The organism is Pseudomonas sp. MCal1 (assembly GCF_026341415.1).
GTDB lineage: Bacteria > Pseudomonadota > Gammaproteobacteria > Pseudomonadales > Pseudomonadaceae > Aquipseudomonas.
In genome coordinates, this window is sequence record NZ_JAKUMP010000015.1 from 1 (window position 1) to 210,386 (window position 210,386).

Annotated in this window: 189 protein-coding genes, 4 tRNA genes and 3 pseudogenes; 103 read left to right on the forward strand and 93 right to left on the reverse strand. The window is 60.2% G+C overall.

The annotated features are described in order from the left end of the window. Positions 1 to 117: 117 nt before the first annotated feature. Positions 118 to 732 (reverse strand): hypothetical protein, encoded by a 615-nt coding sequence (locus MKZ87_RS22985; protein ID WP_085699189.1) that lies wholly within the window; start codon positions 730 to 732, stop codon positions 118 to 120. Positions 733 to 855: 123 nt separating this feature from the next. Further along, complete coding sequence (locus tag MKZ87_RS22990) at positions 856 to 1,308, reverse strand: GNAT family N-acetyltransferase (RefSeq protein ID WP_085703218.1); 453 nt, start codon at positions 1,306 to 1,308, stop codon at positions 856 to 858. Between the two features lie 124 nt (positions 1,309 to 1,432). Between MKZ87_RS22990 and MKZ87_RS22995 the strand changes: the two genes are divergently transcribed. Both MKZ87_RS22995 and MKZ87_RS23000 read left to right on the forward strand, forming a co-directional pair. Then, entirely contained in the window at positions 1,433 to 2,074 is a 642-nt protein-coding gene (locus MKZ87_RS22995) for a TetR/AcrR family transcriptional regulator (protein ID WP_085703310.1), read from the forward strand. A 57-nt stretch (positions 2,075 to 2,131) separates the two neighbouring features. Further along, positions 2,132 to 2,404 (forward strand): DUF3630 family protein, encoded by a 273-nt coding sequence (locus tag MKZ87_RS23000; RefSeq protein WP_085703219.1) that lies wholly within the window; start codon positions 2,132 to 2,134, stop codon positions 2,402 to 2,404. Between the two features lie 121 nt (positions 2,405 to 2,525). Here the strand turns inward: MKZ87_RS23000 and MKZ87_RS23005 are convergent, their stop codons facing one another. Together MKZ87_RS23005 and ggt are read right to left on the reverse strand one after the other, a co-directional pair. Then, on the reverse strand, positions 2,526 to 3,059 hold the full coding sequence (locus tag MKZ87_RS23005) for a cysteine hydrolase family protein (RefSeq protein ID WP_085703220.1): 534 nt from the start codon (positions 3,057 to 3,059) through the stop codon (positions 2,526 to 2,528). A gap of 65 nt (positions 3,060 to 3,124) precedes the next feature. Further along, positions 3,125 to 4,852 (reverse strand): gamma-glutamyltransferase, encoded by a 1,728-nt coding sequence (ggt, locus tag MKZ87_RS23010; RefSeq protein WP_085703221.1) that lies wholly within the window; start codon positions 4,850 to 4,852, stop codon positions 3,125 to 3,127. Positions 4,853 to 4,988: 136 nt separating this feature from the next. Between ggt and MKZ87_RS23015 the strand changes: the two genes are divergently transcribed. Further along, complete coding sequence (locus MKZ87_RS23015; protein ID WP_085699179.1) at positions 4,989 to 5,504, forward strand: methylated-DNA--[protein]-cysteine S-methyltransferase; 516 nt, start codon at positions 4,989 to 4,991, stop codon at positions 5,502 to 5,504. Here MKZ87_RS23015 and MKZ87_RS23020 read toward each other — a convergent pair. The 4 genes and pseudogenes from MKZ87_RS23020 to MKZ87_RS23035 form a co-directional block, all read right to left on the reverse strand. Then, the gene (locus MKZ87_RS23020) at positions 5,501 to 6,091 is read right to left on the reverse strand and encodes an NUDIX domain-containing protein (RefSeq protein WP_085703222.1); all 591 of its coding nucleotides are present in this window, start codon (positions 6,089 to 6,091) and stop codon (positions 5,501 to 5,503) included. The two genes, MKZ87_RS23015 and MKZ87_RS23020, sit on opposite strands and share 4 nt — an antisense overlap. Positions 6,092 to 6,234: 143 nt before the next feature. Continuing rightward, positions 6,235 to 7,260 (reverse strand): annotated as a pseudogene (locus tag MKZ87_RS23025) (chitinase); the annotation flags it as partial. Positions 7,261 to 7,300: 40 nt separating this feature from the next. Continuing rightward, positions 7,301 to 7,936: a lytic polysaccharide monooxygenase auxiliary activity family 9 protein gene (locus tag MKZ87_RS23030; RefSeq protein WP_007958235.1), complete on the reverse strand. Its 636-nt coding sequence runs from the start codon at positions 7,934 to 7,936 to the stop codon at positions 7,301 to 7,303. Positions 7,937 to 8,159: 223 nt separating this feature from the next. Beyond that, on the reverse strand, positions 8,160 to 8,597 hold the full coding sequence (locus MKZ87_RS23035; protein ID WP_085703224.1) for a hemerythrin domain-containing protein: 438 nt from the start codon (positions 8,595 to 8,597) through the stop codon (positions 8,160 to 8,162). A gap of 137 nt (positions 8,598 to 8,734) precedes the next feature. Here MKZ87_RS23035 and MKZ87_RS23040 point away from each other — a divergent pair, with 137 nt between their 5' ends. Next, entirely contained in the window at positions 8,735 to 9,160 is a 426-nt protein-coding gene (locus tag MKZ87_RS23040) for a GNAT family N-acetyltransferase (RefSeq protein ID WP_085703225.1), read from the forward strand. A 64-nt stretch (positions 9,161 to 9,224) separates the two neighbouring features. On the opposite strand, the gene MKZ87_RS23045 is transcribed toward MKZ87_RS23040, so the two are convergent. Continuing rightward, the gene (locus MKZ87_RS23045) at positions 9,225 to 9,575 is read right to left on the reverse strand and encodes a hypothetical protein (protein WP_085699169.1); all 351 of its coding nucleotides are present in this window, start codon (positions 9,573 to 9,575) and stop codon (positions 9,225 to 9,227) included. A gap of 135 nt (positions 9,576 to 9,710) precedes the next feature. Here MKZ87_RS23045 and MKZ87_RS23050 point away from each other — a divergent pair, with 135 nt between their 5' ends. The 8 genes from MKZ87_RS23050 (at position 9,711) to MKZ87_RS23085 (ending at position 14,333) form a co-directional block, all read left to right on the forward strand. Next, on the forward strand, positions 9,711 to 10,040 hold the full coding sequence (locus tag MKZ87_RS23050) for a DUF6388 family protein (RefSeq protein WP_085703226.1): 330 nt from the start codon (positions 9,711 to 9,713) through the stop codon (positions 10,038 to 10,040). 24 nt (positions 10,041 to 10,064) lie between these two features. Beyond that, entirely contained in the window at positions 10,065 to 10,766 is a 702-nt protein-coding gene (locus MKZ87_RS23055; RefSeq protein WP_085703227.1) for a YoaK family protein, read from the forward strand. Between the two features lie 100 nt (positions 10,767 to 10,866). Continuing rightward, the gene (gene tusD, locus MKZ87_RS23060) at positions 10,867 to 11,259 is read left to right on the forward strand and encodes a sulfurtransferase complex subunit TusD (RefSeq protein ID WP_085699276.1); all 393 of its coding nucleotides are present in this window, start codon (positions 10,867 to 10,869) and stop codon (positions 11,257 to 11,259) included. A gap of 1 nt (position 11,260) precedes the next feature. Then, a complete protein-coding gene (gene tusC, locus MKZ87_RS23065) occupies positions 11,261 to 11,617 on the forward strand; it encodes a sulfurtransferase complex subunit TusC (protein ID WP_085703228.1) in 357 nt (118 codons plus the stop codon). Next, positions 11,617 to 11,910, forward strand: coding sequence for a sulfurtransferase complex subunit TusB (gene tusB, locus MKZ87_RS23070; RefSeq protein ID WP_085699161.1), 294 nt, complete (start codon positions 11,617 to 11,619; stop codon positions 11,908 to 11,910). Before tusC ends, tusB begins: the two co-directional genes overlap by 1 nt. Next, on the forward strand, positions 11,907 to 12,242 hold the full coding sequence (locus MKZ87_RS23075) for a TusE/DsrC/DsvC family sulfur relay protein (RefSeq protein WP_085699159.1): 336 nt from the start codon (positions 11,907 to 11,909) through the stop codon (positions 12,240 to 12,242). The genes tusB and MKZ87_RS23075 overlap by 4 nt, the downstream gene beginning before the upstream one ends. Beyond that, complete coding sequence (locus tag MKZ87_RS23080) at positions 12,239 to 13,240, forward strand: glycosyl transferase family protein (RefSeq protein ID WP_085703229.1); 1,002 nt, start codon at positions 12,239 to 12,241, stop codon at positions 13,238 to 13,240. The genes MKZ87_RS23075 and MKZ87_RS23080 overlap by 4 nt, the downstream gene beginning before the upstream one ends. 91 nt (positions 13,241 to 13,331) lie before the next feature. Continuing rightward, positions 13,332 to 14,333: a glutathione S-transferase family protein gene (locus tag MKZ87_RS23085; protein ID WP_085699155.1), complete on the forward strand. Its 1,002-nt coding sequence runs from the start codon at positions 13,332 to 13,334 to the stop codon at positions 14,331 to 14,333. Positions 14,334 to 14,378: 45 nt separating this feature from the next. On the opposite strand, the gene cysG is transcribed toward MKZ87_RS23085, so the two are convergent. From cysG to MKZ87_RS23115, 6 genes are all read right to left on the reverse strand, one after another. Then, the gene (gene cysG, locus MKZ87_RS23090) at positions 14,379 to 15,773 is read right to left on the reverse strand and encodes a siroheme synthase CysG (RefSeq protein WP_085703230.1); all 1,395 of its coding nucleotides are present in this window, start codon (positions 15,771 to 15,773) and stop codon (positions 14,379 to 14,381) included. Then, positions 15,774 to 17,054, reverse strand: coding sequence for a serine--tRNA ligase (gene serS / locus MKZ87_RS23095; protein ID WP_085703231.1), 1,281 nt, complete (start codon positions 17,052 to 17,054; stop codon positions 15,774 to 15,776). 15 nt (positions 17,055 to 17,069) lie between these two features. Continuing rightward, positions 17,070 to 17,444 carry a fluoride efflux transporter CrcB gene (gene crcB / locus MKZ87_RS23100; RefSeq protein WP_085699148.1) on the reverse strand — a complete coding sequence of 125 codons (375 nt, stop codon included), beginning with the start codon at positions 17,442 to 17,444 and terminating at the stop codon, positions 17,070 to 17,072. Continuing rightward, positions 17,444 to 18,766, reverse strand: a complete 1,323-nt coding sequence (locus MKZ87_RS23105) for a replication-associated recombination protein A (protein ID WP_064597723.1) — start codon at positions 18,764 to 18,766, stop codon at positions 17,444 to 17,446. The genes crcB and MKZ87_RS23105 overlap by 1 nt, the downstream gene beginning before the upstream one ends. A gap of 24 nt (positions 18,767 to 18,790) precedes the next feature. Then, positions 18,791 to 19,411, reverse strand: a complete 621-nt coding sequence (lolA, locus tag MKZ87_RS23110) for an outer membrane lipoprotein chaperone LolA (RefSeq protein WP_011334944.1) — start codon at positions 19,409 to 19,411, stop codon at positions 18,791 to 18,793. Positions 19,412 to 19,489: 78 nt separating this feature from the next. After that, a complete protein-coding gene (locus MKZ87_RS23115; RefSeq protein ID WP_085687381.1) occupies positions 19,490 to 21,898 on the reverse strand; it encodes a DNA translocase FtsK in 2,409 nt (802 codons plus the stop codon). Between the two features lie 521 nt (positions 21,899 to 22,419). Here MKZ87_RS23115 and aat point away from each other — a divergent pair. The 3 genes from aat to infA all read left to right on the forward strand — a co-directional run bounded on the left by aat (position 22,420) and on the right by infA (position 24,198). Further along, a complete protein-coding gene (gene aat, locus MKZ87_RS23120; RefSeq protein WP_085699146.1) occupies positions 22,420 to 23,100 on the forward strand; it encodes a leucyl/phenylalanyl-tRNA--protein transferase in 681 nt (226 codons plus the stop codon). A 59-nt stretch (positions 23,101 to 23,159) separates the two neighbouring features. Continuing rightward, a complete protein-coding gene (locus MKZ87_RS23125; RefSeq protein WP_085699144.1) occupies positions 23,160 to 23,867 on the forward strand; it encodes an arginyltransferase in 708 nt (235 codons plus the stop codon). 112 nt (positions 23,868 to 23,979) lie between these two features. After that, positions 23,980 to 24,198: a translation initiation factor IF-1 gene (infA, locus tag MKZ87_RS23130; RefSeq protein ID WP_002553999.1), complete on the forward strand. Its 219-nt coding sequence runs from the start codon at positions 23,980 to 23,982 to the stop codon at positions 24,196 to 24,198. A gap of 164 nt (positions 24,199 to 24,362) precedes the next feature. Here infA and clpA read toward each other — a convergent pair whose 3' ends face one another. Together clpA and clpS are read right to left on the reverse strand one after the other, a co-directional pair. Next, positions 24,363 to 26,633, reverse strand: a complete 2,271-nt coding sequence (gene clpA / locus MKZ87_RS23135) for an ATP-dependent Clp protease ATP-binding subunit ClpA (protein WP_085699141.1) — start codon at positions 26,631 to 26,633, stop codon at positions 24,363 to 24,365. A gap of 30 nt (positions 26,634 to 26,663) precedes the next feature. Beyond that, entirely contained in the window at positions 26,664 to 27,047 is a 384-nt protein-coding gene (gene clpS / locus MKZ87_RS23140) for an ATP-dependent Clp protease adapter ClpS (RefSeq protein WP_011334948.1), read from the reverse strand. Between the two features lie 224 nt (positions 27,048 to 27,271). Between clpS and MKZ87_RS23145 the strand changes: the two genes are divergently transcribed. Beyond that, entirely contained in the window at positions 27,272 to 27,553 is a 282-nt protein-coding gene (locus tag MKZ87_RS23145; protein WP_085699139.1) for a cold shock domain-containing protein, read from the forward strand. A 78-nt stretch (positions 27,554 to 27,631) separates the two neighbouring features. On the opposite strand, the gene icd is transcribed toward MKZ87_RS23145, so the two are convergent. Continuing rightward, a complete protein-coding gene (gene icd / locus MKZ87_RS23150; RefSeq protein ID WP_085699137.1) occupies positions 27,632 to 28,888 on the reverse strand; it encodes an NADP-dependent isocitrate dehydrogenase in 1,257 nt (418 codons plus the stop codon). A gap of 481 nt (positions 28,889 to 29,369) precedes the next feature. Here icd and MKZ87_RS23155 point away from each other — a divergent pair, with 481 nt between their 5' ends. The 10 genes from MKZ87_RS23155 to aceA all read left to right on the forward strand — a co-directional run bounded on the left by MKZ87_RS23155 (position 29,370) and on the right by aceA (position 40,868). Beyond that, positions 29,370 to 31,595, forward strand: coding sequence for an NADP-dependent isocitrate dehydrogenase (locus MKZ87_RS23155; RefSeq protein WP_234205610.1), 2,226 nt, complete (start codon positions 29,370 to 29,372; stop codon positions 31,593 to 31,595). A 414-nt stretch (positions 31,596 to 32,009) separates the two neighbouring features. Continuing rightward, positions 32,010 to 32,675 carry a hypothetical protein gene (locus tag MKZ87_RS23160; protein ID WP_085703233.1) on the forward strand — a complete coding sequence of 222 codons (666 nt, stop codon included), beginning with the start codon at positions 32,010 to 32,012 and terminating at the stop codon, positions 32,673 to 32,675. A 78-nt stretch (positions 32,676 to 32,753) separates the two neighbouring features. Next, positions 32,754 to 33,200 (forward strand): NUDIX hydrolase, encoded by a 447-nt coding sequence (locus MKZ87_RS23165; RefSeq protein ID WP_085699131.1) that lies wholly within the window; start codon positions 32,754 to 32,756, stop codon positions 33,198 to 33,200. A gap of 59 nt (positions 33,201 to 33,259) precedes the next feature. Then, positions 33,260 to 34,384 (forward strand): tRNA 2-thiouridine(34) synthase MnmA, encoded by a 1,125-nt coding sequence (gene mnmA / locus MKZ87_RS23170; protein ID WP_085699129.1) that lies wholly within the window; start codon positions 33,260 to 33,262, stop codon positions 34,382 to 34,384. Continuing rightward, on the forward strand, positions 34,381 to 35,004 hold the full coding sequence (gene hflD, locus MKZ87_RS23175) for a high frequency lysogenization protein HflD (RefSeq protein ID WP_266202028.1): 624 nt from the start codon (positions 34,381 to 34,383) through the stop codon (positions 35,002 to 35,004). The genes mnmA and hflD overlap by 4 nt, the downstream gene beginning before the upstream one ends. A gap of 127 nt (positions 35,005 to 35,131) precedes the next feature. Beyond that, the gene (gene purB, locus MKZ87_RS23180) at positions 35,132 to 36,502 is read left to right on the forward strand and encodes an adenylosuccinate lyase (protein WP_266202029.1); all 1,371 of its coding nucleotides are present in this window, start codon (positions 35,132 to 35,134) and stop codon (positions 36,500 to 36,502) included. A gap of 86 nt (positions 36,503 to 36,588) precedes the next feature. Further along, positions 36,589 to 37,764: a cupin domain-containing protein gene (locus tag MKZ87_RS23185; RefSeq protein ID WP_085699125.1), complete on the forward strand. Its 1,176-nt coding sequence runs from the start codon at positions 36,589 to 36,591 to the stop codon at positions 37,762 to 37,764. After that, positions 37,757 to 38,182, forward strand: a complete 426-nt coding sequence (locus tag MKZ87_RS23190; RefSeq protein ID WP_007951452.1) for a GNAT family N-acetyltransferase — start codon at positions 37,757 to 37,759, stop codon at positions 38,180 to 38,182. Before MKZ87_RS23185 ends, MKZ87_RS23190 begins: the two co-directional genes overlap by 8 nt. Before the next feature lie 132 nt (positions 38,183 to 38,314). Next, positions 38,315 to 39,067 (forward strand): secretin N-terminal domain-containing protein, encoded by a 753-nt coding sequence (locus tag MKZ87_RS23195; RefSeq protein WP_007951453.1) that lies wholly within the window; start codon positions 38,315 to 38,317, stop codon positions 39,065 to 39,067. A gap of 475 nt (positions 39,068 to 39,542) precedes the next feature. Continuing rightward, a complete protein-coding gene (gene aceA, locus MKZ87_RS23200; RefSeq protein WP_266202030.1) occupies positions 39,543 to 40,868 on the forward strand; it encodes an isocitrate lyase in 1,326 nt (441 codons plus the stop codon). Positions 40,869 to 41,004: 136 nt separating this feature from the next. Here aceA and MKZ87_RS23205 read toward each other — a convergent pair whose 3' ends face one another. The 8 genes from MKZ87_RS23205 to MKZ87_RS23240 form a co-directional block, all read right to left on the reverse strand. Continuing rightward, positions 41,005 to 42,159 carry an MFS transporter gene (locus MKZ87_RS23205; protein ID WP_227232934.1) on the reverse strand — a complete coding sequence of 385 codons (1,155 nt, stop codon included), beginning with the start codon at positions 42,157 to 42,159 and terminating at the stop codon, positions 41,005 to 41,007. Positions 42,160 to 42,205: 46 nt separating this feature from the next. Further along, positions 42,206 to 43,285, reverse strand: a complete 1,080-nt coding sequence (locus MKZ87_RS23210) for a pyridoxal phosphate-dependent aminotransferase (protein WP_266202031.1) — start codon at positions 43,283 to 43,285, stop codon at positions 42,206 to 42,208. Positions 43,286 to 43,347: 62 nt separating this feature from the next. Next, positions 43,348 to 44,091 carry a class II aldolase/adducin family protein gene (locus tag MKZ87_RS23215; RefSeq protein WP_266202032.1) on the reverse strand — a complete coding sequence of 248 codons (744 nt, stop codon included), beginning with the start codon at positions 44,089 to 44,091 and terminating at the stop codon, positions 43,348 to 43,350. Next, a complete protein-coding gene (locus MKZ87_RS23220) occupies positions 44,084 to 45,061 on the reverse strand; it encodes an NAD(P)-dependent oxidoreductase (RefSeq protein WP_266202033.1) in 978 nt (325 codons plus the stop codon). The genes MKZ87_RS23215 and MKZ87_RS23220 overlap by 8 nt, the downstream gene beginning before the upstream one ends. 63 nt (positions 45,062 to 45,124) lie before the next feature. Beyond that, the gene (locus MKZ87_RS23225) at positions 45,125 to 46,114 is read right to left on the reverse strand and encodes an ornithine cyclodeaminase family protein (protein ID WP_266202034.1); all 990 of its coding nucleotides are present in this window, start codon (positions 46,112 to 46,114) and stop codon (positions 45,125 to 45,127) included. Positions 46,115 to 46,198: 84 nt separating this feature from the next. Continuing rightward, entirely contained in the window at positions 46,199 to 46,723 is a 525-nt protein-coding gene (locus MKZ87_RS23230; RefSeq protein ID WP_085699115.1) for a MaoC family dehydratase, read from the reverse strand. A 10-nt stretch (positions 46,724 to 46,733) separates the two neighbouring features. Further along, the gene (locus MKZ87_RS23235) at positions 46,734 to 47,561 is read right to left on the reverse strand and encodes an HpcH/HpaI aldolase/citrate lyase family protein (RefSeq protein WP_085699112.1); all 828 of its coding nucleotides are present in this window, start codon (positions 47,559 to 47,561) and stop codon (positions 46,734 to 46,736) included. Further along, positions 47,561 to 48,781, reverse strand: coding sequence for an aminotransferase class I/II-fold pyridoxal phosphate-dependent enzyme (locus MKZ87_RS23240; RefSeq protein WP_266202056.1), 1,221 nt, complete (start codon positions 48,779 to 48,781; stop codon positions 47,561 to 47,563). Before MKZ87_RS23240 ends, MKZ87_RS23235 begins: the two co-directional genes overlap by 1 nt. A gap of 354 nt (positions 48,782 to 49,135) precedes the next feature. Here MKZ87_RS23240 and MKZ87_RS23245 point away from each other — a divergent pair, with 354 nt between their 5' ends. From MKZ87_RS23245 to MKZ87_RS23330, 18 genes are all read left to right on the forward strand, one after another. Next, positions 49,136 to 49,897 (forward strand): SDR family NAD(P)-dependent oxidoreductase, encoded by a 762-nt coding sequence (locus tag MKZ87_RS23245; protein ID WP_266202035.1) that lies wholly within the window; start codon positions 49,136 to 49,138, stop codon positions 49,895 to 49,897. A gap of 507 nt (positions 49,898 to 50,404) precedes the next feature. Next, positions 50,405 to 50,818, forward strand: coding sequence for an NADH-quinone oxidoreductase subunit A (locus MKZ87_RS23250; protein WP_003223812.1), 414 nt, complete (start codon positions 50,405 to 50,407; stop codon positions 50,816 to 50,818). Between the two features lie 10 nt (positions 50,819 to 50,828). Further along, complete coding sequence (locus MKZ87_RS23255; RefSeq protein ID WP_007951456.1) at positions 50,829 to 51,503, forward strand: NuoB/complex I 20 kDa subunit family protein; 675 nt, start codon at positions 50,829 to 50,831, stop codon at positions 51,501 to 51,503. A 69-nt stretch (positions 51,504 to 51,572) separates the two neighbouring features. Continuing rightward, positions 51,573 to 53,357, forward strand: coding sequence for an NADH-quinone oxidoreductase subunit C/D (gene nuoC, locus MKZ87_RS23260; RefSeq protein WP_085699107.1), 1,785 nt, complete (start codon positions 51,573 to 51,575; stop codon positions 53,355 to 53,357). A gap of 2 nt (positions 53,358 to 53,359) precedes the next feature. Then, positions 53,360 to 53,857: an NADH-quinone oxidoreductase subunit NuoE gene (nuoE, locus tag MKZ87_RS23265; protein ID WP_003223804.1), complete on the forward strand. Its 498-nt coding sequence runs from the start codon at positions 53,360 to 53,362 to the stop codon at positions 53,855 to 53,857. After that, a complete protein-coding gene (gene nuoF, locus MKZ87_RS23270) occupies positions 53,854 to 55,209 on the forward strand; it encodes an NADH-quinone oxidoreductase subunit NuoF (protein WP_085699105.1) in 1,356 nt (451 codons plus the stop codon). The genes nuoE and nuoF overlap by 4 nt, the downstream gene beginning before the upstream one ends. A 135-nt stretch (positions 55,210 to 55,344) precedes the next feature. Next, positions 55,345 to 58,059 (forward strand): NADH-quinone oxidoreductase subunit NuoG, encoded by a 2,715-nt coding sequence (gene nuoG, locus MKZ87_RS23275; protein WP_266202036.1) that lies wholly within the window; start codon positions 55,345 to 55,347, stop codon positions 58,057 to 58,059. Beyond that, positions 58,056 to 59,063: an NADH-quinone oxidoreductase subunit NuoH gene (gene nuoH / locus MKZ87_RS23280; RefSeq protein ID WP_007951460.1), complete on the forward strand. Its 1,008-nt coding sequence runs from the start codon at positions 58,056 to 58,058 to the stop codon at positions 59,061 to 59,063. Before nuoG ends, nuoH begins: the two co-directional genes overlap by 4 nt. Positions 59,064 to 59,074: 11 nt before the next feature. Continuing rightward, complete coding sequence (nuoI, locus tag MKZ87_RS23285; RefSeq protein WP_085690002.1) at positions 59,075 to 59,623, forward strand: NADH-quinone oxidoreductase subunit NuoI; 549 nt, start codon at positions 59,075 to 59,077, stop codon at positions 59,621 to 59,623. A 9-nt stretch (positions 59,624 to 59,632) separates the two neighbouring features. Further along, positions 59,633 to 60,133, forward strand: a complete 501-nt coding sequence (gene nuoJ / locus MKZ87_RS23290) for an NADH-quinone oxidoreductase subunit J (protein WP_085690004.1) — start codon at positions 59,633 to 59,635, stop codon at positions 60,131 to 60,133. A 3-nt stretch (positions 60,134 to 60,136) separates the two neighbouring features. Next, positions 60,137 to 60,460, forward strand: a complete 324-nt coding sequence (nuoK, locus tag MKZ87_RS23295) for an NADH-quinone oxidoreductase subunit NuoK (protein ID WP_085699101.1) — start codon at positions 60,137 to 60,139, stop codon at positions 60,458 to 60,460. Then, positions 60,457 to 62,310, forward strand: coding sequence for an NADH-quinone oxidoreductase subunit L (nuoL, locus tag MKZ87_RS23300; protein ID WP_085699099.1), 1,854 nt, complete (start codon positions 60,457 to 60,459; stop codon positions 62,308 to 62,310). Before nuoK ends, nuoL begins: the two co-directional genes overlap by 4 nt. A 39-nt stretch (positions 62,311 to 62,349) precedes the next feature. Further along, on the forward strand, positions 62,350 to 63,882 hold the full coding sequence (gene nuoM, locus MKZ87_RS23305) for an NADH-quinone oxidoreductase subunit M (protein WP_085699097.1): 1,533 nt from the start codon (positions 62,350 to 62,352) through the stop codon (positions 63,880 to 63,882). A 7-nt stretch (positions 63,883 to 63,889) separates the two neighbouring features. Beyond that, positions 63,890 to 65,353, forward strand: a complete 1,464-nt coding sequence (gene nuoN, locus MKZ87_RS23310) for an NADH-quinone oxidoreductase subunit NuoN (protein ID WP_011334964.1) — start codon at positions 63,890 to 63,892, stop codon at positions 65,351 to 65,353. A gap of 668 nt (positions 65,354 to 66,021) precedes the next feature. Beyond that, the gene (locus MKZ87_RS23315; RefSeq protein WP_256574697.1) at positions 66,022 to 66,150 is read left to right on the forward strand and encodes a hypothetical protein; all 129 of its coding nucleotides are present in this window, start codon (positions 66,022 to 66,024) and stop codon (positions 66,148 to 66,150) included. Positions 66,151 to 66,200: 50 nt separating this feature from the next. Further along, positions 66,201 to 67,424: a YcaO-like family protein gene (locus tag MKZ87_RS23320; protein ID WP_085703243.1), complete on the forward strand. Its 1,224-nt coding sequence runs from the start codon at positions 66,201 to 66,203 to the stop codon at positions 67,422 to 67,424. Positions 67,425 to 67,453: 29 nt separating this feature from the next. Next, positions 67,454 to 68,371, forward strand: a complete 918-nt coding sequence (locus MKZ87_RS23325; RefSeq protein ID WP_227232940.1) for a class I SAM-dependent methyltransferase — start codon at positions 67,454 to 67,456, stop codon at positions 68,369 to 68,371. Further along, positions 68,368 to 69,246: an alpha/beta fold hydrolase gene (locus tag MKZ87_RS23330; protein WP_085703245.1), complete on the forward strand. Its 879-nt coding sequence runs from the start codon at positions 68,368 to 68,370 to the stop codon at positions 69,244 to 69,246. Before MKZ87_RS23325 ends, MKZ87_RS23330 begins: the two co-directional genes overlap by 4 nt. A gap of 43 nt (positions 69,247 to 69,289) precedes the next feature. Here the strand turns inward: MKZ87_RS23330 and MKZ87_RS23335 are convergent, their stop codons facing one another. Genes MKZ87_RS23335 through MKZ87_RS23360 form a run of 6 tightly spaced genes read right to left on the reverse strand, consistent with a single transcriptional unit; the run spans position 69,290 to position 75,242 of the window. After that, on the reverse strand, positions 69,290 to 71,032 hold the full coding sequence (locus MKZ87_RS23335; RefSeq protein WP_085703246.1) for an ABC transporter substrate-binding protein: 1,743 nt from the start codon (positions 71,030 to 71,032) through the stop codon (positions 69,290 to 69,292). Positions 71,033 to 71,079: 47 nt separating this feature from the next. After that, positions 71,080 to 71,352, reverse strand: coding sequence for a DUF2160 domain-containing protein (locus tag MKZ87_RS23340; RefSeq protein ID WP_039767461.1), 273 nt, complete (start codon positions 71,350 to 71,352; stop codon positions 71,080 to 71,082). A gap of 10 nt (positions 71,353 to 71,362) precedes the next feature. Then, positions 71,363 to 72,163 (reverse strand): carbohydrate ABC transporter permease, encoded by an 801-nt coding sequence (locus MKZ87_RS23345; RefSeq protein WP_007951486.1) that lies wholly within the window; start codon positions 72,161 to 72,163, stop codon positions 71,363 to 71,365. Between the two features lie 9 nt (positions 72,164 to 72,172). Next, positions 72,173 to 73,039 carry a carbohydrate ABC transporter permease gene (locus MKZ87_RS23350; RefSeq protein ID WP_007951487.1) on the reverse strand — a complete coding sequence of 289 codons (867 nt, stop codon included), beginning with the start codon at positions 73,037 to 73,039 and terminating at the stop codon, positions 72,173 to 72,175. Next, positions 73,036 to 74,148 (reverse strand): ABC transporter ATP-binding protein, encoded by a 1,113-nt coding sequence (locus MKZ87_RS23355; RefSeq protein ID WP_085703247.1) that lies wholly within the window; start codon positions 74,146 to 74,148, stop codon positions 73,036 to 73,038. Before MKZ87_RS23355 ends, MKZ87_RS23350 begins: the two co-directional genes overlap by 4 nt. Next, positions 74,148 to 75,242: an ABC transporter ATP-binding protein gene (locus MKZ87_RS23360; RefSeq protein ID WP_085703248.1), complete on the reverse strand. Its 1,095-nt coding sequence runs from the start codon at positions 75,240 to 75,242 to the stop codon at positions 74,148 to 74,150. The genes MKZ87_RS23355 and MKZ87_RS23360 overlap by 1 nt, the downstream gene beginning before the upstream one ends. A gap of 363 nt (positions 75,243 to 75,605) precedes the next feature. Between MKZ87_RS23360 and MKZ87_RS23365 the strand changes: the two genes are divergently transcribed. Then, positions 75,606 to 77,471, forward strand: coding sequence for a sigma-54-dependent Fis family transcriptional regulator (locus tag MKZ87_RS23365; RefSeq protein ID WP_085703249.1), 1,866 nt, complete (start codon positions 75,606 to 75,608; stop codon positions 77,469 to 77,471). Positions 77,472 to 77,573: 102 nt separating this feature from the next. Here the strand turns inward: MKZ87_RS23365 and cysS are convergent, their stop codons facing one another. Together cysS and MKZ87_RS23375 are read right to left on the reverse strand one after the other, a co-directional pair. After that, complete coding sequence (gene cysS, locus MKZ87_RS23370) at positions 77,574 to 78,956, reverse strand: cysteine--tRNA ligase (protein ID WP_085699081.1); 1,383 nt, start codon at positions 78,954 to 78,956, stop codon at positions 77,574 to 77,576. Between the two features lie 20 nt (positions 78,957 to 78,976). Beyond that, positions 78,977 to 80,677: a glutamine--tRNA ligase/YqeY domain fusion protein gene (locus MKZ87_RS23375; protein ID WP_266202037.1), complete on the reverse strand. Its 1,701-nt coding sequence runs from the start codon at positions 80,675 to 80,677 to the stop codon at positions 78,977 to 78,979. A gap of 250 nt (positions 80,678 to 80,927) precedes the next feature. Here MKZ87_RS23375 and MKZ87_RS23380 point away from each other — a divergent pair, with 250 nt between their 5' ends. Continuing rightward, positions 80,928 to 81,434 carry a peptidylprolyl isomerase gene (locus MKZ87_RS23380; RefSeq protein ID WP_085690022.1) on the forward strand — a complete coding sequence of 169 codons (507 nt, stop codon included), beginning with the start codon at positions 80,928 to 80,930 and terminating at the stop codon, positions 81,432 to 81,434. After that, complete coding sequence (lpxH, locus tag MKZ87_RS23385) at positions 81,431 to 82,186, forward strand: UDP-2,3-diacylglucosamine diphosphatase (protein WP_085699077.1); 756 nt, start codon at positions 81,431 to 81,433, stop codon at positions 82,184 to 82,186. The genes MKZ87_RS23380 and lpxH overlap by 4 nt, the downstream gene beginning before the upstream one ends. A gap of 152 nt (positions 82,187 to 82,338) precedes the next feature. On the opposite strand, the gene MKZ87_RS23390 is transcribed toward lpxH, so the two are convergent. From MKZ87_RS23390 to MKZ87_RS23420, 7 genes are all read right to left on the reverse strand, one after another. Beyond that, on the reverse strand, positions 82,339 to 83,868 hold the full coding sequence (locus MKZ87_RS23390) for a DHA2 family efflux MFS transporter permease subunit (protein WP_266202038.1): 1,530 nt from the start codon (positions 83,866 to 83,868) through the stop codon (positions 82,339 to 82,341). A gap of 154 nt (positions 83,869 to 84,022) precedes the next feature. Continuing rightward, positions 84,023 to 85,225: an efflux RND transporter periplasmic adaptor subunit gene (locus MKZ87_RS23395; RefSeq protein WP_085699073.1), complete on the reverse strand. Its 1,203-nt coding sequence runs from the start codon at positions 85,223 to 85,225 to the stop codon at positions 84,023 to 84,025. 15 nt (positions 85,226 to 85,240) lie between these two features. After that, positions 85,241 to 86,710 carry an efflux transporter outer membrane subunit gene (locus MKZ87_RS23400; protein WP_266202039.1) on the reverse strand — a complete coding sequence of 490 codons (1,470 nt, stop codon included), beginning with the start codon at positions 86,708 to 86,710 and terminating at the stop codon, positions 85,241 to 85,243. Then, positions 86,700 to 87,182, reverse strand: coding sequence for a MarR family winged helix-turn-helix transcriptional regulator (locus MKZ87_RS23405; RefSeq protein ID WP_085699069.1), 483 nt, complete (start codon positions 87,180 to 87,182; stop codon positions 86,700 to 86,702). Before MKZ87_RS23405 ends, MKZ87_RS23400 begins: the two co-directional genes overlap by 11 nt. A gap of 279 nt (positions 87,183 to 87,461) precedes the next feature. Continuing rightward, positions 87,462 to 91,136, reverse strand: a complete 3,675-nt coding sequence (locus MKZ87_RS23410; protein WP_085703254.1) for a translocation/assembly module TamB domain-containing protein — start codon at positions 91,134 to 91,136, stop codon at positions 87,462 to 87,464. Beyond that, positions 91,133 to 92,860: an autotransporter assembly complex protein TamA gene (locus tag MKZ87_RS23415; protein WP_085699065.1), complete on the reverse strand. Its 1,728-nt coding sequence runs from the start codon at positions 92,858 to 92,860 to the stop codon at positions 91,133 to 91,135. The genes MKZ87_RS23410 and MKZ87_RS23415 overlap by 4 nt, the downstream gene beginning before the upstream one ends. Before the next feature lie 66 nt (positions 92,861 to 92,926). Then, positions 92,927 to 93,577 (reverse strand): GNAT family N-acetyltransferase, encoded by a 651-nt coding sequence (locus MKZ87_RS23420; RefSeq protein ID WP_007951503.1) that lies wholly within the window; start codon positions 93,575 to 93,577, stop codon positions 92,927 to 92,929. Positions 93,578 to 93,751: 174 nt separating this feature from the next. Between MKZ87_RS23420 and xthA the strand changes: the two genes are divergently transcribed. Together xthA and MKZ87_RS23430 are read left to right on the forward strand one after the other, a co-directional pair. Beyond that, complete coding sequence (gene xthA / locus MKZ87_RS23425) at positions 93,752 to 94,564, forward strand: exodeoxyribonuclease III (protein WP_085703255.1); 813 nt, start codon at positions 93,752 to 93,754, stop codon at positions 94,562 to 94,564. Between the two features lie 172 nt (positions 94,565 to 94,736). Continuing rightward, entirely contained in the window at positions 94,737 to 96,065 is a 1,329-nt protein-coding gene (locus MKZ87_RS23430) for a substrate-binding domain-containing protein (protein WP_085703312.1), read from the forward strand. Between the two features lie 174 nt (positions 96,066 to 96,239). Here the strand turns inward: MKZ87_RS23430 and MKZ87_RS23435 are convergent, their stop codons facing one another. Further along, complete coding sequence (locus MKZ87_RS23435; RefSeq protein WP_011334996.1) at positions 96,240 to 97,469, reverse strand: acyl-CoA dehydrogenase; 1,230 nt, start codon at positions 97,467 to 97,469, stop codon at positions 96,240 to 96,242. Between the two features lie 189 nt (positions 97,470 to 97,658). Here MKZ87_RS23435 and MKZ87_RS23440 point away from each other — a divergent pair, with 189 nt between their 5' ends. The 3 genes from MKZ87_RS23440 (at position 97,659) to MKZ87_RS23450 (ending at position 100,107) form a co-directional block, all read left to right on the forward strand. After that, positions 97,659 to 98,603, forward strand: coding sequence for a LysR family transcriptional regulator (locus MKZ87_RS23440; protein ID WP_011334997.1), 945 nt, complete (start codon positions 97,659 to 97,661; stop codon positions 98,601 to 98,603). Positions 98,604 to 98,658: 55 nt separating this feature from the next. Continuing rightward, positions 98,659 to 99,060 carry a MerR family transcriptional regulator gene (locus tag MKZ87_RS23445; protein WP_007951507.1) on the forward strand — a complete coding sequence of 134 codons (402 nt, stop codon included), beginning with the start codon at positions 98,659 to 98,661 and terminating at the stop codon, positions 99,058 to 99,060. Positions 99,061 to 99,207: 147 nt separating this feature from the next. Continuing rightward, the gene (locus MKZ87_RS23450) at positions 99,208 to 100,107 is read left to right on the forward strand and encodes a hydroxymethylglutaryl-CoA lyase (protein ID WP_085703256.1); all 900 of its coding nucleotides are present in this window, start codon (positions 99,208 to 99,210) and stop codon (positions 100,105 to 100,107) included. 606 nt (positions 100,108 to 100,713) lie between these two features. Here the strand turns inward: MKZ87_RS23450 and MKZ87_RS23455 are convergent. Then, entirely contained in the window at positions 100,714 to 102,411 is a 1,698-nt protein-coding gene (locus MKZ87_RS23455; RefSeq protein WP_085703257.1) for an AMP-binding protein, read from the reverse strand. A 201-nt stretch (positions 102,412 to 102,612) separates the two neighbouring features. Here MKZ87_RS23455 and MKZ87_RS23460 point away from each other — a divergent pair, with 201 nt between their 5' ends. Genes MKZ87_RS23460 through MKZ87_RS23475 form a run of 4 tightly spaced genes read left to right on the forward strand, consistent with a single transcriptional unit; the run spans position 102,613 to position 108,174 of the window. After that, complete coding sequence (locus tag MKZ87_RS23460; protein WP_085699055.1) at positions 102,613 to 103,776, forward strand: isovaleryl-CoA dehydrogenase; 1,164 nt, start codon at positions 102,613 to 102,615, stop codon at positions 103,774 to 103,776. 12 nt (positions 103,777 to 103,788) lie between these two features. Continuing rightward, a complete protein-coding gene (locus tag MKZ87_RS23465; protein WP_085699053.1) occupies positions 103,789 to 105,396 on the forward strand; it encodes a carboxyl transferase domain-containing protein in 1,608 nt (535 codons plus the stop codon). Positions 105,397 to 105,409: 13 nt separating this feature from the next. Beyond that, entirely contained in the window at positions 105,410 to 106,225 is an 816-nt protein-coding gene (locus tag MKZ87_RS23470; protein ID WP_085703258.1) for a gamma-carboxygeranoyl-CoA hydratase, read from the forward strand. Next, positions 106,225 to 108,174, forward strand: coding sequence for an acetyl/propionyl/methylcrotonyl-CoA carboxylase subunit alpha (locus tag MKZ87_RS23475; RefSeq protein WP_085699049.1), 1,950 nt, complete (start codon positions 106,225 to 106,227; stop codon positions 108,172 to 108,174). Before MKZ87_RS23470 ends, MKZ87_RS23475 begins: the two co-directional genes overlap by 1 nt. 39 nt (positions 108,175 to 108,213) lie before the next feature. Here the strand turns inward: MKZ87_RS23475 and MKZ87_RS23480 are convergent, their stop codons facing one another. After that, on the reverse strand, positions 108,214 to 108,870 hold the full coding sequence (locus MKZ87_RS23480; protein ID WP_085699254.1) for a LexA family protein: 657 nt from the start codon (positions 108,868 to 108,870) through the stop codon (positions 108,214 to 108,216). A gap of 129 nt (positions 108,871 to 108,999) precedes the next feature. Here MKZ87_RS23480 and MKZ87_RS23485 point away from each other — a divergent pair, with 129 nt between their 5' ends. The 3 genes from MKZ87_RS23485 to MKZ87_RS23495 all read left to right on the forward strand — a co-directional run bounded on the left by MKZ87_RS23485 (position 109,000) and on the right by MKZ87_RS23495 (position 112,325). Beyond that, entirely contained in the window at positions 109,000 to 109,338 is a 339-nt protein-coding gene (locus tag MKZ87_RS23485; RefSeq protein WP_085699047.1) for a DUF6124 family protein, read from the forward strand. 479 nt (positions 109,339 to 109,817) lie between these two features. After that, positions 109,818 to 110,969 carry a M14 family metallopeptidase gene (locus MKZ87_RS23490; RefSeq protein ID WP_085703259.1) on the forward strand — a complete coding sequence of 384 codons (1,152 nt, stop codon included), beginning with the start codon at positions 109,818 to 109,820 and terminating at the stop codon, positions 110,967 to 110,969. 147 nt (positions 110,970 to 111,116) lie between these two features. Beyond that, entirely contained in the window at positions 111,117 to 112,325 is a 1,209-nt protein-coding gene (locus MKZ87_RS23495; RefSeq protein ID WP_085703260.1) for an MFS transporter, read from the forward strand. Positions 112,326 to 112,330: 5 nt separating this feature from the next. Here MKZ87_RS23495 and MKZ87_RS23500 read toward each other — a convergent pair whose 3' ends face one another. Further along, positions 112,331 to 112,876 carry a cytochrome b gene (locus MKZ87_RS23500; RefSeq protein ID WP_085703261.1) on the reverse strand — a complete coding sequence of 182 codons (546 nt, stop codon included), beginning with the start codon at positions 112,874 to 112,876 and terminating at the stop codon, positions 112,331 to 112,333. After that, positions 112,873 to 113,967: a catalase family peroxidase gene (locus MKZ87_RS23505; RefSeq protein ID WP_085703262.1), complete on the reverse strand. Its 1,095-nt coding sequence runs from the start codon at positions 113,965 to 113,967 to the stop codon at positions 112,873 to 112,875. Before MKZ87_RS23505 ends, MKZ87_RS23500 begins: the two co-directional genes overlap by 4 nt. Before the next feature lie 157 nt (positions 113,968 to 114,124). Here MKZ87_RS23505 and MKZ87_RS23510 point away from each other — a divergent pair, with 157 nt between their 5' ends. From MKZ87_RS23510 to MKZ87_RS23525, 4 genes are all read left to right on the forward strand, one after another. Then, positions 114,125 to 114,631: an RNA polymerase sigma factor gene (locus tag MKZ87_RS23510; RefSeq protein WP_085699036.1), complete on the forward strand. Its 507-nt coding sequence runs from the start codon at positions 114,125 to 114,127 to the stop codon at positions 114,629 to 114,631. Further along, the gene (locus MKZ87_RS23515) at positions 114,628 to 115,380 is read left to right on the forward strand and encodes an anti-sigma factor family protein (RefSeq protein WP_085703263.1); all 753 of its coding nucleotides are present in this window, start codon (positions 114,628 to 114,630) and stop codon (positions 115,378 to 115,380) included. Before MKZ87_RS23510 ends, MKZ87_RS23515 begins: the two co-directional genes overlap by 4 nt. 260 nt (positions 115,381 to 115,640) lie before the next feature. Beyond that, positions 115,641 to 116,774: a cell division protein ZapE gene (gene zapE / locus MKZ87_RS23520; RefSeq protein WP_085703264.1), complete on the forward strand. Its 1,134-nt coding sequence runs from the start codon at positions 115,641 to 115,643 to the stop codon at positions 116,772 to 116,774. Between the two features lie 61 nt (positions 116,775 to 116,835). After that, positions 116,836 to 118,149, forward strand: coding sequence for a leucine-rich repeat-containing protein kinase family protein (locus tag MKZ87_RS23525; RefSeq protein ID WP_085703265.1), 1,314 nt, complete (start codon positions 116,836 to 116,838; stop codon positions 118,147 to 118,149). Positions 118,150 to 118,187: 38 nt separating this feature from the next. On the opposite strand, the gene MKZ87_RS23530 is transcribed toward MKZ87_RS23525, so the two are convergent. Then, positions 118,188 to 118,892 carry a YebC/PmpR family DNA-binding transcriptional regulator gene (locus MKZ87_RS23530; RefSeq protein WP_027614601.1) on the reverse strand — a complete coding sequence of 235 codons (705 nt, stop codon included), beginning with the start codon at positions 118,890 to 118,892 and terminating at the stop codon, positions 118,188 to 118,190. A gap of 220 nt (positions 118,893 to 119,112) precedes the next feature. On the opposite strand from MKZ87_RS23530, the gene MKZ87_RS23535 reads away from it, so the two are divergent. After that, positions 119,113 to 120,519, forward strand: coding sequence for a type VI secretion system Vgr family protein (locus MKZ87_RS23535; protein ID WP_085703266.1), 1,407 nt, complete (start codon positions 119,113 to 119,115; stop codon positions 120,517 to 120,519). A gap of 3 nt (positions 120,520 to 120,522) precedes the next feature. On the opposite strand, the gene MKZ87_RS23540 is transcribed toward MKZ87_RS23535, so the two are convergent. Together MKZ87_RS23540 and MKZ87_RS23545 are read right to left on the reverse strand one after the other, a co-directional pair. Beyond that, positions 120,523 to 121,914, reverse strand: coding sequence for an FAD-dependent oxidoreductase (locus MKZ87_RS23540; protein ID WP_085703267.1), 1,392 nt, complete (start codon positions 121,912 to 121,914; stop codon positions 120,523 to 120,525). 72 nt (positions 121,915 to 121,986) lie between these two features. Continuing rightward, positions 121,987 to 123,312 (reverse strand): MFS transporter, encoded by a 1,326-nt coding sequence (locus MKZ87_RS23545; protein ID WP_085703268.1) that lies wholly within the window; start codon positions 123,310 to 123,312, stop codon positions 121,987 to 121,989. A 269-nt stretch (positions 123,313 to 123,581) separates the two neighbouring features. On the opposite strand from MKZ87_RS23545, the gene MKZ87_RS23550 reads away from it, so the two are divergent. Next, entirely contained in the window at positions 123,582 to 124,454 is an 873-nt protein-coding gene (locus MKZ87_RS23550) for a LysR family transcriptional regulator (protein ID WP_085703269.1), read from the forward strand. 104 nt (positions 124,455 to 124,558) lie between these two features. Here MKZ87_RS23550 and MKZ87_RS23555 read toward each other — a convergent pair whose 3' ends face one another. Beyond that, the gene (locus MKZ87_RS23555) at positions 124,559 to 125,419 is read right to left on the reverse strand and encodes a LysR substrate-binding domain-containing protein (RefSeq protein ID WP_085703270.1); all 861 of its coding nucleotides are present in this window, start codon (positions 125,417 to 125,419) and stop codon (positions 124,559 to 124,561) included. 113 nt (positions 125,420 to 125,532) lie between these two features. Here MKZ87_RS23555 and MKZ87_RS23560 point away from each other — a divergent pair, with 113 nt between their 5' ends. The 3 genes from MKZ87_RS23560 (at position 125,533) to MKZ87_RS23570 (ending at position 128,358) form a co-directional block, all read left to right on the forward strand. Beyond that, positions 125,533 to 126,642 (forward strand): 2-aminoethylphosphonate--pyruvate transaminase, encoded by a 1,110-nt coding sequence (locus MKZ87_RS23560; protein WP_085703271.1) that lies wholly within the window; start codon positions 125,533 to 125,535, stop codon positions 126,640 to 126,642. 145 nt (positions 126,643 to 126,787) lie between these two features. After that, entirely contained in the window at positions 126,788 to 127,615 is an 828-nt protein-coding gene (gene phnX, locus MKZ87_RS23565) for a phosphonoacetaldehyde hydrolase (protein ID WP_085703272.1), read from the forward strand. Between the two features lie 188 nt (positions 127,616 to 127,803). Beyond that, complete coding sequence (locus tag MKZ87_RS23570; protein ID WP_085699015.1) at positions 127,804 to 128,358, forward strand: cytochrome b; 555 nt, start codon at positions 127,804 to 127,806, stop codon at positions 128,356 to 128,358. On the opposite strand, the gene MKZ87_RS23575 is transcribed toward MKZ87_RS23570, so the two are convergent. Both MKZ87_RS23575 and MKZ87_RS23580 read right to left on the reverse strand, forming a co-directional pair. Then, positions 128,355 to 129,263, reverse strand: a complete 909-nt coding sequence (locus MKZ87_RS23575) for a 1-aminocyclopropane-1-carboxylate deaminase/D-cysteine desulfhydrase (RefSeq protein ID WP_085703273.1) — start codon at positions 129,261 to 129,263, stop codon at positions 128,355 to 128,357. The two genes, MKZ87_RS23570 and MKZ87_RS23575, sit on opposite strands and share 4 nt — an antisense overlap. Before the next feature lie 174 nt (positions 129,264 to 129,437). Next, positions 129,438 to 131,477, reverse strand: a complete 2,040-nt coding sequence (locus MKZ87_RS23580) for an FAD-dependent oxidoreductase (RefSeq protein WP_266202040.1) — start codon at positions 131,475 to 131,477, stop codon at positions 129,438 to 129,440. A gap of 205 nt (positions 131,478 to 131,682) precedes the next feature. Between MKZ87_RS23580 and MKZ87_RS23585 the strand changes: the two genes are divergently transcribed. Next, the gene (locus MKZ87_RS23585; protein WP_266202041.1) at positions 131,683 to 132,813 is read left to right on the forward strand and encodes a nitrilase-related carbon-nitrogen hydrolase; all 1,131 of its coding nucleotides are present in this window, start codon (positions 131,683 to 131,685) and stop codon (positions 132,811 to 132,813) included. Positions 132,814 to 132,816: 3 nt separating this feature from the next. Continuing rightward, positions 132,817 to 133,857 carry an AraC family transcriptional regulator gene (locus MKZ87_RS23590; protein ID WP_266202042.1) on the forward strand — a complete coding sequence of 347 codons (1,041 nt, stop codon included), beginning with the start codon at positions 132,817 to 132,819 and terminating at the stop codon, positions 133,855 to 133,857. A gap of 321 nt (positions 133,858 to 134,178) precedes the next feature. Here the strand turns inward: MKZ87_RS23590 and MKZ87_RS23595 are convergent, their stop codons facing one another. The 12 genes and pseudogenes from MKZ87_RS23595 to MKZ87_RS23650 all read right to left on the reverse strand — a co-directional run bounded on the left by MKZ87_RS23595 (position 134,179) and on the right by MKZ87_RS23650 (position 144,708). Continuing rightward, a complete protein-coding gene (locus MKZ87_RS23595; protein WP_266202043.1) occupies positions 134,179 to 135,042 on the reverse strand; it encodes a DUF2242 domain-containing protein in 864 nt (287 codons plus the stop codon). A 92-nt stretch (positions 135,043 to 135,134) separates the two neighbouring features. Continuing rightward, positions 135,135 to 135,233, reverse strand: a pseudogene (locus MKZ87_RS23600) (LysR family transcriptional regulator); the annotation flags it as partial. Between the two features lie 77 nt (positions 135,234 to 135,310). Continuing rightward, positions 135,311 to 137,182 (reverse strand): SurA N-terminal domain-containing protein, encoded by a 1,872-nt coding sequence (locus MKZ87_RS23605; protein WP_266202044.1) that lies wholly within the window; start codon positions 137,180 to 137,182, stop codon positions 135,311 to 135,313. A 230-nt stretch (positions 137,183 to 137,412) separates the two neighbouring features. Next, positions 137,413 to 137,685, reverse strand: coding sequence for an HU family DNA-binding protein (locus tag MKZ87_RS23610; protein WP_002552737.1), 273 nt, complete (start codon positions 137,683 to 137,685; stop codon positions 137,413 to 137,415). A gap of 148 nt (positions 137,686 to 137,833) precedes the next feature. Continuing rightward, positions 137,834 to 140,230, reverse strand: coding sequence for an endopeptidase La (lon, locus tag MKZ87_RS23615; RefSeq protein WP_085690114.1), 2,397 nt, complete (start codon positions 140,228 to 140,230; stop codon positions 137,834 to 137,836). 163 nt (positions 140,231 to 140,393) lie between these two features. After that, entirely contained in the window at positions 140,394 to 141,677 is a 1,284-nt protein-coding gene (clpX, locus tag MKZ87_RS23620) for an ATP-dependent Clp protease ATP-binding subunit ClpX (RefSeq protein WP_085699001.1), read from the reverse strand. Positions 141,678 to 141,790: 113 nt separating this feature from the next. Further along, entirely contained in the window at positions 141,791 to 142,426 is a 636-nt protein-coding gene (clpP, locus tag MKZ87_RS23625; RefSeq protein ID WP_007951559.1) for an ATP-dependent Clp endopeptidase proteolytic subunit ClpP, read from the reverse strand. A gap of 92 nt (positions 142,427 to 142,518) precedes the next feature. Next, positions 142,519 to 143,829, reverse strand: a complete 1,311-nt coding sequence (gene tig / locus MKZ87_RS23630) for a trigger factor (protein WP_085703277.1) — start codon at positions 143,827 to 143,829, stop codon at positions 142,519 to 142,521. A gap of 399 nt (positions 143,830 to 144,228) precedes the next feature. Beyond that, positions 144,229 to 144,304, reverse strand: a tRNA-His gene (locus MKZ87_RS23635). A 76-nt stretch (positions 144,305 to 144,380) separates the two neighbouring features. Continuing rightward, a tRNA-Leu gene (locus tag MKZ87_RS23640) sits at positions 144,381 to 144,465 on the reverse strand. 58 nt (positions 144,466 to 144,523) lie between these two features. Continuing rightward, positions 144,524 to 144,599: transfer RNA gene (locus MKZ87_RS23645), tRNA-His, on the reverse strand. 32 nt (positions 144,600 to 144,631) lie between these two features. Continuing rightward, a tRNA-Arg gene (locus MKZ87_RS23650) sits at positions 144,632 to 144,708 on the reverse strand. 274 nt (positions 144,709 to 144,982) lie between these two features. Between MKZ87_RS23650 and folD the strand changes: the two genes are divergently transcribed. Then, positions 144,983 to 145,837, forward strand: a complete 855-nt coding sequence (folD, locus tag MKZ87_RS23655) for a bifunctional methylenetetrahydrofolate dehydrogenase/methenyltetrahydrofolate cyclohydrolase FolD (RefSeq protein WP_011335038.1) — start codon at positions 144,983 to 144,985, stop codon at positions 145,835 to 145,837. A 229-nt stretch (positions 145,838 to 146,066) separates the two neighbouring features. Beyond that, positions 146,067 to 147,005 (forward strand): D-alanyl-D-alanine endopeptidase, encoded by a 939-nt coding sequence (gene pbpG, locus MKZ87_RS23660; protein WP_011335039.1) that lies wholly within the window; start codon positions 146,067 to 146,069, stop codon positions 147,003 to 147,005. Positions 147,006 to 147,057: 52 nt separating this feature from the next. Here the strand turns inward: pbpG and MKZ87_RS23665 are convergent, their stop codons facing one another. From MKZ87_RS23665 to MKZ87_RS23675, 3 genes are all read right to left on the reverse strand, one after another. Beyond that, positions 147,058 to 147,264 (reverse strand): hypothetical protein, encoded by a 207-nt coding sequence (locus tag MKZ87_RS23665; protein ID WP_085698995.1) that lies wholly within the window; start codon positions 147,262 to 147,264, stop codon positions 147,058 to 147,060. A 12-nt stretch (positions 147,265 to 147,276) separates the two neighbouring features. Continuing rightward, a complete protein-coding gene (locus tag MKZ87_RS23670) occupies positions 147,277 to 147,483 on the reverse strand; it encodes a DUF6021 family protein (RefSeq protein ID WP_085703278.1) in 207 nt (68 codons plus the stop codon). A gap of 93 nt (positions 147,484 to 147,576) precedes the next feature. Continuing rightward, entirely contained in the window at positions 147,577 to 148,248 is a 672-nt protein-coding gene (locus MKZ87_RS23675) for a peptidase C39 family protein (RefSeq protein WP_039767624.1), read from the reverse strand. Between the two features lie 230 nt (positions 148,249 to 148,478). Here MKZ87_RS23675 and MKZ87_RS23680 point away from each other — a divergent pair, with 230 nt between their 5' ends. Next, positions 148,479 to 148,646 carry a hypothetical protein gene (locus MKZ87_RS23680; RefSeq protein WP_169431021.1) on the forward strand — a complete coding sequence of 56 codons (168 nt, stop codon included), beginning with the start codon at positions 148,479 to 148,481 and terminating at the stop codon, positions 148,644 to 148,646. A gap of 74 nt (positions 148,647 to 148,720) precedes the next feature. Here MKZ87_RS23680 and MKZ87_RS23685 read toward each other — a convergent pair whose 3' ends face one another. Continuing rightward, on the reverse strand, positions 148,721 to 149,470 hold the full coding sequence (locus MKZ87_RS23685) for a TerC family protein (protein WP_085686574.1): 750 nt from the start codon (positions 149,468 to 149,470) through the stop codon (positions 148,721 to 148,723). A gap of 29 nt (positions 149,471 to 149,499) precedes the next feature. Next, the gene (locus MKZ87_RS23690) at positions 149,500 to 149,739 is read right to left on the reverse strand and encodes a hypothetical protein (protein WP_085698988.1); all 240 of its coding nucleotides are present in this window, start codon (positions 149,737 to 149,739) and stop codon (positions 149,500 to 149,502) included. A 146-nt stretch (positions 149,740 to 149,885) separates the two neighbouring features. On the opposite strand from MKZ87_RS23690, the gene nhaR reads away from it, so the two are divergent. Continuing rightward, positions 149,886 to 150,785, forward strand: coding sequence for a transcriptional activator NhaR (gene nhaR, locus MKZ87_RS23695; RefSeq protein WP_007951569.1), 900 nt, complete (start codon positions 149,886 to 149,888; stop codon positions 150,783 to 150,785). Here the strand turns inward: nhaR and MKZ87_RS23700 are convergent. Then, entirely contained in the window at positions 150,782 to 151,942 is a 1,161-nt protein-coding gene (locus MKZ87_RS23700; protein ID WP_007951570.1) for an MFS transporter, read from the reverse strand. The genes nhaR and MKZ87_RS23700 overlap by 4 nt on opposite strands. Before the next feature lie 336 nt (positions 151,943 to 152,278). Between MKZ87_RS23700 and sstT the strand changes: the two genes are divergently transcribed. Then, complete coding sequence (sstT, locus tag MKZ87_RS23705; protein ID WP_266202047.1) at positions 152,279 to 153,511, forward strand: serine/threonine transporter SstT; 1,233 nt, start codon at positions 152,279 to 152,281, stop codon at positions 153,509 to 153,511. Positions 153,512 to 153,576: 65 nt separating this feature from the next. On the opposite strand, the gene MKZ87_RS23710 is transcribed toward sstT, so the two are convergent. Further along, positions 153,577 to 154,086, reverse strand: a complete 510-nt coding sequence (locus MKZ87_RS23710; RefSeq protein WP_007951572.1) for a DUF1993 domain-containing protein — start codon at positions 154,084 to 154,086, stop codon at positions 153,577 to 153,579. 126 nt (positions 154,087 to 154,212) lie between these two features. On the opposite strand from MKZ87_RS23710, the gene MKZ87_RS23715 reads away from it, so the two are divergent. Further along, positions 154,213 to 154,863, forward strand: a complete 651-nt coding sequence (locus MKZ87_RS23715; RefSeq protein WP_085703279.1) for a YceH family protein — start codon at positions 154,213 to 154,215, stop codon at positions 154,861 to 154,863. Between the two features lie 16 nt (positions 154,864 to 154,879). On the opposite strand, the gene MKZ87_RS23720 is transcribed toward MKZ87_RS23715, so the two are convergent. Together MKZ87_RS23720 and MKZ87_RS23725 are read right to left on the reverse strand one after the other, a co-directional pair. Next, a complete protein-coding gene (locus MKZ87_RS23720; RefSeq protein WP_085703280.1) occupies positions 154,880 to 155,398 on the reverse strand; it encodes a cupin domain-containing protein in 519 nt (172 codons plus the stop codon). Positions 155,399 to 155,496: 98 nt separating this feature from the next. Next, complete coding sequence (locus MKZ87_RS23725; RefSeq protein WP_085703281.1) at positions 155,497 to 156,315, reverse strand: shikimate 5-dehydrogenase; 819 nt, start codon at positions 156,313 to 156,315, stop codon at positions 155,497 to 155,499. A gap of 254 nt (positions 156,316 to 156,569) precedes the next feature. Between MKZ87_RS23725 and MKZ87_RS23730 the strand changes: the two genes are divergently transcribed. From MKZ87_RS23730 to MKZ87_RS23740, 3 genes are all read left to right on the forward strand, one after another. Next, complete coding sequence (locus tag MKZ87_RS23730; RefSeq protein WP_007951578.1) at positions 156,570 to 156,920, forward strand: hypothetical protein; 351 nt, start codon at positions 156,570 to 156,572, stop codon at positions 156,918 to 156,920. A 243-nt stretch (positions 156,921 to 157,163) separates the two neighbouring features. Further along, on the forward strand, positions 157,164 to 157,358 hold the full coding sequence (locus MKZ87_RS23735; RefSeq protein ID WP_085698980.1) for a hypothetical protein: 195 nt from the start codon (positions 157,164 to 157,166) through the stop codon (positions 157,356 to 157,358). A gap of 102 nt (positions 157,359 to 157,460) precedes the next feature. Beyond that, entirely contained in the window at positions 157,461 to 157,643 is a 183-nt protein-coding gene (locus MKZ87_RS23740; RefSeq protein ID WP_085686588.1) for a hypothetical protein, read from the forward strand. Here the strand turns inward: MKZ87_RS23740 and MKZ87_RS23745 are convergent. After that, on the reverse strand, positions 157,640 to 158,701 hold the full coding sequence (locus tag MKZ87_RS23745) for an AI-2E family transporter (RefSeq protein WP_085698978.1): 1,062 nt from the start codon (positions 158,699 to 158,701) through the stop codon (positions 157,640 to 157,642). The genes MKZ87_RS23740 and MKZ87_RS23745 overlap by 4 nt on opposite strands. 156 nt (positions 158,702 to 158,857) lie before the next feature. Between MKZ87_RS23745 and yegQ the strand changes: the two genes are divergently transcribed. Beyond that, entirely contained in the window at positions 158,858 to 160,186 is a 1,329-nt protein-coding gene (gene yegQ / locus MKZ87_RS23750; RefSeq protein ID WP_085703282.1) for a tRNA 5-hydroxyuridine modification protein YegQ, read from the forward strand. 23 nt (positions 160,187 to 160,209) lie between these two features. Here the strand turns inward: yegQ and MKZ87_RS23755 are convergent, their stop codons facing one another. Then, positions 160,210 to 160,923 carry a FadR/GntR family transcriptional regulator gene (locus MKZ87_RS23755; protein WP_085703283.1) on the reverse strand — a complete coding sequence of 238 codons (714 nt, stop codon included), beginning with the start codon at positions 160,921 to 160,923 and terminating at the stop codon, positions 160,210 to 160,212. 366 nt (positions 160,924 to 161,289) lie between these two features. On the opposite strand from MKZ87_RS23755, the gene MKZ87_RS23760 reads away from it, so the two are divergent. Then, entirely contained in the window at positions 161,290 to 162,636 is a 1,347-nt protein-coding gene (locus MKZ87_RS23760) for an MFS transporter (RefSeq protein ID WP_234205632.1), read from the forward strand. Between the two features lie 14 nt (positions 162,637 to 162,650). After that, the gene (gene gudD, locus MKZ87_RS23765; protein WP_085698970.1) at positions 162,651 to 163,994 is read left to right on the forward strand and encodes a glucarate dehydratase; all 1,344 of its coding nucleotides are present in this window, start codon (positions 162,651 to 162,653) and stop codon (positions 163,992 to 163,994) included. 135 nt (positions 163,995 to 164,129) lie between these two features. Here gudD and MKZ87_RS23770 read toward each other — a convergent pair whose 3' ends face one another. Then, a complete protein-coding gene (locus MKZ87_RS23770; RefSeq protein ID WP_085698968.1) occupies positions 164,130 to 165,002 on the reverse strand; it encodes a LysR family transcriptional regulator in 873 nt (290 codons plus the stop codon). A 158-nt stretch (positions 165,003 to 165,160) separates the two neighbouring features. On the opposite strand from MKZ87_RS23770, the gene ampC reads away from it, so the two are divergent. Continuing rightward, positions 165,161 to 166,327, forward strand: coding sequence for a class C beta-lactamase (ampC, locus tag MKZ87_RS23775; RefSeq protein ID WP_085703285.1), 1,167 nt, complete (start codon positions 165,161 to 165,163; stop codon positions 166,325 to 166,327). Between the two features lie 62 nt (positions 166,328 to 166,389). Here ampC and MKZ87_RS23780 read toward each other — a convergent pair whose 3' ends face one another. Beyond that, positions 166,390 to 166,698 carry a hypothetical protein gene (locus MKZ87_RS23780; RefSeq protein WP_085703286.1) on the reverse strand — a complete coding sequence of 103 codons (309 nt, stop codon included), beginning with the start codon at positions 166,696 to 166,698 and terminating at the stop codon, positions 166,390 to 166,392. 489 nt (positions 166,699 to 167,187) lie between these two features. On the opposite strand from MKZ87_RS23780, the gene MKZ87_RS23785 reads away from it, so the two are divergent. Both MKZ87_RS23785 and MKZ87_RS23790 read left to right on the forward strand, forming a co-directional pair. Further along, a complete protein-coding gene (locus MKZ87_RS23785; protein ID WP_085703287.1) occupies positions 167,188 to 168,555 on the forward strand; it encodes an AAA family ATPase in 1,368 nt (455 codons plus the stop codon). Beyond that, the gene (locus MKZ87_RS23790; RefSeq protein WP_085703288.1) at positions 168,548 to 169,168 is read left to right on the forward strand and encodes a retron system putative HNH endonuclease; all 621 of its coding nucleotides are present in this window, start codon (positions 168,548 to 168,550) and stop codon (positions 169,166 to 169,168) included. Before MKZ87_RS23785 ends, MKZ87_RS23790 begins: the two co-directional genes overlap by 8 nt. 88 nt (positions 169,169 to 169,256) lie before the next feature. Here the strand turns inward: MKZ87_RS23790 and MKZ87_RS23795 are convergent, their stop codons facing one another. The 4 genes from MKZ87_RS23795 to MKZ87_RS23810 all read right to left on the reverse strand — a co-directional run bounded on the left by MKZ87_RS23795 (position 169,257) and on the right by MKZ87_RS23810 (position 172,971). Then, positions 169,257 to 169,823 carry a DUF4174 domain-containing protein gene (locus MKZ87_RS23795; protein ID WP_085698964.1) on the reverse strand — a complete coding sequence of 189 codons (567 nt, stop codon included), beginning with the start codon at positions 169,821 to 169,823 and terminating at the stop codon, positions 169,257 to 169,259. Between the two features lie 212 nt (positions 169,824 to 170,035). Further along, positions 170,036 to 170,821 (reverse strand): sulfite exporter TauE/SafE family protein, encoded by a 786-nt coding sequence (locus MKZ87_RS23800; RefSeq protein ID WP_011335062.1) that lies wholly within the window; start codon positions 170,819 to 170,821, stop codon positions 170,036 to 170,038. Between the two features lie 104 nt (positions 170,822 to 170,925). Further along, positions 170,926 to 172,140 (reverse strand): MFS transporter, encoded by a 1,215-nt coding sequence (locus MKZ87_RS23805; protein WP_085698962.1) that lies wholly within the window; start codon positions 172,138 to 172,140, stop codon positions 170,926 to 170,928. An 81-nt stretch (positions 172,141 to 172,221) separates the two neighbouring features. Beyond that, positions 172,222 to 172,971 (reverse strand): hypothetical protein, encoded by a 750-nt coding sequence (locus MKZ87_RS23810; RefSeq protein ID WP_085686885.1) that lies wholly within the window; start codon positions 172,969 to 172,971, stop codon positions 172,222 to 172,224. 246 nt (positions 172,972 to 173,217) lie between these two features. Between MKZ87_RS23810 and MKZ87_RS23815 the strand changes: the two genes are divergently transcribed. The 3 genes from MKZ87_RS23815 to MKZ87_RS23825 all read left to right on the forward strand — a co-directional run bounded on the left by MKZ87_RS23815 (position 173,218) and on the right by MKZ87_RS23825 (position 175,779). After that, the gene (locus tag MKZ87_RS23815) at positions 173,218 to 174,366 is read left to right on the forward strand and encodes an aldose epimerase family protein (protein ID WP_227232960.1); all 1,149 of its coding nucleotides are present in this window, start codon (positions 173,218 to 173,220) and stop codon (positions 174,364 to 174,366) included. Between the two features lie 91 nt (positions 174,367 to 174,457). Continuing rightward, positions 174,458 to 175,279, forward strand: a complete 822-nt coding sequence (locus tag MKZ87_RS23820; protein ID WP_266202048.1) for an aldo/keto reductase — start codon at positions 174,458 to 174,460, stop codon at positions 175,277 to 175,279. 29 nt (positions 175,280 to 175,308) lie between these two features. Then, positions 175,309 to 175,779, forward strand: a complete 471-nt coding sequence (locus tag MKZ87_RS23825; RefSeq protein WP_266202049.1) for a DUF1810 domain-containing protein — start codon at positions 175,309 to 175,311, stop codon at positions 175,777 to 175,779. Here the strand turns inward: MKZ87_RS23825 and MKZ87_RS23830 are convergent. Beyond that, positions 175,744 to 178,104: a DNA polymerase II gene (locus MKZ87_RS23830; RefSeq protein ID WP_266202050.1), complete on the reverse strand. Its 2,361-nt coding sequence runs from the start codon at positions 178,102 to 178,104 to the stop codon at positions 175,744 to 175,746. The two genes, MKZ87_RS23825 and MKZ87_RS23830, sit on opposite strands and share 36 nt — an antisense overlap. A gap of 189 nt (positions 178,105 to 178,293) precedes the next feature. On the opposite strand from MKZ87_RS23830, the gene MKZ87_RS23835 reads away from it, so the two are divergent. After that, complete coding sequence (locus tag MKZ87_RS23835) at positions 178,294 to 178,734, forward strand: CBS domain-containing protein (protein ID WP_085698951.1); 441 nt, start codon at positions 178,294 to 178,296, stop codon at positions 178,732 to 178,734. A 158-nt stretch (positions 178,735 to 178,892) separates the two neighbouring features. On the opposite strand, the gene MKZ87_RS23840 is transcribed toward MKZ87_RS23835, so the two are convergent. Further along, positions 178,893 to 179,516 carry a glutathione S-transferase gene (locus MKZ87_RS23840; protein WP_085698949.1) on the reverse strand — a complete coding sequence of 208 codons (624 nt, stop codon included), beginning with the start codon at positions 179,514 to 179,516 and terminating at the stop codon, positions 178,893 to 178,895. Positions 179,517 to 180,595: 1,079 nt separating this feature from the next. On the opposite strand from MKZ87_RS23840, the gene MKZ87_RS23845 reads away from it, so the two are divergent. The 12 genes and pseudogenes from MKZ87_RS23845 (at position 180,596) to MKZ87_RS23900 (ending at position 193,690) form a co-directional block, all read left to right on the forward strand. Further along, positions 180,596 to 181,414 carry a TonB family protein gene (locus MKZ87_RS23845; RefSeq protein ID WP_085703292.1) on the forward strand — a complete coding sequence of 273 codons (819 nt, stop codon included), beginning with the start codon at positions 180,596 to 180,598 and terminating at the stop codon, positions 181,412 to 181,414. A gap of 49 nt (positions 181,415 to 181,463) precedes the next feature. Next, complete coding sequence (locus MKZ87_RS23850) at positions 181,464 to 182,168, forward strand: MotA/TolQ/ExbB proton channel family protein (RefSeq protein ID WP_007959058.1); 705 nt, start codon at positions 181,464 to 181,466, stop codon at positions 182,166 to 182,168. Beyond that, the gene (locus MKZ87_RS23855) at positions 182,168 to 182,569 is read left to right on the forward strand and encodes an ExbD/TolR family protein (protein WP_085703293.1); all 402 of its coding nucleotides are present in this window, start codon (positions 182,168 to 182,170) and stop codon (positions 182,567 to 182,569) included. Before MKZ87_RS23850 ends, MKZ87_RS23855 begins: the two co-directional genes overlap by 1 nt. 207 nt (positions 182,570 to 182,776) lie before the next feature. Continuing rightward, on the forward strand, positions 182,777 to 185,482 hold the full coding sequence (locus MKZ87_RS23860) for a TonB-dependent receptor (RefSeq protein ID WP_085703294.1): 2,706 nt from the start codon (positions 182,777 to 182,779) through the stop codon (positions 185,480 to 185,482). An 88-nt stretch (positions 185,483 to 185,570) separates the two neighbouring features. After that, entirely contained in the window at positions 185,571 to 187,442 is a 1,872-nt protein-coding gene (locus tag MKZ87_RS23865) for an extracellular solute-binding protein (protein ID WP_085703295.1), read from the forward strand. A gap of 1 nt (position 187,443) precedes the next feature. Further along, a complete protein-coding gene (locus MKZ87_RS23870) occupies positions 187,444 to 188,508 on the forward strand; it encodes a microcin C ABC transporter permease YejB (protein ID WP_085703296.1) in 1,065 nt (354 codons plus the stop codon). Continuing rightward, on the forward strand, positions 188,508 to 189,530 hold the full coding sequence (locus MKZ87_RS23875; protein WP_085703297.1) for an ABC transporter permease: 1,023 nt from the start codon (positions 188,508 to 188,510) through the stop codon (positions 189,528 to 189,530). Before MKZ87_RS23870 ends, MKZ87_RS23875 begins: the two co-directional genes overlap by 1 nt. Before the next feature lie 14 nt (positions 189,531 to 189,544). Continuing rightward, positions 189,545 to 191,243: pseudogene (locus MKZ87_RS23880) on the forward strand (ABC transporter ATP-binding protein). Between the two features lie 103 nt (positions 191,244 to 191,346). Next, positions 191,347 to 191,868 (forward strand): DUF3455 domain-containing protein, encoded by a 522-nt coding sequence (locus MKZ87_RS23885; RefSeq protein ID WP_085703299.1) that lies wholly within the window; start codon positions 191,347 to 191,349, stop codon positions 191,866 to 191,868. A 42-nt stretch (positions 191,869 to 191,910) separates the two neighbouring features. Further along, the gene (locus MKZ87_RS23890; protein ID WP_176247742.1) at positions 191,911 to 192,444 is read left to right on the forward strand and encodes a sigma-70 family RNA polymerase sigma factor; all 534 of its coding nucleotides are present in this window, start codon (positions 191,911 to 191,913) and stop codon (positions 192,442 to 192,444) included. Next, a complete protein-coding gene (locus MKZ87_RS23895) occupies positions 192,441 to 193,136 on the forward strand; it encodes an anti-sigma factor (protein WP_085698931.1) in 696 nt (231 codons plus the stop codon). The genes MKZ87_RS23890 and MKZ87_RS23895 overlap by 4 nt, the downstream gene beginning before the upstream one ends. A gap of 113 nt (positions 193,137 to 193,249) precedes the next feature. Continuing rightward, complete coding sequence (locus tag MKZ87_RS23900; protein WP_011335081.1) at positions 193,250 to 193,690, forward strand: hypothetical protein; 441 nt, start codon at positions 193,250 to 193,252, stop codon at positions 193,688 to 193,690. Positions 193,691 to 193,768: 78 nt separating this feature from the next. Here the strand turns inward: MKZ87_RS23900 and MKZ87_RS23905 are convergent, their stop codons facing one another. Next, positions 193,769 to 194,857 carry a DUF1615 domain-containing protein gene (locus MKZ87_RS23905; protein WP_266202051.1) on the reverse strand — a complete coding sequence of 363 codons (1,089 nt, stop codon included), beginning with the start codon at positions 194,855 to 194,857 and terminating at the stop codon, positions 193,769 to 193,771. 194 nt (positions 194,858 to 195,051) lie between these two features. On the opposite strand from MKZ87_RS23905, the gene MKZ87_RS23910 reads away from it, so the two are divergent. Further along, positions 195,052 to 196,581, forward strand: coding sequence for an FAD-dependent oxidoreductase (locus tag MKZ87_RS23910; RefSeq protein WP_085703302.1), 1,530 nt, complete (start codon positions 195,052 to 195,054; stop codon positions 196,579 to 196,581). A gap of 128 nt (positions 196,582 to 196,709) precedes the next feature. On the opposite strand, the gene hemB is transcribed toward MKZ87_RS23910, so the two are convergent. The 3 genes from hemB to MKZ87_RS23925 all read right to left on the reverse strand — a co-directional run bounded on the left by hemB (position 196,710) and on the right by MKZ87_RS23925 (position 199,384). Next, the gene (gene hemB / locus MKZ87_RS23915; RefSeq protein ID WP_007958982.1) at positions 196,710 to 197,684 is read right to left on the reverse strand and encodes a porphobilinogen synthase; all 975 of its coding nucleotides are present in this window, start codon (positions 197,682 to 197,684) and stop codon (positions 196,710 to 196,712) included. A 149-nt stretch (positions 197,685 to 197,833) separates the two neighbouring features. Then, positions 197,834 to 198,676, reverse strand: a complete 843-nt coding sequence (locus tag MKZ87_RS23920; protein WP_085703303.1) for a PhzF family phenazine biosynthesis protein — start codon at positions 198,674 to 198,676, stop codon at positions 197,834 to 197,836. Between the two features lie 9 nt (positions 198,677 to 198,685). Then, the gene (locus MKZ87_RS23925) at positions 198,686 to 199,384 is read right to left on the reverse strand and encodes a glutathione S-transferase family protein (protein ID WP_085703304.1); all 699 of its coding nucleotides are present in this window, start codon (positions 199,382 to 199,384) and stop codon (positions 198,686 to 198,688) included. Positions 199,385 to 199,679: 295 nt separating this feature from the next. On the opposite strand from MKZ87_RS23925, the gene MKZ87_RS23930 reads away from it, so the two are divergent. Further along, positions 199,680 to 200,354 (forward strand): histidine phosphatase family protein, encoded by a 675-nt coding sequence (locus MKZ87_RS23930; protein WP_085698923.1) that lies wholly within the window; start codon positions 199,680 to 199,682, stop codon positions 200,352 to 200,354. Between the two features lie 26 nt (positions 200,355 to 200,380). Here the strand turns inward: MKZ87_RS23930 and mnmH are convergent, their stop codons facing one another. The 6 genes from mnmH to tssI all read right to left on the reverse strand — a co-directional run bounded on the left by mnmH (position 200,381) and on the right by tssI (position 210,116). Then, on the reverse strand, positions 200,381 to 201,484 hold the full coding sequence (gene mnmH, locus MKZ87_RS23935) for a tRNA 2-selenouridine(34) synthase MnmH (RefSeq protein WP_266202052.1): 1,104 nt from the start codon (positions 201,482 to 201,484) through the stop codon (positions 200,381 to 200,383). Further along, positions 201,484 to 202,518, reverse strand: a complete 1,035-nt coding sequence (gene selD, locus MKZ87_RS23940; RefSeq protein WP_085698919.1) for a selenide, water dikinase SelD — start codon at positions 202,516 to 202,518, stop codon at positions 201,484 to 201,486. The genes mnmH and selD overlap by 1 nt, the downstream gene beginning before the upstream one ends. A gap of 87 nt (positions 202,519 to 202,605) precedes the next feature. After that, positions 202,606 to 203,328 carry a hypothetical protein gene (locus tag MKZ87_RS23945; RefSeq protein ID WP_266202053.1) on the reverse strand — a complete coding sequence of 241 codons (723 nt, stop codon included), beginning with the start codon at positions 203,326 to 203,328 and terminating at the stop codon, positions 202,606 to 202,608. Between the two features lie 370 nt (positions 203,329 to 203,698). After that, entirely contained in the window at positions 203,699 to 207,253 is a 3,555-nt protein-coding gene (locus MKZ87_RS23950) for a toxin VasX (protein WP_266202054.1), read from the reverse strand. After that, entirely contained in the window at positions 207,250 to 208,116 is an 867-nt protein-coding gene (locus MKZ87_RS23955) for a DUF4123 domain-containing protein (protein WP_085705226.1), read from the reverse strand. Before MKZ87_RS23955 ends, MKZ87_RS23950 begins: the two co-directional genes overlap by 4 nt. Then, positions 208,113 to 210,116, reverse strand: a complete 2,004-nt coding sequence (tssI, locus tag MKZ87_RS23960; protein ID WP_266202055.1) for a type VI secretion system tip protein TssI/VgrG — start codon at positions 210,114 to 210,116, stop codon at positions 208,113 to 208,115. The genes MKZ87_RS23955 and tssI overlap by 4 nt, the downstream gene beginning before the upstream one ends. Positions 210,117 to 210,386: the final 270 nt, after the last annotated feature.

Genomic DNA, 210,386 nt, shown 5'->3' on the forward strand with positions numbered 1-210,386 from the left:
CGGTTACCGGGATAGCGAATTCTTTTTCATGAAGATCAAGAGCGTCTTTCCCGGTAATCCGTGAAGAACCAAAAAAAGAGCCGCGATTGCGGCTCTTTTTTTTGCTGCTGGCGTGCGTCAGATACCCGAATATTTCGGACGGTTGCTGTCGGCCCACTCCTTGAGCAACGCATTGACCTGCCGAGTGAACGTATCGGTCACCGCCGCTTTTGGCGTATTGAACGCCAGCGGAAGGAACCAGATGCCCATCCAGGTGCCGACCGCGTCATGGTTGCTGGCGGTGGACAACGGCTGGCCTTGCTGATCGAGAGTTTCCAGGCTCATGGTGTATTGGTCGGTGGCGTAGGCCGGAATGATCGTCATGCTCAGGCCACTGATGAACGCCAGCACCATCTGACCGCCATTCGGTGGATGGTTGTACATCTTCAGACGCAGACTGTAATCACCTGGCTGCTTCTCGAACTGGTCGAAGGTGACACGACCGAACAAACCGGAATCCTTCAGGACGGTTTGCAATTGCGGTTTGAGCATCTCCCGAGCTTGCGGCATTTCCACGGCGGAAGCGCTTTTCGGCTCGCCCTGGTAGAAGTCGAAATCCACATAGACATTTGGCTTGTTGGCATAGCTGGCCATCGATGGCAGCGTGACCGGGGCCACTTCGTCCTTGGTGAAACTGGCACAGCCACCCAGCGCGAGCACCAGACCCAGCGCAAGGATTTTCCCGAATTGCATGATGTCGTCCCTAAAATGATATCAAAGAGCCTCCATTGCGGAGCGCCGGGGGCGGATTCTAGTGATGGTCTACGTTCGGGGAAAGACCTGATTCGGGAAAAACCTGAAAAAGCCGATTCAGCTTTAACGCAAATCGAGGGTGTACGTGTAATAGGCCGTATCACGCACCCAGCCAAGTGATTCGTACAAACCCTGGGCGGTGAAATTGTCGGTGGCGGTTTCCAGCACCAGCCCTTTGGCGCCGGTATTGACGGCAAAGTCGCGGGCGGTGTTCATCAATAGCCGCCCGACTCCACGGCCCCGAGAGGCCGGCGTGGTGAACAGGTCGCTGAGCAGCCAGGTTCGGTGGGCGTCTATCGAAGAGAACGTCGGGTATAGCTGGACGAATCCCAGCGCCTCACCGCTTTCATCCTCAACCAGAAAAATCGCCGATTCATTGCCGGTCATGCGCTCGGCGATGAAGGCCCGCGATTGCTCGAGATTTGACGGCTGGCCATAAAAACCACGATAGGCGTCGAACAGCTTCGCCACCGCGTCGAGGTGACTCGTCGTGGCGCGCAGTGCCTGAAGGGGCATTGTCATTTTCCTGAGGTTACCGAAACTGATACCAGCATAGCGCTGAAGAACAAGTTCGCTGGTCCAATCGCTATATAGTTTTGTATATTGCGAACCCGCAATGGCCAGAACCTTCATGCCGTCCATGAGCAGCATCCGCGAACGCAACCAGCAACTGATCCTGGCCGCCGCCAGCGAGGAATTCGCCGCCAACGGCTTCGACGCGACCCAGACCCGCGACATCGCCGCTCGCGCCGGTGTACCCAAAGCCAACCTGTATTACTACTTCCAGAGCAAAGAAAACCTCTACGGCAAAGTGCTGCTCGGCTTTATCGAACCGTTGCTGGAAGCCTCGGCGGTACTGCGCGAAAGTGACGATCCGCTGATCGGCCTGCGCGCCTACGTCGCCGCCCGCATACGCATCGCCCGCGAATATCCGGCAATTGCCAAAGTGTTCAGCGGCGAGTTGCTGCTCGGCGGTCGCCAACTGCCCGACGAATGCCGCGACCTGCTGCACGGCGAAGCCCGGCGCAATGTCGAATGCCTGCGCAGCTGGATCGACCGTGGGCTGCTGGCGCCGGTCGATCCCGAGCATTTAATGCTCTTCATCTGGTCGGCGACGCGCACCTACACCAATATTGGCTGGCAGATGGGGCGCATCACCGGGCGGGAAGTGCCGCAGGATGAGGACTATGCGTTGGCGGCGGAGACGATTACGCGGTTGGTGCTGAGCGGTGCGGTGTCCGAGCCGGTGAGCGATGTTCGCAGGTTGATGTTTGCGACTTGATTTCAGGCGGTCGCAGTATGCCTTCGCTTATTCCCGACGTCATTCAAGGAGCAACACATGGCCGAGTCAGATATTCACTTGTCGGGCAGTTCGGACACAGAATCCTTCAAGCGTATCGCCGATGAGCTCCAGCAGACGCTGAGCGGAACCTGGACAACCCAGGCCAGCGGTCTGGATCAGTGTTACTGGGACCTGGCGGTCGATGGTCAGGTGATTACCCTGCACCTGGAGCATTACCTGGGGATCATGTTGCTTGTGGAGGATGCGGATCCCCAGTGGGTAGCGTCGGAGCGGTTTCAGGCCGTGGTGCGGCGGTTGCAAATGGCGTGATTCACACGCGTCAGTGTGGGAGCGAGCTTGCTCGCGATAAGGGCAGCACATTCAACATCATCGGTGACTGAACGAATGCCATCGCGAGCAAGCTCGCTCCCACAATGACTGTGATAACCCATCAGAACGTAATCTGGGCCGCCGGCTTCACATCGATCCGCGCCACGGAACCGCTCAGATGCGCCCAATCCTTGTTGTACTCGGCGATGATGTCTTCGGCGCTCATGTTGCCGTTGTCGACCGTCGTATGGGCGTCGGCCGCCAGTTCCACGTCGTACCCCAGCTGATGGGCCTGACGCACGGTGGCGTTGACGCAGTAATCGGTTTGCATACCGCAGATCACCAGGCGGTCGAAGTCCTCCCGGGGGATCAGTTTCTGCAGGTTGGTCTGGTAGAACGAGTCGTTGGCAGTCTTGTCGACGCGCAAATCGCCGGGCGCGGTTTCCAGTCCTTCAGCCAGTTGCCAGCCTTCGGCACCGTGAGCGAACGGGCTGTCCTTTTCGCTGTGCTGGATCAGCACCACTGGAATGCCCGACTTGCGGGCGCGGGCGCTGAGGCCGTTGATGGTGTCGATTACCCGCTTGGCGTCGTGGCACTCGTACTCGCCTGCGCACAGGGCGCGCTGGACATCGATGATCAGCAATGCGGTGGTCATGGTGAGCCTTCCTTGATCGGTCCTTGAGACAGGGGCGGACGTGTGCCCGCCCCTTTTTACTCCGCTCAGTAACCCAATGACAACCCGGTGTTGCGCCGTGGATCGTTGGCGCCGTAGAAGCGGTTCTTGCCGACCGGTTTGCCACCCAGCGACGGTGCACCGACCAGAATCGCGGCGATATGGTTGGCGTCCTGCGGCCCGGCGAACTTGTGGCCCCAGCTCTCGAGGATCTTCTTCGTGTCGGGGCTGGCGGCGAAGTCTTCGAGGTTGGTTTCCTCCGGCATCCACTGCTGGTGGAAGCGCGGCGCGTCGACCGCCTCCTGCAGGCCCATGCCGTAGTCGATGACGTTGAGCATGGTCAGCAACGTCGCGGTGATGATGCGACTGCCGCCCGGCGTACCGACCACCATCACCACCTTGCCGTCCTTGGTGACGATGGTCGGGCTCATCGATGACAGCGGCGCCTTGCCCGGGGCGATAGCGTTGGCTTCACCCTGCACCAGGCCGTACATGTTCGGCACGCCGACCTTGGAAGTGAAGTCGTCCATTTCATCGTTGAGGATCACCCCGGTCTTGCTCGCCATCACGCCCGCGCCGAACCAGTCGTTGAGGGTGTAGGTGACCGAGACTGCGTTGCCCCATTTGTCGACGATTGAGTAGTGCGTGGTGTTGCTGCCTTCATGAGGTGCGACACCGGGTTTGAGCTCCGCCGACACGCCGGCCTTCTGCGGCTGGATCGCGTTACGCAGTTTGGTTGCGTAGTTCTTGTCCAGCAGGTGCTCGATCGGGTTTTTCACAAAGTCCGGGTCGCCCAGGTAGCTGTTGCGATCCACGTACGCGTGGCGCATCGCCTCGATCTGGTAGTGCATGCCCTGGGCCGAATGGAAGCCCAGATCCTTCATCGGGTAGCCTTCGAGAATGTTCATGATCTGGCAGATCACCACCCCGCCGGAGCTCGGTGGTGGTGCCGACACAACGTGGTAGCCACGATAGTCGCACTCCACCGGGGCCAGTTCGCGGGTCTTGTATTTGTCGAGGTCGGCCTGGGTGATGATGCCCTTGTTGGCCTGGCTGGACGTCACGATGGCGTCGGCCACCCAGCCTTTGTAGAAGCCATCGGCGCCTTTTTCGGAAATGGTGCGCAGGGTTTTGCCCAGATCCTTCTGCACCAGTTTCTGCCCGACCTGCATCGGCTCGCCGTTGCTCAGGAAGATCGCGCCGGAATCCTTGATGTCCTTCTTGAACACGTCGGTAGCGTACTCCAGCAGTTCGACGTCGCCCTGTTGCAGCTCGAAACCTTCTTCCGCCAGCTTGATCGCCGGGGCAATCATGTCCTTGCGCGGTTTGGTGCCGTACTTGCTCAGCGCCAGCTCCATGCCGGACACGGTGCCCGGAACGCCCACCGCGAGGTGGCCACGGGTACTCAGGTCCGGAATGACGTTGCCGTCCTTGTCCAGGTACATGTTGGCCGTTGCGGCCAGCGGGGCTTTTTCCCGGAAGTCGAGGAAGGTCTTGCGTCCGTCCGCCAGTTGAATGGTCATGAAACCACCGCCACCGAGGTTACCCGCCGCCGGGTAAACCACCGCCAGTGCATAACCCACGGCGACCGCCGCATCCACCGCGTTGCCACCACTTTTCAAGACGTCGACGCCCACGTGAGTGGCCAGGTGCTGGGCGGTGACCACCATGCCGTTTTCGGCGGCAACCGGGGCAACCGAAGCGGCGTGGGCCATCAGGCAGCTCAGCGCCAATGAGGTCGCAATCAGCGATTTGGCAAAAGGTTCGTACTTCATGAGTCGGTCTCTTCTTTTTATAAGGTAGGAAAGCGCTTCAAGAGCATCAGCCAGTATGGTCGCGTTTACGGTTTGCGCCTCCCCGATCCGGCAGTATGCTGGGCGCAGTTTTCGCCCCCGTACCGGAGTTTTTTCCATGGCCTACACGTTCATCACCCTGCCCTCGCCCGTCGGTGAGTTGAAGCTGGTCGCGAACGGTTCACGTCTGGCCGCCATCCTCTGGGAAAACGACAAACCGAACCGGGTGCGCCTCGGACCGATGAGCGAGGCACCGGACAACCCGGTGTTGATGAAAACCGCGCGACAGCTGGAAGAATATTTTGCAGGCACGCGAAACGCGTTCGATCTGGAGCTGGACTTTGCCGGCACCGAGTTCCAGAAAAAAGTCTGGGCCGCACTACTGACCATTCCGTTTGGCGAAACCCGCACCTACCGCCAGATCGCCGAACAGATCGGCCATCCGAGCGCGGTGCGTGCGGTCGGCGCGGCAAACGGGCGCAATCCGATTTCGATCATCGCGCCGTGCCATCGAGTCATCGGCGCATCAGGAAAACTGACCGGGTTTGCCGGAGGCCTGGAAGCCAAGGAGCGCTTGCTGACCCTTGAGGGTGGCCAGTGGTCGGACATTGGCAAAACCGGTGATCTGTTTTAACCGCCAAACAGGTTATTCATCGCCGCATATTGCAGCAGCATGATGGTCTTGGCATCGCAGATCTCACCACGCTGGAACGCCGCCAGCGCGTCGTCGAAACGCCACTCCAGCACTTCAAGTTCTTCGGTCTCCTCTTCCAGACCGCCCCCTTCACTGACCTTTGACGAGGCATCGTACTCGGCGATGAAAAAGTGCAACTTCTCGGTCACCGAGCCGGGACTCATGTAGGCCTCGAACACCTTCTTCACGTCATGCACGCGGTAGCCGGTTTCTTCCTCGGCTTCGTCACGGATGCGCTGCTCAGGCGCCGCACCTTCAAGCAACCCGGCCGCCACTTCAATCAGCAAACCGTCGTGACCGTTGACGAACACCGGCAGGCGGAATTGTCGGGTCAGCACCACGGTGCGTTGCTCGCGGTTGAACAGCAGAATCGCCGCGCCATTGCCACGGTCGTAGACCTCGCGCGTCTGACGCTGCCAGTCACCGTTGTTGCGGCGATAGTCGAAGGTGATTTTCTTCAGCAGATACCAGTCGTGGGACAACACCTGGGTATCGACGATGTTGACCCGCTCGGTTGTGTTGGACATGACGCCTGATCCTTTTTGTCATTCGGAAGATGGCCATGGTAGGTGAAATGATGCGAACCGCCGACGAAAAAAAGCCCGGCAGCGCTACCGGGCTTTTACTTCATTGACTACTGATGAGCCACGTTCATGGTTGCTGCATCAGTGCCCTGCGCCGCAGACGGCGCCCCGTGAATCAGCGGTCCATAACGCCGACTGAACTCCCAGTTGTACGACACGCGATCCTTGCTGGTGCCGTTATCCCAGTTCACCGACCAGGCCATCAGCCCCTTGATCGGATGCCCTTTGACCGCCAGGCGTTTCATCGCGTTACCAACCACGGTCTTGTCGATCACGTAACCGGTGGCAGCGGCATCGACGTTGGCCGGCAGGCCGATGACGAATTTGTCCGCCGGGATCTTCGTGAAACCGCGAGTGCCGGTCACCAGGCTTTCGGTCAGGTAATAGAGGAAGTCCTCTTTCATCGCATCGTTGTTCTGGGCGATCCACGCTCCATTGCCGTTATTGGCTTCCGGCACCCAGACCCCGTCGCCACCCTGGTTATAGAACTGCGGAGCGATGAAGTCGTAATAACCTTCCAGCGCCTGCAAGTAACCGACGTATTTGCCGGAGGTGGTCAGGTACGGAAACTCCGGCGCCATGCTGATGATGAAATGCTTGCCTTGGCCGGCGTAGTGATCCTTGACCAGTTTCAGTGCGGCGGGCAGGACGGCCTTGTTGGCAGCGAAATCAATCGCGCTCTGTTCAAGATCGATGTCCAGGCCGTCGAAGCCGTAGGTTTCCACCAGACGGATGATTTCATTGGCCAGCGGTTGCTCCTGGCCGGCGCGCAAGTCGATGTGCGCATCGGCACCGCCCAGGGAAATCAGCACGGCCCGCCCCTGACTGTTGAGCACGCCAACCTGACGGCGGAACTCGGCATCGGAGACGTTGAACGGCTTGAAGGTCGGAATCCCGCTGCCCTTCATGAAGGCCACCGCGACCACGTTGTATTCCTTCGGCACGTTTTCCAGAGCGATGTTGGCGAACTGGCCGCGCTGGTAACCATCGCTCGGTCCGGCTGGCCAGTTGTGCCAGAAGCCCATGAGGATCTTCTTGCCGGCAAGTGTCGGCATCAGCGACGCCGCGTCGCTGGCCTGGTTTTTCAATAGGGTGAAGTCGATGTTTGACATGTTCTAATCCTTCAGAACCTGCGGGTTTGATGTTGCGGGCTTATTTGAAGTCCACATCGAAGGCCTGATAGAAGGCGTTGCCGGTGTTGGCGACGATCCACATCAGGACAATGACGTGATGCCCCTGCTTGTTGCCGGGAAGTTTCACGGCGTGGTTGACCTTGGCTTTCAATTCCGCCGAGTGACTGTAATAAGGCACTTGCGGATAGAAATCCTCGGCGAACGGCTGCGCCTCCAGTTGCGCTCGCGTGATGCGTTGTTTCGGGTCCCAGCCATCCTTGGTGATCAGCCAGCGGTAACCGCGGGTGGTGTGCGGCGCGGTGTACTCCCACTTGACCTCAAGGGTCTGGCCGGGGGTGACATTGAGCAGCGGCCAGGAGAACGGACGTCCGAGTTTCTTGCTCATTTCTTCTGCGGTGAAGTTCACGCAATCACGTGCGTCGTTTTTGCCGCCACTGAGAATATAGCCGTCAGCGGGCGGCACGACGCTCGGATTGTCGCTTTCGAATGGCGCGGGAAACGGGCCGGCCGCGAGTGCCGGGAAGTTCTTGCCGCCTTCCATTTCATTGACCTGCCAGCCGCCGAGCAATCCTTGCTCGATGGCCACCGCACCGCGGCTTGCAGGGGAAATGACGCGACCGTGTCGCAGTTGAGTTTGAGCTTGTGGTTGATTCATGTTTTTCACTCCGTTGATTTAAGAACTCTCCTGTCCAAGGAGAGGCCTTCAAGCTAACGGAGGAGGATTTTTTGTCCATCGGCGGTTTTGTCGCAGTCTGCCTCGACGAAATTCGAAAAACGCCGAAAACACTGTATATAAACACAGTGCATTGCGATGAGGCTCACTCAACGCATGGCAAAAGGACTACACCGCGTTATTGCAAAAACCTGCATTCAGCGGTTCAGGAAAGCTGTGCCTTGAACTCCTTTTCATATTGCCCGGCGAGCTGTTCCTTTTGCTTGTCGTCGAGCAGCTTGCCGGCCATCTGGAAGAACTTCTGCTCTTCTTCCTGCAGGTGGTGATGGACTTTCTCCGAAAGCTTTTTCGCCGTGGCCAGCCAGGCCGGACTGGACATCTCGATCTCGTCGAGTTCTTCCATCATCTCGTCCATTTCATGGTGTTCGGCAATGGCATGGCGGCTGAGGTCGACACCGTTGTCGAACTCCATCAGCGGGATATAGAAGTGGCGCTCTTCGGCCGTTTCGTGGGCCTGCAACTCAGCCTTCAACCGCTTGTAGGCCTCGACCCTTTCCGGGGTGTCACCGCTGGTCTCGATCAACGATTTCGCGTAGGTCCGCTGACGGTCGTGGCTTTCACGAAGGGCTTCGAAAATGTTCATGGAATCTCCCAGGCAAACGCGTTCCGGATGGACGCCCTAAAGGGCTAGACCCCGGCACAACAGCGACGGTTCCAAGCGTTTGCCTGAATCGGCTGCGGCGCGATAGGCTGCCGATTCATTACTACAAGGAAGACAACATGACGTTGCGGATCGAGCTGTCACAAGACCCCACCGAAGAACAGCGCGCAGCCATCCTGGCGCCCCTGCGTTCCCATAACATCGCCAAGGCCGGGCCTTCGCTGTACGAACCGGTTGCTCTGCTGGTGCGCGATGATAATGACGCGATCCTCGGTGGCCTTTATGGGCACACGTTCTATCGGTGGCTGTTTATCGAGTTGCTGGCGGTGCCGGAAGAGGGTCGGGGACAGGGGATCGGCTCGAAGCTGATGCAGATGGTCGAGGAATTCGCCCGGGAAAAAGACTGCGTAGGGATCTGGCTCGATACCTTTGATTTTCAGGCGCCCGGGTTCTACAAAAAACTGGGGTATATCGAGTGTGGCGAGATTGCGGATTACCCGCTGGGGCACAAGCGGCATTTCTTCCAGAAGCGCTTGATTGATTGAATTCAGCGCCCCTCGCCCGCAGGCTGGCGCGGGGCGCGTAGCGTCAACGCATCCAGCTGCCTCGTTACAGACAGGTTGCCAGTGCCGCCAAGCGGCGCTTGGCCACAAAATCATCCTTCTGCGCGTAGTAATTCAGCACGGTGCCGGACGCCTCCGTGGTCAAGTCGACAAACGACTCCGCCGAGCGCGTATAGACCGTCGAACCGCCCTTCTTGCCCGGTTGCAGATACGCCGCCGCGTCCACGCCGAACACCGCTTCGTCCTGCCAGGCGAACTGAACGCACCGCGCCACGTCTTTTTCGGGCTTGTCCGAATTCAGGGTCTTGTAAGGGGTTTGCGTGCGGGCGTCTTCCATCGCCGAACCCGCGCAACCGGCCAGCAGGGTTGCCGCCAGCGCCACCATCAGCATTCGCATTGCATTCGCTCATTCGGAAAAAAGCGGACTGTATCACCGCAACGCCAAAAAACGTTCTGCTTTACTGCATTTAGAGCGCGACACATGCCGGCCGCTGCGGCACATTAACGGTCATCAGCCTTACAAGGAAAGCCCATGGCGCCTACTGAACAGCGACACGAACAGGCCCTGAAACTGTTTCTCGATGCGCATGCGGAACTGCGCGAAACCCTCGACCACCTCAACCCGCTACTGGCCCAGGCCAAGGGCGAAACCCAGGCGCAGTACCGCGAAGAACGGCTGCACGAAGCTTTCGAAGCCGAGGCCGAAAGCCAAGGGTTGTTTGCCTGGGAACTGACGTTGCAGCTCACCGCCGCGACGCCCGAGGAGTATCAGGCGCAACGCCTGGAAGTGCATCGCGAAGTGGCGGAAATGGCCGGGATGGACTGGCTGGAATATTGCGATCTGTATGGCATAGAACCGTAACCCCTGCACAAGGATGCTGCCTCGATGCTGCCTTCCACCTCGACCCACCGCGCCAGCCCCGGACACCTTCACATACAGAAATGGCGCGGCCGTGTTGGCCTGGCGCTGGTTGCCTGTCTGTCGGTATTGGCCGGCATGACCGACGCCATCGGCTTCATGGCCAGCGGCGATTTCGTTTCCTTCATGAGCGGCAACACAACGCGACTGGCAGTGGCGATCAGCGAGGGTGACAGCGGACTGACATTGAGGCTGATCCTGCTGGTGGCGACGTTCATTGTCGGCAATGCCCTGGGTGTCGTGGTCAGCCGACTGGGTGGACGACGGGCGCTGCCATTGCTGCTGTCCATCGCCGCTCTGCTCTGTTTGGCAGCCTGGCCCTTTGACACGCAACTGCCGGCCCTGCTGGCGGCGATTATTGCGATGGGCATGCTCAACGCGGCGGTGGAAGAAGTGAACGGTCTGCCGGTCGGGCTGACGTATGTCACCGGCGCACTGTCACGATTCGGCCGGGGATTGGGGCGGTGGGTGCTAGGCGAACGGCGAAGTGGCTGGCGGGTGCAACTGGTGCCGTGGAGCGGGATGCTGGTCGGGGCCATTCTGGGGGCGGTGCTGGAACATCATCTGGGGCTCAAGGCGATGTTGGTCAGCGCACTGTTTGCTGGCGTTCTGGGGCTGCTGACCCTGAAAATTCCGCGGCGCTGGCAGTTGGGCTACATGCCGCGCTGACAACCTCCTGTTCGCATCGAGACGGGCGCGGGAAACATCGACTTCGCCGCCCCGCCGAGAAAGCTTTATCATGGCCGCAGTTTTGCTGATCGAGTCCGTCATGAAGTTCGCCATTGCGCTGTTTTCCGCCGCCCATGCGCCGTCCTCGCGCCGCGCCCTGCTGTTCGCCCAGGCTGCGCTGGCCGGCGGGCATGAGATTGTCCGGCTGTTTTTCTATCAGGACGGGGTCCACAACGCGTCCGACGCCGTAGTCACGCCGCAGGACGAACTGGACCTGCCCAAGCAGTGGCGAACCTTCATCACCGAACAAAACCTCGACGGCGTGGTGTGCATCGCCGCGGCCCTGCGCCGTGGCGTGTTGAATGCCGAGGAAGCCGGACGTTATCAGCGTGATGCCGTGGCAGTCAGCGCACCGTGGGAATTGTCCGGCCTCGGTCAGTTGCATGACGCGGTGCAGGATGCCGACCGCCTGATCTGTTTCGGAGGCGCATGACATGGCCAAGTCCCTTCTGATTATCAGCCGTCAATCGCCGTGGTCCGGCCCCGGCGCCCGCGAAGCGCTGGACATCGTGCTGGCCGGTGGCGCGTTCGATCTGCCGATCGGCCTGCTGTTTCTCGACGACGGTGTGTTGCAACTCGCCGCCGGGCAGAATGCCAAGGCCCTGCAACAGAAAGACCTGAGCGCCAACCTGCAAGCATTGCCGATGTTCGGTGTCGAAGAGCTGTTCTACTGCGCCGACAGCGCCAGTGCTCGCGGCCTCGTCAATCGTTCGCTGGACGAGGCGCAGCCTTTGGCCGCCGAGCAAATCACCGCCCTCATTGACCGTTACGACCAGGTGATCACCCTCTGATGTCGACTCTGCATGTGTTGTCCCATTCCCCGTTCGGCGACGAACGCCTGACCAGTTGCCTGCGTCTGCTGGGTGCCAGCGATGCGTTGTTGCTGTGTGGCGATGCCGCTTATGCGCTACAACCCGGCACTGCGCCGTTCAGTGCGCTGGAATTCCGCAAGGTGAAATTGTTCGTGCTGGCCGAAGATGCGCAAGCCCGCGCCGTGCAGGTTCCGGACTGGGCCGAAGCCATCGATTACCCGGCCTTCGTCGAGCTGTCGATCCACCACGCCAAGGTCAACAGCTGGCTATGAGTGCGCTGACCGTCGGCGCTCGCGCCATTGAACTGGACAAGGACGGCTTTCTGGTCGACCTCAACGACTGGTCGGCCGAAGTCGCCAGCGCCCTCGCCGCTGCCGAAGACATCGAACTGAGCCCGGAACACTGGGAAGTCCTCGAGCTGCTGCGCAGCTTCTATGCCGAATTCCAGCTCTCCCCGGCCACCCGGCCGCTGATCAAGTACACCGCGCTCAAACTCGGCGCGGAGAAAGGCAACAGCCTGCACCTGAACCGACTGTTCAAAGGCACCCCTGCCAAACTCGCCGCGAAACTGGCGGGCCTGCCCAAACCGACGAATTGCCTATGACCGACTATCCAGCGCTGACCCTCGAAACGCCCGCCGAGCATCCGTTCGCCCAGTTCGTGCGTATCCTCGGCAAGGGCAAGCGCGGCGCCCGAGACCTGACCCGCGAGGAAGCCCGGCAAGCCATGGGCATGGTGCTCGATGAAGCGGTCGAGGAAACCCAGCTCGGCGCGTTCCTGATGTTGCTGCGGCACAAGGAAGAAAGCGCCGAGGAAATGGCCGGCTTCACCGAAGCTCTGCGTGAACGCTTGCAGGCACCGGCACTGGACGTCGATCTGGACTGGCCGACCTACGCAGGCAAGAAGCGTCACCTGCCGTGGTATCTGCTGGCTGCCAAGTGCCTGGCGCAGAACGGCGTGCGCATCTTCATGCACGGGGGTGGCGCCCACACCGCCGGGCGTTTGTATTCCGAACAGTTGCTCGGTGAGCTGAACATTCCGCTGTGCCGCAACTGGCAGCAAGTCGGTGCGGCGCTGGATAACGGTGGCCTGGCGTTCATGCCACTGGTGGACTGGGCGCCGCAGCTGCAAAGGATGATCGACCTGCGCAATACCCTGGGTCTGCGCTCGCCGATCCATTCGCTGGCGCGAATCCTCAATCCACTGGGCGCGCGTTGCGGCCTGCAGAGTATTTTCCACCCCGGCTACCAAGCGGTGCATCGCGATGCCTGCGGCCTGCTCGGTGACACGGCGATCGTGATCAAGGGTGACGGCGGCGAAATCGAGATCAACCCGGATGCCGACAGTCACTTGTACGGCACCACCGGCGGCGAGAGCTGGGACGAGGAATGGCCGCAACTGTCGACGCAGCGTCATGTCAAACCGGCGTCGCTGGATGTCGAGCATCTGAAGGCGGTCTGGCGCGGCGATGTGGTCGACAGCTACCCGCAAATGGCGCTGATTTCGACCATGGCGCTGGCACTTCGTGGCCTTGGCCACTCCCGTGAACAGGCTTTCGAAACCGCCGAGAAATACTGGGCTGCGCGGGACAAATCGATTTAACCGATCATTAACGCCCGATCTTTGCGCTTTTTGTTCGAACTCATCGGAATAGACTCGGCTCCAACGAATATTGGTTTATGGAGTCTTGATCATGGGTTTACTCGTCGACGGCCGCTGGCAGGACAAGTGGTACGAAAGCAGCAAGGACGGCGCGTTCCAGCGTGAACAGGCGCAACGCCGCAATTGGGTCACTCGCAACGGCGAGCCGGGCCCGAGCGGTGAAGGCGGTTTTGCCGCCGAAGCCGGGCGTTATCACCTTTACGTCTCCCTGGCGTGTCCATGGGCTCATCGCACGCTGATCCTGCGCAAGCTCAAGGGCCTGGAAAGCCTGATCGACGTGTCAGTCGTCAGCTGGCTGATGCTGGAAAACGGCTGGACCTTCGACCAGAACCTCGGTTCGACCGGCGACAAACTCGACCACTTCGATTTCATGCATCAGCGCTACACCGCCGACACCGCCGACTACACCGGCCGCGTCACCGTACCGGTGCTATGGGACAAGAAACTGAAACGTATCGTCAGCAACGAATCGGCGGAGATCATCCGCATGTTCAACAGTGCCTTCGATGACTTGACCGGCAACGATCTGGACTTCTATCCGGCGCCATTGCGCGGCGAGATCGATGCGCTGAACGAGCGGATCTACCCTGCCGTGAACAACGGCGTGTATCGCGCCGGGTTCGCCACCTCGCAAAAAGCCTATGAAGAGGCGTTCGACGATGTGTTTGCCGAACTGGATCATCTGGAGCAGGTTCTGGGCGCCAACCGTTATCTGACGGGCGAATACCTGACTGAGGCGGACGTGCGTCTGTTCACCACGGTGATTCGTTTCGACGCGGTGTACCACGGGCACTTCAAATGCAATCTGCGGCGGATCAGCGATTATCCGAACCTGTCGAACTGGCTGCGGGAGATGTACCAGTGGCCGGGCATTGCCGAGACCGTGGATTTCCAGCACATCAAGAATCACTACTACGGCAGCCACAAGACCATCAACCCGACCGGAGTTGTGCCGAAGGGGCCGAAGCAGGATTTCACTGTTGCCCATGACCGGAACCGGTTGAGCGGGAAAGGGATCTGGCGCAGAGGTTGAAAGCAGGATTGTTCCCACAGCGTGGGAACAATCCCTTCAGAGTCGTCAGATTTGACCCTGAGCGCCCTCGAACCAGGCCAGTTTCTCGCGCAGTTGCACCACTTCGCCGACGATCACCAGCGTCGGCGCATGCACTTCATGCTCCGCCACCAGACGCGGCAGGTCGGCCAACGTGCCGGTGAAGACCCGCTGATTGACCGTGGTGCCCTGCTGGATCAGCGCGGCCGGCGTTTCGGCTGCACGACCATGCTTGATCAACTGCTCGCAAATGATCGGCAACCCCACCAGGCCCATGTAGAACACCAGCGTCTGCGCCGGCGCGACGAGGTCGGCCCATGGCAGATCGCTGGAACCGTCCTTCAGGTGGCCGGTGACGAAACGCACCGACTGCGCGTAATCGCGATGAGTCAGAGGAATCCCGGCATACGCCGCGCAACCGCTGGCCGCCGTGATGCCCGGCACCACCTGGAACGGGATGCCATGGGCCGCCAGTTCCTCGATCTCTTCGCCGCCACGGCCGAAGATGAACGGATCCCCGCCCTTCAACCGCACCACGCGCTTGCCGGCCTTGGCCAGATTCACCAGTTGCTGGTTGATCTGATCCTGCGGCACGGCGTGATCGGCGCGTCGCTTGCCGACGTAGACCCGCTCGGCATCGCGGCGGCAAAGCTCAAGAATCGCCGGAGCCACCAAGCGGTCGTACAGCACCACATCGGCTTGCTGCATCAGACGCAAGGCGCGGAAGGTCAGCAGATCCGGATCGCCCGGCCCTGCGCCCACCAGATAAACCTCGCCGGTGGTTACGCTCGCTTCGCCGTCGATTTTCGCCTGCAACAGACGCTCGGCCTCGGCGCCCTGCCCAGCCAGCTGGCGATCGGCAATCGGCCCCTGGAACACGTCCTCCCAAAAACCGCGACGTTGCTGCACATCGGGAAACAGGCCTTTGACCTGATCGCGAAACCGTGCGGCCAGACCGGCCAGATGGCCGTAGGTCGAAGGAATCCAGGTTTCGATCTTGGCGCGGATCAACCGGGCCAGCACCGGCGCATCGCCGCCACTGGAGACCGCGATGATCAGCGGCGAACGATCGACAATTGCCGGGAAGATCACGCTGCACAACGCTGGCGCATCCACCACATTGACCGGTACGCAACGCCGATGAGCATCGGCGGAGACCTGCGCGTTCAACGCTTCGTCATCGGTGGAGGCAATGATCAGCCCGCAACCGTCCAGATCCGTTTCGGCGTAGCCACGCAGCAGGCATTCGCCACCGCTGGCGGCAACCAGTTCGCGCAGTTGCGCTTCGATTTCAGGTGCAACCACCCGCAGCAGCGCACCGGCATCGGCCAGCAGGCGGGACTTGCGCAAGGCAATCTCCCCCCCACCGACAACCAACACACGACTGCCGCGCAGGTTGTGAAACAGCGGCAGATATTTCATTTAGCCGATGACCTCAAGGCCACCCATGTACGGCTTCAGCACGTCCGGCACACGGATCGAACCGTCGGCCTGCTGGTAGTTTTCCAGCACGGCCACCAGAGTACGACCGACCGCCAGGCCGGAACCGTTCAGGGTGTGCACCAGCTCAGGCTTGCCGGTTTCCGGGTTGCGGAAACGCGCCTGCATGCGGCGGGCCTGGAAGTCGCCGCAGTTGGAGCACGACGAGATTTCGCGGTATTTGTCCTGGCTCGGAATCCACACTTCCAGGTCGTAAGTCTTGACCGCGCTGAAGCCCATGTCGCCGGTGCACAGCGCCAGGGTACGGTATGGCAGACCCAGCAGTTGCAAGACCTTCTCGGCGTTGGCGGTCAGGCCTTCCAGCGCTTCCATCGACTTCGACGGCTCGACGATCTGGACCATCTCGACCTTGTCGAACTGGTGCTGACGGATCATGCCGCGGGTGTCACGACCCGACGCGCCGGCTTCGCTGCGGAAGCACGGAGTGTGGGCGACGAATTTGATCGGCAGCTGTTTCGAATCGACGATTTCACCGGCGACGATGTTGGTCAGAGACACTTCGGCGGTCGGGATCAGATACAGATCGGCTTCGCCTTCACGACCGATCTTGAACAGGTCCTCTTCGAACTTCGGCAGTTGACCGGTACCTTGCAGCGCCGGGGCCTGAACCAGATAAGGCGTGTAGGCCTCTTCATAGCCGTGCTCGGTGACGTGCAGGTTGATCATGAACTGCGCCAGCGCGCGATGCAGACGGGCAATCGGGCCGCGCAGCAGGGCGAAACGGGCGCCAGACAGCTTGGCGGCGGTTTCGAAGTCGAGCCAGCCGAACTTCTCGCCCAGGGCCACGTGGTCCTGAACCGGGAAATCGAAAGCGGTCGGAGTGCCCCAGCGACGGACTTCGACGTTGCCGTCTTCGTCCTCGCCGACCGGTACCGATTCGTGCGGCAGGTTCGGGATGCCCAGCAGGATCGAATCCAGTTCGGTCTGGATCGCGTCCAGTTCGACTTTGCCGGCGCTCAGTTCGCCCGCCATGCGCTCGACGTCCGCCATCAGCGGCGCAATGTCTTCGCCGCGCTGCTTGGCCTGACCGATGGATTTGGAACGCGCGTTACGCTCAGCCTGCAGTGCTTCGGTGCGGGTCTGGACAGTCTTGCGCTGTTCTTCCAGCGCTTCGATGCGCGCGACATCCAGGGCAAAGCCACGGGAAGCCAGGCGGTCCGCTACGTCCTGAAGGTTGCTACGTAACAGTTTGGGATCGAGCATGTCGGTTTCTCGTTATCAAAGTTTGGTCAGGGACAGGCCGGCCCAGGTCGCGAGCAGCCCGCCGAATACGCTGATGGCCGCATAGCCCAGGGCCAGCGGCACCTGCCCGCTTTCCAGCAGGCGCACCGTATCCAGTGAAAAGGATGAAAAAGTCGTCAGCCCCCCGAGGAAGCCGACCAGCAACCCGGCACGTACCTCGATCGGCACTTCCGGGCGTATCAAAAACAGGCCGTACAACACGCCAATCAGCAGGCAGCCCACGATATTAACGGCCAGCGTCGCGGTATAGAAGTGCCGCGGCCAATTGGCGTTGACCCAATTGCCGGTGGCGAAGCGCAACAAGGTGCCGGCCATCCCGCCGACGGAGACTGCAACGATCAATGGAACCACTATTTTCTCCGCTGCCGGGGGCTTAAACGATCAAGTTGGGCGAGATGATTGAGCTTTTCGCCGATCTTCAACTCCAGGCCACGGGGCACCGGTTGGTAGAACGGAATCGGGTCGAGTTCTTCCGGGAAATAGTCTTCGCCGGCCGCGTAAGCATCCGGTTCGTCGTGGGCGTAACGATATTCGTCGCCGTAGCCCAATTGCTTCATCAATTTGGTCGGCGCATTGCGCAGGTGCAGCGGCACTTCCAGTGAACCATGCTCGGCGGCGGCGCGCAGCGCGGTCTTGAAGCCCATGTACACCGCGTTGCTTTTCGGCGCACACGCCAGATAGGTGATGGCCTGGGCCACGGCCAACTCACCTTCCGGGCTGCCAAGACGTTCCTGCACTTCCCACGCGGCCAGGCACAGGCTCAGGGCGCGAGGATCGGCGTTGCCGATATCTTCACTGGCCATGCGCACTACGCGCCGGGCCAGGTAAAGCGGATCGCAGCCGCCATCGATCATTCGCGCAAACCAGTACAACGCGCCGTCAGGATTGGAACCGCGCACTGACTTGTGCAGCGCGGAAATCTGGTCGTAGAACGCTTCGCCGCCCTTGTCGAAACGCCGGCGAGTGTCGCCGAGCAGGCTCTGCAGCAACTCGGTACCCATTTCGCTGTGGTCTTCGGCCAGGTCCGAGGCATTTTCCAGCAGGTTCAGCAGGCGCCGGCCATCGCCATCGGCGGCGGACAGCAACATCTGGAAGCCTTCATCGCTGAGGGTCAGATGACGCTTGCCCAGACCACGCTCTTCGGTCAGCGCGCGATGCACCAGTTTGCGCAACGCCGCTTCGTCGAGGCTCTTGAGCACGTAGACCCGCGCCCGCGACAGCAATGCATTGTTCAGTTCGAAAGAAGGGTTTTCGGTGGTGGCGCCAATGAAGATCAGCGTGCCGTCTTCAACGTACGGCAGGAAGGCGTCCTGTTGAGACTTGTTGAAGCGGTGCACTTCATCGACAAACAGAATCGTGCGCTTGCCGTACTGGCCGGCCTGCTGCTTGGCAATTTCCACCGCCTGACGGATCTCCTTGACCCCGGCCAGAACTGCCGAGACCGTTTCGAAGTGCGCATCCGAGACTTCCGCCAGCAACCGCGCCAGCGTGGTTTTGCCCACGCCTGGCGGGCCCCAGAAGATCATCGAATGCAGGGCACCCTGCTCCAGTGCTTCGCGCAAAGGCTTGCCGCGAGCGAGCACGTGTTCCTGACCGACGTACTCATCCAGATTGGTCGCCCGCAAACGGGCGGCCAGTGGCTGGGCAATCGGTGCACTGCGAAACAGATCCATCACGAACCGTTGAAACCTCTGTGTTTATTCCTGGATCACATCGGCACCCTTCGGGATGTCGAACTTGAACTTCGATGCCGGGACCGCTTCGTTGGCCTTCACACCGGTAAACAGGATGTTGGTGCGCTGGCCGACGCTGTCGATCAGTTGCATGTCATTGACCAGACCGTTGCGGAACGACAGGCGCAGGCTGTCGAACAGGGTGTCCTTGGTTTTCGGCTTCAGGGTGAAGTCGATCACGCCACCGGCCTCTTTGGCGGTGATGTCGAAGCTCTGGCTGATCTTCGATACGTCGCCGGACAGCAACAGGGCTGGAGTCTGAGTCAGGCGCTCATCGAGCTTCTTGATGGTGGCCTGTTCCAGATCCGGGTCCCACAGGGTGACTTTCTTGCCGTCGGACACCATGGTCTGCTCGGCTGGCGCATTGGTGTGCCAGTAGAACAGGCCCGGACGCTGCAGGGTCATGTCGCCGGTGGTTTCCTGCAACTGGGTGCCACTGCCGTCGAGGGTCAGTTGGGAAAAGTTGGCAGTCAGAGTCTTGGATGTTTCGAGCAATTGGGTCAGGCGAGCCACATCCTTGTCATCGGCGTGAGCCGTGAGGGTGGTCAGAGCCAGTACCGGCAGCAACATGCGGATAAGACGCATGGGAGTCCTCTTGAATACTCGTGGGAAAGTGGACGGCGCTTCATGCACCGTCCATTGCATTTGGATCAGGGTATCGAATCAGTCGCGTACCGGGCCAGGGGCCAGAACTTCGCGGGAACCGTTGGTGTTCATGGACGTCACGACCCCGGCCATTTCCATGGCTTCGATCATGCGCGCGGCACGGTTGTAACCGATCTTCAGCTTGCGCTGCACAGCGGAGATGGAGGCGCGGCGACTTTCCAGTACGAACTGCACGGCTTCGTCGTACAGCGCGTCGGCTTCCGGATCGTCGCCGTCTCCGCCGCCGCTGCTGCCTTCGAAACCACTGCCCGCCTCCTCGACACCGTTGAGGATGTCGTCGTTGTATTCCGGTGCGCCGCGCAGTTTCCAGGCTTCTACCACCCGGTGAACTTCATCGTCGGACACGAATGCGCCATGAACCCGGATCGGCAGACTGGTGCCCGGCGGCATGTAGAGCATGTCACCGTGACCAAGCAATTGTTCGGCGCCGCCCTGGTCGATGATGGTTCGGGAGTCGATCTTGCTCGATACCTGGAACGCCATCCGCGTCGGGATGTTGGCCTTGATCAGACCCGTGATCACGTCCACCGACGGCCGCTGGGTCGCGAGGATCAGGTGGATACCGGCCGCACGCGCTTTCTGGGCGATACGGGCGATCAGTTCTTCTACCTTCTTGCCGACGATCATCATCATGTCGGCAAACTCGTCCACGACCACAACGATGGTCGGCAGCTTCTGCAACAGCGGCGCTTCGTCGTGGATGCTTTCGCGTTTGTACAGCGGATCGCTCAGCGGTTCGCCGGCGTCCTGGGCTTCCTTGACCTTGGCGTTGAAGCCGGACAGGTTTCGCACGCCCATCTTCGCCATCAGCTTGTAGCGACGCTCCATCTCGGCAACGCTCCAGCGCAGGGCGTTGGCGGCGTCCTTCATGTCGGTCACGACCGGGCACAGCAGGTGCGGAATGCCTTCGTAGATCGACAGTTCAAGCATTTTCGGGTCGATCATGATCAGCTTGGCGTCGTCCGGGCCGGACTTGAACAGGATCGACAGAATCATCGCGTTCACGCCCACCGACTTACCGGAACCGGTGGTACCGGCTACCAGCAAGTGCGGCATCTTCGCCAGGTCGGTGATGACCGGCTTGCCGCCGATGTCGTGGCCCAGGGCCAGAGTGACCGGCGACTTGAAGTTGTCGTATTCGGATGTCGACAGCACTTCTGAGAAGCGCACGATCTGTCGGTCTTCGTTGGGAATTTCGATACCGACCGTGGTCTTGCCAGGAATCACTTCCACCACCCGGACGCTGGTCACGGCCAGCGAACGTGCAAGGTCTTTCGCCAGGTTGGCGATACGGCTGACCTTCACGCCTGCAGCAGGCTGGATTTCGTAACGGGTAATGACCGGGCCGGGATGGATGGAATCCACGGTGACTTCGACGCCGAATTCCTTGAGCTTGATCTCCAGCAAGTGGCCGACCGCCGCCAGGGATTCGGGCGAATAATTGAGTTGTTTCTTTTCCGCAGGGTCGAGAATCGAGATCGGTGGCAAGGTGCCTTCGACGGCGCTGTCGACAAACAACGGCACCTGTTTCTCTTTCTGCACGCGCTTGCTCGGCTCCGGCGCCTTGACCGGGGCCGGGGCGATGACCGGCGGCACCTGTTTCTCGCGCTCGGACATGTGCTTGCTCAGGGCCTGCTCGCGCTCGATCAGACGCTCCTTGACCTTGGCCTGCTCGCGCTTGTCGGTGACGGTCGGTGCAACCACGTCATGCACTCGATCGTCGACTTCACGCAATTGCGCGACCAGTTGCTTGCGCTCGGTACGCGCCGACCACCAGCGGTTGACCGCGCCCTGGAACAGTTCGAACAGGTCGAGGGTGATCTTGCCGGTGATGTCCATCACCTTGAACCACGACAGGTCAGTGAACACCGTCAGCCCGAACAGGAACAGCGCGATAAACAGCAAAGTGCTGCCCTGTATGTTCAGAGCATTGCGGGCCAGGTCACCGAGGCTTTCACCCAGCGCACCGCCGGCACCAGCGGGCAAACCAGTGGCCGCGTGGAAGTGGATGTGCGCCAGCGCGGCGCCGGACAACACCAGGAACACCAGGCCAATCAGGCGCCAGGAAAACAGCCAGCCGCTCCACTGCCATGGCTCGTGACGCTGACGGAAGATCTGATACGCCTTGATCGCCAGCAGCAACGGGAAGATATACGCGAAGTAACCCAGCACCATGAACAGGATGTCGGCGCTGTAGGAGCCGGCCGGACCGCCGAAGTTCTGCACATCGTCGATCTTGCTGTTGTGGCTCCAGCCTGGATCGTCCTTGCCGTAAGTCAGCAACGCCATCATCAGGAACAGGCACAAGGCGCCGATGGCGATCAATGCACCTTCCTTGAGCCGGTAGTGCAACTGTTGACGCCAGAGCGGAACGACTGTTTTTGGTGCTTCCGTGGATTTCTTCAAAACGCTTCTTTTCCTGCGCCAGAGGCGCGTCCATCTATTGAATGACGATAAAAAACTGCCCGATCCAGGCAGGTAAAAAAATGACGGGCGCAACGGAGACTACTTTTAACACTGCGCCCCGCCTTTTATAAACACGGCACGCGGCGAATATTCTGTAACAGCCCGGCATTGTACGGGTTTGCGCGTTCGACGCCATGCTTCGCGGCCCCTGGTTCAAGCATAGCCAAAGGCACAAGGCCCGGCGTTCAATTTGAGCATGCATTGTCTTTTGTGACAAAGGCTTATGAGGTGTATTTGATGAACGTAGCGAAGCATTCGCGCCTCATCCCCCCTGAGCGCCACACATTGGCATCGGTCACCTTGCCCGCAGCGGTGTTGCGCCCGATTACGACCGCATCCGGATGCTCAAGTTGCAGCAGCCCAATCATCCCACTGCAACGGAGGACATTCGCGTCATTTCCCGGCACACTTTACCGCGGGCCCAGCGCCCACCGCCCTCCCCTTCTGCAAGCCCGGACGCCATGCTGACTTGGTTACAACGCAATTCACTGACTTTCCCGCCACTGGATAAGGCCATGCGCGATCCCAACGGATTGCTGGCGGCCGGTGGCGACCTGTCCGCCGATCGCCTGATCCAGGCGTATCGCCACGGCTGCTTTCCATGGTTTTCCGAAGGTCAGCCGATTCTCTGGTGGTCGCCGGATCCGCGCACCGTACTTTTTCCCGACGAACTGCACGTCTCGCGCAGCCTCGGAAAATTGATGCGCAAACAGCGTTATCAAGTGACCTTCGATCAGGATTTCGAAGCGGTAATCCGTGCCTGTGCCGCTCCCCGGGATTACGCCGACGGCACCTGGATCACCGAAGCGATGCAGGACGCTTATGTCGAATTGCATCGACGCGGCTTTGCTCATTCAGTGGAAGTCTGGGATGAGGGCGAACTGGTCGGCGGCCTGTACGGTCTGGCGATGGGGCAACTGTTCTTCGGTGAGTCGATGTTCAGCCGCGCGGACAATGCCTCCAAGTACGGTTTTGCGACGCTGGTGCAACATCTGAAAGAAGCGGGTTTCGTATTGATTGACTGCCAGATGCCTACCGATCACCTGCACAGCCTCGGCGCCCGGGCCATTTCACGGCAGACATTCGCCGAATACCTGGCCCGGCACCTCGACCAACCCAATCATGCAACCTGGGTTTGCTGAGCGACTTTTGCGCGCGTGGCTTACACTTAATTTCACCAGCTTACCCTTGAGGGTTGATCATGACCGAGTTGGCGCGGTTGAAGTTTTATGCCACTCAGCCTCACTCTTGCAGTTATCTGCCCGAGGAACAGGCGACGACCCTGTTTCTCGACCCGAGCCAGCCCATGGATGTGCATGTCTACGCAGACCTGTCAGAAATGGGCTTTCGTCGCAGCGGCGACCATCTGTACCGCCCGCATTGCCAGAATTGCAATGCTTGCGTGCCGGCGCGCATCCCGGTGGCGCAGTTCACCCCCAACCGTCAGCAAAAACGCATTTTCAAACGCAACATCGATTTGCAGGTGCGCCCGGTCAAGCCGGCATTCAGCGAAGAATACTTCGACCTCTATCAGCGCTACATCGAACAGCGCCACGCCGACGGCGACATGTACCCGCCGAGCCGGGATCAATTCTCGACTTTTCTGGTACGCGACCTGCCCTTCTCACGCTTTTACGAGTTCCGGCTCGACGGACGGTTACTGGCGGTTGCCGTGACCGATCTGCTGCCCAACGGACTGTCGGCGGTCTATACCTTCTACGAACCGCAGGAAGAACGCCGCAGCCTGGGGCGCTACGCGATCCTCTGGCAAATCGCCGAAGCCCGGCGCCTGGGGCTTGAGGCGGTGTACCTTGGCTACTGGATCAAAAACTGCAAAAAGATGAACTACAAGACCCAATATCGGCCTATCGAACTGCTGATCAACCAGCGCTGGGTCATCCTGAACTAAACGCAAACCCTAAACCCCTTGGCGTAAACCCCATTTTTCGGGCACAATGCACGCCGCTTTTGCCTGGCGCAGTTGCACCGGGCCATTCACTGGACACCGAGGGCTTTACTGCATGTCGAAAGAAGACAGCTTCGAAATGGAAGGCACTGTCGTCGACACCCTGCCAAACACCATGTTTCGCGTGGAATTGGAAAATGGGCACGTCGTAACCGCGCATATCTCCGGCAAGATGCGCAAGAACTACATTCGTATTCTTACCGGTGACAAAGTGCGCGTCGAGCTGACGCCCTATGACTTGAGCAAAGGGCGTATTACTTACCGCGCTCGCTAATCAAGTCAATACAGAACGCCCGGCTTAATGCCGGGCGTTTTTGTCTGTGCGTTTTTTGAGTTTGGGTGTATATCCGTTGCTGCGGTAACGGCTATACACCCAAAACCGCAGACAGCAAAAAGGCACCAAAAGGCGCCTTTCGCTTTACAACAGACCAACAACCATCAGGCCATTTCCGCAGTAGTCTCGAAGTCAAACGTCAGCTCACCATCCTTGATGTCGATGTGAACCACACCGCCATGCTCGGCCAGTTCGCCAAACAGAATCTCCTCCGCCAGCGGACGCTTGATCTTGTCCTGGATCAGACGCGCCATCGGACGAGCGCCCATGGCCGAATCGTAACCACCGGCCGCCAGCCAGCTGCGCGCCGCATCGGTAACTTCCAGAAGCACACGCTTGTCTTCCAGCTGCGCCTGAAGCTCGGTGAGGAACTTGTCCACCACGCTTTTGATGACCTCATGACTGAGGCGACCAAACTGAATGATGGTATCCAGGCGGTTGCGGAATTCCGGCGTGAAGCTCTTCTTGATCACTTCCATCGCATCGGACGAGTGGTCCTGATGGGTGAAACCGATCGAAGCACGCGCCGCCGTTTCAGCACCGGCGTTGGTGGTCATGATCACGATCACGTTGCGGAAATCCGCCTTGCGCCCGTTGTTGTCGGTCAGCGTACCGTGGTCCATCACCTGCAGCAGCAGGTTGAAGACTTCCGGATGCGCCTTCTCGATTTCATCGAGCAGCAATACGCAATGTGGTTGCTTGGTGATCGCCTCGGTCAACAGACCGCCCTGGTCGAAACCGACATAACCCGGAGGTGCACCGATCAGACGCGATACGGTGTGGCGCTCCATGTACTCGGACATGTCGAAGCGAACCAGCTCAATGCCCAACGCCTTGGCCAGTTGACGCGCGGCTTCGGTTTTACCGACACCGGTCGGACCTGCAAACAGGAACGAACCGACAGGCTTGTCAGGCGACTTGAGACCGGCACGGGACAGTTTGATCGCGGTCGACAGCGAATCGATCGCCGCGTCCTGACCGAACACCGTCAGTTTCAGGTCACGCTCGAGGTTGCGCAGCAGTTCCTTGTCGGAGCTGGTGACATGCTTCGGCGGAATCCGCGCGATTTTCGCCACGATGTCCTCGACCTCAGACACTTCGATGCGCTTCACACGCTTCTCGACCGGTTGCAGACGCTGGAAAGCGCCAGCCTCGTCGATCACATCGATGGCCTTGTCCGGCATGTGCCGGTCATTGATGTAGCGCGAAGCCAGTTCCGCAGCGGCGCGCAGCGACTCATCGCTGTATTCGATGTTGTGGTGCTGTTCGAAACGACCTTTCAGGCCACGCAGGATACCGATGGTGTCTTCCACCGACGGCTCGACGACGTCGACCTTCTGGAAGCGCCGTGCCAGAGCACGGTCTTTTTCGAAAATGCCACGGAATTCCTGGAACGTGGTCGAGCCGATGCAGCGAATGTCGCCAGACGACAGCAGCGGCTTGAGCAGGTTCGAGGCATCCATCACGCCACCGGACGCAGCACCCGCACCGATAATGGTGTGGATTTCGTCGATGAACAGGATCGCCTGCGGACGTTTTTTCAGTTCGCTGAGCAACGCCTTGAAGCGCTTCTCGAAATCACCGCGATACTTGGTGCCCGCGAGCAAAGCACCCAGATCAAGGGAATAAACGACGCTGTTGGCCAGCAGGTCCGGCACCTGATTGTCGACGATGCGCTTGGCCAGGCCTTCGGCAATCGCGGTTTTACCCACGCCCGCCTCGCCTACCAGCAGCGGATTGTTCTTGCGACGGCGCGCGAGAATCTGCGCCACACGCTCGACTTCCGTTTCACGCCCAACCAGCGGATCGATCCGGCCCTGGCGCGCGAGTTCGTTGAGATTGCTGGCATACGCATCCAGCGGATTGCCTGAAGAAGAAGACTCACCGCCCTCGTCGTCCTGCATATCTTGTTCACCTTCAGAGTGATCGCCATGCCCCGGCACTTTGGAAATGCCGTGAGCGATGTAATTGACGACATCAATGCGTGCAACGCTCTGCTGTTTCAGCAGGAACACCGCCTGACTCTCTTGCTCACTGAAGATTGCAACCAGCACGTTGGCGCCGGTCACTTCGCGCTTGCCCGAGCTCTGCACATGAAAGACAGCACGTTGCAGCACACGCTGGAAGCCCAGGGTTGGCTGGGTTTCGCGATCCTCGTCGTGGACGGGGATCAGTGGCGTGGTGGAGTCGATGAACTCCTGCAGGTCGTGCTTGAGTTTGTCGAGGTTTGCGCCGCAGGCACGCAATACAGTGGCGGCAGCCTCATTGTCCAATAGGGCCAGCAGCAGGTGTTCGACGGTCATGAATTCATGACGCTTCGAACGAGCCTCCTTGAAGGCAAGATTGAGGGTGACTTCGAGCTCGCGGTTTAACATAGCTTCACCTCATACCCAAGTGGTCGGCGATTAACCGTCCTTCTCGATTTCACAGAGTAGCGGATGCTGGCTTTCCCTGGCGTACTGGTTGACCTGCATGGCCTTTGTCTCGGCGATGTCGCGGGTAAACACTCCACATACTGCCCGCCCTTCTGTGTGGACGGCCAGCATGACCTTGGTCGCCAGCTCGCGATTCAGGTTAAAAAACACCTCGAGCACTTCGACGACGAAATCCATCGGTGTGTAGTCATCATTGAACAAAACCACCTTGTACATCGGCGGCGCCTGTAACGCGGGCTTTGCTTCCTGAACAGCAACGCCTGCCGAATCGTCGTCGTGCTCCTGTGGAAGATCCTTTTGGAGAAGCGGGCGATCCTGATTGAATGTTAGTCGAATCTGGCTGATTGCATGCATGGAAAGAAAGGTTCGTCAGTTGTGCAAATACAGTGGTGGGGGCGGCTTGACACGTTTTCAACTCCGACTGCCCGGTCACCTTGACTATCGGGAAAACGGTGTTACAACCAATAGAACCCACAGTGGGGAAAAAAGATCCGCGGAGTCAATCTTTTTAACGGATTCGACTGCGGATGAATTGGATGATACTCCAGCGATGGAGACTGTTGCAGAGGGATTTGAGCATGGCTGTCGGCAAGGTGAAATGGTTCAACAATGCCAAGGGGTTCGGTTTCATCAACACCGACTCCCGCGAGGGGAAGGACGAGGACGGCAAAGAGATCGATTTCTTTGCCCACTACTCCGCCATTGAAATGGACGGATACAAAACCCTCAAAGCCGGGCAAATCGTCAAATTCGAGATCGTGCAAGGGCCCAAAGGCCTGCATGCCACAAAAATTCAGAATGCCGACGCTGCAAAAGATGCCGCCTCGACCGCTGTTCAGCATCAGTCAGTGACCAGTTGAAGCAACACGGACACCTGCCAGAAAGCAAACCGCCCGGCTCGATCACTCGAGCCGGGCGGTTTCGTTGCAGCTGCCTTTTTACATGTGCTTGACGATCGCCTCACCGAAGCCCGAAGAAGATACCAGCGTGGCGCCTTCCATCAGACGTTCGAAGTCGTAGGTCACGGTTTTGGCCTTGATGGCGCCGTTGGTGCCCTTGATGATCAGGTCGGCCGCCTCGGTCCAGCCCAGGTGGCGCAGCATCATCTCCGCCGACAGAATCACCGAGCCCGGGTTGACCTGGTCCTTGCCGGCATATTTCGGCGCAGTACCGTGGGTCGCCTCGAACATGGCCACGGTGTCGGACAGGTTGGCACCCGGCGCGATACCGATACCGCCCACTTCCGCCGCCAGGGCGTCGGACAGGTAGTCACCGTTGAGATTGAGGGTGGCGATCACGTCGTATTCGGCCGGACGCAGCAGGATCTGCTGAAGCATGGCGTCGGCAATGGCGTCCTTGACGACGACTTCGCGGCCGGTTTTCGGGTTCTTGAACTTCATCCATGGGCCGCCATCCAGCAGCTCGGCGCCGAATTCTTCCTTCGCCACCTCGTAACCCCAGTCCTTGAAGGCACCTTCGGTGAATTTCATGATGTTGCCCTTGTGCACGATGGTCAGCGACTTGCGGTCGTTGTCCACCACGTACTGCAGGGCCTTGCGCACCAGACGCTTGGTGCCTTCCTTGGAAACAGGCTTGATGCCGATACCGCAATCCTGGTCGAAACGGATCTTGGTGACGCCCATTTCTTCTTTCAGGAACTTGATGACCTTGGTGGCCTCAGGCGAGCCGGCCTTCCATTCGATGCCGGCATAAATGTCTTCGGAGTTCTCGCGGAAAATCACCATGTCGACGTCGCCAGGCTTTTTCACCGGGCTTGGCACGCCGTCGAACCACACCACCGGGCGCAGGCAGACATAGAGATCGAGCTGTTGACGCAGGGCAACGTTAAGGGAGCGGATACCACCACCGACCGGAGTGGTCAGCGGGCCTTTGATGGAAACCACGTAATCCTTGACGGCGTCCAGGGTTTCCTGGGGCAGCCAGGTGTCCTGGTCATAAACCTGAGTTGCTTTTTCGCCAGCATAAACCTCCATCCAGGAAATCTTGCGCTTGCCCCCGTAGGCTTTTTCTACGGCAGCATCAACCACTTTGATCATCACAGGGCTGACGTCGACGCCAATGCCGTCACCTTCGATGAAGGGAATGATCGGGTTATCAGGGACATTGAGAGAATGGTCTGCGTTGACGGTGATTTTGTCGCCGACGGCTGGAACCTGAATCTTCTTGTAACCCATGCTGAACTCCATTGTTTGGATTGAACATCTGGCTTGGTTCGAGCGTAACCCAGTTGAATCAACACGCAAACCCTCTGTTCCGGGCCTGACCACATCTCGTTTCGTACAAGCCTGAAAGCAAAGGGAAAAGCGCCAATCTCAAGCATTCACGGCGACTCTACGCCCCACCCCGCCCTGCGACCTTTAGACCAATGGACGAGAATCGTTGCATATGAACCATCGGCAGATTGCCAGCTACCTATGTATAATGCCGCCCGCTGACCAAAGGGTCACGACGGCTGGCCTCTCTAGCACGAGACTTTCCGCCTGATTGGTCGGGTTGTTACCGCAGTCCGACTGCTTGACGCTCTACTGATGCACCCAACATCACCGCGAAGATTCTCGACATTCGGTTCATGGATGACTTTGAACGAACGCGCTTACCCGGCGCCCCTCGAGTTTCTGCGCACGCTTTAGCAAAGAAGAGAGAGTTAATCCGAATATGCCCACCCGCTCGAAGATCATCTATACCTTCACCGACGAAGCTCCAGCCCTCGCCACCTATTCCCTGCTGCCGATCATCGAGGCTTACACCGCCTCGGCCGATATCGCCGTGGAAACCCGCGATATCTCTCTTGCAGCACGCATTCTGGCCAGCTTCCCCGAGCAACTGGGCGACAAAGCCGTAGCCGACCACCTCGCCGAACTGGGCGACCTGGCCGTTACGCCTGAAGCCAACATCATCAAGCTGCCGAACATCAGCGCCTCGGTTCCACAGCTGCAAGCCGCGATCAAAGAACTGCAAGCCCAGGGCTACAACCTGCCGGACTACCCGGAAACCGTGACCAACGACGCCGAAAAAGAAGCCAAGGCGCGCTACGACAAGGTCAAGGGCAGCGCCGTGAACCCGGTTCTGCGTGAAGGCAACTCCGACCGTCGCGCTCCGCTGTCGGTCAAGAACTACGCTCGCAAGCACCCGCACAAAATGGGCGCCTGGGCGAAGGACTCCAAGTCCCATGTCGCTCACATGAGCACCGGTGATTTCTACGGCAGCGAAAAAGCTGCCCTGATCGACGCCGCTGACGCCGTGAAGATCGAGCTGATCGCCAAAGACGGCACCGCGACCGTCCTGAAAGAAAAAACCACCGTTCAGGCGGGCGAGATCCTTGACTGCTCCGTCATGAGCAAAAAGGCCCTGCGCGCGTTCATCGCCGCTGAAATCGACAGCGCCAAGCAACAAGGCGTGCTGCTGTCGGTTCACCTCAAAGCCACCATGATGAAGGTCTCCGACCCGATCATGTTCGGCCAGATCGTTGCCGAGTTCTACAAGGACGCCCTGACCAAGCACGCCGACGTGCTGGCCGAAATCGGCTTCAACCTGAACAACGGCATCGGCGACCTGTACGCCCGCATCAAATCCCTGCCGGCCGAACAGCAAGCCCAGATCGAAGCTGACATTCAAGCGGTCTACGCCGTTCGTCCGTCGCTGGCGATGGTCAACTCCGACAAAGGCATTACCAACCTGCACGTGCCGAGCGACGTCATCGTCGACGCCTCGATGCCGGCCATGATCCGTGACTCCGGCAAGATGTGGGGCACCGACGGCCAGTTGCACGACACCAAGGCTGTGATCCCGGATCGTTGCTACGCCACCATCTACCAGGCCGTGATCGAAGATTGCAAAGCCAATGGCGCTTTCGATCCAACCACCATGGGCAGCGTGCCAAACGTTGGCCTGATGGCTAAAAAGGCTGAAGAATACGGTTCCCACGACAAGACCTTCCAGATCAAGGCCGACGGCGTGGTTCGCGTGACCGACAGCAAAGGCACCCTGCTGATGGAGCAGGCTGTTGAAGCCGGCGACATCTTCCGCATGTGCCAGACCAAAGACGCGCCGATCCAGGACTGGGTCAAACTGGCCGTCAATCGTGCTCGCGCAAGCAGCACCCCGGCCATTTTCTGGCTGGACCCGATGCGCGCCCACGACGGCGTGGTGATCGAGAAGGTTCAGGCTTACCTGAAGGATCACGACACCGCCGGTCTGGACATCCAGATCATGTCGCCGGTCGACGCCATGAAGTACACCCTGCAGCGCACCCGCGAAGGCAAGGACACCATCTCGGTGACCGGCAACGTACTGCGTGACTACCTGACCGACCTGTTCCCGATCATGGAACTGGGCACCAGCGCCAAGATGCTGTCGATCGTGCCGCTGATGAACGGCGGTGGTCTGTTCGAAACCGGCGCCGGCGGTTCGGCGCCCAAGCACGTGCAGCAGCTGGTCGAAGAGAACTTCCTGCGCTGGGATTCGCTGGGTGAATTCCTGGCCCTGGCCGCTTCTCTCGAGCACCTGGGTGTGAACTACAACAACCCGAAAGCACTGGTTCTGTCCAAGACCCTGGACCAGGCCACTGGCCAGTTCCTGGACAACAACAAGTCGCCATCGCGCAAAGTCGGCAACATCGACAACCGCGGCAGCCACTTCTACCTGGCCATGTACTGGGCACAAGCCCTGGCTGCCCAGACTGAAGACGCTGCACTGCAAGCGCAGTTCGCGACTCTGGCCAAGACCCTGACCGAGAACGAAGCGACCATCGTCGCCGAGCTCAACGCCGTTCAAGGCAAGCCAGTGGACATCGGCGGTTACTACCACGCCAATGCCGAGCTGATCAGCAAGGCCATGCGCCCAAGCGCAACCCTCAACGCGGCGATTGCTGCGCTGGTATAAGGTTGTAAAGGGAACTTCACAAACCCCGGCCATGCGCCGGGGTTTGTTTTTTTCAAAAGGTTGAAATTTTGTTTTCGGTCTTACTTACCCCCCCCCCGAGAATCGAGCGCCTTATTCCACATCGTCGCAATGGACGATCGCAAAAAAGCATAATCAACTGTCAAAGTTGACAGGTCACAAGACTCGAGCAAGCCACTAATCTCAGAACACTCGAAATAAAATATCTGCCACCTCACTCACGCTCCCGACAACACAAAACACCGAAATAGCCGGCCGGCCATTACTCCGGAATCAATAATAAAAAACGAGCGAGTCGAATCAACACCTTGCATCCCCGATGCAGACATCCGAGCCCAACAAAAACTTTGAGAGACAACTTTTTCAGATACCTTTAAACCTCGCAAGGAGATAAAAATGAAACCGTCGAGCCTACTCACCAGCTTTGCATTGGCCGCACTTATATCTTCAGCATCTGCCGACACTCTCTCATGGAATGACCCGGCAATCAGTGATGGACCATGCACTGACCCTCCCGCCCTCCAGGTCCCTATGCAACTCTTCAACACTCTGAAAGGCCTGCCACAAGGTTTCAGAGTTTATTTACCTTTTGGAAATCAGGCGTATTACCGCTGGATCCATCAAAAAATAAATGGTGGTATGGCTGCGACAGACGAATCCCAGATTCTGGCAACCAAACCCCGAGTGACTTTCCCGGACTTGCTGGCACCCATATTTTGGGCAGTGGGAAAAGTTGATGTCTACGATCACAACCCCGTCGATAAATGGTATTACGTACAAGCCATCCCCAAGAATCTCATCGCCACAGACTTAAGTGTCAACATTGTCAATCCAAGCCCAGGATCTGCGCCTTATGGATTTGGAGGCACGAACATTCCATCTCGGTATATTTGGGCGGACCCCTACGCACTTGTCGAGTGGCACTGCTTTGCGGGCAACGTTCAAGTCTTTAATGTAATTTCATTAATACCCGCACTTACGAACGAACAGATTTCAAAAATCTCGACTTTCCTGGAAAGTTATGGCTTTCAATCAAAAAACTTTATGAGCATGCCTTATTAAGCAGACCTGCATGAATCGGTTGAGGACTACGACGCCTTGTTGTTTACTTGCGCCCCTCCCCCCGAGCAAGAGCAGTCCATGAACTGGCAACCCCACATCACCGTCGCTACCATCGTCGAGGACAACGGTCGTTTCCTGATGGTCGAGGAACACAAGGCCGGGCGTAACGTGCTCAATCAGCCGGCTGGCCATCTGGATCCGGACGAAACCCTGATCGAAGCCGCCGTGCGCGAAACCCTCGAAGAAACCGGCTGGGACGTCGAACCCACCGCCGTGATCGGCATTTATCTGTACACCGCACCGAGCAACGGCGTGACTTACCAACGCGTGTGCTTCAGCGCCAAAGCCGTCAAGCACCACCCGGATTATCAACTGGACGACGGCATCGTCGGCGCCAAGTGGCTGACCCGCGACGAATTATTGGCCCAGCGCGATAACTGGCGCAGCGAGCTGATCATCCGTTGCATCGATGATTATCTGGCCGGCAATCGCTTCGGCCTCGAACTGATCCGCCCTTCCCTTTAGCCTTGAGGGCGTGAGCCTGATAGAATCGCGTCCTTTTTCAAGACACTCATTGAATCCCTATGCGTGATCCAGCCCCTTCTGACACATCCAAGAAGCGCGTCATTGTCGGCATGTCCGGTGGCGTGGACTCTTCCGTTTCCGCTCTCCTGCTGATCGAGCAGGGCTATGAAGTGGAAGGCCTGTTCATGAAGAACTGGGAAGAAGACGACGGAACGGAATACTGCACCGCCATGGACGACCTGGCGGATGCACAGGCCGTGTGCGACAAGATCGGTATCAAGCTGCACACCGCCAACTTCGCCGCCGAGTACTGGGACAACGTGTTCGAGCACTTCCTGGCCGAATACAAGGCCGGCCGCACGCCGAACCCGGACATCCTGTGCAACCGCGAGATCAAGTTCAAGGCGTTTCTCGACTACGCCATGATGCTCGGCGCGGACCTGATCGCCACCGGTCACTACGTGCGCCGCCGCGACATCGATGGCCGCACCGAACTGCTCAAGGGCCTGGATCCGAACAAGGATCAGAGCTACTTCCTGCACGCCGTCGGCGGTGAACAGATCGCCAAGACCCTGTTCCCGGTCGGCGAGCTGGAAAAACCGGAAGTCCGTGCCATTGCCGAGAAATACGAGCTGGCGACCGCCAAGAAGAAGGATTCCACCGGGATCTGCTTCATCGGCGAGCGCCGTTTCAGCGATTTCCTCAAGCAATACCTGCCGGCACAGCCGGGCGAGATCAAGACCACCGAAGGCGAAGTCATCGGCCGTCACCACGGCTTGATGTATCACACCATCGGCCAGCGCCAAGGCCTGGGCATCGGCGGACTGAAAGACGCTGGCGACGAGCCGTGGTACGTGCTGCGCAAGGATCTGGACACCAACGAGCTGATCGTCGGCCAGGGCAACAACCATCCGTGGCTGTTCTCCAGTGCCCTGCTCGCTTCGGAAATCTATTGGGTCAACCCGATCGATCTGAGCCAGCCGTTGCGACTGACTGCCAAGGTCCGTTATCGCCAGAGCGATCAGGCCTGCACCCTGGAAAAAACCGCAACCGGTTATCGCGCCGTGTTCGATGAGCCGCAGCGCGCGGTCACGCCGGGCCAGTCGGTGGTGTTCTATGACGGAGAAATCTGCCTCGGTGGCGGCGTGATCGAAGTTGCCGAGCCGTGGAGCGGCCTGGCATGAGCCCGACTCAGGAGCAACTGACGGCGCTGGGCGGCGTGTTTCTCGCCGCCGTGCTGGTGGACCGGATCGCCAAGACCGGCCAGACCAACGAGGCCGGCCTGAGCTGCATGCTCGGCAGTCTGCTGGTTCGCGACCCGAAAGACACCCTGGATGTGTACGGCGGCGACGATATCAACCTGCGCGAAGGTTACCGCGCGCTGATCGGCGCCCTCGAGCGCGATCCGAGCACCTTGCAGCGCGAACCGCTGCGCTACGCGTTGTCGATGCTTGGCCTCGAGCGACAGCTGGCCAAACGCGACGACATGCTCGATGTGATCGGCAAGCGTTTGCCGCAGATCCAGTCGCAGGTCGAGCATTTCGGCCCGGCCCACGAAAACGTGATCGCGGCCTGCGGCGCGCTGTATCAGGACACCCTGAGCACGTTGCGCCAACGCATTCAGGTGCACGGCGACATGCGCAATCTGCAGCAGCCGAGCAATGCCTCGAAGATCCGCGCCCTGTTGCTCGCCGGCATTCGCTCGGCACGCCTGTGGCGTCAGCTCGGCGGTCATCGCTGGCAGTTGGTCGTGAGTCGGCGCAAGTTGCTCAAAGAGCTGTATCCGTTGATGCACAGCGAGTAAATCGCCGCGCAATAAAAGCCTTGTAGTCTGTAACGCGTAATACGCCGGTCAGTTGGCGACGGACCGGCGGATTTTTTCATGTATGATACGCGCCCCATTTCGTTGCCCGACTGTCCGAGAACACCCCATGCAGCTCTCTTCGCTCACTGCGGTTTCCCCTGTTGACGGCCGCTACGCCGGCAAAACCCAGGCCCTGCGCCCGATTTTCAGCGAGTACGGTCTGATCCGTGCCCGCGTTCTGGTTGAAGTGCGCTGGCTCCAGCGCCTGGCCGCTCACGCCGGCATCCCGGAAGTGCCAGCCTTCTCCGCCGAAGCCAACGCCGTTCTGAATGAACTGGCCGAGAACTTCTCTCTCGAGCACGCCGAGCGCGTCAAAGAGATCGAGCGCACCACCAACCACGACGTAAAAGCGATCGAATACCTGCTAAAAGAGCAGGCGGCCAAGCTGCCGGAGCTGGCCAAGGTCAGCGAGTTCATCCACTTTGCCTGCACCAGCGAGGACATCAACAACCTGTCCCACGCCCTGATGTTGCGCGAAGGCCGTGACGACGTGATGCTGCCGCTGATGCGCCAGACTGCCAACGCCATCCGCGAACTGGCCCTGCGTTTCGCCGACGTGCCAATGTTGTCGCGCACCCACGGCCAGCCGGCTTCGCCGACCACTCTGGGCAAAGAGCTGGCGAACGTGGTTTATCGTCTCGAGCGGCAGATCGCGCAGGTCGCTGCCGTTCCGCTGCTGGGCAAGATCAACGGCGCTGTCGGCAACTACAACGCTCACCTGTCGGCCTATCCGCAGATCGACTGGGAAGCCAACGCCCGCGCCTTCATCGAAGACGAGCTGGGTCTGGCCTTCAACCCGTACACCACACAGATCGAGCCGCACGACTACATCGCCGAGCTGTTCGACGCCATTGCGCGCTTCAACACCATCCTGATCGACTTTGACCGTGATATCTGGGGCTACATCTCCCTGGGTTACTTCAAGCAGCGCACCATCGCCGGTGAAATCGGCTCGTCGACCATGCCGCACAAGGTCAACCCGATCGACTTCGAAAACTCCGAAGGCAACCTGGGCATCGCCAACGCGCTGTTCCAGCATCTGGCGAGCAAACTGCCAATCTCCCGCTGGCAGCGCGACCTGACCGACTCCACCGTGCTGCGCAACCTCGGTGTCGGCTTCGCCCACAGCGTGATCGCGTACGAAGCAAGCCTCAAAGGCATCAGCAAGCTTGAACTGAACGCTGACAAGATTGCTGCCGACCTGGACGCTTGCTGGGAAGTCCTGGCCGAGCCGATCCAGACCGTGATGCGTCGCTACAACATCGAAAACCCGTACGAGAAGCTGAAAGAACTGACTCGCGGCAAGGGCATCAGCCCTGAAGCCCTGCAGACTTTCATCGACGGCCTGGACATGCCGACCGAAGCGAAAGCCGAGCTCAAGCAACTGACCCCGGCCAACTACATCGGCAACGCTGTAGCGCAAGCCAAACGCATCTGATCGACTGCTTGACCCGTTTGAGACGCCCGGCCGCGCCGGGCGTTTTTATTCCCGTCTGAAAAATGCTTTTTTTCAATAGGTTACATATGAATCCCGATATTCCTCTTCAACTTCTGGGTGGTCTTACGGCGCGCGAATTCATGCGCGATTACTGGCAGAAAAAACCACTGCTGATCCGCCAGGCGATCCCTGATTTCGAAAGCCCGATCGACGCCGACGAACTCGCCGGCCTGGCCCTGGAAGAAGAAGTCGAATCGCGCCTGGTGATCGAGCACGGCGAGCGACCTTGGGAACTGCGTCGCGGCCCGTTCGCCGAAGACGAATTCAGCAAGCTGCCGGAGCGCGACTGGACCCTGCTGGTGCAAGCGGTCGATCAGTTCGTGCCGGAAGTCAGCGAGCTGCTGGAAAACTTCCGCTTCCTGCCAAGCTGGCGCGTCGACGACGTGATGATCAGCTTCGCCGCCCCGGGTGGCAGCGTCGGCCCGCATTTCGACAACTACGACGTGTTCCTGCTGCAAGGCCACGGCAAGCGCAACTGGAAAATCGGCCAGATGTGCGATTCGGAAAGCCCGCTGCTGCAACACGCAGACCTGCGCATCCTCGCCGAATTCCACGAGACCGAAGAGTGGGTCCTGGAACCGGGCGACATGCTCTACCTGCCGCCGCGCCTGGCTCACTGCGGCGTTGCCGTCGATGACTGCATGACCTACTCGGTCGGCTTCCGTGCACCAAGCGCCGCTGAAGTACTGACCCACTTCACCGACTTCCTCAGCCAGTTCCTGACTGACGAAGAGCGCTACACCGACGCCGACGCCAAACCGGTCAGCGACGATCCACATCAGATCCAGCACGATGCCCTCGATCGCCTGAAAGCGCTGCTCGCCGAGCACATGAGCGACGAACGCCTGTTGCTGACCTGGTTCGGCCAGTACATGACCGAGCCGCGCTATCCAGAGCTGGTGGTAGGCCCGGAAGAAGTCGAGGAAGAAGACCTTCTCGGTGCGCTCGAAGACGGCGCCATCCTGATCCGCAACCCGAGCGCGCGCCTGGCGTGGTCGGACGTCGATGACGATCTGCTGCTGTTCGCCAGCGGCCAGAGCCGATACCTGCCGGGCAAGCTGCGTGAATTGCTGAAGCTGATTTGCTCCGCCGACGCCCTGCACACCGACAACCTTGGTGAGTGGCTGAGCGACGAAGACGGTCGCGGCCTGCTGTGCGAACTGGTCAAACAGGGCAGTCTGGGGTTCGCCGACGATGAATAAGATTCGCGTACGTGTTGCAGACTGGCAAAAGGACAACGCCGAGATCCGCCGCATTCGCGAAACGGTGTTCATTGCCGAACAATCGGTTCCACCCGAGCTTGAGTGGGACGCCGATGACGCCACGGCGGTGCATTTCCTGGCTTTCGAAGGCGACTTTCCGATCGGCACCGCCCGCCTTTTGCCCGACGGGCATGTTGGCCGGGTTTCGGTACTGAAGGACTGGCGCGGGCTGAAGGTCGGCGATGCGCTGATGCAAGCGGTGATTGCCGAAGCGGAAGCGCGTGGCTTGAAGCAGCAGATGCTCAGCGCGCAGGTGCAGGCCACGGCGTTCTATGAGCGCCTGGGTTTCAACCTGGTCAGCGAGGAATTCCTCGAAGCCGGGATTCCGCATGTCGACATGGTTCGCCATTCGGCATAACGCTTGATGAGCACCACAAAACGCCCCGCCATCGACCGATGCCGGGGCGTTTTGCTGTCTACGATTCAACTTGCCCCACCCCGGGCCGACAAACTGGCAATATCAAGCCTTTCGAAAGCGGAGATAACGGACATGTCCCTACGCACCCTGCTCACCACCCTGCTGCTCGGCTGCAGTTTTTCGGTGATGGCAGCCACAGAAATCGTTCCCCTCAAGTACCACACCAGTGCCGACATGCTGCCAGTCGCTCAGGACTTCATCGGTAAGGACGGCCAGGTCAGCGCCTACGGCAACCAACTGATCGTCAAGGCCGAGCCCGGCAAAATCGAAGAGCTCAAGGATTTGCTCTCGCAGCTCGACACCGCACCCAAGCGCCTGCTGATCACGGTCGATACCAACGAAAACAACGGGCGTGGCGACGAAGGCTATTCGGTCAACGGCGCGCAGACCCGCATCATCAGCCGCAGCACTGCCAGCCGAGACGGCGGAATTCAGCAGATTCAAGCCAGCGAAGGTGCGCCGGCGCTGATTCAGGTCGGCCAGAGCGTACCGATCACCAGCAGCCAGACCAACTCGTACGGCGATTACAGCAGCCAGACCCAATATCGCAACGTCACACAGGGGTTTTACGTTACCGCCAGCGTCACTGGCGAAACCGTTCATCTGGCAATCAGTACCAACCGTGACCGCATGAGCCAGGAACGTCCCGATGTAGTGAACGTGCAAAGCACCGACACAACCGTCACCGGACGACTGGGCGAATGGATCACCCTTGCCGGCGTGAATCGCCAGACTCAAGCCGACAAACAAGGTCTGGCCCGCAGCTACTCGACTCAAGGCCGGGATGACATGACCTTGCGGGTGAAAGTCGACACACTGGACTAAAGCACCAAAAACTGACTGATTAGTCGTATTAGACGAAAGATGTAGTGCTTTAAAAAAAGCACTACAAAATGTTTGACGAGCCAAAAAAGCGAAGGCATGATGGCCTCGCTCCCGCTAATCAGAGGCCCTGGCAAGGGCCTTCGAAGCGCTGCTCGCAACCATCCCCGCGAGCCGTTTCGTGTCTGTACCGCCCACAAGGTGTGTTTGACGAGGTTGCCGACTGGAACGAAGTTGTCCCGAGGGACGGAAGCGTAATTAGGTAACCCGGCTTTACACTGTAGTTCGCATAAAGGCCCACGACACCCGAATGCGCCCACCAGTTGCCTTTACCTGCTCACTTCCCCTCGAGCCCATCGTTCATCCCGTCGCCTGCCCCGCCGAACCCGACCTGACCACCTAAGCTTCTGGTCAGCGAGCGCAAGGAATTTTCCACCGCAGAACAACTTTTCATAAAGACGCGACGAGGTTTATCTCCATGGCACTGACACGCGAACAGCAAATTGCAGCCCTTGAAAAAGACTGGGCTGAAAACCCGCGCTGGAAAGGCGTGACTCGCAATTACTCCGCTGCTGACGTCGTCCGTCTGCGTGGCTCGGTTCAACCAGAGCACACCTTTGCAAAAATGGGCGCCGAAAAACTGTGGAACCTGGTCACCCAGGGTGCCAAGCCGTCCTTCCGCCCAGAGAAAGATTTCGTCAACTGCATGGGCGCCCTGACCGGCGGCCAGGCTGTTCAACAGGTGAAAGCCGGTATCCAGGCGATCTACCTGTCGGGCTGGCAAGTCGCTGCGGACAACAACTCCGCCGAATCGATGTACCCGGACCAGTCGCTGTACCCGGTGGACTCGGTTCCAACCGTGGTCAAGCGCATCAACAACTCGTTCCGTCGTGCCGACCAGATTCAGTGGAAAGCCGGCAAGAACCCGGGCGACGAAGGCTACATCGACTACTTCGCGCCAATCGTGGCTGACGCCGAAGCCGGTTTCGGCGGCGTACTGAATGCCTACGAGCTGATGAAGAGCATGATCGAAGCAGGCGCCGCCGGCGTTCACTTCGAAGACCAACTGGCTTCCGTGAAGAAATGCGGCCACATGGGCGGCAAGGTTCTGGTTCCAACCCAGGAAGCCGTGCAGAAGCTGACCGCCGCTCGTCTGGCTGCCGACGTGGCCGGTGTACCGACCATCATCCTGGCCCGCACCGATGCCAACGCTGCCGACCTGCTGACTTCCGACTGCGACCCGTACGACCAGCCGTTCGTGACTGGCACCCGTACCCAGGAAGGTTTCTACAAGGTTCGCGCAGGTCTGGACCAGGCAATCGCCCGTGGCCTGGCCTACGCACCGTACGCCGACCTGATCTGGTGCGAAACCGCCAAGCCAGACCTGGAAGAAGCCCGTCGCTTCGCCGAAGCGATCAAAAAGGAATACCCGGACCAGATCCTGTCGTACAACTGCTCGCCTTCCTTCAACTGGAAGAAAAACCTGGACGACGCGACCATCGCCAAGTTCCAGCGCGAACTGTCCGTCATGGGTTACAAGCACCAGTTCATCACCCTGGCCGGCATTCACAACATGTGGCACAGCATGTTCAACCTGGCGCACGACTACGCCCGCAACGACATGACTGCCTACGTGAAGCTGCAAGAGCAGGAATTCGCTGACGCCGCCAAGGGTTACACCTTCGTGGCTCACCAGCAGGAAGTGGGCACCGGCTACTTCGACGACATGACCACCGTGATCCAGGGCGGCACGTCCTCGGTGACTGCGCTGACCGGTTCGACCGAAGAAGAACAGTTCCACTGATCGACTTCACCGAGTAAACGGCCTTTGCGGACCGTTTAGAAAGCTAACCGCATTGCCGAAAGACTAACGCCCCGACTGGTTCGGGGCGTTTTTTTTACTCGCGCTTTCACCATTACTGCCATTTACACAGGCCATTTCAGACTGCAGTCGCATAGCGGCTCTTTCTGGTAGCAAGTAAAAGACAAGCGCTTCCGAACAAAATGCCCACCAGCCCGTAGACACTCCAGCTCAACTGGAAACCGATCCCGGCGATCAAAGAGGCGCCGATGCCCACAGAAACCATCCTCGCCAACGCCAGCACTACAGGAATTATCGAAAACAGACTGGCCTGGGTTTGCAACGTGGTTTTCTGCGCAATCAACGCAGTGATGTAGGTAACACCGAGAATCTCACCCAGCGTCCAGAGGAAAACAAACGAGAGGATCAGTGCGGTTTGCTCGAAAAAGGCATAGGCTCCAAATCCGATACCGTAAAAAACCGCCGCCAGGGACAAATTGGTCAGCGCCCCGAAACGCGACGTCAATGCAATCAGAGGCTGCGTCACCACGACCACCAGCAATGCATTGACGATACCTACCGCACCAAACAGCCCGGCGGCCTTCCCCACCGTCACCTGATCAAGCCATAGAGGCAGCTGATACTCGCGCTGGGCATCCAGCACCGACAACGCAAAAAACATGGCGCCTGCCACGATCACGATCCTTGGCACATCGGCCAGTGCGCGAATGGAAGCACTTCTGGTTTCAGTTAAAACATTCTGACGCTCCGGCAACACCAGAAACACACTCGCCAACAGGCACAACACACTGGCAACCATCGCAAACAGCACCAGATAGTGACTGTCGAGACCGAGCAAGTACCCACCCATCACAAATAGCAGCGCTCCCCCCAGATTGCTGGCCAGGTGCAGATAACCAAAGGAGGCGATGCGATTGCTGTCGTCCGCGGCCAGGGACGTAAGCACACTGAATACCGGCGTGATCAGGCCTGCGCACAGCATGAACAACAGCACCATCGCAATTGATGCGATCGTTGAACTGAATACGGCAGCGAACAACAAAAACAGTGATGAACAGGACGACGTACAGATCAAAAGTGCCCGGAAGGTAAAACGACCGATCAGCGCTCCACCCAACAGATTACCCAGCAGATAAAATGCCGACATCAGCGTGATCACCCAGGCCACCGCCGCGCTGTCGAGCTCGTAATGCCGCTGGAAAAACAATGCCGCAAAAGGCCCCAATGCGTTGGCCATGACGAACAGCAAGCGCAGCGCAATGATATTGCGCATCCCTGCCGCCAGACCGATCCTTTTCAGCCATCTCCTCATATGAGCATCACCGCGATGCTCCGCCAGTGCGCAGCTTTGGTCTTCCGGCAATCCAGCGTTCTATTTTCACATCGCTCAAACAGGCCGCGCCGCCGCTCCCGCGCAATATCGCCATCAGCAATAGTTTGAGATCCGACGATGAAGGGACAGCCACCCGCAGTAAATTGTCGAGCAGGCCAAAACTGTGCGGGTATTGCGAGCAGTTGCTTACGCGGATATTGGCCTGAGCGAAAGCGCTGGCCAGACGACCGTCGTGCTCATCCTGCAGCAGCAGAAAGTTCGTGTCGCTCTCATAGACGACGATCGCGTTGGCCCGACAGACTTCGATTATTTCAGTCTTGATCTGCGCAAGATGATCGTGCGCCTGCTGCAAGACTTTCTGATTCTGCAAACAGAACAGCCCGGCTTTCACCGCTACATGGTTCACATCCCATGGGCCGCGCACTTTCATCAGTTCACGTATGGATTCCGGTCGCGTGACCACATACCCCAGGCGCAACCCGGCAAGACCGAAGTACTTGGAAAACGAACGAATCACAAACAACTGCCTGACCGCACTGAATGCATCCAGACAAGATTGTTGCAAATACTCGAAATAACATTCGTCCACGATCATCGGTTTGTCTTGCCTGACACAAGCCTCGACGAACACCTGCAATTGCTCTGGATCGATGCGAACACCCAGTGGATTGTTGGGGTTGCACAGGATCAGCCCTTGGCTGGTTTGCAGGGACTGGAGTACCGCCTCGGTGGACAGCACGAATTTTTCGGCCTGTTTTTCAAACCCCACGATCACGGGAGCCACACCGTTTACGTCGAGCATCTGGTAATAAAAGGAAAAAACCGGAGAAGGCACCACCACCCGATCCCCTGGCGAAAACAGTAACCGAATCACCAGATCGATGGCCTGATCCGCGCCATTGGTCAGCAGCAAACGGTCGGTGGAGACCTTGCAGTACTGTGCGAGCTGGTTAAGGAGCGGCCGGTAATTGGGATAGGCGAACAGATCCTGGGGCTTCAATTCGTTGGCGATGAACCCTGCCAGAAACCTTTGTAAAAACTGGTTTTCGTTCAAATCCAGCAACACCGATGAAAGATCGCGCTCCGGCGCCTTCCATAATCCGGAACATGAGATGTGAGGGTGAAACTTCATTTGCGCATCCCTCCATAGATCACCTGCTCGCCAAGCGCATACATCTGCCTGACCTCTTCGTGACTGGCATACACCACCGATTTCCCCGTGGCGGCCGATAGAAACTGGCTGGTAATCAAGCGGCTGATTTCGGCAGTGAATGCCACGGCGCGATGAAACGCCTCCGACAGGTCGCGGCCAAAACAGGTAATGCCATGACCGGGCATGACAATGCAGTTGGTGTCACCCGCGCAGCGGCCAATGGCACTGACATCCAGCTCGATATTCACACCTTCGCCGAGAATGCACGGTGGTTTGCCCATGACCAATGCCGTGTCGTTCGACACGTATTTCATCTCACGCCACTGCGAGACAGCGAAGAAGGAAATGACTTCATTGGGATGCAGATGCACCGTCGCATTGACATCGGCGCGACAGTGCATGATTTCCCGATGCATCCGGTGCCCCTGGCTGGGCCGGAAACAACCGTGCAAAAGCTCATCGGATTGCATGTCCAGCACCGACAAATGCTCAAGCCCGCACTCTTCCAGAGAGATGCCGCGGTGTTTGGTGTAGATCACGTCGCGTTGCCAGTACTGAGAGCGGCTGCGTACAGCGATATTGCCCAGCGTATTGACCAGTAGTTGTCGCGCCGCCAGCCGCTGACCGTATTGAACAATGCTGTTGCCGATCGCCATGTCGAACCAAGGTGGCAACCCGGCTCGGGACGATTCAAATCCCGCACGTTTCAATTCAGGCATATCCGTCTGCCTCCCGCGATACACAATCGGAATTGACCACAGTTTCGACTGTTTTCCCCTGTAACAGAGCCAGCAGGGTTTCCAGGGCATTGGCTTTGAGTTGGGCCAGAGAGCGCTCGCTGTAAAAAGCGGCATGCGGCGTTAATAACACCCGCTCATGCTCGATCAAGGCCTGGAGAGGAGCAGGCTCTTCCTGCACGACATCCAGCAGAGCCATGGACACGCCCCCTGCCTGCAAGGCCCGAAGCAGCGCATCGGTGTCGACGATGCCACCTCGCGCGGTATTGACTAAGGTCGCACCGTGCTTCATCCGTGAAAATGCCGCGTCGTTCATAAGATGTGCAGTGTCCGGGGTAAGCGGCAGATGCAGCGACAGAATATCGGCCGTTTCGAGCAGTGAATCCAGCGTCACGCCCGTGGCAATGCCTTCGGCACAGCGCTCGACCCCGGGGTCGTAAAAACAGATGCGGTAACCCAGGGCCGCCGCCCTGCGGGCCAACGCTCGCCCTGTTGCACCATAACCCACGACTCCCAGAACGGTGTCTGCACAGGGTCTCACTTCACCGGTATGGGCTCGCCAGTTCCAGCCTCCCTGGCGGGTGTGTCCCGCGTAGTCGAACAGCTTGCGCTGGGCAAAAAGGATCAATGCCAAGGCGTGCTCGGCAACTTCCTCCACCCCTACAGAACCGATGTTGGCGCACACAATGCCTCGCGCGCTCAACGCCTCGACGTCCACATCATCAAGGCCGATCGTGGCCTTAACCAATGCGCGGCAACGATGCATTCTGGCGATCAGCGGCGCGTCGATGACCACCGAATGAAACGCGATGATGCCGTCGGCTTTGGCCAGTTGTTCATCCGAGGGCCGGAACGTCACCTCCACGCCGTAGTGTCGATACTCCGACCCCGGGCCATATTCCCCGGGGTCGACGTAGTTCACTCGCTGCGAATCGATCATCAAAATATTCATGGGCATCCTTTTCCTTCCTGCGTCGTTGGCACTGCTGATTCAAAACGTTGCGCCCGGCGACTCTCAGGCATTGAGGTAGTCGCACTGTTGGCCGATATGCCCCTCCACGGCCGCGCCATAGACGCAGGCGGCAACCACCATGTCCTGACTGGCATGGCCAACACTGCGGAAGTAACTGAGGCCTTGTTTACGGGTAACCGGCGAAGGCTGCTCGACAACCAAAGTACTGATCTCACGGATGTCCTTGCGGTTGATCACCGACCACGCCAAGGCCTGGGCAATTTCGCCCGATTCGCGGCATGCGGCGTCCAAATGATCGACATGTATTTGAGCACTGCCCAGCAATTTTGGATCGACCTCGCACGCCTGCTGCGTACTGCCGCCAACGGCATTGATATGGGCATCGGGTTTGAGCTGATGTACCCCGATCAACGGCAGCGGACTGTCGTAGGAGGTTGTCGTACAGACAATATCCGCGTCTGCCAAAGCATCCTCCATGCGCTCAACAGCCTCGACCGGCTGCGCAAGTTCAATGGACAGACGTTCGGCCAAGGCGACACTGCGGGCCATCGAGCGGGAAAAGATCCTGACCTGCCCCAATTCCCTGATAGCGGCCATCGCCTGGATATGCGCCGCCGCTTGAGCCCCAGCCCCGATCACCGCCAGATTGAGCCGGGCCTGCAGGCAGAGTTTGTCCGTCACCAACGCACTCAGGGCACTGGTGCGAATTGCTGTAAGAGCGGCACTGTCGAGCATCGCCAATAACCTGCCGCTATCGACGTCGATCAGCAAAACCGCGCCATTGACCGCCGAGCGCCCCAGCACTGCGTTGCCGGGATGAAACGACGACACTTTGATGCCCAGCGTCTGGCTCACAGGCAAAAAGGCCGGCATGAACAAAGAGAATGCTTTTTGTCGCGAGTGCGTGATTATCGAACGTGGCGGAACCACGGGTGCCGCGAGAGAAAAACCCTGGTGAGCTTTTTCGAGTACGCGCACAAGCGACGGCAACTCGACACAACGCCCTATATCTTCACGATTAAGCAGCAGCATGGTTTGTCCTTTTCCATCAAGGCTCTTTGAAGGTCCCGGCCATTCCCTCACCGGCAGCGCTTCCACGCTGACTGAAGCTGACCTTCAGCCGAGGGGGTAGCCCTGGGAAAACCCCTGCTTTGGAACCAGAAAAGTGCGCAGGTAGGTGATGACCGGAGTGCCATCCTGCTTACGCCCAATCACCCTGATGGTGACGATGCCCTGGCCCGGACGCGACCGGGACTCACGCTTGGAAACCACCTCGCTCTCCGCGTACAGTGTGTCGCCGACATACACCGGGCTGGGCAGGCGTATTTCATCCCAGCCCAGGTTGGCGATGGCTCGTGCGCTCATCGTCGCGACCGTCATGCCGCTGATAATCGACAAGGTCACGGAGCTGTTCACCAGCAACTTTTCGAACTCGGTGCGCTGTGCGTAAGCCACATCGATATGCACCGGATGGTTATTCATGTTCATCAGTGACTGCCAGATGTTATCCAGCTCCGTCACCGTGCGCCCGGGGCGGTGCTCGAACACATCGCCCACCACAAACTCTTCGTAATGCAGCCCATAAGATTCACGGTAGCGATTCGCCCCAATCCGTTCATGCGCCGGAATCATCGGTTCCATGGCGTCCTCCTTAAAGACCCAGTTCCTGGGCGCGCTGGATGACTTTGCGGGCTAGCTTCACAAAGGGCGGCCCGACCATCAGATTCTTCAATCGGGTGATTTTTTCACCGCTGTTTTGCGCAGCCTGCACAACGGCCAAGGCATGTTCGTACTCCGCGATCGAAGGCGTGAATGCCTCATTGATGATCGATATCTGCCTTGGGTGAATGGAGGTCTTGCCACTGAAGCCCAACTCCCGGGTGTCCTGGCATTCCTTCAGTAACCCGGCTTCGTCATCGAGGTTGAAGTAAGCGGTGTCGAACGCGGGAATACCCGCTGCGCTGGCGGCGGCAATGATGCTTGCACGGGCGTGGAGGATGTTGCTCCAGCCGCCAATCGGCACACCCAGGCTGGCCGCGTAGTCGGCGGAACCGAAGATCAGTCCGTCGGCGCTGGATGCAATGGCGTAAATATCCCGAAGACAGGCCGGGGTTTCAACGGTGACCAGGATTTTCGGACTGCTTCCCTGCCCCCCTAAGTTGGCGCGTACCACGTCTATCTCGGCCGCGGCTTCAGTCATTGCCAGGACGACATACTCGGGTCGCTGTTCAAGTGACTGCACCATCAGCAAATCGAGCAATCCCTGATTGTCACGCAAGGGATTGATACGCAGTGCCGTACGCTGCACCACAGCGGATCGATAGAACTGCTCGACACATAGGCGGGCTTCGGCTTTTTTGAGGAGCGGGACGCCGTCCTCCAGATCAATCACCATGACATCCGTCAGGGCACTCTTGGCATATTGCTCAGGGTGCAAGGCAGAGCAATACAACAAGCTTCGTGGTATCGGATGAGTCATCACCACCTCGCGTTCGGCAGGTTCGGGTTCAGACGGGCTTCTTCGATCTCTGCCCAGACTGCGGAGCAAAAACTGCGGATATCTTCTTGCGACATATCGGCACGCATCATCACGCGTAAACCGGACTTGTTTCTGGCCACAATGGGAAAGAACACCGCCGAGGTGTAATACCCTCGTTTGAAGACGCCCTCGGAAACGCTGATCGCCAGGTCCGGGCTGTCCAATGGAATAACCCGAATCGGCAATTCGGACCCCGCGTGTTCCGTATCAAACAAACTGTCGAAGAGGCGAATGTTGCAACGTAGCTTGTCCTGCAAGACGCCAAGCTCAGGACTCTTATGGATATCCAGCGAAGCCATGGCCGCCCCGACTGCCGCCGGATTTATATATTGAGAATAAGACATCGGACCACCAAAGCGTCGGAAGACACTTTGATAATCGGCCTTCACCGACATGAATATGCCTCCACCATTGGCACCAAATGCCTTGGCCAATGAATAAACCAGAAGCGTTCTGGGATTGAGCTCAGGCATATAAGTACGGATATAACCTTCACCCCGATCGCCATAGGCACTCAAGGAATGAGAGTCGTCAAAATAAAGAAACAGCCCATATTTATCCTGCAACGCCAACAACCGTTCAATAGGCGCACTTCCGCCCATGCTGTAGGCACCATCAGCAACATATGCGACCAACGGATGTCGCTTGCACATATCCTCAATAAAATCTACATCGTTATGATTGCAGGTCATCACCTGCGTTTCATCACCACAAATGGCCTTGACCTGATTCAGTGCAAAATGGGCGTGCTTGTCAAAGATCAAAAAGGGGCGCTGCCCTTCAGTAAACATGCCAGCAGCCAGAAGCGGCAACGAGGCAACAATACCCGCACTGCAGGACGTCGCGGTGAAGGCTCGACAGTTGAAATGCGCGGACAAGGCATCCTCAAGCTCATCGAGTTCTCGCAACCTTATTCTGATACGCGAGGTGGGCAGATTCACCGTACCGCTATTGAGCACATAATCTGCGGCGCGGCGCGCCAGACGCTGATCGACCTCAAGACCCAGGTATGAACAAGAGCACATGTTCATGAATGGATGACCGTTCTGATCCTGCATACGCCCCTGCTGGGTATGTTTGACGCTCAAATCGGTCAGTCCCGATTTTTGCGCGAGGGCCCAGGAAGGGTTACCGATATCGACGGACCTGGCGGTATTAATGAATTTATTTCGTTATTCTGACATACACGACCTCAGTATAAGTCCATATAACAGGAACAATTACTTACATGCGTTCGCACGTAGCCGACTCAATGACAATGCTGAACACCCATAAACATCCGATCTCTACTCAACCAAAGCTTAGCTGACAACAGCCCGCCACCGGCGGTTAAAATCAGAGCCCTTATAGACACTCAAGAAACTTCCTTCACCCATTAATGAATGATCCGTAGGAACACTCTTAAATAATCATTTACACATGCCGAATCACATTAACGGATCTACGTTCTAACCGTGCGCTGCGTACAACTTATAGGCGCGCGCACTGCAGCCTTGTATTATGGAGAACTATTCATGAATGGAAGATTAAGAGGAAAGCGAGCGCTTATAACCGGCGCGTCCTCAGGCATTGGAAGAGCGATAGCCGAAGCCTTCATTACCGAGGGCGCTGATGTATTCATTACCGCTCGCACCGATGAAGCTGCGGCTCGTGAAGTTCTTGAGTTCGCAGCGCGCCAGGGTCAGCGCGCCAGCTTAACCCTCATGGAAGCCACGAGCGTCTGCATCGAGGCGCTCTTTGATGAAGCGCACGCCGCCATCGGGCCCATTGATGTACTCGTCAACAATCCCGCGTTTATCACCCGCACGCCTTTTCTTGAACTGAGCAACGATGAGTATGAGCAGACGCTGGCGGTCAATCTGCGTTTTCCTTTTTTTGCCACTCAGCGCTTCGCAAAGAACTGCATCGCTCGCGGTCAGGGCGGTAGCGTCATCAACATCTCATCTGTCAGTGCTTTCAGGGCGGTCAGTCGCCTGTCGGCTTATCAAGCCAGCAAGGCGGCGCTGTCGATGCTCACACGAAGCTGCGCGGTGGAACTGGCTCCCCATGGCGTCAGAGTCAATACGATTTCACCCGGACTGACCGCGACAGGTGGTAACGCCAGCCAGTGGCGGGACGCCCCGGCGATATGGCAGGAAAGAAAAAAGCACATTCCCCTGCAGCGAGCGGGAATACCTTCAGACATGGCAGGCGCGGCGATCCTTCTGGCCTCTGATGACTCCTCCTGGATGACCGGTGCCGATCTGGTCATTGATGGAGGCCACAGCGCGATTTGAATTACGGAGGTCGGCCGCCTGTTGCGGACCGCCCCAAGGCTAACCGACGGGTTGGGAGGTTTTTGCCTGCGATTCGCCCCGCGCCTTGCCATGCCTTCGGCAGAAACATTGATCCAGAGCAGATCCGTCCCTCGAAAAATGCGGTAAAACGACCTCGGCTGCTACTTGCGCAGTAACCGCTATTCAAGACAACTTCCCACCCACATACCCGCCTAACAATCTAAAAAACCCCGCAAACAATATTGATTATCATTTGGCCGCAACTATGTTCGTTACATTCCAAACAAAACATATTTCCCGTAAACCCGGCTAATGCCCGCAACGCATGGGCTGCGGGCCCTTCGAGGAGCGCTATGTCCTTATTCCAATAAATAATTTCGCTATAGGAATTTTACTTGCAGGGTGTTTAGCCATAAAATCAGCGCGATTGATTGCTGCGACATATCGTCACTGCCTTATTTCTTTATCAAGCTCAGAGACCTTTGCTCTCTGTTAAGGATTTCCAGCATGCCCGAAGCGACAGGACTCATGGCCCACAACTGGGGCTTTGCCATTTTCCTTCTGGGTGTAGTCGGCCTGTGTGCCTTCATGCTCGGCGTCTCCAGCCTCCTCGGGTCAAAAGCCTGGGGCCGCAGCAAAAACGAACCGTTCGAGTCCGGCATGCTACCTACCGGTGGCGCCCGCTTGCGGCTCTCAGCCAAATTCTATCTGGTCGCGATGCTGTTCGTGATCTTCGATATCGAAGCCCTCTTTCTCTTTGCATGGTCTGTGTCCGTCCGCGAAAGCGGCTGGACCGGATTCGTCGAAGCTCTCGTTTTCATAGCAATTCTGTTGGCAGGTCTTGTCTACCTGTTCCGAGTGGGCGCCCTTGACTGGGCTCCGGAAGCTCGTCGCAAGCGGCAGGCGAAGCTGAAACAATGAGGCTTTGGCAATGCAATACAATCTCACCAGAATCGACCCCGATGCTCCTAACGAGCAGTATCCGATTGGCCAGCGGGAAACCGTTTCCGATCCGTTAGAAGATCAAGTCCACAAAAACATTTTCATGGGCAAGCTGGAAGACGTGCTGAGTGGCGCGGTCAACTGGGGACGTAAAAACTCCCTTTGGCCGTACAACTTCGGCCTTTCCTGCTGCTACGTGGAAATGACCACCGCCTTCACGGCGCCCCACGACATCGCGCGCTTCGGCGCCGAAGTTATCCGGGCATCACCGCGTCAGGCCGACTTCATGGTTATCGCCGGGACCTGCTTCATCAAGATGGCGCCGATCATTCAGCGCCTGTATGAGCAGATGCTCGAGCCCAAGTGGGTGATCTCGATGGGTTCGTGCGCCAACTCCGGCGGCATGTACGACATCTACTCCGTGGTTCAGGGGGTGGACAAGTTCCTGCCCGTTGACGTCTACGTACCTGGCTGCCCGCCCCGTCCAGAAGCGTTTCTGCAAGGCTTGATGCTGTTGCAGGAATCCATTGGCCAGGAGCGTCGCCCACTTTCCTGGGTCGTTGGCGATCAAGGCGTTTATCGCGCCGACATGCCTTCGCAGAAGGAACAGCGCCGCGAACAGCGAATCGCAGTCACCAACCTGCGCAGCCCTGACGAAGTCTGATCCAGTCTGTTTCAAAGAAACGAGAAGCTGGCTTCATTCTTTACGTTGACCGAAAGCGAAAAAATAACCATGACTACAGGCAGTGCTCTGTACATCCCGCCTTATAAGGCAGACGACCAGGATGTGGTCGTCGAACTGAACAACCGTTTTGGCGCCGAAGCGTTCACCGCTCAGCCGACCCGCACCGGCATGCCGGTGCTGTGGGTCGCGCGCGCCAAACTCGTCGAAGTCCTGACTTTCCTGCGCAACCTGCCCAAGCCGTACGTCATGCTCTATGACCTGCACGGCGTGGACGAGCGTCTGCGCACCAAGCGTCAAGGGCTGCCGGGCGGTGCCGATTTCACCGTGTTCTATCACCTCATGTCGCTGGAACGTAATAGTGACGTGATGATCAAGGTCGCCTTGTCCGAGAGCGACCTCAGCTTGCCGACCGTCACCAGCATCTGGCCGAACGCCAACTGGTACGAGCGTGAAGTCTGGGACATGTACGGCATCGACTTCAAAGGTCACCCGCACCTGTCGCGCATCATGATGCCGCCGACCTGGGAAGGTCACCCGCTGCGCAAGGACTTCCCGGCGCGCGCCACCGAATTCGACCCGTTCAGCCTGAACCTGGCCAAGCAACAGCTTGAGGAAGAAGCCGCGCGCTTCCGTCCTGAAGACTGGGGCATGAAGCGTTCCGGCCCGAACGAGGACTATATGTTCCTCAACCTGGGTCCGAACCACCCTTCGGCTCACGGTGCGTTCCGCATCATCCTGCAACTGGACGGTGAAGAAATCGTCGATTGCGTTCCGGACATCGGTTACCACCACCGTGGCGCCGAAAAGATGGCCGAGCGTCAGTCCTGGCACAGTTTCATTCCGTACACCGACCGTATCGACTACCTCGGCGGCGTGATGAACAACCTGCCGTACGTGCTCTCGGTCGAGAAACTGGCCGGCATCAAGGTGCCGGAGAAGGTCGACGTCATCCGCATCATGATGGCCGAGTTCTTCCGGATCACCAGCCACCTGCTGTTCCTGGGTACCTACATCCAGGACGTCGGCGCCATGACTCCGGTGTTCTTCACCTTCACCGACCGTCAGAAGGCGTACACGGTGATTGAAGCCATCACCGGTTTCCGTCTGCACCCGGCCTGGTACCGCATCGGTGGCGTCGCCCACGACCTGCCGCGCGGCTGGGACAAACTGGTGAAAGACTTCGTTGAATGGCTGCCGAAGCGCCTCGACGAATACACCAAGGCCGCCCTGCAGAACAGCATCCTCAAGGGTCGTACCATCGGCGTTGCCCAGTACAACACCAAAGAGGCCCTGGAATGGGGCGTCACCGGTGCCGGCCTGCGTTCCACCGGTTGCGACTTCGACCTGCGTAAAGCGCGTCCGTACTCCGGCTACGAGAACTTCGAGTTCGAAGTGCCGCTGGCCGCCAACGGTGATGCCTACGACCGCTGCATGGTTCGCGTCGAAGAGATGCGCCAGAGCGTCAGGATCATCGACCAGTGCCTGCGCAACATGCCGGAAGGCCCGTACAAGGCGGATCACCCGCTGACCACGCCGCCGCCGAAAGAGCGCACGCTGCAGCACATCGAAACCTTGATCACGCACTTCCTGCAAGTTTCGTGGGGCCCGGTCATGCCGGCCAACGAATCCTTCCAGATGATCGAAGCGACCAAGGGCATCAACAGTTATTACCTGACGAGCGACGGCGGCACCATGAGCTACCGTACCCGGATCCGTACTCCGAGCTTCGCCCACCTGCAGCAGATCCCTTCGGTGATCAAAGGCAGCATGGTCGCGGACCTGATTGCGTACCTGGGTAGTATCGACTTCGTTATGGCCGACGTGGACCGCTAAGCATGAACAGCACGCTTATCCAGACAGACCGTTTCACCCTGAGTGAAACCGAGCGCTCGGCCATCGAGCACGAGCTGCATCACTACGAAGACCCGCGCGCGGCGTCGATCGAAGCCCTGAAGATCGTCCAGAAGGAACGCGGCTGGGTGCCGGACGGCGCTCTGTACGCCATCGGCGAGATCCTCGGCATCCCGGCCAGCGACGTTGAAGGCGTCGCCACGTTTTACAGCCAGATCTTCCGTCAACCGGTCGGCCGTCACATCATTCGCGTCTGCGACAGCATGGTCTGCTACATCGGCGGCCACGAGTCGGTGGTCAGCGAAATCCAGAACAACCTGGGTATCGGCCTGGGTCAGACCACCGCCGACGGTCGCTTCACCCTGCTGCCGGTCTGCTGCCTCGGCAACTGCGACAAGGCACCGGCGCTGATGATCGATGACGACACCTTTGGCGATGTCCAGCCTGCCGGCGTCGCCAAACTGCTCGAGGGCTACGTATGACCCTGACTTCTTTCGGCCCGGCCAACCGCATTCAGCGTTCGGCCGAGACTCACCCGCTGACCTGGCGCCTGCGTGACGACGGCGAAGCCGTATGGCTCGACGAGTACCAGGCCAAGAACGGTTACGCCGCTGCGCGCAAGGCCTTCGCCGACATGGGACCGGACGACATCGTCCAGACCGTGAAGGACGCCGGTCTCAAGGGTCGTGGTGGTGCAGGCTTCCCCACTGGCGTGAAGTGGGGCCTGATGCCCAAGGACGAATCCATCAACATCCGCTACCTGCTGTGCAACGCGGATGAAATGGAGCCGAACACCTGGAAAGACCGCATGCTGATGGAGCAACTGCCTCATCTGCTGATCGAGGGCATGCTGATCAGCGCCCGCGCGCTGAAAACCTATCGTGGCTACATCTTCCTGCGTGGCGAGTACACCACCGCCGCCAAGCACCTGAACCGTGCCGTGGAAGAAGCCAAGGCAGCGGGCCTGCTGGGCAAGAACATTCTGGGCAGCGGCTTCGATTTCGAGCTGTTCGTCCACACCGGCGCCGGGCGTTACATCTGCGGTGAAGAAACCGCACTGATCAACTCCCTCGAAGGCCGCCGCGCCAACCCGCGCTCCAAGCCGCCCTTCCCTGCCGCCGTTGGCGTGTGGGGCAAGCCGACCTGCGTGAACAACGTTGAAACCCTGTGCAACGTGCCGGCGATCATTGCCGACGGCGTGGACTGGTACAAATCGTTGGCCCGTGACGGCAGTGAAGACATGGGCACCAAGCTCATGGGCTTCTCCGGCAAGGTCAAGAACCCGGGCCTGTGGGAACTGCCATTCGGCGTGACCGGTCGCGAGCTGTTCGAAGACTACGCCGGCGGCATGCGCGACGGTTACAAGCTCAAGGCCTGGCAGCCAGGCGGCGCCGGTACCGGTTTCCTGTTGCCGGAACACCTCGACGCACAAATGTACGCCGGCGGCATCGCCAAAGTGGGCACCCGTATGGGTACCGGCCTGGCCATGGCGGTGGACGACAGCGTCAACATGGTGTCCCTGCTGCGCAACATGGAGCAGTTCTTCGCTCGCGAATCCTGCGGTTTCTGCACCCCTTGCCGTGATGGCCTGCCATGGAGCGTCAAGCTGCTGATGGCCATCGAGCAAGGCCGCGGCCAGCCAGGCGACATCGAGACCCTGCTGGGTCTGGTCAACTTCCTCGGCCCGGGCAAGACCTTCTGTGCTCACGCACCGGGTGCCGTGGAGCCGTTGGGCAGTGCCATCAAATACTTCCGTCCAGAGTTCGAAGCCGGTATCGCGCCTGCAAGCGCCGCCGTCCCGCCTCTGGCGAAGCCGATCACAGTCGGCGCGTAAACGCTTAAAAGGCGAAGGGTCCGTGCCCTTCGCCTTTCGTCCGATGACGCCTTTCGGGGCTGACTGGATTCGGACGGATAACAAGATTCCATTAGCCACGCCCGCTGACACCGGGCCAACGAAGACCTTTGAACCATGGCCACTATCCACGTAGACGGCAAAGCGCTCGAAGTCGACGGGGCAGACAACCTGTTACAGGCATGTCTGTCGCTGGGCCTCGACATCCCTTATTTCTGCTGGCACCCCGCGCTTGGAAGCGTCGGGGCCTGCCGCCAGTGCGCGGTCAAGCAGTACACCGACGAGAACGACACCCGTGGTCGCATCGTCATGTCCTGCATGACCCCTGCCACCGACAACACCTGGATCTCCATCGACGATGAAGAATCCAAGGCGTTCCGCGCCAGTGTCGTTGAATGGCTGATGACCAACCACCCGCACGACTGCCCTGTGTGCGAGGAAGGCGGTCACTGCCACCTGCAAGACATGACGGTGATGACCGGCCACAACGAGCGCCGTTATCGCTTCACCAAGCGCACCCACCAGAACCAGGATCTGGGCCCGTTCATTTCCCACGAAATGAACCGTTGCATCGCCTGCTACCGCTGCGTGCGTTTCTACAAGGACTACGCCGGCGGCACCGACCTCGGTGTGTACGGCGCCCACGACAACGTGTATTTCGGTCGCGTTGAAGACGGCACGCTGGAAAGCGAGTTCTCCGGCAACCTCACCGAGGTCTGCCCGACCGGTGTGTTCACCGACAAGACTCACTCCGAGCGCTACAACCGCAAGTGGGACATGCAGTTCTCGCCGAGCATCTGCCATGGCTGCTCGAGCGGTTGCAACATCTCCCCGGGCGAGCGTTACGGCGAACTGCGTCGCATCGAAAACCGTTACAACGGTTCGGTGAACCAGTACTTCCTGTGCGACCGTGGCCGTTTCGGTTATGGCTACGTCAACCGCGCCGACCGTCCACGTCAGCCAATGCTGGCCGACGGCACCAAGCTTGGGCTGGATGCTGCGCTGGACAAAGCCGCCGACCTGCTGCGCGGTCGCAACATCGTCGGTATCGGTTCGCCGCGTGCCAGCCTCGAAAGCAACTACGCGTTGCGTGAACTGGTCGGCGCCGAGCACTTCTATTCCGGTATCGAAGCCTCCGAGCTGGAGCGCATCCGTCTGGTCCTGCAAGTGCTGAAAGACAGCCCGCTGCCCGTGCCAAACATGCGCGACATCGAAGACCACGACGCCGTGTTCGTCCTCGGTGAAGACCTGACCCAAACTGCCGCCCGCATGGCCCTGGCCCTGCGTCAGTCGGTCAAAGGCAAGGCCGAAGACATGGCCGAAGCCATGCGCGTCCAGCCTTGGCTCGACGCCGCGGTGAAGAACATCGGTCAGCACGAGCTGAACCCGCTGTTCATCGCCAGCCTGGCTGAAACCAAGCTCGACGACATCGCCGAAGAGTGTGTACACGCCGCTCCGGACGATCTGGCCCGCCTCGGTTTCGCCGTGGCTCACGCCCTGGACGCCAGCGCGCCTGCCGTTGAAGGTCTGGACGCCGAAGCCCTGGAACTGGCCAAGCGCATCGCCGACGCCCTGCTCGCTGCCAAGCGTCCGCTGATCATCGCCGGTACTTCGCTGGGCTCCAAAGCCCTGATCGAAGCTGCGGCGAACATCGCCAAGGCCCTGAAGCTGCGTGAGAAGAACGGTTCGATCAGCCTGATCGTGCCGGAAGCCAACAGCCTCGGCCTGGCCATGCTCGGTGGCGAATCGGTTGATGCCGCGCTGCAAGCTGTGATCGACGGCAAGGCCGACGCCATCGTCGTGCTGGAAAACGATCTGTACACCCGCACTGCCAAAGCCAAGGTCGATGCGGCACTCAACGCTGCGAAAGTAGTGATCGTTGCCGACCATCAGAAGACCGCCACCAGCGATCGCGCGCACCTGGTTCTGCCAGCCGCCAGCTTCGCTGAAGGCGACGGTACGCTGGTCAGCCAGGAAGGTCGCGCCCAGCGCTTCTTCCAGGTTTTCGACCCGCAATACATGGACGCGAGCATTCTGGTCCACGAAGGCTGGCGCTGGCTGCACGCCCTGCGCTCGACGCTGCTGAACCAGCCGATCGACTGGACGCAACTCGACCACGTCACCGCTGCCGTCGCTTCGAGCACCGAGCAACTGGCGCGCATCGTCGATGCCGCTCCGTCCGCTGCGTTCCGCATCAAGGGTCTGAAACTGGCGCGTGAGCCGCTGCGTTATTCCGGTCGCACCGCAATGCGCGCCGACATCAGCGTTCACGAACCACGCACCCCGCAAGACAAGGACACCGCGTTCGCCTTCTCGATGGAAGGTTACTCGGGCTCCGCCGAACCGCGTCAGCAGGTTCCTTTTGCATGGTCGCCGGGCTGGAACTCGCCGCAAGCCTGGAACAAGTTCCAGGACGAAGTCGGTGGTCACCTGCGTGCTGGCGATCCGGGCACCCGCCTGATCGAAAGCACCGGTGATTCGCTGAACTGGTTCGCCGCTGCGCCACGTGCGTTCAACCCGGCGCCGGGCACCTGGCAAGCCGTGCCGTTTTTCCACCTGTTCGGCAGCGAAGAAACCTCTTCGAAGGCTGCTCCGGTTCAGGAACGCATTCCGGCGGCTTACGTTGCTCTGGCCAAGTCCGAAGCGGATCGCCTGGGCGTCAACGACGGCGCACTGCTGAGCCTCAATGTTGCCGGCCAGACCCTGCGTCTGCCGCTGCGCATCAATGAAGAACTGGGCGCAGGTCTGGTGGCATTGCCTGCGGGCATCGCCGGCATTCCACCGGCATTCGCCGGCGTATCCGTTGATGGTCTGCAGGAGGCAGCGCAATGACCTGGTTCACCCCTGAAGTGATCGATGTGATCCTGACGGTCATCAAAGCCATCGTGATCCTGCTGGCCGTGGTGGTCGCAGGCGCGTTGCTCAGCTTTGTCGAGCGTCGCCTGCTGGGCTGGTGGCAGGACCGTTACGGTCCGAACCGTGTCGGCCCGTTCGGCATGTTCCAGATCGCAGCCGACATGCTGAAGATGTTCTTCAAGGAAGACTGGACCCCGCCGTTTGCCGACAAGGTGATCTTCACCCTGGCACCGGTGGTGGCCATGTCCGCCCTGCTGATCGCTTTCGCGATCATCCCGATCACCCCGACCTGGGGCGTGGCGGATCTGAACATCGGCCTGCTGTTCTTCTTCGCCATGGCCGGTCTTTCGGTCTACGCGGTGCTGTTCGCCGGCTGGTCGAGTAACAACAAGTTCGCCCTGCTCGGCAGCTTGCGTGCCTCGGCGCAGACCGTGTCCTACGAAGTGTTCATGGGCCTGGCCCTGATGGGCATCGTGGTGCAGGTCGGCTCGTTCAACATGCGCGACATCGTCGAGTACCAGGCGCAGAACCTGTGGTTCATCATTCCGCAGTTCTTCGGCTTCTGTACCTTCTTCATCGCTGGCGTGGCCGTGACTCACCGTCACCCGTTCGACCAGCCGGAAGCGGAACAGGAACTGGCCGACGGTTACCACATTGAATACGCCGGTATGAAATGGGGCATGTTCTTCGTCGGTGAATACATCGGCATCATCCTGATCTCGGCGCTGCTGGTCACCCTGTTCTTCGGTGGCTGGCACGGTCCGTTCGGCATCCTGCCGCAACTGTCCTTCGTCTGGTTCGCACTGAAGACTGCGTTCTTCATCATGCTGTTCATTCTGCTGCGCGCTTCCATCCCGCGTCCGCGTTATGACCAGGTGATGGATTTCAGCTGGAAATTCTGCCTGCCACTGACCCTGATCAATTTGCTGGTGACCGCTGCAATCGTGTTGTGGAACACGCCTGCGGTTGCGGTTCAGTGAGGATTTGACCCATGTTCAAATATATTGGCGACATCGTTAAGGGTACCGGTACCCAGTTGCGCAGCCTGGTCATGATCTTCGGCCATGGCTTTCGCAAGCGCGACACCCTGCAATACCCGGAAGAGCCGGTCTACCTGCCGCCACGCTACCGTGGCCGCATCGTCCTGACCCGCGACCCCGATGGCGAAGAACGCTGCGTAGCCTGCAACCTGTGCGCCGTGGCATGCCCGGTGGGTTGCATCTCGCTGCAGAAAGCTGAAACCGAAGACGGCCGCTGGTACCCGGACTTCTTCCGTATCAACTTCTCGCGCTGCATTTTCTGCGGTCTCTGCGAGGAAGCCTGCCCGACCACCGCGATCCAGTTGACCCCGGATTTCGAAATGGCCGAGTTCAAACGTCAGGACCTGGTGTACGAGAAAGAAGATCTGCTGATCTCCGGCCCCGGCAAAAACCCTGATTACAACTTCTATCGTGTTGCAGGTATGGCCGTTGCGGGCAAGCCGAAAGGCGCCGCACAAAACGAAGCCGAGCCGATCAACGTGAAGAGCTTGCTGCCTTAAGGAAGAACGATGGAATTCGCTTTCTATTTCGCATCGGGTATCGCTGTTGTGTCCACACTGCGTGTGGTCACCAACACCAATCCTGTGCACGCCCTGCTCTACCTGATCATTTCGCTGATCTCCGTGGCCATGACCTTCTTCGCCCTCGGCGCACCGTTCGCCGGCGTGCTGGAAGTGATCGCCTACGCCGGCGCCATCATGGTGCTGTTCGTGTTCGTGGTGATGATGCTGAACCTTGGCCCGGCCTCGGTTCAGCAGGAACGCACCTGGCTCAAGCCCGGCATCTGGGCAGGACCGGTGATTCTCGCCGCCCTGCTGCTGGCCGAACTGCTGTATGTGCTGTTCGCTCACCAGAGCGGTCAGGCCATCGGTCAAACCACCGTTGACGCGAAAGCCGTGGGCATCAGCCTGTTCGGTCCGTACCTGCTGGTGGTCGAACTCGCCTCGATGCTGCTGCTCGCTGCAGCCGTCACGGCGTTCCATTTGGGCCGTAATGAGGCTAAGGAGTAGAACATGCCTGTTATCCCTCTCGGTTCTATACCTATGGAGCATGGCCTGGCCGTTGCCGGCATCCTGTTCTGCCTTGGTCTGGTCGGCCTGATGGTCCGCCGCAACATTTTGTTCGTGTTGATGAGTCTGGAAGTGATGATGAACGCCTCTGCACTGGCCTTCATCGTCGCGGGCGCCCGCTGGGCGCAACCGGATGGACAGATCATGTTCATCCTGGTGATCAGCCTTGCAGCCGCCGAAGCCAGTATCGGCCTGGCGATCCTGCTGCAACTGTATCGCCGCTTCCACACGCTCGATATCGACGCTGCCAGTGAGATGCGCGGATGAACCTACTCTTTCTGACTTTCGTATTCCCTCTGATCGGGTTTCTGTTGCTGTCGTTCTCGCGCGGCCGCTTCTCGGAAAACCTGTCGGCGCTGATCGGTGTCGGCTCCATCGGCCTGTCTGCCATCGTCGCGGCTTACGTGATCTGGCAGTTCAACGTCGCTCCACCGGAAGGTGGCGTCTACACCCAGGTGCTGTGGCGCTGGATATCGGTGGAAGGTTTCCAGCCTGACTTTGCGCTGTACCTGGATGGTCTGTCCGTGACCATGCTCGGTGTGGTCGTCGGTGTCGGCTTCCTGATCCACCTGTTTGCCTCCTGGTACATGCGTGGCGAAGACGGTTACTCGCGCTTCTTCTCGTACACCAACCTGTTTATCGCCAGCATGCTGTTCCTGATCCTGGGCGATAACCTGCTGTTCATCTACTTCGGTTGGGAAGGCGTGGGCCTGTGCTCGTACCTGTTGATCGGTTTCTACTACAGCAACCGCAACAACGGTAACGCCGCACTCAAAGCCTTCATCGTCACCCGCATCGGCGACGTGTTCATGGCGATCGGCCTGTTCATCCTGTTCCAGCAACTGGGCACGCTGAACGTCCAGGAACTGCTGGTGAAGGCGCCTGAGCACTTCAAGGTCGGCGATTTCTGGATCGTGCTGGCGACCCTGATGCTGCTGGGTGGTGCAGTCGGCAAGTCGGCTCAACTGCCGCTGCAGACCTGGCTTGCGGACGCGATGGCCGGTCCTACCCCGGTTTCGGCACTGATCCACGCTGCAACCATGGTGACTGCGGGTGTCTACCTGATCGCCCGTACCCACGGTCTGTTCGCCCTGGCGCCGGATATCCTGCACCTGGTCGGCATCGTCGGTGGCGTGACCCTGGTACTGGCCGGTTTCGCCGCGCTGGTGCAAACCGACATCAAACGTATCCTCGCCTACTCGACCATGAGCCAGATCGGCTACATGTTCCTGGCGCTGGGCGTTGGCGCCTGGGAAGGCGCGATCTTCCACCTGATGACCCACGCCTTCTTCAAGGCCCTGCTGTTCCTTGCCTCCGGTGCGGTGATCGTTGCCTGCCACCACGAGCAGAACATCTTCAAGATGGGCGGCCTGTGGAAGAAACTGCCGCTGGCCTACGCCAGCTTCATCGTCGGTGGTGCCGCCCTGGCCGCCCTGCCGCTGGTGACCGCAGGTTTCTACTCCAAGGACGAAATCCTCTGGGAAGCGTTCGCCAGCGGCAACCACGGTCTGCTCTATGCAGGTCTGGTCGGCGCATTCATGACGTCGCTGTACACCTTCCGCCTGATCTTCATCGCGTTCCACGGTGAAGCCAAGACCGAAGCCCACGCCGGTCACGGCATCGCTCACTGGCTGCCGCTGTCGGTGCTGATCGTGCTGTCGACCTTCGTCGGCGCCATGATCGTTCCACCGCTGCACGGCGTACTGCCCGAGAGCGTTGGCCATGCCGGTGGCGAAGCCAAGCACAGCCTGGAAATCGCCTCGGGCGCCATCGCCCTGGCCGGTATCCTTCTGGCGGCCCTGCTGTTCCTTGGCAAGCGTCGCTTCGTGACCGCGATCGCCAACAGCGGCATCGGCCGTCTCCTTTCGGCCTGGTGGTTCGCTGCCTGGGGCTTCGACTGGATCTACGACAAACTGTTCGTCAAGCCGTACCTTGCGATCAGCCACATGCTGCGCAAAGACCCGCTCGACCAGACCATCGGTCTGATCCCGCGCATGGCCAAGGGTGGTCACACTGCCCTGAGCCGTACCGAAACCGGTCAACTGCGTTGGTACGCTGCTTCGATGGCTGCTGGTGCCGTGTTGGTCATCGGTGCTGTCGTGCTGGTAGCGGTCTGATATGAACCTTGCGAATTTGCGAAAGGAAACGAGCCCGTCATGATTCTGCCTTGGCTAATCCTGATCCCCTTCATCGGCGGCCTGCTGTGCTGGATGGGTGAGCGCTTCGGCGCTACCCTCCCCCGCTGGATTGCGCTGTTGACCATGACCCTGGAACTCGCCCTCGGCCTCTGGCTGTGGGCCCACGGTGACTATTCATTTGCTCCGGCGCCTGGCGCCGATCCGACCTGGGCGCTTGAGTTCAAGCACGTCTGGATCCAGCGCTTCGGCATCAACGTGCACCTGGCCCTCGACGGTCTGTCGCTGCTGATGATCCTGCTGACCGGTCTGCTGGGCATCCTGTCGGTACTCTGCTCGTGGAAAGAGATCCAGCGTCACGTTGGCTTCTTCCACCTGAACCTGATGTGGATCCTGGGCGGCGTCGTCGGCGTGTTCCTCGCCCTCGACCTGTTCATGTTCTTCTTCTTCTGGGAAATGATGCTGGTGCCGATGTACTTCCTCATCGCGCTCTGGGGTCACAGTTCTTCGGACGGCAAGAAAACCCGTATCTACGCCGCGACCAAGTTCTTCATCTTCACTCAGGCTTCCGGCCTGATCATGCTGGTGGCGATCCTGGGTCTGGTCCTGGTCAACTACAACAGCACCGGCGTGATCACCTTCAATTACGCCGATCTGTTGAAGACCAAGATGTCGATGACCACCGAGTACATCCTGATGCTCGGCTTCTTCATCGCGTTCGCGGTCAAGCTGCCAGTGGTTCCGTTCCACTCCTGGCTGCCTGACGCTCACGCCCAGGCACCGACTGCAGGTTCCGTCGACCTCGCCGGTATCCTGCTGAAAACCGCGGCCTACGGTCTGCTGCGTTTCGCCCTGCCGCTGTTCCCGAACGCCTCGGCCGAGTTCGCGCCGATCGCCATGACTCTCGGTCTGATCGGGATCTTCTATGGTGCGTTCCTCGCTTTCGCACAAACCGACATCAAGCGTCTGATCGCCTTTTCGTCCGTTTCCCACATGGGCTTCGTGCTGATCGGCATCTACTCCGGCAGCCAACTGGCGCTGCAAGGCGCCGTGGTCCAGATGCTGGCCCACGGTCTGTCGGCAGCCGCGCTGTTTATCCTCAGCGGTCAGCTGTACGAGCGCCTGCACACTCGCGACATGCGTGAGATGGGCGGTCTGTGGTCGCGTATCGCATACCTGCCGGCGATCAGCCTGTTCTTCGCAGCCGCTTCGCTGGGTCTGCCGGGCACCGGTAACTTCGTCGGCGAGTTCCTGATCCTGATCGGTACCTTCGCCAGCGCGCCATGGATCACCGCAATTGCCACCTCCGGTCTGGTGTTCGGTTCGGTCTACTCGCTGATCATGATCCACCGTGCCTACTTCGGTCCGTCCAAATCGGATTCGATCCTGCACGGCATGGACGCTCGCGAACTGATCATGGTGCTGGGCCTTGCGGTGCTGCTGGTCTACCTCGGCGTCTACCCGCAACCGTTCCTCGACACCTCTGCCGCCACGATGCATGGCGTGCAGCAGTGGCTCGGCACCGCCTTCACTCAACTCGCTTCGGCCCGGTAAGAGCGCTATGGAATTCACGATTCAACACTTTATTGCGCTAGCGCCACTGTTGATCACCAGCCTCACCATTATCGTGGTGATGCTGGCAATCGCCTGGCGCCGCAACCACTCGCAGACCTTCCTGATTTCGGTGGCGGGCCTGAACCTGGCCTTGCTGTCGATCCTGCCGGCCCTGAAAGTCGCGCCTCTGGCCGTGACTCCATTGCTGCAGATCGACACTTTTGCCTGCCTGTACATGGCGCTGATCCTGGTCGCCACCCTCGCTTGCGTCACCCTCGCCCACGCCTATCTCGGCGATGGCGGTTCGGGTTACCCGGGCAACCGTGAAGAACTGTACCTGCTGATCCTGATGGCCGCCGCCGGTGGTCTGGTTCTGGTCAGCGCGCAGCACCTGGCCGGCTTGTTCATCGGTCTGGAACTGCTGTCGGTGCCGGTCTACGGTCTGGTGGCCTACGCCTTCTTCAACAAGCGTTCGCTGGAAGCCGGCATCAAGTACATGGTGCTGTCGGCCGCCGGTTCCGCGTTCCTGCTGTTCGGTATGGCGCTGCTGTACGCAGACTCGGGTTCGCTGAGCTTCGTCGGCATCGGTCAGGCACTGGCCGCAACCGGCCTGCCAAGCTCGCTGGCGCAACTGGGTCTGGGCATGATGCTGATCGGTCTGGCGTTCAAACTGTCGCTGGTACCGTTCCACCTGTGGACGCCGGACGTGTACGAAGGTGCTCCGGCGCCGGTGGCCGCGTTCCTCGCCACCGCGTCGAAAGTGGCTGTGTTCGCGGTCATGGTTCGCCTGTTCCAGATCTCCCCTGCCGCAAGCAGTGGCGTACTGAGCAACGTGCTGACCATCATCGCCATCGCCTCGATCCTGTTCGGTAACCTGCTGGCCCTGACCCAGAGCAACCTCAAGCGTCTGCTCGGTTACTCCTCCATCGCGCACTTCGGCTACCTGCTGATCGCACTGGTGGCGAGCAAGGGTCTGGCGGTGGAAGCCATCGGCGTGTACCTGGTCACCTACGTGATCACCAGCCTCGGCGCGTTCGGCGTGATCACCCTGATGTCCTCGCCGTACAACGGCCGTGACGCAGATGCGCTGTACGAGTACCGCGGCCTGTTCTGGCGCCGTCCGTACCTGACCGCCGTACTGACCGTGATGATGCTGTCCCTGGCCGGTATCCCGCTGACCGCAGGCTTCATCGGCAAGTTCTACATCATCGCTACCGGTGTCGAGTCGCACCAATGGTGGCTGGTAGGTTCGCTGGTACTGGGCAGCGCAATCGGTGTGTTCTACTACCTGCGCGTGATGGTGACCCTGTACCTGATCGAACCGAACCTGCGCCGCCACGACGCCCAGCTGCACTGGGAACAGAAAGCAGGCGGCGTGATGCTGCTGGCGATCGCCGTTGTCGCGTTCTTCCTCGGCGTCTACCCGCAACCATTGCTGACACTGGTTCAGCAATCGGGCCTGGCGGGCTGATCGCTCAGCGATAGTCGGCTACGAACAGAAACGGCACCTTCGGGTGCCGTTTCTGTTTTTGCGGGATTTCCATTTTCTACACCCTCCCCTTTCGGCGACCCTGCCGGCGGGCCCTTGCCCGTCGAACAATAAAACCCACGCCGAAGCACGTTCCCGTCTGCCGGACTCAGGAGCGATTAATGGTCAACAACACAAAAATATCGATGCCGCTCTGGTAGTGGTCGTCGGGACGTCCACGGTGACACCGGTGACGGCCGCAACTCTGTTTCCCGCGATGAACCGGGAACGGCACTGACCCCCAAGCCGATTTGTGCGGTTTTTTCTCAAACTCCATGGGAAAAATCGCCGCACAAGTGCTGCATACAGCCTCGTAAATCCTTCAGTAAGAATTTGCCTCCCCCCCTGCGCTGAAACGTCTGACAGCGACAACAGATAGAACACCTGAGACAGCTGATTCCTTTCGCCTGGTTCGCCCGCTCCCACGCAGGGCTACCCCTCTCAGAAACACGTCCGCCCGGCGTCAATTCACGTTTTATCAGTACGTATTTCGACACCGCTGAAACCCGCTGCTGGAAACGTCTGGACATTTTTGACCCGCCCTCACCGCGCTTTTAGATTCGGCTCGTGCTTGCAACAGCACACTCCCCCAACAACTTAGGAGCGACATCATGGGCTATATGGGCAACTGGAATGCCAACCACATCGACGAACTTGAAGAGCAGGAAGCGCCCTCGGCAGAGCAGATCGAAGCACTGCAACTGACCGAGGAAGAACAGGCAGAGCTGAACGCCGAGTGACAGAACCTGCGAGGGCCTTGCGCCCTCGCAGGCTTTCCAGGAAGGGAATCATGGACAAGACAACGTTGGCCGAGCGTAAGCTCACGGCCGATCAGGCAGAACGGCGTATTCATACCGAACTTTCACGCCTGGGCCTCACGCCGCACACCCGCACCCTCGGCAGCAAAGTCGTTGCGGTTCACGCAAGTCTGCAGGGCAGCGACAACCGTCATGCCCGTGGCTGCGGCAAAGGCTATGCCGATCAGGCACACCTGGGTGCGCTTTATGAAGCACTCGAACACTACTGGACCGATGAGCTCTGTACCTCCGATGTTCACCACGAGACAGAAGGTTATTTCAAAGATGCGCCGATGTTTGCCGATGACTCGCTTCTGCACAGGCTCACCTGCCAGCAAAACGTGCGCATCGCCTGCCGGACTTATGTCTGTCCGCCGTGGCATGACCGGTTTTCCTATCCGGTTGCGCTGACTTCGCCGAACGGTTCACGTTTGCCCTCGTCACCGGGCATGGCGGACTACCGCGCCGTGCGGCGCTACGCCAGCAACAGCGGCACCGCGATTGGCGCCACTTACAACGAAGCGATGCTGCACGCCGCCAACGAATGCATCGAGCGCGATGCCGTGTCGTTGTTTCTGCTCGATCATTTTTATTACCAGAACCATCCGCCGCTGCGACGGGTAGCGCGTCTCAATGAAAGCGACCCACTCGGACGTCTGTGGGCCGATGCCGAACAGGAAATCGACGGCGAGATCGTCCTGGTGGATATCAGCACCGAATTCAAGGTACGGACCTTTCTGGCCTTCACGACCAGGCCGGGCGTTCACCCACAGGTGTTTGGCAGCGGTAGCTCTCTCGACCCGCGCCACGCGGCATGGCGGGCGCTCACTGAACTGGTGCAATTGCAACTGAATGCCGCCGAACCCGAATACTGCCAGACGCTGGCCAATGCGTTACGCAACCTGCGACCCTTCCCGCGCCTGCTGCGCTGCGCGCAGTTCGATACGCAGACGCTGCTGCATCGCTGCGTTCAACACGAGGTGAGACTGCCGGATTGCGCTAAAAACCTGTCAGTGGAAAACCAGCTGTACTTGCTGACTCAAGACCTGCGGATTCATGGCCGTACGCTGGGTACAGCCGTCCTGCAACGAACCGAGCTCGACACCACCCTGCTCAACGTGGTGATCCCCGGCCTTGAGCGCTTCTTCGTGGTTTCCAGCGGCAACGTCGTCATCCCGCAAGCCCGGGGCCGTACGCTGGAGAGGCGAGCCCCATGAACCGACTCGATCGCACCCGGGAACTGACATTGGCCCGATCCATGCGCCTTCATCTCAATGAGAACGGCGCTGTTGGCCACTTCCTCGAACCGCGAGGCAGCGGACTGCATCAGGTTTTTTTCCTGCGGGTGAGCGATGAGCTCTGGGTCGGCCGCAAGCTCCTGCAACGTGACCGGCATTTTCGCTGGCAGGCCAGCAGCGTGCTCAAACCCGGCATGTTGTTTGGCCCGCATCTGCATTCATTGTGGGGGGATGACGGTTTGTCGATCGGCTATCGAACGGCCTCCCCCGCGGAGAAAACGCAGGTCTTCGAACATGCATTGCATCAGGCTGACAGCGAGATCCTGGTTCCCTTTCCACTGCTGGATGAGGCGGGCCGGGAAGCGGTCTGCCCGGCAGAGTTCTGGCAAGGCAACGAATCACTGGCCGAACAGCTGAACACTGACGAGCACCACCTGCGCGAATACTGCGCCGGGCTGCTCCAGGCCATCACTGAAAAAGGCGCACTGGTTTACGACCCGGCTTGTTCAACGGGCGCGTTCATCGCCCATCTCGCCCGCGCCCTGCCCGATTGTCTTTGCCTGGGCAGTGACCGCTCGGCCTCGATGATCGAACATGCCAGGCGATGGCACAGCGGAACATCCGTCGAGTTCGACGTGCTGGAGGCGAGTGAGGCCTTCGATACCGGGATTCGCTGCGATGTCTTGATCCTGCGTTTCCTCAACGCCGAAGTCTTGACCCGCCGAGAGGCGCAAACCGCATTCGAGTCGCTGATCCGCTGCGTCAAGCCCGGCGGCACGATCCTCGTTTTCGGTCACACCCCGGTGCTGATCCCGGTCACCTGGCTTGCCTCCATCCACCACCTGAAACTTGAATCCAGCGTCGCGGCCCGGCCGGGGCAAGTCGAGCTGTTCCAGTTTTATCGTCTGACGGTTCACGCGTCATGACCTTTTCCCTGCACAGCCGAGGTTATTACCCGACTGGTGACGGACATCGGCTCTATTGGGAACGCCATGGTGTTCCGGGACACGAACCGGTGTTTTTCCTCCATGGCGGCCCCGGCGGACGTATCAGTCGTCACCATCTGCAGTTTTTCGACCTGGGCCGGTTCGACATCATCCTGTTTGACCAACGAGGTTGCGGGCGCTCGACGCCCTACGGCGAGCTGCAGTACAACACCACCGGGTTGTGTGTCGAAGACATCGATGCCCTGCGCCAGCATTTCGGCTTCGAAAGAATCAGTGTGTTGGGAGTGTCATGGGGCAGTTGGCTGGCGATTCAGTACCAGCAGCGTTACCCGCAGCACCTGCTGAAAACCACGCTGGTTTCGGTATTCGTGCCGTTTGCCGCCAATGTCCGGGCTTACGATCAGGCGCTCAATGACGGGCTGAGGCAATCGCCAGAATCATCGTCCGGCCAACGCGCCAGGGACATCTACCGGATACTCGGCGAAGGCCGCCCATCGCAGCAACACCGCGCCGCCATCGAATGGTTGAACGCTGTTCTACGTCGCACAGGGCAGACGATCTGCCCCGACACCCTGGAGCGCTTTGTCGATCAGGAAGCGGTGCTCGCCATCCGCCTCGAACTGCATTACCACCTGCAGAACTACGGCTTCACGCCAGAGGATGAAGATCTGACTCTCGATGACAACACCCAGCTGATCCAGGGCATTCGCGACACCCATGGCATGGCCAGCGTGCGCTGGCTCAGGCAACGCATGAACATCCACTGCCGACTGCTGCACACCGGGCACAACGCTTTTGAAAACGCCACACTCAAAGCGGTGCGCCGGGCGGTGAAACGTGAAATCGAAGGCTAAAAAAAACGGCACCCGAAGGTGCCGTTCCGTCCTGCAAAAGCGCTTACTTGCGTGCCGCCTCCCACGACTTGAGCAGTTCGTTGTAGCTCACGGTTTCGCCTTTTGGTTTCTCGTTGGCCAGTTTCGGTTTTGGTGCGCCCGGCTGGTCGAACCAGTATTGCGCGTCGCGCTCGGGGTTCATTTTCGGTGCGCACACCGCCTGGGCCTTGGAGCGTTCCAGGCGAGTCATGATCGCGTCCTGATCCTTGGCCAGACCATCGAGGGCCTGTTGCGGGGTCTTCTCGCCGCTGGCGGCTTCGGCGATGTGGCTCCACCACAGTTGCGCCAGGCGTGGATAGTCCGGCACGTTGGTGCCGGTCGGCGTCCATTGCACCCGGGCCGGGCTGCGGTAGAACTCGACCAGACCACCGAGTTTCGGCGCCAGATCGGTCATCGCTTGCGAGTTGATGTCCGACTCGCGGATCGGCGTCAGGCCGACGATGGTTTTCTTCAGCGACACGGTTTTCGAGGTCACGAACTGCGCGTACAGCCAGGCTGCGAGTTTCTGCTTCTCAGGCGTGGATTTCATGAAGGTCCAGGAACCCACGTCCTGATAACCGAGTTTCATCCCCTCTTCCCAGTAAGGCCCGCGTGGCGACGGCGCCATGCGCCATTTCGGCGTGCCGTCGGCGTTGACCACCGGCAGGCCCGGTTTGGTCATGTCGGCGGTGAACGCGGTGTACCAGAAGATCTGCTGGGCGATGTTGCCCTGGGACGGCACCGGGCCGGACTCGGAGAAGGTCATGCCCGCCGCTTCCGGTGGCGCGTACTTCTTCAGCCAGTCGACGTATTTGGTGGTGGCGAACACCGCGGCCGGGCCGTTGGTGTCGCCGCCACGGGTCACGCTGGAACCGACCGGATGGCAATCCTCGACACGAATCCCCCACTCGTCCACTGGCAAGCCGTTGGGAATGCCCTTGTCGCCGCCACCGGCCATGGAGAACCAGGCATCGGTGAAGCGCCAGCCCAGGGACGGATCTTTCTTGCCGTAGTCCATGTGTCCGTAAATGCGCTTGCCGTCGATTTCCTTGACGTCTTCGCTGAAGAACTTGGCGATGTCTTCATAGGCCGACCAGTTCACCGGCACGCCCAGTTCATAGCCGTACTTTTCCTTGAACTTGGCTTTCAGGTCGGGGCGTTCGAACCAGTCGGCGCGGAACCAGTACAGGTTGGCGAACTGCTGGTCGGGCAATTGGTAGATCTTGCCGTCCGGCGCGGTGGTAAAGGAGATGCCGATGAAGTCCTTGATGTCGAGGGTCGGCGAGGTGAAGTTCTTGCCTTCGTTGGCCATCAGGTCGGTGATCGACTCGGTCTTGCCGTAGCGAAAGTGCGTACCGATCAGATCCGAGTCGTTGACCCAGCCGTCGTAGATGTTCTTGTCCGACTGCATGACGGTCTGCATTTTTTCCACGACGTCGCCTTCCTGCAACAGGTCGTGGGTCAGCTTGATGCCGGTGATTTCGCTGAAGGCCTTGGCCAGTACCTTGGATTCATATTCGTGGGTGGTCAGGGTTTCCGAGACGACCTTGATGTCCATCCCGCGAAACGGCTCGGCCGCCTTGATGAACCACTTCAGTTCTTCGAGCTGCTGCTCGGCTGTCAGGGTCGACGGCTTGAACTCGCTGCCGATCCATTTTTTTGCGGCATCTTCGTAGGCGTCGGCCCAGGCGGACGCGCTCAAACCGCTGAGTGCCAGCATGGCTGCCAATGAAATGCTATGTCGCAGCTTATTTTTCTTATCGAACATAGAGACCTCCTGTTAGGTTTTCGGAGCAAAATTGCCGAGCGATTCGACTAGCCCCAACGCATCACAGCCAACAGCCACACCAGGGACAACGCGGACGCTACCCAGATGCTCCAGTCGGTCACGCCAATTACCAGCAAATGCAGGTAGGCGCTGCCGAGAAGACCAATGAACAAGCGATCGCCACGGGTGGTGGCAATCGGCAGAAACCCTCGCCGCAAGATGCTCGGCGAGCGCAGTTCCCAGGTGGTCATGCCCACCAGGATCAAACCAATCACGATGAAAAACGCCGCCGTCGGGACGGTCCAGCTCATCCATTCCATCATCAGTTCCTCAGACCCGGCCCAGGGCAAAGCCCTTGGCCACGTGGTTGCGAACGAACCAGATCACCAGCATGCCGGGGAGAATAGTCAACACCCCCGCCGCCGCCAGTACACCCCAGTCAATGCCGGACGCCGACACCGTGCGCGTCATCACCGCTGCGATCGGTTTGGCGTTGACCGAGGTCAGCGTGCGCGCCAGCAACAGTTCGACCCAGGAAAACATGAAGCAGAAAAACGCCGTCACACCGATGCCGGAGCCGATCAGCGGGATGAAGATCTTCACGAAGAACTTGGGAAAGCTGTAGCCGTCGATGTAGGCGGTTTCGTCTATTTCCTTCGGCACCCCGGACATGAAGCCTTCGAGGATCCACACCGCCAGCGGCACGTTGAACAGGCAGTGCGCCAGCGCCACGGCTATGTGGGTGTCGAACAGGCCGATCGACGAATACAGCTGGAAGAACGGCAGCAGGAACACCGCCGGTGGCGCCATGCGGTTGGTCAGCAGCCAGAAGAACAGGTGCTTGTCGCCGAGAAAGCGATAACGCGAAAACGCATAGGCCGCCGGCAGTGCCACGGTCAGAGAAATGATCGTGTTCAGACTGACGTAGTACAGCGAGTTGATATACCCGGTGTACCAGCTCGGGTCGGTGAAGATCACCTTGTAGTTCGCCAGCGTGAAATCCTGTGGGAAAAGGGTCAGTCCGCCGAGGATTTCGGTGTTGCTCTTGAACGACATGTTCAGCAGCCAGTAGATCGGCACCAGCAGGAACAGGATGTAGAGCAGCAGGGGAATCAGCTTTCTTTTGCTCATGGCCGGGCCTCAGCGGTTGGCATCGTTGTGGGTCATGGCGGTGTAGAACAGCCAGGACACCAGCAGGATGATCAGGAAGTACACCAGCGAGAATGCCGCCGCCGGCCCCAGGTCGAATTGGCCTACGGCCATCTGGGTCAGGGTCTGACTCAGGAAGGTCGTCGAGTTACCCGGCCCGCCGCCGGTGAGCACGAACGGCTCGGTGTAGATCATGAAGCTGTCCATGAAGCGCAGCATCACCGCGATCAGCAGCACACTCTTCAACTTGGGCAACTGAATGTGCCGGAATACGGCCCAGGCCGAGGCCCGGTCGATACGCGCAGCCTGGTAGTACACATCGGGAATCGCCCGCAGCCCGGAGAAACACAACAGCGCCACCAGCGAAGTCCAGTGCCACACGTCCATCACCAGCACGGTGACCCAGGCGTCCATGGTGTTGGCGGCATAGTTATAGCTGATGCCCATGGCGTTGAGGCTCGACCCGAGCAGGCCGATGTCGGCGCGGCCGAAAATCTGCCAGATGGTGCCGACCACGTTCCACGGAATCAGCAGCGGAATCGCCAGCACGATCAGCACCACTGACGACCAGCGCCCCTTGGTCGGCATGGTCAGCGCGATGGCGATGCCGAGCGGGATTTCGATCAGCAGCACGCACGCCGAGTAGATGAACTGACGCAACAACGAGTCGTGCAGACGCGGATCGAGCAGCACCTGCTTGTACCAGTCGGCGCCCACGAAGTAGCGGCTGGACTGGTCGAAGATGTCCTGCACCGAATAGTTGACCACGGTCATCATCGGAATGACGGCACTGAAGGCCACCAGCAGGAACACCGGCAACACCAGCCACCAGGCCTTGTTGTTTTGCACCTTGTTCATGGCTGTACCTCGCTGTCGGTGGCATCCAGCAGAAACTCGTCGGCATAGACCATCAGCCACTGCGCCGGAAAACTGATGTAAGCCGTGCCCTGCGGCACCGGTTTGTCTTCGGCCAGACGCACCTTCAGCGGGGCGCCGTCCAGGTCCAGGGTCATGATCTTGTAGGTGCCGAGGTCTTCGACGTGTACGACCCGTGCCTGCATCGCGTCATCAAACGGCTCGTCCCACACATGGATGAACTCGGGGCGGATGCCGACCTTCAGATTTTTCCACTGGCAGTGTTCGATATGGCGCTGCAAGGCGTCGGACAACGGCAGATGGGTCGAGTTGAAACCGACACCGCCCGGTTGCGGCTGTACCTCAATCAGATTCATCCCCGGGCTGCCGATGAAGTAGCCGACAAAGGTGTGGCTCGGCCGCTCGAACAATTCCCGTGGCGTACCGAACTGGACGATCTGCCCGCCGTACATCACCGCAATCTTGTCGGCGAAGGTCGACGCCTCCAGCTGATCGTGGGTGACGTAGACCATGGTGATGTTGAACTGCTCGTGGATCTGCTTGAGCTTGCGCCGCAGTTTCCATTTCAGGTGCGGGTCGATCACCGTCAGCGGCTCGTCGAAGAGGATCGCCGACACGTCGTCGCGCACCAGGCCACGGCCCATGGAGACTTTCTGTTTTTCGTCGGCGGTGAGGTTGCGCGCCTTTTTGCTCAACAGGTTTTGCAGATCGAGGACTTCGGCGATTTCCTGCACCTTGCTGTGTACTTTCGCCTCGGCCAGGCCCTGATTTCTCAAGGGAAAGGCCAGGTTGTCGAACACGGTCATGGTGTCGTACACCACCGGAAACTGAAAAACCTGAGCGATGTTGCGCTTCTCCGGGGTCAGGTCGTTGACCGCTTTGCCGTCGAACAACACATGCCCCTGGGACGGGCTGAGCAAACCGGAAATGATGTTGAGCAAGGTCGATTTGCCGCAGCCCGAAGGGCCGAGCAAGGCATACGCGCCGCCCTGCTCCCAGATGTGGTCCATCTCGCGGATCGCGTAATCCTCGGGCCCGCTCGGGGTTTTGCTGTAGCTGTGGGCGAGGTGCTGCAAACGGATTTCGGCCATCAGGCAACCCTCGCGACACGCCGGCCCGGTGCCTGCACCAGCCGGCCCTGCGCATCGAACACAAACAGTTTATGGGTCGGGATATAGATGCGGATCGGCGCATCGACGTCGTATTCGTGAACACCCGGCAGATGCAGCACCAGCAGGAAATGCTCGTTGCGCACGTGCAGGAAGGTTTCCGAACCGCTGATCTCCGCCACCTCGACGGTCACCGCCAGTTCCAGGTCGTCATCGTTGCTCGGTACCAGCGAGATGTGGCTCGGGCGCACGCCAAAACGGTACTCGCCCTCGCCCACCGGCCGCAGATCGACGTTCAACGGAAAGTGTACGAAGTTGGCGAAGCTCACTTCGTTGCCGGCGATACGTCCCGGCATCAGGTTGATCGGTGGCTCGGAGAACAATTCGGCCGCCAGCACGGTTTTCGGCTGGTGATAGACCTCGGTCGAAGGGCCGCTCTGGATCACCCGACCTTCGTGAAGAATGGTAGTGGTGCCGCCCAGCGCCAGCGCTTCGTTGGGTTCGGTGGTGGCGTAGATGGCGATGGTATGGCGCGCCTTGAACAGCTCGCGCATCTCCTGGCGCAGCTCTTCGCGCAATTTGTAGTCGAGGTTGACCAGCGGCTCATCGAACAGGATCAGCTCGGCATCCTTGACCAGCGCTCGCGCCATGGCGGTGCGCTGCTGCTGGCCGCCGGACAGTTCCAGCGGATAGCGCTTCAGAAACTTCTCGATGCGCAGCATCTTCGCGGTTTCCTGCACCTTGCTCTGGATCAGCTCGTTGGAGATCCCGGCCTGGCGCAACGGCGAGGCAATGTTCTCGAACACCGTCATGGTCGGGTAATTGATGAATTGCTGATAGACCATCGACACGTTGCGCAAACGCACCGGGCGCTGAGTAACGTCGACGCCGTTCATCAGGATGCGGCCGCTGTCGGGCTTGTCCAGACCGGCCATCAGGCGCATCAGACTGGTTTTGCCGGACAGCGTACGTCCGAGCAAAACGTTAAAGGATCCAGGTTCGAATTTCAGGCTCGCATCGTCGATCCAGGTCTGGCCCTCGACGGTACGGCTGACGTGCTCCAGGGTGAGTGACATTGCTCGGCCTTTTTATTATTGGAGTCAAGCGACCTGTCCTGTAGAGCGACATTCGTGCCAGAAACGGCAAGCTGTTGATTTACCGTCGAATTCACTGAAAGCCACGCAAACCATGGTTCGTAGCTGAACACAAATGAACAGTTGTGACTGAACAATTGAACAGTCGCGCGATTGACAATGAACAATAGTGAACAACACTCTATGGATGCTTTTTGGCACGGATCCTGTGAGAGCGAGCTTGCTCGCGATGGCGGTATGTCATTCACCGTTGATGTAACTGACACATCGCTATCGCGAGCAAGCTCGCTCCCACAGAGATCTCAATAACAATAATAAAAATGCTGTATTCAGAGGCTGACTGCCATGGCCGCACCTGCCCCGCCGCTTTCCCATGACGCCATCGTCCAGGACTCCTGGTCCCGTTGCCGCGCCTTCGGTCTCAATCATCAAAGCGCCCCGGCTTTCGATCAGCTGCCCGCCGCCGGCATCGCGCAGTTGCTCGACCGCCATCATTCGCTGGTGCAGACCACTCACCAGGAAGTGCTGCCGTATTACGAGAACATCCTGAGCAACTCCAACTGCCTGATCATGCTGGCCGACAATCAGGGCCAGGTTTTGACGTCCTGGGGCACCCAGCGCTTTATCGAGCCGAATCTGGCGCGGGGTTTCCAGGCCGGCGCCAGTTGGGTCGAGCGCGCCAGCGGCACCAACGCCATCGGCACGGCGCTGGCCTGTGAGCAGGCGGTGCACATCGAACACGATGAACACTTTCTCAAGGCCAACCGTTTCATGACCGGTTCCGCTGCACCGATTTTCGATGCCGAGCGCAAGGTCATCGCCGTGCTCGACGTGTCCAGCGACAGCTACCTGCCGCCCTCGCACACCCTCGGCATGGTCAAGATGATGAGCCAGACGGTGGAGAACCGACTGATCCTCAACCTGTTCCACGGCCAGCACTTTCAACTGACATTCAACACCGGGTTGAACAACCTCGACAGCCAGTGGGCCGGGCTGCTGATCTTTGATGAGAGCGGTCAGGTGCTGTCGGCCAACCGTCGGGCCGACAATCTGTTGGGTGTGCGGTTATCCCGGGTCAGCGTTGAAAGCCTGTTCAAGGTGTCGTTGCTGGAGTTGATCAATCAGCCGGACGGATTGCCGTTTGCCTTGCAGACCTCGGGGCGCAATCGTTTCCAGTGTTTGTTGAAACGGCCTAAACAGGTGCCGATTCAGGCGCGGGTCTTCAATGAAACCAGAACCGCTGAAACCAGAACCGCCGAACCGAAAGTCGCCGTACCGACGGCGATCAGCCTGAGCACTTTGCATTTCGGCGACAGCCGCGTGGAAAAAGCCGTGCGCCAGGCTGAACGCCTGCTGGAAAAGGACATCCCGCTGCTGATTCACGGCGAAACCGGGGTTGGCAAGGAAGTTTTCGTCAAAGCCCTGCATCAGGCCAGCTCACGCTGCAAACAGGCGTTCATCGCCGTCAACTGCGCGGCGATCCCCGCCGAACTGGTGGAGTCAGAGCTGTTCGGCTACGAGAAAGGCGCGTTCACCGGCGCCAACCAGAAAGGCAGCATCGGGCTGATCCGCAAGGCCGACAAAGGCACGCTGTTTCTCGATGAAATTGGCGATATGCCCCTGCCAACCCAGGCAAGGCTGTTGCGGGTGTTGCAGGAGCGCTGCGTGCAACCGGTGGGCAGCAGCGAGCTGTTTCCTGTGGATCTGCGGATCATCTCCGCCACCAACCGTTCGCTCAGGGAACAGGTGCAACTGGGGCGCTTTCGCGAAGACTTGTACTACCGCATTGGCGGTTTGACTCTGGAGTTGCCACCGCTACGCGAGCGCAGCGACAAGCAGGCGCTGTTCAAACGGCTGTGGGAACAGCATCGCGAGCCGACGCAGTGGGCGGGATTGAGTCGTGAAGTGCTGGAACTGTTCGAACGGCACCCGTGGCCGGGCAATCTGCGTCAGGTCAGCAGCGTGATGCAGGTGGCGCTGGCGATGGCCGAGGAACAACCGATTCGACCCGAGCATCTGCCGGACGATTTTTTCGTCGATCTGGAGATGGAGCCGGTAGAGGTGGCCGAGCCGTTGGGCATTGATCTGAACGATGCCGAGGCGTTGAACCGGGAGTTGCAGTTGGCCGGGGGCAATATTTCCCATCTGGCGCGACGGTTGGGGGTGAGCCGCAATACGCTGTACAAGCGATTGCGGCAGCTTGAAAACTGAGCGCCCCACGGGATCGATCCCATGCTCTGCGTGGGAACGATCACGCCGTCAGAAAAACAAAAACCCGCACAAGGCGGGTTTTGTTTGTAACAGGCGCAGCAATCAGTCAGCCAGACGCCAGGTCGTGCCGCCCTTGCCGTCTTCCAGCACCACGCCCATGGCGGTGAGCTGGTCACGGATGCGGTCGGATTCAGCCCAGTCCTTGCCGGCACGTGCCGCCAGACGCGCAGCGATCAGCGCCTCGACTTCAGCTGCATCGACACGCCCTTCGGCGCCGGCCTGCAGGAAGTCATCGGCCTCGAGCTGCAACACACCGAGCACGCTGGCCAGTTCTTTCAGGCGCGCCGCCAGACCGGCCGCGGCATCGAGATCGCTCTCGCGCAGACGGTTGATCTCACGGACCATCTCGAACAGCACCGCGCAGGCTTCCGGGGTGCCGAAGTCGTCGTTCATCACCGTGGTGAAACGCTCGACGAACGCTTCGCCGCCAGCCGGCGCCACGTTCGGCAGGCCTTTCAACGCGTGGTAGAAACGCTCCAGTGCGCCCTTGGCGTCCTTGAGGTTGTCTTCCGAGTAGTTGATCGCGCTGCGGTAGTGGCTCGACACCAGCAGATAACGCACGACTTCCGGGTGGTACTTGTCGAGCACGTCGCGAATGGTGAAGAAGTTGTTCAACGACTTGGACATCTTCTCGCCATTGATACGGATCATGCCGCAATGCATCCACGCGTTGGCGTAGGTCTTGCCGGTGGCCGCTTCGCTCTGGGCGATTTCGTTTTCGTGGTGCGGAAACTCGAGGTCGCTGCCGCCGCCATGAATGTCGAAAGTCTCACCGAGGCAGCAGGTGGACATCACCGAGCACTCGATGTGCCAGCCCGGACGCCCGGCGCCCCACGGCGACTCCCAGCTCGGCTCGCCCGGCTTGACGCCTTTCCACAGCACGAAGTCCAGAGGATCTTCCTTGGCTTCGTCGACTTCAATCCGCGCACCGATGCGCAGGTCTTCGATCTTCTTGCGCGAAAGCTTGCCGTAGCCCATGAACTTGCCGACGCGGTAGTACACGTCGCCATTGCCCGGGGCGTAGGCGAAGCCCTTGTCGATCAGGGTCTGGATCATCGCGTGCATGCCAGGGATGTGATCCGTGGCGCGCGGTTCCATGTCCGGCTTCTGGATGTTCAGGCGCGCTTCGTCTTCGTGCATCGCCGCGATCATGCGTTCGGTCAACGCTTCGAACGACTCGCCGTTCTCGTTGGCCCGGTTGATGATCTTGTCGTCGATGTCGGTGATGTTGCGCACGTAGGTCAGGTCATAACCGCTGAACCGCAACCAGCGGGTCACCAGGTCGAACGCGACCATGCTGCGGCCGTGGCCCAGGTGGCAGTAGTCGTACACGGTCATCCCGCAGACGTACATGCGCACCTTGTTGCCATCCAGCGGCTTGAAGACTTCTTTGCTCTTGGTGAGCGTGTTGTAGATCGTAAGCACGGTGTTTCCTTAAGACTTGATCACTGGCCCCACGAATCACGCAGGGTCACGGTACGGTTGAATACCGGCTGACCGGGTTTCGAGTCCTTGATATCCGCGACGAAGTAGCCTTCACGCTCGAACTGGAAACGGTCTTCCGGCTGTGCATTGCCCAGCGAAGGCTCAGCACGACAACCGGTCAGCACTTGCAGTGAGTCAGGGTTGATGTTGTCCAGGAAACTCGCGCTGTCTTCGGCCTTCTCCGGGTTCGGAGAACGGAACAGGCGATCGTACAGACGCACTTCGCACTCGATGCTGGCAGCGGCCGGCACCCAGTGGATCACGCCCTTGACCTTGCGGCCTTCAGGGTTCTTGCCCAGGGTGTCCGGATCGTACGAGCAACGCAGTTCGACGATGTTGCCGTCGGCGTCCTTGATCGCTTCGTCGGCACGGATCACGTAGCTGCCGCGCAGACGCACTTCACCGTTCGGCTCCAGGCGCTTGTAGCCTTTTGGCGGCTCTTCCATGAAGTCATCGCGGTCGATGTAGATTTCACGGGCGAACGGCAGCTGGCGCACGCCGAGTTCTTCTTTCTGCGGATGACGCGGCAGTTCGAGGTTCTCGACCTGGTCTTGCGGATAGTTGGTGATCACGACTTTCAACGGACGCAGCACGCACATGGCGCGCGGGGCGTTCGCGTCCAGGTCCTGACGGATGCTGAACTCGAGCATGCCGAAGTCGACCACGCCGTCGGAACGGTTGGTGCCGATCATCTCGCAGAAGTTGCGGATCGACGCCGGGGTGTAGCCACGGCGGCGGAAGCCCGACAGCGTCGACATGCGCGGATCGTCCCAGCCGTTGACGTGCTTCTCGTCAACCAGTTGCTTGAGCTTGCGCTTGCTGGTGATGGTGTAGTTGAGGTTCAGACGGCTGAACTCATACTGACGCGGGTGCGCCGGCACTGGCAGTGCGTCGAGGAACCACTCGTACAGCGGACGATGGCTTTCGAACTCCAGGGTGCAGATCGAGTGAGTGATGCCTTCGATGGCGTCCGACTGACCGTGGGTGAAGTCGTAGTTCGGGTAGATGCACCACTTGTCACCGGTCTGGTGGTGATGGGCGTGGCGGATGCGGTACATGATCGGGTCGCGCAGGTTCATGTTCGGCGAGGCCATGTCGATCTTGGCGCGCAGCACGCGGGCACCGTCCGGGAACTCGCCGGCGCGCATGCGGGCGAACCAGTCCAGGTTCTCTTCCACCGAACGGTCGCGGAACGGGCTGTTCTTGCCAGGCTCGGTCAGGCTGCCGCGGTATTCCCTGGCCTGCTCAGGCGTCAGGTCGTCGACGTAGGCCTTGCCGGCCTTGATCAGCTCGACGGCCCAGTCGTGCAGCTGGTCGAAATATTGCGAGGCATAGCGCACTTCGCCGGACCATTCGAAGCCCAGCCATTTGACGTCGCTTTCGATCGCGTCGATGTATTCCTGGTCTTCCTTGGCCGGGTTGGTGTCGTCGAAACGCAGGTGAGTGACGCCGCCGAACTCCTGGGCCAGGCCGAAGTTCACACAGATCGACTTGGCGTGACCGATGTGCAGGTAACCGTTGGGCTCAGGCGGGAAACGGGTGACGATCTGCGTGTGCTTACCCGAGTCCAGGTCCGCCTGGATGATCGGGCGCAGGAAATTGACCGGCGTAACGGGACCGGTCTTGGAATTCGAGGTAGGGTCGACAGTGGGCTTGCTCATAGGATCCTTGAACGTACAGTGCGCGGCCGGGACACAGGCCTGACAAAACAAAGCCGTTATCATAGCCGATGCTGTCAAGCCCCTGACAGAGCGGGGCTTAAAAGGAATGCATTTAATCGCCGGGTTTTGAAAAACAGCCTCGAAATTCGCGCCTGTCACGCTAAACTGCGCACCTTGGCCCTCAGGGGCTGAACCGGTACGGGGCCGAAATGTCCCAATACCCACGAATTCCTTATAAAGAGTAGCGATCATGACTCAAGTTAAATTGACCACCAACTTCGGTGACATCGTCCTGCAACTGGACGCTGAAAAGGCGCCGGTCACCACCGCCAACTTCATCGAGTACGTTAAAAAGGGTCACTACGAGAACGTCGTGTTCCACCGCGTCATCAAAGGTTTCATGATCCAGGGCGGCGGTTTCGAGCCGGGCATGAAAGAAAAGAAAGACAAGAGCCCGAGCATCCAGAACGAAGCCGACAACGGTCTGAAGAACGACAAGTACACCATCGCCATGGCCCGTACCATGGACCCGCATTCGGCTTCGGCGCAGTTCTTCATCAACGCCTCCGACAACAGCTTCCTGAACCACACCGCCAAGACCGCTCAGGGCTGGGGTTATGCCGTGTTCGGTAAAGTGGTTGCGGGCACCGACGTTGTCGACAAGATCGAAGGCGTTTCCACCACGTCCAAGGCAGGCCACCAGGACGTACCGGCAGACGACGTGATCATCGAGAAAGCCGAGATCATCGAAGCGTGATATTGCTGATTTCAGACTTGCATCTGGAAGAGGAGCGCCCGGACATTACCCGGGCGTTTCTGGATTTGCTCGCCGGACGCGCCCGCTCGGCGAGTGCGTTGTACATTCTGGGCGACTTCTTCGAAGCGTGGATTGGCGACGACGCCATGACCCCCTTCCAGCGTTCCATCTGCCAGGCCCTGCGCGAACTCAGCGACAGCGGCACGGCCATATTTCTGATGCACGGCAATCGCGACTTCATGCTCGGCAAGGCCTTTTGCAAACAGGCCGGCTGCACGCTGTTGAAGGACCCGAGTGTCGTGCAGTTTTACGGCGAACCGGTATTGCTGATGCACGGCGACAGCCTGTGCACCCGCGACGAAGCCTATATGAAGCTGCGCCGTTATCTGCGCAACCCGCTCAGCCTGTTCATCCTGCGCAACCTGCCCTTGCGCACCCGCCACAAGCTCGCCCGCAAGTTGCGCAGCGAAAGCCGCGCGCAGACACGGATGAAGGCCAATGACATCGTCGATGTCACGCCGCAGGAAATTCCGCGGATCATGCAGGAATACGGAGTGAAAACCCTGGTTCACGGGCACACCCATCGCCCGGCGATCCACAAGTTGCAGATCGGCGATCAGGCGGCGAAGCGGATTGTGCTGGGGGATTGGGATCGTCAGGGTTGGGCATTGCAGGTGGATGAGAACGGGTTTGCGTTGGCGCCCTTTGACTTTGCACCGCCGCCAGCATTACCCGCCCCTGCCACCGCCTGATCGTTCCCGGACTTAGTTGATCGTTCCCACGCTCTGCGTGGGAATGCCTCAATGGACGCTCCGCGTCCGCTTCGGCATGGGACGCGGAGCGTCCCGGGCTGCATTCCCACGCAGACGGTTCGACGCCTCGACGTGGGAACGATCTGCCTGACTTAGTGACCGCTGGCGGCCGGGCCTGCCTTGGCAGCAAACGGCGGTTTCGCCAGCCACACAATCAGAATCAACCCCATAAAGCCCCAACCGAGCAGCGTGAAGTAATCCACGGTGGAGAGCATGTACGCCTGACTGGTGAGGATCTGATCCATCTGCGCATACGCCGATTGGCTCGCGCCACCCAGCGAATGCAAGGTCTCGCGAGTCGCTGGTTCGAAGGTGCTGATGCTCTCGCTCATATAGGCATGATGCTGATCCGCCCGGCGAATCCAGATCCATGTCGTCAACGACGCCGCAAAGCTGCCGCCCAATGTCCGCAGGAACGTCGCCAGACCGGCGCCATCGGCAATCTGACTTGGCGGTAGATCCGACATCAGAATGCTCAAGGTCGGCATGAAGAACAGCGCCACCCCAATCCCCATGAACAGCTGCACCAGGGCGATGTGCTGGAAATCCACCTCGTTGGTGAATTCGGCACGCATGAAGCAGCTCAGGCCGATCGCCAGGAACGCCAGACCGGCCAGCAGGCGCAGGTCGAACTTGTGCGCGTACTTGCCGACAAACGGTGACAGCAGCACCGGCAGAATGCCGATCGGGGCCACCGCCAGCCCGGCCCAGGTCGCGGTGTAACCCATCTGGGTCTGCAACCACTGCGGCAGGATCAGGTTGATGCCGAAGAATCCGGCATACCCCAACACCAGCACCAGCGTGCCGATGCGGAAGTTGCGATAGGCAAACAGCCGCAGGTTGACCACCGGATGCTGGTCGGTCATTTCCCAGATCACGAACACCGCCAGCGAAATCACCGAAATCGCCGCGCCGATAATGATGAAGTTCGATTCGAACCAGTCCAGGTCATTGCCCTTGTCGAGGATCACCTGCAAGGCGCCCACGCCGATGATCAGCGTGATCAGCCCGACGTAATCCATTGGCTGACGATTGGTGACCACCGGGCGCTTGGCCAGCTGCTGGCGCACCACCATCACCGCGAAGATCCCGATCGGCACGTTGATGAAGAAGATCCAAGGCCAGCTGTAACTGTCGGTAATCCAGCCGCCGAGGATCGGCCCGGCGATGGGCGCCACCACCGTGACCATCGCCAGCAACGCCAAGGCCATGCCCCGCCTTGCTGGCGGATAGACCGCAATCAACAGTGTCTGGGTCATCGGGTACAACGGCCCGGCCACCAGGCCTTGCAACACGCGAAAACCGATCAGTTCCGGCATCGAGGTGGAAATACCGCAGAGGAACGAAGCCAGCACAAACAGGATGGTCGCCCACAGAAACAGCTTCACCTCGCCGAAGCGACGGCTCAGCCAGCCAGTGAGCGGCAGCGCGATGGCGTTGCTCACGGCGAACGAGGTGATGACCCAGGTGCCCTGCTCCGAACTCACGCCGAGGTTGCCGGAAATGGTCGGCAGCGCCACGTTGGCGATGGTGGTATCGAGCACCTGCATAAAGGTCGCCAGCGACAGGCCGATGGTGCTGAGCAACAGGCTGGGCGGCGAAAAAGAGGCGTTATTGCTCATCGCGAATCCTTTGGAACTCGGCGGGTGCCGCGCTTGTTACAGACGCAGTAACCTTTGTGGGAGCGAGCTTGCTCGCGATGGCGGTCTGTCCGATAAATCAATGCTGAATGACACACCGCTCTCGCGAGCAAGCTCGTTCCCACAGGGGAAGGGATCAGCGTTGCGCGGTCTTGCTGACCGCCGCGCTGTTGTCGTGGATCAATTGGGTGATCATCGCGTCGGCTTCGGCCAATTGACGGTCGTAGACGTTGGTGCTGAACGAAGCTTTTTGCGGCGGCTGCTGGGCCAGTACCGGACCGCTCTGGTCATGCAGGTTGACCTCGACATTGGTCGACAGACCGACGCGCAGCGGGTGTTTGGCCAGTTCTTCGGCGTTGACGTGAATCCGTACCGGCACCCGTTGCACGATCTTGATCCAGTTACCGGTGGCGTTCTGCGCCGGCAACAGAGCGAACGCGCTGCCGGTGCCTGCGCCGAGGCTGTCGACAGTGCCGCTGAACTTCACGTCGCTGCCGTAGATGTCCGACTCGATCTCCACCGGTTGGCCAATGCGCATGTCACGTAGCTGGGTTTCCTTGAAGTTGGCGTCGATCCACAGCTGATCCAGTGGAATCACCGCCATCAGTGCGGTGCCCGGCTGCACACGCTGGCCGAGTTGCACGGTACGTTTGGCGACATAACCGGTAACCGGCGCAATCAAGGTGCTGCGAGCGTTGGTCAGGTAGGCCTGACGCAGTTGCGCGGCGGCGGCCATCACGTCAGGGTGCGAGGAAACCACAGTGTCATCGACCAGCGCGCTGGTGGTTTTCAGTTGCTGTTTGGCATTGGCCAGAGCGTTCTGTGCCGAGGTCAGGTCATCGCGGGCGTGGGACAGTTCTTCCTGGGAAATCGCCCCGCCGGCCGCGAGATTTTTCCGCCGGTTGAAGTTGTCCTGGGCTTTCTGCACTTCGGCCTGTTGCGCGTTGACCTGAGCCTTCATGCCGTCGACGTTGCTGTACAGACCGCGCACCTGACGCACGGTGCGGGCCAGATTGGCCTTGGCACTTTGCAGGCCGACTTCGGCGTCGTTCGGGTCGAAGTTGATCAGCACCTGGCCTTCCTGAACCAGATCGCCATCGTCGGCGCCGATGCTGACCACGGTGCCGGTCACCAGCGGGGTGATTTCCACCACGTTGCCGTTGACGTAGGCGTCGTCGGTGCTTTCGCTCCAGCGCCCGATGAATTCGTGATACGCCCAGACACCGGCACCGGCGAGGGCAACCACAACGGCCAGCACCAGCAGCATCACCTTGCGTTTGCGCGGATTGCCAGTGTCCTGTGCGTTGTCTTGAGCTTGTGTGTTTTCGGCAGTGGCCATGACAAATACCTTGAATTAGTTGTGCGGCGTGGCTGGGGTGGCGTTGGCTGCGGTCAGGGCTTGCCCCTGGAAGCCGCCGCCCAGCGCTTGCATCAGTTGAATCGACAGGTCGATCTGCTCGGCATTCAGGTTGGCCAGCTGACGCTGGGCCTGCAGCAATTGCTGCTCGATGCTGAGCACGTCCAGGTAGTTGCCGATGCCGGAACCGTAACGCTGGACGACGGTGTTGTAAGAGTCCTGGGCAATCTCGGTCGCGTGTTGCTGGGCGCCGATCTGCCGGCCGATATCACGCAACTGGTTGATCGTGTCGCTGACATCGCCCAGGGCTTTCACCAGGTTTTTGTTGTACTGCGCCACGGCGAGGTCGTAGTCGGCGTCGCGGGCATCGAGGTTGGCGCGCAGGCGTCCGCCATCGAAGATCGGCACCGAAATCGTCGGGGCAATGTTGAAGAAGCGACTGGCGGAACCGAACATCGCGTCCCCCAACAAGGATTCGGCACCGGCGGAAGCCGACAGGTTCAAGTTGGGATAGAAACGGGTCTTGGCCGAGTCAATGTCCTTGCTCGCCGCCTCGACACGCCAGCGCGCGGCTACCAGATCCGGGCGACGGCCCAGCAGTTCGGCCGGCAGGACCGATGGCAGCGCGACGGCGCTGGCTTGCAGGACTTTCGGCCGGGCGATTTCGCTGCCGCGATCCGGGCCTTTGCCGAGCAGTACCGCCAAAGCGATTTTTGCGCTGTTCAGGCGCTTTTCGGCGTCGATCAGGCTGGCTTCGGAGCTGGCTTCCAGGCTTTGGGTCTGCTGGAACTGGTACTGGCTGTCGATCCCGGAGCTCAAACGACGCTGGCTCAGGTCGAGCATCTGCTTGGTGCGCTTGAGGTCTTCATTGGCCAGGTCATAAACGATATGCGCCTGACCCAGATCGCTGTAGGCCCGGGCAACGTCGGCAGCCAGGGTCAGTTGCGCGGCCTGACGGTCGACTTCGGCGGCGCGGGCCTGACCGAGTGCGGCTTCCCAGGCGTCACGCTGACCGCCCCAAAGGTCGAAGTTGTAATTGAAACCGGCGCTGATGTTGCGCGTGGTGGCGTAGGCATCGCCCTGCCCTCGCGGGTCCTGATCCTTGGCCAGACGCGAACGGCTGATGCCTGCGCTGGCGTCGAGGGTCGGATAACGCTCGGCATCGGCGGCGTACGCAGCGGCGCTGGCCTGATGGGCGCGGGCGTCGGCGATCTGCATGTCCGGGCTGTCTTTCAGGGCCTCGCGGATCAGGCCGTCGAGCTGAGGATCGCCGAGGCTGGTCCACCAGTCGCTTTTCGGCCACGCGGCCGGCGACAGTGTCACGCCATTGAGGGATTGGCCGACCTTAAGGTCTTTCGCATCAAGGTTTTTGCCATGGGTATCGAGGCCGCTGTAGTTGGCGCAACCGGCGAGGATCATCGCCGACAGCACCAGTGTCAGGCTGCTGCGCAAGGTTTTACCGCTCATTGTGTTCACCTAGCCGCTGGATGGTGATCGGGTCACCGGCCGCCAGCAAAATTTTCTTGAGGATGTATTCCAGGGTTTTCAACTCATCCGGAGTAATCGCGCCGGCCAGCTCATTCATGGCGTCGGCACCGATGTGCGGCAGACGATCGGCCAGCGCCTGACCTTGCCCGGTGAGCTTCAACTGCACCTGACGACGATCGCCTTCGCTGCGCTGGCGGATCAGGAAGTCTTTCTGCTCCAGACGGTCGAGCATGCGGGTCATCGAACCGCTGTCCAGCGACAGGTGCCGACACAGCTCGGCCGGGGTGTCGACGCCGTACTGGGCCATGATGATCAACACCTTGAACTGCGCGGCAGTGATGCCGTGGGGTTCCATGTGGGTGTCGATGATCCTGTCCTTGAGCAAGGCTGCACGGCCGAGCAACAGGCCGAGGTGACAATGCTTGAATTCATCCGGGGTGAAATGCTTCATGTACGCACCTAATAACTGCCTAGGCAGTGAATGTATGTCGAGATGTTACTGCCTAGGCAGCGAATGTCAACGCAATAGTTAGGCTGCTTTGTAATTAGGCGATAACTGACCGCACGAGATCGTTCCCACGCTCTGCGTGGGCATGCAGCCCGGGACGCTCCGCGTCCCATTCAACAGCGGACGCGGAGCGTCCATTGAGGCATTCCCACGCGGAGCGTGGGAACGATCAGGTGTTTGGGCGTGGGGACGATCAGGCAATCCGGCGATGGAAAAAGCGGGCTAGAAATCCCGCTTGTAGAAGATGTCCAGCGAACTGGCCACGCCGCTGGCGGCTTCGAGGTAGACCTTCTTGCTCAGTTTGTAACGCAAGGCAATGGTATTGGCCGGTTCGAACACACCGACGCCATAACGCAAACTGAGCTTCTCCGAGATATTGCCGCTGGCCACCACGCTGGTGGTGTTGCCGCTGCCCTGGGTGTCGAGTTGGAAGTCCTGAATGCCCAGATCACTGGCCAGACTGCTGGTGACCCCGGAACTGCCCATCAGACCCAGACCGAGCGCCGCCTGCGCGAGCATGTTGTTGTCCTCGCCGGTGGTGCTCAGCGGACGCCCCAGCACCAGATAGGACAGCGCCTGCTCCTGGCTCATCGCCGGTTCGGAAAAAATCTGCGTAGTCGGCTGCTCGGCGCTGCCGCTCAGTCGAATACCGGCGATCACGTCGTCAGTCTGGCGAATCGCTTCGATGTCCAGATACGGCTGATCGATCGGCCCGGCAAACAGCAGACGCGCGCGACGCACCGTCAGGCGCTGACCATAGGCGCGGTAGCGACCGTCGTTGAGCCACAGTTCGCCACGGGTGTCCATGTTGTCGCCGATGTGCACGTGACCTTGCAGGTTGGCGGTCAGGCCGAACCCGGCGAAGCTCAGTTTGTCCTCGCCGACCACCACGTCGATGTCCATCTTCATGGCCATCGGTGGTTTGCCCTCTTCGGTCTGCGCGCCGACGATGATCGTGTCATCGCTGACTTTCACCGTCGATGGCGGCAGCTCGCGCACGGTGATTTCGCCTCGGGGCACCAGCACCTTGCCGGCAATCGCCAGTTCATCGCCGGCCATGGAAATCTTCAGGTCCGGCGCCATTTCAAGCTTGGCGTAGGGCTCGACGGTCACCGGCAGTTGCGTACCCTTGAGCGCCAGATCCACCATCAGCGCCTGACCCCAGGCGATGTTGCCGCTCAGACTGCCCTGCCCGCTCTTGCCGCTTTTCCAGCTGCCGTTCAGTTGCACGGATTCTCCCGCGATCACGGCCTGCAGTTGCAACGCTTGCAGTTCGATCGGCAGCTCCGGCCCGGACACTTCGCCGTCGCTGAGTTGCACGGTGCCGTTGACCAGCGGCGCGAGCAGCCCGCCGGAAATCGTGCCGCTGCCATTGAGGCGCCCGGTAAGTTTTTCGACCATTGGCACAAACGGCCGCGCCACCGACAGGTCCAGCCCGCTGAGACGGAATGAACCGCTGAGTGGCTTGTTCTTCGGCAGCGGATTGATCTGCGCCTGCACCATCAACTCACCGAGTTTGCCACCGACGAAATTGAGGTCAGTGTCAATGCGTTTGGGCGTGAGTTTGCTGGTCAGCTTGAGGGTCTGGTACGGGAAGTCGACCCACTGATCCTTTTCCTTCATGCGCAAAGTGCCACCGCTGGCATCCACGCTGATCTGGCCGTTCGGGCCGCTGGCCGGCAGGTCCAGTTGCAGGTCGGCATTGAGCTTGCCCTGCCAGGCGAAATCCTTCGGCAACCATTGCGCGAGGCTTTCGATCGGAAACTGCTTGAGGTGGTAACGCAGCTTCGGCTCCGGCATCAACCGCTGATCTTCGCCACACAGGCTGGCATTGCCGGACATCCAGCAATGGGCGCCGAAGTTGATCTTGCCGTCGGCCAGACGTTCGAGTTTCGCCGGGTTTTGCAGCTTCCAGTCCTGACCGCCGGCCTGGATATCGCCGCTGGCCAGACGCCCGCGCCAGTTGCCTTTGTCCAGGTTGCCGTCCAGCCCCAGCGCGAGTTTCAGCCTCGGCCCGAGCAGGTCGAGGTTGAGCTTCTGATTTTTGATATCGCCCTGAGCGCTGACGGTCAACACACCCAGGTTCGTGTCGCCAGCCTGGATGCCGCTACCCTTCAGATCGATTTTCGCCCGCTGCGCGCTGTCGAGGGTGGCATCGAGGTTGAGGCTTTGCAGGCGGTTGTCCTGGAACACCAGTTGCGAGCCTTGCAGGTCGAGCTTGCCTTGCGGTGCTTTCAGCGTACCGGCGACATCGACTCGACCGTTGATCTGCCCGCGCAACTGCGGCCAGAGCTGGGCCAGACGCGGCAGCTTGATATCGATCTGCCCGGCAAGCTTCTGTTGCAGGCTGCCCTTGCCGTTGATGCTGTTGTCGCCGAGACGGATTTGCAGAGCATTCAGATTCCACTGCTCGCCGGCGCCGTCGGCCTTGGCTTGCAGGATCGCCGGCTGGCCGCGCAGTTTGCCTTTCAGATCGAGGTCGGCATTCAGGCTCAGGCGCTCGTTCTTCATTTCGCCTTTGCTCTTCAATGGGCCGGCCAGCGTGCCCGGCAATTCCGCGACCCAATACGCCGGGTTGAGCGCCGACAGTTCCAGCGCGGTGTCCCAGGCGATGCCATCGGCGAACTGCACGTTCACATGGCCTTCGGCCTTGCCCTGCCCGGCTTCGAGTTTCAGCTGTGGCAGGAAGATCTGCTTGAGATTGCCGCTGAACGGACTGCTCAGGGTGAACGCCCCCGCCGGCCCATCTGCAGCGGCGGCAAAGTTACCAATGTATTGACCGTCGGTGTAGGAGACTTCGCCGGTGAAGGTACGCAACGTGATCTGCGGCTCGTCGATCTCCGGATAGAGCCGGTGCCACGGAAAATCCAGCCAGTTGATATTGGCCTGGGCACTGAGGCCTTTGCTCCAGTCGACATTGCCGGTGAGCTTGAGGCTTTGTTTGTCGCTGGCCGTCAGATCGAGGCCGGCGATCTGCGCGCCGTTGGCGTCGACCTTGCCTTTGAGCAGCAACGCCACCGGACCTTTCTCGGCAGGCAGCGTCGCATTGCCGAGCAATTGGTAACCGTTTTTCAGGTCGCCTTCGCCGGTCAATACCAGTTGATTGAATTGCAGGGTGTCCGGCAGATCGGCGCTCGGCTTGAACGCCTCCGAGGTGATCCGCACTTTGGCCGGCAGGTTTTCCACCAGCGGTTGCAGCTCGCCGCTCAACTGGCCGTCGAGGTAGCCACGGCTGTCGGCGTGCAGGTTGAGGGTTTTCAGCAGGTCGCCGTCGATTTTCAGCGCCAGCGTCCACGGCTCGGGAGCCGGCGACGGCAAGGTCAGATCACCGGCGATGTTCAGCGGCCAGTTGCCGGTCGGTTGCAACAGACCGGACAGATTCAGGCTCAAGTCGTCACGCTGCAGTTTCACGCTGTCGATCTGCAGGCCTTTGGCGGTCCAGTGCGCCGCCAGTTGCAGGCCTTTGAGCTCTTCACTGCCGTTGAACAGCAGACTGCCGACCTGCACGTCGCCCAACTCGATGGCCACGGGCAATTGCAGATCAGGAAGTTTGATCGGACCGCTTTCGGTGACTTCTTCGCTCGGCGGAAATTGCAGGCTGACGGTATCGGCCTTGAGCTGTTCGATGCATAGCGTCATGCGCGTCAGGCACAGCGGCGACCATTCGAAGATCGGCTTGTCCAGTTCGACGCGGCTGGTGTCCTGCTGCCACAACAGGTGATCGGCGCTCCACTGCCCGCCGAGGCGACCCTGGAAATTGTCGACGCTCAAGCCCGGAACCAGTCCCAACACCCAACGGCTGCCGGCCTGCGTTCCGAGCACAACGGCAATACTCAATACCATCAGCAACACCAGCGACAACAGCGCCAGCGCCGACATTTTCAAACCACGCTTCACAGCTCAGGCCCCATGGAAAAGTGCAGCCGGATGCCGCCATCGTCGTCCAGCGCGTGGGCCAGGTCGAGGCGGATCGGCCCCACCGGCGAGACCCAGCGCACACCGATACCGACCCCGGTCTTGAGGTTCGGCAGTTCGAGTTTGTTGAAGGAGTTGCCCTGATCGACGAAGGTCGCCACGCGCCACTTCTCGGCAATCGAGTATTGGTATTCGACGCTGCCGGCCACCATGTAGCGCCCGCCGATGCGGTCGCCTTCGGAGTTCTCCGGGGACAGGCTCTGATAGTCGTAACCGCGCACGCTCTGATCGCCACCGGCGAAGAAGCGCAGCGACGGCGGCACCGATTTATAGCCGTTGGTGGCGCTGCCGCCGACCTGCACCCGACCGAGCAAACGGTGCTTGTCGAACACGGTGGTCAAGCCTTTGACCAGCGCCGTGCCGTAAACCAGGTTGTTGTCCGAGCCGAGGCCTTCTTTTGCCACTTTGCTTTCGAAGGTCAGGCGATAGCCATTGTGCGGATCGATGCGGTTGTCGCTCTTGAGGTAGGAATAGCTGACGCCGGGCATCAGCAAGGTGCTCAGGCCGGAGTCGTCGCCGAGCTGGTATTCCTCGCGCTGCCATTTCAAAGAGATGACCCGCTGCCAGCCGCTCGGCAGTTTGCTGTGCCATTCCGGGCCGAAAGTCAGCAGCTTGCTCAGGGTGTCGGAGCCGTCGATGTCCTCGTATTGATAACCGCCGGCCCAGCGCAGCTTGTCGGTCAGCGGCGGGTCGAGCGGGATGTCGTAAAACAGGCCGACGTTCTGCCGTGGCGCGGACAGTTCGGCCTCCCAGCCATAACTGTCGCCCTGCGGATTGACCCAGTGACGGGTCCAGTTGGCCTTGATTCGCGGGCCGACGTCGGTGGAATAACCAAGACCCAGGCCCATGGTGCGCGGCTTGCGGGTATCGAGTTTGACGTCCACCGGGATCACGTCGTTTTTCGCGGCGGTCGGCGCGGCGTCAACCCGCACGCCTTCGAAGTAACCGCTCGATTGCAAGTCGCGGTTGAGTTCGGCGATCAGCTCGGAATCATACGGCTCGCCGGCCTTGAACGGCACCATGCGTTGCAGCAGGTCTTCATCGAACGGTGTGTCGCCTTCAAAACTGACTTTGCCCAGCGCATAACGCGGGCCGCTTTCGTAGATCAGTTCGACGTCGGCGACCCCGGCGCGGGGATCGACCATCAATTTCTGACTGGTGAAACGACCGCTGAAGAAGCCATAGCGCGAAGCCTGGTTCTGAATCAGGCGCTTGGCGTCTTCGTAACGCCCATGGTTGAGCACCGCGCCGGGCTTGAGCACGTCGCTTTTCGGGACTCGAAAGGATTTGAGGGAGGCCGCCGGGCCGTCGATGCGCACGGTCACGTTACGCAGGCGGATCGGCTCGCCGGGATCGATGTTCAGCACTAGTCGCGGTTTTTCGCCGCCCTTGACGTCACTTTCGATCTGCGGCTGGTAATAGCCCAAGGCCTGGGCGGCCTTGCGCGCCTGTTCTTCGGCGCCGCGACTGAAGCGCTGCAAGGCTTCTTCGTCACGATCGCCGAGGCTGCCGATATAGCCTTCTATATTGGCTTTCAGTTCATCGTTGGACGGTTTGATCCGCACATCCAATTCACTTTGCGCCAGCGCCGCGCAGCTGGTTAACAGCATGAGCACGCCACTGGTAAATCTTCCTGGAAACTTCATAGGCGCGGATGCTATCACGGGCTTGGGAGCGTGATAGAAGAGGAAATTTCCGAAAAAGTTCGATGGTTATCCCGTTGCAGTTTGTAACACCTGCGGGTTGGCATGGAAAAACACGTGCTCGCGCACCGGGCCGACAGCGACTTCGCCGATTTCTTCGTAACCCTGACGCTTGTAGAACTCCAGATATCGCGGGTTGCCGGTGTCGAGGATCACGCCTTGGGAGCTTTCGTCCACCGCGCACCAGTTGTGCACCGCTTGCAACAATTGTTCGCCGAAATGCTTGCCCTGAAATTGTGGGTGCACGCCGAGCAGCGGCAGCATGTGCACCGAGTCGGTCGGCACGCAGGCTTCGACAGCGGCGTGGTATTCCAGATAACGGCGGGTGCAGCGAAAACCGGTGCTCAGCACCATGCGCAGACGCCAGGCCCAACTCTCGGTGACGCCCAGACGCCGTTGCGGCGGCGCGATCAGGGCGATGCCGATCAAACGGTCGTTGACCAACAGGCCGATAGCCGGCAGATCCTGCAGGAAATGCTGTTTGACCAGTTCCCGCACCGTCGCGCGCACCCGCTGCTCGTAACCCGGACGTTCGGCCTCGAACAGATAAGCGAAAGTCGGCTCGTGGCGATACGCCTGATAAAGAAGGGATCGCGCTTCCCGGGAATAGCCGCGGTCGAGCATGTGGATGTCGGCGATGGCAGTTTGGGTTTCAGGCATGACGGTGATTCTCCCTGGACAGGACTCGACAGGCCCCGTTCTTGTTATACGAGCCTTGGGCTGAAGGGATCGTTCCCACACCCGAAAGACATTAGCAGCGCATATGGACTACCGCCACGCTGGCCCAGATCCTACATGTCAGCTAGCATCGCCCTTTTGCCAGGACTGCCGACCATGAAGATCGTTTCCTTCAACATCAACGGACTGCGGGCCCGCCCGCATCAGCTGGCGGCGCTGATCGAAAAGCATCAGCCGGACGTCATCGGCCTGCAGGAAACCAAGGTCCACGACGACCAGTTCCCGCTGGAAGAAGTGCGGGCCCTGGGTTATCACGTGTATTTCCACGGCCAGAAAAGCCATTACGGCGTTGCCCTGCTCTCGCGCCAGGAACCGATCGCCGTGCACAAAGGCTTCGCCACCGATGAAGAAGACGCGCAGCGACGCTTTATCTGGGGCACATTCGCCGACGCCAACGGCGTGCCGGTGACAATCATGAACGGCTATTTCCCACAGGGCGAAAGCCGCGACCACCCGACCAAGTTCCCGGCCAAGCAGCGCTTCTACAGCGATTTGCAGGCGTTGCTGGAAAGCCAGTTCCACAATGAACAACCGCTGGTGGTGATGGGCGACGTCAACATCTCGCCGGAAGACAGCGACATCGGCATCGGCCCGGACAACATGAAGCGCTGGCTGAAAACCGGCAAATGCAGTTTCCTGCCGGAAGAGCGCGAGTGGATGGCCCGCCTGAAAAACTGGGGCCTGACCGACAGCTTCCGTCACCTTAACCCGGACGTGACCGACATGTTCAGCTGGTTCGACTACCGCAGCCGTGGCTTTGAAGACGAGCCGAAGCGTGGTCTGCGCATCGATGTGATTCTGGCGTCCCACGGCTTGCTGCCACGGGTGAAAGCCGCCGGTGTCGACTATGAACTGCGCGCAATGGAAAAGCCTTCGGACCATGCGCCGATCTGGCTTGAATTGAGCTGAGATCCTGTGGGAGCGAGCTTGCTCGCGATAGCAGAGTGTCAGGCTGCAAAAGCTTGACTGGCACACGGCAATCGCGAGCAAGCTCGCTCCCACATTGATTCAGCTGTAATGTTTTGGTCATGCGCCTGACTTAATCTCCCCGGCAATCCCCTTGGCTGCATTCGGTGCCGGCATGACCCTGCGTGTTCTGTTCGTCTTTCTCCTCAGCGCCTGGCTGCAGGTTGCGGCGTTGCCCATTCCCGAGAACGGCCCGGTATTGCGCATCCAGGGTTCCAACACCATTGGCGCGGCGCTCGGCCCGGCGTTGGTGGAAGGCCTGCTGCAAGACCAGGGACTGCTGAAAGTCCACAGCGAAACGCCGGACACCGCCAACGAACAGCGAGTCGCCGGCTTGACGGCCCAAGGCCAAAGGGTCGTCGTGGAGATCGCCGCCCACGGCTCGAGCACCGGTTTCACTGCACTCAAGAACGCCAGCGCCGATCTGGCCGCCTCGTCACGCCCGATCAAGGACAGCGAACTGCTGAACCTGCAAGCCCGGGGCGATCTGAAAAGCCCTGACGCCGAGCAGGTCATCGCCATCGACGGCCTGGCGATCATCCTTCACCCCGCCAATCCGCTGAATCAATTGAACACTGAACAACTGGCGCGGATCTTCAGCGGCGAGGCGAAGACGTGGGACGACGTCGGCGGCAAGGGTGGGACGATTCATCTGTATGCGCGGGATGATCAGTCCGGTACCTACGACACGTTCAAGGAATTGGTTCTCAGCCGTCGTGGGAAATCCCTGAGCAATGCCGCGAAACGGTTTGAATCCAGCGAGCAGTTGTCCGACGCCGTCAGTGCCGACCCGCAGGCCATCGGTTTCATCGGCCTGCCCTACGTGCGTCAGGCCAAGGCCGTGGCGATTGTCGACGGGCAATCCCAGGCGATGCTGCCACTCGCCAGCCTGATCGCCACTGAAGACTATCCTCTGTCGCGGCGGCTGTTCTTCTATCTGCCACCCGACAGCAACAATCCCTGGGCCAAGGCCTTGGTGGAGTTTGCGCAGAGTCGTCGGGGTCAGGCAATTGTCGCGGCCAACGGTTTTATCGCCCAGACCGTGCAGGCCATCGCCGTCACGCCGAATGCGCTGATGCCCGAGGGTTATCAATCCCTCAGCCGCCACGCCCAGCGTCTGACGGTGAACTTCCGCTTCGAAGAAGGCAGCGCCAGCCTCGACAACAAGGCCCGCCAGGATCTGGCCCGGGTGTTCGACTATATAAAGCACCACGACAAGACTGACCGTGCGATAACACTGGTGGGATTCGGCGACGCCAAGGACGACCCGGCACGGGCGGATTTGCTGTCGAAGCTGCGGGCGATGGCGGTACGCCGGGAGCTGGTGAAAAACGGCGTGGTACTGCGCGAAGTGCGCGGGTTTGGCGCGCTGATGCCGGTGGCGACCAACAGCGGGGATGAAGGCCGGATCAAGAATCGGCGGGTTGAGGTGTGGGTTTACTGAGCGTCGAACCACTGATCGTTCCCCCGCTCTGCGTGGTAACGCAGCCATGGATGCTCCGCATCCACTGTGACGCGGAGCGTCACGTTATGCATTCCCACGCAGAGCGTGGGAACGATCACCGCGATCTCCTCGATCAGAGCTTTGCGTGGGAACGATCAGGGCTGAAGTGCTGGATCAGCGCTCGCTACGCAGCATTTCCTTCGGCACATACTTGCCGATCTCGAACTTGCCGATTGCCGCGCGGTGCACCTCGTCCGGGCCGTCGGCCAGGCGCAGGGTGCGTTGCATGGCGTACATGTAGGCCAGCGGGAAATCGTTCGAGACCCCTGCCCCGCCATGAATCTGGATCGCCCGGTCGATCACCCGCAACGCGACGTTCGGCGCAACGACCTTGATTTGCGCGATTTCGCTCTTGGCGACCTTGTTACCCACGGTGTCCATCATGTACGCCGCTTTCAGGGTCAGCAGACGCGCCATGTCGATTTCCATCCGCGAGTCGGCGATCTTGTCGACGTTACCGCCCAGACGCGCCAGCGGTTTGCCGAATGCAGTCCGGCTTACCGAACGTTTGCACATCAGTTCCAGTGCACGCTCGGCCATGCCGATCGAACGCATGCAGTGGTGAATTCGGCCCGGGCCAAGGCGACCCTGAGCAATTTCGAAGCCGCGTCCTTCACCGAGCAGGACGTTTTCGTACGGCACCCGCACGTTGTCGAACAGCACTTCGGCGTGGCCGTGAGGTGCGTCGTCGTAACCGAACACCGGCAGCGGACGGATGATCTTCACGCCGGGGGTGTCGACCGGCACCAGGATCATCGAGTGCTGGGCGTGGCGCGGCGCATCGGGGTTGCTCAGGCCCATGAAGATCAGGATTTTGCAGCGCGGATCGCAGGCGCCGGAGGTCCACCATTTCTTGCCGTTGATCACCCACTCGTCGCCATCGCGCACGGCACGGGCGGCCATGTTGGTGGCGTCGGAGGACGCGACGTCGGGCTCGGTCATGGCGAACGCCGAGCGGATTTCGCCGCGCAGCAGCGGTTCGAGCCAGCGTTGCTTCTGTTCTTCGTTGGCGTAACGCACCAGCACTTCCATGTTGCCGGTGTCCGGCGCCGAGCAGTTGAACGGCTCGGGACCGAGCAGCGAACGACCCATGATTTCCGCCAATGGCGCGTATTCGAGGTTGGTCAGGCCGGCGCCGAGTTCCGACTCAGGCAGAAACAAATTCCACAGCCCTTCGGCTTTTGCCTTGGCCTTAAGTTCTTCCATGATCGCCGTCGGCTGCCAGCGATCGCCTTCGGCGACCTGGCGCTCGAACACGGCTTCGGCCGGGTAAACGTAAGTGTCCATGAACGCGGTCACGCGCTCACGCAGTTCTTGCACCTTGGGCGAATAAGCGAAATCCATGAGCAATTACCTTTTTTCGGCAGGTTGTTTAAGTCATGCAATCGATGCTAGAACAGCGTTGATAATTTACCTAGCCTATTCTCGGCGTGTATAAACATTCATCACCGATATATGATTGGTTGATTTTCCTGGCCGCCCTGACCCGTGCCATCCATCTATAACAAGCACCTATAACAAGAGAGCCGCGTAATGAATCTGAGCAAGGTCGACCTCAACCTTTTCATCGTCTTCGACGCGATCTACACCGAAGCCAACCTGACCCGCGCCGGGCAGATTGTCGGCATTACCCAGCCAGCGGTGTCCAACGCATTGGCGCGGTTGCGCGAAACCTTCAACGACCCGCTCTTCGTGCGCACCGCTCAGGGCATGGTGCCGACGCCCATGGCGCAAAACATCATCGGCCCGGTGCGCAACGCACTGTCGCTGCTGCGGGTGTCAGTTCAGGAAAGTCGGATTTTCAACCCCTCGCAAGCGGTCAAGACCTACCGCATCAGCATGACTGACCTGACCGAAGCGGTGATTCTGCCGCCGCTGTTCCAGCGCCTGCGTCGTCTGGCGCCGACGGTGATCATCGAAAGCTTCCTGTCCAAACGCCGGGAAACCACCAAGGAACTGGCCGCCGGGCGTCTCGACTTTGCCGTGGATGCGCCGCTCAACACCGACCCGCAGGTACGCCACGTCAAGCTGATGGAAGACCGTTACGTCTGCGCGATGCGCAAAGGCCACCCGCTGGCGACCAAGGAAAAATTCACCCTCGACGATTACCTGTCGCTGACCCACATTCATATTTCCAGCCGTCGCAGTGGCCTGGGTCATGTCGATCTGGCACTGGGCAAGATGGGCATTCAGCGCAAGATTGCCCTGCGCTCGCAGCATTACCTGATGGCGTCCCAGGTGTTGCAGCAGACCGACATGGTGATGACCGTGCCGGAGCGTTTCGCCCGCCGCCATGACCTGCATGCGTTCAATCTGCCGGTCAACGATGTGCCGCCGGTTGAAACCCATTTGTACTGGCATGAAAGCACCGATCAGGATCCGGCCAACCGCTGGATGCGCGAGCAGATGATCGAGTTGTGCCAGCAAGTGACGGCACATGAGAAGAAGCTCGACAAGCTGCAGGCGCCCGCCACTTGACGTAAACGTCAACCTGCCATTAGCTTAGCGCCAAGCCCCTTCTTCGAGCGCTTTCATGAGCAGCCAGACCTACAGCATTTCCGACCTCGCCCGCGAGCTGGACATCACCACCCGGGCGATCCGCTTCTATGAAGAACAAGGCCTGCTCAGCCCTGAGCGCCGAGGCCAGGAACGCATCTACTCGCCGCGCGACAAGGTCAGCCTGAAGCTGATCCTGCGGGGCAAGCGCATCGGTTTTTCCCTGGCCGAGTGCCGCGAACTGATCGAGCTCTACGACCCGTCCAGCGGTAACACCAAACAACTCAACAGCATGCTGGCGAAAATCAGCGAACGCCGGGAACAGCTCGAGCAGCAATTGCTGGACATCGAACAGATGAAGCTGGAACTCGACACCGCCGAAGAACGCTGCGTGCAGGCGCTGGAGCAGACGCTCAAGAGTCAGCAAGTCGCGCAGTAACAGCCACACTTCATCTCCTGTGGAAGCGGGCTTGCTCGCGATGAGGCCGGAACATCCAGTATTGATGTTGACTGACCCAACGCCATCGCGAGCAGGCTCGCTCCCACAGGGTTCTCGATACAGTCAGATAATGAGCAGGTTCAGCCCATGTCCCTCCCCTCCAAAGTACGCCTGATCGAAGTCGGCCCCCGTGACGGTTTGCAGAACGAAGCCCAGCCCATCAGCGTCGCCGACAAGGTGCAACTGGTCGACGCGCTGAGCGCCGCCGGCCTTGGCTATATCGAAGTCGGCAGTTTCGTCTCGCCCAAGTGGGTGCCGCAGATGGCCGGCTCCGCCGAGGTGTTCGCGCAGATCCAGCGCAAACCCGGCGTGACCTACGGCGCACTGGCGCCGAACCTGCGTGGTTTTGAAGATGCGCTGGCGGCGGGGGTCAAGGAAGTCGCGGTATTCGCTGCAGCGTCCGAAGCGTTCTCGCAACGCAACATCAATTGCTCGATCAGCGAAAGTCTGGCGCGGTTCGCGCCGATCATGGAATCGGCGAAACAGCACGGCGTTACCGTGCGCGGTTACGTGTCTTGCGTGCTCGGCTGCCCTTATGAGGGCGAGGTCGCGCCGGAACAAGTGGCCATGGTGGCCCGCGAGCTGTACGCGATGGGCTGCTACGAAGTGTCGCTGGGTGACACCATCGGCACCGGTACCGCAGGCGCCACCCGCCGGCTGTTCGAAGTAGTGTCGAAGCAGGTGCCGCGAGAGAAACTCGCCGGCCACTTCCACGATACCTACGGCCAGGCCATGGCCAATATCTACGCCAGTCTGCTGGAAGGCATCGCGGTGTTCGACAGCTCGATCGCCGGCCTCGGCGGCTGCCCGTACGCCAAGGGCGCCAGCGGCAACGTTGCCACCGAAGACGTGGTGTATCTGCTCAACGGCCTGGGCATCGAGACCGGTATCGACCTCGACGCCTTGATTGCCGCCGGCCAACAGATCAGTGCCGTGCTGGGTCGCCCTACCGGTTCGCGCGTAGCCAAGGCCCGTAGCGCACAGTGAGGGCGAAGGTGTTACCGCTGCGTCCGAAACGTGGGCATAGGCGAGTAACACGGAAACAAATTGTCTGGTTTTGCCTGAAGGAGAAATCCTTCAAAAAATTCAACTCCTTGATTTATAAGGTTTTTTAAAAGTTGGCACGGCTTCTGCTATCTCTATGGCATAACAAGAATAAAAAGCAGCAAACCAATAAAAATAAGACGTACCGACTCTGACATAACAAAAACAACACGGCAGAAACGCAGCTAACAGATTTTTTTGGAGAAGGTGTGCTTTTCAGGGTGTTCCTCGGAATGACCCGCAACCGGGCAGAGAACAATAAAACTACCTTAAGGTAGCTCCCGAATCGGTTGGATCGCCTGGCGAGAAAGCAGATCAGCGCTCAAAAAAATACGTTTGCTCTTGACCCCGGATGGGGGTCGCCAAAAACAGCGGTAAAGGGCCACGGTTGCCAAAAACAACAACAGACCGCCCCTCAATAATAAAAAAGAGCACGCGACGACAAAATTAAAGGGGAGCTTCGGCTCCCCTTTGTGCTTTCCACGATTCCTGTTTTCACCGCCGCCCCCTTGTGGGAGCGGGCTTGCTCGCTCCCACATTCGATCTTCGTCAGGCCTGCTTTTCTCGCAACTCCTCGATACTGATCTCGCGCATCCGGAATTTCTGGATCTTGCCTGTTACCGTCATCGGAAACTCCTCCACAAACTTGAAGTAACGCGGCGTCTTGAAGTGGGCGATGCGTTCCTTGCACCACGCTTGCAGCTCTTGTTCGGTGGCGCTGTGGCCGGGATGGAATTTGATCCAGGCGACGATTTCCTCACCGTAACGCGAGCAGGGAATGCCGATCACCTGCACGTCCGCCACCGCCGGGTGGGTGAAGAAGAACTCTTCCAGTTCACGCGGGTAAATGTTTTCGCCACCACGGATGATCATGTCCTTGTTACGACCGGCGATGCACACGTAACCCTCGTCGTTCATGCTCGCCAGATCGCCGGTGTGCATCCAGCCCGCCGCGTCGATGGCTTCGGCAGTCGCCTGCGGATTGTTCCAATAGCCGAGCATCACGCTGTAGCCACGGGTGCACAGTTCGCCGATCGTGCCGCGTGGTACCGGGTTGCCGGCCTCGTCGATGATTTTGCTTTCGAGTTGCGGCTGGGTGCGGCCGACGGTGGTGACGCGCAGTTCCAGTTCATCGGATGGGCCGGTTTGCAGCGAGACCGGGCTGGTTTCGGTCATGCCGTAGGCGATCTGCACTTCGCTCATGTGCATTTCGCTGATGACCCTGCGCATCACCTCGATCGGGCACGTGGCGCCGGCCATGATTCCGGTGCGCAGGGTCGACAGGTCGAACTCGGCGCGTTGCGGCTGATCGAGCATGGCGATGAACATGGTGGGTACGCCGTACAGCGCGGTGGCTTTTTCTTCGGCGACGGTGCTCAGGGTCAGCAGCGGATCGAAGGCGTCGTTGGGATAAATCATGGTGCTGCCGTGGGTGATGCAGCCGAGGTTGCCCATGACCATGCCGAAGCAGTGATACAGCGGCACCGGGATCACCAGGCGATCAACAGCGGTCAGGCCAAGGCTTTCGCCGACCATGTAACCGTTGTTGAGGATGTTGTAGTGACTGAGGGTCGCGCCCTTGGGGAAACCGGTGGTGCCGGAGGTGTACTGAATATTGACGGGCTGATCGAAGTGCAGGCTGTCGCTGCGTTCACGCAATTGTTGCGCAGTGACACTGGCGGCCAGATCTGCCAGTTGCGACCACGGAAGAAAACCCGAAGGCGGCTGTGGGTCGAGGCTGATCAGACCGCGCAGTTCCGGCAGCCGCTCACTGTGCAGCTCGCCGATGGATTGCTCGGCCAGTTCCGGCAGCAAGCCTTGCAACATGCCGTGATAGTTGGAGCTCTTGAACGCCCCGGCGCAGACCAGCCATTGGCAACCGGATTGCTTGAGCACGTATTCGAGTTCAGAGCTGCGGTAGGCCGGGTTGATGTTGACCAGGATCACACCGAGCTTCGCGGTGGCGAACTGTGTGATGCACCACTGCGCGCAGTTCGGCGCCCAGATGCCGAGCCGGTCACCGGCTTGCAAACCCAACGCCAGCAGGGCTCTGGCGTGAACATCCACCGCGTCGGCCAGTTGCCGCCAGGTGTAACGCAGCTGCTGATGGCGCACCACCAGCGCCTCGCCGTCCGGGTACTGCGCGACGGTTTCGTCGAACTTCTGCCCGATGGTCATCGCCAGCAAGGCTTTATCCTGGGAACCGCGGGTGTAGCTGCGCTGCGGGTTTGCACTGGGTTGATCCATGACGACCCCTATTGTCTTTATTAGTGGGTGTTGGAACGGAGCTACAGCAGCTCCGACCATTCAGAACTGGCTCTACTCTCGCTCAAGTTGACGTTAACGTAAAGGGTGATTGACAGCCATTCGTCACAGGCTTACGTTAACGTAAAGGTGAGAACTGAAACGCCCTTCTCCCCACCCTACAAAAAAGCCAAAAGGTGAACCATGAGCTACCCATCCCTGAACTTTGCCCTCGGTGAAACCATCGACATGCTGCGCGATCAGGTTCAGTCCTTCGTCGCCAACGAGATCGCGCCGCGTGCCGCGCAGATCGACAGCGACAACCTGTTCCCGGCCGATTTGTGGCGCAAGTTCGGTGACATGGGCCTGCTCGGCATCACCGTGCCGGAAGAATACGGCGGCGCTGGCCTGGGTTACCTGGCGCACGTCGTTGCGATGGAAGAAATCAGCCGTGGCTCGGCTTCGGTGGCGTTGTCCTACGGCGCCCACTCCAATCTCTGCGTCAACCAGATCAACCGCAACGGCAACCACGAACAGAAAGCCAAATACCTGCCAAAACTGATCAGCGGCGAACACGTCGGCGCACTCGCCATGAGCGAGCCAAACGCCGGTTCCGACGTGGTCTCGATGAAACTGCGCGCCGATAAACGTGGCGACCGTTTCGTGCTCAACGGCAGCAAGACCTGGATCACCAACGGCCCCGACGCCAACACCTACGTGATCTACGCCAAGACCGACCTGGAAAAGGGCCCCCACGGCATCACCGCCTTCATCGTCGAACGCGACTGGAAAGGCTTCAGCCGCAGCAACAAGTTCGACAAGCTCGGCATGCGCGGCTCCAACACTTGCGAGCTGTTTTTCGACGACGTCGAAGTGCCTGAAGAAAACATCCTCGGCGTACTCAACGGCGGCGTAAAAGTGCTGATGAGCGGCCTCGATTACGAGCGCGTCGTGCTGTCCGGTGGCCCGACCGGCATCATGCAGTCGTGCATGGATCTGATCGTGCCGTACATCCATGACCGCAAGCAGTTCGGCCAGAGCATCGGCGAATTCCAGCTGATCCAGGGCAAAGTCGCCGACATGTACACCCAGCTCAACGCCAGCCGCGCCTATCTCTACGCCGTGGCTCAGGCCTGCGAGCGCAACGAAACCACACGCAAGGACGCCGCTGGTGTGATCCTCTACACCGCCGAACGCGCCACGCAAATGGCCCTCGACGCGATCCAGATTCTCGGCGGTAACGGTTACATCAACGAATTCCCGGCCGGCCGCCTGCTGCGTGACGCCAAGCTGTACGAAATCGGCGCCGGTACCAGTGAGATCCGTCGCATGCTGATCGGTCGCGAACTGTTCAACGAAACCCGCTAAACGGAGCTGTCCATGGCCATCCTGCATACCCAGCTCAACCCTCGTTCAGCGGAGTTCGCCGCCAACAGCGCGGCGATGCTCGAACAGGTCGACGCCCTGCACACTCTGCTCGCTCAAGTGGCTCAGGGCGGCGGCGCGAAAGCTCAGGAACGTCACACCTCGCGCGGCAAGCTGCTGCCCCGTGAGCGGATCAACCGCTTGCTCGATCCGGGCTCGCCGTTTCTGGAAATCAGCCAGTTGGCCGCCCACGCCGTTTATGGCGAAGACGTGCCAGCCGCTGGCGTGATTGCCGGGATCGGTCGTGTGGAAGGCGTCGAATGCATGATTGTCGCCAACGACGCGACGGTGAAAGGTGGCTCGTACTACCCGCTGACCGTGAAGAAACACCTGCGCGCCCAGACCATCGCCCAGCAAAACCGCCTGCCGTGCATTTATCTGGTGGATTCGGGTGGCGCCAACCTGCCGCGTCAGGACGAAGTGTTCCCGGATCGCGAACACTTCGGGCGGATCTTCTTCAACCAGGCCAACATGAGCGCCATGGGCATTCCGCAGATTGCCGTGGTCATGGGTTCCTGCACCGCCGGCGGCGCTTATGTACCGGCGATGGCCGACGAAGCGATCATGGTGCGCAATCAGGCGACGATTTTCCTCGCCGGCCCGCCCTTGGTGAAAGCCGCGACCGGTGAAGTGGTCAGCGCCGAAGACCTCGGCGGGGCCGACGTGCACTGCAAGACGTCCGGGGTCGCCGACCATTACGCGGAAAGCGATGAGCACGCCCTCGCCCTCGCCCGGCGCAGCGTCGCCAACCTCAACTGGCGCAAGCTCGGCGAAGTGCAGCAGCGCACGCCGATTGCGCCGCTGTACGCCAGCGATGAGTTGTACGGGGTGGTTTCGGCGGACGCCAAGCAGCCGTTCGATGTGCGCGAAGTGATCGCGCGACTGGTCGACGGCTCGGTGTTCGATGAATTCAAAGCCTTGTTCGGCACCACGCTGGTGTGCGGTTTCGCCCACCTGCACGGCTACCCGATCGCGATCCTCGCCAACAACGGCATCCTGTTCGCCGAAGCCGCGCAAAAAGGCGCGCACTTCATTGAACTGGCCTGCCAACGCGGCATTCCGTTGCTGTTCCTGCAGAACATCACCGGCTTCATGGTCGGTCAGAAATACGAGGCCGGTGGCATCGCCAAACACGGCGCCAAACTGGTGACCGCCGTGGCATGCGCCAAGGTGCCGAAATTCACCGTGATCATCGGTGGCAGCTTCGGTGCCGGTAACTACGGCATGTGCGGGCGGGCCTATGATCCGCGTTTCCTGTGGATGTGGCCGAACGCGCGGATCGGCGTGATGGGCGCCGAACAGGCGGCCGGCGTGCTGGTTCAGGTCAAGCGCGAGCAGGCCGAACGCAGCGGTCAGGCGTTCAGTGCCGAGCAGGAAAGCGAGATCAAGCAGCCGATTCTCGACCAATACGAAGAGCAGGGTCACCCCTACTATTCCAGCGCGCGGCTGTGGGACGACGGCGTCATCGACCCGGCGCAGACCCGCGATGTGCTGGCCCTGGCCTTGTCCGCGTCGTTGAACGCGCCTATCGAACCGAGCCGCTTCGGCGTGTTCCGGATGTGATCGGGAGAACCTCATGAGCGACTTCAACACCCTCGAATTGCACAGCGATCCACGGGGTTTCGCGACCCTGTGGCTGAGCCGCGAAGAAAAGAACAACGCGTTCAACGCCGAGATGATTCGCGAACTGATCCTGGCGCTGGACAAGGTCGCCAGCGACGCCAGCCTGCGCTTTCTGCTGGTACGCGGACGCGGCAAACATTTCAGCGCTGGTGCCGATCTGGCCTGGATGCAGCAATCGGCCGAACTCGATTACCACACCAACCTCGACGACGCCCGGGAACTGGCGGAGCTGATGTACAACCTCGCCAAACTGAAAATCCCGACCGTGGCCGTGGTGCAAGGCGCGGCGTTCGGCGGTGCATTGGGTCTGATCAGTTGCTGCGACATGGCGATTGGCGCCGATGACGCGCAGTTCTGCCTGTCGGAAGTGCGCATCGGTCTTGCGCCAGCGGTGATCAGCCCGTTCGTGGTGCAAGCCATCGGCGAACGCGCGGCGCGGCGTTATGCGCTGACGGCCGAACGTTTCGGCGGGCAGCGGGCGCGGGAAATCGGTTTGTTGTCCGAGAGTTATCCAGCGAATGAGTTTGAACAGAGCGTCGAGCAATGGATCGACAACCTGCTGCTCAACAGCCCCGCCGCCATGCGCGCCAGCAAGGATTTGCTGCGGGAAGTCGGCAACGGCGCGCTGACTCCGGCCCTGCGCCGCTACACCGAAAACGCCATCGCCCGCATCCGCGTCAGCCCAGAGGGACAGGAAGGTCTGCGGGCCTTTTTGCAGAAACGTCCACCGAGCTGGCAAGCCGCAACCACCACCAAGGAGCCGCGTTGATGAGCGCACCTGTTCTCACCACCCTGCTGGTGGCCAACCGTGGCGAAATCGCTTGCCGGGTCATGCGCACCGCCAAGTCGCTGGGCCTGACCACCGTTGCCGTGCACAGCGCCACCGACCGGGAAGCGCGGCACAGCCGTGAAGCGGACATCCGTGTTGATCTGGGCGGCAGCAAAGCGGCCGACAGTTACCTGCAAATCGACAAACTGATCGCGGCGGCAAAGGCCAGCGGCGCTCAGGCGATTCATCCGGGTTACGGCTTTCTTTCAGAAAACGCCGGGTTTGCCCGCGCCATTGAAGCGGCCGGCCTGATCTTCCTCGGCCCGCCCGCCTCGGCCATCGACGCGATGGGCAGCAAATCCGCCGCAAAAGCGTTGATGGAAACCGCCGGCGTGCCGCTGGTGCCGGGTTATCACGGCGAAGCCCAGGATCTGGACACTTTCCGCGATGCTTGCGAACGCATCGGCTACCCGGTGCTGCTCAAGGCCACGGCCGGCGGTGGCGGCAAGGGCATGAAGGTCGTTGAAGACGTCAGCCAGTTGGCTGAAGCGCTGGCCTCGGCTCAGCGTGAAGCGAAGTCGTCGTTCGGCGACTCGCGGATGCTGGTGGAGAAATACCTGCTCAAGCCGCGTCACGTGGAAATCCAGGTGTTTGCCGATCAGCATGGCAATTGCCTGTACCTGAACGAGCGCGACTGCTCGATTCAGCGTCGGCACCAGAAAGTCGTCGAAGAAGCGCCGGCTCCAGGCCTGAGTCCAGAACTTCGTCGGGCGATGGGCGAAGCCGCTGTGCGTTCAGCGCAAGCCATCGGTTACGTCGGCGCCGGCACCGTGGAGTTTTTGCTGGACGCTCGCGGCGAATTCTTTTTCATGGAAATGAACACGCGCTTGCAGGTCGAGCACCCGGTCACCGAAGCCATCACCGGGCTCGATCTGGTGGCCTGGCAAATTCGCGTCGCCCGTGGCGAAGCGTTGCCGATCACTCAGGATCAAGTGCCGCTGAACGGGCATGCGATTGAGGTTCGGCTGTATGCGGAAGATCCGTCGAATGATTTTCTGCCGGCGACCGGGCGTCTGGATCTGTATCGCGAATCCACCGCCGGGCCGGGGCGCCGTGTGGACAGCGGCGTTGAGGAAGGCGATGAGGTTTCGCCCTTCTATGACCCGATGCTCGGCAAGCTAATCGCCTGGGGCGAGGATCGTGAGCAGGCGCGCTTGCGACTGCTGAGCATGCTCGATGAGTTTGCGATTGGCGGGTTGAAAACCAACATCAACTTCCTGCGACGGATCATCGGTCATCCGGCGTTTGCGGCGGCGGAGCTGGATACCGGGTTCATTCCGCGCTATCAGGAACAGTTGCTGCCAGCGCCCGCTGCACTGAGTGATGAGTTCTGGAATGCGGCGGCGCAGGCTTTTGCGCAGAGTTTGCCGGGGATGGCTCGGGCAGATGATCCGGCTTCGCCCTGGGCGCTTCACAGCGGTTTGCGCGCCGGTTTGCCTCGCGAAATCACTCTGCATTTGAGCTGCGAGGGGCAGGATCGAGCGCTGACGCTCGGTGCCGGCGGCAATGCAAAACTGATCGGCGAGCAATTGGTGGTCGAGCACGATGGACTGCGTCGACAGCTGCGGGCGATTCGTCGTGGAGAAGTTCTGTATCTGCAATGGGACGGCGAGCTGCGACGCGTTGAAACGTACGACCCGATCAGCGCTGTCGAAGCCAGTCACAGCCATCAGGGCGGTCTGACCGCGCCGATGAACGGCAGCATTGTGCGGGTGCTGGTGGAGGCCGGGCAATCGGTTGAAGCCGGTGCGCAATTGGTGGTGCTTGAGGCGATGAAGATGGAGCACAGCATTCGCGCGCCCCACGCCGGTGTGATCAAGTCACTGTATTGCCAGGAAGGTGAAATGGTCAGCGAAGGCAGTGCACTGGTCGAGCTGGAAGAAGCTTGAAAGGTGGATCGATCCTACGCCTGGCGAGGATCGATCTGACTAGTATTTGGCGGTTGCCTGAACCACGACACCGATGATTCGGCACTCGTCGGTCAACAAGGCTTTCGGCCAGGTCGGATTGAGCGGCACCAGGTAACGCTGGCCGCCCTCTTCGATCAGTTTGCGGAAAATCGCCTCGTCGCTGTCCGGCCACTGGGCGATTACCAATTTCCCGGGCTCGGCTTCCAGTGCCGGGTCCACCAGAATCATCATTCCCTCGCCGATGCTCTGCCCGGTGGGCGCCGTCATCGCGTTACCCGTCACCGTGAGCCAGAACGCCGGGCCGCGGGCGTGGTAATCCGTCAGCACGAAACGTCGCTTGTCCTTGGCACTCGAATACGCTGGCTGGCTCTCACGGGCCTCGACCGGCGAATTCCACTCGCTGACCGGATAGCGAAAGTAAGGGTTGTACTTCTGCGCAAGGGGCATTTCGTCGTCCGCATCGACCTGCGGTTCACGAATCACCACCGCGACCTCGAGATACTCCATGCCCAGCGCTTTCAGCACGCGGTTCATCTGCGTGATGCCGGGCTCGCGGCGCTTGTTCAGCCAATGGCCGATACCGCCCTGAGACATGCCGACGCGCTCGCCGAGTTCGACTTGAGTGACGTTGAGTTCACTCATTTTGGCCTTGACCAACTCAATCCATTTATCCATGTGCGGCACCATACGTGGATGCCTGCGGCCGGCAAAACACATATTGTAGTATTTAATTTCTGGTCACAAATACTGATAGTACTATTCTTGAGTCACGGATTTGAATCGACCAAGGAGTGACCTTTCACCATGACCATCACCAGTAAAGACTTGCCCGATCTGCAAATGGACACCACCTTCACCTCCCCGCAAGGGTGCGCCGCTGCGCAACGGGCGTTGGATTATTACTTGAAACCAGCTGTGTCAGAACCAGAAGTGGACGAGCGCTTTTTCGGTGTGAACAGCAACCTGAGTGGCGAAGAATCCCTGGTCCACGCTTCCGATTTGCTGCGATGTGCAGCGGCTACCGCGTTCAAGGCGGCGGACGGCTTGCAGGGCGTGAGTCGGGATCTGGCTTTTTCAGTCGTGCACATGGTGGACATGGCGCGGGCGATGGTTGATCACTCGCTCGATGGCGCGGTTCGCTGAAGACGGGAGTTCGGACGGAAGGAAAAGAATTTTCCAATCGCGCAGATAAAAACATTTGACTTGCAAATGATAATGATTACTATTGCAAGCAACTGGTCGCGAGATCAGTCGATGGACCAGAGACCTTAGGTCGGTCTTCTGGACTATCTCCTCATCAGGCTAATCACGGTTTTTGACCCGGCTTTTTGCCGGGTCTTTTTTTGCCAGTTTTCTGGCTTATGGCTTCAGGCTAATGAAGTCTTTGGGTGCTGCAAATTCGATGGCGCGGATAATATCAAAAGAATATTGCTTGGCAAGCGGACCCCGGCCACATTGGGGCTAAGTAATGCCAATCAGCACTTGAGAATCAATCGCACAGTCACTAAGCTGCATCCGCGTCATGGAGGACGCCCCCCCGCCACACCCCGCAATTTCCCTCGGTTTCACCCCTGTCTTGCGTGTAAAGTAGCCGCCATAAAAATCATATTCAGGAACCGATTATGACCGTGGCCAAATCCTCGTTCGACATCAGCGCAAACTTCGACAGCGGCAACATCCAAGTCATCGACATCAGCAATCCGCTCAACCCGGTTCTGGCAATTCGGCCAGATACGCGCAGCGCCCATTTCCAGTGGTTCCACTTCAAGGCCAGCGGCCTGCACATCCATCAGGAACACTGGTTTCGCCTGGTCAACGCCAGCCAGTCTTCCTACAACAAAGCCTGGACCGGCTATCAGGCGGTCGCTTCCTACGACCACGTCAACTGGTTCCGTATTCCTACCCAATTCGAAGGCGACAGCCTGCGCTTCTGCCTCGAAGCCGAGCAGACCCACGCCTGGTTCGCCTACTTCGAACCTTACAGCCGTGGCCGTCACGACTGGCTGATCGAACAGGCGCTGACCAAGGCCGGCACCGAACTGCTGGCCACCGGCAAAAGCGTCGAAGGCCGCGACATCCAGCTGCTACGCAAAGGCACCGGCGCTGAAGGTCGCCGCAAGATCTGGATCATCGCCCAGCAGCATCCGGGCGAGCACATGGCCGAGTGGTTCATGGAAGGCGTGATCGAACGCCTGGAACATCATGACGATCCGGTACTGAACAAACTGCTGGCCAGCGCCGATCTGTACCTGGTCCCGAACATGAACCCGGACGGCGCCTTCCACGGCCACCTGCGCACCAACGCCATGGGCCAGGACCTGAACCGCGCCTGGCAGAACGCCAGTCAGGAAATCAGCCCGGAAGTATTTTTCGTACAGCAGCAGATGGAAAAGTACGGCGTCGATCTGTTCCTCGACGTACACGGTGACGAAGAAATCCCCCACGTGTTCACCGCCGGCTGCGAGGGCAATCCGGGCTACACCCCGCGCCTGGAGAAGCTTGAAGAGCACTTTCGCAGTCACCTGAAACACACCACCAAAGACTTCCAGACCAAGTACGGCTATACCCGCGACGAACCGGGCCAGGCCAACATGACCCTGGCCTGCAACAGCGTCGGCCAGAAATTCGACTGCCTGTCGCTGACTCTGGAAATGCCGTTCAAGGATCACGACGACGCGCCGAACCCGATCACCGGCTGGTCGGGCAAACGCTCGAAGCAACTGGGCAAAGACGTGCTGACCACCATCGCCGACATGGTCGACACCCTGCGCTGATCCCTCCCCGTTTTTCACTTCACGAAAGATCGCAGCCTGTCTGCGATCTTTTTTTTGTGCCGTCTTTTACCCAATCAGGTTGCAAATCAAAACTGGATTACTTACCGTCAATCAAGTTTCAACTTGAAACCCGAAAGGATCCGGGACATGAAAACTGCAACACTCGATAACGCTGTCGTACTGCTTTTCGCCATCGCTTGCGGCCTCGCGGTGGGCAACGTGTATTACGCCCAGCCGCTGCTGGATGCGATGGCCGACGCCTTCGGTCTGACGCCGGGCAGCATCGGCATCGTCATGACCTTGACTCAGATCGGTTATGGACTCGGTCTGTTATTGCTCGTGCCCCTCGGCGATCTGCTCAATCGGCGGCGGCTGATCGTCACGCAAACGCTGTTGTCCGCCGCAGCCTTGCTGATGATTGCTCTGGCCCCGAACAGCGCGTGGCTGCTGACCGGCGTCACCCTGACCGGTCTGCTTGCGGTGGTCACCCAGGTGCTGGTCGCCTACGCCGCAACCCTTGCCGTCCCCGCGCAACGCGGAAAGGTTGTCGGCGTGATCACCAGCGGCATCGTCGTCGGCATTCTGCTCGCGCGCACGGTAGCGGGCGGCATGGCTGATCTGGCCGGCTGGCGTTCGATCTATCTGTTGTCGGCGGGATTGACGCTGGTGATGGCCGCGCTGCTGTTTCGGGTATTGCCCAAGGATGAAGAAGCACGACCGGACACGCATTACGTGGCACTGATCACTTCAGTGTTCACTCTGTTTCGTGAGGAGCCGGTGCTGCGTCGACGAGCGATCCTGGCGCTGCTCACCTTCGCCAGCGCCATGGTGCTGTGGACGCCGATGGTGTTGCCGCTGTCCGCCCCGCCGTTGTCGCTTTCCCACAGCGAAATCGGATTGTTCGGACTCGCCGGCGCGGCAGGCGCACTCGCCGCCGCCAGAGCCGGTCACCTGGCGGATCGAGGATGGGGACAGTGGGTCAGCGGTCTGTCACTGTTGCTGATGCTGGGCTCGTGGCTGCCGATCGCACTCACCCAAACTTCGTTGTGGGCGCTGCTGCTTGGCGTCATCACCCTGGATCTGGGCTTGCAGGCCGTGCACGTCGCCAGCCAGAGCATGATCTACAGCGTCCGCCCGGAGGCGCAGAGCCGACTGACCGCCGGCTACATGCTGTTTTACTCCATTGGCAGCGCCTTGGGCTCGATCGCCTCGACGGCCATGTACGCCTGGGCAGGATGGCCGGGCGTCTGCTGGCTGGGTGCCGCAATCAACATGGTCGCGTTGCTTTATTGGTGGCGATCACTGGCCGGACAGAAACGTGGCGAGGCTGTTTGCACCCTCGCCACGTCGGACTGACACAATCAACCGCGATTGCGTCCCCGCAGCATGCTGTCGAGCACTTCGTCGCGGCGCACCCAGCCATGAAACAGCGCCGCCGCCAGATGCAGCAGCACGGTCAGGAACAACAAATACGCCAGATACCCGTGAGCCTTGCGCAGCAACGCAAACACCTGCGCATCCGCCGGCACGATCGACGGCAATTGCAAGGACGCGCCGAGCATCACCGGATCCCCCGCCGCGCTGATCATCGCCCAGCCCAGCAGCGGCAACACCAGCATCAGCGCGTACAGCAACAGATGAGAGGCCTTGGCCGCCAGCACTTGCCAGCCCGGCAGATCCGCTGGCAGCGGCGGCTGACGGGTGCCCAGCCGTACAAGAATGCGCACGACCACCAGCAACAGAATCGCGATGCCCAGCGGCTTGTGCAGATTGATCAGCCATTCATGCCGCGCCGACACCGAGGTCACCATGCCGGCACCGATGAACAACATCGCGATGATCATCAACGCCATCAGCCAGTGCAGCAACCGCGCCAGCGGATTGAAATGAGTCGGTTGCGTGCTCATGGGCGAGCCTCCTTTTTGCCGGTCGGCAGTTGGCTGACTTCGCTGGTGCGACGCAGGTAGGAATCGGCGTAACCGGCCGAGCGCGCGGCCAGCAACGGATCGTCGGAACCCTGAATGCCGGCCGGCAGCACCAGCGGATCGTAGTTGATGTCACGGCATTCACCGCTGAGCTGCGGTTGGGTCTTTTCCAGTACCAGAGTGCCGGCGTTCAACACTTTGCGGCCGGCGGGCCAGGTTTTGCTCGCGTCGTTCACCGGATCGTCGGCGTTGGCCAAGGTGATGTTCAACTGAAAGCGCAGCGGCCCTTCGGCCAGGCGTTGCACCAGGTCCTTCTCAAGGAAGTCGCTTCCTTCAGGCGCAGTCGCACCGGCAGCATCCTGGGCCAGAGGCGTCATGCTCCAGCGCACCGCCTGCTTCTTGCCGCTGGCATCCACCAGATAAAACGCGTTGATGCTGTTGTAGGTTTCCGTCGCGTAACTGGCCGACGGTCTGGCGGTTTTTATCCAGGTCAGAAACGGCACGGTTTCCGGGTGTGCGGCAAAAAATGCCGGCACCTTGGCCGGATCCGGCTTGCCCGTGGCGGGATCCGGCGATTGCGCCTGCTGCAACTGATAGAACGCCTCGGGCGTACCGACCGGGAATACCGGCATGCTGTTCATCCCGGTGCGCCACTGCTGGCCGTTGGCCTGAGTGAAACGCAGCGCCAGACTGCGGATCGGTACGGCGCTGTCCGGTGCGTACGGATTGCCGGCCGGTAGCGCAAAGCGCCCGACCACCGGGGTGCGCGGCTCGTTGAACACTTGCGCGACCGAATACGAGCGAGCCTCACCGCTGCTCTCGAAGTGGCCGATCACGCAAACACCTTTGGCGTGATTACGGCGAAAGCCGGGATGCACGCCGTTGTTCTTTTCCAGCACATCGACCAACGCTTTCGGCGTCAGTCGTTGTGGGTCAAATGAACCATGAACGTAGGCAAACGCCCCGGCCAGGGCTGCGACCACCACGGCGATTCCGCCAAGCCGCAACACCAGGCTCGCGGCACTCAGTGGCGGGCGTTGTGGCCCGCCGGGCGATGAGCTGCGATCAACCATGAAGCACTCCAGGGCCATCGGCCACAAGTAGGAAGAATCAGCAAGACGCACGCCATCGGGATTTATTCCACGGTCCGGTATTTATTTTTCAGAACGTGGAATAACCTCCAATGCCGGACGTCTTCCTAGTCCACAGCGTAGTGACTAGTAGAACTTCATGAGCGAATTCGACGAACAACTGAGAGAAATCATTCCCAGATTGCGGCGCTTTGCCGTGTCGTTGACCCGCAACGGCAGCAGCGCCGACGATCTGGTACAGGCCAGCCTGGAGCGGGCGCTGTCGAGTTGGGGCGACAAACGCGCCGACGGCGATCTGCGCGCCTGGCTGTTTTCGATCCTGTACCGGCAGTTCCTCGATGCGCATCGGCGTTCGCGGCGGTATGCGCGGATGCTCGAGTTCTTCACCGGCCGCGATGACGCCGAGCCCTCGGTGGAACGCACCGTCATTGCCCAATCGACCTTGCAGGTCTTCGACCGACTGCCCACCGAACAGCGCGCGCTGCTGTTGATGGTGTCGGTGGAAGGCCTGACTTATAAGGAGGTCGCCGAGATTCTCGACGTCCCCACCGGCACCGTGATGTCGCGCCTGTCCCGTGCTCGCCAGGCCCTGCGCCAGCTCAGCGACGGGGAAATCAGCAGCCCTTCCTTGCGGATACTCAAATGATCAGTCTGCCTCCCAACGAACGTGACCTGCACGCCTACGTCGACCACCAGCTCAGCGAGGCCGACCGACATGTGCTGGAAACCTGGCTCGCCAGCCATCCGGACGAAGCGGCGCAGGTTCGTGCCTGGCAACAGGATGCCCAGCACCTGCGCGCTGCCCTCGGCGGTGCCTTGCAACAACCGGCCAATCCGAACCTCGATCCGTCGCTGATCCGTCAGCGACTCAAGCGCCAGTCGCGCCGCCAGTGGGCCAGCGCGGCGGTGCTGCTGATTGCCGTCAGCCTCGGCGGTGTCGGTGGCTGGAAAGCTCGGGACATGACCGTGTTTCATCCCCCGGCACCGATGACGGACGCCTTGCAGGCCTACCGTTTGATCGCCCAGCAAGGGCTTCTGCCGGCGGACTACAAGGTCAACGGCGACGGCGACATCCAGCGCTGGCTCGACCGTTACTTCACTCAGGCCAATCGCCTGCCGGACCTGACATCGGCTGGATTTACACCGGTCAGCGGTCGTCTGCTGAGCACCGATGAAGGCCCGGCGGCGATGGTGATGTATGAAGACCAGAGCGGGCACAAGGTCAGTTTCTACGTGCGTCCACCAGGACCGAAAAATACCTTTCTGCCCCGGGGCAGCCGCCAGGACGGAGATCTGCAGGCCGAGTACTGGTCCGGCAAGGGCTACAACTACGCGATGGTCAGCCCGACTGACACACCTGCAGCGAAAATGCTCAAGCAATCCGTAAGCTTCTAGCCGGGTCAGAACCCCACATCCAGCACCACATTGTCCAGGCAGGTTCCAGCGGGCGGTGTGGTCTGGTCGGTGTGGATTCTCGCGTTGTCATTGCGCATTCTGCCCGTCGTTCAGTCCCACGGTGCAGGCACTGCCCTCTACACGCCGCAGCTTGCTCCCCGGAAAAACGATAAAGCGCAGTGGATGCAAAACTACCCGTCTGGTTAAACTACGCCGCCGCGCTCGGGGGGAGCCGGCCCGATGATGACGGAGTGATTGCAGTGCCCGCCCGACCGCCCGAACGTTCGCGTCTGACCCAGCGCTGGTCAGCCTTGCGCCATCTCTTCGGCAAACGCTCCGTTACAAACGCGGGCCAGTGCGCTGCCAGCGCGCAATCGATGCGTGACTATTTCCGGCAAAAGGCCCACGGCCAGGGCTACACCCTCAGCCACAGCCAGCAACGGGTCATCGATTGCATGGCGCAGCAGGCCGGCCTGATGTTTGGCACGCCTGCGCGAACCCCGCGCAGCCTGTATCTGCACGGAGCCGTCGGGCGAGGCAAGAGCTGGTTGCTGGACGGATTCTTCCAGGCATTGCCGATTCAGCAAAAACGCCGTCTGCATTTCCATGGATTCTTCGCCCAACTGCATCAAGGCATGTTCGAGCACCGCGACCGCGACGACGCCCTCGCCGTCACCCTCGATGCGCTGCTGATGGACTGTCGGGTGCTGTGTTTCGATGAATTTCATGTGCATGACATCGGCGATGCGATGCTCATCACCCGATTGTTCAAGGCGTTGTTCAAGCGCGGGATCCTGTTGCTGGTGACCTCCAATTACCCGCCCGAAGGCTTGTTGCCCAACCCGCTGTATCACGCGCGCTTCAAACCGGTGATCGACCTGATCAACGCGCGCATGCAGGTCATGGAAGTCGGCGGCCCGCACGATTACCGCAGCCAGGCGCGCCGGCATGAGCATCAGGTGTTCACCCAGGGCCATTACGTCTGGCCGGCCAGTCCGGCGCAGCGCCTCGCCTTGAACCTGCCGCCACTCGACGCCACACCGTTGCCGCTGGCGGTCGGCAGCCGGCACTTGCAGGCGCGGTTGTGCGAAGGCCGGCGCGTCGGTTTTACCTTCAACGACCTCTGCGAACAGCCCACGGCCGTGATGGATTATCTGGAACTGTGCCGACGCTTCGACCATTGGATCATCGATGAACTGCCGGAGCTGGGCGAATGCTCGATCGCCGCCCAGCAGCGATTCATCAACCTGATCGACGTGCTCTACGATCAGGACAAACACCTGACCCTGCTCGGCCAACGCCCGTTGCACGAAAGCCTCGGCGGTCAGGCGATCGATCTGTCCCGCACCCGCAGCCGACTCGGGCAATTGCGCGAAGTGCACGAACCGGGCTGATTTGCCGTTATCATGCGGCCCATTTCCGGCGCTCTGCGCCTTCTCGATAGCGATCCTGCTCATGCACACCCTTGCACAACTGCGCGCCGGCGAACTGTCGGGCATCACCCGGCTGGACCTGGCCGAAGGCCTGACTGAATTTCCGCCGGAGATTTTCAACCTGGCCGAAACGCTGGAAGTGCTCAACCTCAGCGGCAATGCCCTGAGCAGCCTGCCGGATGACTTGCACCGTCTGACGCACCTGCGCGTGCTGTTCTGCTCCGACAATCAGTTCACGCAATTGCCGGCGTGTCTGGGCCAGTGCCAGGCGCTGACGATGATCGGTTTCAAGGCCAACCGGATCACTCAAGTGCCCGGCGCGGCGCTGCCGCCGAACCTGCGCTGGCTGATCCTCACCGACAACGCCATCGAAACCCTGCCCACGGAACTGGGCGAGCGCCCGTTGCTGCAAAAACTCATGCTCGCCGGCAATCGGTTGCGCGCCCTGCCGCCGTCACTGAGCCAGTGCCATCGGCTGGAGCTGATCCGCATCGCCGCCAACCAGCTGACCGAACTGCCGCAATGGCTGCTGACCCTGCCGAGCCTGACCTGGCTGGCCTACGCCGGTAATCCGCTGGAAACCGAAGCCGATGCCGCCGCCCTCGATGCCGCGCCCCTGATCGACTGGTCGGCGCTGCAGCTGGAGCAACGGCTGGGCGAAGGCGCTTCCGGAGTCATTTACCGGGCGCAGTGGCAACCTGCCGATCAGGCGGCCGCGCCCGTGGCAGTCAAGTTGTACAAGGGTGAAATGACCAGTGACGGTTCGCCGCTGCATGAAATGAACGCGTGCATCACCGCCGGGCTGCACCCGAACCTGATCCGCGTCGAAGGTCGCATCGACCGGCATCCCGATGGCCAGCAAGGCCTGGTGATGCAGTTGATCGATCCGAGCTTCCGCAATTTGGCCGGGCTGCCGAGCCTGGCATCCTGTTCACGGGATGTGTATGCCGACGATTGCCGCTTCAGCGCCGACGTTGCCCTGCGCATTGCCCGGGGCATCGCCTCGGTCGCCGGGCATCTGCACGGTCACGGCATCACCCATGGCGATCTCTACGGACACAACATTCTGTTGAACGATCAGGGCGACTGTCTGCTGGGGGACTTTGGTGCGGCATCGTTCCACGCCACGGCGGACACGCCTGAAACCCGCGCGCTGCAACGCCTTGAAGTGCGGGCGTTCGGGATTTTGCTGGGGGAATTGCTGGCGCGCATCGACTCGGGGTTGAGCGATGAACAGCGTCAGGTGCTGGAAGCCCTGGAACAGCGCTGCTGTCAGCCGGATGTACTGGCGCGGCCGGGGTTTGGCGAGATCAGCCTGGCGTTGCAAGACGCCTGAAAAAAATCGCAGCCCGAGGGCTGCGATTTTCTGGTGTGTCAGCCGGCGAGACCAACGAACATGTCTTGCACGTCGTCATGGTTGTCCAGGCCTTCCAGGAATGCCTCGACTTCTGCCATCTGCTCGGCGCTCAGGCCGCTGACCGGGTTCTTCGGCTGGTAGCCCAGTTTGGCCGACAGCACGGTGAAGCCTTGTTCCGGCAGGGCTTTCTGCACGGCATCGAGGTCGGTCGGGTCGGTCAGGAACAGGGTCGCGCCCTCTTCGCCCGGCTCGAAATCCTGGGCGCCGGCTTCGATCGCGGCCATTTCCGGATCCGCATCCGGGGTGTCCGGCGACGCTTCGATCATGCCGACATGGTTGAAGTCCCACGCAACGGAACCGGAAGCACCCAGTTGGCCCTTGCGGAACGCCACGCGAATTTCCGCCACGGTACGGTTGATGTTGTCGGTCACGCACTCGACGATCAGCGGCACCTGATGCGGTGCGAAACCTTCGTAAGTCACGCGATGGTACTGAACGGTTTCACCCAGCAGGCCAGCACCCTTCTTGATGGCGCGATCCAGGGTTTCCTTGGGCATCGAGGCTTTCTTGGCCTGTTCGACCACCAGACGCAGGTGTGCGTTGGTGGCGGTATCGGCACCGTTACGCGCAGCAATGGTGATTTCCTTCACCAGTTTGCCGAAGATCTTGCCCTTGGCGTTGGCTGCCGCTTCTTTGTGTTTAACCTTCCACTGTGCGCCCATTACTCACTCTCTTGATCTGTGGCGCCGAGACATCTATTGGCCGACGCATGGCGCCAAGTTTATACGGCCTAAAGTCGGCAATCGACCAAAAATTCCGATGCGCATCGACATCTTCTACACGCCTTGTAGGGCAATTCTGAAAAACCGGTTTGCCACGTCCATTCAACGTCGTGTTTTCGTACCCTCTGTGGCCCGTATCGCCTGAACAGAGCCCGCTCGAATGCTCAATGACAAGGAAAGTCCGTTTTCGCTGACCCTGGCCGAGGGCGGGATAAACCTGCCGGTCCTGCGCTTCAGCGGTCATGAAGCGCTGAATCAGCCCTATCGGTTCGAGATCGAAGTCATGGGCCTGGCGCCCGCCTGGTCCCCCGGCACGCTGCTGCATCAGGCGGCATTTCTGCACCTGGATGATGACCACGGAATTCACGGCATCATTCAAAGTGCCAGCTGCGAATACCGCGCAACACACCGGATCGCCTACCAACTGGTGCTGATGCCGTATCTGCAGGCGCTGGAGCAACACCCTGTTCGCCGGGTCTTCACGCAACTGAACGTGCCCGCCATCCTTGAACAACTGCTCAGCGAACATCACCTGCCCGCCGACAGCTATCGGATCGAGATGACTGTCGGCCACTACCCGCCGCGCCCGTTCTGCATTCAATACGAAGAAACCGATCTGGCCTTTTTGCAACGGCTTTGCGAAGAGGAAGGCATCCACTATCACTTCGAACATCAGCCGGACGGCCACGTGGTGGTGTTCGCCGATGACAGCCTGAGCCTGCCGCAGCAACCGACAGCGATTCCTTTCAACACGCAGATCGATGCGCCAGCAACCGGCCTCAGCAGCCTGTTCCAGCGCCATGAGGCGGTGCTGCCTCAGATTCCTGCCGGAGTGCGTGAGCGAGGGTATTCGATTGCGGGCCAGGACGCTGCCAATCACACGCTGGGCAGTGCCATCGCCCCTCCGGGATTTCTGCCGACTGCGCAACGTCACGCGGCCCAGCGCAGTCGTCGCCTGCTGGAACGCCAACGCTGCAGGTCACGCTCGATCCACGGCCGCAGCGATTGCCCGCGACTGCTCAGCGGGCGTCTGGTGCAAGTCATGGAGCACCCGGTAAACGCGTTCAACGAGCAATGGTTGATCACCGACTTGCGTCATCAAGGCCAGCAACCTTCCATTCTCGATCCCGTTCAGACGGTTCGCCGTTATCACAACGACTTTACGGCGCTGCCCTGGTCGACCCCGTTTCGCCCGCCGCCGAAACAACCGCGCCCTGCAATTCCGGGGTATCAGTCGGCGCAGGTACTCGGCGTGCCGGGGCAACCGGCGCAAGTGGACGATCAGGGGCGGATCGCCGTCCGGTTATGGCCCGATCATGCGAATGCCAGCGCCAGCGAAGTGCTGTGGTTGGCGGTGGTCATGCCCCATGCCGGCAGCGGCCTGGCTCGGGAAAATCTGCCCTGCGCCGGCAGCGAGGTCTGGGTGAGTTTTCTCGACAGCGATCCCGACCGGCCGATCCTCTGCCTCGACGCCTGCCGCCCGCGAACATCGCAGCCCACGGAAACCGAGCCTGACGACGACTTATTGCTCGACTGGCTGCTCAACCGCTACGCCCCGCCCCGTTGACCATCAACCTTTGTCAGCCTTGCCCGCCGCAGCAGCAAATTTCGCCAGATGCACATCAAGGTGCCGGGGCCGACGACCGTGATCCTCGGCGCGCTCCTTGCGGCGAATGGCGTTGCGCACCATCAGCGAGCCGAGGTAGCGAATCGGTTCCGGCGGGAAGTAACCCAGCGGCCCGTTGACCAGCGGTGAACGCGTCCATGGGTTGTCGAGACCTTGCACCAGCGAAGCGAGAATCTGCCCGCCCATGTGGCACGGTCCGACGCCGCTGCCGGAATAACCGAAACCGTAGAACACGTTGCCGCCGGCACTCATCTGGCCGAAGAACGGCAGGCCGGTGACTGACCGATCCGATGGGCCATTCCAGGTTGCGTCGATCTTCACATCGGCAAAAGCCGGGAAGAAATCGTCGAGGCTGCGCTTGAGCAATCCGGCGTAAGGTGATGGCTGGTCGAATACCGGCAGCATCCGCCCGCCGTAAGCGAAGGTATTGCCGCCCTTGCCGAGCATGATCCGGCCGTCCGGGGTGTTGTGGTAGTAGTGCACGAAAATCCGCGAATCAAGCACGGTCACGCCGCTGGTCAAACCGATTTCCTGCAACAGATCCGGACGCGGTTCGGTGACCAGCATGTCACTGGAAACGATCGCCACACTGCGCTCGAACTGCGGGAAAGCGCGGGCCAGCCACGCGTTCATCGCCAGTACCACGCGGTCGGCGGTCACGCAGCCGTTCGCCGTATGAAGGCGCGCCGGACGGCCTTCCTCCAGCCCGGTCATCGCCGTGCCTTCATGAATCCGCACGCCCAGTTGCAACGCCACCCGGCGCAAGCCACGTACCAGTTTGCCCGGCTGCACGCTGGCGGCGGCTGGCGAAAACCAGCCTTCCAGGTGTTTTTCCGAACCGGCCATGCGCTGCACATCAGCGACCGGACGCTGGGTAAACGAGTTGATGCCGTTGCGCTCCAGCGCCGCAATCACCGCATCGGTGGAGCCGCATTGCGCGCGGTTGGTGGCGGTGTAAAGCGTGCCATCGAGACGGTAATCCGCATCGACGCCGTACTGCTCGCAGAACTCGCCGATGGCGTGGATGCTGCGCTCCGATTCCTTGACCAGCCGCACCGCCTCTTCGACGCCGAACAGCCGCTCAAGGGTGAAATACTTCGCCGACCACGACAGCGCACAACCGCCATTGCGCCCACTGGCGCCGGCGCCGCAGATGTCGGCCTCAATCAGCAACACATCAAGTTCGGGGTTCTGCTGCTTGAGCATGATCGCCGTCCACAACCCAGTGTAACCGCCGCCGACGATGCACACGTCGGCGCGCACATCTCCTTGCAGCGGCGCGCAAGGTTCGGACGTGTCGAGTTGCAAAGCCTGCTCCAGCCAAAACGGTCTCATGGGAGTTCTCCAGTCAGTCGGCCACGGCACAGCCTGCCGCGAATGGCGCAGCAGGCCGCGAGGCAGGTTTATTCAGTTACGCAGGGGTTTGATGGTCAGGGCCCGATTGGGCACCGAAGCACGGGGTTCCATGACGCCGACCGGGCGACTGTTCCAGTGCGGAATCAGCACCAGCGCCGAGAACAGCGCGCAACCGGCGAACACGATGAACACCGTCACCGAGTCGAAGTATCCCGGCAGCAAACCACCGAGCACCGCACCGACCGAGCCGCAGCCGTTGACGAATCCGGCCGCCGTGGCGCCGGCCTTGGCCTTGCCGAAATCGATGGCGGCCGCGCCGCTGATCATCGAGTCCGGGCCATACAGGGTCAGGCCCATCACGAACAACAATGCCACCACCAGCATGACGCTGCCGGTGTGCAAGGCGCCCATGAACAACGCGAGGGTCACGGTCAGCGCCAGCAGGCTCAACACGCAGGCCGGCATGCGTCGGGCTCCGAACAGTTTGTCTGAAGCCAGGCCGATCATGATCGGGCCCAGCAGGCCGGCCAGTTCAAACGCGGTGGGGATGATCGCCGCGCCGACCTTGCCGACCGAAGGCATCTGTTCGAACACGATCACCGGGCCCCACAGCAGAATCGCGTAACGCGCCGGTTTCAACAGAAAATACGCCAGCCCCAGCACCAGCACCGTGCGGTTGCGCAGGATTTCCTTGAGCGGTTCCCAGACGCTGAGTTTGCTGTTGGCTTCGGCTTCCTCGGCGCTGATGACCGGCTCCGGCTCCACGGCGGGCAAGCCGACATCTTCCGGTTTGTTGCGCTGAAAGATGAAGAACAGCACCGCCACCAACGCGACCACCGCCGCACTGGAAATGAACGCCGCGTGCCAGGTACCGACCAGTGTGTAAGCCCACCAACCGGCGAACGGTGACGCCACCAGGCCGCCAAACGCGTAGCAGGAACTCCATAACCCAAGCACCCGCCCGCGCTGTTCGGCGGGGAAGAAACTGCCGAGGTTCTTGCACAATCCCGACCATCCGGTGGACTGCGCCAGCCCCTGAATCAGCATGCAGGTCGCGAAGATCGGCAAGGTCGCGAAGCTGCCCATCACCAGCGCCGCAGCGGCGGAAATCAGCAAGCCGCCGAGGACCACGACCCGTGGACCAAAGCGGTCGGCGAGCATGCCCCAGGTGAACTGACCGATGGCGTAAGCCGCCAGATAAATCGCGTCGAGGTTGGCCATCGCCATTTTGTCGAGCATGAAGGTGGGGTCTTCTGCGATGCCCAGTTTGGCCACCGAAAAGGCTTTGCGGGTGAAATAGAACGCGGCGTAAGCGAGCCAGGTGACAGCGAAGATCTGCATGCGCCAACGCGCAAGGGTGCCGATGTGCTTGTTCATTGTGGTTCTGACCTCAGGGTGTGAGTGTGCCGGCAGAATCGTTAAGTAAACGCCTGTGTTTTTATTGTTGAGCACTGCGATATCACCCCGTCCCTTCGGCGATACCGGTCAGATGAGTCCTGCTGTTGCACGCACAGGCTCATGGCCAGCGTCGCTGCCCGACCGGGCAGTCAGCGTTGGCGTGAGCGGATCAAAGCAATTACTGTTTAATAAATAAAATCGATTTATCGTATTTCACACATAAGCTCAGCTTGTTACTGGAGTCAGAAATGTCGGTTTCACACGCACAGCTCAAAGCCTTTCACGCGGTCGCCGTGCACGGAAGCTTCACCAAAGCCGCCGAGCGGCTTTATCTGACGCAACCGGCGATTTCCGACCAGGTGCGCAAACTCGAAGAACGTTTCGGTGTGTTGCTGTTCCATCGCAACAAACGCTCGGTCCGTTTGACGGATCTGGGCGAACGCCTGCTGGCGATCACCCAGCGTCTGTTCGTGGTCGAGGCCGAAGCCCAGGAGCTGCTGCAGGAATCCCAGGCCTTGCAGACCGGCAGCCTGATTCTGGCGGTGGATGCGCCGGTACACGTGTTGCCGCAGATTGCCCGGTTCTGCGAACGCTACCCGGGGATCAGCGTGAAGATCGAGACTGGCAATACCGATGAATCGCTGTTTCGGCTGTTCAACTATCAGGCTGATCTGGCGTTGCTTGGGCGCGATGTCAGCGATGAACGTCTGCTGTGCGTGCCGCTGCGCAATGATCCGATGGTGGCGTTTGTCTCGCGTCATCATCCGTGGGCCGAGCGCGAGTCGATCTGCCTGGCAGACCTGGATGACACGCCGCTGGTACTGCGCGAACACGGTTCAGTGACTCGCCAGACCCTGGAAGAAGAAATGGCCCGCGCCGGTTTCCGCATCCGCCCGGCGATCCAGGTCGAAGGCCGGGAAGCGGCGCGGGAAGCGGTGGTCGTGGGGATTGGCGTGGGCGTGGTGTCGGCGGCAGAGTTTGGTGCGGACTCACGGGTTTGCGCGCTGCCGATCACCGACTGCACCCGGCGCTTGACCGAAACACTGGTGTGCCTGCGCGAGCAGAGTTCGCGGCGGGTGGTGGCGACGTTTCTCGAGATGGTTCGCGAAAGCCTTGCGTAGTCAGTTCCGGCCCCTTCCCGAGCAAGCTCGGTCCCACACTGGAGCCGCGGCGTGCACAAACCCTGTGGGAGCGAGCTTGCTCGCGAATGGCCGCGATACGGTTATCAGTTGGGAGCCAATCCGAAAAACGCCTGAATCAACCGCAACTCCCGCCGCCGCTCCACGCAGCCGAGCATGTGCCGGTTCACCAGCCCCTCTCCCGCAATGGGAATCGCGACGACACGGGGGTCATGGCTGACCTCCACCGATGACACCACCCCGACCCCCAACTCAGCTGCCACCGCTTCAGTAACCGCCTCGCGACTGTCCAGTTCCAGCAACACCCGTGGGCTGACCGACGCTTGCGCACAGGCCTGATCAAACGTGCGCCGGGTAATCGAACTCGGCTCGCGCAAGACCATGATCACCTGATCCAGCTCCTTGAGCCTGACCTCACCGCTGCGAGCCGCCCACGGATGCCCCGCCGGCACCAGCGCGCAGATCCGCGATTCGCTCAGCGCTTGCAGGTGCAGCCCCTTGCGCGATTCGACTTCGGTCAGCACCGCCACATCAGCATGCTCGGACAACAACGCTGCCAACGTTTCCTGAGCATTGCCCAATCGCAGATTCACCGTGATCCCCGGATAGCGTGCCCGCAGGCTCGCGAGCATCGGCATAACCATGTGCGGGCCGTCCGCCGCGACCTCAAGACGTCCGGTCAGCAACTGCCGATTGGCCTCGAGCAACGCCTGCGCCTCTTCGGCCATGCCGAACATCGCCCGGGTGATCGCTGCCAGTTTGGTGCCCTCCTCCGTCAGCTCGACCCGGCGCGCCGTCCGTCGCAACAGCGTGATCTGGTAATGCTCCTCCAGCGCCTTGATGTGCCCGGTGACCGCCGGCTGGCTGATGAACAACCGCGCAGCCGCACGGGTAAAGCTGCCTTCCCGGGCCACGGCGTCGAAGGCGCGGAGCTGGAACAGGTTCATGAATAACCCTCACTGATGGCTGGCATAACAACAAACAATTTGATTGATGATCCGCCGAATTGCAACGTAGGCCCCGTAGCTTCATCCCACAGCGCTATCGCGAGGACACACGAATGAGTACTGCCGCACCCATCCTGCTCACTCCCGGCCCGTTGACCACCTCGGCCCGCACCCGTCAGTCGATGCTGGTCGACTGGGGTTCATGGGATGACCGCTTCAACCAATTGACCGCCAGCCTGTGCGAGCAACTGCTGGCCATCATCAACGGCGCCGCCACTCACCACTGCGTACCGTTGCAGGGCAGCGGCACCTTCGCCGTCGAAGCCGCGATCGGCACCCTCGTCCCCCGCGACGGCAAGGTGCTGGTGCTGATCAACGGTGCTTACGGCAAGCGTCTGGCGAAAATCTGCGAAGTGCTCGGCCGCCCGTTCAGCACCTTTGAAACCGCTGAAGACGAACCGACCACCGCCGCCGACGTCGACCGCCTGCTGCGCGCCGACAGCGACATCACCCACGTCGCGCTGATCCACTGCGAAACCAGCACCGGCATTCTCAATCCACTGCCGGAAATCGCTCAGGTCGTCGAACAGCACGGCAAACGCCTGATCATCGATGCCATGAGTTCCTTCGGCGCGTTGCCGGTGGATGCGCAAAAAGTCCCGTTCGATGCGCTGATCGCCGCCTCCGGCAAATGCCTGGAAGGCGTGCCGGGCATGGGTTTCGTGTTTGCTCGCAAAGAATCGTTGGCCGCAGCCGCCGACAACTCGCATTCGTTGGCGATGGATTTGTTCGACCAGCACAGCTACATGAAAAAGACCGGCCAGTGGCGCTTCACCCCGCCGACCCACGTGGTCGCGGCGCTGCACGAAGCCCTGCTGCAATACAACGAAGAAGGCGGCCTGCCGGCGCGGCATGCGCGTTACGCCGCCAACTGCCAGGCGCTGATGGAAGAGATGGGCAAGCTCGGCTTGCGCAGTTTCCTGCCCTCCGCGATCCAGGCGCCGATCATTGCGACCTTCCACGCACCGAAAGATCCGCGCTACCAGTTCAAGGACTTCTACGAACGGGTCAAGGCCAAGGGCTACATCCTCTATCCCGGCAAGTTGACCCAGGTCGAAACCTTCCGCGTCGGCTGCATCGGCCACGTCACCCCGGCGCAGATGCGCGAAGCCGTCGCAGCGGTGGGTGAAGTGCTGCGCGAGATGGAAGTGCTCGATATTTAAGCCACCCACTGTGGGAGCGAGCTTGCTCGCGAATGCGGTCACACATTCAACCTAGATGCCAACTGGCACGACGCCTTCGCGAGCAAGCTCGCTCCCACAAGATCACCATATTTTCGAATTGCGTGTTATCACAGGAATCTTTGCCATGAACTACAACAACCCAACCCAGCTGCAAGCCGCCATCCTCGACTGGGCCGGCACCGTCGTCGATTTCGGTTCTTTCGCCCCGACCCAGATCTTCGTCGAAGCCTTCGCCGAGTTCGACGTCCAGGTCTCCATCGAAGAAGCTCGAGGCCCGATGGGCATGGGCAAGTGGGATCACATCCGCACCCTGTGCGATCAGCCGCAGGTTGCCGAGCGCTATCGCAAGGCATTCGGCCGCACTCCGACCGACGATGACGTGACTGCAATCTATAACCGCTTCATGCCGCTGCAGATCGAGAAAATCGCCGAGCATTCAGCGCTGATTCCCGGCGCACTGGAGACCATCGCCAACCTGCGTCAGCAAGGGATCAAGATCGGTTCCTGCTCCGGTTATCCGAAGCAGGTGATGGACAAGGTCGTGGCACTCGCCGCCACCAACGGCTACATCGCCGACCACGTCGTGGCCACCGACGAAGTGCCGAACGGCCGCCCATGGCCTGCACAAGCACTGGCCAACGTGATTGCGCTGGGCATCGACGATGTCGCCGCCTGCGTGAAGATCGACGACACCGTGCCGGGCATTCTCGAAGGCCGTCGCGCCGGCATGTGGACCGTGGCACTGATCTGCTCCGGCAACGCCCTGGGCCTGGATTACGAAGGCTTTCGCGCACTGGGCAGCGATGCGCTGGCCAGCGAACGCAAGCGCATTCACGCGCTGTTCGAAGGCTCGCGCCCGCACTACATGATCGACACCATCAGCGATCTGCCGGAAGTGATCACCGACATCAACAAGCGCCTGGCCAACGGCGAGATGCCGCAAAGCAGCTGATTGCGGCGGCTGCGGCAAAAAAAACGCCGGTGTCTGCCCGACACTGGCGTTTTTTTTGGGCAAACCCCTGATTTCGCGCAATGAAAGCGTTTTTAGGCGCGGGCAATTCGGCCAAAGCGGATTACAGTTAAGGCATGCCGTCGCTCAAGAACGGCACGTTTCGACCCTGATCCGTGAGGAAATACCGTATGCCGTGGACAAGTTCAGAATCACGCTACAGCACCGTGTCAGTCCTGTTGCACTGGTTGATGCTGGTGCTGTTGGTGCTGGTTTACGCCAGCATGGAATTGCGTGGCATCTTCCCCAAGGGCAGTGGTGGCCGCTCGCTGATCCGCGAGGTGCACTACATGCTGGGCCTGACAGTGTTCGTGCTGGTGTGGTTTCGCCTGCTGGCACGCAGCATCGGCCCGGCGCCGAAGATCTTCCCCGCTTCACCGCTGTGGCAGACCGCGCTCGCCCGACTGATGCACTGGGCGCTGTACCTGTTCATGATCGCCATGCCGATCCTCGGCTGGCTGATCACCAGCGCCGAGGGCCATCAAGTGATGTTCTACGGTTTCGACCTGCCGTTGCTGGTGCAAGAAGACAAAGCCTTTGCCAAGCAGGTTGAACAATGGCACGTACTGATCGGCAATATCGGCTATTGGCTGATCGGCCTGCATGCATTGGCGGGGCTGTATCACCATTACGTGGTGGGCGATAACACGCTGCTGCGGATGATGCCCAAGCGCAATCAGGGCTAGCCATCAAATCCACGCCGGCCCTGCAAACCGCCGGTGTGGACAAAAATCAAGCGTGAACCCCGGGCAAAGCGGCCAGATTCGATCTGTTGTTTGAGCGCCAGCAAGGCTTTCCCGGTGTACAGCGGTTCGAGGGGAATGCCGCTGGCCTGTTCGGTTTGCGCGATGAATTCAAGCAGCGCCGGATCGACCTTGGCGAAACCACCACGGCTGGCGTCGATCAGCTCGTAGCCTCCGGCCTCACCCACGATCGCCTCGACATTGGCCGCGACGCAGTGATCGTCGGGCACAGCCATTGCGCCATACACCGCATGTTGTCCTGCCTCGGCCAAAACCAATCCCGCGAGCGTGGTGCCCGTGCCACAGGCCAGCCACCAACCCTGATAGTCGTTCCAGCCGAGCTTGCCGAGTTGCGCATTGACTTGATCCTTCAATGACGCACAACCCTGTGCTCCCGGCAAACCGCCGCCACCCTCAGGCACCGGATGCAGTGTCGGATATTGCTCTCGCCACGGCTGCCAGAACCCCGGCTCATGCCGCGCCCGATAACCGCCAAACCCGAGCCAGTGCAGTTGCATGCCGAAATCCTGCAAATCCCTGACCGTCGGCGTGTCCTGCGCATGCCCGCGCAACAGCCCGACCGTCGTGAATCCCAGGCGTTTGCCCGCAGCCGCCAGTGCATGCAGATGATTGGAGTGCGCGCCGCCCAGGCTGATGATGCCTTCGGCGCCCGCGCGATCGGCGGCTTTGAGATGTTCGACGAGTTTGAACCACTTGTTGCCGCTGATCAGCGGATCGATCCTGTCCAGACGCAAGATCGCGACTTCAATGCCGGCGGCAGTGAGCCAGTCCAGATGAAAGGGATCGAGGGGGGCTTGAGGGAGCCAGTCTGCGGGGGGAAGAAGCATGGGTGACTTTTCATTCTGGACAGAGCCAGCATTCTAGTCGCTCAAAGGACGCCATCGCGAGCAAGCTCGCTCCCACAAGGTTCTGCTGAGCTCACAACATCTGTGAACGACGCAAAACCTGTGGGAGCGAGCTTGCTCGCGATGGTCGTTGGCACGCTGGACCTGATTGCAGCGTTACAGCTCGGCGGCCAGACGCGAACCCTGATTGATCGCGCGTTTGGCATCCAGCTCCGCCGCGACATCGGCGCCGCCGATCAGGTGCACGTTCTGCCCGGCTTCGATCAGACCGTCGTGCAGCTCGCGCAGCGGATCCTGGCCGGCGCAGATGACGATGTTGTCCACCGGCAACACTTGCGGCTCGCCGGTTTCGCCGATGCGAATGTGCAGGCCCTGGTCGTCGATCTTCAGGTATTCGACGCTGTTGAGCATCTGTACCTGCTTGTTCTTCAGACCGGTGCGATGAATCCAGCCGGTGGTCTTGCCCAGACCGTCACCGACCTTGGATTTCTTGCGCTGCAGCAGGAACACATCGCGCGCCGGAGCATGTGGTGCAGCCTTGATCCCGGCCACGCCACCACGGGCTTCCAGATTCGAGTCGATGCCCCACTCTTTCCAGAACGCAGCGCGATCCTGACTGGTGGCCACACCTTCATGCACGAGGAATTCCGACACATCGAAACCGATGCCGCCGGCGCCGATCACTGCGACACGCTTGCCGACCGGTTTGCGCTCGAGCAGCACATCCAGGTAGCTCAGCACTTTGGCGTTCTCGATGCCCGGAATCGCCGGCAGACGCGGCACAATGCCGGTCGCCAGAATGACTTCGTCGTAACCGCCCTCGACCAGCTTCGCCACGTCGACGCGGGTGTTCAGGCACACCTCGACGTGGGTGGTCTGCAACTTGCGTTTGAAGTAACGCAGGGTTTCGTAAAACTCTTCCTTGCCCGGCACGCGTTTGGCGACGTTGAACTGGCCACCGATCTCGCTGGCCGAATCGAACAAGGTCACCTGGTGCCCGCGCTCGGCGGCCACGGTGGCGGCGGACAGACCGGCAGGACCGGCACCGACCACGGCGATCTTCTTGATCTGCTTGACCGGCAGGTAATTGAGTTCAGTCTCGTGGCAGGCGCGCGGGTTGACCAGGCAACTGGTGAGCTTGCCGCCGAAGGTGTGATCGAGGCAGGCCTGGTTGCAGCCGATGCAGGTGTTGATTTCATCAGCACGGCCTTCGGCAGCCTTGTTGACGAAATCCGGGTCGGCGAGGAACGGCCGGGCCATCGACACCATGTCGGCATCGCCTTCGGCGAGAATCTGCTCGGCGACTTCCGGGGTGTTGATGCGGTTGGTGGTGATCAACGGAATCTTCACCGAGCCACGCAGCTTGGCCGTGACCTTGCTGAACGCTGCACGCGGCACTTTGGTGGCGATGGTCGGAATCCGCGCCTCGTGCCAGCCGATGCCGGTGTTGATGATGGTCGCGCCGGCCTGCTCGATGGCTTTGGCCAAAGTGACGATTTCTTCCCAGGTGCTGCCGCCTTCCACCAGATCGAGCATCGACAGACGGAAGATGATGATGAAGTTCGGGCCGACCGCTTCACGTACGCGGCGAACGATTTCCACAGGCAGGCGCATGCGGTTTTCGTAGCTGCCGCCCCAACGGTCGGTGCGATGGTTGGTGTGGGCCGCCAGGAACTGGTTAATGAAATAACCTTCCGAGCCCATGATTTCCACGCCGTCGTACTCGGCGGTCCGGGCCAGTACCGAGCAGGTGACGAAATCGTTGATCTGCTTCTCGATGCCTTCCTCGTCCAGCTCCTTGGGCTTGAACGGGTTGATCGGCGCCTGAATCGCGCTCGGCGCAACCTGTTTCGGGCTGTAGGCATAACGGCCGGCGTGGAGGATCTGCATGCAGATCTTGCCGCCCGCCTCATGCACCGCGCGGGTGACGATACGGTGCTTGAGCGCTTCTTCCTCGGTGGTCAGCTTGGCCGCGCCGGAATACACACCGCCCTCGTCGTTCGGACCGATACCGCCGGTCACCATCAGGCCGACGCCGCCCCGGGCACGCTCGGCGAAGTATGCCGCCATGCGTTCAAATCCACCCGGCTTCTCTTCAAGGCCGGTGTGCATCGAGCCCATCAGGGTGCGGTTGCGCAGCGTGGTGAATCCCAGGTCCAGCGGGGCCAGCAGGTGCGGGTATTGAGTGGCGGTCATCGTTAACTCCACAGCGAGCGATCACGGAAAATGCGGGAGCTCTGCGTCCCCCGTCAGTCATGGTCGACAGATTAGGAGTCGCATCGCTGTCACTCAATGACCGTAACTGACAAGTTATTGATCCAAATGCGCAGCGCCCCTTGGCAAGCCGGAGCTGGCGCCCTACCCTGTCCGCACACCCTGTACCCGGCTGTTGTTGGATTTCATGCGCAAACTTCTGTACCTGACTTTTTCCATGGCGCTCATCGCCGCGCTCACCTTCTACGCCATGTGGGCGGCTGACCGCCCGGCCGGTCATTACCTGTCGGACCTGCGGATCAAACTCGCGGTCGATCAGGGCACCCCGGCCGACCGCGGCAATCTGCTGGGCATCCAGCCCGAACTGTTCCCCACCGACTACCAAAGCCCCGAACGTCTGCACCGCAAGCTCGCCGCCTATTTGCAGCAGGCTCAGGATCAGGGGTTGTTGAATGAAAAAACCGTGGTCATCCTGCCGGAGCATGTCGGCACCTGGCTGATGATCAGCGGCGAGAAAGACGAGCTGTACCAGGCCGCCACCCTCGCCGAAGCGATGAACTGGCTGGCGGCGAGCAACCCGGTGCAATTTGCTCGCGCCTGGCTCACCGCCAAGGGCAGCAAACGTCTGGATGACGCGCACCTGCGCATGAAGTCCCGGGACATGGCCAAGGACTATCAAGCGCTGTTCGGTGGGTTGGCGAAGGAATTCCAGATCACCCTGGTGGCCGGCTCGATCGTGTTGCCCGAGCCGAACATCATCGAAGGCCGGCTCAAGGCCGGCAGTGGCGCGCTGTACAACAGCACCGTAGTGTTTGGCCGTGACGGCGCCCCGCTCGGCCAGCCTCAGCGGCAGATGCGTCCGGTTTTCGATCAGGACGAAGCACCCAGCACCCGCGAGGCTTCCCGGATCAACGTGGTCGACACTCCGGCCGGACGCCTTGGCGTGCTGATCGGCAAGGACAGTTGGTATCCGGACAACTACCGCAAACTCGACGAACAAGGCGCGCAGCTGATCGCAGTGCCTGCGGTTGTCGTCGGTCATGGCGTCTGGGATCAACCGTGGAAAGGCTACAAAGGCTTGAGCGTGCCGGGCCCGGTCAGCCTGAAACCGGGAGCAATCAGCGAAGGCCAGGCCTGGCACCAGTTGACCCTGACCGCGCAACCGTCGGCCAGCAAGGCGCTGGCCGGCATGAGTGTGTTTCTGCGCGGGCAGTTCTGGGACAAACCGAGTTCCGGGCAAAGCTTCCTCAGCAGCAACGGCCAGCAGTTCGCTGACAGCGAAGCTCGTGGCGCACGCCTGCTGAACCTCTGGCTGTAAACCATGAAACCGCTGCCGATGCGTCTCGGGGATCTGTCGGTGGGCTTCGTCCACAGCCTGGTCGATGCCGTGCGCAGCCATGACGTCGATCCGTTGCCATTGCTCCAACAGTACGGCCTGGATGCCGCACGACTGGCCGAAGCCGGGGCGCGTCTGTCGATCCCGCGCTACATGCGTCTGGGGCATGGCGCGATCCAGCTGACCGGCGATCCGGCACTGGGTTTGCGCATGGGCGGGCTCAGTCGCTTGAGTCAGGCCGGGCTGGCCGGCGTGACCGCGGCGCAGGCCCCGACGGTACGCGAAGCCGCTCGTTGTCTGACTCGCTTCGAACCCTTGTACGGCTCCAACTATCGCGGTCAGTCGAGTTTCCACGAGGACGCCAGTGGTGCATGGCTGCGGTTCTACTCGATCAGCCCGTACAACGCCTACAACCGCTTTGTGGTGGATTCGATCATTGCCGGCTGGCTGCATCAGTTGTCCAGCGTCAGCCCCGAGCCCCTGCGCGCCGAACGGATCGAAATCGAATTCGACAGCCCGGATTACCGCGACGCTTATACGGTGCTCGGCGAATGCCCGATCCAGTTCGGCGCCGAACACAATCAACTGCGCCTGAGCCTCACCAGCCTGGCCCAACGCAACCCGGAGCATTGCCCCAGCACCTGGAAACATCTGCTCGGTTTGTGTGAACGGGAACTGGAGCAATTGACCCGCACCCGCAGCCTGCGTGAGCGCATCACGCAATTGCTCGGGCCGTTGCTCAATGGCGGCCGGGAACCGGATCTGGAAGAAGTGGCGGCACGCCTGAAGCTGCCGACCTGGACGTTACGGCGAAAGCTGGCCGAGGAAGGCACGCAGTTTCGCGCGATCCTCAATGACACCCGCCGTGATCTGGCGATGACCTACATCCGCGACACCGAACTGGCATTCGGTGAAATCGCCTACCTGCTGGGGTTTGCTTCGGCCGAAGCTTTCCAGCGCGCCTTCAAGCGCTGGAACGGCCAGACACCGGGCGAATTTCGCCGCAGTCACCGCAAGACAGGCTGACGCCTCACAGCTCGGTGGCGTCTTCCGCAGGCTCGGGTGAATCCAGCTCAAAGGCCTGGAATTCGAGCAGTTCTTCTTGATAGTCATCCATTGCGTAATCCCCCTACCTGCTTGCTTGAAATGGCCTGGAACAAATGACCAGTGCCTCGAGCATAAAGTGCCCGTGTGAAGGAAAAATGAAACGCGTCCTTCATGAAATAAACGTAGCAGGCGGTCAGGAATTTATCGCGGGAATTTTTTCGACGGGACTGGCAGGAAGAAGCTCAAGGGAGACAACAAAACGCCACGCGTCCGACAGAGGTCGGAGACGTGGCGTAAAGTTCACTGCCCGGAGGCAGGCATGGCTGGAATCGGCTCGGAGGGCGGCGGCATGTCCGTCGGGTTGGCCGGAGGGGTGATGGTTTGCGTCGCGGGCGCAGGTTCGGCAACCGGTGCCGGGGTGATCGGCGCGGCTTCGGCCGGCGGTGCTACCGGCTCGGAACTGGCCGGGGTTGCCTCCGCAGGCGTTGGCGCCGGTGCCGCAGCGGGCTCGGCCGCCGGTGCTGGGGCCGGGGCCGGTTCAGCCGCAGGGGTTGGAGCCAATGGAGCTGGCGTCGCTTTGGCTTCCGGGACGCCCAGGTCGGTCTTCGGTTTTTCGGTGATGTGCGCAGCCTTCTTTGCGTCAGCCGGCAGGAACAGCTCGACCAACGTGAAGAAGCGCTCGTAGAACTTCTGCGACGACACCGTTTCGCTGGCGACCTTGACCATCGAGTCGTCAGACGAGCCGATCGGCATCGAGACCGAGCCCAGCACGCCGACACCGAGGCTGGCCGAGTTGTTGGTCTTCTTCAGCGCGTAGCGGTCCTGCAGGGCGTTGGCGAACACGGTGGCGTGATGGCCGGCGCTGCCATCATCGGCGCACACCACGTTGAAGCTGATCTCCAGATGGGTTTCGCCGGTCTGCTGAAAGCTCTTGTGCCCGCTGACCAGTTTCGGGTCATTGCTGGTAATGATGTAGCCCTGGCTGAGCAACGCTCGGCGGGCCGCTTCGCAACTGGCGGTGTCGGTCACCGGGTAATTGCGCGAAAAGGTGCCGGAGTCGTCGAAATTCTCATGCTCGTAGATAGGCTTGTCCTTGGAACAGCCGGCAGCGGCGGTCAGCAACAACGCCAACCCGATGAAACGCACGGGAATAGAATTCAACATTGAACATCCTGAGGGAAAACGGTCCGGGGCGTATTGTGCAACAGATCGCTGCCCCGCGGCGTATGGATTAGTGTCTTAAAACAGTTACAACTCTATCGACCTTCAATCGCAGGAAAAAGTCGCGCTGATAAATGATCGACGAACACGCGCAATTTGGCGGTTGCATCCCGGCTTGATCGCCACAGGACCCAGACCGCGGCAGAAACAGCGCGCATAAAAAAACCCCGGATTTTCATCCGGGGCTCGGGTCTTGCGGCTCAGCCAGGCATCAGAAACGCTTGATGTCGGCTTCGCTTTCCAGCTGTTTGCGGTACGCCGCGAAGTCTTGCTGGCCTACACGCGAGGCGAGGAAGCGACGGTATTGCGCTTTCTCTTCATCGGTCGGAGCCGCTGCTTCGTTCACGCCGTTCAGACGCACGATGGTCAGGCTGCCATCCGCCAGCGTCACGCTGGTGAAGGTCGGCTTGTCCTTGGCGGACGGTTTCGGCATGCGGAACAACGCTTGCAGCACCGCCGGATCAACGCCTTCCTGAGCGCGGTTCGCCGCTTCAGTGACCTTCCAGTTCTGACCGTCCACCGCCTTGTCCAGCGGCGTCTTGCCATCACGCAGACTGGCGATCAGTTGCTCCGCCTTGGTCTTGGCAGCTGCGCTGGCGTGCTCTTTGGTCAATTGGGTGCGAATGGCAGCGGCTACGCTTTCCAGCGGCAATTGAGCAGGCTTCAGATGCTCCTTGACACGCAGCACGATCACGGTTTCCGGATCCAGCTCAATGGCGGTGCTGTTGGCCCCCTCTTCCAGCACTTCAGTGCTGAACGCGGCGGTCACGACGGCACGGTTGGCTGTAACGCCTTCGCCACCTTCACGGCCGAACGGCTTGGAGGTGTGCACGGTCAGTTTCAGCTCCTGCGCTGGCTGGGCCAGGTCGGATGCTTCGAACGAAGAGTCTTCCAGTTGCTTGGTCGCCTCGACGAAACGCTGCTCCACTTGCTGGGTTTTCAGCTCGCGGGTCAGCTTGTCTTTCAGGCTGGCCAGGGTCGGCACTTCAGGCGCCTCGACACCCAGCAGCTTGATCAGGTGGTAACCGAAGTCGGTGCGAACCGGCTCGGAAACCTGATCCTTGTTCAGCGAGTACAGGGCTTTCTCGAAGGCTGGATCGTAAACGCCAGGACCGGCATAACCGAGGTCACCACCGTTGTTGGCCGAACCCGGATCCTGCGAGAACTCCTTGGCCAGCGCTTCGAATTTCTCGCCCTTGGCCAGACGCGCCTGGATTTCTTCGATCTTCGCCTTGGCCTGAGCTTCGGTGGTCTTGTCGTTGACTTCAATCAGAATGTGCGCCGCACGACGCTGTTCCGACAGGTTGGCGATCTCTTTCTGATACGCCGCCTGCAGGTCTTCGTCCTTGACGGTGACCTGATCGAAGAACGAAGCCTTTTTCAGCTCCAGATAATCGATGACCACTTGATCCGGGGTCATGAATTCCTTGGCGTGCTCGTCGTAGTAAGCCTTGACCTCGTCATCGGTCAGCTTCACGGCCGAAGGATCAGCCTTGATGTTCAGCGTGGCGAAATCGCGGGTCTGTTTTTCCAGACGGGCGAAGGCCAGCACTTGAGCGTCGGTCACGAAACCGCTGCCCGCCACACCGGCGCGCAACTGGCCGATCAGCATTTCCTGAGCCAGCATCTGGCGGAACTGCATGCGGGTGTAGCCCAGTTGACGGATCACCTGATCGAAACGGTCGGAGCTGAACTTGCCGTCGACCTGGAATTCAGGCGTCTGCAGGATCACTTGATCCAGGGCCGCTTCGGAGAAAGCGAATTTCGATTGTTCCGCGCCTTGCAGCAGCAGCTTGCGATCGATCAAACCCTTGAGGGCTGATTCGCGCAGCATTTTTTCGTCCAGCAAGGAGGCGTCGAAGTCCTTGCCCAGTTGTTGCATCAGCTGACGGCGTTGCATATCCACCGCCTGGCTCAGCTCGTTCTGGCTGATTTCTTCACCGTTGACCTTGGCCGCCTCATTCTTGTGAGTCGTGGCCTGGAAAATGGCGTCGAAACCGGTCAGAGCCATCAGTGCAACGATGACTCCGATAATGGTCTTGGCAATCCAGCCTTGTGAATTGTCCCTGATATTCTGCAGCATGCGTCCCCCAGAAACGGTTGAACTTCAAATTAGGCAACCGTGGAGCGTGGGTAGAATCCGGATAGAAGAAAGGCGCATCCGAGGATGCGCCTTCTCGTAACTGGCGGAGCGGACAGGGCTCGAACCCTCGATCCCGGTGTGACAGGCGGCTATTCCAACCGCCTGCTCTACCGCTCCGCTGCCAAGTCAGGCATGACCCCGACCCGGATGGGTAAAAACCTGAATCAAACTTAGTTGACGGCTTCTTTCAGGGCTTTACCGGCTTTGAAACCTGGCTTCTTGGCTGCCGCGATTTCCAGAGTCTTGCCGGTCTGTGGGTTACGACCGATGCGAGCTGGACGATCAGTCACGGAGAAAGTACCGAAGCCAACCAGAACAACGGAGTCGCCAGCCTTGAGAGCGCCAGTGACGGATTCGATTACAGCGTCCAGCGCACGGCCAGCAGCAGCTTTCGGGATATCAGCGGATGCAGCGATAGCATCAATCAGTTCCGACTTGTTCACTCTAAGTCCCCTTATATCTATTTTGAGATGATTCTAAGTTTTTTGGTGAAAGCAAAAACGAGTGCTGAATGGCCTACAGACACTTAAGAGCCGCTTTATAACAAGGGCTCTAAAAATCTGTCAAGGAAGCCCCCCAGGCAAAAGCGTATTAATGCGTGCTAATTCTTTCCTTAGAGTCAGACTCACGTTTTTCGTCCTTGGCAACTATCTCCGGAGCCACATCCGGCAAGGGCTCCGGCGCGTATTGCAGCGCAATTTGCAGGACCTCGTCAATCCATTTAACTGGTTTGATCTGCAGATCCTGCTTGATATTGTCAGGAATCTCCTTCAGATCGCGCACGTTCTCTTCCGGAATAATCACTGTCTTGATTCCGCCACGGTGAGCGGCCAACAGTTTTTCTTTCAAACCGCCGATGGCGAGAACTTGACCACGCAGGGTGATCTCGCCGGTCATGGCGACATCCGCTCGCACAGGAATACCCGTCAAAGCCGACACCAGCGCAGTACACATGCCTACACCAGCGCTCGGGCCGTCTTTCGGCGTAGCGCCTTCCGGCATGTGAATGTGAGTGTCGCGCTTCTCATGGAAGTCCAGAGGAATGCCCAGGCTCTTGGCACGGCTGCGCACCACGGTCTGGGCCGCAGTGATCGATTCGACCATTACGTCACCCAGCGAACCGGTCTTGATCAGTTGACCTTTACCCGGCACCACAGCCGCTTCGATGGTCAGCAGTTCGCCACCCACCTGAGTCCAGGCCAGGCCGGTCACTTGACCGATCTGATCCTGCTGCTCGGCCAGACCGTAGCGGAACTTGCGGACACCGAGGAAATGCTCCAGCAGGTCAGCTGTCACTTTTACCGAGAAGCGTTTTTCCAGCGCGTGCTCTTTGACCGCCTTGCGGCAAACCTTGGCAATCTGCCGCTCGAGGCCACGCACACCGGCTTCGCGGGTGTAATAACGGATGATGTCGCGGATCGCTTCTTCGTCGAATTCCAGCTCGCCCTTCTTCATGCCGTTGGCTGCAATCTGCTTTGGCGAGAGGTACTTGACCGCAATGTTGATCTTCTCGTCTTCGGTGTAACCCGGCAGGCGGATCACTTCCATCCGGTCCAACAGCGCTGGCGGGATGTTCATCGAGTTCGAGGTGCACAGGAACATCACGTCCGAAAGGTCGTAATCGACTTCCAGATAGTGGTCGTTGAAGTTGTGGTTCTGTTCCGGATCGAGCACCTCGAGCAGCGCCGACGCCGGGTCGCCACGCATGTCGCTGCCCATTTTGTCGATTTCATCGAGCAGGAACAGCGGGTTGCGCACACCCACTTTTGTCATCTTTTGAATCAATCTTCCTGGCATCGAACCGATGTAAGTCCGACGGTGACCACGGATTTCCGCTTCGTCACGCACACCACCGAGGGCCATGCGCACGAATTTGCGGTTGGTGGCATGAGCGATCGACTCCGCCAGCGAGGTTTTACCCACGCCTGGAGGACCGACCAGGCACAACACCGGGCCGCGAATTTTCTTCACGCGTTTTTGCACGGCGAGGTATTCAAGGATGCGTTCCTTGACCTCTTCGAGGCCGTAGTGATCGGCGTCGAGAATGTCTTCGGCACGGGCCAGGTCCAGACGCACCTTGCTCTGAGCCTTCCAAGGCACCTGAACCAGCCAGTCGATGTAGGAGCGCACCACGGTGGCTTCAGCAGACATCGGCGACATCTGCTTGAGCTTGTTCAGCTCGGCAGTGGCCTTGGCCAGGGCATCTTTCGGCAGACCGGCAGCATCAATACGCTTTTTCAGGTCTTCGATTTCGTTGTGGCCTTCGTCGCTGTCGCCGAGCTCTTTCTGAATGGCCTTCATCTGCTCGTTCAGGTAGTACTCGCGCTGACTGCGCTCCATTTGCTTTTTGACGCGGCCACGAATGCGTTTTTCGACTTGCAGCAGGTCGATCTCGGCGTCCAGCAGGGCCAGAACGTGCTCAACCCGGGCTGACAAATCGATGATTTCGAGGATTTCCTGCTTCTGCTCGATCTTCAGTGCCATGTGCGCGGCCATGGTGTCTACCAGGCGGCCAGGCTCGTCGATGCTGTTGAGCGACGACAGGACTTCAGCCGGGACTTTCTTGCCCAGCTGCACATATTGTTCGAACTGCGACAGCAGGCTGCGCACGAACACTTCGGACTCACGCTCGGCGGCGTCGACTTCGTCGATCAACGAGACTTCGGCACGACAGTGGCCATCGACTTCGCTGAAGCGCTCGACAGCGCCACGTTGCTCGCCTTCGACCAGAACCTTGACGGTGCCGTCCGGCAGCTTCAGCAGTTGCAGAACTGTGGCGATGGTACCTACGCGATAGAGAGCTTCTTCACCGGGATCGTCGTCAGCCGGGTTTCTCTGGGCCAGCAGCAGGATCTGCTTGTCGCCCGTCATCGCGGCCTCGAGGGCTTCGATGGATTTCTCGCGCCCCACGAACAGCGGGATAACCATGTGCGGATACACAACGACATCACGCAATGGCAGGAGAGGCAATTCGATGGTGGTCTTCATGATTTCGCCTCTACGGCGGCCATATGGCCGTAATCAGATGGAATTGAACTTGAAACCAAGATGGGGGCTGACTTGAAAAAAAACAAGCGTAAAGGGGGTGTAAAAAACGACATAAAAAAAAAGAGGCCCGAAGGCCCCTTCTTTGTTCCGGCAGACCGGACGCTTACGCGTCCGGTGCAGCCTTGGCAGCCGGCTCACTGTTTTCGTAGATATACAGTGGTTTGGACTTGCCCTCGATCACGCTTTCATCGATCACTACTTTGCTCACCTCGGACTGCGAGGGGATCTCATACATCGTGTCGAGCAGTACACCTTCGAGAATCGAACGCAGGCCACGGGCACCGGTTTTACGTTCCAGGGCACGTTTGGCGACTGCTTTCAGCGCGTCGGAACGGAATTCCAGATCCACGCCTTCCATCTCGAACAGCTTGGCATACTGTTTGGTCAGGGCATTTTTCGGCTCGGTGAGGATCTGCATCAAAGCAGCCTCATCCAGCTCGTCCAGCGTCGCCAGGACCGGCAGACGACCGACGAATTCCGGGATCAGACCGAACTTGACCAGATCGTCAGGCTCGACTTCACGCAGGGACTCGCCCACCTTCTTGCCTTCTTCCTTGCTGCGCACTTCTGCGTTGAAACCGATGCCACCCTTTGTAGAACGGTTCTGAATGACCTTCTCCAGACCGGAGAATGCGCCACCGCAGATGAACAGGATGTTGCGGGTATCAACCTGAAGGAATTCCTGCTGCGGATGCTTGCGGCCACCTTGCGGCGGAACCGAAGCGACCGTGCCTTCGATCAGTTTGAGCAAGGCCTGCTGCACGCCTTCACCGGAAACGTCCCGGGTGATCGACGGGTTGTCGGACTTGCGCGAAATCTTGTCGATTTCGTCGATGTAGACAATGCCCATCTGGGCTTTCTCTACGTCGTAATCGCACTTCTGCAGCAGCTTCTGAATGATGTTCTCGACGTCTTCACCCACGTAACCCGCCTCGGTGAGGGTGGTTGCGTCGGCGATGGTGAACGGAACGTTCAGCAAGCGGGCCAGGGTTTCGGCCAGCAGGGTTTTACCGGAGCCGGTCGGGCCGATCAGCAGGATGTTGCTCTTGCCGAGTTCGACGTCGTCAGCCTTTTTGTCACGCTGGTTCAGACGCTTGTAGTGGTTGTACACCGCTACTGCCAGAACCTTCTTGGCACGCTCCTGACCAATTACATACTGATCAAGGATGCCGCTGATTTCTTTAGGCGAAGGCAATTTATGCGCGCTGCTTTCGGCCTGTGCTTCCTGCACCTCCTCGCGGATGATGTCATTGCACAGGTCGACGCACTCGTCGCAGATAAAGACCGAGGGGCCGGCAATCAATTTGCGCACTTCATGCTGGCTTTTGCCACAGAAGGAGCAATAGAGCAGCTTGCCGTTGTCCTCGCCGTTGCGGGTGTCAGTCATTCGTTCGATCCAAATCCGATAGGCTTGCAACACAAGATGAAGGCTATTGCGGGCTTTTTCAAGCCCGCCGCTGATCAGACGCGCCGACCAAGCCTATTTTGAGCTGCTTGTTTTTAAGCTGGGCGCTGGTTGATCACTTCGTCGATCAGACCGTATTCCTTCGCAGCTTCTGCACTCATGAAGTTGTCGCGGTTGGTGTCGCGCTCGATTTCTTCAAGCGTACGGCCGCTGTGCTTGGCCATCAGCGTGTTGAGACGCTCGCGAATGAAGAGGATTTCCTTGGCATGGATTTCAATGTCCGATGCCTGGCCCTGGAAACCGCCCAGTGGCTGGTGAATCATCACGCGCGAGTTAGGCAGGCAGAAACGCTTGCCAGGTGCACCGGCCGTCAGCAGGAACGCGCCCATGCTGCACGCCTGACCGATACAGGTAGTCGATACGTTTGGCTTGATGAACTGCATGGTGTCGTAGATCGACATGCCCGCTGTCACCGAACCGCCCGGGGAGTTGATATAAAGATGGATGTCCTTGTCCGGGTTTTCCGCTTCAAGGAACAGCAATTGCGCGCAAATCAGGTTGGCCATGTAGTCCTCTACAGGGCCCACCAGAAAGATTACTCGCTCCTTGAGAAGACGCGAGTAGATGTCATAGGCGCGCTCGCCACGAGCAGATTGCTCGACAACCATCGGGACCAGGCCGCCGGCGGCCTGGATATCAGAGTTCTGCTGAATATAGGAATTACGGAACATGCTCTGCAGTCACTCCCAAATAGTCATGTCTTGAATACGCATAAGCCAGCTCGAAGGCTGGCTTATGGTGTGTGCTTCTAACGCAAAAACAATCAGTCGGCTTTTGGAGCTTCTACCGGCTTGACCGCTTCTTCGTAAGAGACCGCTTTGTCGGTCACGCTAGCTTTCTGCAGAACAGTATCCACAACTTGTTCTTCCAGCACAACCGAACGGACTTCGTTCAGTTGCTGCTCGTTCTTGTAGTACCAGGACACGACCTGCTCAGGCTCCTGGTAAGCCGAAGCCATTTCCTGAATCATTTCGCGAACGCGGGCTTCGTCTGGCTTCAGCTCGAACTGCTTGACCACTTCAGCCACGATCAGACCCAGTACAACGCGACGCTTGGCTTGTTCTTCGAACAGCTCGGCAGGCAGTTGGTCAGGCTTGATGTTGCCACCGAACTGCTGAACAGCCTGCACGCGCAGACGGTCAACTTCGTTGGACAACAGAGCCTTGGGCACCTCGATCGGGTTGGTGGCCAGCAGACCGTCCATTACCTGATTCTTGACCTTGGATTTGATCGCCTGACGCAGTTCACGCTCCATGTTCTTGCGAACTTCGGAGCGGAAACCGTCGATGCCGCTTTCCTTGATACCGAATTGAGCGAAGAACTCTTCGTTCAGCTCTGGCAGTTTTGGCTCGGAAACGGTGTTGACAGTCACGGTGAACTCGGCGGTTTTGCCAGCCAGGTCCAGGTTCTGATAGTCCTCTGGGAAGGTCAGGTTCAGAACGCGCTCTTCACCGGCCTTGGCGCCAACGAGGCCTTCCTCGAAGCCAGGGATCATGCGACCGGAACCCAGCACCAGCTGAGTGCCCTTGGCGGAACCGCCAGCGAACACTTCGCCGTCGACCTTGCCAACGAAATCGATGTTCAGTTGGTCTTCGTTCTGGGCAGCACGCTCAGCCACTTCGAAACGGGTGTTCTGCTTGCGCAGGATGTCCAGCATCTTGTCCAGATCGGCGTCAGCCACTTCAGCGCTCAGACGCTCAACGTTGATGCTTTCGAAACCGGCAACGGTGAACTCAGGGAAAACTTCGAATACGGCTACGTATTCCAGGTCCTTGCCAGCTTCGAGCGACTTTGGCTCGATCGACGGCGAACCGGCCGGATTCAGCTTCTGCTCGACCACAGCTTCGTAGAAGGAGGACTGGATCACGTCACCGATCGCTTCCTGGCGCGCATCAGCACCGAAGCGGCGCTTGATTTCGCTCATTGGCACTTTGCCTGGACGGAAGCCAGCAATCTTGGCCTTCTGGGCAGTCTGCTGCAGACGCTTGTTGACCTGAGTCTCGATGCGCTCAGCCGGCACGGTGATGCTCATGCGGCGCTCAAGAGCAGTAGTATTTTCAACAGAAACTTGCATGGATATTCCTCGTTGCACAGACGTTAGCCGGCCGTTTCCGACCCAAGAATCAAGGGCAAGCATTCTAGTAGGTCAAACTCAAGAAGTCACCCTACTGAAAACGGGTAAAAAAACAGCAGGCCATTTGAAGGCGGGGACAAACGGTTGCACCTCGCCCTGTTAGCAAATACAGCCAATTCAAGCCAGGGCTCTGCACCAACCTCTTCTATATATAGAGGCGGTTGAATCATCTCCCTGACAGCCGACCGCGCAAGCATGGTCGGCAGGCAGCGCGCATCATCGAGCAACATTAATACGACGAAGCACCCTGCCCTGCGACCCGAAACCTGCAGCCGCGAAAATCCGAAACCGTAAAACAAAAAAGGCGCCAGACTGTTAAATCTGGCGCCTTTCGGAATATGGGGTGGACGATGGGGATCGAACCCACGACAACGGGAGTCACAATCCCGTGCTCTACCAACTGAGCTACGCCCACCATATTGCGTGCCAAAGAAGCCAAACAACTTCTTTGTAAAACTTCATCCGGCCAACGGCATGAATGAAGCTTTGATTGGTGCGGATGAAGAGACTCGAACTCTTACGCCTCGCGGCGCTGGAACCTAAATCCAGTGTGTCTACCAATTCCACCACATCCGCGGATGAAGCTTTTTAAAGCAAAGGCGCCAGACTGTTACATCTGGCGCCTTTCGAAATATGGGGTGGACGATGGGGATCGAACCCACGACAACGGGAGTCACAATCCCGTGCTCTACCAACTGAGCTACGCCCACCATATCGCGCTACTTGTGCCAATGCTGCCTAATGGCGCACCCGGCAGGACTCGAACCTGCGACCATCCGCTTAGAAGGCGGATGCTCTATCCAGCTGAGCTACGGGCGCCTTGTTAGCTGTACCCTTGGAGGACTACAAACTAAGTGCTTTCCAGTCATTCGAAACCGTAATTTCGTTCGACCTTCTTAACCAGTGCTAGGCTGTGCCCGACAAGTGCGACGAATAGTATAGAGCGACCCGAAGGTCGTCAAATCCTTTTTAAAAAAAATTCATTTAATTAAAGGGCTTAGGGGAATTTGCTGACCAAGCGCCTTTGCCCTCACCGTTTGACATGCGAGAATGCGTTCTCTTTTTTTCCCCTCTCGATGGTTAATCACGCGCAATGACTGCACAACTAATCGACGGCAAATCGATCGCCGCCAGCCTGCGCCAGCAGATCGCCCAACGGGTTGCCGAACGTCGCCAGCAAGGTCTGCGCACGCCAGGCCTCGCGGTGATCCTGGTTGGCAGCGATCCTGCCTCTCAGGTTTATGTCTCGCACAAGCGTAAAGACTGTGAAGAGGTCGGCTTCCTCTCTCAAGCCTACGACCTGCCTTCCGAAACCACTCAAGAAGCGCTGACCGATCTGATCGATCGACTGAACGATGACCCGGCAATCGACGGCGTTCTGCTTCAACTCCCTCTGCCAGAGCACCTGGACGCTTCCAAACTGCTGGAGCGCATCCGCCCGGACAAGGATGTCGACGGTTTCCATCCTTATAACGTCGGCCGCCTGGCCCAGCGCATTCCGCTCCTGCGCCCGTGCACCCCGAAGGGCATCATGACCCTGCTGGAAAGCACCGGCGCCGATCTGTACGGGATGGACGCCGTTGTTGTTGGCGCGTCCAACATCGTCGGTCGCCCGATGGCGATGGAACTGTTGCTGGCCGGTTGCACCGTGACCGTCACCCACCGCTTCACCAAGGATCTGGCCGGCCACGTCGGCCGCGCCGATCTGGTGGTCGTGGCCGCCGGCAAGCCGGGTCTGGTCAAGGGCGAGTGGATCAAGGAAGGCGCGATCGTCATCGACGTCGGCATCAACCGTCAGGAAGACGGCAAACTGGTCGGTGATGTCGTGTACGAAACCGCCCTGCCGCGCGCAGGCTGGATCACCCCGGTACCGGGCGGCGTCGGTCCGATGACCCGCGCCTGCCTGCTGGAAAATACCCTCTACGCAGCAGAAACCCTGCACGCCTGAGTCGTGTTTTCAGCTTGCCTGTAACCCCGCCTCGTGCGGGGTTTTTCATGCCCTCGAAAAAACCTTTACCGTTCGCCGGAAACCCCTATTTTTACAGGGCTTTTCACGACTTTTTCATGCGCCTCAAACAACCATCGACAGTTCTTCAGCCATACTCCTAAAATGCGTCGTTTTTACGACACAGGCCGTTACAAATTACGGCATTTCCAACCTTCATGAGTTCGCCCGCGTGAATATTCGCCTGTCCATCCTGAGCCTGGTTTTTGCATTTTCAGGCACGCTCCTCACGCCAACGGTCAACGCCGCCGAAACCACCGCTGCCCCTCGAGACGCTTCGCAGTTGAAAATTGCCTCCGGCAGCGCCCTGCTGATGGATCTGCAGACCAACAAAGTCATTTATTCCAGCAACCCGGACGTGGTGGTGCCCATCGCTTCCGTGAGCAAGTTGATGACTGGCCTGGTAGTGGTCGAAGCGCACCAGAACATGGACGAATGGATTGACGTTGACATCAGCCATACACCTGAAATGAAAGGTGTGTTTTCTCGCGTCAAACTGCGAAGCGAACTGCCCCGCCGAGAGATGTTACTGATTGCCCTGATGTCCTCGGAAAACCGCGCCGCCGCTAGCCTGGCTCACCACTATCCGGGCGGTTACGCGGCATTCATCGCAGCGATGAACGCCAAGGCCAAGGCGCTGGGCATGACCAGCACGCACTTTGTGGAACCCACCGGTCTCTCGGAGCGCAACGTCTCCACCGCCCGCGACCTGAGCAAGTTGCTGGTAGCCGCGCACAAACAGCCGCTTCTGATCGAGCTGACCACCACCAAGGAAAAGACCGTCTCGTTCCGCAAACCCAATTACACCCTGGGTTTCCGTAACACCGATCACTTGGTCAACAAGGCCGACTGGGATATCCGCATCACCAAGACCGGTTTCACCAACCCCGCCGGTCATTGCCTGGTGCTGGTGACCCGCATGGCCAACCGTCCCGTCGCGCTGGTGATTCTCGACGCGTTCGGCAAATACACTCACTTCGCCGATGCCAGCCGCATCCGCAGCTGGGTGGAAACCGGCAAGAGCGCCAACGTCCCGGCCGTGGCCCAGCAATACAAGGCTGACAAGAACCTCAAGAGTCGCCAGAGCGGCGTGATCGAAGCCTCAAAGTAATCCGCCCCCCATGAAAAAGCCCCGAATCGTCGGGGCTTTTTCATTCATGCACTCAGTCGTTGGGCAACGGCATCTTGTCGTCATCGGGAATGCCGTCACCGGCGCTCGGGTCGCGCGAATGCTCTGGCGTGACCACTGCCGGACGCGCCAACGGATCGCGTAGAGGGCTGTCCGGATCCAGCACCGGATCAACCTCCGGCTCAGGTGTGGCAGGCACACTGTCAGGTTTGTGGTCGTCGAAACTCGAATCGGTACTCATACGCACCTCGCTTCAAGGCTTGAGATCAGCCAAGGGATCGTAAGGCTTGGCCGGACGCTTGGGATCATCGCCCGGCTGCACATCCTTCGGCGCCTTTGCAGGGCCGATGGGATCGACTTGCGGATCGTCCAGATCCGGCGAGTCCGGATCGAAGCCCAGATCGTCGCCATTGCCATGCTCGGAAGAATGCGGACCGCTGGGTGAATTTGGAATTGCCATGCTCGCCTCCTGATACTGGCCCGTAAAACACGGGACGCTACAGTTCAGAAGCACATGCTCCTCCAGGGTGCCCGACAGGCGACGAACGGAGCCTCAATGCGCTGCCAGTGCCTTCCTTGCCTGCGCCGCTTCCCGTTCCTGCCCGGCCTGAGCCAGCGCGTCGGCGGCCTTGAGCCAGCGCTGCTGATCGACCGCTGCCGGAATCTGCGTCGGTTTCTGGATCAACACTGCCCAGCCGCCGGATTTTTCGAGAGCCGACTCGAACGAACTGAAGCTCATCAATTCACGGCGATTCATCCCCGCGCGCAGCAGCACCTTCTGCTTCAGACGGTCGTAGCCCGACAGGATCGCGTAACGCGGCTCGGCCCAAAACGCCGAACCCTCGCTGAAACGCACCATCACCGGATACCCGGCCGCCACCTGAGTCAGCAGCGCCGGCAGATTGCTGTCCAGCGGATACACGACCATGCCGTATTCACGCGCCAGGCTCTGCAGATTCTGTTGCAACTTGTCCTCAGCGCCCGGTAAGTGCAGCGGCTTTTCCAGCAGACCCGGCGTGATCACGATGCCCTGCTGCGACAGCAGACTGGCCAGCACCTGCGGCCCGCTTTGATAGGCCTCGCCACGATAGAAGGTGCCGCTGAGTTCGACCCGCTCCGGCAGGCGCTTGACCTCCGGCGCCACACTGCCCGCACACCCCACCAAAGCTGTCACGCAACCGGCCACCAGCAGCGCCGCGCGAATCCGGGAAAATAGCTGCACCATCGTCACTCTCTTGATCAGTTACCGGTCATCGTGTTCCGGCTTGGTCGAGGATCATAGGACGGCGCCACGCTGCGGTATAGCCCAAAGCGACAGATCCATCGGCTGTATAGAGCGAACTGATTGGTCACCACCGACCTTTGGTCAATAGCTTGAAACACACCAGCGACTAGACTGTCACTCAGATAAGAGCCAAAGAGCGAGCGCCCGACGCAGGGCAAGAGGAGGCACAGATGAGCCTGACCATGACCATCGTAATGCTGATTGCCGGCTGGCTGGCCGTTGCGGCCGCCATGCTGTGGGGCGTGTTGCGGATTTCCCGCCGCCATCACCACCCGGTACAACCTGCACCGACCAGGAAGATCGAGAAACACAACGCCCGTCACGCCACCGCGCACTGATTTTCTGTAGCCGACACAAACAAAAAGGCCGCCTGGACTCTCGCGAGTTCAGGCGGCCTTTGGTTTTCCAGCAATTACGCTTCGGCAGTCAATTTCTTCTGCTTGGCGCGGCGCGACATCATGTTCAGCACTTCAATCGCAGCCGAGAACGCCATGGCGGCATACACATAACCTTTCGGTACGTGGGCGCCGAAGCCTTCGGCGATCAGCGTCATGCCGATCATGATCAGGAAGCCCAGAGCCAGCATCACCACCGTCGGGTTGTCGTTGATGAACTTGGCCAGCGGATCAGCTGCAAACAGCATCACCAGCACTGAAACCACCACCGCAATCACCATGATCGGCAAGTGTTCGGTCATGCCGACAGCGGTAATGATGCTGTCGATCGAGAACACCATGTCCAGCATCAGGATCTGCCCGATCGCGGCGGCGAAGCCCAGAGTCACCGTCGAGGTGGCGCTCTTCGGATCTTCCGGCGCAGGATCCATGCTGTGATGGATCTCGGTCGTCGCTTTCCACACCAGGAACAGACCACCGGCGATCAGGATCATGTCCTTCCAGGAGAACGCCTGGCCCAGGATCTCGATGACCGGCTCGGTCAACTGGACGATGAAGGCGATGGTGCTCAACAGCGCCAGTCGCATGATCAGCGCCATGCCGATGCCCAGGCGACGAGCCTTCTGCCGGTACTGCTCGGGCAGCTTGTTGGTCAGGATCGAGATAAAGATCAGGTTATCGATGCCGAGCACGATTTCCATCACCACCAGTGTGGCCAAGGCAATCCAGGCCGTCGGGCTGGAAGCGAGTTCTAACAGGTATTCCATGGGTCAGTCCTGACTCTGTGTAAGACGGTTTAGATTTCCTGGGAGGACGATTCGGATTTTTCTTCGTCGTCTTTCGGTTCTTTCTTGCTGATCAGATTGCCGGTGGCATCGCTGAGTGCCTCTTCGGCGGCTTTATGCGTGTCGTCGATGGCTTGTTTCGCCGCCTCGGCCGCCTGCCCCATCAGTTGCTGGGCGCTCTTTTCGGCCTGGTCGCAACCGGCCAGTACCAGTAAAGACGCGAACAGTAACGCTGTAGTTTTTAGTTTCATGATGCCTCCCTCGATAGAACAGACAGCGCCATACAGACCGGCCGTCGATGGCTGGGCATTCTAGGGAGACAAACACTTCAGGAAAATTCGTATTTTTAGCGGCTATACTTCGATTTATACGAACTGTATTTGACGGACCGAATCCCATGCTCAATTACCGACAACTGCATTACTTCTGGGTGGTGGCCAAGACCGGCAGCATCGTGCGCGCCTGCGAGCAACTGAACCTGACGCCGCAAACCATCAGCGGGCAGATATCCCTGCTTGAACAGACCTACGGCATCGAGTTGTTTCAACGGGTCGGCCGGCAGCTCGAGCTGACCGAAGCCGGGCGTCAGGCCCTGCCTTACGCCGAACAGATGTTCCAGCTCGGTGGCGAACTGGAACTGATGCTGCGCGCCCAGCCCAACGAACAGCAGATTCTGTTCCGGGTCGGCGTGGCGGACGTGGTGCCCAAATCCATCGTCTATCGCCTGATCGCGCCGACCATGGAATTGAGCGAACCGCTGCGCATCACCTGCCGCGAAGACAAACTCGAGCGCCTGCTGGCGGATCTGGCGATCCAGCGCCTGGACCTGGTGATCTCCGACAGCCCCATGCCCTCGCACCTGGACATCAAGGGCTACAGTCAGAAACTCGGGGAATGCGGGATCAGTTTTTTCGCCACCGCCGAACTGGCAGCGCAATACGGTCAGGATTTCCCGCGCAGTCTGCACGGCGCGCCGCTGTTGATCCCCGGCGCGGAAACAGTAGTGCGCAGCCGTTTGCAGCGCTGGTTCGCCGAGCAGCAGATTCAGCCAAGGATTGTCGGGGAATTCGATGACAGCGCCTTGATGCAGGCGTTTGGTCAGTCCGGCAGCGGGATTTTCATCGGCCCGAGCGTGATTGCCGATGAGGTGAAGCGCCAGTACGGCGTCGAGTTGATCGGCCAGACCGATGCGGTGAGCGAGTCGTTCTACGCGATCTCGGTGGAGCGCAAGGTCAAGCACCCCGGCATCAAAGCGATTACCGAAGGTGCCCGACGCGAACTGTTTACAGCGTTTTAAGCCGGCGCGCAGACGTCGCGCGGCTTGAGCACCATCAGCACCATGGCGAGGAAAATCGACAGCAGAATGAATCCGGCAGCGGCAAAGCCCACAAAACCCAGACCAGCGCTGTCGATCACTCGACCGCCAATGATCGCGCCCAGACCGATCCCGAGGTTGGCCCCGGCAATGTTCAGCGACGCGGCGAAGGCCGGCGCTTCCGGTGCCGCTTTCATCAAACGCACGTGGCTGACCAGAAACAGGGCCGCCTGGGTCACGCCCCAGATGCCCATCGCCGCCGCCAGACCCAGCGACGAATTGATGTTCGGCACCAGCGCCACCATCCCCGGGATCATGAACGCACAGAACATCACCGAAGCCATCAGCGGATGGCGATCCACCGCACGACCGCCCAGCGAGTTACCGATCAAGCCAACCGCACCAAAGCCCATCAGGCACCAGCCGACCACGGTGCCATTGAAGCCGGCCAGACGCTCAAGGATATCCGCCAGATAGGTGTAGGCGGTGAACATGCCGCTGAACACCAGAATCGACAACAGCACATGGCCCAGCATCAGTGGGCTGCGCAGTATCTTGAACTGGGAAGCGAAGCTGACCTGATGCTGGTGCAGGCTGGTTTTCGGCAGATAGACAAACAGCAGCAACGCCTTGGCGAACGCGATCACCGCCAGAATGGCGAACGCACTGCGCCAGCCGAACGCATCGGAAATCAGCGTGCCGACCGGAATCCCGAACACGGTGGCGCAGACGATGCCGAAGCCGATCTTGGCGATCGCGCGACCGGCGAAGTCCGGGCCGACGATATCCACCGCCGTTTCACTGGCCAACGCCCAGAACACCGGCAGCCCCAGCGCCGGGATCAGCCGGGCAATGGCCATGACCCAGATGTTCGGCGCCAGCGCCGCAACGGTATTGGCCAGCCCAAACATGATCAGAATGGTGATGAACAGTTTGCGGCGCTCGAAGCGGGCGAAATATGCCGTCAAGAAAGGACCGAACATGGCCACGGTGAAAGCGAATAGAGTCACCAGCAACCCGGCCTGCGGGATGGTGACGGCCAGGTCGCGGGCAATCGCCGGCAGCAGGCCGACAATGACGAACTCCGTCGTCAGCACCGTGAATCCGGCGGCGGACAACAGAAGGATGGGCAACAGCATGAGGAACTCCAGCAAAACGACGACACCAGCGCTGACCCGAAGGCCCGCTGGCAGAATTTGAAAATAAGGATGCGCAATCTTAACAGAGTGTTTCCCGAGTGACTTGCACAAACCTGTCTAAGTTGCAGAGGGTTCCGGTGGCAGATCGTCACATGCCTGAAGGAATCGGACGACGCTGTGATAAAGTCCGCGCCCTGCGAAACGTACACCCTGTTCAACCACCCGTTTAACGGCGTGGCTGGCGCGTCAGTCCTTTTGGTTCGTGTCTGTGGCCTGCCCCGATTCAACGCCCGGATTGCGCAACCTTGCACCCTATAAAAAACAGAGATGCCGTTCATGACCGCTTCATCCCCTTCTCTATTGCAACGTCTTAAAAGCCTCAGCCTGGTGACCCAGATCCTGATCGGCCTGATTGCCGGCATCGCGCTCGCGCTGTTCGCGCCGGAAGCGGCCAAAGCCACGGCCTTCATCGGCAAGGTGTTCGTCTCGGCGTTGAAGGCCGTGGCACCGATCCTGGTGTTCGTGCTGGTCATGGCCTCGATCGCCAACCACAAGCACGGCCAGGAAACCCACATCCGGCCGATTCTGTTCCTGTATCTACTGGGCACCTTTGCGGCCGCCGTGGTCGCGGTGATTGCCAGCATGATGTTCCCGTCGCATCTGGTGCTGTCCACCGACAACATCGCGGTGAGCGCGCCGGGCGGCATCAGTGAAGTGCTGCAAAGCCTTTTGCTGAGCGTGGTCGATAACCCGGTGAGCGCACTGATGAACGCCAACTTCATCGGCATTCTGGCCTGGGCCATCGGCATGGGCGTGGCGATTCGGCACGCCGGTGACACCACCCGCGAAGTGCTGGGGGATCTGTCCAACGGCGTGACGGTGATTGTTCGGGTGGTCATCCGTTTCGCACCGCTGGGTATTTTTGGCCTGGTGGCATCGACCCTGGCCACCTCCGGGTTTGGAGCATTGATCGGTTATGCGCATCTGCTGGCAGTGCTGCTCGGCTGCATGCTGTTCGTGGCGCTGGTGATGAATCCGATGATCGTGTTCTGGAAGCTGCGTCGCAACCCTTACCCACTGACACTCCAGTGCCTGCGCGAAAGCGGCATCACCGCATTCTTCACCCGCAGCTCGGCGGCGAACATTCCGGTCAACCTGGAACTGAGCAAGCGCCTGGGTCTGCATGAAGACACCTACTCGGTATCGATCCCGCTCGGCGCCACCATCAACATGGCCGGCGCGGCGATCACCATCACCGTGCTGTCCCTCGCTGCCGTGCACACCCTGGGCATCGCCGTGGACATCCCGACCGCGATCCTGCTCAGCGTCGTCGCCGCAATCTGCGCCTGTGGCGCCTCGGGCGTGGCCGGGGGCTCGCTGCTGCTGATTCCGCTGGCGTGCAGCCTGTTTGGCATCCCGAGCGAAATCGCCATGCAGATGGTGGCAGTCGGCTTCATCATCGGCGTGCTGCAGGATTCCGCCGAGACAGCACTGAACTCCTCCACCGACGTACTGTTCACCGCTGCCGCTTGCTTGGGCGAAGAACAGAAAGCCCAGCGCCCGGCGTAAAAACCCGGCGCAACAAAAAGCCCGCCAAGGCGTAAACCTTGGCGGGCTTTTTGTTGCAGAGCGTTTTAGAACGCGCCCATGTAATCGCGCTTGCCCACTTCCACACCGTTGTGACGCAGCAGCGCGTAGGTGGTGGTGACGTGGAAGAAGAACTGCGGCAGACCGTAGCTCAGCAGGTAAGCCTGGCCACTGAAGCGCTTCTCTTTCGGGGTGCCCGGACGGGTCACGATCTCGATGCCTTCCTTGCCATTGATCTGCTCTGGCTTGATCTCGCCGATGAAGGCCAGAACCTTGGCGATCAGCGCTTGCAGCTCGGCGAAGGTGGTTTCGGTGTCGTCATATTTCGGGATTTCGATTTCGGCCAGACGCGAGGACACGCCTTTGGCGAAGTCCACGGCGATCTGCACCTGACGTACCAGCGGAAACATGTCCGGGTACAGACGCGCTTGCAGGAAGGCGTTCGGATCGATGTTTTTCTCGGTGGCGTGGGCTTCAGCCTTTTTCAGCACATCGCTCACGGCGTTGAGCATTTGTTGGAAAACCGGAACGGATGCGGCGTACAGGGAAATGGTCATGGCAGTCTCACGTGGTGGCTGGGTGAATCGTGGGGGCGATTATAGCCATGCTCGCATGGCGGCGCGGCTTGTCTTTTATCCAGCAAGGATTAGGCTAGGCGCCTTCGACTGCAGAGGGAACGCGCGATGACCACAGAATTTGAAACCCGCTCCGACGAACCACGGCTCAACGCCACGGAAATCCGCATTCTGGGCTCGTTGATCGAGAAACAGGCCACCAGCCCGGAAACCTACCCGTTGACCCTCAACGCGCTGGTACTGGCCTGCAACCAGAAAACCAGCCGGGAACCGGTGATGAACCTGACCCAGGGCCAGGTCGGCCAAAGCCTGCGCGCCCTCGAAAGCCGCGGTTTCGCCAAACTGGTGATGGGCAGCCGCGCCGACCGCTGGGAGCACAAGGTCGACAAGGCGCTGGAACTGGTGCCGGCGCAATTGATCCTGACCGGCTTGATGTTCCTGCGCGGCCCGCAGACGGTCAACGAACTGCTGACCCGCAGCGGTCGCATGCATGAATTCGAAGACACCGAACAAGTGGTGCATCAGCTGGAACGCCTGATCGCCCGGGAGCTGGCGGTGCTGATTCCGCGCCAGGCCGGCCAACGAGAGGATCGCTACACCCACGCACTGGGCGATCCGGCGGACATCGAGGCGATTATCGCGGCCCGGCAGAATCCAAGTGAACGCGGGGCTGCCAGCGGTGTGTCAGTGGAGCGAATCGAAGAACTGGAAGCGCGGATTGCGGCGCTGGAAGAACGTCTGGCCCGCCTCGAAGAATAAGCACACCGGGGCGGCGTTATTCGCCGTCCCAGTAATCCACCCCGTCCGCTTGCCGCGCCACCGCGACAAATCCCGAGGCATTGCCTTCGGCATCGACGTTGAAGTTATCCATTACCGCGTATTTGTTCGAATCCGGGTACTCGCAGATTTCCGGTTGCTGCTGGGTACTGACCGCCAGATAGCGCAGCTCCGCAGCACTGGTGTTAATGATCTGATGCGCTGCTTCAGGGCCGCCCGGCGGGCAGGCGATCACGTCCCCGGCGCGAATCGGGAAACGTTCGGCGCCCAGGCGCATTTCCCCTTCCCCGGCCACCACGTAAAACATTTCCTCATTCACACGATGACTGTGAAACGGGCTGCCGCGCATGCCCGGCGGCAGCGCATACAGTCGATAACCAAGTTTCTGCGCGCCCAGTTGCTGGCCGATCCGGGCCAGACGCTGCTGATAACGCCCGGCGGTTTCGCCTTCGGGAGACAGGGCTGCGGGCAGTGGTTCGAGTTCGACATCATTCAGGTTGAGAATCGGCGGATGCATGCAAACCTCGGCTTTTTGTGATGGGCAAGTCTGCGCCTGCTGATCCGGCAGTATAGGCAACGGCAAATCCGGGCGGATTTACCGTTGAACAGGCTTCATCAACTGCGCGCGAACGCCACCGCTGCATCGAACTGCTCGACCGTCGGCCGCACGCCGGTGTACAGCACGAACTGCTCCAGCGCCTGGATCGCGATCACTTCCAGCCCGGTGATCACCTTTTTACCTTCGGCACGGCCACGCACGATCAGCGGGGTTTCCGAGGGAATCGCCACTACATCGAACACAGTATCTGCAGACTTGATCACATCCACGTCAAAAGAAAGCTGACCCGCCTCCGGGCCGCCGTCCATGCCCACCGGGGTGACGTTGACCAGCATCTGCGGACGCTCGTCGCCCAGTTCTGCCTGCCAGCGATAGCCCAGGGAATCCGCCAGCGCCCGACCGGCGCGCTCGTTGCGGGCCACGATCAAACCGTTTTTGTAACCGCCATCGCGCAAGGCACTGGCCACAGCCTTGGCCATGCCGCCGCTACCGCGAAGGGCGAACGTCGTGTCCTTCGGCACCGCGTGGGTTTCCAGCAATTGAGCAATGGCGATGTAATCGGTGTTGTAGGCCTTCAGATGGCCGTTGGTGTTGACGATGGTATTGATCGACTGGATCGCTGCCGCCGAGGCATCCAGTTCATCGACCAACGCAATGCTCGCTTCCTTGAACGGCATCGACACGCCGCAACCGCGAATCCCCAGCGCTCGAATTCCGCCGACCGCACCGGGCAGGTCCTGACTGCTGAACGCCTTGTAGTAGAAATTCAGTCCCAGTTGTTCATACAAATGGTTATGAAACCGCAGACCGAAATTCCCGGGACGCCCAGACAGGGACATGCACAGTTGGGTGTCTTTGTTGGGGTTCATCTGCATGGGAGGCTCCTTCGAATGCACTTTCGGATGGACGGGATTAGCCAGACCATCGGGTTCTGAACGATCATAAGGCGGTCTGTTCCGGGCATCACAGTCGATGCCGGAAATCCGGTAAACAAACCGGTACAGACCTTACACAAAATTTACCTAGCGGCCGTGCTGTTTTTCAAAATGTTGCTGTCTTAGAAGTATCCCCGCGCCATCCCGAGCCTGTTGCAGGCTCGGACGCCGGGTCGAAGAACCGAGGAATTATCATGATTCGTAAACTCCCCATCGTGGCCTTGTTGATTGGTGCATTCGCGATCACGGGTCAGGCAGAAGCCCACGGCGGTGGCTGGCAGGGCCCGGCGGTATTTGGTGCGATCGTCGGCTCGGCCATCATCGGCTCGGCGCTCATCAACCAGGATCGGCCGGTGTACGTCCAACAGCCTGTTTACGCTCAACCGGCACCGGTCTACGTGCAGCAACCGCCGCCACCGGTCTACTATCAGCCGGCCCCGGTTTATGTGCAGCAACCGGTCTACGTCCAACCGGCCCCGGTGTATTACGGTCCGCCGCGTGGTTACTACGGTCGGCCACACTACTACGGTGGTCCGCGTTGGTAACCGGTACACAAGGCCCCGCTTGATAGCGGGGCTTTTTATTGCCTCCGGGAAAGCTGACCGTCCGTCGGCCAAGGTCTGAAAAAATTTCGCCAAGGTCGTTGTGGGGACAGTTTGAACCGCTAAAGTCGGCATGATGGACTCGACCGTAAGGGGCAAAACACAACGGTCATCTATTTATCATGACGGAACTGCACTCTGAATCCGTCCGCATACAACAGGTTGATAACAACAAGGACGACTTGAATGCCTACACAGAATCCTCACCGTATCGTCGGCTTATGCACTTCGAGCAAGGTCTACAACACCCTGACCGAACTCAAGCACCTGGAAGGCCACCGCACGGCGAAATTTCTCTCGCTGCTGGCGGAAAACCTGGTCCGCAAGGGCTTTCTCAACGAACACGAGATCATTCACATGCTCGATCAAGTGGTGGATTGAGCCAGCCCTCACTGGCATCAATGACCACTATCGAAAGCGTTGATTGTCCCTGAAACGGCCAATTCCCTAAGGTAGCTCCACAGATTGATGGAGGTACTTTTCATGGCCCAGGTTCAAATCATGTCCGTTATCGGTAGCGCCGTTCCCGCATCGCTCAGAGAGTTGGGCCTGCTCGCCTGCTGGTATCTGGTGCGCGACGGCGAGCCCGTCAGCGGCCCGCTCACGTCCTTGCCAGCGGCGCAGGCGCTGTCGCAACAACTGCTCAACGACCCGTTCAAGGCTTAAGGCAACTGCACTTTTGGTCTGGTTTCGATGAACAGCGCCCAACTCGACATGAACAATGCAGCGATCAGCGGCCCGATCACGAAACCATTGAGGCCAAAGACCGCCATTCCGCCCAACGTCGAAATCAGGATCATGTAGTCCGGCATCCGGGTATCCTTGCCCACCAGGATCGGGCGCAACAGGTTATCCACCAGACCGATCACGAACACCCCGAACAATCCCAGCACCACGCCCTGCCAGATCATCCCGCTGAGCAGGAAGTAAACGGCCACCGGCGCCCAGACGATCCCCGCACCCACCGCCGGCAACAGCGACAGAAATGCCATCAGCACCGCCCAGAGCAACGCACTGGGAATGTCGAGAAACCAGAATATCGCCCCGCCCAAAGCCCCTTGAGTAATCGCGACCACGAGGTTGCCCTTTACCGTCGCGCGCACCACGCGGTTGAACTTCAGCTGCAAACGACGCTTGTGATGTTCTTCCAGCGGTATCGCCGTGCGCACCTTGCGCGCCAGATCGGCACCATCGCGCAGAAAGAAAAACAACAGGTACAGCATGATGAAGAAACTCACCACGAACTCGAAAGTGCCCTGGCCGAAACTGAATGCCTGAGTTGCCAGTACTTGGCTGCCCTGCATCGAAGCCTTGACGATCTTCTCGCGCAAGGCATTGAGTTCGCCCAATCCGAAGCGGTCGAGAAGGTGCTGAAAGTACGGCGGCAGACTGTGCTTGAACTGCGCCAGATACGCGCCGATATCGAGCTTGCCGCTTTCGATGTTGTCGTAGAGCGTCGCGCCTTCCTGCACCAGCAGTACGCCGATGACGATCACCGGCAGGATCGCGATCACCAGGCAGATGCTCAAAGTACACAGCGACGTCAGGTTGCGTTGCCAGCCGAATTTCAATTGCAACCGGCGTTGCATCGGCGCAAACAGGATGCCAAGTATCACCGCCCAGAACACCGCGCCGTAGAACGGCAACAGGATCCAGATAAAGGCGACCGTCACCAGCAATAGCAGCACGGTGAGGGATTTGAATTGCAGACTCTTTTGGTTCATGTCCGGTCCAGGTCAGTCAGGCGCCACCCGCGCCCGTCCCGTTTAGTCAGCCAGCGTCGGCGCGAGTGCCCTGTTTCTTCATGGAGCATAGATCCAGATCAATAAACCCTCGGTGCAACTGCTCTACCCTGCCGCGCTTTTGCGACCGACGCCGCCATGACGACCTCTTTCACTCCCGAACTGCTCGCCCCCGCCGGCACCCTGAAAACCATGCGTTACGCCTTTGCCTATGGGGCTGATGCGGTGTATGCCGGCCAGCCGCGCTACAGCCTGCGGGTGCGCAACAACGAGTTCGATCACGCCAATCTGGCGCTCGGCATTCGCGAAGCCCAGACCCAGGGCAAACGCTTCTACGTGGTGGTCAATATCGCGCCGCACAACGCCAAACTGAAGACCTTCCTCAAGGATCTGGCGCCAGTGATCGAGATGGCGCCGGACGCGCTGATCATGTCCGACCCCGGCCTGATCATGCTGGTGCGCCGACACTTTCCGCAGATGCCGATCCACCTGTCGGTGCAGGCCAACACGGTGAACTGGGCGAGCGTCGAGTTCTGGCAGCAACAGGGGCTGAGCCGGATCATCCTGTCCCGTGAACTGTCGCTGGAAGAGATCGGCGAAATCCGCGAACAGGTGCCGGGCATGGAGCTGGAAGTGTTCGTGCACGGCGCACTGTGCATGGCCTATTCCGGCCGCTGCCTGCTCTCGGGCTACATGAACAAGCGTGACGCCAATCAGGGCACCTGCACCAACGCCTGCCGCTGGAAATATTCGGCGCAGGAAGCCACGGAAAACCAGCTCGGCGAAATCGTGCAGACCTTCGAACCGCAACCGACCCTCGGCCTCGGCACCCCCACCGATCAGGTGTTCCTGTTGCAGGAAGCCAACCGTCCCGGCGAGATGATGCCGGCCTTCGAAGACGAGCACGGCACCTACATCATGAACGCCAAGGACCTGCGCGCGGTGCAGCACGTCGAGCGCCTGACCCGCATGGGCGTGCACTCACTGAAGATCGAAGGCCGGACCAAATCGCACTTCTATTGCGCACGCACCACCCAGGTCTATCGCCGGGCCATCGACGACGCGGTGGCCGGCCGCGAGTTCGACCGCAGCCTGATGACCGATCTTGAATCCCTCGCCCAGCGCGGCTACACCGAAGGTTTCCTGCGCCGCCATGTGCATGACGAATACCAGAACTACCAGAACGGCAGCTCAGTGTCGGAGCGTCAGCAGTTTGTCGGCGAACTGACCGGCGAGCGCCGGGATCGTCTGGCCGAGGTCAAAGTGAAGAACCGCTTTGCACTGGGCGATCACCTGGAACTGATGACACCCAAGGGCAATTTCCATTTTGATCTGCATGAGTTGCAGAACCTCAAGGGCGAAACCATCGACGTAGCCCCGGGGGATGGGCACACCGTGTATCTGCCGATTCCGGATGCGGTGGATCTGCGCTTCGGCTTGTTGATGCGCGATCTCGGCGCTGTTTAGTCGCAGCTATCGAACCGGCGGCTTCAATTCGTGGCTGAAAACCGATCACGACTGTTGGTCAGGTGCAGCCACATCGCCGCGCGCGCCGCGTCGGGGTCCTGACGCTTGATCGCGTTGAGGATCGCTTCATGTTCGAGATTCGCCAGTTGCCCGAGCTTGCTCAAATCCACCGCCCCTCGCTCGGCCGCATTGACCCGAGTGCGCGGGATCATCGCGCTGCCCAGATGCTGCATGATTTCGGTGAAGCAGACATTGCCGGTGGCTTCGGCAATCAACAGGTGGAAGCGCCGATCGGCCTCGACGCAACTGTCGTTGTTGGCCAATAGACGCTGGTAGTCGTCCAGCGCCTGACGCATCTGCAACAGTTGCTGTTCGGAACGACGCTGCGCGGCCAGTGCTGCTGCTTGCGTCTCCAGCCCCATGCGCAATTCAAGAATACTGCGCACCCCCAGCGCGGTGTCGACATTCAGCCGCAACCCCTGCTCCGGCACGCGTTCGATCACGAAGGTGCCGATGCCGTGCCGCGTCTCCACCAACCCCGACGCCTGCAATTTGGAAATCGCCTCACGCACCACGGTGCGGCTGACGCCGTGCTCCTGAACGATCGAGTTTTCCGACGGCAACTTGTCACCGGGCAGCATCTGGCCGAGCAGGATGCTCTGGGTCAGTTTCTCCACCAGGTCATGGGCCAGGTTGTGGGCGCGTTTACGGGCGGGGGCGTCGAGGTCTTCTTGCATGGTCGGATCCGGTGAACGGGGCATTCCGATCGTAGCACTGCAGACGATGACTTGTATGAGCTCCTATGATTTCAAGCGCTCAACTTGTATGACAACAACCATTTTTCGTTTAAGAACTTTCAATACCTTCACGCCATCACTCCACATTCGCTGGGTTGGCACTCCACAGTTCAACCCCGCAACCACCCTTTAAAGCCCAATAAATACGGCACTTCGAATCCAGAAAAGCATAAAAAACCTTCGCCGTAGATAAATTTGATTGAGCGCCCCCACTTGTAGGACAAAAAAACGCAGTTGTATGATGTCTATCAACAACGCAACATCCAGCCAAACCCCGCATAAAAATAACGAGTGGGAGAAAACCAAGTGAAATCATCCATTGCCGGGATGAACGAGGGCGCCAATTCCGCGCTGTCCTCCGCCATTGCCAAAGTCAAACGCCACGTCCTGCCGCTGTTCGTCATCATGTTCATCGTCAATTACATTGACCGGGTGAACATCGGCTTCGTCCGCACCCACATGGAACACGACCTCGGCATCGGTGCCGCGGCCTATGGTTTCGGTGCCGGTCTGTTCTTCATCGGTTACGCGCTGTTCGAAGTCCCTTCCAACATGCTGCTGCAAAAGGTCGGCGCACGAATCTGGCTGACCCGCATCATGCTCACCTGGGGCCTGGTGGCCGCCGGCATGGCGTTCATCCAGAACGAAGCCCACTTCTACATCCTGCGATTTCTGCTCGGCGTGGCCGAGGCCGGATTCTTTCCCGGAGTGATCTACTACTTCACTCGTTGGTTGCCGGGAGCCGAGCGCGGCAAGGCAATTGCGATTTTCTTGAGCGGTTCGGCGGTGGCCTCGCTGATTTCCGGCCCGTTGTCCGGCTTGCTGTTACAGATCGAAGGTCTGGGCATGCACGGCTGGCAGTGGATGTACTTCATTGAGGGGATGTTCTCGGTCTGCCTGTGCGTATTCGTGTGGTTCTGGCTCGACGCCAAACCCCACGACGCCAAGTGGCTGACCCGCGCCGAACAGGACGCCCTGGTCAAGGCCATCGACGATGAACAGAAGGCCCGCGAAGCCGCGACGCCAATCCGGCCGTCGCTGGGCAAACTGCTCAAGGATCGCCAGATCATCCTGTTCTGCCTGATCTACTTCTTCATTCAATTGACCATCTACGCGGCGACCTTCTGGCTGCCGAGCATCATCAAGAAAATGGGCGAGATGAGTGACTTCCAGGTCGGCCTGTTCAACTCGATTCCGTGGTTGCTGTCGATCATCGGCATGTACGCGTTCGCCTCGTTCTCGGCGAAGTGGAAACACCAGCAGGCGTGGGTCGCCACGGCGTTGCTGATCGCCGCTGCGGGGATGTTCATGTCCACCACCGGCGGGCCGATTTTTGCCTTCGTTGCGATCTGCTTTGCCGCGCTGGGTTTCAAATCCGCATCGTCGCTGTTCTGGCCGATTCCGCAGGCCTATCTCGATGCGCGGATTGCCGCCGCCGTGATCGCGCTGATCAACTCGGTGGGCAATCTCGGCGGCTTCGTCGCCCCCACCACTTTCGGCTTGCTGGAACAACACACCGGCTCGATCCAGGGCGGCCTCTATGGTCTGGCCGCGACCTCGATCATCGCCGCCATCATCGTGTTCGCCGCCCGCATGACACCCAAATCCGCACCTGACGTCTCCGTGGCCGATACCGCGCCGAAACACGCTTGAAAGGACAACCCGACATGACCGCACACGACATCGCCAAAGCTCCGATCATCACCGAGATGCAAGTCATTCCGGTGGCTGGCCACGACGGCATGCTGCTCAATCTGAGCGGTGCCCACGGGCCGTTCTTCACCCGCAACATCGTCATCCTCAAGGACAACGCCGGCCACACCGGCGTCGGTGAAGTGCCCGGCGGCGAACGCATTCGCCAGACCCTCGAAGACGCCCGCAGCCTGGTGGTCGGCAACCCGATCGGCACGTATCAGAAGATCCTCAACCAGGTGCGCCAGACCTTCGCCGACCGCGATGCCGGCGGCCGTGGCCTGCAAACCTTCGACCTGCGCATCACCATTCACGCGGTCACCGGGCTCGAAGCCGCCCTGCTCGACCTGCTCGGCCAGCACCTCGATGTGCCGGTCGCCGCACTGCTTGGCGAAGGCCAGCAGCGTGATGAAGTGAAGATGCTCGGCTATCTGTTCTACGTGGGCGATCGCCGGGCAACCGACCTCGCTTACCGCAGCGAACCGGATGCCGACAACGACTGGTTCCGCGTGCGTCACGAGCAAGCCATGACCGCTGACGCCGTGGTGCGCCTGGCCGAAGCTGCTCATGCGCGCTATGGCTTCAAGGACTTCAAGCTCAAGGGCGGTGTGCTCAGCGGCGATGCCGAAATTGAAGCGGTGACAGCACTGGCCGAGCGCTTCCCCGATGCGCGAATTACGCTTGATCCAAACGGCGCGTGGTCACTGAAAGAAGCGATTCGTCTGTGTCGCGACCAGCATCATGTGCTGGCGTATGCCGAAGATCCGTGTGGTGCGGAAAACGGCTATTCGGGCCGTGAAGTGATGGCCGAATTTCGCCGCGCCACCGGCCTGAAAACCGCCACCAACATGATCGCCACCGACTGGCGCGAGATGGGCCATGCGATTCAGTTGCAGTCGGTGGACATCCCGCTGGCCGACCCACACTTCTGGACCATGCAGGGTTCGGTGCGCGTGGCGCAGATGTGCCACGAGTGGGGCCTGACCTGGGGCTCGCACTCCAACAACCACTTCGACATTTCCCTGGCGATGTTCACCCACGTCGCGGCCGCCGCACCGGGTGACATCACCGCCATCGACACTCACTGGATCTGGCAGGACGGCCAGCGCCTGACCAAAGCGCCGCTGCAAATCGTTGACGGCTGCGTACAGGTGCCGAAGAAGCCGGGGCTGGGCGTGGAACTGGACATGGACCAGGTGGCCAAGGCCCACGAGCTCTATAAAGGCATGGGGCTGGGTGCGCGGGATGACAGCGTGGCGATGCAGTTTCTGATTCCGGGCTGGACGTTCGATAACAAGAAGCCGTGTCTGGTGCGCTAAGCCGGATTCACCGCAATACCCTGTGGGGTCGAGCTTGCTCCGGGCGGCGATCCGACGATGGCGGAGCGTCAGTCGATAAATTTTTCGAATTTGAGGCCGTCTTCGCGAGCAAGCTCGCTCCCACAAGGACGTTCACTAGTCTGAAATTTCCAGCAACCAATGCTTGAACGCTGCCATCGCCGAAGTCTCCGGCCGTGACTGCAAGCGCGTCAGCCAATAGCTGCCGGTGGTGATTTCGATGGCAAAGGGTTGGCGGATCAAATCCGCCGCCAGTTGCCGGGCAAACATCAACGGCGGCGCCAACGCTACCCCGCCGCCCTGCAGCGCCGCTTCCATCATCGCCAGCGACGAGTCGAACACAATGCTCTGGGGCGGCGCGGCATGCGTCGCCAGACCCGCCGCGTGAAACCATTCCGGCCACTCATCGGTGCGATAAGAACGCAACAAACGTTGCTGCAAAAGGTCCCCCGGCGTGTGCAACTGTCGGGCAATTTCCGGCACGCAGAGCACCGACAATGGCGCCTCAAGCAAACGGGTCGCCTCGATGCCGTGCCACGCCCCGGCGCCGAACCGGATCGCGTAATCCAGGCCTTCGGCGGCGACGTCCACCCGATTGTTGTTGGTCGACAGCCGCAAATCTATGAGCGGATGTTTCGCCTGAAAGTCCGCCAGCCTCGGCAACAACCAGCCCACCGCGAAGGTGCCCACCGCACCGACCGTAAGCATTTCCCGATATTGCCCGCCCGCCAGACGCTCGAGCATTTGCGCAATATGATCGAACGATGTGGTCAGCACCGGCAGCAGGGTTTCGCCCTCACCGGTCAGCATCAGCCCACGGGGCAGGCGTTTGAACAGGATCACGCCGAGTTGCGCCTCCAGGCTTTTGACCTGATGGCTGACGGCCGCCTGAGTCACACACAACTCCACGGCGGCACGGGTGAAACTGAGGTGGCGCGCGGAAGCTTCAAAAGCGCGTAATGCATTTAATGGCAATTGAGGTCGAATCATGCCAAATCCCAAATTTTTCTAATGGCTCGTCCGAGATTTCATCGTTTGTCGAAAGACGCGGGACTGCCTAGATTTGCGGCGCTGATCAGCAACCCGATGAAAAACGCTCGCAGTGTAGCGGGATAACACCATCAACACTCATGGAGAGTGGTTCAAGCATGTCTTCGATCAACCTGAACAAACTCAAGTCCTTCAGCGCTTTTGGACTCCTCTTCGGCGCAGCCACTTGCCTGGCCGCCCCGCAAACCGACGACCAGTTGCAAGCGCTGGTCAAGGCCACTGTGACGCCAGTCATGCAGCAACAGGACATCGCGGGGCTGGCCGTGGCCGTGACCGTCGATGGCAAGGCGCATTACTTTAACTACGGGGTCGCCGACAAGAGCACCGGGCAAGCGGTGAATGAAAACACCCTGTTCGAAATCGGCTCGGTGAGCAAAACCTTCACCGCAACCCTCGCCGCCTACGCCCAGGCCAGCGGCAAACTGCAATTCTCCGACAAGGCCAGCCAGCACTGGCCCGAGCTGAAAGGCAGCGCCTTCGACCACATCAGCCTGCTGCAACTGGGCACCTACAGCGCCGGTGGCCTGCCACTGCAATTTCCGGATGCCGCGGATTCTGCCGACAAGATGCTCGGCTATTACCAACACTGGAAACCGACGTTTCCGGCCGGTAGCCAGCGTCTGTATTCCAACCCGAGCATTGGCTTGTTCGGTTACCTGGCGGCGAAAAGCCTGGGCCAGCCATTCAATCAAGTCATGACTGAAACCCTGCTGCCGAAACTCGGAATCAAGCACACCTACCTGTCGGTGCCCGCGTCTGAACAAAAGCTCTATGCCCAGGGCTATGACAAGACCAACAAACCGGTTCGCGTCAGCCCCGGCGCACTGGATTCCGAAGCCTACGGCGTAAAAACCAGTGCCGCCGACCTGCTGCAATACGTCGAGGCCAACCTCGACACCACCAGACTCGAAACACCGCTGCAAAAAGCCATCGCCCTCACCCACTCCGGCTACTACACCGTTGGTGACATGACCCAGGGCCTGGGCTGGGAACGCTACGCCTACCCGATCAGCCTCGAACGCCTGCTGGACGGCAACTCGACGCCAATGGCCATGGAACCGCACAAGGTCAAATGGCTGAATCCGCCACAGCCTGAACCGGCGAACGTGCTGCTGAACAAGACGGGTTCCACCGCTGGCTACGGCGCGTATGTCGCGTTCGTGCCATCGAAGAAAGTCGGGATCGTGATTCTGGCGAACCGCAACTATCCGAATGGAGAACGGGTGAAGATTGCGCACAGGATTCTCGGGGAATTGACCCGATAAGCACGCCATAAAAAAACAGGCGGTCTGAGAAGATCGCCCGTTTTTGTCTGGGAGGTTGAAAACTACGCCTGTAGCTTCCAGCCCAGTACATCCATCAGATCGCAGCTGTCGCGCAGCGGGATTGCCAGCACCCGGGCGAAGTCCTGCAGCAGTAATGCGTCGTGGCCTGTACCGTCGCTGAGCGAAAGGGTTTCTAGCAGTTGCGTCACGCTGCGCAAGCGGTAGGCAGCGGTGCCGTGGAGTACGTCAACCGGGGCTTCGCGGTCGATCAGTAGACAGGGGATCTGGCAGTCGATGCCGGTGATGGGGATGTAGCGGGGCTTGGTTGATTCGGTGCAAATTTCAGGTGATTCGAAATCCGTTTTCTTCATGGGTGTAACTCCAATGGGGATTGCTGAGAACGCTACCCATCTCACTTCCACATGAGGGTGGCAGCTGTACGCAGGTGTGGAAGACCGAGCCAATCACCCGAACCCGGCGCACTCGAAAGCGCTCCCGCGTACAGCCACCAAAAGGCCGCGATGTTGACATAAAAGATGTCGCCATGCGCTTTATGAGGCTTGGTGAATGAATCTAAAACCGGACTTCCACATCCGACCGCTGATTTTGCAGCGGCCCGGAAAGGTTATCGGCGTACGACTCGAGCCACCAGTTCACCAACGCCGCCGCGTTTTGAAGGAAATCTCCGACGGCATTGAAGGCCTTTGCGCAGCTAGATTACGTGACATGTGCGGTAACTATTTTTCAAAGATGAGCGATTGGAATGGATGTATCTAAACTGCACCAGATCAATCTTGGGCAGGGGATGACATAATGCTCGTCAAATTCTCTAATCCGGCTGACCCTCAAAGGGCGTTGCAATGGAAATCAACAAATTCTTTGTCGAAAATATCAGTCGGTTCACCGATCTTGAGATTCAGTTGGCGCCAACAAAAAGCCACACCTCAAATGTCACGGTGCTTGTAGGCAATAACGGCGCAGGTAAAACTACTCTCTTAACATCATTAGCCGTTTCACTCAGTTGGTTTGTAGCTAGAGTTCGCAACGAGAAGGGCAATGGCAACCACATTACGGATGAAGCTATTCGTAACGGGGCGTCCAGCGCGCTTGTGGTCATTGAAGTTGCAGATTTAACGCATCCACGGACTCATGCTCCCGATGCAGAGAAAAACTCTCACCTCTTTGCATGGGGTGTAGCGCGTACGCGACAAGGGCGAAAAGCAACATTCTTTAGTTCGTTGACCGATGCTTCCGCTCTTGCAGACCACTATCGGAATCAGCTCACAACCGATGAAAAGGCGTCGCTACCGCTGATCGCGTACTACCCAGTAGAGCGCTCCGTGCTCGAAATCCCGCTAAAAATCAAAACCAAACACACCTTCGACCAACTCGACGGCTACGACAACTCGCTCAACCGAGGCGTCGACTTCCGCCGTTTCTTCGAGTGGTTCCGCGAACGCGAAGACAGCGAAAACGAAACCGGTATTTCCGACACTGCACTGGCTGAAATCTCCGAAAAATTCGGCTCGGACAGCGAGGTCTGGCAAACCCTGTCCAAACTGAAAGCCTCCTCCCGCGACCGCCAACTGACTGCCGTGCGCTCCGCCATCGCCGCGTTCATGCCCGGCTTCACCAACCTGCGCGTGCAACGCAAACCGCGCCTGCACATGGCCATCGACAAGGATGGCGTCACCCTCAACGTCGCCCAGCTCTCTCAAGGCGAGAAGTCGATGATGGCGCTGGTCGGTGATATCGCCCGCCGTTTGGCGATGATGAACCAGTCCCTGGACAACCCACTCCATGGCGACGGCATCGTGCTGATCGACGAAGTGGATCTGCACCTGCACCCAAAATGGCAACGCAGCTTGATCCGCCAACTGAGCGAAACCTTCCCCAACTGCCAGTTCGTGCTGACCACCCATTCGCCACTGGTCATTAGTGACGCCAAGGATGTTCTGGTTTACGTGCTCAATGACGGTGAACTCCACGAACACAACGGCCTATACGGACTCGATGCCAATCAGGTGCTGCTGGAAGTCATGGACACCGATATCCGCAACAGCGACGTTCAAAAACGCTTGAACGCGTTGCTCGAACGCTTGCAGGACGGTGATCTGGAAACCGCACAGAAGCTATTCGCCGAACTGGCAGAAGAACTTCCAGACGGTCATATCGAACTGGCGAAAGCAGCGCTGTTGCTGCGCAAGCTGGAGCTGCGTCGTGCGTAAGATCACCAAGGGAGCCGAGCCGGAACAACTCATCAGATGGAAACGCGCCAACACAACATTACGTTACCGGGACCTGCCCAGCGAAGAACGTGTGAGCGTGCGCACGGCCTGTATAGCGGAACAGTTCAGCCTTTGCGCCTATTGCTGCCAGACCATTGCAGGCGACAACTCACATAACGAGCACGTTGAAGCCCAGGATAAGGCCCCCAATCGCACATTGGAGTTCACCAACATCGTCGCCAGTTGCCAGCGCCAGAATCAATGTGGACATCATCGAGGCACCCGCCCACTGGATCTGACGCCCTTGATGGAGGAGTGCGAGTCGGAATTGAAGTTTTACCTGTCCGGTAGAGTGACCGGCAAAACCGAACGCGCAAATTCAGCCTTGGAAATCTTGAATCTCGGTCATACCGAAGAAAGCAATCGCGGACTCATAGGGGCGCGGAAACAGCTGGTTGATCAGCTGATCTTTACAGGAGGCATGCAACCCGATGACCTTGAAGATGAAGAGCTACTGGGCATTCTCCTTGATGACATGTTGACTCCCAAGAATGGCCAGCTCGCGGCTTTTTCTCCGGTTCTGGTCAATGTCATCCGTCAGCTCATGACCTGATATTCAAAGCATCGGGGTCATTCCGGCGGGCAAAAAAAATGGCGAACGCTTTATAACGTTCGCCATTTTCATTCAGAGCCTGCCTCAATCAATCATCCGGCATTTCCGGTGGCTTGGCCGGTTTGGTCGGCTTCGTCGGTTTTGTCCCTTTCGCGCCTTTGGCCGGGGCCGGTTCTGCAGCAGCCGGCGCCGTCACCACGGTGGAAGTGGTTTCTTTCTCGGCGGCAGGCAGCGCATCGATGGTGTCGAAAATTTTCTTCAGGTCGACCGTCGCGGCTTCCTCCCCCGAAGCCGACAGTTTGGTCTCACCATCCTTGCCCACCAGAAACACTTTCGGATACGCCCCGGCGCCCAGCTTCAGCGAGCGCAGCAACGCCATGGTCTGCTGCTGCTCCATGCTTTTGCCATCGACCTGACCGCTCATGCTCAGGATGGTGTAGACCTTGATCTTGCGGTCGGCGATGCCTTGTTTGTTGGCCGGGTCGTCCAGCGCTTTTTTCAGGCTGACCCAATAAGAATCGACCGTACTGGAAGCGATCACGATCACCGGGCGGTTAATGCCCTTGTCGACGTCCAGAGGGGAATCGCCGTCGGCGGCGAACAGGGGGCCGGCAATCGCCAGCAAGAGTGTCAGGGTCAGTGACCTGATGAGCATGCGCATCTCCTTTTGATATCCACGCTCTAATGATTGCGCATCGCGGCGATTGTTCCGGGTGGTGCCCGGCAAAAGTGTTTCGCCTTGCCCAAAGCTTAGGTCAGCACCGGTTTTGCGCAACCGGACGGGCGCGATCCTGTCGCCCGTTTGTTTACCTTTTATGACCGCGTCAGCCGGATGCTTGAGCCTTCGGGGTCATAGATGCTCGCCGATCAGAACGCCAGTTTGTAACCGATCAACACCAGCATCGTCGCCAGGCACGGGCGCAGAAGTTCATCGGAGACGCGGCCGGTCAGGTGGCTGCCGAGCCAGATGCCCGGCAACGAGCCCACCAGCAGGAAACCCAGCACACCCCAGTCCATGTTGCCCATGCTCGCGTGGCCGAGGCCGGCGACCAGGGTCAGCGGTACGGCGTGGGCGATTTCGGTGCCGACCAGGCGGCGGGTCGGCAGCAGCGGATAAAGGATGAACAGCGCGACGGTGCCGAGGGCGCCGGCGCCGATGGAGGTCAGGGCGACCATGGTGCCGAGGATCAGACCGGTGATCACGGTCATGACATTCAGGCGCGCGCCGCTGGGGTTGTAGTTACCGCCGGCACGTTTGTGGGCGAATTCCAGCAGGCGCTTCTTGAACAGAATCGCCAGCGCGGTGGCGAACAGCACGAAGCCGAGTGCCTGCTTGATGATGGCGTTCATCGCGTCCGGCGCGGTGTGCAGGGTGCTGAGGAACCACAAGGTCATCGCCACTGCCGGGACACTGCCCAGGGTCAGCCAGCCGGTAATGGCCCAGTCGATATTCTTGTTTTTCCTGTGCACCAGCACGCCGCTGGATTTGGTGATGGCCGCGTACAGCAGATCCGTGCCCACCGCCGTGGCCGGATTGATGCCGAACCAGAGCAGGATCGGCGTCATCAACGAACCGCCGCCAACACCGGTCATGCCAACGATGAACCCCACCACCAGCCCGGCAATCACCAGGCCGAAATTTGCCAATTCCATGAAGACATCCAGAAGACAACAGGAAAAATCTGGCCCGCAGCATAGCGATTTTTCTTATAACCACCTATATCGATCCGATCTATCGTTATGCCATTTCTTGAGTGTCAGTGCTGCCGCCGGCCCGGTTTGAAACTGTGGGTGCTGTTGAGCCAGACGGTAGCCAGTGCGATCAGCGACAGGATCAGCAACGCCCACGGAAACGACATCGCCCCTGCCCGGTCCAGCAGCAAGCCGCCAAACAAGCCGCCGCCGGCGATCGCCACGTTCCACGAGGTGGTGAGCATTGCCTGCACCACATCCACATGTTCCCCGGCAGAGTCCGCTGCGGCCGTCAGCAGCAACGTCGCCGAGCCGCCGAACGACAGGCCCCATACCGCCATGCACGCATACATCAGCCAGGGCGATGGGGCGACCAGTGCCAGCACCAGCGCGGTCACGGCAAACACCGCGAGACTGATCAGCGCCAGTCCGCGCAACCAGCGATCCACCAGCAGGCCGATGATCCAGATCCCCAGCAACGAACACAGGCCGAAGACCAGCAGTACCAGGTCAACCCGCTCGCCAAGACCGGCCTGCGTCAGAAACGGCGCGATGTAGGTGTAGAGAATGTTGTGGCCGAGCATCCAGGTCAGCACCACGAACAACACCGGGCGTACACCGGGCAAACGCAGCGACTGCATCAACGGCAACCGTTCGGCACGGGCCTGGCCGGGACGATCCGGCACGGCAATGACGATCCAGGCCGCCAGTACCAGCGCCAGTGCCGACATGATCCCGAACGAGGCGCGCCAGCCGATTGCATTGCCCAGCCAGGTGCCGGCCGGCGTGCCCAGCGACAGGGCCACCGGGGTGCCGAGCATGGCAATCGCCAGCGCCCGACCTTGCTGATGCACCGGCACGATTCCGCGCGCGTAACCGGCCATGATCCCCCACGACAGCCCCGCCGCCATCCCGGCCAGAAACCGCGAGGCCAGGGTCAAACCGTAATGGCTGGAAACGGTGGTGATGGTGTTGAACAGCAGAAACCCGCCGACTGTCATCAGCAGCACCCGCTTGCGCCCCCAGCCGCGGGTGGCGACCGTCAGCGGAATCGCCGCGACAATCGAGCCCAGCGCATACAGCGTCACCAGTTGCCCGGCCAGCACTTCGCTGACGCCCAGGCCGGCGCCGATCTGCGGCAACAGGCCGGCGGGCAGGGTTTCGGTGAGGATGGCGATGAAGCCGGTCATGGCAAACGCCAGCAGCGCGGCGTAAGGCAGTTTGTCCGTGCGGGCGGCACGTTCCAGGCTCGAGTATTCGGCGCTTGCGGGGTCGGTCATGACGGTTGCAGCTCCCTTTGAGTCAAATCGGACAGAAAATTGTATACAAACACAATCGTCCGCCACTCTACCCGACCAGGCTCACTGCACGGGCAAGAAATTCAAAAACAGCAGGCTCTGGGCGTAATTCAGGCCGATGCGCCGGTAGCGCTCGTCGAGCATCTGGGTCAGCAAATCAAGGCGCGCCACGATTTTTCCGAACTCCGTGGCGAAGCTCAGATTGCTGCCCTCCTCGGAAATCTCGTTGGAGAACAGCAGCGGCTGGCCTTCCTTGTTCTGCCGCTGGGCGAGGATCCACGTGGCTTTCTCGATGTTGCGCGCGGCGTTGTTGACGAAGGTCGGGTTGATCGCATCGGTCATGTAGAACTCGGTGCGGTTGCCGTGGGCGGTGACCAGCATGCTGCCGATCGCATAGATGAACGCGCCGACCCGGTCGCCGAGAAATTCAGGGCTCATGGCATAGCTCAGCGCGGCCAGGTCTTTTTTGCCGCCGAGGGTCGGCAACGGTTGTTGCTGTTCGACGGCCAGCCGCACTTGTTTGACCGCGGTACGAATGTCGAGAAAACCGGATTTGCGCAACTCGTCCGGGTTGCGCAGGTACAACTTGCCCATCAAGCGATAGAGGCTGTCGAGGTTGTCGCGCATCGCCAGCGTGGCCATGCGATCGACGCTGGTCTGAAGAAACTCCTGCGGCCTGCCCTCGCGCATCTGGGTGATGAAGTTGTTGCCGTCCTGATGGCTGCAACCGCCGAGCAACAGCGTCGACAGGCAGGCCAGCAGCAGGCACGGGCGATGAATGAATGCAGCGATGGGGTGCAAAACTCTCGGCATGAATTCTTTGACGGACACGTTCCTGTGCGGCGGAAGTCACCGCACCCTGGCCATGGATAGAGCCGGGGATTTCGCAAAAGTGCAGTGCCGGCGTGGATTCCCGATCTTCGGTTCACAATGCCCAAGGAATTTAGTCCGACTTTATTTTTGCATTAACCGTTTAATCCGCTATAAATCTTCACTTGAACATCAATTAGCATGACTATTTAGAGATTTTTAAAACAACAACAAAAAGGAAGGTCAACCATGCTTCAATCCCGACACTCACTTTGCGGCCTCGGACTGTCCCTGATGATCGCCACTCTCTCCGCCCAGGCCGCCGGCCTGTCCAGCGAACACAAAGCCTTCGGCAAGACCAATGACGGCACGCCCGTCGAGCAATACATCCTGCGCAACAGCCACGGCATGCAGGCCACGGTCATCACCTACGGCGCCACCTTGCAGTCGCTGCAAGTGCCGGACAAACACGGCAAGCTCGACGACATCGTCCTCGGCTTCGACGATGTGCAGGGTTACCAGAAAGGCACCGCGTACTTCGGCGCCACCATCGGCCGCTTCGGCAATCGTCTTGCCGATGGTGCCTTCGAACTCGACGGCAAACGCTATCAAGTGCCACAGAACGACAAGACCAACGCCTTGCACGGCGGCACTCAGGGTTTCGACAAAAAGGTCTGGAAGGCAACGCAAACCAAAGACAAGGATTCGGTGGGCGTGACCCTGACCTACCTGTCGGCGGATGGTGAAATGGGGTTCCCCGGCAATCTCACCACCGAAGTGACCTACCGCCTCACCGACTCCAACGAGCTGCGCATCGACTACAAGGCCAGCACCGACAAACCCACGGTGCTCAACCTGACCAACCACAGCTACTTCAACCTCGCCGGCGCCGGCAATGGCGACATCCTCAAGCAAGTCGCCACCCTGCACGCCAGCCATTACACCCCGGTCACCGCCAAACTGATCCCGACCGGCGAACTGGCCCCCGTGGCCGGCACGCCGATGGACTTCACCAAACCCACCGCCATCGGCCAGCACATCAAGGCCGATCATCCGCAACTGAAATTCGCCGAAGAGAAACAGGGTGGCTTCGATTTCAACTGGGCGCTGGACACCAAGGGTGACGTCAGCAAACTCGCCGCCGAAGTCAGCGACCCGCAATCGGGCCGCCACTTGCAACTGTTCACCACCGAACCTGGCGTGCAGTTCTACACCAGCAACTTCCTCGACGGCACGGTCAAGGGCAAGGGTGGCAAGGTCTATCCGCACTGGGGCGCGTTCACCCTGGAAACCCAGCACTACCCGGATTCGCCGAACCAGCCGAACTTCCCGAGTACCCGCCTCGATCCCGGCCAGACCTATACCCAAAGCGTTGTGTTGAAGTTCTCCGCCAGGTAACCACTCCTGCCTCCTTTCTGGAACCGGACGGAACCCGTGGGCTATCCTGCTGCCCACTCAAGGTATCGACCGTTTCAGAAAGGAGGTTTGAATGCGTACCCTCGAACTGGCTGGCGTGCAGGTTCCGGTGATTGGCCAGGGCACCTGGCGCATGGGCGAAGACCGCTCGGCGCACAAGCGTGAAGTGGCCGCCCTGCGCAGCGGTATCGAACTGGGCATGACCCTGATCGACACCGCCGAAATGTACGCCGAGGGCGGTGCCGAAAGCCTGGTCGGCGAGGCCATTGCCGGCCTGCGCGATCAAGTGTTCCTGGTGAGCAAGGTCTACCCGCACAACGCCAGCCGCAAAGGCATTCCCCAGGCCTGCGAGCGCAGTCTGCGCCGGCTCGACACCGATTACATCGATCTCTATCTGCTGCATTGGCGCGGCCAGTATCCGCTGGACGAAACCGTCGAGGCCTTCGAGCGTTTGCGCGAAGACGGCAAGATCTGCCGTTGGGGCGTCTCGAACTTCGATGTCGACGATCTTGAGGAGCTGTCGAGTTCGGTCTGTGCCACCAATCAGGTGCTGTACAACCTGGAGGAACGCGGCATCGAATTCGACCTGCTGCCGTGGTGCCAGCAAGCGCGCATGCCGTTGATGGCGTACTGCCCGATCGGCCAGGGCGGTGCGATGCTGGCCGAGCCGGTGCTGAAACAGATTGCCACTCGTCACGGCGTGACCCCGGCACAGGTTTCGCTGGCGTGGATTCTGCGTCAGGATGGCGTGATTGCGATTCCCAAGGCCGTGCGCCCGGAACACGTGCAGCTCAATGCACAGGCGGCGCAGCTGCAACTTGATGCCGGGGATCTGGCGGCGCTGGACCAGGCGTTTCACGCGCCACAACGCAAGCAGCGGCTGGCCATGGTCTGAGCCACCGCCGACTGACAGAGGGCTTCGCCATGAGAAGCACTGATCAGGACGATCCATTCAACCTGCAACGCTTCCTGCTCGCCCAGGACCCGGTGTTCGAACGGGTCCAGCGCGAGCTCGACGAGGGCCGCAAACGCAGCCACTGGATGTGGTTCGTGTTCCCGCAGTTCGCCGGGCTCGGGGGCAGCGAGATGTCGCGGCGGTTCGCCATCAGCTCCGCCGGGGAAGCCCGAGCCTATCTGGCCCATGAACTGCTCGGCGCCCGGCTGCGGACCTGCACGCAGCTTGTACTGAATGTGCAGCAACGCTCGATTGCCGACATCTTCGGCCACCCGGACGATCTGAAATTCCACTCATCGATGACGTTGTTCGCCCAGTTCGCGGACGACGACAGTCTCTGGCATCAGGCGCTCGAGCGTTATTTCCACGGCATCCAGGACGAATGGACCCTGCAACTGCTGGACTCAAAACAGGCCCAGTTGCCCCCCGATCAGGGTTGAGAAATCGTCGTCGACAAACGGCAGGATCGCATCCGCCACCGGTTGCAGCTGGCGGGTGATGTAGTGGTCGTAGTCGATGGCCGCGCGGCGCACTTCCAGCGGCTCGGGGCCGGCCAGGGTGATGACGTAGCTGATCCAGCCACCGTTCTGGTATTGCCGTGGGCGACCGTGTTGCGCGTTGTAATCGTCGGCCAGCCGCGCGGCACGAACATGCGGCGGTACGTTGCGTTCGTAGTCGTCGAGGGTGCGGCGCAGGCGCTTGCGGTAAACCAGTCGCTCGTCGAACTCACCGGCCAGGGTCTTGCGCACGTACTCGCGCACGTAATCCTGATACGGCCTGCGCTGGAAAATCCGCTCGTAAAGCTCCTGCTGAAACTGCCGGGCCAGCAGCGACCAGTCGGTGCGCACGGTCTCCAGGCCTTTGTAGACCATTTCCTCACTGCCGTCGGCGCGGGTCACCAGGCCGGCATAACGCTTTTTGCTGCCCTCTTCCGCGCCACGAATGGTCGGCATCAGGAACCGTTTGTAGTGGGTTTCGAACTGCAATTCGAGGGCGCTTTCCAGCCCGTACTGCTCACGCACATGCTCGCGCCACCAGTCGTTGACGTGCTGCACCAGCGCCCGGCCAATGTTCGCCGCCTCTTCCTGACCGTGGGGGCGACGCAGCCAGACGAAGGTCGAATCGGTATCGCCATAAATCACCGCGTGGCCCTGAGCCTCGATCAACTGCCGGGTACGCAGCATGATTTCGTGGCCGCGCAGGGTGATCGAGGACGCCAGTCGCGTATCGAAAAACCGGCAACCGCTGGAGCCGAGCACGCCGTAGAAGGCGTTCATGATGATCTTCAGCGCCTGGGACAACGGCGCGTTGTGCTCGCGTTTGGCGGTCTCGCGGCCCTCGGCGACCCGGGCGACGATGGACGGCAGGCAATGCCGGGTGCGGGAGAATCGGGCACCGCGAAAACCCGGCACCGAATCGGCGTCATCCGGATGCTGCAAGCCTTCGATCAAGCCCACCGGGTCAATCAGAAAGGTGCGGATGATCGACGGATAAAGGCTCTTGTAGTCGAGCACCAGCACCGATTCGTACAGCCCCGGTTGCGAGTCCATGACAAATCCGCCGGGGCTGGCCTGCGGCGGATTGGTACCAAGGTTCGGCGCCACAAAACCCTGACGGTGCATCAACGGCATATACAAGTGCGTGAACGCTGCCACCGAGCCGCCGCTGCGATCCGCCGGCAAACCGGTGACGCTCGCGCGCTCAAGCAAAAACTTCAGCAGCTCGGTCCTGGCAAAAATCCGCGTGACCAGTTCGCAGTCCTTGAGGTTGTACTTGGCCAGCGCCGGTTTGTCCTCGGCGAACATGCGGTTGATCTCGTCCATGCGCTGGTACGGGTTGTCGATCGACTTGCCCTCGCCGAGCAGGGTCTGGGCGACGTTTTCCAGGCTGAACGAAGGGAAACTCCAGGTCGCCGAACGCAGGGATTCGATGCCATCGATGATCAACCGCCCCGCCGCTGCCGCGAAGTAATGATTGCGGCTGCCGTGTTCGCGCCACTGCATTTCCTCACCGTCGCGCCCGAGCTTGAGCGGCACACCGAGGCGTCGGGCGTGCTCATGGAGAATGCGCAAGTCGAACTGCACGAGGTTCCAGCCGATGATCGCGTCGGGGTCGTGACGGGCGAACCAGTCGTTGAGTTTCTTGAGGATCAGGGTTCGCGATTCGCAATACTCAAGGTCGAAATCGACGATGCTGTGATCGCCGTTCGGTGCGCCGAGCATGTACACCTGGCGTTCACCGCAGCCCTCCAGCGCGATGGAATACAACTCGCCCTGCTCGGTGGTTTCGATGTCCAGCGAGACCAGGCGCAATTGCGGACGATAGTCGGGCGCAGGCTTGAGGTGGGCGTCGAGCAACATACCGTCGGCATCGGGCGTGCCGCCGAACCACACCGGCGCGGTGATGAAGCGCTCCATCAGGTAACGCTCGGGCGGTCGCACATCGGCTTCGTAGACGTCGATACCGTGGCGGTTAAGCGTGGTCTCCAGGCGCATCAACTGACCGTGCTGCTGGCAATACAGCCCAAGCACCGGGCGATGCTCGAAATCCTGCAAAGCGAGGGGGCGCAGTTCGACGTTCTTTTCGTCCGCCAGCACCCGCTCGGACTGCTCACGCTGCGCCGCCGGGATGAACGCCACCGACGGCTGATGCGCAAGACGCACACGGCGCGGGCCGGCGTCAGTCGCCAGCCAGAACTCGACTTCAGTGCCGGCCGGGGTGTCGCGCCAATGCCGGGTCAGGACAAAACCCTGCTGTAAATCCACCACTGCGACCTCAAGAATTGATTCAGACGGGCATTCTACGCGGCATTGCCGTAACCGGTGACAAAGGCCTCGCCATGAAAAACCCGGTCAAATGACGTTTTTTGCGTGTTATCTGCCGTTTTGCGACCTTGCTCTGTGCGCCACGGTCTACGATGCTTGAAGAACAACGACAACACCTGAGTAACCGCCATGAAAACCGTCGCCCAACTGCTCAAGCTCAAAGATCAGAAAAATCAGGAAGTGCACCAGATCAAACCCGATCACATGGTGCTCGAAGCGCTGATGAAAATGGCCGAGAAGAACGTCGGCGCCTTGCTCGTGGTGGAAGACGAAAAAGTGGTGGGTATCATCAGCGAGCGCGACTACGCGCGCAAACTGGTGCTGCACGGGCGCTCGTCGGTGGGCACGCCGGTGCGCGACATCATGGTGGCGAACGTGATCACGGTGGACACTCACCAGACCGTCGACACCTGCCTGGGCATCATGTCCGACAAACGCCTGCGTCACTTGCCCGTGGTGGAGGACGGCAAACTGATCGGACTGCTGTCGATCGGCGACCTGGTCAAGGAAGCGATCGCCGAACAGGCCGAGCTGATCAAACAGCTGGAGCAGTACATTCGCGGCGAGTGATGCCGCCACCCTGATCGTTCCCACGCTCCTGATGTTCGTTCCCACACTCTGCGTGGGAATGCCTCCTGTGACGCTCTGCGTCACGCTTTGGGACGCGGAGCGTCCCGGGCTGCATTCCCACGCAGAGCGTGGGAACGATCACCATCAGATTCGATTTCTTAACCGGGCCAATGCCGCGCAAAGACCGGCGCCAATACCGGGTGCCGGTCGATGCGCTGCAGCCACGCATGGAAACCGGGTCGAGCCTGGCGCAGGTGTTCGCGGGCACCGGCCCAGCGCGTGACCACCGCTGCCAGCACATCCAGCGCCCCTGGCGTTTCATCGTCCAGGTACAGCTCGGCGGAGAACTGGTCGGCAAACACCTCCCAGGTCCAGTGCAGTCGCTCCCGCGCACCCGCCATCAGATTCTGCCGCGAGGCCTCGTCCGGCATCACCAGCCAGCGCTCGGGGTAATCAATGACGCCGATGGCCGCGTAACAATTGCTGACGATGTACACCAAACCGCGAATCGCCTGATCCCGATCAGCGCCTGTGGCGGGCAGCAGACCGGATTGCGGGAAACTCAACCCCAGATGAATCAGGATTGCCGCACTTTCGGTGATGACACTGCCGTCCGGCAGTTGCAGGGTCGGGATCTGTTTGAGCGGGTTGAGCCGCGCCAGCTCCTGCGCCGCTTCCGCGCTGGCCTCGATATCGATGAAGCGGTAAGCCACCTGGCACAGCTCGAGCGCCGCCTCGATGGCCGCCGCCCCTGAATTGCGATGTCCGTAGAGCTGATACATAACCCCTCCTCCACTGCGAAAGGCATCCTGCCTGGGCCTATTTATAGCTGTTGTATCGAATTTGGCACGGATTGCGCATTGATCGGCAGCTTGCGAATCCCTGATCTCGCAAAACAGCGCTGGCGGTGCCCATCCCGCACCAAGAGCAATCAGCGAACGCTATCCGCGTTCTTGTAAGGTGCGATACCGAACCAAAAGTTCGCGTATCCGAGCTGGCAACAAGGAGTTCACCGCGTGAATCTTCATCTGCTGCGCCACACTCTTCTCTGCGTCCCCGTGTACCTGCGCCGTGTTCGTCCTGCGAACAGTCCGTGCATTCCTTTTATTACCTGAACGCCTGCACTATTTATTTTTTAAATAGTACGCAAGAAGTCATTGCGTGCGCGCTGCATTAATGAATGCAACAACACATTGTTCGACAATAACTTCCAGACAGCACATCGATACAACTTTCGCCGTTCGGCGTTAATGTTCAAAGCGCACCAAAACTGCACTGTCAATCATTACCCCGAGCCTTACTTTATTTAGACAAGAACAAGGAATATCGCCTGTGACCCGCTAAAACACTGACCCGCACCAAATCAGTCCGCCACGCACCATCAAGCGTCCTGGCCGACACGAGAACAGCCGCTCTATCTCGCTGAACAGCGCGATACCGCGCCAAGCCTGTCTCGCCCCGAAAAAAGCCCTGCAAACAGGGCCGTCGGGAGGTTATGCGCCCATGAAAACCGGCGTGCTCAATGAAACTTATATAAATGCGACACAGGCATCATCCGTGAAATAACCGCTACACAATTGGTCACTCTTTGGCACAGCGGTTGCTATTGCATCAACCATGAGGGCAAGAATGATGTTCGCCACTCAATTGCACACTCACTTATAAAAGAACAGCCACGGACCGGATCAATGAACCATCGAAGTCGGCATTACTGAAGCAACAAGCTGCACAAGCCCTGTTCAATAGATAGTTTAACTATCGGCTTCTGCACACCTGTATGAAAGTTGCGACCACTCACTCGAACAACCCTGTGTTGTTCGAACGGCACCTTATTGCCCTTCATCCACCCGAGGGAGCTTTAATGAACGATGCGGTAAAGCACAGAACGCCGCCGGGGCCATTACCGAACGCAGCGCTTGCGTCGGTGGCGGATCGGCCCGTCTATAAGGCCAACACTTCACAGCCCGGCGGCCTGAACAAACAGCAGATGCTGTTGCTGGTAGCGGTGTCGGCGTTGATACACGGCGGCGCCTGGTGGTTTTTCCAGCAGGCCAGGGCCGAGCCGCTGCCCACGCCACCGGAAATTCCGGAAATGACCGTCGAGCTGACCAGCCCGACACCTCCGGCCCCGCCGACACCGGAGCCGCCGCCCCCACCACCGCCCCCGCCCGAGCCGGAACAACCGGTGGAAGACGAGGACGCGGTCAAGCCGCCGCCCAAACCGGTGGAGAAACCCAAGCCGATCGAAAAACCGAAACCGGTCGAGAAACCCAAACCGGTGAAAAAGGTCGAGCCGCCGAAAGCGCCGCCCGCCCCTGCGCAACCGGCTGCGCCTGCCGCCCCGGCCACTCCGAGCGCGCCACCGGCACCTGCGGCGGCACCGGGCCCGGTGAAAGAGACGGCGGCGATATCCGGCCTCGCCAGCCTCGGCAACCCGCCGCCGGAATACCCGTCGCTGGCCCTGCGGCGCAACTGGGAAGGCAGCGTGGTGCTGCGGATTCAGGTGCTGGCCAACGGTCGCGCAGGCTCGGTGACGGTGACCAAGTCCAGCGGCAAGCCGCAACTGGATGACGCGGCGGTCGCGGCGGTGAAGGCCTGGAAGTTCATTCCGGCCAAACGCGGTGACACACCGATCGACGGCTTCGCCACCCAGACCATCGATTTCAAATTGCCGCAATGACGGCGCGACAACCGAACTCACAACCGATTAACGCAAGCGAGGTGTAGCCATGAACGATTCTCTGTCTTCGATGATTGTCCCCGGCGTGCTCTGGGGGCTGGTGCTGTTTTCCGTGGTCAGCTGGGCGATCCTGCTGGTCAAGTCGGCGCAATACCTGCGCCAGAAAACCCAGAACCGGCAGTTCAGCAAAGCCTTCTGGGGCGCGCCGGATTTGCTCACCGCCGCCGAACACGCCAGCCAATATCCGGGCTCGCTCGCGCGGATCGCCAGCAGCGGGTTCGAAGCCCTGCTGGTAGAAGAATCCCCGCGCACCACCCAGCAACTGGCGCACACCATCAACCGTTCCGACCGACTGGAACGCAATCTGCGCCAACAGATCCAGAAGGAACGCCGCTCGCTGGAAAACGGCCAGGCGATCCTCGCCAGTATCGGCAGCACCGCGCCGTTCATTGGCCTGTTCGGCACCGTGTGGGGAATCATGGAAGCCCTGCAAAGCATCGGCGCCAGCGGTTCGGCCAGCCTGGAAACCGTGGCCGGGCCGATCGGCCACGCGCTGATCGCCACCGGTGTGGGGATTGCCGTCGCGGTGCCGGCGGTGCTGATTTACAACTTCTTCCTGCGACGCCTGAAGCTGGCCTCGGCAGACATGGATGACTTCGCCCACGACTTCGACGCCCTCGCCTCGCGCAGCGCGTTTTCCATCAGCCGCCAGGCTATCGCCAAATCCACGGCCGCCGTGCGGGAGGCCAGCTGATGTCCTTTTCCACTCAAGACAGCGATGAAGTGCTCAGCGAAATGAACGTCACGCCGCTGGTGGACGTGATGCTCGTGCTGCTGGTGGTGTTCATCGTCACCGCGCCGCTGATGACTAACGCGATCAAGGTCAACCTGCCGAAAACCGACGCCGTCGCCCCCGCCGAAAAGAAAGATCCGGTGGTGGTCAGCGTGGATCAGGACGGCAAGTTCTTCCTGGCCAAGACCGAGCTGGCGCCGGAATCACTGGAGGCCAGCCTCAAGGAGGTCAAGGCCAGGGACGCCGAAGTGCGCGTGCAGCTGCAGGCCGACTCCGCCGTGAATTACGGCCAGGTGGCCAAAGCCATGGCGTCCATCGAGCGCTCGGGCATTACCAAGATATCGGTGATGACCACCCGCTGACGGCGGTGCCGGGCGCGCAGTGAGGGACGCGCCCGGCACCGCTCGTTGAATCCCGTCGCAATCGGCCGACCGAAAAACGCAGCGCGTCTTCGGAGGGGATCGGCTTGCTTGAAGAAAGTGGTTTTCGCGGCGCGGCACCACCGTGCTCCGCGCAAAGAGGGCTCACAAGGCCATTTCGATAAACGTCTAACAAAGTCGGAAACAACCATGCTGATGAACACTCCACGCTTCACGCTCAAACCTCTGGTGGCGACGATTTCCCGCCACCGTTTCGTTCCGTTGTACCTGGTGGCCATGGGGATGGGCGCCGGGGTTCAGGCGGCCGAGGACGACAACAACGCCCCGGCCGCCGCTGCGGTGGTCGCACCGACCACGCAACTGCAACGGGTCGAAGTCACCGGTTCGGCGATCCGTCGGGTCGACGCGGAAACGGCGGTGCCGATCACCGTGCTCAAGGCCGATGAGCTGCGCAAACAGGGCGTGACCACCACCGCCGAACTGGTGCAGCGCATCACCGGCAGCCAGTCGATCAACAACAGCGCTGGCTCGGTCGGCTCGGCCACCGGCGGCGCCTCGTTCGCCGACATGCGCGGCATCGGCGCGAACAAGACACTGGTGCTGCTCAACGGTCGCCGGCTGGCCAACAACGCCCTGTCGGGCACCAACTCGGCCGGCGGCGCGGTGGATCTGAACATGATCCCGTTTGCCGCGATCGAGCGCGTGGAAGTGCTGCGCGACGGCGCCTCGGCCCTGTACGGCACCGACGCCATCGGCGGCGTGATCAACTTCATCACCAAAAAATCCATGACCGACGGCCAGCTCACCCTCGGCGGCGAAACCCCGACCCACAGCGGCGGCGGTGCGACCAAGGACATGAGCGCCAGCTGGGGCTACGGCGACCTGGAGCAGGACCGCTTCAACGTGCTCGGCGTGTTCAACTACAACAAGCAGCAGAACCTCGACGCCAACGACCGTTCGTTCGCCCGCGACTACGTGCCCGGCCGTGGCCTGGACCAGACCTCCGGCACCGCGTTCCCCGGCAACTACAGCCAGAACGGCAACGCCACCAACCCGCTGGCCAACAGCAATTGCAACGGCCCCAACCTGGTGGCCCGCGATGGCCTCTGCCGCTTCAGCACCCGCGAGTACATCGACCTGGTGCCAGAGACCGAGAAGACTTCGTTCTTCGGCAAGACCACCGGCAAACTGGCCGACGACCACAACGTCAACCTCGAATACTTCTGGTCGCGCAACAACAACGCCACCGCCGTGGGACCTGCACCATTGACCGGCCTGAGCCTGGATTCGTCCTCGCCCTACTACCCCGGCAACGGCATCACCCCGGCACCCACCGGTTTCGCCCTCGACCCGACGCAACCGGTGGACGTGAACTGGCGCGAAACCGCCGCCGGCCCGCGCGAATCGAAAGACCAGAACACCAGCCAGCGCTTTTTGCTGAGCTTCGACGGCCTGGTCGGCGGCTGGGACTACAACGTCGGCGCCTCGTACAACCAGAACAAGATCGTCTCCAGCGTCACCAGCGGCTACGTCAGCGATCAGGCGATGATCGACGGTCTGGCCAGCGGCCTGCTCAACCCGTTCGGCCCGCAGACCAGCGCCGGTCAGCAATACATCGATCAGGCCGCTTACCACGGCGCCTATTCCACGGCGGTCGGCCGGGTCGCCGGTTTCGACGGGCGGATCAGCCGCGAGATCGGTGACTGGTTCGGTGCCGGCCCGTCGGGTCTGGCGCTGGGCGGCGAGTACCGCAAAGAGAAATTCCACCAGGATTTCGAAGCCTTTGCCGGCGACATCCAGAGCCTGGGCATCGACCCGGCCGGCAGTGTCGAGGGCGACCGCAGCGTGAAAGCCGCCTACGCGGAAATCAACGTGCCGGTGCTCGACAGCCTGGAATTGTCCGCCGCGGTGCGTCACGACAAATACAGCGACTTCGGCAGCACCACCAACCCGAAATATTCGTTCCGTTATCAGCCGCTCAAGGAACTGGTGGTGCGCGGCGCCTACAGTGAAGGCTTCCGCGCGCCGTCGCTGTATGAGTTGTATTCGCCGCGCAGCATCACCTACACCCAGGGCTACTACAACGACCCGGTGCTGTGTACCGGCGGCGTGGTGCAACCGGGCGGCAACGGCGGGCGCGATTGCGGTCAGCAGTTCCTCAACCAGATCGGCGGCAACGAAGACCTGGCACCGGAGAAAGCTCGCAACGTGACCTTGGGCTTCGTTTATCAGCCGGTCAACAATCTGTCCGTGGGCCTGGATTTCTGGTGGATTCACATCTCCAACCAGATCCAGCCGTTCCCGGAATCCACCGTGTTCGATCAGGCCGGCAGCTACCCTGACCGCTTCGTGCGCAACGCCGACGGCACGCTCAACTACATCGTCACCGGCAACGCCAACCTCGGCATCGTCGAAACCAATGGCGTCGATGTGTCGCTGGACTATCGCTTCCCGAACACGCCGTACGGTCAGTTCGGTCTGGGCCTGCAAGGCACTTACGTCGACGAGTACGACTTCCAGAGCACCATCAAGGGCCCGTTCACCGACAAGGTCGGCGACTTCAGGGGTGACGGGGTGATTGCCCGCTGGAAACACAACCTGACCGGCTCCTGGACCTTCGGCGCCGCCCGCGCGGCGCTGACCAACCGCTTCACCACCGGCTACAACGACTACGACCGCGAGACCAACGCGCGGGTCGCGTCGTACTCGGTGTGGGACCTGTCGGCCGGCTACACCTTCGACAAAGTGCTGGACGTCGATGCCGGGGTGAAGAACCTGTTCGACCGCGATCCACCGTTCTCCAACCAGGCCTACAACTTCCAGAGCGGTTATGACCCGCGCTACACCGATCCGCTGGGTCGCACGCTGTTTGCGCGCATGACGTACCACTTCTAAGGATCGAGCACTGCATAACCCTGTGGGAGCCGACTTGCCAGCTCCCACAGGGGTTCCTTGTTCTTTCAGAGGTTTGAGGAGTGATCTCATGAACTTTTTGCGCAACATGGCCGGCCTGCTGCTCGGCAGTGCGCTGCTGTGCAACGCGACATCTGCGCTGGCCGGCGACAGTTACGCGATGACGGTGTACGGCGAGGCGCCGAAATACCCCGCCGGTTTCCAGCACTTCGACTTCGTCAATCCCGACGCACCGAAGGGCGGCTCGCTCAGCCGCGCTTCAATGGAGATCGGTCAGTACAACTACATCACCCCGTATGCCGATCAGGGCATTTCCGTGGTGCAGGTCAACGACTGGGTGTACTCGCCGCTGGCGTTCCGTTCGCTGGACGAGCCCTACACCGTCTACGGCCTGGTGGCGCAATCCATGGAGCGCGATCCCGGCGGTCTGTGGGTGCGCTTCAACCTGAATCCCGAGGCGCGTTTCGCCGACGGCACGCCGATCACCGCCGAGGACGTGCGCTACACCTTCGAGTTGCTGATGACCAAGGGCAGCCTGAGTTATCGCCAGCAATACGCCGATGTGCAGGACGTACTGGTCGAAGGCCCGCGACAGATTCGCTTCACCTTCAAGAACAACCTCAACCGCACCCTGGCGCTGGATCTGGCATCGCTGCGACCGGTGCCCGAGCACTGGTGGAAAACCCGCGACTTCGCCAACGGCGGCGGCTTCGAACCACCACTGGGCAGTGGCCCGTACCGGGTGAGCAAGGTCGATGCGGGGCGCAGCATCGGTTTCCAGCGCGATCCGGATTGGTGGGGCAAGGACTTGCCGGTCAGTCGCGGGATGTACAACTTCGACAGCCTGACCGTGAACTTCTACGGCGACACCGACGTCGCCCGGCAACTGCTGCAGGCCGGGGCGTTCGACTACAACCGCGAGTTTTCTTCATCCGGCTACGTGGTCGGCTACGACAGCCCGGCCCTGCGTGACGGACGCCTGCAACAGGCGATTCTCGCCCCGGACAAACCGACCAGCGCCCAAGGGTTTGTGTTCAACCTGCAGAACCCGTTGTTCAAGGATCACCGGGTGCGCAAGGCGCTGAGCCTGCTGTGGGATTTCGAGTGGACCAACAAGCAAATGATGCGCGGCTTCTACGTGCGCCAGAACAGCTACTGGCCGAAGAGTGAAATGGCCGCCACCGCCCTGCCCGACGCTGGCGAACTGGCGATCCTCGAACCGCTGCGCGGACAGATTCCGGACGAGGTTTTCAACCGGGTCTATCAGGCGCCGAAAACCGATGGCAGCGGCTACATCCGCGACAAGCAGTTGCAGGCCCTGAAACTGCTGGCGGAGGCCGGATGGACGCCGAAAAACAACCGCCTGGTAAACGCCGCCGGCGAGCCCTTCGAATTCACCTTCCTCGACGGCCAGGGCGGCTTCGACCGCATGCTGCTGCCCTACAAACGCAACCTGGCGCAGATCGGCATCACCCTGAATCTGCGGCGCATCGATTCGGCGCAGTACATCAACCGGCTTAACGCCCGGGATTACGACATGATCGTCACCAGTTTCCCCCGCAGCGGCGATCCGATCGTCTCGCCGGGCCGCGAGCTGTACAGCCTGTATGCCTCGCAGAGCGCCACACAAGTCGGCAGCTCCAATTCGATGGTGCTGGCGGACCCGGCGGTAGACCGGCTGATCGACGGCCTGGTCCAGGCCAATACCCGCGACGCCATGGTGCGTTACGCCCGCGCCCTCGACCGAGTGCTGCAATGGGGTGACTACATGATTCCCAACTACTACTCCAAAGGCACGCCGACGGTGTATCAGAACCGCTTCGGCAGGCCGTCGGTGCAACCGATTTACAGCGAAGGCCTCGACACCTGGTGGGAGGTCTCGGCCAAGCCGCTGACCAACCAGCAGATGAGTGCCCTGCACCACCTCGCGGGGGGCCAGTGACATGTGGCGTTATCTGAGTCGACGTCTGTTGCTGATCATCCCGACGCTGCTGTGCATTCTGGTGGTCAACTTCGTCATCGTGCAGGCGGCGCCCGGCGGCCCGGTGGAGCAGGCCATCGCTCGCCTGCAAGGCTTCGGCGGACACAGCATGGGCGGCGCCAGCGAAGTGACCGCGATCGGCGGGGCCGGACGCAGCAGCCGCGGCCTGGACCCGGCGCTGATCGAAGAGATCAAGCAGCACTACGGTTTCGACAAACCGATGCACGAACGCCTGTGGCTGATGCTCAAGAACTACGCGCAACTGGAGCTGGGCAGCAGCTTCTTTCGCGGTGCGAAGGTGACCGATCTGATCGTGCAGAAGCTGCCGGTGTCGCTGTCCCTCGGCCTGTGGGCAACCTTGATCACCTACCTGATTTCGATCCCGCTGGGGATCCGTAAAGCGATCAAAAACGGCAGCGCGTTCGATGTCTGGAGCAGCACGGCGATCATCGTCGGTTACGCGATGCCGGCGTTTCTGTTCGCGATCCTGTTGATCGTGGTGTTCGCCGGGGGCAGCTACGTCAACTGGTTTCCGGTGCAGGGGCTGGTCTCGGACAATTTCGACAGCCTGAGCCTGTGGGGCAAGGTCGGCGACTACCTGTGGCACCTGGTATTACCGGTGACGGCGCTGGTGATCGGCGGTTTTGCGACGCTGACGATCCTGACCAAAAACAGCTTCCTCAACGAGATCAGCCGTCAGTACGTGATCACCGCACGCGCCAAGGGCCTGACCGAACGACGCGTGCTCTACGGCCATGTGTTTCGCAACGCGATGCTGCTGGTGGTGGCCGGTGTGCCGTCGGCATTGATCGAGGTGTTTTTCGCCGGCTCGCTGCTGATCGAAACCATCTTCAACCTCGATGGCCTCGGGCGCATGAGCTACGAAGCGGCGGTGTCACGGGACTACCCGGTGGTGTTCGGCACGCTGTTCCTGTTCACCCTGTTCGGCCTGTTGATCAAGCTGATCGGCGACCTCTGCTACACCCTGCTCGACCCGCGCATCGACTTCTCGGCGAGGACTGCCTGATGTTCACACTCTCCCCTCTGGGCCGGCGGCGCCTCGCGCAATTCAAGGCCAACCGTCGCGGGCGCTGGTCGCTGTGGCTGTTCGTCGGGCTGTGCCTGATCTGCCTCGGCGGCGAACTGATCGCCAATGACAAACCGCTGGTGATCCGCTACCACGACGCTTTTTACTTCCCGATCCTCAGCGATTATCAGGAAACCGATTTCGGCGGCGAATTGCCCTTCCAGCCGGATTACGCCAGCAATTACGTGCACCAACTGATCGAGGATCAGGGCGGCTGGATGCTGTTCCCGCCGATTCCGTTCAGCTACGACACGGTCAATTACGACCTCACGGAACCGGCGCCGAGCCCGCCGTCCTCCAGCAACTGGCTGGGCACCGACGATCAGGCGCGGGACGTGTTGGCGCGGGTGATTTTCGGCACGCGGATTTCGATTCTGTTTGCACTGATCCTCACCGCCGTCAGTGCGCTGGTCGGCATCGTGGCCGGGGCGTTGCAGGGTTACTACGGCGGCTGGGTCGACTTGCTCGGGCAGCGGGTGCTGGAGATCTGGTCGGGGCTGCCGGTGCTGTACCTGCTGATTATTTTGTCGGGGTTCGTTTCGCCCGGTTTCTGGTGGCTGCTGGGGATCATGGCGCTGTTTTCCTGGCTGGCACTGGTGGACGTGGTGCGCGCCGAGTTCCTGCGCGGGCGCAGCCTGGAATACGTCAAGGCCGCGCGGGCCCTGGGCCTGACGGACAGCGAGTTGATGCGCCGGCACATTCTGCCCAACGCCATGACCTCAACCCTCACGTACCTGCCGTTCATTCTGACCGGCGCCATCGCCACCCTCACCGCGCTGGACTTTCTCGGTTTCGGCATGCCCGCCGGCACCGCGTCGCTGGGTGAACTGATCGGCCAGGCCAAGCGCAATCTGCAAGCGCCGTGGCTGGGGCTGACGGCGTTTTTTGCCCTGGCGCTGATTCTGTCCCTGCTGGTGTTCATCGGCGAAGCCTGCCGTGACGCGTTCGATCCGCGATCCTGATCCCCGGAGCTGAAATGACCGACAACCTGATTGAAATCCGCGACCTGCGCGTCGCCTTCGCCGGGCACGAAGTGGTGCACGGTGTGAATCTCGACATCCGCCGTGGCGAGTGCCTGGCACTGGTCGGCGAATCCGGCTCGGGCAAGTCGGTGGACGGCGCACTCGATCCTGCGTTTGCTGCCAGGCAAAACCGTCAGCAGCACGGGCAGCATCCGCTACAACGGCGTGGACTTGCTGCACGCCAGCGAACAGCAACTGCGCGGCTTGCGCGGCAACCGCATCGCGATGATTTTCCAGGAGCCGATGACTTCGCTGAACCCGTTGCACACGGTGGAAAAACAGATCAGCGAAGTGCTGGAGATCCACAAGGGGCTCAAGGGCCGCGCCGCGCGCCAGCGCACGCTGGAGCTGCTGGAACTGGTCGGCATTCGCCAGCCGTTGCAGCGCTTGAAGGCCTATCCGCACCAGCTCTCCGGCGGCCAGCGGCAACGGGTGATGATCGCCATGGCGCTGGCCAACGAGCCGCAATTGCTGATCGCCGATGAGCCGACCACCGCGCTGGACGTAACCGTGCAACAGAAGATTCTCGAACTGCTGATCGAGTTGCAGCAACGCCTCGGCATGTCGCTGCTGCTGATCAGTCACGACCTCAATCTGGTGCGGCGCATCGCCCAGCGGGTGTGCGTAATGCGCCACGGGGAAATCGTCGAACAGGCCGACTGCGCAACACTGTTCCGCACCCCGCAGCATCCCTACAGCCGCCTGCTGATCGAGGCGGAACCGTCGGGGGCACCGGTGCCGAGTCGCTACGATCACAACCTGCTGGAAGTGGACGATCTGAAAGTCTGGTTCCCGCTGCCCAAGACGTTGTTCAGCCGCACCCAGGAATACATCAAGGCCGTGGACGGCGTGAGTTTCCGGCTGCAACGGGGCAAGACCCTGGGCATTGTCGGCGAGTCCGGCTCGGGCAAGTCGACGCTGGGCCAGGCGATTCTGCGGCTGGTGGAATCCGAGGGCGACATTCGGTTCGGCAACAAGCAATTGAGCCTGTTCAATCAGCGCTTGATGCGCCCGTTGCGGCGACAGATCCAGGTGGTGTTCCAGGACCCGTTCGGCAGCCTCAGCCCACGGATGTCGGTGCAGCAGATCATCGCCGAAGGCCTGCTGACCCACGGCATCGGCACGGCGGAGGAACGTGAGGCGGCGGTGATCCGCGTGCTGGAGGAAGTCGGCCTCGACCCGCAGAGCCGCCATCGCTATCCCCACGAATTCTCCGGCGGCCAGCGCCAGCGCATTTCCATCGCCCGGGCACTGGTGCTGGAACCGGCGCTGATTCTGCTCGACGAACCGACCTCGGCGCTGGATCGCACGGTGCAGAAACAGGTGGTGGAATTGTTGCGGCAATTGCAGATCCGTCACGGCTTGACGTACCTGTTCATCAGCCATGACCTGGCGGTGGTGCATGCGCTGGCGCACGACTTGATGGTGATCAAGGACGGCAAGGTGGTGGAACAGGGAGCGTCGCGCCAGATTTTTGCGGCGCCGCAGCATGCGTATACCCAGGCGTTGCTGAAAGCCTCCGGCCTGAAGCCTGACAAAGATCCCTGTGGGAGCGAGCTTGCTCGCGAAGGCGTCGGATCAGTCAGCATTTATGTGGCTGACACACCGTATTCGCGAGCAAGCTCGCCCACAGGTGTAATCGATGGGGTTTGAAGTTTATTTTCCGGCCACTGCATCCAAACCGCTCCGTCACGGGTAGTCCCTGTAACAGCCCATTTTCGGCTGTCAGCGGTCTACCCTTTTCGGAGAAACACTGATGAACATCACCCAACTGATTGGCCTCACCGGTTTGCTCGCCGTTGCCTCGACAAGCTTTGCCCAAAGCAGTTATCCCGATGCGATCAAGGTGCCGGACGGCCACAGGATCGCGATGGAAACCACCGGGGTCGGCGAGATCACCTACGAATGCCGGGACAAGGCCAATGTCGCCGGCCAGACCGAGTGGGTGTTCGTCGGCCCGAAAGCGGTGCTCAATGATCGCAGCGGCAAACAGGTCGGCACCTACTTCGGCCCGCCCGCCACCTGGCAGGCGCAGGACGGCTCGAAAGTCACCGGCACGCAACTGGCCGTTGCGCCATCGAGCCCGGGTAACCTGCCCTATCAACTGGTCAAGGCCAACCCCGCCGAAGGCAAAGGCGCCATGAGCGGCGTGAGCTACATCCAGCGCGTCGCGCTCAAGGGCGGCGTGGCGCCGGGCAGTGAATGCACGGCGGCGAACAAGGGCCAGAAGGAAGTGGTGAAGTACCAGGCCGATTACATTTTCTGGGCGGCGAACTGAGCCTGACTGGACGTTTGCTCGATGCTTGCTAGATTGCAGGACATGTCATTGCCCGAAACCGCGTTCGATTACGAAGCCCGCCTCGCCGCCTGTGCCCGCGGCGAGCGCGGGGCCCTGCGCGAATTGTATGTGCAGGAAAGTCCGCGCCTGCTCGGTGTGGCCCGCCGTCTGGTGCGTGACGCGGCGCTGGCCGAAGACATCGTTCACGACGCCTTCATCAAGATCTGGGCCGGCGCGGCGGGTTTCGACCCGGCGCGCGGTTCGGCCCGGGGCTGGATGTTCAGCGTGACCCGCCATCTGGCGCTGAATGTGTTGCGCAATCACGACCGGGAAACACCGCTGAACGACAACAACGAATCTCCGGCGATTGATGACGGCTTCGATGCGCTGGCGCAATCGACCCGCGTCCATCGCTGCCTGCATCAACTGGAACCGCAACGTCGCCGCTGCATCCTTCACGCCTACGTCGACGGTTACAGCCACGCGCAGATCGCCCAGCGCCTCGACACGCCGCTGGGCACCGTCAAAGCCTGGATCAAACGCAGCCTCAATGCGTTGCGGGAGTGCATGGGATGACCACCGAATCGGCGCAGGAACGCGATGAACTGGCCAGCGAATACGTGCTCGGCACCCTCTCGGCCGAAGCGCGCGCCGAAGTGCAACGACGCTTGCCCAACGAGCCCGAGCTGCAAGCGGCCGTGGACGCCTGGGAGCGGCGTCTGCTGGAACTGACCGACCTCGTCCCGGCGCATCAGCCCTCGTCGCAACTGTGGCAACGCATTGAACGCACTGTCGGGCAACTCACCCATAAACCGGCACCAGAGATTTCCTGGTGGAACCGCCTGTCACTGTGGCGCGGCTTGAGCGCTGCGGGGCTGGCCGCGAGCTTGCTGCTGGGGTCGATCCTGTTGACCCAGACCACGCCGAAACCGAGCTTTCTGGTGGTGCTGGTCGCCCCGCAGGACAAGGCACCGGGCTGGGTGATCCAGGCCAGCAGTCCACGGGAGATTCAGTTGATTCCGCTGGGCGTGGTCGAGGTGCCGACCGACAAGGCCCTGGAGTTCTGGACCAAGGCCGACGGCTGGCAGGGGCCGGTGTCGCTGGGGCTGGTCAAGCCGGGGCAGGCGCTGTCGATCCCGCTGGACAAGCTGCCGCCGCTGCAACCGAACCAGTTGTTCGAGCTGACGCTGGAAGGCGCCAACGGCTCGCCGATCGGCAAACCCACCGGGCCGATCCAGGCGATTGGCCGTGCCGTGAAGGTGTTGTGACGAACCATCATCGGCGTCGATGTTCACCATCACGTCAATGAAGTTCTCTTAAAAAATCCCGGGCGTAACATCCGCTCCATACCAAACAAACAACACCCCCGGAGCACACCATCATGAAACGCCAAGTCATCCTCAGCATTGCCCTTTCGGTTCTGGCCTTCAACGCATTTGCCGCCAAGCCGGCCCACACCATGATCGCCGAAGGCGGTTCCGATCGTCTGATCGAACGCCGCGTTGCCGAAGGTGGTTCGGATCGTCTGATCGAACGCCGCGTCGCTGAAGGTGGTTCGGATCGTCTGATCGAACGCCGCGTCGCTGAAGGTGGTTCGGATCGCCTGATCGAACGCCGCGTCGCTGAAGGTGGTTCGGATCGTCTGATCGAACGCCGTGTCGCTGAAGGTGGCTCGGATCGTCTGATCGAACGCCGCGTCGCTGAAGGTGGTTCGGATCGTCTGATCGAACGCCGTGTCGCTGAAGGTGGTTCGGATCGTCTGATCGAACGCCGCGTCGCTGAAGGTGGCTCGGATCGTCTGATTGAACGTCGCGTCGCCTGAATGAATAGCTTGACCGCAACAACCCAGAAAAAACCCGGCTCCCGTCAGCCGGGTTTTTTTATACCTTTTTGATCGTCCTCAGCCCTTGGCCATGCAGCGCCGATAGCGCTCGTCGACCCGTTTGGCAAACCACGCCGTGGTCAGTTTGCGGGTGATCTTCGGGCTTTGCAGCACGATGCCCGGCAGCACCGCACGAGGCAATGTCTTGCCTTCCGCACGCTCGGCCAGCTCGAACACCCGCTGATACAGTCTGGTTTCCTCGAAGGCCAGGCTATCGCCCTTCTCCAGTTGATCGCGGATCACCGGATTACGCATGCCCAGCGATTTGCCGAGGGTGCGCACCGCCAGTTCCGTGCTGCCCGGCATGATCGCGCCCGGGCGGATCAGGTCGCCATCCAGCGCCAGCGCAATGCCCGAAGCGCGGCTGACCGCGTTTTGAAACGCCGCGTTGCGACTGGCGTACCAGCCGGCGTTGAAGTCGGCAAAGCGGTACAGCGGCTCGCGGTAACTCACCGGATACCCCAGCAAATGCGCGATACCGAAATACATCCCGCCACGACGGGTGAACACCTCGTGACGAATCGTCCCGTCCACCGGGTACGGATAGTCCTTGGCGTGCTGCTCGGCGAATTCAATGCTGACCTGCATCGGCCCGCCGGTGTGCACCGGGTGGAAACCGCTGAACAGCGTACGGCCCATCGGCACCGAGCCGATGAAGTCATCGAAAATCGCGCTCAATTCCTTTTCACTGCGGGCGGCGCTCAGGCGTTCGCTGTAGGTTTTGCCGTTGGGCGAGCGCACCTGCAAGGCACCACTGACCAACAGGCTCGGGATATGCACCTTGGCGGCGCGGCGGTCGATTTCGTCACGGGCGATCTTGCCCAGGCCGGGCACCGGCGGATCGACCTGAAAGGTCGATTCCTGCTCGGCAACGGCCAGCACCGAACACAGGTTTTGCGTGGTCGAGCTGATGCCCTGGGCGGCGAACGCGGCGTAGATGTCGGTGGCCCAGCCCTGGCGGTCGACGGTTTTTGCCGGCAGCAGGCGCACGATCTGCGCCTTGACCTCGGCGGGCGGGCGCGGCGCCGGTTCGATGCTGCGTTGACCGGCGCAACCGGCCAGCACCAGCAGCGCGGCGAGGCTGACGAATAATCGAGGGGTGTGCATAACGCTTCATCCAGTCCGTTGAGCCGGGTTAACCCTACGCGCAATCGCAGGGTGCAGGATAGGACTGCGGGCCGGCGACGCTGTTCCATCGTCCCGTTTGGCAGGCCGACTGGCCGCCCTCGCCGACTGATCCATACTTGCTGCTGCACACGTAGCGGCATGCCGCAGGTCAGGACACGCGAGGAGGACAGACCATGAACCGCAGTGATGTTCTGATCATTGGCGCAGGTCCCACCGGACTGGTGCTGGCCTTGTGGCTGAGCAAACTGGGCGTGCGCGTGCGCATCATCGACAAGACCTCCGCGCCTGGCACCACATCGCGGGCGCTGGCGGTGCAGGCGCGCACCCTTGAGCTGTACCGGCAACTGGATCTGGCCGACACAGTTGTGCGCAACGGCCATCGGGTGGCCGCGGCGAATTTCTGGGTCAAGGGCAAACCCGTGGCGCAACTGCCGCTGAACCGGATCGGCGATGGCCTGACACCCTATGCCTTTCTGGAAATGTACCCGCAGGACGAACACGAACGGCTGTTGATCGACCGCCTCGAAGACTACGACGTAACCATCGAGCGCAACACGACGCTGGAAAGCTTCACGGAAAACGGCGACGGCCTCACCGCGCATTTGCGCCTGCCGGATGGCGAGCAGGAAATCTGTCAGGCCTGCTATCTCGCCGGCTGTGACGGCGCCCGCTCGGTCGTGCGCAAAACCCTCGACACCGGTTTTCCCGGTGGCACTTATCAGCAGATTTTCTATGTCGCGGATGTGCGGGCCAGCGGCCCGGCGCTCAACGGCGAGTTGCATCTGGATCTGGACGAAGCGGATTTTCTGGCGGTGTTCCCGCTGGCCGGCGAAGGCCGTGCGCGGCTGATCGGCACCGTGCGCGACGAACGTGCTGATCGCGCCGAAACCCTGGAGTTTTCTGATGTCAGCAATCGCGCCATCGAACATCTGAACGTGCACATCGAGGACGTCAACTGGTTCTCCACCTACCGCGTGCATCACCGCGTGGCGGATCACTTTCGCCAGGGCCGTGCGTTTCTGCTTGGCGACGCGGCCCACGTACACAGCCCCGCCGGCGGTCAGGGCATGAACACCGGCATCGGCGATGCGATCAATCTGGCATGGAAACTCGCGGCAGTGCTCGGCGGCGCTGCCACACCCCAACTGCTCGACAGCTACGAGACCGAACGCATCGCCTTCGCCCGACGGCTGGTGTCGACCACCGACAAGGTCTTCAGCTTCGTCACCGCCGAAGGGCGCATGGCCGACCTGCTGCGCACGCGGCTGGCGCCGTTCCTGATTCCGAAAATGGCCTCATTCGAGTCCAGCCGCGAATTCCTGTTTCGCACGGTGTCGCAAATCACCGTCAACTATCGGGGCATGGCGCTGAGCGAAGGCGTGGCCGGGCACGTCCACGGCGGCGACCGCTTGCCGTGGGCCCATGATGGAGAGGGGGATAATTACGAGCCGTTGCGCCATCCGTGCTGGCAGGTGCATGTGTACGGTGACACCAGCGACGAGATGATCGCCTGGTGCAATGAACATCACTTGCCGCTGCACGTGTTCGACTGGCGTCCGGCGTTTGAAACGGCAGGACTGGGGCGCAATGGCTTTTACCTGTTGCGCCCGGATACCTACGTGGCGATTGCCGACAACAGCGCGGATCCGAAGGTGATCGAGCGGTACTTCCGTGATCACGGGATCCGTCCGTTTTTCACCTGATTCAGAACACCACAAACCACTGTGGGAGCGAGCTTGCTCGCGATAGCGATCTGTCAGTCAATGCAGGGTTGTCTGATACGCCGATATCGCGAGCAAGCTCGCTCCCACATTGGGTTTTGTGGTGTTGCTTAAATCCCGGCCAATGCCAGATCCATCGCAAAGTAGGTGAAGATCAGGTCCGCACCCGCGCGCTTGATCGCGCCGAGGCTTTCGCGCACCACGCGGTCTTCGTCGATGGCCCCGGCCTGGGCGCCGAACTTGATCATCGCGTACTCGCCACTGACCTGATACGCCGCCAGCGGCAGGGTCGAGGCTTCGCGGATGTCGCGGATGATGTCCAGGTACGCGCCGGCCGGTTTGACCATCAGTGCGTCGGCGCCTTCCTGCTCGTCGAGCAACGATTCGCGCAGGGCCTCGCGGCGGTTCATCGGGTTCATCTGATAGCTTTTGCGATCGCCTTTCAGCGCGCTGCCGCCGGCCTCGCGGAACGGGCCGTAGAGCGCCGAGGCGAATTTGGTCGAGTAGGCCATGATCGGAATCTGCGTGAAGCCGGCATCGTCCAGCGCCCGGCGGATCGCCCGCACCTGGCCGTCCATCGCCGCCGACGGCGCGATCACGTCGGCACCGGCACGCGCCGCCGCCACCGCTTGTTTGCCGAGGTTGATCAGGGTCTGGTCGTTGTCGACTTCATGGTTGTGCATCACGCCGCAATGGCCGTGGTCGGTGTATTCGCAAAAGCAGGTGTCGGACATCACGATCATCTCCGGCACGGCGTCCTTGGCGATCCGCGACATGCGCGACACCAGCCCGTTTTCGCGCCAGGTGTCGCTGCCGTTGGCGTCCAGATGGTGGGACACGCCGAAGGTCATCACCGACTTGATCCCGGCCCGGGCGTAACGCTCGATTTCACCGGCCAGTTTGCGCTCCGGAATGCGCATCACGCCGGGCATGCTCTTGATCGGCACGAAGTCGTCGATCTCTTCTTCGACGAAGATCGGCAGCACCAGATCGTTGAGGGAAAACTCGGTTTCCTGGAACAGGCTGCGCAGGCTCGCATTGCGGCGCAGACGGCGTGGACGTGCTTCGGGGAACTGACTGGACATGGGGCCTTTCCTGAAAACAGCGGATGAGACGAAAGTCGTAGGGGGCGAAGCTTATGCCTTGCGAGGATCGAGGTACAAACCTGGATCAATCAACAGTGCATTACCGGGGTCGCAATAATCGCCGGACTTTGCGCCGGCGAATCTGCCTGTCATAGTCGCAATTGCCCCTCAATGCACGTGACCACGGAGCCGCCGATCCAGATCTCGTCCCCGAGCCGGTTTATCCGCAGCTGTCCCGCCCGGCCCATGCTCAAGCCCTGGCTGACGGTATAGGAATCGGGCGCCAGCCCCTCCGCCAATAACCATTGGGCAATCCCGGCATTCAGGCTGCCGGTGGCCGGATCCTCGGGCATGCCATCACCGGAAATGAACGCACGCACCTCAAACTGGGCCGCGTCACCGTCGCGCTCGGAATCCCACGCCGCGATGACGCCTACCGCCAGGCCCTGCATCTGCGAATGATCCGGTTGCAAGTTCAGCACCTGCTGCCGATCCTTGACCATCACCGCGAGCCATCCCGCGCCGTTGTCCACCCATTGCGCGCGGACAATCTCGTCACGGGTGATTCCCAGACCGCGCTGCACCCGCTCCATGACGTCGGTCTCGACCGGCCCGGACCTCAGGAGCGGCGGCGCGAGGAAAGCGAGTTCCGATCCGTCGCGCCTTATTCTTACCAGCCCCACGCCGCACTCCTGAACGATCTCCGCTCCCTTGGGCACGCCGCCCGCTTCCAGCCAGGCGTGGCAAGTGCCCAGGGTCGGATGCCCGGCAAATGGCAGTTCGCTCAGTGTCGTGAAGATCCTCACGCGATAGTCGGCGCGAGGGTCCTGTGGTTCAAGAATGAAGGTGGTTTCACTCAGATTGGTCCAGTTTGCAAAGGCCGCCATGCGCTCATCGCTCAGAGTGTCGGCATCAAAGACTACCGCCAGCGGATTGCCCTTCAGCGCAGTTTGGCTGAACACATCGAGTTGCTTGAAATGGAACGAATCCATGCACCGTCCTTATTGAGGAATCGTAAGACCACGCACCACCGCCGGCCGCGCCAGGAAGCGCTCCAGCACCCGGGTGACGTTCGGGAAGTCATTGATGCCGACCAGATCGCCCGCCTCGTAGAAACCGATCAGGTTGCGCACCCACGGAAACGTGGCGATGTCGGCGATGGTGTAGCGCTCGCCCATGATCCAGTCGCGCCCTTCCAGACGGGTGTTCAGTACGCTGAGCAGGCGCCGGCTTTCTTCGACGTAACGGTCACGGGGACGTTTGTCTTCGTAGTCCTTGCCGGCAAATTTGTTGAAGAAACCGAGCTGGCCGAACATCGGGCCGATGCCGCCCATCTGGAACATCAGCCACTGAATGGTTTCGTAGCGCAGCGCGCCTTCCTGGGCGAGCAACTGGCCGCTCTTGTCGGCGAGATAGATCAGGATCGCGCCGGACTCGAACAACGGCAGCGGTTTGTCCTCGGGGCCGTGGGGGTCGAGGATCGCCGGGATCTTGTTGTTCGGGTTCAGCGACAGGAATTCCGGGGACATCTGGTCATGGGTGTCGAAGCCCACGCGGTGCGGCTCGTAGGGCAGGCCGATCTCTTCGAGCATGATCGAAACCTTGACGCCGTTAGGTGTCGGCAACGAATAGAGCTGAATCCAGTCAGGGTACTGCGCCGGCCATTTCTGGGTGATCGGGAACGCGGACAGATCGGTCATGTGTAGCATCCAGTCACAAAATGAAAGGCCTGAGCATAATCCACGATCAGCCCTATGGCTCGGGTTCTTTACACCCTCGCCCGCCCGCTTACTTAAATCCGCAACATCCTGTGATTAACCTTCCCTTCAATCGCAGGGGCCGAAAGGTAAAGTGCGGCGCACGCAGCCGGATCGAACCAAACAGGCCTCAGAGGGCTCCAAGCAAGCCATTGATGACAGGGAAAACTTCCGGCGTGCGAGCCCGGTGCAGAGGTTTGTCAGCCTTAACCGAACAGACTGAAGAACCCTATATCCCATGACGAACTTGATGAAATTCGCCAAACGCTTCAAACACCGCGCCTATGTGGCCCTGCCCACTCTGCTGGCGGTCAGCGCGCTGTTCCTGTCGCTGGAATCCAGCGAAAGCCGCGCGCAAACGGTGGACGGCACCCAGACCCTGGTGTTCCTGCGCCACGCGGAGAAACCTGCCGGTGGTCTCGGCCAGCTCAACTGCCAGGGCCTGAACCGGGCCATCGACCTGTCGACCCTGCTGCCGGAAAAATTCGGCAAGGCCGACTATGTGTTCGCCGCCAACCCGACGCGCAATGTCGAGGAAGGCGAACTGGACAACTCCTACAGCTACATCCGCCCGCTGATGACCATCAGCCCCGCCGCGATCAAACTCGGCCTGCCGGTGAACATCGAATTTTCGGCCAACGATACCAGTGACCTCGCCCGCGAGTTGACCAACGACAAGTACCACAACTCGACCATCTACACCGCGTGGTCACACGGCTACCTTCCTGAATTGATCAACAAGGTTGCCGGCAACGCGGTAGGCGGAAAACAGAAAATCACCGATGACTGGGAATCCAGCGATTACGACTCGCTGTATGTGCTGACGCTGACCTGGCACAACGGCAAGGCCAGCCTGCAGAGCCACAGCTACAAACAGGGGCTGGATAACGGCCAGGAAAGCTGTCCTACGTGAGCAGTGGGCAGCCGGGTCGGAGCCCTTCAGGGGTTCCGGCTCATCCGCTGACTCAGATATTCGACGACCGCTCCGCGCTCCCCCACAAACTCGATACGTCCACCTTTCTTCTCGCGCTGAAATACATACATCGGATCGTAATACTCGCGCAGCAACCCCTCGATCCAGCCCCGATGCAAATCCACCGCACCACTGCGGCCCTGCTCTGCCAGCGCTTCTTCCATCAGGAGCAACATCCGCCGATGCCGCTCGCCGCCCAGGCGCTTCTGCACATTGTCCAGGCTGGCCAGCAATCGCTCGGAAAACAGCGCAAAGCCTTCGTCCCCATGCACAGCGCAGAACTCGGCGGACAAATCCACCACATAGTCACGCAGGATCCGCTCGACACGGTTTTCAAAACTGTCCTCCAGCCAGACCATCGGGTATTGCTGCATGCCCTGATACAGCGGCAACGGCAACGCGCAGCTGCCGACCACCCGGCTTTCATCCTCAAGTACAAACTGATCAATGCCGGCGGCACGTTTTTTCAGAAAGTCGATGGCCAGCCGGTTCTCGAAATCGATGTTTGACGGCTGGCCGGTGGCGCGTTTGCCAAAGCTGGAGCCACGATGATTGGCATGCCCTTCAAGATCGATGCCGTTGCGCAGTTGCACCAGCACTTCGGTCTTGCCCGTGCCGGTCATGCCGCCCAGCAACACGAAATCACACTGGGCCGTTGCCTGTTCAAGGGTGTCGATCAGGAAGCCGCGCATCGCCTTGTAACCACCACCGATTCGCGGGTAGTCAATGCCGGCCTCGTCCTTGAGCCAACGCTGCACGATCTGCGAACGCAGGCCGCCACGAAAGCAATACAGATAACCCTCGGGATGCGCCCGGGAAAAATCCGCCCATGCCTGAATACGTTCGGCCTTGACCGACCCGGACACCAATTGATGGCCCAGCTCGATGGCGGCTTGCTGACCGTGATGCTTGTAGCAAGTGCCGATTCTCTGCCGCTCGATGTCGTTCATCAGCGGCAGATTGACCGCACCGGGGAACGCGCCCTTGTGAAACTCGACCGGCGCACGGGCATCCATCAGTGGCCGGTCGTTGAGGAAGATGTCGCGGTAGTCGGTGAAGTCGGCGGCCATCAATTCACCTCGACCGCGTGGCTCTGTCGCCCGATCAATTCACCGATCGGCTCAAGCGCGAGGCCGAGTTCGGCAGCGACGGCGAGAAATTCTGCATTGCCTTCGGGGGTGACGGCCACCAGCAGACCGCCGCTGGTCTGCGGATCGCACAGCACCCGTTTGTGCAATTCCTGCACCCGTCCGACCCGGCTCGAATAACTGTCGAAATTGCGCAGAGTGCCGCCGGGCACACAGCCCTGTTCGAGGTAGTACTCGATGCTCGAAAGACGCGGCACCCGATCATAAAAAACCCGCGCTGTCAGGTGACTGCCGTCGGCCATCTCCACCAGATGCCCGAGCAGCCCGAACCCGGTGACGTCAGTCATGGCGGTGACCCCGGCCAGTTTGCCGAAACGGCTGCCGGGCTTGTTCAGCGTACACATCCAGTCCCGGGCCACGCCGATGTCGTCGGGGCGCAGCTTGCCCTTCTTTTCGGCGGTGGTGAGGATGCCGATGCCTAATGGTTTGGTCAGGTACAGCAGGCAACCGGCGGTGGCGGTGTCGTTGCGTTTCATGAAGCGCTTTTCCACCAGCCCCGTGACGGCCAGCCCGAAAATCGGCTCCGGCGCATCGATCGAATGCCCGCCGGCCAACGCAATCCCCGCCGCATCGCACACCGCGCGTCCGCCGCGAATCACGTCTCGCGCGACTTCCGGCGCCAGCACATTGACCGGCCAGCCGAGGATCGCAATCGCCATCAGCGGATCGCCGCCCATGGCGTAGATGTCACTGATCGCATTGGTGGCAGCGATGCGGCCGAAATCAAACGGGTCATCGACGATCGGCATGAAAAAATCCGTGGTCGAGACAACCCCGCGCTCGGCATCGATTTCATACACCGCCGCATCATCGCGCGACGCGTTGCCGACCCACAGTTTCGGATCAAGGTTCTGCGCCCCGCTGCCGGCCAGAATCACCTCCAGCACCTTGGGCGAAATCTTGCAGCCACAACCGGCGCCGTGGCTGTATTGGGTCAGACGGATGGGTTCTGTCATGGGGAGTCTCCGTAAGGCAGTGGGGCGAATACTAGCAGAGAGGGTGGGAAGCACGTCTCGCCAAACTGTCCCTCACTGCTTCCGAGGCTATCGCTGCACCTCAGCAAAGATCTCGGTGATCGGCCGATGCGGCTGGCGCTTTTGCAGTTGACGTACCTGCTCGCTCAGCCGCAGCAACTCTTCACTCGGTTTGGCCCACTGCTCTTTCGGCAGCGGCTCCGACCATTGGCGCATGGCCTCGGGCAGTGCTTGCTTGCCGATCCGTTCGAGACGGCGCACTTCCCATTCGACGAGGCGGTTGGGAATCGTCCACAAGGTCATGACGTGATAGAGGTACCAGAAAAACCCGGACAGCCGAGTGCGTGAACCTTCACGGATCTGCTGGTGCATGCGTGCGCGGGCATTGCGGAAGGTGTGCAGGCCTTCGTGGGGCGGGTCGTCGGGGCCTTGCAGGTCTTGCAGATCCTGGATCGATTTGAGGTCGTTGACCTCGTATTCCATGTAGCCGCGAATGGCTTCCCAATGGCTGATGGCGAGCGGCAGGCCGGCGCATTGGAATTCGAGGCTGGTGAGGGTTTCGCCTTCGTAGAAACCGATTCCCATGCCGTACTGGCGGTGGATGCCGTATTGGGTGGCGCCTTGGGCCTCGATGATCCAGGCGGAGAGGGATTCCCAGGGGACGAAGACCGGTTCGGTGGCGCCTTCGGGCATGAAGCAGACTTCGCGGCGTTGGCGGTTGAAGCGGGTCGGGATGATTGAGGCGCGTTTTTTGTGGTTGTGGTGCCAGACGCCGAGGCCGATTACAAGCATCAAACACCCTACAAAAACCGAAACCCCTTTCCCTACATCGAAAAGCCCCTGGATAGCATGAGAGACATCATCCCAGCCATTACCAAATAAAAAGAACATAGATCCGCCAATCAGGGGGAGCAGGAACGCAGCTGAAAAAGCGACGCTTAGTGGCCCACCCAGAATGACTTGCCATGAAAATACCTGTGGAGATCCCAGGCCAAAGTCCATGTAACAATCGTTCAGCTCACCGATATGTGGGCCGTAAGGTGGAATCGGTGATGGCAAAGGTAAAGGTGCCAGATAGGTGACTTTACCGCTCGGGAACGGCTCGATGTCTCCTGCCGCTCTAGGTGTCTCGACTTGCGGAATAACTACCGGTTCGACGTGATTATTCGGCATGGTCTGCCTGCTCCAGAAATTGGGTTTCAACCAGCAAAACCGGTGGTTTTTCTTTCACGAGCTGCGGAGCAACCACTGCAAAGTGCCCCTCTCCCCTTGGGTCGATATGAATGACACGGGTGCGGGATGTCCATTCACCTTTGTCATTCAGGTTTTGAATACAGATGGCCAGCTCCAGCGTTTCTTTCGCCGGGGTGAATTCGGAATCGGGATCTACCGGGTACTGCAGGCAGAGCACCAAGCCTTCCGCTGAAGACTTGACGATGCGCAGGCTGCGGAGGACTTCTTCGCTGACCACATCCTTGCGCTCTCGTGGGGTTCCGCGACTGTGAAGCGGCATCGAAATGCGGTGGGCTCCGACGCCCAGGAGGTGAGTAGCGTTCCCACCCAAAGGCGGCAAAAGATCACCCAACGTCAGCCTGGGTAGCACGAGATGGATATCGCTGGGTCTGGCTTTGAACAGCAGGTTCTTCAGCCAGGAGTCATACAGGCTGGGACCCAGTTGTGCGTAAGGCGCGTGGATCAGAAAGGCCAGATAACTTTGGTAGTCCTCGAGCGAGTGGTCACCGCGCATCTCGGCATCCCGGCTCCAGGGTGTGATTTTCAGCCACTTGTCGTGAGCGCTGAGGTTGTAGCGATTGAATAGCCAGGTGCCGCTCAGTTCCAACACAGTGAACAAGGCCCCGGCCAGATTGAAGCGGAAAAACACAGTGGAAAGGCGTGTACCAGCAGCCGACCAAGCGGCTGTTCTGGCCGCTTTATTCGGTGCGGTTAGCACCTTGAATGTGGCGTGGACAGTATTACTCAAACCATAGGCATTTACCGCCACCATTCCCCCGGCCCCCAAGATAGCCAATGAAGCTGTTTGCTGCGCATTTTGGCTTCCGCTACGAACCGCTTGCTGCCAATTTTGGTACTGGTTATTCAGACTGATCGCTGATGACACCAACCCAAAACCATAGGTGAAGGCGCCCAGCCCAACATGCAATTTCCCCATCTGCACATGTACGTGCTCCAAAGCAACGCTCTGCAACCCAGCAACAAGTGCCGTGCTACGAGCTTTCAAAGCCGTATCCGCCAAGCTTTGCGCCGCTGTAAACCCGGCCGCGCCAGTTGTTGCGAGAGCGCCATAAAGCGAACCCCACGCTCGCTTGTTCTTGATCTGAGTGGACAGCTCTTTGATTACCCCCACCAAATTCACCACCTGCACCAAAACCACCACCAATCCCATCCCTTCCGTCTTCACCAGACTCCCCGCCGACACCCCGCCCAGTCCCGCCCGGATATTCCCCAACAACCCACGCAGCTCCTGCTGCTGCGCCGGCGGAAACACCACCGTCACCCCTGCCCTTGCAGGCGTCGCGCCGTACAACCGGGCCGAGCGATCCGGCAGTTCTTCAATCGGGCTCAGTGCCCCTGCCAGTTGCGCTTCGATCCGGGTCAACTGCGCCCGCACCCGCACAATTTCTTCCTGCAACTCCATCGCCCGTGGAGTCTTGTGCCCCTGGCGATTCTTGTTGTGGGTGATCTGATTGCGTTCGCGGTTGAGGGTCATGAGGTATTCGCGTTCGCGCAGAACTTCCTTGATCGCCGTTTGCAGCGCGGACTGCTCAGCCGGGCTGGCGACGGTGAAGGTCACGCCGCTGGTTTTCGCCGCGTCGAACAGGCGCAGGCGCAGGGCTTTGGGCAGGCGCTGGAACAGTTCATCCAGATCGGGGATTTTCTCGCCCGACAGGTCGAAGCCTTCCAGCACACGGTTCAGGCCCAGGTTCAATGCCGGGCTGTAAGTGTCCTGCACCGCCGCCGCGACGACGCGGGTGTGTTCGGGCATGTCGTCGAGGGCCGGCAGTTGCGGTTGTTCGATCATTTTCAGTTTGGCCAGCCAGTCCGGCAGGTTGTTGAACGTGGCCATGAGAGCGTTGAACAGTGTCGAGTATTGCCCGCTCTGCTCCGTTTGCAGGCGCAGCGGCAAGGTGTAGAAGACGGTTCGGGTCAGTTCCGGGTGTTCCTCCAGATAACCGAGCACTTTTTCGCTCGCTTCATCGCTGCGGCACAGGTCCTTGAGGCAGGCGTATTCGGCGCTGAGGGCTTGATGGAGTTGCGCCGCCACTTGCGCGTCGTAGTACCAGGCCGAACGATGGAAGCGTCCGGCGACCAACAGTTGCGTGCGGTCGGCGGTGATGCGTTCGAGCAGGCGGTTCCAGCGACCAAGGTCGTCACGCAACAGGTTCAGTCGCTCGTCCATCGCCGGGCGGTCGATCAGGTCGTTGACCCCGCGTTTGCCGCTGAGCAGCGGGCCGTCGAGCACGTCCTTGATGCGCCGATCCTGATCCTTGCCGAGGCGGATCAGCGTCTCCAGATGCTGTTCGACAAATTCCTCGGGGGCGACGGCTTCGAAGTACTGGCGGGTATAAAAACGCCGATCCACCTCAGCCGTAGGGGCCAGACGATTCTGTCCCATGCCGTCATCAAAACCCTGAGCGCGCAGTTTTTGCAGTTCGGGCGGCGCCGGTCCATCGGCCTGGACATCCCCGCCCTTGTTCAAGTAATCGAGCAACGCCTTGCGCGTATTCTCGCGATCCGGCTCGGGCAACTGTTCCAGATCGGCAAACAGGGCTTTGGCCTGCGGCTGTTCGCTGGCCTTGGCCAATCCGTCGACATCGGCGCCGCTCAGTTGGCTCAGCGACTCGATGTAGCTGGCGAGCAGATAATCGCGCGCGTTGTTGCCGGTGTTGCTCCACTCATCGACCCAGCCGACCACGGTGTCCTGGTACTCGGCCAGATCGCGCATCACCCCCAGATCGTCGTTGACCAGCAGAAACAGCGTGTCGTCCTGATAGGGCCCGCGCACCCGGCCGAGGAATTCGCCGATGTGCGCCTCGCGAAAGCGCCGGGGTTGCTCCCACAGATAAGGTTCGCGCTCGTGCTCGGGGGCGTCGCTGACCTGCACGGTGGGCATCCGCGTCGCGTCCGCATCGGCAACCGGCTCGGCCCCCGCCGCCACTTCCGCCAGCCACTGCCGGGTCTGCTCGACGGTGAGCAAATGCTCCCCACCGGTCAGACAATTCACCGGTGCAAGATCGACCGCCTGCATGAAATGGTTGCGCTCTTCGCGGCTGTCCAGCACCTGATGGCATTTGCTTGCCGTCCACTGCACCTCGGCAAAGGTCACGTACAACGTACTTTGCCGGGGAAAGATCAGCGCCGGACGCTCTTCAATTGCTGTGCGCTGATCCTCGCTGACCTGTTTGCCCTGATGCAGCAGCGCCGTGACGATACCGTCGAGCATTCGGTATTCGTACAACTCGCCGCTGAGGCTGTCGATGATGTACAGCCAGCCATCACGCAGACGACGGATGCCCAGCGGGCGCGCGGTCAAGGTGTACGGCAATTTCAATTCGGTGCCCGGATCGAACGCTCTTTCCACCAGGCCGTAGCTCAGCGGCAGCAGTTGCACATGGGTTTGTTGCAGCGGGCAAGCTGCGGGCGCAACGATGGGGGCTTTCGAGGCGGCGGCAGCGTCGAGGATGGCGGGATGGGTCATGGGCGTTCCCTTTGACGGGCCCAACGCTGCGCCATATCAACGGCCAGCGCGATACGCTCGCCCGGTGATTGCAGCGATGGCGTGTGAAACAAGTGGTGGATTTGCGGGTGTTGGGCGATATCGCGGCTGTCGAGCAACGCCAACAGGTTGGCGTAGTTGAACAACTCGGATCGGCTGAGCAGGCCAAGCGCGCTGGCCTCGGCTTCCATTTGCTGCAGCGCTGGCCAGCGCTGGGTCAGGCTCTCTCCGACATGGAATCGGGAAAAGTGCTTCAACAGGTGCGCATCCAGATCCAGCAACGCTCGGCGCCGATCAACCTGATCCAGCGCCGCGTTCTGTTCAGGGTTCAGGCAATAAGGAACAGGAAGCTCCGGACATTCAGCCTGCCGAGGCCGATGGATGTGCCAGGCATCGTTGACGCAGTCCGCCGTCACCACACAGGTCAAAGGCCCGAACAAACGCTGATCGCCACTGGCATACAGCGCATGCACCACCCCGGCATCGGCCAGCCGCAACAGCGCCGATTGCCCGGCCGGCAATTCGACACTCAGCAGTTTGCGCAAATGCTCGCCAACGCTGTGCATCGGCGCGCAGCTGAACAACAGCACGCCCCACTCTTGCGCCGCGTGTTGCAGGAAGAACCGTGCCAATGGCTCGTCAGCCCGCTCGATGGCCACGAGCAGAGGCGACAGATCGCGCAGTGCCGCGAAGGGTGGCTGGTCATACAGAGCCAATGTGCTGACCGAAGGGCTGATCTGCCTCAACCGCGTTGGCAGATCACTGATCGTCGCCCCGTCCAGCAGCAAAAAAGCCTGTTGTCGGGTCCATGGCAAATCGTCAGGCAAATCAGTCAAAAGGCTCACGCGCTGGCAGCCTCGCAGATCAGGCAACGCGAGGCGCGCGCAGACACCAGGGCGTGGCGTTGCCGAATCGGATCAAATGCCACTTTCAACAACGGCAACGCCCCAGGCACCAACGGTTCCGCCGCCATTCCCGGCGCAGGTGCGCCGCCCTGCAGAATCGGCACGCTGCTGCAAATGCCTTCGGGCCCCAGCGTCAACCAATGCCCGCCGGCCTTGATCGTCACGTGAGTCCCGCCATCGATGACCACTTGCTGGCCTGCGCCAATATGGATCTGCTGGCCCGCGCTCAGGCGCTGACTGGCGACACGAATGTGGCGGTCGCCTTGCACCCACAGATGATCGTCCTGCTTGATTTCGGTCAGGCGATTGCCGTGTGTCAGGTGGTGTTCATCGCTGCGCAATTCATGACTGGCCACCCCGCCCACCACCACCGTGCTCTGGTTGTCGATCTGGACACGCTGGTCGTTGAGCACCAGCTGGACGAAGTCACGCTGGGCGCGAATGGCGATTTCTTCCGCGCCTTTTCTGTCTTCGATGCGCAGTTCGTTGTAACCACCGCCACCGGGGCTGCTCTGGCTGCGCCAGATACTGCGGGTCTGCTCCGCTGGCAGATCCAGCGGCACTGGCGTCACGGCGTTGGCTAAACAACCCAGCACGAACGGCTTGTCCGGGTCGCCCTCGGTGAACCCGACCAGCACTTCCATGCCGACGCGCGGAATCTGCACGCTGCCGTATTGGTCATGAGCCCAGCCTGTGGCTACGCGCAACCAGCAACTGGATTGTTCATTGAGTTGGCCTTCGCGATCCCACAGCAGTTGGACTTTCACCCGGCCGTAGGCATCGCAGTAAATCTCTTCGCCGGGCGGCCCGGTCACCACGGCATGTTGGTTGCCGTTGATTCGGGGTTTACGGTGTTCGAGGGCGGGGCGAAAAATGACGTCCCAGGGCGTCGCAACGAAGTGGTTGCGATAGCCCTGAGTGAAGTCGTCTGCGGTAGCGAGGTCGGTCGTTGACTCTTCCAGCACTTGCGGTTGCCGGCCAAGATGATCGACGCTGGTCAGCAGCCATAATCCGTTGTAATCGTCGCGTGGGTGTTCCCTCATGTCGACGAAACTGCCACTGCGCAGCAGGCTCTGATCGCTGCGCCCCCGGGCTTGACGGTAATCGGCGCGATGCCGCTCAAGGGCACGCTGACTGAGATGTTTACCCCGGTCACGATGAATGAACTGACCCGGAAAGCGGTAATCCTCAAGCACTGGAAGCCGTGCCTCTTTGGCTTCGGCGTCCAGTTGCACGGTTGGCTTTTCGAAGTGGTAATCACGGCGGCTGACGTGTGTGGTGCGGGTTTCCAGGCGGACGTTGAAGCGGTCTATGACCGCCGCTTCGGCCACCATGCCGCTGCCTTGTGCATAGGCCGTCGGTGCAGCCGGCGCAGGGAAGGCGCTTTGATCATCACCGAATACCAACAGGTGCCCATCGCGACTGTGCTGAAAATGAAAGTGCAGTCCTTCTTCTTCACACAAGCGCTGGATGAAGAACAAATCCGTCTCGTCAAATTGCACGCAATACAAGCGAGGCCGGTAATCGGCGCTGAGCTGGAAGCGCCAGGCATCCGGCTGCATGCCATGGTCACTCAACACACGAGCGATGATTTGCGGCACGCTCTGATGCTGGAAAATGCGTTGGTTATGACGATGGGCGAGATAGGCCAGATGAGGCACCAGAACAATCTGGTAGCGGGTCAGGCGTGTGCCAGAGTCACCTTGGGCGACCCGATGGATCTGGCCGTGAATGCCAGAGCCGTCCGGGCAGAACGACAAAAAGGCTGGCTGGTGCAGCAGGGATTCGAGATCAAGGTCGCGGCGTTCGCTGACCAGCTCGAGTTCGACCTCGTAGGTCTGGTTGAGCGCTTCCCTGGCCCGGAATTCGAAGACCTGAAGGTCGTGGGGAAAACCCTCTATTTCGAGTGTGAATACAACGGGTGTGCTGGCGCCAAGCATCCACATTTCCCTGTACCTTTTTCAGGCTCGGGACTTTGCGTGGGTCTACGGTTCGACGCAGTCAGGACAATCGTTTAATCGTGTAGGACATGTCCGTGATGCCAGAAACAGACCTGTAGTTTCAGCAAATTCCTACAGCAAGATCCAAGTGCCGGTGAAGGCAACTGCCGCTGGCTGTGATCGGGAAAAAAAAGGTTCTTCACGGAATCTCGGGAAACACACAAACAAGAACGCCGATTTGATTGATGATGTTCGTGCGAGCAAACACAT

What these genes read in the sequence shown, in the direction of transcription:
- MKZ87_RS22985 (WP_085699189.1), bottom strand. Translation starts at nt 732, where the DNA reads ATGCAATTCGGGAAAATCCTTGCGCTGGGTCTGGTGCTCGCGCTGGGT.
- MKZ87_RS22990 (WP_085703218.1), bottom strand. Translation starts at nt 1,308, where the DNA reads ATGCCCCTTCAGGCACTGCGCGCCACGACGAGTCACCTCGACGCGGTG.
- MKZ87_RS22995 (WP_085703310.1), top strand. Translation starts at nt 1,433, where the DNA reads ATGAGCAGCATCCGCGAACGCAACCAGCAACTGATCCTGGCCGCCGCC.
- MKZ87_RS23000 (WP_085703219.1), top strand. Translation starts at nt 2,132, where the DNA reads ATGGCCGAGTCAGATATTCACTTGTCGGGCAGTTCGGACACAGAATCC.
- MKZ87_RS23005 (WP_085703220.1), bottom strand. Translation starts at nt 3,059, where the DNA reads ATGACCACCGCATTGCTGATCATCGATGTCCAGCGCGCCCTGTGCGCA.
- ggt (WP_085703221.1), bottom strand. Translation starts at nt 4,852, where the DNA reads ATGAAGTACGAACCTTTTGCCAAATCGCTGATTGCGACCTCATTGGCG.
- MKZ87_RS23015 (WP_085699179.1), top strand. Translation starts at nt 4,989, where the DNA reads ATGGCCTACACGTTCATCACCCTGCCCTCGCCCGTCGGTGAGTTGAAG.
- MKZ87_RS23020 (WP_085703222.1), bottom strand. Translation starts at nt 6,091, where the DNA reads ATGTCCAACACAACCGAGCGGGTCAACATCGTCGATACCCAGGTGTTG.
- MKZ87_RS23030 (WP_007958235.1), bottom strand. Translation starts at nt 7,936, where the DNA reads ATGAATCAACCACAAGCTCAAACTCAACTGCGACACGGTCGCGTCATT.
- MKZ87_RS23035 (WP_085703224.1), bottom strand. Translation starts at nt 8,597, where the DNA reads ATGAACATTTTCGAAGCCCTTCGTGAAAGCCACGACCGTCAGCGGACC.
- MKZ87_RS23040 (WP_085703225.1), top strand. Translation starts at nt 8,735, where the DNA reads ATGACGTTGCGGATCGAGCTGTCACAAGACCCCACCGAAGAACAGCGC.
- MKZ87_RS23045 (WP_085699169.1), bottom strand. Translation starts at nt 9,575, where the DNA reads ATGCGAATGCTGATGGTGGCGCTGGCGGCAACCCTGCTGGCCGGTTGC.
- MKZ87_RS23050 (WP_085703226.1), top strand. Translation starts at nt 9,711, where the DNA reads ATGGCGCCTACTGAACAGCGACACGAACAGGCCCTGAAACTGTTTCTC.
- MKZ87_RS23055 (WP_085703227.1), top strand. Translation starts at nt 10,065, where the DNA reads ATGCTGCCTTCCACCTCGACCCACCGCGCCAGCCCCGGACACCTTCAC.
- tusD (WP_085699276.1), top strand. Translation starts at nt 10,867, where the DNA reads ATGAAGTTCGCCATTGCGCTGTTTTCCGCCGCCCATGCGCCGTCCTCG.
- tusC (WP_085703228.1), top strand. Translation starts at nt 11,261, where the DNA reads ATGGCCAAGTCCCTTCTGATTATCAGCCGTCAATCGCCGTGGTCCGGC.
- tusB (WP_085699161.1), top strand. Translation starts at nt 11,617, where the DNA reads ATGTCGACTCTGCATGTGTTGTCCCATTCCCCGTTCGGCGACGAACGC.
- MKZ87_RS23075 (WP_085699159.1), top strand. Translation starts at nt 11,907, where the DNA reads ATGAGTGCGCTGACCGTCGGCGCTCGCGCCATTGAACTGGACAAGGAC.
- MKZ87_RS23080 (WP_085703229.1), top strand. Translation starts at nt 12,239, where the DNA reads ATGACCGACTATCCAGCGCTGACCCTCGAAACGCCCGCCGAGCATCCG.
- MKZ87_RS23085 (WP_085699155.1), top strand. Translation starts at nt 13,332, where the DNA reads ATGGGTTTACTCGTCGACGGCCGCTGGCAGGACAAGTGGTACGAAAGC.
- cysG (WP_085703230.1), bottom strand. Translation starts at nt 15,773, where the DNA reads ATGAAATATCTGCCGCTGTTTCACAACCTGCGCGGCAGTCGTGTGTTG.
- serS (WP_085703231.1), bottom strand. Translation starts at nt 17,054, where the DNA reads ATGCTCGATCCCAAACTGTTACGTAGCAACCTTCAGGACGTAGCGGAC.
- MKZ87_RS23105 (WP_064597723.1), bottom strand. Translation starts at nt 18,766, where the DNA reads ATGGATCTGTTTCGCAGTGCACCGATTGCCCAGCCACTGGCCGCCCGT.
- lolA (WP_011334944.1), bottom strand. Translation starts at nt 19,411, where the DNA reads ATGCGTCTTATCCGCATGTTGCTGCCGGTACTGGCTCTGACCACCCTC.
- aat (WP_085699146.1), top strand. Translation starts at nt 22,420, where the DNA reads ATGCTGACTTGGTTACAACGCAATTCACTGACTTTCCCGCCACTGGAT.
- MKZ87_RS23125 (WP_085699144.1), top strand. Translation starts at nt 23,160, where the DNA reads ATGACCGAGTTGGCGCGGTTGAAGTTTTATGCCACTCAGCCTCACTCT.
- infA (WP_002553999.1), top strand. Translation starts at nt 23,980, where the DNA reads ATGTCGAAAGAAGACAGCTTCGAAATGGAAGGCACTGTCGTCGACACC.
- clpA (WP_085699141.1), bottom strand. Translation starts at nt 26,633, where the DNA reads ATGTTAAACCGCGAGCTCGAAGTCACCCTCAATCTTGCCTTCAAGGAG.
- clpS (WP_011334948.1), bottom strand. Translation starts at nt 27,047, where the DNA reads ATGCATGCAATCAGCCAGATTCGACTAACATTCAATCAGGATCGCCCG.
- MKZ87_RS23145 (WP_085699139.1), top strand. Translation starts at nt 27,272, where the DNA reads ATGGCTGTCGGCAAGGTGAAATGGTTCAACAATGCCAAGGGGTTCGGT.
- icd (WP_085699137.1), bottom strand. Translation starts at nt 28,888, where the DNA reads ATGGGTTACAAGAAGATTCAGGTTCCAGCCGTCGGCGACAAAATCACC.
- MKZ87_RS23155 (WP_234205610.1), top strand. Translation starts at nt 29,370, where the DNA reads ATGCCCACCCGCTCGAAGATCATCTATACCTTCACCGACGAAGCTCCA.
- MKZ87_RS23160 (WP_085703233.1), top strand. Translation starts at nt 32,010, where the DNA reads ATGAAACCGTCGAGCCTACTCACCAGCTTTGCATTGGCCGCACTTATA.
- MKZ87_RS23165 (WP_085699131.1), top strand. Translation starts at nt 32,754, where the DNA reads ATGAACTGGCAACCCCACATCACCGTCGCTACCATCGTCGAGGACAAC.
- mnmA (WP_085699129.1), top strand. Translation starts at nt 33,260, where the DNA reads ATGCGTGATCCAGCCCCTTCTGACACATCCAAGAAGCGCGTCATTGTC.
- hflD (WP_266202028.1), top strand. Translation starts at nt 34,381, where the DNA reads ATGAGCCCGACTCAGGAGCAACTGACGGCGCTGGGCGGCGTGTTTCTC.
- purB (WP_266202029.1), top strand. Translation starts at nt 35,132, where the DNA reads ATGCAGCTCTCTTCGCTCACTGCGGTTTCCCCTGTTGACGGCCGCTAC.
- MKZ87_RS23185 (WP_085699125.1), top strand. Translation starts at nt 36,589, where the DNA reads ATGAATCCCGATATTCCTCTTCAACTTCTGGGTGGTCTTACGGCGCGC.
- MKZ87_RS23190 (WP_007951452.1), top strand. Translation starts at nt 37,757, where the DNA reads ATGAATAAGATTCGCGTACGTGTTGCAGACTGGCAAAAGGACAACGCC.
- MKZ87_RS23195 (WP_007951453.1), top strand. Translation starts at nt 38,315, where the DNA reads ATGTCCCTACGCACCCTGCTCACCACCCTGCTGCTCGGCTGCAGTTTT.
- aceA (WP_266202030.1), top strand. Translation starts at nt 39,543, where the DNA reads ATGGCACTGACACGCGAACAGCAAATTGCAGCCCTTGAAAAAGACTGG.
- MKZ87_RS23205 (WP_227232934.1), bottom strand. Translation starts at nt 42,159, where the DNA reads ATGCGCAATATCATTGCGCTGCGCTTGCTGTTCGTCATGGCCAACGCA.
- MKZ87_RS23215 (WP_266202032.1), bottom strand. Translation starts at nt 44,091, where the DNA reads ATGCCTGAATTGAAACGTGCGGGATTTGAATCGTCCCGAGCCGGGTTG.
- MKZ87_RS23220 (WP_266202033.1), bottom strand. Translation starts at nt 45,061, where the DNA reads ATGAATATTTTGATGATCGATTCGCAGCGAGTGAACTACGTCGACCCC.
- MKZ87_RS23225 (WP_266202034.1), bottom strand. Translation starts at nt 46,114, where the DNA reads ATGCTGCTGCTTAATCGTGAAGATATAGGGCGTTGTGTCGAGTTGCCG.
- MKZ87_RS23230 (WP_085699115.1), bottom strand. Translation starts at nt 46,723, where the DNA reads ATGGAACCGATGATTCCGGCGCATGAACGGATTGGGGCGAATCGCTAC.
- MKZ87_RS23235 (WP_085699112.1), bottom strand. Translation starts at nt 47,561, where the DNA reads ATGACTCATCCGATACCACGAAGCTTGTTGTATTGCTCTGCCTTGCAC.
- MKZ87_RS23245 (WP_266202035.1), top strand. Translation starts at nt 49,136, where the DNA reads ATGAATGGAAGATTAAGAGGAAAGCGAGCGCTTATAACCGGCGCGTCC.
- MKZ87_RS23250 (WP_003223812.1), top strand. Translation starts at nt 50,405, where the DNA reads ATGCCCGAAGCGACAGGACTCATGGCCCACAACTGGGGCTTTGCCATT.
- MKZ87_RS23255 (WP_007951456.1), top strand. Translation starts at nt 50,829, where the DNA reads ATGCAATACAATCTCACCAGAATCGACCCCGATGCTCCTAACGAGCAG.
- nuoC (WP_085699107.1), top strand. Translation starts at nt 51,573, where the DNA reads ATGACTACAGGCAGTGCTCTGTACATCCCGCCTTATAAGGCAGACGAC.
- nuoE (WP_003223804.1), top strand. Translation starts at nt 53,360, where the DNA reads ATGAACAGCACGCTTATCCAGACAGACCGTTTCACCCTGAGTGAAACC.
- nuoF (WP_085699105.1), top strand. Translation starts at nt 53,854, where the DNA reads ATGACCCTGACTTCTTTCGGCCCGGCCAACCGCATTCAGCGTTCGGCC.
- nuoG (WP_266202036.1), top strand. Translation starts at nt 55,345, where the DNA reads ATGGCCACTATCCACGTAGACGGCAAAGCGCTCGAAGTCGACGGGGCA.
- nuoH (WP_007951460.1), top strand. Translation starts at nt 58,056, where the DNA reads ATGACCTGGTTCACCCCTGAAGTGATCGATGTGATCCTGACGGTCATC.
- nuoI (WP_085690002.1), top strand. Translation starts at nt 59,075, where the DNA reads ATGTTCAAATATATTGGCGACATCGTTAAGGGTACCGGTACCCAGTTG.
- nuoJ (WP_085690004.1), top strand. Translation starts at nt 59,633, where the DNA reads ATGGAATTCGCTTTCTATTTCGCATCGGGTATCGCTGTTGTGTCCACA.
- nuoK (WP_085699101.1), top strand. Translation starts at nt 60,137, where the DNA reads ATGCCTGTTATCCCTCTCGGTTCTATACCTATGGAGCATGGCCTGGCC.
- nuoL (WP_085699099.1), top strand. Translation starts at nt 60,457, where the DNA reads ATGAACCTACTCTTTCTGACTTTCGTATTCCCTCTGATCGGGTTTCTG.
- nuoM (WP_085699097.1), top strand. Translation starts at nt 62,350, where the DNA reads ATGATTCTGCCTTGGCTAATCCTGATCCCCTTCATCGGCGGCCTGCTG.
- nuoN (WP_011334964.1), top strand. Translation starts at nt 63,890, where the DNA reads ATGGAATTCACGATTCAACACTTTATTGCGCTAGCGCCACTGTTGATC.
- MKZ87_RS23315 (WP_256574697.1), top strand. Translation starts at nt 66,022, where the DNA reads ATGGGCTATATGGGCAACTGGAATGCCAACCACATCGACGAACTTGAA.
- MKZ87_RS23320 (WP_085703243.1), top strand. Translation starts at nt 66,201, where the DNA reads ATGGACAAGACAACGTTGGCCGAGCGTAAGCTCACGGCCGATCAGGCA.
- MKZ87_RS23330 (WP_085703245.1), top strand. Translation starts at nt 68,368, where the DNA reads ATGACCTTTTCCCTGCACAGCCGAGGTTATTACCCGACTGGTGACGGA.
- MKZ87_RS23335 (WP_085703246.1), bottom strand. Translation starts at nt 71,032, where the DNA reads ATGTTCGATAAGAAAAATAAGCTGCGACATAGCATTTCATTGGCAGCC.
- MKZ87_RS23340 (WP_039767461.1), bottom strand. Translation starts at nt 71,352, where the DNA reads ATGGAATGGATGAGCTGGACCGTCCCGACGGCGGCGTTTTTCATCGTG.
- MKZ87_RS23345 (WP_007951486.1), bottom strand. Translation starts at nt 72,163, where the DNA reads ATGAGCAAAAGAAAGCTGATTCCCCTGCTGCTCTACATCCTGTTCCTG.
- MKZ87_RS23350 (WP_007951487.1), bottom strand. Translation starts at nt 73,039, where the DNA reads ATGAACAAGGTGCAAAACAACAAGGCCTGGTGGCTGGTGTTGCCGGTG.
- MKZ87_RS23355 (WP_085703247.1), bottom strand. Translation starts at nt 74,148, where the DNA reads ATGGCCGAAATCCGTTTGCAGCACCTCGCCCACAGCTACAGCAAAACC.
- MKZ87_RS23360 (WP_085703248.1), bottom strand. Translation starts at nt 75,242, where the DNA reads ATGTCACTCACCCTGGAGCACGTCAGCCGTACCGTCGAGGGCCAGACC.
- MKZ87_RS23365 (WP_085703249.1), top strand. Translation starts at nt 75,606, where the DNA reads ATGGCCGCACCTGCCCCGCCGCTTTCCCATGACGCCATCGTCCAGGAC.
- MKZ87_RS23375 (WP_266202037.1), bottom strand. Translation starts at nt 80,677, where the DNA reads ATGAGCAAGCCCACTGTCGACCCTACCTCGAATTCCAAGACCGGTCCC.
- MKZ87_RS23380 (WP_085690022.1), top strand. Translation starts at nt 80,928, where the DNA reads ATGACTCAAGTTAAATTGACCACCAACTTCGGTGACATCGTCCTGCAA.
- MKZ87_RS23390 (WP_266202038.1), bottom strand. Translation starts at nt 83,868, where the DNA reads ATGAGCAATAACGCCTCTTTTTCGCCGCCCAGCCTGTTGCTCAGCACC.
- MKZ87_RS23395 (WP_085699073.1), bottom strand. Translation starts at nt 85,225, where the DNA reads ATGGCCACTGCCGAAAACACACAAGCTCAAGACAACGCACAGGACACT.
- MKZ87_RS23400 (WP_266202039.1), bottom strand. Translation starts at nt 86,710, where the DNA reads ATGAGCGGTAAAACCTTGCGCAGCAGCCTGACACTGGTGCTGTCGGCG.
- MKZ87_RS23405 (WP_085699069.1), bottom strand. Translation starts at nt 87,182, where the DNA reads ATGAAGCATTTCACCCCGGATGAATTCAAGCATTGTCACCTCGGCCTG.
- MKZ87_RS23415 (WP_085699065.1), bottom strand. Translation starts at nt 92,860, where the DNA reads ATGAAGTTTCCAGGAAGATTTACCAGTGGCGTGCTCATGCTGTTAACC.
- MKZ87_RS23420 (WP_007951503.1), bottom strand. Translation starts at nt 93,577, where the DNA reads ATGCCTGAAACCCAAACTGCCATCGCCGACATCCACATGCTCGACCGC.
- xthA (WP_085703255.1), top strand. Translation starts at nt 93,752, where the DNA reads ATGAAGATCGTTTCCTTCAACATCAACGGACTGCGGGCCCGCCCGCAT.
- MKZ87_RS23430 (WP_085703312.1), top strand. Translation starts at nt 94,737, where the DNA reads ATGACCCTGCGTGTTCTGTTCGTCTTTCTCCTCAGCGCCTGGCTGCAG.
- MKZ87_RS23435 (WP_011334996.1), bottom strand. Translation starts at nt 97,469, where the DNA reads ATGGATTTCGCTTATTCGCCCAAGGTGCAAGAACTGCGTGAGCGCGTG.
- MKZ87_RS23440 (WP_011334997.1), top strand. Translation starts at nt 97,659, where the DNA reads ATGAATCTGAGCAAGGTCGACCTCAACCTTTTCATCGTCTTCGACGCG.
- MKZ87_RS23445 (WP_007951507.1), top strand. Translation starts at nt 98,659, where the DNA reads ATGAGCAGCCAGACCTACAGCATTTCCGACCTCGCCCGCGAGCTGGAC.
- MKZ87_RS23450 (WP_085703256.1), top strand. Translation starts at nt 99,208, where the DNA reads ATGTCCCTCCCCTCCAAAGTACGCCTGATCGAAGTCGGCCCCCGTGAC.
- MKZ87_RS23455 (WP_085703257.1), bottom strand. Translation starts at nt 102,411, where the DNA reads ATGGATCAACCCAGTGCAAACCCGCAGCGCAGCTACACCCGCGGTTCC.
- MKZ87_RS23460 (WP_085699055.1), top strand. Translation starts at nt 102,613, where the DNA reads ATGAGCTACCCATCCCTGAACTTTGCCCTCGGTGAAACCATCGACATG.
- MKZ87_RS23465 (WP_085699053.1), top strand. Translation starts at nt 103,789, where the DNA reads ATGGCCATCCTGCATACCCAGCTCAACCCTCGTTCAGCGGAGTTCGCC.
- MKZ87_RS23470 (WP_085703258.1), top strand. Translation starts at nt 105,410, where the DNA reads ATGAGCGACTTCAACACCCTCGAATTGCACAGCGATCCACGGGGTTTC.
- MKZ87_RS23475 (WP_085699049.1), top strand. Translation starts at nt 106,225, where the DNA reads ATGAGCGCACCTGTTCTCACCACCCTGCTGGTGGCCAACCGTGGCGAA.
- MKZ87_RS23480 (WP_085699254.1), bottom strand. Translation starts at nt 108,870, where the DNA reads ATGGATAAATGGATTGAGTTGGTCAAGGCCAAAATGAGTGAACTCAAC.
- MKZ87_RS23485 (WP_085699047.1), top strand. Translation starts at nt 109,000, where the DNA reads ATGACCATCACCAGTAAAGACTTGCCCGATCTGCAAATGGACACCACC.
- MKZ87_RS23490 (WP_085703259.1), top strand. Translation starts at nt 109,818, where the DNA reads ATGACCGTGGCCAAATCCTCGTTCGACATCAGCGCAAACTTCGACAGC.
- MKZ87_RS23495 (WP_085703260.1), top strand. Translation starts at nt 111,117, where the DNA reads ATGAAAACTGCAACACTCGATAACGCTGTCGTACTGCTTTTCGCCATC.
- MKZ87_RS23500 (WP_085703261.1), bottom strand. Translation starts at nt 112,876, where the DNA reads ATGAGCACGCAACCGACTCATTTCAATCCGCTGGCGCGGTTGCTGCAC.
- MKZ87_RS23505 (WP_085703262.1), bottom strand. Translation starts at nt 113,967, where the DNA reads ATGGTTGATCGCAGCTCATCGCCCGGCGGGCCACAACGCCCGCCACTG.
- MKZ87_RS23510 (WP_085699036.1), top strand. Translation starts at nt 114,125, where the DNA reads ATGAGCGAATTCGACGAACAACTGAGAGAAATCATTCCCAGATTGCGG.
- MKZ87_RS23515 (WP_085703263.1), top strand. Translation starts at nt 114,628, where the DNA reads ATGATCAGTCTGCCTCCCAACGAACGTGACCTGCACGCCTACGTCGAC.
- MKZ87_RS23525 (WP_085703265.1), top strand. Translation starts at nt 116,836, where the DNA reads ATGCACACCCTTGCACAACTGCGCGCCGGCGAACTGTCGGGCATCACC.
- MKZ87_RS23530 (WP_027614601.1), bottom strand. Translation starts at nt 118,892, where the DNA reads ATGGGCGCACAGTGGAAGGTTAAACACAAAGAAGCGGCAGCCAACGCC.
- MKZ87_RS23535 (WP_085703266.1), top strand. Translation starts at nt 119,113, where the DNA reads ATGCTCAATGACAAGGAAAGTCCGTTTTCGCTGACCCTGGCCGAGGGC.
- MKZ87_RS23540 (WP_085703267.1), bottom strand. Translation starts at nt 121,914, where the DNA reads ATGAGACCGTTTTGGCTGGAGCAGGCTTTGCAACTCGACACGTCCGAA.
- MKZ87_RS23545 (WP_085703268.1), bottom strand. Translation starts at nt 123,312, where the DNA reads ATGAACAAGCACATCGGCACCCTTGCGCGTTGGCGCATGCAGATCTTC.
- MKZ87_RS23550 (WP_085703269.1), top strand. Translation starts at nt 123,582, where the DNA reads ATGTCGGTTTCACACGCACAGCTCAAAGCCTTTCACGCGGTCGCCGTG.
- MKZ87_RS23555 (WP_085703270.1), bottom strand. Translation starts at nt 125,419, where the DNA reads ATGAACCTGTTCCAGCTCCGCGCCTTCGACGCCGTGGCCCGGGAAGGC.
- MKZ87_RS23560 (WP_085703271.1), top strand. Translation starts at nt 125,533, where the DNA reads ATGAGTACTGCCGCACCCATCCTGCTCACTCCCGGCCCGTTGACCACC.
- phnX (WP_085703272.1), top strand. Translation starts at nt 126,788, where the DNA reads ATGAACTACAACAACCCAACCCAGCTGCAAGCCGCCATCCTCGACTGG.
- MKZ87_RS23570 (WP_085699015.1), top strand. Translation starts at nt 127,804, where the DNA reads ATGCCGTGGACAAGTTCAGAATCACGCTACAGCACCGTGTCAGTCCTG.
- MKZ87_RS23575 (WP_085703273.1), bottom strand. Translation starts at nt 129,263, where the DNA reads ATGCTTCTTCCCCCCGCAGACTGGCTCCCTCAAGCCCCCCTCGATCCC.
- MKZ87_RS23580 (WP_266202040.1), bottom strand. Translation starts at nt 131,477, where the DNA reads ATGACCGCCACTCAATACCCGCACCTGCTGGCCCCGCTGGACCTGGGA.
- MKZ87_RS23585 (WP_266202041.1), top strand. Translation starts at nt 131,683, where the DNA reads ATGCGCAAACTTCTGTACCTGACTTTTTCCATGGCGCTCATCGCCGCG.
- MKZ87_RS23590 (WP_266202042.1), top strand. Translation starts at nt 132,817, where the DNA reads ATGAAACCGCTGCCGATGCGTCTCGGGGATCTGTCGGTGGGCTTCGTC.
- MKZ87_RS23595 (WP_266202043.1), bottom strand. Translation starts at nt 135,042, where the DNA reads ATGTTGAATTCTATTCCCGTGCGTTTCATCGGGTTGGCGTTGTTGCTG.
- MKZ87_RS23605 (WP_266202044.1), bottom strand. Translation starts at nt 137,182, where the DNA reads ATGCTGCAGAATATCAGGGACAATTCACAAGGCTGGATTGCCAAGACC.
- lon (WP_085690114.1), bottom strand. Translation starts at nt 140,230, where the DNA reads ATGAAGACCACCATCGAATTGCCTCTCCTGCCATTGCGTGATGTCGTT.
- clpX (WP_085699001.1), bottom strand. Translation starts at nt 141,677, where the DNA reads ATGACTGACACCCGCAACGGCGAGGACAACGGCAAGCTGCTCTATTGC.
- clpP (WP_007951559.1), bottom strand. Translation starts at nt 142,426, where the DNA reads ATGTTCCGTAATTCCTATATTCAGCAGAACTCTGATATCCAGGCCGCC.
- tig (WP_085703277.1), bottom strand. Translation starts at nt 143,829, where the DNA reads ATGCAAGTTTCTGTTGAAAATACTACTGCTCTTGAGCGCCGCATGAGC.
- folD (WP_011335038.1), top strand. Translation starts at nt 144,983, where the DNA reads ATGACTGCACAACTAATCGACGGCAAATCGATCGCCGCCAGCCTGCGC.
- MKZ87_RS23665 (WP_085698995.1), bottom strand. Translation starts at nt 147,264, where the DNA reads ATGAGTACCGATTCGAGTTTCGACGACCACAAACCTGACAGTGTGCCT.
- MKZ87_RS23670 (WP_085703278.1), bottom strand. Translation starts at nt 147,483, where the DNA reads ATGGCAATTCCAAATTCACCCAGCGGTCCGCATTCTTCCGAGCATGGC.
- MKZ87_RS23675 (WP_039767624.1), bottom strand. Translation starts at nt 148,248, where the DNA reads ATGGTGCAGCTATTTTCCCGGATTCGCGCGGCGCTGCTGGTGGCCGGT.
- MKZ87_RS23680 (WP_169431021.1), top strand. Translation starts at nt 148,479, where the DNA reads ATGAGCCTGACCATGACCATCGTAATGCTGATTGCCGGCTGGCTGGCC.
- MKZ87_RS23685 (WP_085686574.1), bottom strand. Translation starts at nt 149,470, where the DNA reads ATGGAATACCTGTTAGAACTCGCTTCCAGCCCGACGGCCTGGATTGCC.
- MKZ87_RS23690 (WP_085698988.1), bottom strand. Translation starts at nt 149,739, where the DNA reads ATGAAACTAAAAACTACAGCGTTACTGTTCGCGTCTTTACTGGTACTG.
- nhaR (WP_007951569.1), top strand. Translation starts at nt 149,886, where the DNA reads ATGCTCAATTACCGACAACTGCATTACTTCTGGGTGGTGGCCAAGACC.
- MKZ87_RS23700 (WP_007951570.1), bottom strand. Translation starts at nt 151,942, where the DNA reads ATGCTGTTGCCCATCCTTCTGTTGTCCGCCGCCGGATTCACGGTGCTG.
- sstT (WP_266202047.1), top strand. Translation starts at nt 152,279, where the DNA reads ATGACCGCTTCATCCCCTTCTCTATTGCAACGTCTTAAAAGCCTCAGC.
- MKZ87_RS23710 (WP_007951572.1), bottom strand. Translation starts at nt 154,086, where the DNA reads ATGACCATTTCCCTGTACGCCGCATCCGTTCCGGTTTTCCAACAAATG.
- MKZ87_RS23715 (WP_085703279.1), top strand. Translation starts at nt 154,213, where the DNA reads ATGACCACAGAATTTGAAACCCGCTCCGACGAACCACGGCTCAACGCC.
- MKZ87_RS23720 (WP_085703280.1), bottom strand. Translation starts at nt 155,398, where the DNA reads ATGCATCCGCCGATTCTCAACCTGAATGATGTCGAACTCGAACCACTG.
- MKZ87_RS23725 (WP_085703281.1), bottom strand. Translation starts at nt 156,315, where the DNA reads ATGCAGATGAACCCCAACAAAGACACCCAACTGTGCATGTCCCTGTCT.
- MKZ87_RS23730 (WP_007951578.1), top strand. Translation starts at nt 156,570, where the DNA reads ATGATTCGTAAACTCCCCATCGTGGCCTTGTTGATTGGTGCATTCGCG.
- MKZ87_RS23735 (WP_085698980.1), top strand. Translation starts at nt 157,164, where the DNA reads ATGCCTACACAGAATCCTCACCGTATCGTCGGCTTATGCACTTCGAGC.
- MKZ87_RS23740 (WP_085686588.1), top strand. Translation starts at nt 157,461, where the DNA reads ATGGCCCAGGTTCAAATCATGTCCGTTATCGGTAGCGCCGTTCCCGCA.
- MKZ87_RS23745 (WP_085698978.1), bottom strand. Translation starts at nt 158,701, where the DNA reads ATGAACCAAAAGAGTCTGCAATTCAAATCCCTCACCGTGCTGCTATTG.
- yegQ (WP_085703282.1), top strand. Translation starts at nt 158,858, where the DNA reads ATGACGACCTCTTTCACTCCCGAACTGCTCGCCCCCGCCGGCACCCTG.
- MKZ87_RS23755 (WP_085703283.1), bottom strand. Translation starts at nt 160,923, where the DNA reads ATGCAAGAAGACCTCGACGCCCCCGCCCGTAAACGCGCCCACAACCTG.
- gudD (WP_085698970.1), top strand. Translation starts at nt 162,651, where the DNA reads ATGACCGCACACGACATCGCCAAAGCTCCGATCATCACCGAGATGCAA.
- MKZ87_RS23770 (WP_085698968.1), bottom strand. Translation starts at nt 165,002, where the DNA reads ATGATTCGACCTCAATTGCCATTAAATGCATTACGCGCTTTTGAAGCT.
- ampC (WP_085703285.1), top strand. Translation starts at nt 165,161, where the DNA reads ATGTCTTCGATCAACCTGAACAAACTCAAGTCCTTCAGCGCTTTTGGA.
- MKZ87_RS23780 (WP_085703286.1), bottom strand. Translation starts at nt 166,698, where the DNA reads ATGAAGAAAACGGATTTCGAATCACCTGAAATTTGCACCGAATCAACC.
- MKZ87_RS23785 (WP_085703287.1), top strand. Translation starts at nt 167,188, where the DNA reads ATGGAAATCAACAAATTCTTTGTCGAAAATATCAGTCGGTTCACCGAT.
- MKZ87_RS23795 (WP_085698964.1), bottom strand. Translation starts at nt 169,823, where the DNA reads ATGCTCATCAGGTCACTGACCCTGACACTCTTGCTGGCGATTGCCGGC.
- MKZ87_RS23800 (WP_011335062.1), bottom strand. Translation starts at nt 170,821, where the DNA reads ATGGAATTGGCAAATTTCGGCCTGGTGATTGCCGGGCTGGTGGTGGGG.
- MKZ87_RS23805 (WP_085698962.1), bottom strand. Translation starts at nt 172,140, where the DNA reads ATGACCGACCCCGCAAGCGCCGAATACTCGAGCCTGGAACGTGCCGCC.
- MKZ87_RS23810 (WP_085686885.1), bottom strand. Translation starts at nt 172,971, where the DNA reads ATGCCGAGAGTTTTGCACCCCATCGCTGCATTCATTCATCGCCCGTGC.
- MKZ87_RS23815 (WP_227232960.1), top strand. Translation starts at nt 173,218, where the DNA reads ATGCTTCAATCCCGACACTCACTTTGCGGCCTCGGACTGTCCCTGATG.
- MKZ87_RS23820 (WP_266202048.1), top strand. Translation starts at nt 174,458, where the DNA reads ATGCGTACCCTCGAACTGGCTGGCGTGCAGGTTCCGGTGATTGGCCAG.
- MKZ87_RS23825 (WP_266202049.1), top strand. Translation starts at nt 175,309, where the DNA reads ATGAGAAGCACTGATCAGGACGATCCATTCAACCTGCAACGCTTCCTG.
- MKZ87_RS23835 (WP_085698951.1), top strand. Translation starts at nt 178,294, where the DNA reads ATGAAAACCGTCGCCCAACTGCTCAAGCTCAAAGATCAGAAAAATCAG.
- MKZ87_RS23840 (WP_085698949.1), bottom strand. Translation starts at nt 179,516, where the DNA reads ATGTATCAGCTCTACGGACATCGCAATTCAGGGGCGGCGGCCATCGAG.
- MKZ87_RS23845 (WP_085703292.1), top strand. Translation starts at nt 180,596, where the DNA reads ATGAACGATGCGGTAAAGCACAGAACGCCGCCGGGGCCATTACCGAAC.
- MKZ87_RS23850 (WP_007959058.1), top strand. Translation starts at nt 181,464, where the DNA reads ATGAACGATTCTCTGTCTTCGATGATTGTCCCCGGCGTGCTCTGGGGG.
- MKZ87_RS23855 (WP_085703293.1), top strand. Translation starts at nt 182,168, where the DNA reads ATGTCCTTTTCCACTCAAGACAGCGATGAAGTGCTCAGCGAAATGAAC.
- MKZ87_RS23860 (WP_085703294.1), top strand. Translation starts at nt 182,777, where the DNA reads ATGCTGATGAACACTCCACGCTTCACGCTCAAACCTCTGGTGGCGACG.
- MKZ87_RS23865 (WP_085703295.1), top strand. Translation starts at nt 185,571, where the DNA reads ATGAACTTTTTGCGCAACATGGCCGGCCTGCTGCTCGGCAGTGCGCTG.
- MKZ87_RS23870 (WP_085703296.1), top strand. Translation starts at nt 187,444, where the DNA reads ATGTGGCGTTATCTGAGTCGACGTCTGTTGCTGATCATCCCGACGCTG.
- MKZ87_RS23875 (WP_085703297.1), top strand. Translation starts at nt 188,508, where the DNA reads ATGTTCACACTCTCCCCTCTGGGCCGGCGGCGCCTCGCGCAATTCAAG.
- MKZ87_RS23885 (WP_085703299.1), top strand. Translation starts at nt 191,347, where the DNA reads ATGAACATCACCCAACTGATTGGCCTCACCGGTTTGCTCGCCGTTGCC.
- MKZ87_RS23890 (WP_176247742.1), top strand. Translation starts at nt 191,911, where the DNA reads ATGTCATTGCCCGAAACCGCGTTCGATTACGAAGCCCGCCTCGCCGCC.
- MKZ87_RS23895 (WP_085698931.1), top strand. Translation starts at nt 192,441, where the DNA reads ATGACCACCGAATCGGCGCAGGAACGCGATGAACTGGCCAGCGAATAC.
- MKZ87_RS23900 (WP_011335081.1), top strand. Translation starts at nt 193,250, where the DNA reads ATGAAACGCCAAGTCATCCTCAGCATTGCCCTTTCGGTTCTGGCCTTC.
- MKZ87_RS23905 (WP_266202051.1), bottom strand. Translation starts at nt 194,857, where the DNA reads ATGCACACCCCTCGATTATTCGTCAGCCTCGCCGCGCTGCTGGTGCTG.
- MKZ87_RS23910 (WP_085703302.1), top strand. Translation starts at nt 195,052, where the DNA reads ATGAACCGCAGTGATGTTCTGATCATTGGCGCAGGTCCCACCGGACTG.
- hemB (WP_007958982.1), bottom strand. Translation starts at nt 197,684, where the DNA reads ATGTCCAGTCAGTTCCCCGAAGCACGTCCACGCCGTCTGCGCCGCAAT.
- MKZ87_RS23920 (WP_085703303.1), bottom strand. Translation starts at nt 198,676, where the DNA reads ATGGATTCGTTCCATTTCAAGCAACTCGATGTGTTCAGCCAAACTGCG.
- MKZ87_RS23925 (WP_085703304.1), bottom strand. Translation starts at nt 199,384, where the DNA reads ATGACCGATCTGTCCGCGTTCCCGATCACCCAGAAATGGCCGGCGCAG.
- MKZ87_RS23930 (WP_085698923.1), top strand. Translation starts at nt 199,680, where the DNA reads ATGACGAACTTGATGAAATTCGCCAAACGCTTCAAACACCGCGCCTAT.
- mnmH (WP_266202052.1), bottom strand. Translation starts at nt 201,484, where the DNA reads ATGGCCGCCGACTTCACCGACTACCGCGACATCTTCCTCAACGACCGG.
- selD (WP_085698919.1), bottom strand. Translation starts at nt 202,518, where the DNA reads ATGACAGAACCCATCCGTCTGACCCAATACAGCCACGGCGCCGGTTGT.
- MKZ87_RS23945 (WP_266202053.1), bottom strand. Translation starts at nt 203,328, where the DNA reads ATGCTTGTAATCGGCCTCGGCGTCTGGCACCACAACCACAAAAAACGC.
- MKZ87_RS23950 (WP_266202054.1), bottom strand. Translation starts at nt 207,253, where the DNA reads ATGACCCATCCCGCCATCCTCGACGCTGCCGCCGCCTCGAAAGCCCCC.
- tssI (WP_266202055.1), bottom strand. Translation starts at nt 210,116, where the DNA reads ATGCTTGGCGCCAGCACACCCGTTGTATTCACACTCGAAATAGAGGGT.